The organism is Paenibacillus sp. FSL R7-0345 (assembly GCF_038595055.1).
Classification (GTDB): domain Bacteria; phylum Bacillota; class Bacilli; order Paenibacillales; family Paenibacillaceae; genus Paenibacillus_AQ.
Map to the genome: position 1 here is coordinate 3,680,733 of NZ_CP152002.1, position 230,686 is coordinate 3,911,418.

Consider the following 230,686-nt stretch of genomic DNA (forward strand, 5'->3'; position numbering starts at 1 on the left):
CATCTGGATGGTATAGCCCGCCTGGATGAGCATACCTTGCAGATGTACGGGCGAGCCGGCGGAGAAGGCGGAGTCAGATATGCTGCTGCAGTCCATGCACAGACCGAGGGCGGTACCGTGCAGCTTCTCGGTGAAACGCTGGTTGTCGAGAAGGCGGATAGTGTGGTTATTAAGCTCGCTACGGCCACTTCTTACCGCAGCGAAGATCCGGCGGAAGCATGCAGGGAGCTATTGAAGCATGCGTCTGAACTTTCCTATGGCGAGCTGCTTAGCCGGCATCTGGAGGATTACGGCAGACTGTTTGGCCGGATTTTAATTGAGCTTGGCCAGCGCAAGGCTGAACTTGAAGCAATGCCGACCGACGTACGCCTGAAGCAGGTCGCAGAAGGCGGTACGGATGAGGGACTATTGGCTCTGTATTTTCAATTCGGGCGATACCTACTCATTGCAAGCAGCCGTCCGGGTTCACTTCCCGCCAATCTGCAGGGAATCTGGAATGAACATCTGAGTCCTCCGTGGGACAGCAAGTATACCATCAACATTAATGCTCAAATGAATTATTGGCCTGCTGAAATATGCAATCTGGCTGAATGTCATGAACCTCTGTTCGATTTAATTGAACGGATGCGTGAGCCCGGGCGCCGAACGGCGCAGGTGATGTATGGCTGCGACGGCTTTGTAGCTCACCATAATACGGATCTATGGGGAGACACAGCGCCGCAGGACGTGTATTTACCGGCTACTTATTGGCCAATGGGGGCCGCATGGCTGTGTACTCATTTATGGGAGCACTATTTGTTTAGCGGAAACCGGGAGTTTCTGCAGAAGGCCTACGAGACAATGAAGGAAGCAGCCAGCTTCTTTCTTGACTTCCTGACAGAGCTTCCAGACGGAAGGCTGGTTACCAGTCCGTCCGTATCTCCTGAGAACACTTATATTCTGCCAAACGGCCAATCAGGCACGCTGTGTATCGGGCCGGCAATGGATAGCCAAATTCTGAATTTATTGTTCGAAGGCTGTATTGAGGCTGCCAGAACTCTGGAGATCGACGAGGAATTCCGGGAGCTTCTCGCCGGGACGAAGCTTCGTCTTCCAGGCATTCAGGTGGGGCAGCATGGCCAGATTATGGAATGGATGGAAGATTATGAAGAGGCTGAGCTGGGGCATAGGCATATCTCCCATTTGTTTGCGCTCTATCCTGGTGCACAAATTACGCCGCGTACAACCCCTGAATGGAGTCAGGCAGCCCGCGTTACGCTGGAACGCCGGCTGGAGAACGGCGGGGGTCATACCGGCTGGAGCCGGGCATGGCTTATTAATTTCTGGGCGCGTCTGGAGGATGGCGAGACCACTTATCAGAATCTGCTCGCGCTATTGCGTCACTCCACACTACCGAATCTGTTCGACAACCATCCACCGTTCCAGATTGACGGCAATTTTGGAGCCACAGCGGGAATAGCAGAGGCGCTGCTCCAGAGCCATTCGGACGTAATTCACATTCTCCCCGCCTTGCCTAAGGCCTGGAATGAAGGAAGGATTACGGGTCTCAGAGCGCGTGGGGGGTGTGAGGTTGATATTGAATGGTCACCGGTCGGCCGGTTCACAGCCCGGATTCGTCCTTCGCTGTCTGCGCGGCAGCAGGTCCGATCCGGTCTAATTGAGCTGATCCGGGAGCAGAGCGGGGCTGTGCTGGAATCCGTCGCTTTGTCCGAAGATGTACATGAAGTGCGGCTTGAGGCAGGTATCGAGTATACGGTTGAAGGGATGTTCAAGCGTTGAGAGATGGTCATATATTCCTGAATGGTGGTTATCCGCGGCTCTGGGGAGACCAGGGGGACAGGACCTATTGTAACCTGGTCCTGCCGGCGGATTACAGTGACCCTGACGTGATGCGTGTTGGCGAAGATTATTATCTGGCTGTCTCAACCTTCCAGCAATCGGGAGGGGTGGACATTCTCCATTCCAAGGACCTTGTGAATTGGGAGACGGTCGGGCACGCCCTTGAGGATGTCTCCAAGCTGGGTCCGCATTTTAACTGGGACCGGATGAATAATTACGGTGCCGGTGTGTTTGCGCCCTCCTTGCATTATCATGACGGACAATTCTGGGTGTTCGTCAACTGCTACCGGGGTGAAGCCTTCTGGAGGGCAACAGCGAAGGACCCTTCGGGTCCATGGGATGCGCGCCAATTGGAGGATCAGTATGGAAGGCCGCTTCGAATCGAGCCGTGGACGGATCCTGATGCATTCTGGGACGATGACGGACAGGCCTATCTTGCTGCCGCTTACTTGGGAACTCATTCGCTGTATTTATTCCGGATGAGTCCTGATGGAACCCGACTGCTGGACGCGGACGTTGATAATCTTCCAGACAGCGGGATGATATTTTATCAGATTGAGGGGACCGAGGGCAATAAAATCTTCAAACGAAACGGGTATTACTATCTGTTCAACGTTGATTTCCAGGGCCGTAGCCCCGCAGGTCGCGGCGGTTATGGCAAGCGGTCACGGCATTTATACGGGACAAAGGAAGACGGTACTCCAGGCGGTCCTGGTGACATCGGGCGCTATGAGGTGTTTTTACTAGGACATCAGTTTCCATCTCAAGGCGGATTTGTTGATACTCCCGAAGGAGCGTGGTATTTCCTGGGGCAATATGATGACGGGGGAGCTGCCGGCAGACGGGTTCATCTGGTTACTGTTCATTGGCTCAACGATTGGCCGTATATGGGTGAGCTGGAGAACGGCATGCCGACCGGAGAAATGGTGCGTCGCCATGCTAAGCCGGTCCAGGGCTTTCCGGTGTGTATTCCACAAGGCAGCGATGATTTGCGGGCGGGGTTATGTCGCCATGCTGGTATTGGAACCACCAGCCCCGTGAAGGGTATTGGTCTCTGAACGAGAGAACGGGATACTTGAGGCTGAAGGCATTTCACCAGCTTCGCAGCGGTGATTTCTTCAGCGCAGGCAATACGTTGGCCCAGCGGTACATGCTTTCACCGTCAGCCCAATATGACATACGACTGGAGCTGCCGGGTATGGAGGACGGGTAGGAAGCGGGGCTGACCCATTTTAACGGAGGGACAGACTATGCAGCAATATCCGTCATTAAGCAGAATGGATGCCTTCGGCTGAAATGGGAGCACAATGGCCGTGTAATTTACGCTAAGGAAGCCCTGCCGGTAAATCAATCTTCGCTCTGGCTCCGCACAACAGTAAATGCTCAAGCAGCCGCGGCTTTCTATGCGAGTACCGATGGCGAACGCTTCGAGCCTCTCGGAGAAGATTACTCGCTCCGGTGGGGCGGATACCGTGGCGACAATATAGGGATATACACGTTCAATAATGGGGCCGAGGATGGATTTGTAGATATTGACTGGTTTCGCTATGTTCATACCGGCCCGTTACCCGCCGGTGAAACGTATGTGGAGCGGAATGAGCTGACTTTGGCTATTGCACAGATCGGACAAATTGCGGTCATTCGGTCCGATGGCTATGGCGGTTATGAGCAGTTGCCTTCTTCCGGGCTGGGCTTCCAGACAAGGGTTCCGGAAGTTGCATCGGTTGATTCGGAAGTTCGTGTAACAGCGGCAGGACAAGGCAAGACTGAAGTGACCGTCTTCGACCGGGAGAAGTCGTTTACTGTCAGAATTCGAGTTCTGGCTTTGCGGAGCACTCAGGGTTGCCTGGGTCAGAACCAACAAGAAAAGATGGAGGAACTTTAGATGAAGATTAATTTACAAGAAACATCAAAGCCCCTGAAGCATATCTGGTCGGCCTGTGTGGGAGCGGGACGTGCAAACGAAGGGCTCCGTGCAGATTGGCAAGAGCATCTGAGCGAGGCTGTGGAGCAGTGCGGCTTCCGATATTTGCGTTTTCATGGTTTGCTGCATGATGATATGCATGTGTACCGGGTAATTGACGATACAGAGATATACAATTTTCAATATGTAGACAAGCTTTTTGATGCAATGCTTGATCGTGGAATCCGTCCGTTCGTGGAATTCGGCTTCATGCCCCTTGATTTGGCTTCTACGGAGCAGACGCAGTTCTGGTGGAAGGGCAACATCTCCCCTCCCAATGATTATGACAAATGGGGAGAGCTCGTCTCGCGTTGTGTGCAGCATTGGCGGGAGCGCTATGGAGATGAAGAGATACGCCGCTGGTATTTCGAAATCTGGAACGAGCCGAATCTTCCGGCATTTTGGGGTGGGACCAAATCGGAGTACTTCCGGTTATATGAAGTATCAGTGAAGGCAATTAAGGCGATTGATCCGCTGCTTCGTGTCGGCGGACCGGCAACGAGTAATTTTGTGCCGGACAGCCGCTTTGACGGAGAGGTAGAGGATGTGTCGAAGCACCTGACATTGGTTACTGAAGATTTGGATGCTTTAAGCTGGAAGGGTGTCTGGATCGAGGATTTCCTCTGCTTCTGCGCAGAGAAGGAGCTGCCGGTTGATTTTGTCTCCACTCATCCGTATCCGACTGATTTTGCATTGGATGGCTTTGGCAATTATGCCGGACGCTCCCGTCATGCCGGTTCAACCAAGGATGATATTGAATGGCTTCGGACGGTCATTGCCGGCAGCGCATATCCAGAGGTCGAGATACATCTGACGGAATGGAGCAGCAGCCCTACCTCGCGCGATTACAGTCATGATTACTTGCCGGCGGCTGCCTACGTCATCAAGACAAACCTGGAGAACTCGGATCGGATTGACTCGCTGTCGTACTGGGTGTTTACAGATGTGTTTGAGGAAGTCGGGGCGGGGCCTTCTGCCTTCCACGGCGGCTTCGGCATGTTGACGCTGCAGGGTGTGCGGAAGCCGACGTTCCACGCGTACCGCTTCCTTCATCAACTCGGCAATCAGGAGATTGGACGTGGAGAGGGGTATATACTGACCAAGACGGATGAGGGTAGGTTGGGCGGATTGTTCTATAACTATCCCGTGGGTTATGGGGGAACTGTCCCTATTTCATCATATCCGAATCAGACGGTAGCTCAGGAGGTTCAGGCCACAGGTACAGACAGATCATTCGAGCTGCTTGTTGAAGGAGTAACACCAGGTGCCGAGCTTGTGCTGCAGATTTTGGACAGTGATCATGGTGTAGCGATCAAGCTATGGAATGAGATGGGAGCTCCGCAATCGCCTAGCCGAGAGCAGATTAGACAACTAAAGGATTACGCGAACCGTTTGTCCGAGCGAAAACTCACGGCGGATAAGAACGGAGTGCTTAAGCTTGGTCTGACGCTCTCTGCGTGGGCTGTCGCATCATTGTCACAAACCTCGTAGTTTTGGATACAGGCTTAGCCTTGACTTTCAGTTCCTCATCAATTACAAATGAAGGCATCCGTATTGTTGCGGATGTCTTTATTTCTTTGAGAATCAATATGCCGTTAACATCGGCGGACCAATCGGAGGGAGCCTTCCATGAAGGGGATATTTTTTGCAGATAGATCAAGTCCTGCGTTCAGTCAAGCTACATTCTATGAGGTGTTTAACGAGTACACGATAGAGAGGTTGTCTAATCTAATTGAGATTTCACCAGAGATTCTGGACCGGAACAGGATGTCAGAGATGGCCGATACACTTGCAGAAACAGAATTGCTGTTCTCTTCATGGGGGATTGGAGAGCTAACGGAGCAGGAGATCCAAACCTACTTTCCGAAATTAAAGGCTGTATTCTATGCAGCAGGAACAGTTAAGTTTTTTGCACAGCCGTTCTTTAATTGTGGCATTCGCGTATTCAGCTCCCAGGCTGCTAATGCGGTGCCGGTAGCTGAATTTACGCTTGCGCATATTTTGCTTGCGAACAAGGGGGCAATTCCTACATTTCATAAATATGGACAAGATGGCTACGCGTCGGCAAAAGCCTATGCGGGCCGGTTTGAAGGGAATTTTGAGTCCCGTGTAGGTATCCTTGGCGCCGGGCGCATCGGCCGCAAGGTAATTGAACTGTTACAACCGTTTGATCTGGACGTGCTGGTATACGACCGTTTTCTATCTGATGAAGATGCGGCAGCTTTAGGAGCATCCCGGGCTTCACTTGATCTGATCTTTAGCACTTGTGGCGTTATTTCAAATCACCTGGCAGATAACCCTGAAACAAGAGGGCTGATTCATTATGAATACTTGAGCCAAATGAATGACTATTCAACCCTGATTAATACCGGCGCGGGACCGCAAATTCCAACGCCAGATCTGCTTGCTGTTCTCCGTGAGAATCAGACACTAACCGCCGTGCTGGATGTTACAGAGCCTGAGCCGCTTCCGACTGAACATCCCTTCTTTGCTATGAAGAATGTAATTTTGACACCAAGAATCTCCGGAAGCATCAGCAACGAGGTTGCCCGGATGGGGGAGTATATGCTGGAAGAATGCGAGGCTTTTATGAAAGGCCATACTTTGCGCTATGAGATCCTGCCGGAGATGCTTCACACACTGGGGTAAGGAGGAGCAAAATGGTCAACCATAAAGATTCTTCTGCGTTTTCGGAAGTAATAAGAGAAGCACTAATATACCGCTTAATCACATTTGGTATGACTCCTTTCCATTCGGAGGATTCTCTGGCCGGTATCGTCAGACAAATATTTCCCAATAGAATTTTAATAGTATTTGTATTAAGAATAGGCGGAGCCCACATCAAGTCCTCTGATCTGACATTGAGCCTGCTTGCACCGATTAAGGAGCGAATAAGAAATCGCCTTGTCTGTGAAGGTGTGCTGTGCGGTGATAATCTGGCCGCTATAGTTGTTAACACCGAGATTTGGGAGGAGAAGTACGTTACCGAGCTGAAGCAAGAACTTGCTGAAGAGTTAATGCGATTAGAGTCGCGGCTTAAGAATAGTGCAACCCTCTGTATTGGTATTGGTTCCATAATTAATCGTGTGGAAGAACTAAAGTTCAGTTATAGACAAGCTCTTGCAGCAAGTGAGTATCAAACGTTGTTAGGCAGTAGGTCAGTTATTGAGTACGCCGAAATTGTGAACCGTGAGACCCACAAAGGAGAGTATCCATTTGATACAGAGGCGCTCTTGCTTCACGCCGTCCGTGGTGGTCAACAAGAACGGGCAGTGCAACTGTTGAATCAATTTATCCAGGAGATTGCCAAGGGGACGGTTCGTGAGCTTCATTTAAGTCTGCTCCAATTGGGCTCTGCAATCAAACGCATACCATTGCCTGATGAGAAGGGGGATGGGGCGGAGCCGCTTCGTTTGATTACGCTGGATCAGGAGCTTTTGTCAGCAAATGAGCTTGAGCGAAAGCTTCAGCTGGTGAGGCTGGAAATTGAGAAGCGAGTCCATTACAAGAACCAAGAAGAACGCGAGAAAAGAGTCGGAATTACCCAAACTGCCACAAACTATATTGAGCAGAATTACAACCGCTTCGATCTGTCAGTTGAGTCATTGGCCGAGCATGTCGGATTTTCGGCGGGTTACATCAGAAGGCTGTTCAAGGACGTCTACGGTTGTTCACCTACAGAGTATATCTTTAATCTGCGGCTGGATAAAGCTAAGCAACTGCTGAGAGAAACCGATCAGACTGCGAAGATTATTGCAGAAGAGGTTGGATACGGCAACATCAAGTATTTTTATAACACCTTCAAAAAAAACGTGGGTTTGACTACATTTGAGTATCGGGAGCAGGCAAGAAAGCTTCCAGATCCTGAAGGGGAACGAGAATACCCTAATTTGTAGCGGGGTGTGATTTCCGATTTGGTCTTTGGGGTTCAACTTTGGTGACTTGTCCATTGCCTGTGGTCAGGGTACATTGGAGCCAGAAGCAGTAATCCCAAATACAAGGAGAGAGCATAATCGTGAAAAATCCTGGTGTGGAGCAATGGCTAAGCGAGGTCTGGAGCAAGCTTGAGTCCAAGATGTCGGCGGAGTGCGATAGAATTGGTGACAGAATCCCATACATTCCAGAGGATGGCCATTATAAAGTAGATATGGCGGAAAAGGATATCTATTGGTGGACAAACGGCTTTTGGCCCGGTATGTTGTGGCAGATGTATGGAGCGACTGGACTGGAGAAATACAGATTAGCTGCAGAAGGTGTAGAACTGAAGCTGGATGCTGCATTTGATGGTTTCGAGGGTCTGCACCATGACGTAGGGTTCATGTGGCTGCATTCGGCAGTAGCCAGCTATCGTCTGACCGGTAATGCCCGGTCCAAGGTGCGCGGTATTCATGCTGCGAATCTGCTCGCCGGCCGGTATAATCCGCGGGGGAAGTTCATTCGTGCCTGGAACGATGATTGTACAGGCTGGATTATCATTGATAGCATGATGAATATTCCGATTCTGTACTGGGCCAGCCGGGAACAGAATGATCCCCGTTTTGAATATGTAGCTAGAGACCATGCTGATACTGTACTGAACCGGGCGATTCGTGAAGACGGCTCCAGCAACCATATCGTTGTTCTTGATCCCGAGAACGGGGATTTTGTTGAAGCGCCGGGAGGACAGGGCTACGCTTCAGGCTCATCCTGGTCGCGTGGCCAGAGTTGGGCGCTGTACGGCTTTGCACTCAGTTACCGCCATACTAAAGACGAGCGGTATCTAAATGCCGCCAAGCGGATTGCGCATTATTTTATCGCAAATGTGTCAGTCACCGGCTATGTGCCGCTAGTTGATTTCAGAGCACCGAAAAGCCCGGTCTACTGGGATACAACGGCTGGAGTATGCGCTGCCTGTGGCCTGCTAGAAATTGCCGAATGGGTGCCAGAACTGGAGAAAACATTCTACACTGACTCAGCCATAGCTATTCTGCAGAACATCGATGAGAAATTTTGTAATTGGAATTCAGATGAAGATTCCATTGTAGCTGGAGGGGTTGCCGCCTACCATAGCCGCAACGGTGATTTCGACGTTCCAATTTTATATGGAGATTATTTCTTTATTGAAGCCATTACTCGCCTTTTGGGCAAACATACTCTACTATGGTAGAATGATTTGACCGATTTAAAAGATATCTCTAATAAGGTAAAGCCCTTACACAACACACAAGGGCTTTATTTTTTTGTCTATATTACTTTAACCATCATTTAATTAAACCTGAAGATAGTGCAAGTGTTTTGAAATAGAGATGAAGATATCGGATGTTGCTGCAAATATAATAATAGCTGAGAAAGAATCGAAAGGGTTGATAAGAAAATGAATGATATAAATCAGCAAAAAGTGAAAGCAGGTTTGCACTCATCCAGCAATTCAAGCATCTCCCCTGCAGTGAACAACAAAATAGGTTATTGGATGAAGGATGCAGAGGGATTGCCTTGTTTCAATTACATCGGTAGAATCCCCTATTCTTCCACTTTATCTAACGGGAACAGAGTGAAATTGTCGGATGACCCATGGTTCCTGCTCGGAAACTGCCAATTGACACTTTTTACTCATGTCAGCGGGGAGTATGAATTAATCACAGGGCAACGCTCCTGGGGACGTGTGAATCAGGGTGTGAAAAAGAACTCCGGCTTAAACCGATCGGTACTGGAAATTCTAGATAGTGGCCAGGTAAAGGAAGCCATCCTTTTAACCGGAATGAATTCCTTGGCAGCAGATCCATCCGTTTGCAACCGCATATTCGGTTGTGGTTTTGCTGATTATACCTACATTATCGGATACCTGACAGTTGAAAGAAACCTCTCCGTAAAGCCATCAGACACTCCATACAATGGGCATCGGCTTTCCTGCTTACAGTAACTACACTTCTGCTAAACGCCGATCCTAAGGGCGGGTGGTCCGCACCAGAAGTAAAGACCGATGACGATTTAAAACGACAAGGTGAAAATATTGCAAGAATTGATGAAATAGCGAGAGCTTCCGGTATTGTATGTTGTTTTCACAATCACGGCGCAACAAAGCCGCTCGCCGAAGGTGATCTTCGATCGGTAACAGAATTTGCTGGAAATGAGGTGAAACTATGCATTGATACAGGGTAGGCTCATGTTGCAGGGTACGATCCTATTTCGTGGATACGTGACTACTCTGAGCGGATACACGCTGTTCATCTACGTAATCAACGAGGGCCGGTCCCTTCAGTCCAGTTTAATGAAGGTGATATAGACACGAGGGAATTTTTGTAAACTATAAACGAAATTAGCTATTCCGGTTGGCTGACATTTGAACTCCATCATTTAGTTGAGACATGTTCTGTTTTAAGTGTATCGGAGGCGACCAAGCGTTCTGTAAATTTACTGATCAATTCTATAGAACACATTTAAATTCAATTCCATGTGAAGCCCGGGTGGTTGTGTAATATAGGTTACTTTTTTAATCAAGGCGTCTAACAGCTTCCGGTCCACCGGAGGAACTGCGGACGTCTTTTTATTATTCGAAAGGAAAAGCTTTCTACATTAATTACCGTTAATAAGAAAGTTGTTTTTCTATACAAAAGCCATAGGATTTTGCCTCTGCGAGTTTAAATTGCCGTGATAGAATAAATTCACGACATGAAACAAAAGCATTCAAAGGAGGCTTTGAGAAAGTGAGTACCAACATTGAAGTTCAGCTCCAAGGCACGAAGACAGAAGGCAGGCTGAATCGGGCATGGGCCTTAGTCAAGCGTGATTGGTTTCTGTATTTGCTGCTGGTTCCTTTTCTCGCATGGTATGCCATCTTCGTATTCAAACCAATGTATGGCATTCAGATTGCGTTTAAAGACTATAGCGTTTTCAAAGGGATTTCAGGTAGTGAATGGGTTGGGCTGCAGCATTTTCAGGATTTTTTACAGAGTGAGAATTTCTTGCGTGTGCTTAAGAACACATTGATTATTAGCTTTTACACGTTGCTGTTCGTGTTTCCCGCACCAATTATTTTTGCTTTACTGCTCAATGAGGTGAAGAATTCCTTCTTCAAAAAGACGGTACAGACCTTCACCTATATGCCGCATTTTATTTCAGTGGTCATCGTTGCGGGTATTGTCACTAACTTCCTGGCCCCGACTAACGGGTTGATCAATATCATTATTGATAAGCTGGGAGGAGAGAAGATATATTTTCTGGCTGTTGCTGATTACTTCAGGACAATTCTCAACTCCATGAGTATCTGGCAGAGCACAGGATTCTCGGCAATCATCTATATAGCTGCACTTTCGGGGGTCAACCAAGAACTATATGAAGCAGCGGTTATCGATGGAGCAAACAAATGGAAGCGTACACTCAATGTGACAATTCCTGGTATTTTGCCGACAATTATGATTATGCTGATTCTGCAGGTTGGGCACTTGCTGGATGTGGGATATGAAGCCATCGTGTTGCTGTATCAACCAGTAACATATGCTACCGCAGATGTTATCAGTACTTACGTATACCGCGAAGGGATAGTAAACGGCAGATATGATATGGCTGCAGCAGTAGGGCTTTTCAATTCAGTAATCGGATTTATCCTTATAATTGTTGCTAACAAGTTAAGTAAGAAGTATACAGAATCTGGCTTATGGTAGGTGAATGCAAATGATGGAGAGTCGTGGAGAGAAGATTTTTTATGGATTCAACTATTTAATTCTAGGTTTGTTCGCTTGCTGTACCTTGTATCCATTCCTGTATGTGCTGTCTGCTTCATTTAGTTCGCCGCAGGCGGTGGTCACAGGCCAGGTGCTTCTGTTTCCAAAAGGAATTACAATGGAAGCTTATAATGCTGTATTTAATGAAAAAGGAATTTGGATGGGGTACGCCAATACAATCTTTTACACTGTTGCGGGTACACTGACCAGTATGGCTTTGACTATTGCGGGAGCATATGCCTTGTCTAAAAAAAGATTGAAGGGCCGCGTAGCCATCAATATGCTGATCTCATTTACACTGATTTTCAGCGCTGGAATGATTCCCATGTATCTGAATTTCCGTGATTTGGGACTGCTCGATAATCGGTGGGGAATTGTTATTGGGTTTGGGCTGAATACGTTCAACTTCATTATTCTACGAACCTTCTTCCAATCGATCCCCGAAGAGATAGAGGAAGCAGCCCGAATTGACGGCGCGGGCGATATCGCAGTTATGATGAAGCTGGTGCTGCCGCTGTCCAAGGCTTCACTGGCGACCATCGCGCTGTTCTACGCAGTGGCACGCTGGAACGGATTTTTCTGGTCTATGCTGCTGCTGCGAAGTGAAGACAAATTTCCGCTTCAGCTGATTTTAAACCGGCTTGTCGTGCAAATGAAGCCATCTGAGAGCATGATGAATGATATTGCCTTTAGTACAGGGGAAACCGTAATTTATGCAACGATTATTGTTGCTATTCTGCCGATCATTATCGTGTATCCATTCATCCAGAAATACTTTGTCAAAGGCGTTATGATTGGATCTTTGAAAGGCTAAGGAAGGTATCCGGACGGGGTTGTGCCTGCAATCCCGTTTTGATATAAAGATTCTAAGAAATTTTATAAGAACAAAGGGGGAATATTAATGAAAAGAAAATCGTTACTCGTACTTTCGATGCTGCTCCTGGGCGGCTCCTTGCTATCGGCTTGCGGTGGCAACAACAATGCTTCCCAAGAACCAGGAAATACCCAAGCATCGCCGGAAGCTACAGCAACAGAAGGATCAACAGGAAATTCTTATTTGGCAAGTGAGAAAGCGCTTAATTTAGATATATTTTACTTTGATAATACCGGTACAGTCAAAATGGATGCACCTGTGTTAAAAAAGGCGGCGGAGCTGACCAACATCTCGTTGAATAACGTGGCTTCAGCGGGTGGAGAGGAGAAGCAAGCGTATAATTTGATGCTGGCTTCTGGTACAATCCCTGATATTATCAGCTATTATACAGCTGACCTTAACACAATTGGTGATCAAGGCGCACTCGCCCCCCTGAATGAAGCAATTGACAAATATGCCCCGAATTTTAAGAAGTTCCTTGATGAAAACGAGGATGTAAAGAAAGCGATTACTACTCCGGATGGCAATATCTATGTGGTTCCCTTCGTCGCGGACGGTACTGCTTCTACCGGGTGGTTTATCCGCCAGGATTGGCTTGATAAGCTGGGACTGCAAGAGCCGAAAACAGTCGATGAATTCTATGAAGTTCTGAAGGCCTTCCGAGACAAGGACCCCAATGGGAACGGAAAAAAGGATGAGGTACCTTATTTCCAGCGTGACAATGTTGTAGGAGTATTCTCATTGCTTCCGCTGTGGGATGCATTCCATACCTTCTATATTAAAGACAACAAAATTGTCTTCGGTCCTTATGAGGATCAATTTGAAACCGGTATCAGTAATATTGCCAAATGGTACTCGGAAGGACTGATAGACAAGGAAATTTACACCCGTGCTAAAGCGCGTGAAGCATTGCTCGGCAACAATACGGCTGGTGCAACTCACGATTGGTTTGCGAGCACATCCAATTTTAACAACAGCTTGAAGGAGCAAGTTCCTGACATTAACCTGATCCCATTTGCTCCACCGGCCAGTGCATCCGGCAAAGTATTTGAAGTGGGAATGCGCGCTAAGCTTAGCGGCTATGGCTGGGCAATCTCCGCACAGAGCAAGCATTTGGAAGAAGCAATGAAATATTTTGACTTCTGGTGGACAGAAGAGGGACGGAGATTGTTCAACTTCGGTCTAGAAGGCGATACGTATACTCTGGTTGACGGCAAACCGATATTTACAGATGATGTACTGAGTCAACCAGCTGTCAACGGTTATCTGGTGGAGAAGTTCGGTGCACAGCTGCCTAAAATGGGCGCTTGGCAAGACTTCTCATATGAAGAGCAATGGACTAATGAAATTGCTCTAAAAGGAGTCAAGGCTTACCAAGATGGAAACTTTATTTCGGCAGATTATACTCTTCCTACACTTAACTTCACAGAAGAAGAACAGAAACGCATTGGCGAACTTAAGGGGCAAATCGATACATTCTTCGCTGAGAAAACGCAAAAATGGGTGATGGGCGGCGAGGATGTAGCTGCAAACTTTGCAGCTTACAAAGAGCAGCTGAAGAAATTGGGCGTTGAAGAATATCTCGGAATTTATAATGAAGCGTACACAAGGTATTTGGAAATGAAGTAGAATGAAATATAATGGAGGAGCCGAAATGCGGCTTCTCTATTGTTATTTCTGTAGAGAAGACGAGACGGGTGGATAATAAGCTGCGGGAGTGTCTTACAATGATGAAATGGCTATACACAACCACCTTCAAGGCACGGATAAGAATCTCAATGATCCTGCTAACAGTAACTGCACTGGTTGTTAGCGGAAGCACTTCGTATTTCATTGCGGCCGGTATCCTGGAAAGTAAGTCCTACCAGCTTAATCAGGGAATGATTGACAAGTCAGCCCAGGCATTGGAGGAAAAGCTTCGTAAGGTCCGGTTAGCTGTTCTAACCTTCATGTCAAGCGATCAGTTTAATCAATTAATCCTTAGCACATCCAGTAACAAGCAATTGGATTATTTTAACCATTTCAAGCTCAATCAATCACTGCAGACCCCGATTTTTCAGATGAAGCTCGTTGAACCGGGCATTACGTCTATTTTTATTAAAACACCTGCTGGAGAGTTCTACTCCAGTAACGAAGAGCGTCTGAAAGGAGCCTCTTTTGAAGATAGCCTTATCTACCCGTTGCTGGAGAAGTACCGGCTTCCTGCCTGGGTGGAATCGCATGAGGATGATCTGTTTGAAAGCCGGAATAAAGTGCTGAGTCTGTTGTTTGTACCTATTATTCAGAATACTTCCAATGTTCACGTTGTAGTTAACGTTAGTGATGATATTCTGAGCGATTATCTGCTTAAAAACAGCGGAGATGCGAGGCTAATTGTATTCACCGAGAATAACCAGTTGGCGTTTGAGACGGATGAGTTGAGCAGATTACTAGCTGCAGAGCCTGAATTTCGTCAGCGGCTGGTAAATGAAAAAGGACATTTTGAATACACGTTTAACCGAACACGTTATTTGGTAAATTACTCTACAGTATCCTTCCCTGATAATTGGATGATGGTCCATTTAATATCCCGAAATACATTGCTTAAAGATGTCCAGCTCATACAGTGGGTTACCTTAAGCACAATCTTTCTGTTTGCACTGCTAGCAATGTTCATGTCTGGCAAGCTGACCCGTATGTTGCTGCGTCCTTTGAACCATCTGCAATCGGTAATGAAGAAGGTGGAACAGGAAGATCTGTCTATTCGATTCGAGGGACGCTATGAAGATGAACTTACCCATGTCGGTTTGCGCTTCAATAGTATGCTGGATCGGGTTGAGATGCTAATACAAGAACGGATGGCTGCGGAGCAGGCTGAGCGGATAGCCGAAATGAAGGCATTACAAGCGCAGATTAATCCACATTTTCTGTATAATACTTTGAACACTATTCTATGGAAATCGCATTCGGGGCAGCAGGAAGATGTGAGAGAAATGATTATGTCTTTGTCTATTCTGTTCCGTACAGGATTAAATAGCGGGGAAGAGATGACGACCATAGGCAAAGAATTGGAGAATGTAACTCAATATTTGCGGATCCAAAAGCTGTGTTATGCCCATTTGTTCGTGTATGAGATTATTTGTGATAAAGAATCTGAAGAGCTGCCCATACTAAAACTATTGTTGCAGCCACTAGTCGAGAATAGTATATTGCACGGCTTCAAGGATCTTCAGGGTGGAGGGGTTGTCCGTATATGTATTGAGCAACAACAGGATATATTACAGATAGAAGTACAAGATAATGGTCAAGGATTTAACACTTCTTTAGTAGATACAGGAATAGATAACTCGGTTTGCGTTGAGCATTCAGGGTTTGCGCTTAACAACATTCGTCAGAGGCTTGCTCTTTATTACAGAGATGCTGCCGAGCTGAGTATAAGTAGCAATTCTAATACAGGAACCATTATTAAAATCAAGATACCGATGGAATTCAAAAAGGATGATGAAGGATGAAAACGCACTGCACAATGGTCATTATTGACGACATTCCTGCTGTTGTGGAAGGCATTGCCAACGATATGCCTTGGTCAGATTATTCCATTCAAGTCGTTGGGACAGCATATAATGGTCTCGACGGTCTGAAGTTGATAGAGCAACTGAATCCGGATATTATCGTTACAGATATACGGATGCCCAAACTTAGTGGTATCGAGATGATTGAGAGATCAAAGCGGACAGGGGCTAAGCTGATCTTTATTAGCGGATATTCCGATTTCAGTTATGCACAACAGGTAGTTAAGCTCGGCGGTTTCGACTATATTCTCAAGCCGTTTACTCCTATGCAATTGGTTGAAGTTATCTGCAAGGCAAAGGCGCAATGGGATGAAGAAAATAAGCGCCAGGATCATCTGCAGCAGGTTGAGCGCAAACTTAGGGAGAGTATGCCCCTGCTAAAGCAGGAGTATTTAAATCTATTGGTCCGATATACTTCGCGTCCCGAAAAAGTGAGAGAGCGGTGGGATTTCCTGAATGTAGAAATGGACGACCAAGACTATGCTGTACTGGCCGTCGAAATAGACCGTTATTCCAATTCGGCGTCAGCTGTAGGTGAAGTGGAGGTGCTGCATTTTGCTATGCACAATATTCTGCATGAGACAATTACAGCTTCAACTGCTGCTGTAGTTTTTCGTGATGGACCGGATCGTTTCATCTGTCTTGTCAATGATCGTAAAGGGTGTGATATCCTGTCCATTGCTGAGCAATGCCGGGAGAATATAGAAAGATATTCACGTGCAACAGTCTCCATAGGAGTAGGAAATACGGTGAGAGATATTATTGAGTTGCCTTTAAGCTATCAACAGGCCATGAATGCGCTCTCTTATAATTTCTATTCTGGGGGCAATAGTGTGTTTGCCTATCCCGATTATGGTGTGAATTCGGATGTATATATCAAATTCTCCTCAGACCAGGAGCGCGAACTGATTTATGTAATTCGTTCAGGTGCTGTGGAAAGGCTTGAGCTTGTCCTTGATAATATATTTACTGAATGGATGGAAGGACTAGTGCTCCCGGCACCTGAGAAAGTCAAAGTTTTCTGTACTGAAATGATGTTGAATATCAGAAATGCATTACATGAGGAACAAGAGCTTGAGGATCACCGTTTTTTTGACAAAAAGATGGAGGAAATGACCTATAATTCAGATTCAATTAGGACATTGCGGGGAATTGTAGGAGAATTATGTCACCGATACTGCCAGGAGATTGGGAGTAAGCAGAAAGCCTCTGCCCACGAAGTCATTAACGAATCCATTCAGTATATCCGGGAACATCTTGAGTTAAATGAATCCGTTGCAGATTATGCCAGACAGGTACATTTAAGTACCAGCTATTACTCTAATTTATTTAAAAAGGTGACTGGTCAGTCTGTACTTCAGTTTGTAGTGAATGAAAAGATGGAAAAGGCTAAATGTCTGCTTATACAGGGAATATCATTAAATGAAGTTGCAGCGGCGGTTGGTTATGATGAGCGATCTTATTTCAGTGATGTATTTAAGAAAAAGGTAGGAATGGCTCCCTCGGAATTCCGAAAGACATATCAATAATCATCCGATTTCCCCCTTACAAAGTTGGAATTTGCCTTCTTTCTTGAGGATAAAGCCCTTAGGATAATGAATAGGAGTGCATTTTAACAGGAAATGAAAGGGGAAAAGGAATGTCAGAACATTCACCAGCTCGATTAAAATTGCAATCTTTAGTGGAGCGGGCAGAGCGCTTGCTGGAAACAGACAGAGAATTTTTTACAGATGGTACACTTTTGGCACTGTCGGACTCCTTAACCGAAGCTAAACAGGCACTTGCAGGAAAGCGCTGTCTCCCCTTCAATAGAAGCAGGGAATTTCTTACACCGAGGGAAGAGGAGGAGATTCTTTTTGCAACGGCAAGATTCACAATGGCTCCGTCCTACGCTTATTTGGGTGAAACAGATCATTTATATGGACTGGAGCCAGCCCTTGGATGGTTTGAGCAGCAGAACATGCGGTTCAAGAGTGCAGAGTGGCTTAACGCGAAGGCGAAATTTGTATTGGAGCAGGCAGAAGATCTATTGAATAGTGCTGTATATAATAATGCTGTAGGCAGTTATGATGTAGCTTGCGGGGATCAATTACGGCTTGCAATGGACTGCGTAAAGCAGACAAGCTCGCACGCGAGTATGCAAATCAATGAGGATTTAGCCCGCTCTCTTGTTACATGCATGAACCGCATTCGGGATTTCAGGTTCTCCAGAATCCTTAGAACAGATACAGATCATTTTTGCAATTTATATACGACCAAAGAAGGCTGGCATAAGCTAAAGGAAAGCGTATTGAAGGACCAGATTGTTGCTGAGCAGTACAAGCGTATACGGGAAATTGCAGATAGCCATAGCTTGGAATATATTGAAAATGCAGCTTTGCTCATGCAGGAAAACATAGATTATAGTGTGATTAATCAAGAATTCTACGTATGGAGCTTTACTGATAAGCTGATAAATTTCACCGCTCCAGAGCATGCAGTATCGGCTTCGCTGGCTTTTATTCTTCCTGCTGAAGAAAATGAGCAGCACGGACTGGGGCATGTGTGGATTGATAATGTTGAGATGCAATCAGCAAGCGGTGGTAGTATACAGATACTTAACAACGGGTTTGATAAAGGAGAATCAGGCAGTCCGTATCACTGGAAGGCGGCAGCACTTCATGGAGAGCCGGTATTCCGCTGGGAAGAGGAATATCCTTTCTGTGGTGGTGGGGACAGAGCAAAAGCGAGCAGGTCTGACTCCTCTTCTCGAGCTGCCGCTCAAGCTCAGAATGTTCAAAAGCAACATTCGCTTTATCTTTGCAACCCTACGGATCAGGATGAAGGGGCTTGGGTATATAGCAACGATATCAACATCAAGAGCGGAGAGAGCTATACAATTAGTTTTGCCGCTAAACTGGACGGAAAGTTTAAGAAGGGGCTAAAAACAGTAGTCACATTCAAAGACGACTCGGGTACAGAATTGAGCCGTTTTGAACATGCGTTCAACCGTAAATCCTCACTGCCCAATCCCAGCTTCCAACTTACGATGCAATGTGATGCTATTCAATATGCTTTTACCAATGATGTAGATTATGCGATTAAAACCAAGAAAGAGATGTTATACAATCTGCATGACTTCTGCCAGGGTGCGGAGCATTGGCTGGTAACCAATGAGCGTCCGCAGGGAAGTGACAGTTACGGGGCTGTACAAGGCGGAAGGCTGCTGTGCAGCATAGCAGTATCATACTCAATGATTAAAGAGGCAGCGGTCTTTACGAAGAACGAGAAAGAACGCCTATACGCATTACTGGAATACATGCTTCGTTATATGATGGACTTGAGAGACCGTACTGAACTTACTCCCTTTGAAGCGCAATATGGCACAAGTAACTGGCATACGGATATGTGTGCGGGGACCGGATACCTTATGATGGCATTGGAGGATTTCCCCAACCGCAAAACATGGCTGTATAACGCCAATAGTGTCCTGAAATCACAATTAAGTCTGAACCTGAATTCAGATTATTCCTGGCCTGAGTCCATCCGCTATCACCACGCGGCTTTGGAGCGTTTTGCCGGATATGCGAAGGTACTAAACCATATGCTGGAAGAAAACTGGTTTCAAGCTACCCGGCTCTCCAATATGTTTGACTACAGCATTCAAGTACAGACTCCTGGTTATCAGTTTTATGACGGTCATATCGGGACCCCGCCATTTGGTGATCATGCGCTGGGGGGCGGTTCTGAATTCGGAAGCTACCCGATTTATCTGAAGGAAATTGAAAGGATTGACAAGAGTCTCGCTGACCGGATGTATCATAGCTGGAAGCTTGCAGGTCAACCTTTGAAGGGGTTCTGGGGTGAGGCCGTGGCGCTGGAAAATTTACTGGGAACAGTAGAATACTATGCGCCTCTTCATCCGCTTGAGCTAGGCTCAAATCAAAGTTTTGAAAATGCGGGGATTTATACTTTTCGGAAAAATCCGCTATCTGCTGACCAGAGTTATTTTGCCATCATGTCAAGTCCGAAGCCCATCGGGCACGGTCATTTGGATCAAGGGTCTTTCATTGTGTACAAAAACTCGATTCCGCTTGTGATGGATTCCGGTATAGAGGGATACTTCGACGTCAGCACAAGCTGGCATATTAGTTCATATTCTCATGCCTGTATGCAGTTCTCAACTCAAAAGAAGCATATCGCAAAGTCTGCAGGTGCGATTAATTTAACAGCAGGAACCTATAGTCTGGAACGTGGTTGGGTTGACACTCCCAAAACAAGCAGAGTACTAGACTCTGCAACAGGAGGAGACATTGATTCCATAACAATCGAAATTATGAACCCAGAAGGGCAAGGCAGACATATTCGAGAGGTCCTTTATCTCAAAGCATATGATTTGTATGTCATTCGGGATTCAGTGGAAAATTTTGAAGGAGAGGTTCTATTTAGTCTGCCCATAGCTTCCAATACATCTGTTATCTCCGGACAGAGGGTTCTGTCCGGAGGATATTACGGTGTTGACATAGAAACTCTATTCTTAAGTAAACTGAATCGGATTTGGCTGGATAAAGGGCGTACAACCCGCTTTTTCCCCAGTGATGAGAAGATCTCTACGATGGATTACATCAGAGCTGTTGCCGATGCTAAAGAAGGTTTTGTTACAGTGCTCTATCCTCATGCAAAAGGAGCAAGAAGACTGGAGATTTCCAAGCAGGAAGATCATACCATAATCATCTCTATGGAAAAGTCCCAGGTCAAGGTTACTACAAGCCGTGATAAGTTAATTATCAATCAGCTAAACTACATGTGAATTTGAAATATCATGAAAGGGATACTCAAACGTCTAATTTGAGTGTCCCTTTTGTCATAATTATTGAGATTATTATAGAAAGTTGTTTTTACCCATTCTTATAGTAGGAATTTAGGTTTACGTAAAAATGGAATTTACGGTACTATCCTTGAAGGAGAAGTGTTCCTCAGCTCAAAGATGGTACTGGGATGAAAATCAAAAGTAAACAATCCTCCATCTGAATGGTAAGCGCTTACCACGAGCTGCTAGAAGTATATTAAATTTCAACTTTGCGGGAGGTTAAAGGATGAAGAGTAACAAACTACCACGGTCATTACTAAAAACACTTTTAATTGTAGTTATGATTTTGGATTTGTCTTCAATATCGGTGCAAGCTGCTCCTATCAATGAAACTGCGAACGTACATCAAAGCACTGAAACTGCTATATATGATCAGCCTATAATTCAGGAAACAGTTAGCGCCGCTGGTTTTGTTCACCCTGCTGTAGGTTTCACCGGTGATACATTGAGATTAATGCAGCAGCAGATAGCAATTGGAGCAGAGCCCTGGGCAAGCGCTTTTGAGAGCTTCCGCAACAGTACAAGCGGTTCACTCGATTATGATATCCGCAATCAGAGCAAGGTTGATCCAACAAAACCTGCATATACCAGGATTGATAATGATGCCAAAGCAAAAGAGGCTAAGGTGGATGCCGAGGCTGCTTTTACGGATGCAGTGATATGGACAGCAACAGGTGATATTCGCTACCGTGAAAAGGCAATGTCCATTATTCGGCTATGGTCGCAAATAGACCCAACGAATCCCTCGGGCTTCACAGATTCACATATCAGCATCGGGGATGCTATGTCCAATATGGTAAGAGCGGCGGAATTACTGAGGTATACCGATTGCGAGGGAGAATGGGGCTGGACGGAGCAGGACACTACCTTATTTAACCAGAATTTTCTGATGGCTTTTTATGACGGGAATTTCTATCATAACAATGGCAGATGGATGAATCAGCATGGGATTATATCTTTGGCATACACGATGGCGGCAGTTTTCTCAGATAATACTTCTTGGTACAAAGAAGCTGTTGAATGGGCAACAGCCAATAAAACGGCTACATTTAAAGGGCAATCCGGTGATATTTATCATCAAATTCGCTATGTCACGCAAAATGAACGGACCGGTGAGCCGGTTGAACCTCACGTTCAACTGGTCGAAATGGGCAGGGATATGGGGCATGCCTCAGGCAATACATCAACACTGTCCATGATTGCCTACATGACTGAAATACAAGGTACAAGGGTGGATCCAGACCCAGCCTCACCGACTTTTGGTGAAATTACAAACGCTGCAAATGGAAAGGGGATGTTTGAATTTCTGGATAACCGGATTCTGGCAGGGGCAAATGTACTGGCCAAGTATAATTTGGGTTATGATATCCTCTATTCGCCTGTGAACATCAGCAACGCGGTAATTGCTGACCCTGCCGGAAATTATATGGATACGGTTAGCGACAATGGCAGGGGCCTGGGGTATGCGTCGGAACTGACCTACGGCTACTATATGCACCATATCAATACACCACTTGATCCAAATGATGAGAGAATTAAGTATTTGCATCAATCTATACTCAAACAAGGCGGATTGGCAGCGTTCCCTTCTTACGTTCTACTGCAGGGAACCGAAGATCTGGCTACAGGAGAAATAACCGGGCCACCCTTACCGCTCAGTCAACCAACATATGCTGAAGTGAAATCAGCCTATGATCGTATGCAGGCCTTTGATTATCTGGGAAGAAGCGCAACAACCAGCACGAGCATATTTAAGGATCAGGATGGTATGCGCTCTGTATTATATGATGTACGTTATGAAAATCAGTATACCTGGTATGATCTTGACCTGGACGATACCTACAATAATATAACAATACGGGCTGCAAGCAATTCCAGTGCAGGTACGAAGGTTGATGTAATTTTACTTGATGATGTTGCGGGGCTGGACCGGACCAATGTAACAGCAGCCAATCTTGCTAGCGGCAAGGTACTTGCAACACTCAAGGTACCCAATACCGGCTGGTGGACGAATTATACTACAGTGTCAGGGAAACTGAGCCAACCGCTTACAGGACAACATGTAATCGCCTTCAAGTATTATGGAAGTGCTAACTGGTTGTCTTATCAGATTGCCTTTGATTGGTTTGCTTTCTCTGATAGCTATGCGGGCGGGGAGAATATTGTATCAGAGGGGGTTCTTTCCGGTGCAGCCTCCACCGTTGCTGAAGGTGTTCAACTAGAGACCGGTGGAACCATTTCCTTCACTAAAATGAATTATGATAGCGGTAACAACAGCATTGAATTACAGGCTAAGACATCGGATGCTAACGGGAAATTACACTTGTACAGTGGCAGTGAACTGGTTACAACCTATAATTTAACGAATACAGCAGGCTCGCTGATCAAATTTACTGCTGATATTGAGGCTGCAGATATTGCAAAAATCACAGGAATTCATGATGTTTCATTAAAATATGAAGGCTCATCGCCCATAGTACTGAAGACTTACAGAAATATTGAACGAAATCGCCTGGTGTCTGAATCAGGTTCAAATACCAGCAGCTATCAAATTGAAGATCAAGCTGTCCCTATAAGTGGAGGATTCGAGAGTGATACGGAAGGGCAGATATCTTATGTGAAAGCAGCAAACGGAAGTCTGATCTATTTGAGTCAGGCTGCGCTTCAAGTGGACAGAACTAAAGACTGTATAGTTTCATTCACCGTTAAGTCAAACGGGAAGGCTACATTGAATTTGATGAGAGATGCATCTGCCGTACCATTTGCAGCTATAGCTATACCGGATACCAAGGGAGAATGGCTAAGGGTAAGCACTAATATCTCTGACAAATATGTAAGCACCGATGATTATCCGACCAATTTGAAAAGTGTGTTCATCTCCATGAAAGCTGAGGCTCAGGATACGGAAATACTGCTGGATAGCTATGCGCTTGACCCTGCAGAGATTCCACCTGGTATACAGTTGTCTACTGACCAAGGACATGAGCTTCAATCAGTATCTGCTTACGAGAATAGTAATCCGTTCAAACTGCAGGTTTCTGTGCAGGACCCAGACTCTATAAATGTTGCCCTGTTCACAGACAACCAGAGTTTTATGCAGAGCAATCTAGATGGGAAAAATGGGGGTCAAATTACAATTAACCCAGCTGGCCTAAGTCCTGGCGAATATGAATTTCATATTTATGCCCAAGATGATTCTAAGAATTTTGTAGACAAAAGATTTATCTTTACGCTTTATTCAGAGGTGGAGAACCAAGCTCCAGCAAACCTGACAGCAGCATTGGCCGGAGCAGACAGTACTGTGCTTCATTGGACCGAGGTGAAGGGAGCCACATTCTATTCGATATACCGTAAAGAAGGTGCTAGTGGAAGCTTCATTAAAGTAGGCGACACTACTGCCACCCAATATACGGATACAAGTCTTCATGAAGGTACTAAATATTACTATAAAGTAGCCGCAGTCGGATATTCAGGAGAATCACCGCAAAGTGAAGCTGTAACTATTACAACGTTAAAACCGATTTCAGTAGTATCTTCCATGGTTAAGGCAACTACAAATATATGGCCGGGCACAGGGACGCCGGAAGAGAATGCTTGGCTTGCCTTTGATGGGAATACGGCTACTGCAACTGATACGATTACAAATCCAGGTTGGATATTGATTGACTTTGGTGTAGGAAATGAGCAGGTGCCAGGCGGAATGAAGTTCTATCCACGTAGTACCAATGTTAGCCGAATGAACGGTGCGGTTATTCAAGGCTCGAATGATGGTACTAACTTTACAGATTTATACAGCATAAGTGGCATAAGTACAGTCAAATGGTATTTCGTTGAAATCGGTAACAGTACCAGCACGGCTTACCGTTATCTGCGTTATTACACCCCTAAAGGGAATGCGAATGTGGCAGAGCTGGCGTTTTATGCTAAGCCGGCATTAGACGAAAATACTGCACCTGTATTTACTGTTTTGGATCCGGTCAATGTATCTACCGGGCAAATTCTCACGAAGAATATCACTGCCACGGATAAGGAAGGAGATACGATTACTTATACAGGAGTGGATTTGCCTGAGGGTGCTGTACTTCATCCGACAAATGGAAGCTTCAGCTGGATTCCAGAAATTGCTGGTAATTATGTGCTTCAATTCAAAGCAACGGATGCTAAGGGTGCCGAGTCTACAATGACATGGAATGTTACTGTAACAGACGATACCGGGCCAGTAAAAGACCACAGTGCGAGCCTGCGTGGTCCAGCATTGGCTGCTCCCGGACAGAATGTGGATATAAATATCGGCATTCATGGTGTACCTGAAGGATTCTCAACCGTACAGGTGGCAGTATATTATGACCCGTCTGTGTTAAGTTTCGCAACGATATCCGACAATCAGGGGCAACATATTCTGGCCGAGCATGTGGTAGAATCACCGGAAGCTGGTGTTCAGATCATTGGAACCGGAGTGAAGCCGGAGCTAGGTCAAATTCTACTGATTGTTGCTGTTACGGAAACAGAGAGTTTACTGACGGATTCCGACCCGCTCATTATTCTACATGGACAGGTGAAAGCAGGGGCTATGACCGGAGTTACAAATGTTAGCTTGCATGAATTTGAAGTTTCTCTGGACGGCCAATCCAACTTGATTGATACCTCTCAAGCATCACTGGATATTCAAATTAAAGTGGATAAATCAACATTAATAGCGGCAATCGAATCGGCACAAACATTATATGATGTGGCAGTTGAGGGCAACGAACCGGGACAATATCCAGTAGGTTCCAAAGCGGCGCTGCTAACGGCAATAGGCCAAGCGAATACAATAGCAAATAATGAAGATGCGACACAATCTGAAGCCTATAATGCAGCTGAAGTATTGAATGAAGCGGTGAGGACTTTTATGGCTTCCTTAATTGGTGTGAATAAAGTGGGTTTGCAGGTAGTCATAGAGGAAGCGTTGCAAATCTCTTCGATAGCTGTTGCTGGTGATGCGCCTGGCCAGTACCCTGCAGTAGCTAAGTCTATATTTGATGGGGCCATTCAGCGTGCAGTTGCTGTACGCGATAATAGCAAGTCCTCACAGCAGGAAGTGAATGAAGCTGCGGAAGCACTTCATACGGCAATTGGAGTATTCCGCAATAGCGTGAATCAGAGCCAGAACCAGCCTGTTGATAAGACGATGCTGGATGAAGCGCTTCAGACCATTCAGGCCAAGCTGAACAAAGCGGTTCCGGGAACGAAGGTTGGCCAATATCCGGAATCAGCTATTTCAGCTCTCCAAACGGCGCTAAATTCAGCTAAGGCAGTCCGTGCTAATGCCGCGGCAGTTCAGACCGAGATTAATGCAGCTGTTAGTGCGCTCCACAAAGCACAGGAAACGTTCTCGTTACAACTCATTACGTTGATACCAGGGGAAACGAAAATAAGCATCAAAGATCTGTCGCTTATTGCAAAATATTACGGGTTGAAGTCTTCGGATGCAAACTGGAGCGAAATTGAAAAAGCTGATTTATTTCATACAGGCGAAATATCTATCCGTGAGCTGGCTGCAGTTGCACAGATGATTGTCTCCGATTGGCTGGAAGACTAAAATACGCACAATGAAGAAGGGAAGGCGTAGCTGCGCCTTCCCGAAGGGGGATGAACAATAAAATGAGACAAAAAGCGCAGCTGTTAACAATATTGATCCTAATACTCTGTACAAGTGCTTTTCCCGGAGTCAGCTCCGCTGAGCAGCCAAAACCGTCTTTTGAACTTATACTATCCCCATCATCCAGTGTAGTTACATTAACTGTTAAGGGGCACGATCTACAGGACTTGTATGCCTGGGAAATGAATCTGGAATATAATTCCAAAATATTGAAATTCATTAAAGCAAGCGTAGAAGGTATCGGATATTCTGTTGAGCCAAAGCTTGAAGGGAGCCAGCTCAGGCTAGCTCATACTAAAATGGGGGAGGTGAATGGTGACAACGGAGAACGAGTATTGACGAGTATTGAGTTTGAGCCGTTAGCTTCTGGGAAAACGGAAATAGCACTCCTTGATATCAAACTGGTGGATTCCAATCTGGAGATGTCGATATCCAAACCGGACACACGTGTCACGTTGCAGACAACCGTCAATTTTACGGATACCAAGGGTCATTGGGCAGAGGCGGCCATTGCCAAGGCACTGAAAATTGGTTTTGTGGAAGGTTATCAGGACGGGACGTTCCGTCCAAAGAAGGCTGTAACCAGAGCAGAGTTCGCTGCTATGCTTGTCCGTGCGCTGCAGCTTGGGAACGCCAGTGATGTAATATCATTTCATGATGCAAGTGAAATTCCTGTATGGGCTATGCCTAAAGTGCAGGCATTGGTGAAGGAGAAGCTGCTATTTGGTTATCCGGATCAAACCTTCCGTCCAGATTCACTAATTACCCGAGCTGAGATGGCTGTTGTTGCTGTTCGTGCGGTCAGCAATCCAATGGGGGCAGCTACAGGATTGATCTTTGCAGATTCAACGGAAATTCCAGAGTGGGCTAAAGCCAGCATCTCAGAGGCTTATAGAATGGGATTGATGAAGGGGATTGGTAATAACCGTTTTTCTCCAGATGCACAAGTGACGCGCGCGGAGGCTGTAGCTGTTATTTTGAATTTGCTTGAACAGCTGAGAACTGACTGAATAAGGAATCAACCCAATATTCAGGATGAGGTGATTTCGTGAAGGTTATGAGCAAAAAATTGTTAATATTTCTACTGGCTCTGTTCGTACTGTTAAGTATCGTAGTGATACCGCCTAAGCAAGTCTCAGCAGCTGGATTTGCCCATCCAGGCATTATGCATAATTCCGCTGACCTTACTCGTATGATTAATAATCAGAATACCGAACCGTGGAAGTCAGCGCTGGCTAATTTTAAGAAAGATGCCAAAGCCTCCTCAAGCTATGTGAAACAGGGTCCTTACAGCACAGTATGCCGGAAGGATTCGGCATTATCTACTTGTACAAGTGCGGATTATGGCAATAGCGCACTGGAGAATGATTCAAGAGCCGCCTATTATAATGCGCTATTGTGGAATATCACAGGAACGCAGGCTTATGCCAATAAAGCAATTGAAATATTGAATGCCTGGTCCAGCACCCTCACTACTATAGCAGGAACGGATGCACAGCTTGCGGCCGGCGACAATGCGATCTTCCTTGCTAATGCCGGGGAACTTCTCCGCTACAGTAACTCAGGGTGGAGTTCGGCTAATATTACCCAACTGGAAAATGTATTGACCAATGTCTTTTATCCACAGATTTCGGTAATCGGGGATGCTAATTGGGGCGGATCCTGCCTGAAATCGATCATTTCAATTGCCATTTTCACGAATAATCAAACGATGTTTGACTATGCCATTGCTAATTATAGAACCAATGACTGCGCTGCCCTAACGAAAAATGTAATGTCCACCGGTCAAATCTCCGAATCGGGACGTGATCAGGTGCATGCCTTGGGCGGACTTGGAAATCTGATTGTTGTTGCTGAAATTGCCTGGAAGCAGGGGGTAGATCTGTACGGGGATGCTGATAACCGTCTACTTGCCGGCTCCGAGTATTGGTCGAATTACAATCTGGGTAATACCGAAACCTCTTACGATACAACATATGGACGCTGTACAATGGGGCCATGGGGGGCAATAAGTGCTACAGGAAGAAGTGCATCCTTCGGTTGGGCACAAAATGAAGTAGTCTATGCTCATTATGTCGTCCGCAAAGGACTGAGCGCTCCCTTTACAACTGCCTATATGAACGGAATGCCTGCGACTGATCCGGATGCTGCATTGCTTACTTTTGCCTATCGTCTAGGTACAATTTCTGATGCTACAAAGCCTTCAGCCCCAACCAATTTGTCAGCAACTCCGCTTTCAGACAAGATAATCAACTTAAGCTGGACGGCTTCTACAGACAATATTGCGGTAAGCGGATATAAGATTTACCGGAATGGAGCGATTATAGGCTATTCACCGTCAACGGATTATACCGATAGCGGGCTTATTGCATCAACAGCTTACAATTATTCCGTCAGCGCGTACGACAGCAGTTCTAATACATCGAACGTCAGTAACACGGTTACCCCCACAACTTTAGCCTCGGCGACCGCTCAAATTCCTTTCTCCAGCCAGGATATTGGCGCTGTAGGTGCTGCTGGCAGTTATAGCTACGGCGGCGGCACTTATACTCTGAAGGGCTCGGGCAGCGATATTTGGGACAAATCGGATCAGTTCCGGTTTGCTTATGTTCCAATTAAAGGGGACAAAACGATTACAGCACGTGTAGTCAGTCTGACCAACACTCATTCGTCGGCAAAAGCGGGGGTAATGATCCGTGAGTCGTTGCTTGGTTACGGCAGCAATGTATTCTCAGCATTGAAGCCGGCACTCGCCGTAGCTCAATACCGGTCTGCACCTGGAGCAGCTTCGTACTCCCCGGCATCCGTTACAGCAAGTTCGCCATATTGGGTCAGAGCAACCCGCAGTGGTAATGTCGTTACCACCTTCATTTCACCAAATGGGTCTACATGGACCCAGACGGGATCATCCCTAATATCAGCAGCAGGTACGGCGTATTTCGGTCTTGCTGTAACCTCACATGTTAATACAACGCTAAGTACGGCTGTATTTGATAATGTTAGTATTCAGTAAAAATTTAACGTGAAACATACATCGCCTCCATGGCTCCATCCGGGATTATCCGGAGAGGCAATGGAGGTTTTATTCTGTATGGATTTTCGTAGCGTCTTAATACTTGTTTTTGTGTTGAGTAGGTGTTTCGCCAAGTCCTGAGATGTAACGGGCTTAGCCCCTATAGTTCGGGTTGAGGTCACCCAGATGGCCATGCTTCAAACGCCTTCTATAACGGGCTGCAGGCAGGGAAGCCGTATTGTTTAATGATTGTAGATCGGGACGTCGAATGTAAATGGAGCAAATTCATTATATTTACTTTAAAACGAAATCACTGTCGGCTGCTGATGTTCGCCTAAACCGATCTATGAAGATGACGATTACAGCTGAACTAAAAAAACTATCTGTTGATCCGAACGGCGATGTGATCACGTACTCCTGGACGATCTCAGGACAAGCAGGCCACTGCAGCAAATCCTCTACCATAAAGGATGTCACGATACCAGGCTCAGTAATTGAGAATAATGCCGACAAGTGTATCTTTTCCTTGCAGGCGACAAATGTAGTAGGTCTGGTCAGAAAGGGATAAGCAATACGATTATGGTAAGTGAGATTGGCATGTCGGCAACCATGACCAATTCACCGGATTGGGAGAAGGACCGGTAGACCTGGAATGCAAAGATACCAGATGCTTTTCATCCGTACTACATATTAAACCCAGTGAACAATTTGTGCTGTCATCCGGAATTCTTCTGCTTACTTACCCCGAATTGATCATCGGTACGCTTTGTTCTGTATTCATCTGCTTTATCGTAATCACCTCGTGATGCAGCTTGTTAACTTTTGGATTGCTATTGACCTTCTCTGTTATAGCAACAAATTGGTAATACTATCTTCGCCATCCAGATAGCCCTTTCTCAAATAAACCGGATGCGTCAATTGGGACAAACACGTCCACTTAGCATGTTAAAAAACTCCCCTTAGCTTTATGAAGTGTCCACCAATCTAATCCAATACTTATCGAAAATTAAATTACGTAAAATACTGTTTTGACGAATCTTTTAAGATTAGAATTTAATTCTCAAGGTGAGCAAGGAATAATATTTATCTTGAAGTTAGAAAAAAAAGAATTCGTTCGTAACCCTAATATTACAGAATAATACCCCTTTTCATAAAGGACTATAAAGATTTTTGATCCCCTTTTTCTAATAACAAAATGTAGTATTGTTTAATAGTTGTTGTCTCCGTAAACCAACCATATATGGTAGAATTATCTGAGCGGATGGAACAAATAGCCAAATAGTAAAGTATTGATCCTGGCTATCAATCTACCTCTAAATTTTTTTGGTGGAGGGGAACCTTATGAAGTTAAAAAGACTTATTATCAAAAATTTCCGATCTTACAAGGATGAGATTCAGATTTCGATAGATGATTTTACTGCTCTCATCGGAAGAAATGATATCGGAAAATCCACAATACTCGAAGCGATGGAAATTTTTTTCAATAATAAACTAATCAAACTGGAGTCCACTGATGCCTGCGTACATAACACTGATAAAGAAGTGATCATTGGGTGTTTGTTTTCTGACCTTCCCCAACAGGTCATATTGGATTCCCAATCCTCAACTACCTTCGCGGACGAATTTTTGCTAAACCGTCAAGGCGAGCTAGAGATACATAAAATCTACAACTGTAGCCTAAAATCCCCTAAAGAAGCCGTTTACGCTCTTTGTTACCATCCACATGCCCAGAATACCACTGATCTGATAAAGATTAAAAACCCTGAATTAAAGAAGCGCGCAAGAGAATTGGGAATCAATCTGGAATCAATTGACCAACGCTCTAACCCCGCCCTTCGCCAAGCTATTCGAGGTCAAATTGCCAATCTGGAGCTAGAAGAACAGCTCATATCCTTAAATGATGAGAATGCAAAGTCTATATGGGAGAACATCGAAAAATTGCTGCCACAATTTGCTTTATTCCAAGCAGATCGACCAAGTAAAGACGACGATTCCGAAGTCCAGGATCCCATGAAGTTTGCCATCGAACAAGCGATAAAAACTGTGGAGCAAGATCTTGAACAAATAAAAGTAACGGTTCATCGACAGGTTATGGACGTGGCGGTTAGAACCCTTGAAAAGCTAAGACAAATGGATCCAGACCTTGCAACAGAATTGGCTCCTCAGTTTAAATCTGAGCCCAAGTGGGAAGGTCTTTTTAAACTATCCTTAACCGGGGATGATCAAATACCGATTAATAAACGTGGGAGCGGTGTACGTCGACTTGTTCTTCTTAACTTCTTCCGAGCTGAAGTTGAGCGCAAACAAGCTGCTGCAGGTACCCCAAGGGTTATTTATGCCATTGAAGAGCCCGAAACAGCCCAGCATCCAAATAATCAAAAAATGTTGATAGAAGCCCTTTTAGACCTTTCTCAAACTGAAAATTGTCAAGTAATGATTACTACCCATGTTCCCGGACTAGCAGGTCTCATTGATGTCAAAAACCTAAGATTTATCGAAAAGGATTCCATGGGTATTAGACGAATTACACACAATGATGATGCTGTATATCAGAAAATTGCAGATCAGTTAGGTGTCATTCCAGACCAACGAGTTCAAGTGTTTATTTGCGTGGAAGGGCCTCATGATATTCGGTTTTTAAAGCATGTAAGCCGAGTGCTGCGTGCTTCAAATCCCATAATCCCGGATTTAGAAAACGATCCTAGAATCATCATGCTTCACCTTGGCGGAAGCACATTAAAGGATTGGGTGTCTTCAAATTATCTTAAAACATTAGGGATTCCTGAGGTTCACATATATGACCGGGATGAAGCTGTTCAGCCAAAGTACATAAGAGAAGTAAATATGGTTAACAGCAGGGGGAATGGTTCAATTGCTTTTTATACGAGCAAGCGGGAAATGGAAAACTACCTGCATCCTGCAGCAATCTCCGCCGAATATGGTTTTGAATTAGCATTCTCCGAAATGGATGATGTCCCAACCATGGTGGCTAAATTACAGCATGGAGCAAATTCGGATAATCCTTGGGATTTACTTGAAGATATTAAAATTAAGAAAAAGGTATCCCAGGCTAAAAAGAGGTTAAATAATGAAGTTGCAATGAAAATGACTTACGAACAGCTTTGTGAAGTAGATACCAATAAAGATATAGAAAGTTGGTTTGAAGCAATAATAGCAATTTTGAGCATACAGACGGCCCAAGCTATGGCAGCTCCTGCTACAGAAACTTAAACATATTGAGGGGACCACCAATCTAGAACGAGTATTGGTAGTCCCTTTTTTATGGGAGTAATAAAAATAGCAAATGAAATTTTTGAACAACGAAAGACCTTAAAAATACCAGCTATAATCTTAGTTGAAAATTGAATACAAATTAAAGATAGAGAGGTTAGGCATGCTTTATTAGCGATCAGGCTCTTTTTTCAAAACCAAATGCGTTCCAGAGAAAAGTCATGATTGAATTAACCGCGTTTACTCTATTAGTACTATTCAAACTTTCTATTAGGATTTCAGGACTTTGAAGATTATCATCATCCAGACTAATAGGTCCTCTACCATAAAGGTTAGGGTGCTTATTGTAACCTTTAATTCCGTTAACACCAATCAGACTAAAAAATATAAAAAAGGGCTCATTCAGTTTAATTTTTTCGTACGTAATCCAGTTTTGCTCCAATACGTCCGAAATGATTTCTTTAAAGTCAACAGAAAAAATTCAAAGGTACCCCATTGTCCATTTCTTCCGTAGTGGAATGAGTAAAGGCATAGTTGCTGACTTGCTCAATTATTCCGTTTAAGAATATCTGAGTATGTCCACCCATAACGAAAGAACCATAGTTATTGATCTTTTGAAATATAGTTCCGTGGGCATTAATCATAGGAGTATAAGATCTATTTGTATCTCCTACAATGGAATGATTTATTTCTTGCTTTAGAGTATGGATTGGATAAGCATTAGTTACTTCAAAAGCGGATAAAGGAACTGAGTGCATTATTAAGAAGGGCGTAGGTAGTTTAAAGCTATCTGTAGTTTTAATAATTCGGTTCATGCGGAATTTATCATATTTCTCAACATAATTATGGCGACCAAAAAATAATCTTTGAGTTCTGACGTTCCGATAGGAATCTTGTTTCCATTAGTACGAAGCATGTATTTATAATTATCTTTGACCATATGAGGAGCGTTCCAACTTCGTGGTCTACGAATAATAATAATATGTCGATTATTGTGAAGCTGAATAGTTCTTATACGAATCATATTATACTCCGGGTCTAATCCGCCGCACAAAGATTGACTAAGTCTTAAAACCTCCTTATCAGCGTTCTCTAATTGCACTCCAACCAATTGTCTAGGGCGGCCTTCGGTTTCTTCGATACCAATTATTAAATCACCGCCTTAAGAATTCGCAAAAGCTGCTATTTCTTCTTGAAGTTGTACGGGACGTGTTATTTCTCTTTTTTATTCCAAATGTTGGCCTTCTAATGTGTTTGTATTAATTAATAACTGTAAATCTTCTTCTGAAATCATATCTAAGTCTTTGTGAAAAATTGACATGATATTCCTCCTCTAATGAATTACAATTTAGATAGAGCGTTTAAAGATTCGTGGGTCTGAGAATTCTATTTTATACCAATTCGCTAGCTCTGAGAATAAATACTGTTGAAGACTCTTTGCATTCAATACTTATCACATAACTCTATAGACTGAAAGGAAGAGGGATTTGACTATTAGCAGCCACCCAGGTAAATATTTGCGTCAAACGATTATTCCCTCAGAAATATCTGATTTAGAAGCCGCCATAAGATTAGGAATAGATCAATCATTATTATCTTCTCTTCTTAATGGCGAATCATCTTTAACTCCAGATTTGGCAGTTCGCTTAGAGAACACTTTTGGCGCAAACAGTACGCTATTACTTGGGATGCAGGCCTCTTACGATCAACAGGAATGTCCGATAAATGAGAAGGTTAATAACATCTCGACATTTGTTCCCAATTTCCTGACAATCAAAGCAAGGCAAATAGAAGAATGGGCCGAGCGAAACCTAGAAGCCAGAAGTCTGCTTCCCGTACTCTTGAGAAAATTGGTGCACTCAACTGGCAAAGGACTCATCAAGGTCGATTTCCCGGGTTACGACAACTCGCAACGTAGGGGCTCCGATGGCTTCGTCCAAGCTAATGCTGCAACGCCTTGGATTCCTAGTGGTAATTCATATTGGGAGTTTGGGACCGATAAAGATCCATTGGTAAAAGCAAGGAAGGATTTTGATGCTCGGTTAGGTTCTATTGACTCTAATATAAGAAAACAAAGCACATATGTTTTTGTAACACCTCGAAATTGGCCCGCTTCAAAAAAGTGGGAGACAGAAAAAAATGCGGCTGGGGAGTGGAAACATGTCAGGGTATTTGATGCAAACGATCTTGAACAATGGTTAGAACACTCTGTGCTGGCGCAGATTTGGCTTGCGGAACAACTTAACCTAATGACTAGTGGTTATGAGACGTTGAATCAAGCATGGAGCCGCTGGGCAAATGCCAGCGATCCCCATCTTACCCCTGCATTATTTGCTCCTTCGATTGCTTTGCATCGAGACGCCTTTAAGAATTGGCTTGAAAAACCTAGCAATAATCCGTTTGTTATCACTGCTGATTCTCACATAGAGGCACTAGCTTTTTTGGCATGCTTATTTGATGATAAAGAACTGAGTACTTATAAGGATTTATCGGCGGTTTTCACTTCTCCAGATGCCCTAAAAGCCCTCGTTTCTTCAGCGTTAACATTTATACCAATCGTTTATTCTGACGCTGCAGAGTCAGAACTTATAGATACCTACCGCCGGCTTCATTGTATATTATACCGCCCTCGCAATGTCGTTGATATCAATCCTGATGTCAAACTTGACTTACTTAGTCATAAGACTTTCAAAGAAGCATTAACCTCAATGGGAATTACAGATAGCGATATTGATCGGTTGGGTAGGGAATCAGGACGATCACCAACGATTCTACGCCGGCGCCTTTCAAACAATGCTGCAATCCGAAAACCGGATTGGGCGCGTAATAATGACGTAGCTAAGTCACTTGTACCCATGGTATTAATCGGTGCGTGGCACTCTAATCCAGAGGGTGATCAAAGAATATTATCAAGTATAGCGGATCAAAGTTATGAAACAATTGAAGATGATTTAGCTTTATTGCTTAAGTTAGAGGATAGTCCGGTATGGTCAGCAGGTGAATATCGAGGTGTCGCTTCAAAACTTGACGCAATGTTTGCAATAGCCCATGTCATGACTGCTGCAGATCTTAATCGCTTCTTCATCGCTGCTGAATACGTATTAGTAGAGATAAATCCCGCCTTAGAGTTGCCTGAGAAAGATCGGTGGGCTGCCTCACTTTACAACAAAACACGCTCCCATTCAAGTGCACTGCGTACAGGCATCTGTGAAACCCTTGTCCTCTTATCAGTTCATGGAAATAATCTGTTTTATAGTCGACTAGGTCTTAATGTAGAGTATCAAGTTATCACATTAATCCGAAAGCTATTAACGCCACTGACATTAGAAAAGCTACTCTCGCATAGTGACGATCTTCCTCGTTATGCAGAGGCAGCTCCAGAAGAATTTATGCATATCGTAGAGATGGACTTAAAACACAGTGCCCCCGTTATAATTGACCTTCTCAAGCCTGTTGATACCAGCACATTTGGGGTTAGCCCCTCACGAACCGGACTTCTCTGGGGTTTGGAATCCCTTGCATGGAGCCCGAAAAATTTATGGCGTGTAGCGGCAATATTGGCTCAGCTCTCTAAGGTAAAAATAGAAGATAATTGGGTAAACAAACCCATAAATAGCCTACAGGCAATTTTCAGGTCTTGGATGCCCCAAACAGCCGCATCCGTGGAACAGAGGTTGAAGGTACTAGAAAATATTGCCAAACGTTTTCCGGATATAGGTTGGGAGATCTGCATCGACCAAATTGAACCCGGTTCCCTTATAGGAGGCTATAGCTATAAACCCAACTGGCGCGGTGATGCATCAGGTGCCGGGCAGGTTGTTACGCACAAAGAAAGATATACCTTTAACCGAAAAGCTTTGGATATTTTAATAGCTTGGCCATCTCATGACGAGGAGACACTCGGAGATCTGGTAAAATGTCTTCAAGGAATTCCCAAGGAAGATCAGAATAAAATTTGGGATCTAATTGATTCATGGGCAAAAAACACTAATGAAAATGCCAAAGCCATATTGCGTGAATACATACGACAATATGCTTTTACTCGAGTAAGCCGCAAGCGGAAGCTTAGTGAAATAGCACGTAATCGTGCTCGTCAATCTTACGATCTCCTTCAACCAAAAAATCCGATTATTCGTTATGCCTGGCTGTTTGCTGATCAATGGATACACGAATCAAATGATGAAATCGAAGATGAGAACTACGATTTTACCAAACATGAAGAGCAAATTAGCCGTTTGCGCCAGGAGGCTATCAAAGAAATTTGGAATGATTTTGGTTTTGAAGGAGTTAGACAGCTCATTATAGATAGTAATGCCTCTATCGTTATCGGACAATATGCAACATTCGTTGTCAAAGAAGTCCAAGAACAAAAAGAATTCATTAAGCAATTACTTTCACTAAACGAGGATTATCAAATAAAAGCCGATTGGAGCCTGAGAGGATTTTTGTTGGGGATAAAAGATGATATGCGCAATGAGTTACTACAACTTACAGCCGAAGAGTTATCTACTAATCATCGAGAGAGATTATTCCTAAATGCACCTTTTGAAAGATCGACTTGGTGCCTCCTGGAAGGAAATGAAGGACTTCATACAGCTTATTGGAAGAATGTTTTTCCCGCCTGGGGAAATCATCCTCCTGATGATTACAATGGTATCGTTGATTGTCTTTTGGCTGTACAGCGCCCTCGAGCCGCATTTCATGCTATCCATATGAATTTTAAATATATTGATACTTCTCGGCTTATGCGGCTACTGTATACCATAGGTAAGGTAGATAATGAACCAGTAGGTCCATATAGGTTAAGTGGCTACCATTTCTCTAAGGCATTAAGTTCTCTTGATGGACGATCAGAAGTTACTGTCGAAGAAATGGCGCGTTTAGAGTTTATGTTTATTGACATCCTCAGTGATAGTGAACACGGAATTCAGAATCTTGAACATTTAATTTCCACATCACCACTATTATTTGTTCAAGCTTTGATACTTTGCTTCAAAAGAAGAGGTGAAGGAGAGGATCCGAAAGAATGGGTAATTGAAGACTCGGCGCAGCGATCTTTACTTGCCTCAACTGCTTATCGCCTGCTCGAGCGGATAAAAATGATACCTGGCACTAACGAAGATGGTGAAATTGATGTTGTTGCATTAAAAGCATGGCTTGCCGAAGTTAGACGTCTATGTGGTGTTTATGGTCGTATTGAAATTGGAGAACAATACGTTGGACAATTGCTTTCAAGGGGACCTGAAAAACACGGATTATGGCCGTGCAAAGAAATATGTGAGGCGATGGAGGAGTTTTCATCTTCCGGGATTCGAACAGGCTTTCGTATAGGGATAATGAATTCTCGAGGTGTTGTATGGCGCGACGAAGGTGGAAAACAAGAACGAGAACTAGCCACAAAGTATCATGAATTGGCAGAACGTATATATTTTGACTATCCCTTTGTCGGGAGAGTTCTCGAAGATGTAGCTGAAGCATATGAACACGAAGCCAAATGGCAGGACACAGAAGCAGATGTTCTAAAAAGAATTGAGTAATAGTAATGCATATTAAGTGCCTTCTTATCAAAAAGAGAGCTCCTCAACCGAGGAGCTCTCTTCCGTTCACCCTAACTTTTCTTCACTATTCTGAGCAACTTGTCTTGGCTTTGGTTTGCTCTTACTCATCTTAACACTTTTCTGAAGCGCCTCCAGTAAGTCAATAACTACCTCAGCTTCTTGTGTTGGTTTAGAGATGATCTGTTGACCAGCGTTCTGATTCATCATCTTTAGAGCTTTGGCAGCCACAGAGGTTCCAACAGCTACAGAACCAACAATAGCCTTCAATTTAAGTCCTACGTATATTCTTTCATATAGTTATATTAGCATTATTATATAAAATAAATTAGAGTTTTGCTCGAACATTCAGTGGGGGACCATACAAAAGAAAAATTCGGAAAAGGTGATCGTATGGAGAAGTCTAATTGTGACATGATGTAGATAAGAACCACCTCATTGGATTCTTAACTACATCATTATTTTCCAAGTGACTATCCCAGTTTTTCATTAGGGGTACCGCGTTTACTTTCCTTCGGGGCTGACACCTTGTTTTTCCCTTTATTCATTCTGACACTCTCCTGAAGCGCCTCTAATAGATCAACAACAATATCTGATTCTTGCGTGGGCTTTAGTACAATGTTCTGGCCAGCAATTTTAGATTGAATAGCCGCTAGCAATCGTTCTTGCTCTGGATTGGTATATGAAGTTAAATCCGAGGTTCCTGTCAGCCCTTTGACGATTTGTAAGGCTAACTTCAATTGACTGGGATCTACAGAAATGTTGCTAGAGAGGTTTGGGACGTTCTCTACGGGCCGAATTTCATTCGCGTAGTGCATAGTGGCCAGTTGAATGCAAGTTCCATTTATCGGCTTCAGAATACATAATTTCGTGTTCGCACGAAACGTAAACTTGGCGATTGCGAGTCTCTTTGATGTCTCAAGAGCTTTGAGCAGTAAATAGTAGGCATTACTCCCAAGTTGATCAGGTCCGAGAAAATATACCTTCTGCGTAAACATTAAATCGAGTTGTTCTTCCTTTATGAAATCAATAATCCGTATCTGCTTGCTAGCGTCTTCTTGAATCTGATCGAGTTCCTCTTTTTCAAAGGTTACATATTGATTCGTATCCAGTGGGTAGCCTTTAATGAGTTCTGCAGACTCGACGGATCGTTGACAAGTTGGGCAATATCGCTGGTTTTTAATTGTACCATGGCAGCTTTTATGGAGTAGGTTGAAAGAGATTTCTTTCTCCTCTGTGGCGGCGTAAAGTTTCACCGGGATGTGAACTAATCCAAAACTGATAGCGCCTTTCCATATGGTATGCATGGGAACACCTCCTAAAGTTTATATTAAAAGTCATTCCCATATGAAACATAAATAAACCGCACCTCCAAGCAAAGGAGTGCGGTTTATTTATTACAGGTGTTCGGTTTATTTTTCAAAAAACTCATCTAGCATGAATTGGACCTTTCGAAGATCTCTTTTTTTTAAGGAAACTAAGGTTTGGAAGATTTGATTCAACAATTCGTCTTTTTCATTCAAAGCGGACTGTTGATATTTCGTATACATAAACAAATCCATAATCTGAACATCAAGAGCATCGGCGATTTTCAGTAGGTTCACTAATGTAATGTTTTTTTCTGCTCGTTCAACGCCACCAATATAGGAGAAATGAAAGCCGGCCTTTTCACCAAGCTCTTCTTGAGACCATCCTCTTTGCTTCCGAATATCACGGATGCGTTGTCCTATTTTTTGAATTACTGAAGTTTCCATGATTACACCTCTAAAACTAAGTGTAAACAATGGGGCAAGAGCGATACATGCTCATATAAATATCAATGAAGGTAATTAATATTTATACGTATCATTTAGTGGTAAATGGAAATACTATATTATGAGGTGATAGGATTGGAAAATACAGAGAACTCATTGATTTTAGGATTTGCTTCAGTTACACCATCTGGCTTGAAATTCGAAAACGTATTTTACACAAACGAAATGATGATAAAGCATGGATGGTTTGAGTTAGCACAGAGAGATGAGGGGTGGCAGATACCAATTCTCTACGATAGTAAGGATTTATCCAGAATAATGTTACTTGATATCGACTCTACAAGAAGTGCATATCCAATTGAAGATGCAAGCCAAAAAATTGACTCTGAGATGAGAGAACTCTATTTTTCAGCTATAGCGTCTTTGAAAGTACAATTGAGACATAACAAAACAAATGAAAGACATTTTAGGGTAGTAGATCGTGGACAGAAACCTCAAGTGAAGTGGCAATCTGATAAAGATAATGGATTCGAATAAGGTGACGTCCGGCTTCAATATTGGTTATAGAAGGTCTTGAAATATGGACACGTGTTGCTAGCTCTTCTTGAGTCATACCTCGTTCTTCCCTTTTACTCTTAATAAGTTGCCCAATGATTTTATAATACATGAATTCACTCATGATAATACTCCTCTCTTAATCTATTAAGAATAGTATTACCAATAAGAGAGGGATTTAGTATTTTTGAAGTCAATACTAAAAATGTTGTTTAAAATCTGAACATTCGGAAATAAAGAATGCCAAGAAGTAATGAAAGAGTCGTCAGAAATTCGAATTGTTTATTTTTCGAAACAAGAGAGCGGATGTGATTCTTGTATGGATAACACCTTGATTCCATATACTCCAATCGTAATGCCAAGAAGCAAGAGATACGGTAACAATTACTGGGGTATGATGGGGCCAAAAGTTAACTACCGGGATGTTATCTTATATAGTGACTTAGAATATGATCATTGGGTGACCGTTGAAACAGATGCTAAGGTAAAAACATATTGTGAACAACCACTGGAGATTACTTATACTTTGAATGGAAAACGGAATCGAACCATTTTTGATATGTTCCTTTATGAAAATGAGTCTGAGATTTTTGTGGAAGTTAAATATGAGAAAGAACTTCATCCGAGTAACCGAAATTACGACCGTGTCATGAGGCAACTTGAAGCACAAAAAGAATGGTGTAGGCTTAATGGAAAACTTCATGAAGTGAGGACAGAAAAAGCCATTCGCATAGGTAGGTATTCCATTGAAAACAGAATCAAAATATTAGCTAGTGTAATTAATCACAGACATCCGATGTTTATTGAAGAAGTATCGAGATCTCTTAACTACACAAAAAGAACTATGAAAGAGATTTGCTATGAATTATCTGATACATGTAGTCCATATGAGGTTTTTCTTTCTTGTCATTGGTTGTACTACAAAGGGATAATCACTGCCGATATTGATTCAAAGATTTGGAACTATGAGATGGAGGTCTGGAAACTTGAGCAGATGTCGATTATTTGAGAATGACGGTTATTTGCAGGAACAAATCAATCCAGATCTTTGGCCAACTGTAGATGATTCCAGATTATCTGAAATGGAAAAGAACAGGTACTTGAATCGAAGAGAAGCTATCGTTATGTATTTTAAGCGAGTGGATATGAAAGAGATTCAACGATCTACCCAAATAAGTCCTCAGAATTTAAGAAGATTAGTAAAAAGATGCATAGAACTAGATGAAAATGGGGTCGTATGGGGATTTCGTGCATTGATTCCGTATAAAAAAGTGAAGTCATATAGGCTTGATGTGCTAAAGAAAGACCGAAATGAATCGAGAAAAACAGGAGAATTCAATCTGCTGTTAGAGACACACCCTGATATAAAAGAATTAATTACAGAGTTATTTTTGGGAACCCATCGTCGAACACTTGAACCTGCTATGAAACCTCTGAATATACACAAAAAATTTATTGATCAATGCCGGAATAAGGGAATTCCTTTAACGCAATATCCTTTTAATACTAAAAACATGGGTAGAAAAGCTTTACAACGTTTCCTAAATCGCCTTGGATATATTCACTTTGGTAAGCAAAATAGACGCTATGGACAAGAGGCACAAACTCGTGCCAAACATACCGGAGAAGGTGAACAAAATCATCCTTCGACTTTACACCCTTTCCAGAGAGTACAATTTGATGCTCATCGCATAGATGGTTTTTTCATTGTTGATTTAATAACTCCAGAAGGTGATTTAGTATCAGTAACTCTAGATCGATTTTGGATACTTACATTAATTGATGTAGCCACTCGTAATGTTTTGGGGTATTCGATAAGTTTAAGTAAAGAGTACAGTGCGAGTGATGTTATGGTATGTTTCCGCAATTCGGTCATCCCTCATGAAAAAGTACAAATCACAATTGATGGAATGAAATACTCAGATGTTGGTGGATTCCCATCCGAAGTTTACCCACAGTATACTTCCTGGGCTGTGTGGGATGTGATTTGTTTTGATAACGCTAAGTCTCATCTTGCAAATTTGGTGAAGGAGCGTTTAAAGAATCTGATTGGCTGCGCTACTAATCTTGGACCGGTTGCACTCCCGATGAGAAGAGGAATTATTGAGCGTTTTTTTAAAACACTTGAGGAGACAGGCTTTCACCGGCTGCCGAACACAACTGGAAGCAATCCTGATGATCCAAGAAGAAAGAACCCTGAGAAGAATGCAATTAGATACCATATGACATTTGAACATTTGAAACAGTTGATTGATGTTATGATTTCTGATTACAATGGGACGCCACATGGAGGGATTTATCACCAATCCCCACTAGAATTACTTGGTAAACGTTTGAACAATGGTTTACTCCCAAGACATTTAGAAGAAGAGAAACGTTCAGAGGTGCTTTTTATGCAAACTGTTATTACCCGGACCGTGCGCGGATCTCAGACATCTGGTAAAAAGCCCTATATCCAGTATGAAGGTGTTGAATATCGAAGTGATAAACTGGCCCATTCAGCACATTTGATTAACAAGGAGCTTCGTCTCCATGTTAATGTCGATGACCTACGTACAGTTAAAGCTTATCTGGAAGATGGTAGTGAGTTTGACTATCTAACAGCTGCAGGGAAGTGGTCATTAACACCCCATTCCTTACAAACTAGAAAGGCTATAAACTCTTTGGTTCAGCGTAAAATCATTTATTATACAACATGGGACGATCCAGTATTCATTTACACGGATTATTTGATGAAAAATGCAACACAAGGAAAACGAGGAGCCGCCAATAAAGTAACACAGGTAAGAGAGGCTTCTAATAAAAATAGGAAACGCGTTAATGAGTCTGCAGAACAAACCAAAGTACTTCAAGAAGCAGAAGAACGCAATGATGCACTAGAAAGGGCTAGACAAATCTCAAAGCAACAACAAGAGAATGTCGAATATGAGATCTATGAAGAATTATTAAAAGTATATAAAACAAAAATTTGATTAAGGAGCTTTATGGATGGATAAACCACATGTCCAGATAGGAACACACCCAATCGAACAGGGACACTATCTTATACCCACTAAAGAAGTCCTTAGATTAATGGGAAGTATCACTAAAATCGTTAACAATCGTTTACCAGGTATGATTGTGTACGGAAGACCTCGTATTGGAAAGACATCAGCATTAAAATTTGCTATTGAACATCTACCAACGGATCTTGGAGCCCCTTTACCCATTTTGATTGCAAATAGTAATTCTTATCGAGTCCCCAGTGAAGAAAAATTCTTTCTGGATCTTCTAAATGATTTTAATTTCCCGTTTCCTGCAAAGAGGAAACCCGCGGAGATGCGCCGGCAAATTGTTAACTTAATGCTTGAAAAAGCGGAAAAGTCAAGATTGCGTCGAATCATTCTAATTATGGATGAGGCTCATCGATTAACTGAATATCATTATAACTGGCTTATGGATATTTATAATGAATTGGACAGGAAGAAAATAAGTATGTCTGTTATTTCTGTCGGGCAAGAGGAGCTACTATCTCGTCGTACTTTTTTTCTGGAACAAAAGAAATCTCAGATTATCGGACGTTTCATGACCCATGAACATCATTTTTATGGAATTCGTACGATAGAAGAAATGAAGTTAATTTTAAAATGTTATGATGATGAGGAAATTTCATCCTATCCAGTTGATAGTGGATGGAGCTTTAGCCGATTTTTCTTTCCTGAAGGATATAGTAAAGGGGAAAGATTAGAAAAAGATGCAAAGACCATTTTCAGTCTATTTAGTGAGTTACGTAAAGAGCATGGAGTTTCGGCTGATTTTGAAATACCCATGGAGTATTTCGCCTTCAGCATAGAGAATGCCTTGAAGAAAAATGGGTCTCATGGAAATCAACACTTTTGGTTAACAAGCGCATTGTGGAAAGAAGCAATAGAAATGTCGGGGTATGTTGAGTCAGAAATTTATATGGCTTTAGTATAAGTGTGTAAAGGAGGTGTAAATATGAATGCTATTTGGAGAAAAGAGTGGGTAAATGAATTTGAATCTCCGTGGTCATTATTTGAAAAACTCTCTCTAGCTAATGTAGTAAACCGAGATGATATATTAAAGATTCTCGGCAGTAAAGATGTAAAAGCGATAAAGGGTAATATGATTGGCAACATTCGGAGAGAGTTTTTTGATTTAAGCGGTTTTGATGAGGAATTGTTAACGGAAGTATTTAATTACGAGTTTGTTGAAAAAGTTAAATCTTCAATAGAGAAGATAATATCTCCATTGGATTATTTTGGACATTCTAATTCGTCCTCATGGTTTTTTCCCCAACTAAGATGGTGTAACGAATGCCTGAGTGTTGGACACCATAGTTGGCTTCATCAATTTCGATTAATAGATAAATGCCCATATCATAATTGTCCATTGTTTGAGTCCTGCCCTCAATGTAAAACTATATTTCCATTTCTTTTATCAAATGAACGAATGGAGGAAGCATTTACATGCAAGTGTGGTTACAAATTAGTTGATTTTTCTAATGAATTATGGAACAACTGGAATACTCAAATAAGGATCAATGACATATCAGTAATCAATTGGTTGTCAAAAAGCAGAAGTGAGGAGAGTCGATATTTATTTTTGCCTGATCAATGTAACATCAATTTAGTAACTGAATCCTCTCCTAAAATAGCAACAGAACATTTTTCTTATGATAAAAACTTGATAAAATTAGACGATTTAAGCTACCACTCACATTTCAACAAAGAACTATATTCACGTAACATAAACATTTTTCATACTGTTGATCGTTACATAAGAAAGAAGCTTTTGAAAAATCACAAACATTGCATACATCAATTTTGGAATCTATTAAAAAACGAAGATGAGGAATTCCCCACAATATGCCCATATGCATACGCCTACGTTAACTGGAGAAAGACACTTCTAAAACTAGAATATTTCCACCGTAAAAATACAAGAGGCGATGATATTTCTAGAACTAAGATGAGTGGATTTGAACTGGCTACAGATTTTATTACTAATGAGATCAAAACATTATTTGAGGAATTCATCACACAAAGTGAGAAAAAGCGAGGGATAAATAAAGATGCATTGTTTTGGATTCACGATCAATGGACGTTGCGATTTGGAATTAAGTTATTTTATGCCTGGCTGAACTGTGCCGAAAACGTTTTGAAGCGCGAAAAGAGAGTGAATTGGAACGATGTTCAACAAATAGTTTCATCAGTACAAACAAAACTTGCATTTAAATATACAACAAACCAATTCAAAAAATCAGAGAGAACACTCACATTAGAGTTATATGTTAGTCCAGAAGTAATGGTATATCCTAAGTATAACTGCCCAAATAATACAATGAAAAAGAGAAAAAATATCTCAAGGATGAAGCCATTTACTCCATTAGATGTAGCAATAAATTACAAGGGTAGTGATCTAAAAAACTATGTTGATGCATATGTGAAAAAATACAATTTCTAAAAATCACAAATATTTTTTACAATTGAAAATGCATTGAAATTAATGGAGCACACATACTACTGGATAAACAGAACGCAGTGCTTAAAGTTTGGGAGTAGGTGGATAGATAAATGCAAGCAATTTGGAGAAAAGAGTGGATTCATGAATTCGAAACTCCTTGGTCAATATTCGAAAAATTGTCTTTGGTAAATCGGATAAATAGAAATGACATATTTTCATTTCTTGGTAATGATAACGTAAAAAAATTACAAAAGCATTCCATGGGAGATACTAGAAGAGAATTATTTTATCTCAGCGGTTTTAATGAAACAACTCTAAAGTTGATATTTGGCATAGATATTGTGAAATTTACAAAAAAAACAATTTGGTCACTAGCTGAGCCATTAGCCAAACATAAGTATCCGATCGAATCTTGGTTTTATCAAAACTTACGTTGGTGTAAACGTTGTATCTCAAATGGATATCATAGTTGGCTACATCAATTTAAACTATTGCAGAAATGCTCATTTCATAACTGTGATTTAATAGATGCATGCCCTAAATGTAACCGGAAAATTCCTTTTCTTTTATCAAACAAACAGATGGGAGAACCATTTACTTGTAAATGTTCATATAGAATGGGAGACTTTAACGAATCACTTTGGTCTAAGTGGAATAGAAAAAGCCAAATTATCGATGAAGCTACTTTACTCTGGCTTTCGAGTAAAATTCATCTTGATGATAGATACCTTTTAGTCCCAGAAATGAGTAATATAAATCTATTGGTTAAACCAATCTCATTTTTTTTAAAAGTACGTGCCCATCAAGATGAAAAGCTTGTCTCGATAGATGATTTTTATTTTGAAAAGAATATTAGTAAATATCTATACAGGAAAAATGCTGCTTCCTTTCATACACTTGATCGATACATTCGTAAAAAACTAATTAATCATCATTACCAATGTATTAGACAGTTTGAACAACTTTTAAAGAATGAAAATGATGAGTTTCCTGAAATCTGTCCAATTGCTTATGCATACGTGAATTGGAAAAAGGGTGTTTTAAAAAAGGAACACTTTTATAGAGATACTATGAGAAATAAGATCCCTTTAATTAGTGGCCGATATGGGTATGAATTATTAACGGCTTCGATAACCGAAGAATTAAAGAACATATTAGTGGGATTTATAATGAAAGAGGAGAAGGGAGTTAACATAAAACTCTTAGAATGGATTCAAGAACAATGCACCTATCACTTTTGCTTGAACTATTTTTTTAACTGTTTATTATTTTCCAGTTGCATTCTAAAACAAAGAAAGAAAACGCTTAGTTGGGATAAAATACTCAAAAAGACAAAAGAAGAGTTTAAACTAGTAGTCAGATATACCGAAAAACAGGCAGTTGGTCGACTGAAAAATATTCTGACATTAGAAATCATTACGGAAAATAGAAAAAGTAGCTATTTCACAGGAAATATATGTCCTAACAATAGCACAAGGAAAAAAAGAGCCATTTCTAAGATGGAATCGTTCATTCCACTAGAACTGGCTATTGACGGTACAAAAAGAAAACAAATAAATTATGTGAAAGCATATATTAATAAGCATGATTAGATCCAAGTTATATAAAGTCCCAGTAAAACAACCGATTTGTCACGGTTGTTTTTTTCAGTATATAGGATTTCCTCTGCAAGTGTTTTTACAAAGAGGGGCTTGCTTACGACAATAGATACATGTTCTTGTCCTTTAACGATATATGTTCTTGTCCTCCGACACTAGAGATGGCTTGGGATAAAAGTTGAAGAGCCCCAAACTTAATCTATATACATATGTACAAAATACTGGTTTTGTGAGGAAGTGCTAAGTAAATAAACCGGAGTAGCTTGGATTACGCATGATTTATTGGATTACGCATGGTTTAATCGTGTTTCGGCTAAAACCTGGTATTAGTTAATTGTATGTTCTTTGCTGCAGGTTATCTAAATTCAGATCAATTTAATCTGACCTGTAACAACTCATCAGTTTATTAGTCTGATCTGGCCAATCAGATTAATCCTGTACTAAAGCATTTGCTTTGATACTTTAATGAATCTCCTTAAACAAAATGATTAATTTTTTCACACCATGATCTCACTTACTTAGCTTTTTTAGCTTATCCAACACAAAAATCCTCCTCACAAAAGAACTTTTCCGGCCACTCCTGTTCTCAAATCCATTTTAAAAAGAAGGCGCCTTCCGCAAAAGCCGTAAAGGCACCTCCCTTATATTATTTACTGGTTACGCCCGTAATACAGCTTCAGATTCGTTACATCCACCAGATACAAAATATCTATGCCCTTGGGACTGCGGTCCACGGCCAGCCGCTCAATCGGGGTGCCCGGCGCAAGCGAGGTTTCCGTCCAGGTTCCGGCTGTATTAACGGCCATGAAGGCGCGGTCAGCACCGCTGCTTTTTACATAGTAGATTCTCGCAGCGCTCCCCGCCCAAGTCACATCTATAGCTGCATTAGTCGGCGCCGTGTTATAGACAGTCTGCAGGTTCCAGCCGGAAGCTTCGTAAGTCGCCAGTTTGACCGCAAAGCTTGTACTCCCCTCTTCACGATAACGGTAAGCGATAACCGGACGGTTGGCAGAATCCACGGTCATTTTTGCGCTTTGCACGCCTGGGCCTCCGGGATCACTACCGCTCTGCACGTAAGCTTCTCCAGGAGCCATTGGCTGCACAATATCCGCTGTTGTCAGGCTAACTGGTGTAGCAACCGGCGTTCCGTCTGCTTTGGTAAATTCGTTGGTAGCAGGACTATATTTCAGATACGACAGCTGGTGACGCAGCGGGCTGGCTGCAAAATACGCCCATTCAAACAGAATATGCAGATCTCCGTTAGAATCAAATACCAGATCATCCGGATAGACAGACCGGTTAAGATGAGCCGCAATGATTTTCACCTGAGTCCACACCGAATCAGCATTGTTCCAGCGGAACAGAACGGCCTCTCTTTTACCTGCCGGATCTTTATCTGCACGTACCAGCAAATACAAATCCCCGTTGGGAGCCGTCGTCAGCACCGGATACGTTACCGTCATACCCTGTGGCAGCTCGTCTGAGTGGTTCTGCGGTATTCCTCCTACTGTATCTGAACGGTAATACCGCCAGGTATTGCTGTGCATGGAGGCGAACACATGAAACCGGCCGCTCCCGTCTCTGGCCATGGAAGGCTGATTATGACCAAGATCGTCAAGGTACTCTGCAGGTGTAGTCCCGTCCATAAGCGGCAGCTTGCTCCAATTCCCGTCATTATCCCGTCTGGCAATAGCAACTGTGTGTTTACCCGGAATGGACCCCGGCGCATTATAAGCCATGTAAGCGTACTCAAAACCAAGCCCGTAGGTAGCAAGCGGTGACCACCATCCGGCCTGATTACTGGAATCCATCGGAAAAGGAACCACCTCCAGCACTGGTGCTGCAGTTCCCGCTCCCGCCGGCATCAGAGTCAGCATGGCCATAACAAAAATAGTTAGCTTCCATTTTCTCAGCTTGTTCAACTATTCCGCCTCCTTCATATGTTTACTGCAAGCTAAAAATAGCATGCCGCGTATAAAAAGGTTACTGTACATTTGCAAGATTGCTGTACGTACAGGAGATTTACAGCAAAAAAAGAAAGCCCGAAACCCGGACTTTCCCGAAATGGAACATATGTTCCCGATAGTAAAAAACGCCACTTTTGACCAACGACATACAAAACCGCTAAAATACCCGCTATTTTCTCTTTGAATTATGCTTAAAAAGGTAAATATACCCATTCTAGCGAGTTACATACACCTGGAAAGTGGACTTTTTCAAGTCACGGAACATATGTTCTCAGAAGAATAAACTGCCACTATTCTCCCCTCGACCCAGCCATATAACGCAAACAAAAAGACGGCTGCCCTTAGCGGGCAGCCGTCTTTTCATATCATCAGGATTTTCGCACAGACAGAATGAACTTCTCGAGCGCCTCTGTACTCGTGATGCTGTGATTGCACGCATGATTGTCCATACAGACATACTGGCCAACAGAAGCAATGTTATCTTGTGAGGCATGTACAGGCTTGGTTGACACCGAGAGGAATGCCAGCTCCTGATGCCGGTTGCAGAACAGGCAGTACCCCTTTTTATTCGTTGGGATCAGCCTTCCTTCAATTCCGATAAACTGTCCCTCATGAGGATAGACAATAAACAGCTTATTGGCAGCTATATCTACCCAGCTCAGATAGGTGACGTACCTGAAATCAATTGTACTCAGATCCGGCACCCTCAGCTTCTTGGTCTTGGGAAACAGCTTTTGAATCTGCTTCAGCGTAATGCCGGGATATGGAACCATGAGCGGCTCCAGACTATCAATGAATCTCTGAAAATCATAACCCGACTCAAACACCGAAATCTGCTCCAGCATCTTCTGCTGCTCCATACTAAGTCCTGCAAAAGCCTCCACAACCGTTACAGCCGCACGATACCTCACGGTCTCCAGCACTCTCCGGTCTGCGACCGTCCGCAAGGTGTTCTGCACGAATTCCGTTTGTTTCTTAATCACATTCAATTGATGGTTTCTAATAAATGGTGTATTCATAGGTTTTCGCCCCTTAGATATGATAGTTAAGCTCATACCGGTGCAAAGCCTATTATTAGAAACGATAAAATCCAGTTGGGCGAATGAATTCCTTATTCTATCGTACCCCACGCAAAGTATCGCCCCTGATTAGGCTCTGCATGAGGACAGCCTAGCCAATGAGCAGTTAAGAAGTGCCATCAGTACAACCCCCAATCCAATTCACATGCGAAAAGTATAGCAGGATTAGGCAGATTGCTCAATTCATTTTCCCGGTGTTACAATTCATCCAGCATCCGCAGCAGCTGCCCGTAACGTTCCAGCGTAGCAGTATCTTCTACTCTAATTCCCGAATTATAAAAAGCGATATGTCCGCTTCCGCTCTCCAGCAGCTGATCACACTCCAGGATCCGCTTCAGATTATTGGCCGTTCCGATACTGCCTGAGATAAAGTCCGTACCTTGCGGGAAAAGCTCTTTGATAACGTTAGTAAAGTAAGGGAAATGCGTGCAGCCAAGCACAACCGTTCCGTACTGGCACAGATCGAAGCGGGATAACTCCTGCTGCAGATAGCTTTTGACCAGCTCATCCTTAAACTCATGCTGCTCGGCGAACGTAACCAGACCTGGAAGCGCCAGACTGTCGACGATATCCCGGTGGTCAAGCCGCTTGACCAGGTTAGTGAACTTTTCTTCCTTCAGCGTCAGATTCGTGGCCAGGACGAGCACCTTTTTGCGGTGAATCTCCCATTTCTGCACAGCCGGCTTTACGGCCGGTTCAATCCCGAGAATCGGAAAATCATACCGTTCACGCAACTCCTCGATAGCGACACTGGTAGCTGTATTACAAGCAATGACTATTGCTTTTACCTGCTGCTCCGCAATAAACTGCACAGCCTGAAAAATATATTGTTTCACTTCTTCTTTTGTTTTCTCTCCGTAGGGCACATTCTTCGTATCCGCATAGAACAGGTAATCTTCATTTGGCAGAAGCTTCAGGGCCTGGTGCAGCACCGTAATTCCGCCGATTCCGGAGTCAAAAAAACCAATCCGCATAATTTCACTCTTTTCGTGCTTGATAATTGCCTATCTATTTTAACACAAGACCTTCTGGATTGATGAAAAAAGACAGCCGGATACGGCTGCCCCATAATTTATGCGAATTAACTTCATATGTTCAGCTTACGGGTTATCTATTTCAAGTAAGTCCCGCTCTCTCCGATTCCGCCGCTGCCGTTCAGCACATAGACTCTGGCGTTACCTTTGCCGGAGCAGTTCAGGGTAATGGTACCGTTCGTTACATTTTTGGTATCCCCTGTTACAGCATCCACATAAGTTCCGTTCGGAATACCCGTGAAGGTGGCGTTGCCGGAAATTGTTACCAGCGCGAAGCTGTCGATACCTTTGGCTGCGTCGGTGTATCTTCTTTTGAAAGCCAGATTGCCGCTGACATTCTCTGTGGAGTATTGACCCTTTTGCAGGGCAGGTACCGCTCTTCTGATCAGATTAAGCTGACGGATGTGTTTGGCCAGCGGATGATTCAGCGATTCGGCGAGTGTACCCGTAGCATTCGTATATTTTCCAAAATCCTGCACAGTGACGCTGCCCTCAATATGATCGCCGAAATAAGCGCGTCCTGTTGTACTAAGCGGTGCATTGGGTCCGACATCGATTGCTTTTCCCTTCTGGAATTCGATTTCCGAGCCATAGTAGATAGCCGGGATGCCGCGGAAGGTGAACATCAATGCCAGATTTTCTGCCCAAGTATCCTGTGTTCCGGCAAAACGCTGATTTTCCGGCGCCTGGTCAGGAGCATAGTCATGGGAATCCACGTAAGTCACGTTCCAGGTGGCATCATTATAGAACTGGTCTCCGCTGCGCATGCTGAACGCTTCCTGCGCTGTTTTGAACGCCCAGTGCATCGGGAAGTCGATCACGTCCATGCCCGATTTCATGGAGTAGTCCGGAGTATGATAAGTGTTGCCGATCAAAAAAGCATTATTCGATGTCGGCTGACCCGCAGTTGTGGAGTTATCCGCCCATTCCTGTTCAACGGACAGCTTGTTGGAAGCGTAGTCATTTTGACCGTCGCCAGGGTAAGCTTTTGACGACTTCCACGTATAGAACGGTGTGGATATCGCCGGGATGCCGCTGTTCCAGACATCTCTGTACCGGGTAGCGACCTCACCGAAGATGAAGAAGTTTGAGCCGCCTCTTTCCTTCCATGCCGGAACAAAGTACTTGTTAAAAATATACCGGCTGACATGCTTCACCGTATCCACCCGGAAAGCGTCAACGCCCATATCGATATACTGATTGTAGCTGTCGATCAGATACTGGTTGACCACCGGATTCTCCGTGTTGAGGTCCACACAATCCCCGGCGATTTGTCCGGTCTGGACGGTGTATGACTCCCAGGAGAGGCTTTTTTCTGTATGATAAATGTTGTTGTTAGTCTCGGCGGTTTTCATTAAGGCCAGTCTGGCCTGATACTGCTGATCCGGGGTCATGGAGTCGTAGTTGGCCGGCAGCTTGTTAGTTATTTTGAGCAGATTCGCGATCGTATCCGGCTTGGTTTCATCCTTCTTAAACATCGGGAACAGGTTCTCCTCGCCGAAATTGCCGGTATGATTGACGACGATATCCTGGATAACCTTGATGCCCTTGGCATGGGCGGCGTTGATCAGATCCTGGTAGGAGGCGCCTGCGGACTCGTATCTCGGATCGATTTTGGCAAAATTAATCGCGTGATAGCCGTGGTAATCATATCCGCTGGCATTCTGCACGACAGGTGTAATCCAGATGGCGCTGAAGCCGAGCGCTTTGATGTAATCAAGCTTTTGGATCAGGCCCTTGAAATCCCCTCGCCACGCCGGATCGGAATCCGGGTTGCCGGCCTTGGCATCGTCCCAGGCATGGGCGTTGTTGCTGGTATCCCCGTCATAGAAGCGGGAAGTGATCACAAAGTAAATCGAATCCTCACGGAAATCCCCTTTGCTGCCGATGCTGTAGACGAAGCTTTGGGTCGCCTTGTTGCCGGCGGCGTCAAGAATGAGGAACTTGAGGGTAGTTGTTTTGGCAATCAGAATCTGCGGACCGGTCAGCCCGGCAAGCACATTACCTGTGAGATATACTTTGGAGCTGGTAGTAGGCTCAGTTCCGTCATCCGTATAGTAGGCGGTTACCGTTCCAGCTTTGTTGTCTTTGATGTTAAAAGAGACATTGACCGCTGTAGCGGACTGGCCTACCGGCAGATTCGGCGTTATTACCGGCGGCTGCAGATCGGCATTCAGGTCAATCACATAGGCAAAAGAGGACACACTGCCTGCTACACCGTCCGCGTTCACGCCAAACGCTTTTATCGTTAGCGAGGATGAAACCTGGATTGGTCCAGTATACAGTGCCGATGCCGTCGTCGGTGTTGAACCGTTGGTAGTATAGTAGATTTTGTCGCCGGTATTGCTGCTGGTTAATGCAACCGTTTGTGCAGCATCGTATGTTTTTGGAGCGGGCGAGACGGTGATGACCGGTGTCTTCAGCGCTTCCGGATTAGCGCTATACCAGACGTTGTCTGTATAATACCAGCTTTCTTTTACATTACGGGTTAAATCGCCTGTCTGTTTGCCGTTGCTGTCATTGAAAATCAGGCTGGTGCTTGCCGCACCGGGAATGGTATAGCTGTACCAGTCATTGCCGTCGGCATTCATCAGAATGCCCGGCCAGGCTCCGCTGACAGGTACCGACGACGGACTCAGGTTCCAGTAATGGATGCGCATGGCCGAGTTCCAGCCGGACGGCTTTTTCACATGGACCGTAATACCCGCTGCAGTTGCTGTTGGTGACGGTGACGGTGTTGGTGTTACTACAGGTGTTGCTGTGGGTGTATTCGTAGGTGTGGGAGTTGCTGTGGGTACAGGAGTTGGTGAAGGTGTAACCACTGGAGTTGGTGATGGTGTGGCAGATGGAGTTGCCGTTGGTGTTGTTCCGGGCAGAACGGTTACATAATCAAGATTAATATTTCCGCTGTCGGTTGAATCGTATTTATAGGTGATGGTGTTGCTGCCCGCCTGAAGGTTAAGTGACTCTGTCTGTTCGCCCCAGGTGTCCCAGCTGCTTAGATTTGCAAGTGTGGTTTGCTTGATTTTGGTCCCGTTCACATATACGGATACTGTTTTGTTACTGCCAGTCGCGTTCGCATAACGCAGGGTAGTGTTATAGGTGCCTGCAGCAGACGCCTGTATGGTAAAAGCAGCGGCTGCCCCGCTGGCCGTATACCCGTCCACAAAACCCGATCCCGAGTAGCCGGTGTGATTGGTGTTTACTTTTGCCCCGCCTGTTAATGCCGCGTTTTCTGCTTCATATCTGCCTGCAGAGGGAATGGTTACGGTCCAGTTTTTGCCGCCGTTATTGTCCCAGCTGTCGGTTGGAGCAGTGATGTGATAGCAATACGTTAAAGTAGCCCCTTCCGCGACTGAAAGATTGGCCGTGAAGGTTGTTCCGCTTTTAGACATCGACGTATCTGTTAGGCTCGACCAGTTATTCGTTGTCCAGTGCAGTGTTACAGCTGTTGCCGTACTGCTGGTATAAGTGACCGTATAATTAGTATTGCTGGCGGAAGCTCCGCCGGATGCACCGAACAAGCTGAAGCAGAGCGCAAAAATGACCAGCCAGGAAAGAAAACGCCTCGTTTTATTTCTTGCCAAATAGACTACCTCCCGATAATGAAATGAAGAATCACACGCTTTAATGCGCAAACGTTTGCAAAAAATACAGCAAGGATATCCGCCCCGGTATATTCTCCCTGCGTTTAACCATCCATCACCCCCATGAACTGATAGAAAAGCATCATTGTATGCGTTTGCAAAATTAAGCTGAAATAAAGCGGCTGCACGCCGTTCCCATACAATGGGTTTTTCCTGATTCTGATTATAGTATCCGGTATGTTGTGCGGTCAATGGATCTTTTGAGCTATAATCCGCAACTTTATCTGGTTAATGCCCGTTATTCCTGCTGATTAAGCATGTAGAAACCGGTTTCCTGTATTTTATGCCAAAACGCCGCCTTCTGCCGGATGTAGCAGCCTGTTTTATGTAAAAAGAGAGGGTCTGAAGACCCCCTCCTCCCTGCTGCGCAGTCACTGCTGTCAATTATTGATGGTCAGATTAAATCCGGACTGGATGTAGTTCAGATTCGGGTAGGCAATATTGCTTGTGGCAAGGTTGTTGAAGGTAGCTGCTCCGTTGCCGGTATACGTATAGATGGCTGCCCCTTTATGCGGCCCGGAGAACCGTGAGGTAGTAATTCCGTCGAGTCCTGTTCCATTAATATTAATGTTATTAAATACGATATTCTCAAATCCGCCGCCATAACCGAACTGGACCGCATCACGCTGGGTGTTGATGATATCAATATTGGTAAAGGTCACATTTTTGATGGCATCATTGGAGGCCTCCAGATCGATAGCCCCTCTCTCCCCGTTGTAAAGATCCTGGCTGGTACCGCTGTTGATGATCGTTGTATCCGAGAACACAATATCCGTATTATTCTGGAAATGGTAGCCCGGGAACACGGTATTCATCCGGATGCCGGAACCGCCGACTGTATCTATAATGTAGTTGTGATCTGCTTTGTGTCCGCTTCCGCCAAAGAAAGCAATCGCTGCAGCCCGCCAGTTATTCTCAATCGTATTGTACGAGAAGGTATTATTTACTCCGGCCGGAGCTCCGTTGGTGTTGCTGGTCCATACGGCGAGCCCGTCGTCCCCGTTATTGCGGATACTGCTGTTGCGCACGGTTGAATTGCTGGTTCCCTGCGAAAAATTGATGCCGTCAGCCAGATTGTTGCGGATCCGGCTGTTTTCTACAATCAATCCGGTTGCATAGATCGCTGGTGTGTGCGCATAATCCCCTACCCACATCCCGCATTCAAAATGCTCCACCCACACATCATGGATAATTGAATTGGTACCGAAATTGTCCATAAAGCCTTTGTAAATGGCATTCTGGCCATAACGCGAGCGCAGATTCGAATTCATATAGACATTACTGAAATCCAGCTTTCCGGTGACGCGCAACGAGATTCCCCCGCCTGCCGCATTCGGATTGGTGAACTGGATATTGGTATGCCATAAGCCGGCACCGGTTATCGTGATGTTGTTGATTTTGCTGCTGACCGAGCCGATTTCCCACATCCCGCCAAGGTTAAACGTTCCTTCCGGAATATATAGCGTCTTGCCCGCAGCCACAGCTGCACTGACAGCAGCCTTGAAGGCAGCAAGATCATCTTTGCCGTCATTTGCTATTGCCCCGTGGTCGGTAACGGACACCGCATTGGCCGGACGGGCAATAGCGGCAGGAACCGGCTCAATCTCCAGGAAGTCTACACCGTATTCGTAGGCATCGCCGTTATTTTTCTGGATGCGGATCGTATCTCCGGCCTTGAGCGCCGTATCCAGCTTGAAGTGTACTTCATCAAAGCGGAACAGCGGACGTCCGCCGCCCGGTGCATCAGACGGCATATCCCCTGAAAAATACTGCCAGCTGTAGTATGAAGTTAAGGCAGCTGTCTTGACCTTGCTCCCGTTCACATAGACATCCAGCGAGCCGCTCAGGCCCATTCCGTCCGAGGAATCCGGCATGGTGAAACGCATGGTTACCCCGGCACCGCCCTGCCCGGGTCTGACGGTCCATTCGGCATAAGAGCCATTGGACGGAAGAGCAATGTACTTCTGGCCCGAAGCTTCCGATGCGGTCAACGACTGGTCAAAGGTCGGAGCCGTCCTGAGTACTGCCGCACCGCCTCTTACAGCATCCTCAGTGTCATATTTACTGTATGGCATACTTGCTCCGCGCAGAGCGTAGACAACCAGATTAGCCGTGCTGGTATTGTTATTCTGTTTGGAAGCTGCTTCATTTCCGTCTGCCGCTACCGTAACCGCTGCTGTATAATTTCCGTTCACAGCTGTCCACGTACCCGGGACGGTCAGTTGAACAGCCTGCCCTGCAGCGATCACACCGTTATAAGTGCCGTTAAAGGTCTGTACGGTGGCACCAGCGGCATTTTTAAGCACAACCGTTACAGCATGGGCCCCGCCGGCTGAGGCAATAATGCCCTGATTCCGGAGACTGACCGAGAAGCCAACACTGCTGCCAGCTGACGGTGTACCCGGGCTCCACGAGACAGCTGCGGTAAGGTCAGAGCTAGCTATAGGATTAACAACAAGCGGGGATGCATGGCTGTAGCTGTTATTCGCTTCATTCTGCTCGATGACCAGATTCGTCTCGTCCACCTTGGCGCTTAAAGCATAGCTGGCTGCAGTACGGGTTCCGGCATTAACCGTTACAGTAGACGAAGACCCTGCGGCAAGTGCACCGACGGCAGCTGTTCCGGCCAGCTCGTTGTTCAGGTAAAAGTTTACCATGGTCGCTGCAGATGCAGTATTGCCGATTTTTTTTACAACAGCATTCAGCGTAACTGCACTGGCTTCATCCGGAGCGGCCGGTGTCCAGGACATCCCGGTGATGGTCAGATCCGGATTGGCGGCCGGTGAGCCGTACACCTGAAATTCCGCTATCTGGCCTGCAGGCGCGCCGCTGTTGGCTGTAATATTCAGCTGCAGCCGCTTAACTGTCGCAGTTACCGGAATAGTAACCGTATTACCGGTAGCCGGATTGAACGTATAGGTCTGGGCAGCAACCAGATTGCTGAAAGCGGTTGCAGTCTGATTATGCCCGAGCACCTGAATGGTCTGGGTCCGTGTCCCCCATTCCGCAGCCGGGTTCAGCTTCAGGACAATCGAGGTAATATTCTGATTGGCTCCAAAATCCAACGTCAGATTACTCGGGTTGCTGCCGCCTTCCCAATAAGTAGCGGTATTATTGTCAATAGCATTGGAAGCTGTGAAGTTCTGGGTTGCAGACGATGCGGTGATGTCTTTGCCGATCGCGATATTACTGCCCGGCGGAGAAGTTGGCGCTATTGTTGGTGAAGGCATTACGGTCTGAGTCGGCACAGGTGTCGGCGTGGCCGTAGGTGCTGAAGTTGCTGTAGGAGCAGGCGTAACAATTGGGGTTACTACAGGCGTAGGCGTAGGTGTAGCTGTTGCTGTGTCCGCCACCGTGATCTGATCAAGATTGACGTTGGCGCTATCGCCGGCATCAAATTTGTAGGTGATGATATTATTTCCCGCATTCAGATTAAGTGCTTCAGTCTTTGTGCCCCATGTATCCCAGTTGGGCAGGTTCGGCAGCGAGGTCTGGCGGATTTTGGCCCCGTTCACATAGAGGCTCAAGGTCTGGGGCGAGGCATTTCCGTTGCCGTACCGGAGTGTGACATTTCGCGTCCCGGCCGCCTGCACATTGACCGTGAATGCAGTAGCTGCTCCTTGTGTCCAGTAGCCGTCTACAAAGCCTGTACCCGAAAAACCGGTATGATCGGTATTTACCTTGGCACCGCCGGAGAGCGCTGCGGCTTCCGCCTGATAGGTACCCGCAGCCGGCGTTGCTGTCGGTGCAGGTGTCGGCGTTGCACCGGTAGCGCCATAAATCTCAACCTCCGAGAACTGGGCAGCCGGCCAGCCTGTATTGGCTGTTACACTGATCCGCACATAGCGGGTGCTGGCAGCGGTGAAATTAACCGTTGCCGTATTGCCTGTGTCAGGGTTGAATACATAAGCGGCGCTGCCGGCCAGAGTACTGAATAAAGCTCCGTCCGTGCTGCCCTGAACAGACAGAGTCTGTGTACGTGTCTCCCAGGCAGGCGGCAGCTTCAGCACGACCTGGTCAATGCTTGTGCTTGTCCCGAGGTCGACCTGAATCCATTGCGGAAAAGAGCTGTTTGCACTCTCCCAGTAGGTGCCCGGGTTACTGTCTTTTACATTGTCCGGTGTGTACGTCTGGGATTGTCCGCTTGCAGTGACGATTTTACCCGTTGTCAGATTCTGCCCTCCTGCGGCAAATACGATTCCGAAGGAACCGGCAGCCAGATACAGGGTCGAGACCAGCATCGCTGCTACAAGTGACCAGATGACATACTTCCTCTGCATTATAATCCTCCTCAATAAAGTATGGTGGTTTACACCCTCATTATAGAGACCGGGCCAAGCTGGCAATAAGAGGCGATTCTACGGGAAAGGTAGGTAATTCCACGCTCTTTTGCAATAAAATCCCTTGATTGGCTTTATGCAGTATTCTGTTCGCTGTTTTATAGCAGATGACCGGAAGGATTATACAAAAATGATTACGGACTCTTTAGATTAGGGCTGTCTTTTACGATATAAATAACATAGATTCAAATAATTAATTACATCAAGAATAAAGAGAGAGAGTTGTTGTCGCGATGAGGTTTTTGGTCAATCAGAAGGTATCAGTAAAAATTATGGGGTTAGTCGGGTTATCTATCGTGTTCATGGTTCTTGTCGGATTTACAGGATACCACTACCTCAACAAAATCAATGATAACGCCAAGCAGATGTACCACAACTATATGGTTCCCAACGAGCTGATCAGCCAGATTATTACGGGCAACGCCCAGATTAATACGCTGCAGCTGCAGCTGATGATTCCTTCCAATCAGACAGCCGCACGGCAAAAGGAGATCAATGACTCAATCGCTGCAATCATTACCGGCAGCACCGCCGCCCAAAAAGAGATTGAAGCAACCGGGATGCCGGATGATGTAAAGCAGCTGTATGATACTTTCAAAGGATTGCTTCCGGGAAGCACCGAGGCCCGTGATCTCATGCTTGGCAGGCTTGCGGCTAATCAGCCGGCAGAAGCCTACACTATCTATGAAAAACAGCTGACTCCCATCCGGACTGAAATTATGAATACACTTGATTCTATTAAGGAGCTGAATCAGAATTCCGCTGCCGCGCTCAATGAGAGCAATAAAAAAGAAGCCTCTTCCAGCAAGATTGAGCTGTTCCTGCTGCTGGCAGCTTCACTGCTTGTGTGCGGTACCGTCAGTATTGTGCTCTCCTGCATGATTACCCGGCCGCTGAACAATCTCAAATCGCTTATGCTGGATGCCCAGAACGGCGATCTCTCTGTTAACGGCAGCTACAGCTCCAAGGATGAGCTTGGTGTGCTGACAACAGGATTCAATGAAATGATCACCAGTCTGCGGGGAATCATCGCGAAGATCGGTGAGCATTCCCAGATGCTGTCGGTAAGCTCGGAGGAGCTGTTGGCCAGCTCTGTGCAGACTGCTGAAGCCAGCAGTCATATCGCCGAAGAGATTCAGGATGTAGCTGACGGGTCGGCCGCACAGCTCAGCAGCTCCCGGGAATGCAGCCTGGCCATGGATGAGGTCTCAACCGGTATCCAGAAGGTTTCCGAGTCAGTGACAGACATCTCCGGTGTGACCAGCTATACTACCGAGCAGGCCATTCAAGGCAGCGCGAAAATCACTACCGTCAGCGGCCAGCTGGATACGATTCTCTCCACCTCCCAGGCGTCGGCAGCAGTAGTGCGCAAGCTGGATAATTACTCTCAGGAGATCGGGGCTATTGTAGGCCTGATCAGAGGCATTGCCCAGCAGACCAATCTGCTTGCCCTTAATGCATCCATCGAGGCTGCCCGCGCCGGCGAGCACGGACGTGGTTTTGCCGTTGTTGCCGAGGAGGTCCGTAAGCTTGCCGAGCAGTCCAACCAGTCTTCCGGACAGATTGCTTCCATACTATCGGAAATCCAGACACTCGCCCAGGAAGCTGTTGGCATGATGGACAAAGAGAGCAGCGAGATCACTCTTGGGCTTGCCGGTATGCAGGAAGCGAAAGAGACCTTTGAGCAGATTGTCAGCTTCATTCAGGAAGTGAACCTGCAGCTGGAGGATGTCTCTGCCGCCGCCCAGCAAATCTCGGCCAGCTCCGAGGAGGTCAGCGCTTCCCTGCAGGTTACGGAAGAAATCGCCGGCTCCTCCTTCAGCAAGACGCAGAACGTCGCGGCTGCCTCCGAGCAGCAGATGGCCACCATGAAGGATGTCGAAGGCGTAGTCAAATCGCTCAGCGAAATGGCGGAAGAGCTGCAGGAGCTGTCCGCCAGATTCAAAGTTTAAATTTACCCGGTATGAATCAAGCCGTACATTTGTACGGCTTTTTGTATACCTATATTGCCAGATGCACCGAGCCATCCTCGTAAATATCGACCCGCTGGGCGCACAGAAGCATCCCCGGCCCGCTGGCGCTCCCTTTTTCCCGGAGATTCCTTTGCCTGCGTTCCCAGATTTCCCGGTCATGTATAATGTCATATTGGTAATATTGCTCTGCGCCTACCGCTTCCATGACTTCAACGAAAATAAATGCCTCGTTGAATAACGAGCGGAACCAGTCTGCTGCTTCGGAATGAGAGCCGAACACCGGCAAATCCTGTTCAAACCGTTCCGGCAAATAACACTGCTTCAGCCTGCCTATTCTTACATAATACGTGTCAAGATTATCCGCAGTAATCAATTGTTGTCCCCCTCAAGCTGAAATTTGCCTAAAAATATCATATTCCGGGGCAGAGCTTCTATGACATTGAGCATTCCACCAGATGGGAGAAAAAAGCTGAACCCGCAAATCAATGCGTGCTCAGCCGTATCTTCAGTCCATCATCCCTGCTGCTTTCAAAAAATGGCGGACAATCTTCTGCTGGTACTTCACACGCACCGTAAAATCCAGGCTCCAGCACGTTTCCACCGTAACGGCTCTTGCCCCAAGCAGCTGCTGGACAGCCATACGTGAGGTGCCCGCACGTTCGCGATGCTTCATATTGAAACGGTAGGAAGGTACGCTGATCGAACGGTTCATGGTGCGGACAATCCGCTGTGCTGTGATAGCTGCTCTTGTACCGTGGCTGACCATCAGGGTCTGGCCGACACGCCGCGGATTGTGCTGTGATAATCCGTTCGCTTCATGCAGATCGAGATACCAGGACGGGCGGTGGCGTTTGGCCAGAGCAAACAGGGCACCGGACAGCGGATGTCCGGCCCGGGATGAAGCAGCATGCGGAAAGGTACGGTTAAGATCCGGCACACCTCTGCTCTTCCTGCGGTATGCCCGCTGATTCACCAGCGGAACTATAATCAGCTTGCCCCGGCTGAGTAACAGCTCCCTGTGCTGAAATTTACGCGCTAACGCCTGGGCCGCAGAGATGCTGGCCGGCTCATTGCCGTGAATGCCCGATACAATCATAAAGACCGGGCCGGGCTTTATGCTGCTTATAACATAATAAGGAGTGGCAAACGGCGTATTCGGTGCAAGTGTATGCTGTTTAACGGACACAGGACAGCGCCCCCCTTCCCCTATTTTCGTAGTTAGCTCCCTATAATGTATGGAGCTATGCCGGCCCGGGTATGGACATTTGACGCTACGAAAAAAAGCAGAACATCCAGAAGATGTTCTGCTGGTTGAATCCCGATATATGAGTCTGCTCTGACTCCGGGCTGACCCATTTCATAATAGGCTACAGCTTAGTTCATTGCCTGGTCCAGAATAGAGCGCACAAAAGCTGTTTTACCATTTGTATAGGCTTCCCGGTCCAGGCGGAACTGCTGCGCCAGCGAGAGCTTCACCCTTTCGTAGGCTTCCACCGCTGACGGATGTGAACGCAGATAATCACGAAAAGCGATATGCTCCAGATAGCCTTTTCCGTCCTGCGGGCACACGTATAAATGATAGTGCATGAACCCGTCTTTTACGGTAGGGTTTAATACTTCCCGGCCTTCAATCCCCTGATTTCCAAGGTACTCATAACTGTACTGCTTGAACCGTTCAATAATCTGCGGTAAAACAGCATAACTCTCCATCACCAGATCCAGATCAATAATCGGTTTGGCTGACAAACCTACAATAGAAGTGCTTCCTACATGCTCTACTGCAAGGATCAGGTCACCGGCAATCTCCAGCATCCGTGCCTTGATTCTGCTAAACTCAGCCTTCCATTCGGGATTATACGGAACGACCTCAACGGGAACAACAGAATTTGCGATAACAATCTCCTCTTTCTAATTAGAATACTGAAGAATCCGCAATCAGCTTACCGCAAGCCCGGCTTTCCTGTATATAATCCGGTGCACAGCCCAGACAGCCAGTGCTGCAGTTACCAGGAGGCCTCCGCTCCAGCAGACACCGTTCCAGCCCCAGTGCTGCCAGGCATAGCTGCCCAGCGTGGAACCCAGTGCACCACCGGCAAACGTGCTAACCATAAACACGGTATTAATCCGGCTGCGTGCGGCTGGTTCCAGAGCGTAAATCCGGGCCTGGTTGCTGACCTGGGTTCCCTGTACGCCAAGATCAAGCACGATAACTCCGGCAATCAGGCTCCAGATGGTCAGGCCAGCTAAGCCGAATAGCCCGAAGGACAATAAGGTCAGCAGAATCAGCAAACCAATGATCCGTTTGGGTGCTACTCTGTCTGCCAACCGTCCGACTACCGGCGCACCAGCCGCGCCTGCAACACCGATCAGTCCGAACAAGCCGGCGATTGCACTGCTGTAATGGTACGGCGGACCCTCCAGATAAAAAGCCAGGGAGGTCCAGAATACACTGAACGCGCCGAACATGCAGGCACCGATCAGTGAAGCTTCACGCAAGGTGGAGTATCTCCGGATCAGTTGGACCATGGACCCGAGCAGCTCCTTATAGGAGACCGAGGTTTCCGGCTTGGTCTGCGGAAGCAGCCGGTACAGAATAACCGACAGCAGGAGCATCAGGGCAGCGGCGATCCAATACATCGCCCGCCAGCCGAAGAAATCGCCAACGATGCCTGAGACGGTGCGGGCCAGCAGAATGCCGAACAGCAGCCCGCTCATGACCGTTCCAATCACTTTGCCGCGTTCTTCCGGCTGGGCGAGCTGTGCCGAGAACGGCACAATAATCTGCGGTACCACGGTTGTAATACCGACGGCAAAGCTTGCAACATACATCCACTGCAGGGATGGAGAAACCGCAAAGCCAACCAGCGACAGGGCAACTGCGATCAGCAGCAGCGAGATCAGCGTGCGCCGTTCCCGGATGTCTCCGAGCGGAACAAACAGCAGCATCCCCAGCGCGTAGCCAACTTGTGTGAGCATGGAGACATAGCCAACCGCGTTCGATGAAGCGCCAAACGTGCGGCCGATATCCGCCAGCAGTGGCTGATTGTAATACAGGTTAGCTACTGCAAGACCTGAGGTGGCGGCCAGAAGCAGGATTAACCCTCTGGAGATCCCCTTCCCGGAAGAGGTAATGACAGATGAAGCTGACTGGGACATAAGGCTGATTTCCTCCGATCCATTAGGTGCTGCAGCAGGCAGCAAATCTTTATTTACTAACAATAGTATAGCAGTGAATGTCAATGATCCGGGTGGTCCGGTCATCCGGGATAAAATGCCAGCCGCCGACTCATACTATCTTTTAGCAAACGGAGGTGACATTCATGCCTAAAAATAACGCTGATGCCAAATACAGCCGCGCCAATAACAAGGCCGACAGCAAACACAACCAGCAGAATCACGCTTCAATCACCGAGATTCCGCAAATGACAGACCCGGATAAACAAGCCGACTATGTGCCGAGTCTAAACGGAGTGACCAAAAACGAAACCTAGCCTTTCTGTTCCGCAGACTGCCCAATGTCGCTACATGACTTGGGCGGCTTTTTTATATGAGCAGTCCAAATACACTAATTCCCTGCATACGTTGACTTCCCCGGGCTGCGGGTGATAGTCTTGCTTCTAAGGCTGTCGTACATAAAGGAGAATGCAGGATGAAGAAAGCAACGATGAAGGATATCGCCCGGCTGGCTAACGTATCGGTGGCTACGGTCAGCTATGTGCTGAATAATGTTAAAAACCAGACCATTCCCGACCCCACCCGCCAGAGCATTCTTGCAATCGCTAAAGAGCTGAATTACGTCCCCAATCTGGCAGCGCGCTCTCTTGTTGTTCAGCGGACAGGCATGGTCGGTATTCTAATCAATAAATCTCCGAATCTCCCTTACTGGAAGCGTCAAAGCCATATGACTTTTGCAGATAGCCTGGAGTCGAGACTTACCTCTGCCGGTTATCATACCCTCATAATCAGCCTCGATCCGCTGAATCCGGCGATGGATGTCATCCGGGAGCGCAAGCTGGACGCCGTTTTTGTCGTGGATGTACTGGATGAGATGTTTTACCGGATTTCAGCTAATTTTGTGGATGGTGTGCCCCTGATTCTGATCGGCAGTCTGATTAACGACCGGATGTTTAATCAGGTGAATTATAATTACCCCCAGGCTCTTAAGACGGCTGTATCATCGGCGGCTGTTCCTTCCTGCTTAATTATGGAGAGCTTTCACAACACGGCACTTACCGACTGGATTAGGGACAGCTCAGGCCTTGCTACGGAAGATATTTATGTAGCGGCTGATGCGGTCAGGCTTTCTGAAGAACTCGAAGTCTTTTTGCTGCGGAACCATGGTAAGCATGTGATTGTAATTAATGAGTTTCTGGCAAAAGCGGTCGAACGCACCGGGCTCTCTTCCTCGCTTACGGCACTGTGCACCTGCGGATTTCCGGAAATTGTTCAGCCGGATACAGAGATCATTCAGTTTCAAAATGACCGGGCACAGACTGCCTTTGAACTAATGGTGACACTGAAATCTGCTCCGAATGACCCTGCAATCGCTGCCGGCAATCAATTTTTGATTGATGTTGCCCCTTAATTTCTTTATAATAACTTAAACGTTTAAGTTAAGCATTATACTCTCTACCGCTGTTTACTAAGCCAAGTTAAATGAGGAGGCTGCGCTATGATTCCGACTGCCGGCGGTTCCAGCAATGTTTTGCCTGAAGGATATAGGAAATACCCCGTTTTGCACAAAAACAGGACTTTTCTTTTACTGTTTACTGCCAGCACACTCTCCGTCCTGGGTAATGCCTTTCATGCGCTGGCGCTCAGCCTGTGGGTGCTGCAGGCAACGGGCAGCGCGCGGATGATGAGCATCCTGACGATCAGCAACCTCCTGATCTGCTCCCTGCTGGGCAGCGTGACCGGTACTCTTGCCGACCGGATGAACCGCAGAACGCTGATTATAAGCTCCTATCTTGTCCAGAGCTTTACCGTGCTGGCCATAGCCTTCACGCTCACCTTGGAGTCTCCCTCCTATCTGCTCATCATTATTTTAACCGGAATCGTAACGGCAGCCGGCCAGTTTCAGGCCCCTGCCTTCCAGGCTTCCCTGCTCCCGGTTGTCGGAAAAGACTCCATACAACAGGCGGCAGGCTGGATGACCCTGTCAGAAAATATTTCCCGGACCCTCGGCTATGCCCTTGGCGGGATCTTCGTTGCAGCGGTCGGCGGAGCCTGGGCGGTATTCGTTGACGGGATTACGTTTTTGCTGGCTTGCCTTCTGGTTGCTGCAGCCGGTTCTTTTGCCGGCCATACCGCAGACGTGCAGACAGCCGGTTCCTTCAAACAGGATGTAATCGGAGGCTTCCGCTACATTTGGAGTCACGCTTTTGCCAGATCCATTACCATTCTGCTGCCGGTGCTCACGATGTTCTTCCTGTCCTGCCTGATGCTTACCCAGGTAATGGCCGTTCAGGTCTGGAAAGCGACGCCGTTTCAGTTCGGACTGCTGGAGAGCAGTATTCCGCTGGGCTATATGCTGGGTTCAGGGATGATTATTCTGGCGGGAAAAAGACTCAAGCACCGCGGCATCGTTGTGTCTGCAAGCCTGGTGCTGCTCGGTCCGCTCTATATCCTTCTGTCCGTCACCTCAGTGATGAACGCGGCTCTTCCTGTCATTCTGCTGATCGGCTTCACCTTCTCCTTCAGTACGCTGCTGATTAATATCATCCTCAGGCTGGAGGTGCCCGGAGAGCTGCAGGGGCGCATGTTCGGCGTATTGGGCTCGCTAATGAGTGTCGCCCCACCGCTCGGTCTGGCCGTGTTCTCAGCAGGTGCGGATGTTTTCGGAGTCTCCATGGTCATGGGCGCTGCAGGCGTATTGCTCAGCCTGTTCGGTACCGCCGCAGTGTTAACGCTCAAGCAGATACGGAGATATAAGTAAAGCCAGACAGGCTGTTTTATAGTAAAATATGGGGAATCAGAGACAAGCAGTGCTTGCCGATTAAACGGGGTGATAAATAAATTGAACAATTACGATGATATCATGCGTTACCTGCGCAGAAATCCGCTGAAAAATGTGACACTGCTCAAAATGATGACGGCCTATCATCAGGTTATGGACAGCTATTTAGTGGAACAAGCAGAGCATTGGGGGATTCTGCTGCTGTTACCGGCTGATGTCTTTGCCTATGACAGGAGGGTATATCCGGAAGCGGATTATGTTGTACTCATGGATTACAACAATCCGGAAGTACTCCCTGATCTCATAAGCAGGATTCCCGCTGATGCCAACCTGGTGTTCAAGCTCCAGCAGGAAGCGAGGATTGCTGTCGCCCCTCATTTTCCGCTTACGCAGGTCCGCAGCTTTTATTCCTTCAGCACCACCCCCGGACAAATATTCAAACCGGATAAGGAAGCTATCGTCAGCGAACAGCTGGATGAACGCCTGCTGCCGCTCTGGATGGAGAACGGCTATACACCGGAAGAGCTTGCCCAATATTTTGAGGACGGCGCCTTCTCGGCAGCTATTTTCAAGGAATTGACTCCGCTCAGTACCTGTATCGTTTTCCGTAACGGGGAGCAGATCTGGGAGATCGGGGCAGTGCATACGGCGGAAACCGGCCGGAGACAGGGGCTGGCTGCCCGTATTGTCAAGACGGCGCTTCATCATACCTTGGCGCGCGGTTACATACCGAGATATCAGGTGCAGGATATCAATATAGCGTCCATCCGGCTTGCTGAAGCTGCCGGGCTTACTCTGGCAGTCAAGCTGGAGCACTGGATCAATTACACCCCGCAGCAGAAATAAGTGAAACTGGAGTCTGCTATACCCGCAACGAATGTAATATAATGGACGTATGAGCTTTTAATAAGCCGAGCAACTACTACTTAACTTAAAGGAGTTTATTCATGAATTATCAACCGTATGGTCAGCAACAGGATTACTATCCCCCCCCCGCCGCCTCCGCCGGCACACACGAACGGCAAATCGATTGCCTCACTGGTATTGGGGATTCTCTCCGTCATCACTCCTTACATCGGCCTTCTGTTCGGAATCGTGGCGATTATTTTGTCTGCACTCTCGCTGAAGGAGATTCGGAACCGTCATGAGGGCGGCCGGGGCCTGGCGATTGCTGGTCTGGTCTGCGGGATTGTCGGCACGATTATTTATGCGCTGCTCATCCTGTTTTTCGTGGTCATTATTTTGTTCGCAGTCGGATCAGGAGATTCGTTCAGCAACTACAATAGTATCTAGCCGCAAACCGTATCATTTCAAGGTATATACGGCAAACAGCAGCAGACACCGGTTTCGATACCGGAATCTGCTGCTGTTTTTACTGCGCCGGGTTCCCCTTGGACAGCTGAATGTTGATGTTCGCCTGCTGGCGGTATTCGGTCGGTGTAAGTCCGGTCCTTTTGCGGAACATCTGTGTAAAATGCTTCACGTCCTGATAACCGACCCGCTCGGCAATTCCGGCCAGCTTCAGCTTCGGATTCAGCAGCAGCAGCTTGGCCTGCTCCAGCCGGAGTGAGGTTACATATTCCTTATAGCCCTGTCCGGTCTTCTGCTTGAACAGCTGGCTGAAATAAGCCGGATTGAGAAAGACGACCGAAGCCATCCGCTCCAGGGACAGATCCTCGGCATAATGCTCCCGGATATAGTGCAGTGCCACCTCGACCGCCTTCTCTCCGCTGCCCTTTAGCGGCTCCAGCTCAAAGGCCGGCGAAGCTGAGGCTTCCCGCATCCGCTTCACCAGCTGCGGCACGCTGCTGAAGTCATTGCTTAAGCCGGAATGCAGCAGCTGGAAGGGGATTTTCAGATAATGGCTAAGATGCTCCTGCAGCTCCGCCAGAAACGGTCCAATCTGCGAATGAGCACCTAAAGTAATCAGACCCAGCAGGCTCCGGCGGTCATAGGTGACCACAAAACCGCGCCCGTGCCGCTCAACTAGCTCTGACAGCACATTTTCCACGATATAATGCTCCAGCCTTACCCCGTCTTCACCAGGATCAAGCTGCACCATCATCAGATAATAGCTGCTGTAATCCGCGATAAAAGGGCTCAAATCAAGGTTGCCTATATCAAGGCCCGATGCCAGCCGCTGAAATACACCTTCCCGCAGGAAGCGCAGACTGGCCCGCAGCCGCTCCCCCTGTCTGGTTAGATCCTGGTCCCTCTGGATCTCCTCCGTCAAACTGCTGATTATCTCCTGTACCTTGCTTTTACCGATCGGCTTGAGCAGATAATCCCTGGCACCCAGCCGGACGGCCTCCTGGGCATAGGCAAATTCGCTGTGGGCGGAGATGACTACCCATTTCACATACGGAAATCTGCGCCTGGACATCTTCATTAATTCCAGACCGCTCATCCCCGGCATCAGAATATCGGTCAGGACAATGTGAATATGCTGCTCATCCATCAGCCTGACCGCTTCCTCGGCCCGTTCCGCAACATATACCTCATACTCAGGGTAGAGATGCTTGATGGTACGCATAATGCCCTCACGGATGACCCGTTCATCGTCGGCGATAAGTATGTTCACGTAATGGAATCTCCTTCCCCGGCGGGCGGCAGCAGAATGGAAACTCTTGTCCCCGTCCCCGGATAGCTCTGAATCTGCAGCCCGTAGCTGTCCCCGAACATATGCTGGAGACGGCGGTGCAGATTCTGCAGCCCGATGCCGCCTTTGCTTGGTTCTCTTGGCCCTCTGTCGTCCAGTGAATCCAGCAGCCGCTGCAGCTCGGCTTCTGTCATGCCGTTACCGTTATCTTCTATTACTAATTTAAGTATATTGTCTTCTTCACAGGTATACACCTTGAGAATCCCCTGGCGGTCCAGCGGCTCCAGTCCATGCTTAACCGCATTCTCAATAACCGGCTGCACCGTCATCTTCGGCAGCTTGAAGCCCAGCCAGCACTCCCTGATATCTGTTACAATCTGCAGCCTGCCTTCCAGGCGGATCGAGATGATGGCGAGATAATGGCCGGTCTGCTCCAGCTCTTCCGCAAGCGTCACCTCGGCCCCGTCCTCCCAGTGGCTGCTGTAACGGAACATCGAGGACAGGGAAAGCACCAGCTCACCAAGCTGCTCGTTGCCCTCCTCATCCAGCATCCAGTAGATCATATCGAGCGTGTTATACAGAAAATGCGGGTTAACCTGGGACTGCAGCGCGTGCAGCTCGGCGTTCTTTTCACTAACAGACGACAGCTTCACCCGTTCAATCAGCTCTTCGATCCGCCGGACCATCCGGTTGAAGGCCGCAACCAGAATGTTGATCTCCTGATAGGACGACACCTTGACCATTCCGCGGAAATTCCCGACCTCCACCTGCCGCATTTCGCGGATAACCTTCTTAAGGGGGGAGGAAATGGTCCTTGAGACGATAAACGCAATCAGCGTGGACACCAGGATCAGAACCGAAATGACAATCAGCAGATAACGCTTCAGCTCGACCAGCTCTACATTGAGATCCTGATCCGGCGTAATCGACATGACCCACCAGCCTGAAAAAGAAAGCTTCGAGGCCACAATCAGCCTGTCCGCCTCCTGCTTCACCATCACTTTCTCATAGGCGGGCAAGGCTGGCAGATTCTCTACCGCCGGAGTAGGGTCAGTAGCGGAGGAGACAAACCGGCCGTCCTGCGACATCAGATACACCTGGCTGTGCTCGCCGAGCTTCAGATTATCCAGCGCATCCAGCACCGGCTCGGGATTGGTCTCATACAGCACAATGCCGATCGGCTTATGCTCATTGAGGTCAAAAATCTGCCGCCCGAAGGCGAATACCGGACTATCCTCCACCTGATCGATCAGGGAATGCTCATAGACGCCTAGCCAGACCATTTTACCGGAGGAAGCCTTTAGCTGCTTGTACCAGTCCGTTGCCCTGTAGTCCGGATCGACCACATTCATATAGTTGCCGTAATTATAGATTTTGCCCTTGTCAGTAATGACATGAATACCTACGAGATCATCGCGCGAATAAAAAATAGAGCCGATGATATTCGTAATTGTCTGTTCATTTATGTAGGCCACCGCCGGTTCATCCGTTTTCTCATTGAGCAGGCGCACCATCTCAAAGTTATTGCTGAGTGACTTCGACAGCGCGTCATACCCCTTATAGAGCAGGGTGAACAGCCCGGCTGTCTGAGCGACGTTCTTTTGCGACAAATCACTGATCTTTTCATGCAGCTGCTCCGTTGTCCGGTTGTAGTACAGCAGACTGACACTAAGCAGAATACTGGACATGCAAAAAAGAAACAGCAGAAACAACCGGTTATGGATGGAATGAAAGCCGTTTCGCATAAGACTCTCCTCCTTCACCCTACCTGATCTGTCCTGCCGTTCCCTATTATAATTCCAACACTTTTTAGAAAGCAACGGCCTTTAGCCCTTGACCGCCCCAGCGACCATGCCCTTTGTAATCCGGTTTGACAGAAAGAAGTAGATCAGGATCACCGGCAAGGCCCCCATGACGAGAAAAGCGCCGATATTCCCGTAATTGACCGAATACTGGCTGACAAAGGTGTATACCCCAAACGGCAGCGTCTTCAGCTTCTCGGCAGAGATGAACGTGGCGGCCAGAATATACTCATTCCAGATATTGATGAAGGTCAGAATGCACACCGTCATAACAGGCGGAACCGACACCGGAAGAATGATGCTGGTAAAAATCCGGTACACGCTCGCTCCGTCGATAAACGCCGATTCTTCAATCTCATGGGGAATATCGCGCATAAAGCCCGACAGGATAAAGACCGCAATTGGTGTGGAAAAAGCAATGTACGGCAGAATCAGCGACCAGTGCGTGTTAAGGACATGGATATTTTTGAAAATAATCATCAGCGGCAGCAGCGTGGCCTGCATCGGGATCATCATCCCCATCAGGAAAATAGTCATCACCACACCGCCGTACTTCCAGCGGAACCTGGAGATGGCGTAGGCTACCATAGACGACAGCACAATGACACACACCATCGTTATCCCCGTTACAAACACGCTGTTGCCCAGGTACTTCAGATAGTTGCCCGAGGTATAAGCCTCGCTGTAATTATGCCATTGAAACGATTTCGGCAAGGAAAAGAAGCTCCCGTCCATAATCTCCTCATTTGTCTTAAGTGAATATAGCAGCAGCCAGAGCAGCGGATACAGCTGGGTTACTACAGGAATAGCGAACAGCAGATACACGATTCCTTTTTTGAATGTTTGCATCACCGTGCACCCCTTGTCTAATTAAATTTACGGTCGATCCGGTTAAAAATCATATTGATAAAGCCGGTGAAAACCAGGCACACCGCAACGAGGAAGGTCGCGATCGCACTGCCGTATCCGTATTTAAAGGAGCCGAATGAGCTGTTGTACATATGCGTTGAAATCACGTCAGTAGCATGAGCCGGGCCTCCGGCAGTCATGACCATTACCAGATCAAAGGCCTGCAGCGAGCCGATAAAAGCAAGCACAATCGATATTTTGAAAATCGGGACGATCAGCGGGAGGGTGATGTAACGGTCGGCCTTGAAGCCGTCTGCCCCGTCAATTTTGGCTGCTTCATAGAGCTCATCGGGAATATTTTGCACACCTGTATATTGAATCAGCAGATGATAGCCGAAGTATTGCCAAAGGGATACGAAATACAGTGCGTACATCGCGATTTGCGGCTCCGTCAGCCAGTTATGCGTCCAGCTGTCCAGTCCCAGGGAGACCAGCACCCCGTTCAGCATACCGCCCATGGAGGTAGGATTGTAGACGGTCTTCCACAGCTGTCCAATGATAACGACAGACAGAATAACCGGTGTAAAATAAATCGACACCAGCGTATTGCCTCTGCGCAGATAACGGTTCAGCAGAACCGCCATGAGCAGACACAGCGGAATTTCCACCATGGAGGCGACGGCGTACAGCAGGGTTCTTTTTACCGAAGGCCAGAACACAGGGTCATTAAAGAACATATCCTTGAAGTTGCCAAGCCCGATAAACGTTGCCGCCGACAAGCCGTCCCATTTCAGCAGACCAGTATATACAGACACCAGTATGGGTATGAACACAAGGCACACATATAAGAGCAGACACGGCAATACGAAGACGGCTATTGTACGCGCTGGCACCTTAAGTACTTTCATCTTTCCCGCCTCCAGATCAAGCAGATTCTTTTATCTATGCCCATTACAATCCGGCGCGGAGCAGCCTTAGTTCAGCTGTTATCCGCACCGGTGAAGGGGATGATGGGATGATGCCCGGCCGGAGCCGCTTAAAACCGCAATCGTTTATGCTTACTCCTTGTTAGCTTCAAAAGCCTGCTGGTGCTCCTTGGCCACTGCCGCGGAATCCACCTTCTGCACGAACAGATTCTGGATGCTGCTGAGGTGGACCTGTGCGGTGGCCGGATTCATCGTATTATCAAAAGCGAGATCCCCGCCCTGCACCTGGTTAAACAATCCGGCAATGTTAACAGCAAGATCGGAGTAACCTGCCGCCTTCAGGTCACCGTCTACCTTTTGGCCGAGTCCTACGGCATTTTTCAGCTCGAACTGCTTTTTCGGCAGATTGGAAGCAAAGAAATTGAGGAAATCCTTGGTTTCGGCAAGATGCTCGCTGTTTGCGGAGACTGCGAAGGCGCTGCCCGGGGCCAGCATGAATTCATTCGGATTGCCTTTGCCGTTAACCGTCGGGAACTGGAATGCGCCTACCTTGCCGGCTACAGAGGAAGCGTCGATTGCGCCCGTCTCCCAGGAGCCGATGACCCACATGGCGGCTTTGCCTGATTTAAAAATATTACCGCCGGCATTTGCATCAATGGAGGTTGCCCCATCCGGGAAGGCTCCGGCCTGCACCAGCTGCTGGAACGCGTCAACCGCTTCGATGAACGCAGGGTCCTCGAATGTTTTCTTGCCGTCAAGCACATCCTGCAGGAAGCCCGGGCCGCCGTTGGTGCGCAGCAGGATATTCATGAACAGGAAGGAACCGGTCCAGGAGTCTTTTTCCCCGATCGCCAGCGGTGTGATACCCTTCTCCTTCAAAATCTTGACATCCTGCAGCATTTCCTCGAACGTAGTGGGCGTATTGGCAATGCCGGCCTGTTCAAATAACTCTTTATTGTAGTACACAACCTCGATGTTATTGCCGTCCGGGAGTGCGTACACATTGCCGTCGAAGCTGTAATAGTCCAACAGACCTTCCTGGTACGTGTCCTTCAGCCCGTTCTGGTCCAGCATATCGTTCAGCGGGGCGAACAGCCCGGCATCCACGAACGGCTTCATCTGCGCAGCCGGGTTAACAATCGTAATATCAGGCACTTCCTTGGAAGCGGCCTGTGTTTTTAATTTGACCTTTTGCTGATCCGTATTCAGTGTATCCAGCTCAATCGTAACGTTCGGATGCTCCTTCATGTACTGTTCAGTCAGCTCGTTAATCATCTTGTGTGAAGGCGTTGCCGGGTCCGGGTAGATGTTCTGGAACGTAAGCGTTACTTTTTTGCCGCTGTCCGGTGCAGGCTCTGCAGCATTTCCGCCGCTGTTAGCATTATTTGTGCTCTTGGGCGCGTTGGTGGCTGCGGATTCGTCAGCCTTATTGCCAGAGTTACCGCATGCGGCCAGGCTAAGTGCCATTACTGCGCTGAATCCGATTGCCAGTGTTTTCTGCATGTTTCTTTTGACCATGTCTGTTATGCCCCCTAACTCGTGATAGGCTAATTATCATTCGTTTAAGCGCTCTCAACAAGGTGCGAACTGCAGAATAAAGGTTTGTTTTTTCTATATCCGCCGCAAATCGGTTTGTGATTATCTTCATCGGTTGGTGGCGATAATGACTGTAATTGATTGGATTTCATTATTGTGCGTTAAGGCGGGAGCGATATTATTGGTCAGAATATCCAGTTATCAACTGTTTGCTATCACTTTCCTTTACCAATTGGGTACGACCATTATTTTTGGATTTGCTGCGGGTACGGGACGTGATGCCTGGATCGTTACGGTTCTATCTTCTATTGCAGGCATGATCATAATCTCAATGTACATCGCACTTATGAAAATGAATCCCGGGCTGACCCTGGTAGAGTGGTTTCCAAGACAATTCGGCAAGTGGATCGGCATTCCCATAGCCTGGCTGTATCCGCTTAGTTTTCTGTTTGACGCAGGCCGGGGCATTGGTGCCCTAAGAGATTTGGTTCCTACCACGCTGCTGCCCAAAACACCGCCGGTTGTCATTGTCGTTGCCTTTTTACTCGTGCTCATATATGGCCTCTATCTGGGAATAGAAAATGTGGCCCGGCTGGGTGAAATACTAACTCCCTTAATCCTTATTCTCTTCGGTCTCGAGATTGTATTGCTCTTAAACTCCCATATTATCGAGTTTAAGCTTTTGCTGCCTGTATTATGGGATGGATGGGCTCCCGTTCTGAACAGTGTCTATCCGGAAGGGATTAGCCAGACCTACGGGGAGTCGATTGCTTTAGCCATGATCTGGACGCTGGCCAATCGACAGAAAAAAGTATGGAAAATAACCATAGCCGCAACGATCCTGGCCTCCATCTTTTTTCTTGTTTCTGATTTGCTGGCTATTACGGTATTTGGAGATGCCTTTCTCAAAAGAAGCATATATCCGCTTTATTCGTTGACGGGCATGGTGAATATCGGAGGATTTATAACCAACTTAAATCCCTTTGTGGTGGTTTATTTTATCAGTACTGCCTTCATTAAGCTGTATATTAAAATCTTAGCCGCACTGCTGGGATTCAAGGTTCTACTGAAATTAAAAAGCATCCGTCCGCTTATTTTGCCGGCTGCTGCCTGCACCTTAATAATCGGGTTTACCATATCCACCAATGTGATCAATCACATCTACGTGATAGCTGTCCGGATTATTACACCTTATGTCTGGGTACCGTTGTTTCTTGTGATTCCGGCCATCCTGCTCCTGGTAACCTGAATACGCCGAAAAGCAGGCTACTCCTGAACAACACGCTTGAACAAGGGTTTATTTTTTAATCTCCTCTTCCTGCATTTGCACCGGCGCACCGGTTAAACCAATCCGTTTAACTTTGATATTCACTTTGACCGAAACGGCAACTTTCGGGAATTCAGCTTCCCAGCGGTTCTCCAATGAACGCCATTGCTTCGGATGTTTACGGAAGATGGTATCGCCAAACTCAAGAATATCTGTTTTAAATTCTGTCTGGATCTTCTTGATCAGCTGAGTAAATTGCTTTTCGGCTTTCTTTTCCATGGTTTGTTCAATCAGTTTAATGTTTGATTCCTGGAACAGATCCAGATTGGTTCCATTATCCATCAGATCGGCATTTCCGCTTAAAGCAATACGAAATTCAATATTTTCTCCAAAGACGGGTTTCATTTTGCATTTTAAACGGCTTAAATGCGCAGTGACGAGCCCGTAGCCTTCCTGAATGTAGGCAGAAATGCTCTGCGTATGCCCTCTTTTGAGCAGCCATAATACATCTGAAGCTTCTTCATTATTGAGGAAGCCCTGCAGCTTTAAATCGTTATCGAAAATGCCTATCCCCGCATAGGCAAATTGCATCTCCTTCTTCTCGTCTTGCGACTTGGAGAACGGCGCCCGGATGTGTTCCAGCGCAGGAACAATTGCGCCGCTTTTGGTATGGCCATTCACAGAACGAAGCAGGTTCATAAAGGTAGTATCTGCTATTTCATCTTGAGCCTGGTGCAATTTGAAATATTCTCTTTGCGAGAGACTGCCAAACGGTGTTGTGCTTCTTAACAACTCTGCGGCTAAACCATCCTTTACAACAAGCAAGTCATTTCTGAGCTGAGCCTCTGAGACCCGGGTATAGATGTCAATAAATTTTTTAATCCCCTGTCTGGCTACTTTATCACCCAGTACAAGACTGGTGCGCTGTCCCCGGTTAATCTTTCTTGTGACTCTGGTCTGCATATTGACTGATGCTTGGAACACGTTCTCTCCTTTCGTTACTTCAGTGTAGGAGGCTTGCTGCTGGTTCCCTTCACTGGAAGGGCCTTTGGAATTGAGTGCAAACTGGTTACTGAGTACAATTACCCCATTTTCATCCAAGTCGATCCCTGCCCCCATCTGCAGAGCCTGATCATTCAGCTCTTTGCTGTCCCAGCAGCCGGTAATGAGGACCAGGCATAGACTAACCATTAAAGCTCCAGCTTTCTTGTTAAACATGAAGGTACACCACCCTTATTTGGTCGGTTTTGGCTCCTGTCCCTCGGGTACGCGTTCGAGACGATCCGGAGTCGTCTGCTTAGGTAGGACGGTCATTTTCCAGCGCGGCGCCCTCCACAAAGCATCCTTCAAACTCTCAGGCATCAATGGGGCAATCGGACTGAAGTACGGAACACCGTACGAGCGAAGGCTCACCAGATGAAGGAGCAGGGTAAGTGTCCCGAGTGCAATTCCATACAGCCCTAACGTTCCCGCCAGAATCAGCATGACAAAACGCAGCAGACGCAAAGCATAGCCCAGGTTGTAGCGCGGAATGGTAAATGAGGCAATCCCGGTACCTGCAACAATAATGACAACGGGTGCCGACACAATTCCTGCCTGTACAGCTGCCTGGCCAATAACCAGTGCGCCAACAATGCTTACCGCCGATCCAACCTGTTTGGGCAGCCTGATCCCTGCTTCGCGCAAGCCTTCAAAAATCATTTCCATCATAAATGCCTCCACTACCGTCGGAAAAGGCGTGTTCTCCTGCGCTGCAGAGAAGTTTAGCACCAGACTTGTGGGAAGCATTAAGGAGTGAAAGTTAACAACGGCAACATATAGCGAAGGCAGAAATACCGATGTTGTCAACAGCACACCGCGGATTACACGGACTGCCGAGGAATATAGAGACCGGTTATAGTAATCTTCTGCGGATTGCAAGCCTGCCCAGAAAGTAAAGGGAACAATCAGGACAAAGGGAGTGCCGTCCGTAAAAATAGCTACCTTGCCCTCAACCAAGTTGGCCGCCACGATGTCCGGGCGCTCCGTGCTTTGGACGGTTGGAAACGGGGAGTGCGGCGCATCCTCTATAAACTCCTCTATGTAACCCGACTCCAGAACGGCGTCAATCCTGATTCGTCCAATTCTGCTGCGGACCTCCTGTACAATCGTGTCCTTGACGGTCCCTGCGATGTAGGAGATTACAATATTGGTCTGTGACAGCTCCCCTACGGTCAAGCTCTCCATCTTCAAGCGGTGCGTCTTCAGCTTTCGCCGTACCATACTCGTATTTGTACGCAGTGCCTCAGTAAATCCTTCTCTGGGTCCCTTGACCACCGGCTCTGAAGAAGGCTCCTCCACCCCGCGGACATTACCGCCCTTTAATTCTGCGCTGAGTCCAAGGCATTCATTGTTAAAGAGGAGCACGGCATGGCCCTTTAAAATATCCTGGACAGCCTCATTCAGGCAGGTGAGCTTACAGACTGCGGCTACGGCTATAAGCTGTTTTTCAATCACTTCCCTTATCTGCTCCGGCTGCCTGTCATCTCTTAAACTGTCACGAATGACCGGCTCGAGAACAAACTGGTCCAGTGCTATCGTATCGACTAGTCCATCTATATATATGAGGAGCAGCTTGTGATCAGCTGCTAATATAACGTCGCGGAATACTACGTCCGAACAATTCCTGAATAGTTCCTTTAATGCCGTCTCGTTGGTCTGAAGGTCTTCGCTTAGCTGTTTGCTGGCGGCGGCCTCTTCGGGATCTGACGGAAGCTTCAGTATCACCTTATTTGATTTCCGGTTCTTTCCTTTGGACCAGAACATTATTTATGGATCACCTCACCTCTCAAGTTCGCGTGACTATTATTAGCGTTTAAACTATGAATCATCCGTTCTTTTAGGGTACAAATAAAAGCGGCAGCCAAGGATACCCTTCTCCTTGGCTGCCGCCTGTTGAGCTTACATGTAGCATTTTCTTATTCTGCCGGCTTCCATTGCTTCAGAACCTTCCTAAGGCCCGGAACATCCAGCCCGTCCAGGGAAAAGGCCTTGCGCAGCAGATCATGCGGGATGAATTCATCGTATTTCCCGAGATACGGGGCCTCATCCTTGCTCAGCAAGGACAACGGGTCGGATGCAGCGGCAGTCTCTGCCAGGATTTCCGCCTCCAGCGTCTCTGCATCCGCCTTGCCGGCGACGACCATGTAATAAGGCTCCATCGGTACGACGGAGCGCAGGCCGAGCCTGCCTTTGAGGTTGTTCTTCAGCAGGCGTTCCAGCGTACGGAACTGCCGGCTGCCGGCCCAGGGCAGAATAAAGATAGAATCGCCGCCGGCCGGCAGTACCTGGCGGGTCAGCAGCCCGCTCTCCTTCGCCAGCCGGCGCGCCCGCTCCAGCCTGGCGGCAGCGCTCGGCGCAAGATACGGATATATCGCTGTCGATCCCAGCACCTCGCGGATCTTGGCCATGATCCGGGTATGCACATCACCGCCGGCGCCCAGCCATAGGGTGTCTACCTTGCCGCGCGAGCTTTTGACATAAACCGCCTTGTGGCGGTTGTCGACTTCTTCGATCTTCCACAGCTTGCCGGCAAGGGTGAAGCAGTAGCCCGGCGGCGGCACGGTTGTGATCGAACCGATCTCCTCGGTGCCGTTATACACGACATGCTCCTCATCATCCTTGAACACCGCGTAGAAACGGAAGTTGTTCACGATCTTCTCACCTGCCAGCCCGATCAGCACCGTGCCCTCATCCATCATTTCGATATGGCCCATCGCAATCATGTATTCCATAAAGGCATCATAGTCCGCCGGATCAATCCCGCGGAAGGAAGGCAGCGTCAATACTGCCTCTTTCAGCTCCTCCGGCTCGGCTTCGCCCATGCTCTTGAGGATGCTCATCGTCTGATGATAGAGCAGCCCTACCGGCAGCTGGCGCACGTTCAGCGGCTCAACCCATTTCTCGCGCACGTACAGCTCGATGACGGCAATGGCCCGCAGCAGTGTCCACGGCATCCGCGCAGGCAGCTGCGCCTCCTCGTCCTCCTCCTCGGGCGTGACGAAGATCATCTCGGACGCGGCATCGCCGCGCCGTCCGGACCGACCGAGCCGCTGCACGAAGCTCGCGCAGCTGTATGGCGCGCCGAGCTGCAGCACGCGCTCCAGCTCGCCAAGGTCAATGCCCAGCTCCAGCGTCAGCGTCGCTGCGGCAACGGCAGGGCCGGAGCCCTCGCGGAGCGCGGCCTCCGTCTCCTCGCGCAGCATCGCCGATATGCTGCCGTGGTGCACATGGAACACGTCGCGCTCCCCGCGCTTCGCGGCCACCCGCCGCATCTCGAGGATGGTCTCCTCCGCATCCGTGCGGCTGTTCGTGAAGACCAGCGCCTTCTTCAGATGCGTATGGTCGTAGATGAACCCGTAATAGGCCTGGCGCGCCTGCTCCAGCCGCTCGGCCTGCACCTCGTCCCGCGCATCCGGGAACGAGAAATGCTCCACGCTCAGCCGGAGCTTGCGCCCGCCCTGCGGCGCGGACACCTCTACGCTCTCGCGCGTGCCGGCGGCCAGCCACTCCGTCACGGAGGCATAGTCGCTGAGCGTAGCGGAGAGCCCGATCCGCCGCGGATGGCAACCGGCCATCCGCGAGATCCGCGCCAGCTGGCTGAGCACCTGGATGCCGCGGTCCGCGCCCATAAACGCATGCACTTCATCGACGATGATGAAGCGCAGATCATGGAACAGGGCCGGAATGGCATTCGGCCGGTTCATCAGCAGGCCTTCCAGCGACTCCGGCGTAATCTGGAGGACGCCGGAAGGCTTCTGCATCAGCCTGGTCTTGTCGGCCTGCGGAACGTCACCGTGCCAGTGCCAGACCGGGATATTGCCTTCGCGCAGCAAATCATTTAACCGTGTGAACTGATCATTGATCAGCGCCTTGAGCGGCGCGATATAGAGGATGCCCACGGAATCGGACGGCCGCTCATACAGCTCGGTCAGCGCCGGAAAAAAAGCCGCCTCCGTCTTCCCCGAAGCCGTCCCGGAGGCGATCAGCAGATGATGCGGCGTGTCGAACAGCACACGGCAGGCATCCACCTGGGCCTCGCGCAAGGTCTCCCAGCGGTTCTTGTAGATAAACTCTTTAATAAAAGGAGCAAGCCTGTAGAACGGGTTGCTGCTCATAGGTCAAACTCCGCCAGCAGGCCGTCCAGATCATTCTCACCGGTTGCATCCGGTTTAATCGTCCGCTCACCGACCAGCTTCTCAAAGGACAGCTCAGGATGCTGGCTCAGCGTATGCAGCAGATCCATGAAATCACGCACAATTTCACGCGGGGTCAGCAGCTCGTCCGCCCCAAGCCTGCCCACCGCTTCTTCCATGAAATGCACCAGCTGCTCCTGGGTCAGTCTGGCTTCATAACCGTAGTGCAGGGCATGAATATCCCTCAGCTTTTGCAGCAGCACCAGAATTTCTTCATGAGAGAGCATCTCCAGCGCAATAATCGGCCCGGTAAAATTATTCAGCCCCGCTGCACCGTAACGCCCCGCCACCAGCCGGGAACGCAGCGCTTCATAGCTGAACAGACCGCGCCGTCCGTCTTCAACGAACTGCGGGGTGCCCCCGATAAAGATTCCCAGGCGCTCCGCCTTGCCCTGCATCGTGTCATTGAACATAGTCAGCAGCTTCTCGTAGTTGCTCTGCCGGGAGATGCTGTTGGTGATTTTGTAGAGATTCACACCTTCATCAATAAACAGCAGCAGCCCCTTATAGCCGATCGCCCCGGTGAACTCCGCCCAGAGCTTCATATAATCGTACCAGTTATCGTCGTCAATGATGACACCGACCCCAAGCGCCTTGCGCGCCTCTGTCCGGGTGGCGAATTCGCCCCGCAGCCAGCGCAGCGCATCCTGCTTCAGCTCATCCTCGGCCAGCTTATGGCCGTTCCAGTAAGAAGCCAGCACCTTGGCAAAATCAAAGCCGTGCACTAAGCCCCGCATCCCGGAAGCGACACTGTAAATCCGCTGCTCCACCTCTTCCGCCAGCTGCGGGGCATCCGCAGTAAGCCCCTTTTCCTGCACCACAGCCTGCTGAAGGCCCATGATCCATTTCTGCAGCATGATCTCCAGTGCGCCGCCGTCCGGACGGGTACGGGTCGACAGGTGGCTCATCAGCTCCCGGTAGGTGGCCAGCCCTTGCCCTTTCGTTCCCACCAGCCTGCGTTCCGGCGACAGGTCAGCATCCGCTACCACAAAGTCACGGTCCATCGCATAGTTGCGGATAATCTGGAGTAAAAAGCTTTTGCCGCTGCCGAATTTACCGGTAATCAGCTTGAAGGCCGCGCCGCCGTCTGCAATATTCTCCATATCCCGGAGAATCGCTTCCACCTCCGGCCGGCGGCCGACAGCGATATGCTCCAGTCCGATCCGCGGCACGACTCCGGCAGTCAGGGAATTGACCAGTGCCGTGGTCATCCGCTTTGGTATTTTTAGTTCACTCATTTAATCATTCACCTCATTAATAAATGCAGCATTGGCTTCCATTCTTCAGCCAGCTCCCCGCCGTCGATCAGCAGGTCACCGAGTATGTTCACCGCATGCTCATTAATTTCATCATATAAAAGCTCCGGCATCGTCCCGGCAGCTGCTGCAATCCTATCAACCTGTGCAGGTCCGTTATCCTCAGCCAGTGACAGCAGTACTTCCCGGTGCAATGGAAGCAATTCTGCGCTTAGCTCCATCCATTCTGAAGGAATACCGGCAGAGGGAACAGGAACATCAGCTGTCCCAGGAGCTTCAGCGCTCTCCTTAGGCTGCTGCCCGAAATCCTGTGACGGCTTTTGCTTATGCTCCAGCCTTTGCTCCTGTGCCGGCTCGGCATCCTGCTTTATCTCCTGCTGCGGTTCTGGCCTTTGTTCCTGATCCACCAACGGCTCCTCATAAGCCTCAACCGTCAGCAGACTGCGGACAACCTCGGAATCGCTCTGCAGCTGCTCCAGCTTCGCCCTGTCGATCACAACCGCCGGACCTTTGGCCTCCTGCTCTGCTTTGCGGAATTCCCGCTGCAGATATTTGGTGATCAGCTCGTCCATGTCCGGGTCAATCCGGATATCCTTCAGCCGGCCGCGGAAGCCCGTCAGCTCCCGCAGCTTGTTCTCGGTCAGCCGGAACAGGCGGGTAATCAGGCTGCGCAGCGGCAGCAGCTTGCTGATCCGTACGACAGGTACAAGTACAGAATAGCCGTATCGTGATATATCATACACAGCACTGCGGAACAGGTAGCGCTCCCGCATGACGGGAGGGCCCGGAGGGAATTTTTCAATCAGCCGCGCCCCGTGCTTTTTCGCGACATAAGCGTCGATTAAGGCTACCACCTGCGGTATGTAGCGTTCAGCCGCTTCCTTTCCTTCACCGGCATAGAACTTGGACTTGCTGATATCATAATCGGACATCACAGTCAGGACCTCAAAGGTCAGCTGCTCCGGGGCGGAGGTGAGACAGCGAAGCAGTTCGATCTCTGCCAGATCGCCGGACAATCCGCGTGTGCGGGCAACGATCAGTGAAAGCGGAACATCCAGTTTATGAACAAAGGAGAAATCTGCCATCCAGCTGCCGAGATACTGGTCCAGCCGTTTATACTGAGTCCGGTAAGCTTCCCAGATCAGCCCAAGCTGCCGGTAACCGTCACCAGGGTCACGCCATCCGATACCGTTAATCAGCTCATATACATGCAGAAAAATGTAAGACAGATCCGTTTTGGGGTACCGTCCCTGTCTTACTTCATTCCGCCAGTAGAAGTACCAGCGGCTCTGTTCGGCGGTCATATGGCTGTAGGTTGGCCAGTAGCTTTTGAACGGAACAAGCTTCGCTTCATCTGCAGTCATATCCTCCAGCTCAGCCGCCTGCTGCACAAATTCGCTTTCCGTCTCCTTCTTGGCGGGGGAAGCGGCAGCGGCAGTACGCGGCAGCGGCGGGGCAGACTTCATGCGGGGTTCTTTTGGCGGCACATTCCACTCTTTCGGCTGATCCGCCTTCTGCACAGCCAATTCTGCTGAAGCGGGCGGGCTTCCCTGCTCCAAATCCCATAGCTGCAGCTGCTGAGGAGCAGTTCCGCCAGCCTGTCCGCTTTTGTCCGTCTTTTTTTTCACAGAGCTATGCTCTTTAGACGGGCTGTGTCCGGATTCCCGCGGAGGAACCGCCATATCCTGTTCTGTACTCTCCCAGACCAGCTCCGAAAAATGCAGGCCCTCCCTGTCTCTCGCCATCCGTAATCTCCCCACTCGTATACCATAGTCATTTCAACATTATATCATATGCGTGCACGACAGATGCAGCGGTCAACGGCTCGTGGCCTGCATATAGAATAAGACCCTGAGCGCGCCGCGCCTCAAGATCTTATGATGAGCATCTGTCACGCGCAAGGCCGGACAATGAGAACGTTCGTTTGTGTATCCAAGTAAGAATATACTATATGTACTGCTAAGTCCGCAATAGCGGTAATAGCGCAACAATACTGAACTATATTCGTCTAATTATAGGCATGAAAGGGGGGGATCCTTTGAAAAAATCTCTGTTTTTGCTGATTGTGTTCTGTCTTGCCGGTACTTTATTGACAGTAAGGGCTGTTCATGCCGATTGGGCGAACCGGTTTGTTGTAAATGAAGGAAAGTCGTATCTCATTTCGGACAAACGGGTAGATGCTGAACAAGTGGACTCAATGATCGGTCAGGTTACAAAATATTCAGATGAGGAAGGTACTTACTCCGGTAATTTTTCGAACTACTATCCAAAGGGGACTAAATATTACAGTATTAAAGGCGTTAACATCAGTGAGGCAATTGCGGTCAATCCGGGGAATGGAACATTTATTAGAGCGGACTATAGCGGAGAATATGCCGGCGGAGCTTCACTCGATTGGTCGCTCCTTTGGTCTGCTGCGGGTCTGCTGCTGCTCGCCATACTGACTTTTATTGTTGTGAAAAATAGAAACTGAGCGGCGAAACAGCAGCAGCCAGGAGCTCTCCCTCCCGGCTGCTGCTTCATTTTGAACACCTGGCTTAAATAGGCGGAATTGTTGACAAAAAAACCGCCGGAATACACCGGCGGGACCGTCTGCGGGTTTACATGAACTGATTAAGTCAGTTCCGTTCCCTTTGTTTCTTTGCCAAGCAGCAGCACGGCTAGTGCCCCGATGACAATCGTTACGAAGAACAGCATGAAGATCGTGCTGATGCTTATATCCTTCCCTACAAGCACTCCGACCAGAAGCGGCGCCAGAATACCGCCGATTCGCCCGAAGGAGGTGGCCAGACCCACACCGGTCGAACGGACCGCTGTCGGGTAGAGCTCAGGACTATAAGCGTACATGCCGCCCCAAGCACCCAGATTGAAGAAGGACAGGCAGATGCCGGCAGCCATCAGCATTCCTTCCGTAGTAGCGTTACCGAACCAGGCGGCACTGACAGCGGTCAGCAGCAGATAGATAACCAGCACGAACTTACGGCCGAACTTCTCAATAAAGTAGGCGGCCGTGAAGTATCCTGGCAGCTGGGCCAGCGTCATAATCAGTACATATTCGAAGCTCTTGACCAGGCTGAAGCCCTTCAGCACCATTACCGTAGGAAGCCACAGGAACATTCCATAATAAGAGAATACGACAGTAAACCAGAGGACCCACAGCATAATGGTTGAACGGCGGTATTCCGGTGACCAGACCGCCGCAATCCGCTTGCCGAGCGGCACAGGCTTTTGCTTCTTCATCTCCTTAAACCGCGGGGAATCATCAATTGCCTTGCGCAAGTACAGGGCATACAGCGCCGGAACAGCACCGATGGCAAACGCGATCCGCCAGCCGTAGTCCGGAATAATGAAAAATGCAATTAAAGCCGAGGCAATCCAGCCTACCGCCCAAAAGCTCTCCAGCAGGACGACAGCCCGTCCTCTTTCTGCTGCAGGCATGCTCTCAGACACCAGCGTCGAAGCGACCGGCAATTCACCGCCAAGCCCGAAGCCGGCTACAAAACGCAGGGCGCACAGTACCGCAAACCCTGTAGCAAATGCCGATAATCCGCTTGCTGCCGAGAAGATCAGCAGGGTCCACAGCAGTACCGACTTGCGGCCGAACCGGTCGGCCAGAATACCGGCCGCAGCAGCACCTACTGCCATTCCCACTGAGTTTATACTGGTCAGAAGTCCGATCTTTTCCGGACCCAGCGACCATTCTTTAGCCAGCGCCGCAACGACAAAGGAAACCATCCCGACATCCATTGCGTCGAACATCCAGCTTAAGCCTGCGCTCAGCAGCAGCTTGCGCTGCTTAGGGTTGCGCAGCAGCGTCATTTGACTCATCTACCCATGCACCTCTTCCTGTCTATCGGCTATGTAGCCTGCTACCATTGTTTACTCCTGTACATTCTAAATTTGCAGAGGTCAAAAATCAAGGAATAAAGCGGCATTACAGTATTGTCTTGCCAGCGCCTGAAAATAACAGGTCTGCACGGAAATGGCCGCGATCATCAGCATGTTGCGAACCGCATCCTTCTCTGACCAATTAAGGTGAGTCAGCCTGTCCATCATTTTTTCCATCGCACCTCTCAGGGTACTATCCGTTTTCCAGGAATAACTGTTGCCGGCGCTGCGCTCGGCTATTCCCTGCGCCTGCAGGGCGGGGCTGCGCTTGATGTCCTCGAACAGTTCCGCATAACCGTAGTACAGCTCCACCGGCTGCACCAGATCATCGTCATCCCGTTCAGGCTGCAGGAACAGAATACGGAAGAGCTGGCGGATGCTTTCGAAATCGAGCGAGGCCTTTAAATCATCTATTATAAATAGAAGCGCTGCCTGATTAACCGAGTATTTCCTGCCCAGCCTGGGCGAGCCGAGATATTCCTTGAAATCGCGTTTGACCCAGTTCTGCATGGCCGTAGCCGACAGTGTGGAATATTCAATCAGCTTGCCCAGGGCGGCAATATCCGCGAGCGAGAGTCCGTTTATTTTGTTGCCTTTAATGATTTTTTGCAGAACCGGCGGGATATCTGTGGACAAAAAAGCTGTGAGTGACCTTCCCTTCCGCACTTCCTCCTGATGGAATTTGGCCCAGGCTTCCTGCAGGATGTGCAGCGGCTCCCGTTCACTTTTTTCCGTCAGGGACAGCAGGAGAGCAGACATTTCCTTACGGCTTAATGTGAAAGCTTGCATTGATGGCACCCCTCCGCCATTTGATTTTTTTACCGAAAGTTCGTACAATGAGTTCATATGAACTCATAATATGAGTATAACCTATTTTAACGACGAGAGGGATGGTAAAGATTTTATGGGTATAGGACTTAGTTTGACGTTGGTGGCTATTTTGATTGTTTTAACCGCTTTTTTTGTAGCAACGGAATTTGCAGTGGTACGGCTTAGAGGCAGCCAGGTAAGCCAGATGGTCCTCGACGGCAAGAAGAATGCACTAGCTGTGCAACGGGTAGCGGCTAACCTCGACGGTTATCTCTCCGCCTGTCAGCTCGGGATTACGATTACTGCACTCGGGATCGGGGCACTTGCCGAACCGGCCTTTGAGCAGCTGATTCTGCCGCTGTTTGATTTGGCAAATATCAGCCACAGTGTAAGTGAGCCCATCGCATTCGCGCTGGCATTTATCATTGCCACATTCCTGCATGTTGTTGTCGGCGAGCTTGCTCCGAAGACAGCTGCAATTAACATTCCGGAAAAAATCGGTCAATTTACCTCACCGCTGATCATTTGGTTCTACAAAATTCTTTACCCTTTAATTTGGCTGATGAACGGCTCGGCCAATCTGCTGGTAGGCCTGTTCGGCATGAAGCCGGCCAGTGAACACGGAGATGCGCATTCCGAAGAAGAAATCCGCCTGATTCTTTCCGAGAGCTACGAGAACGGCAAGATCAACAAAGCTGAATATGGCTATGTGAACCGTATCTTTAATTTTGACGAAATGCTGGCAAAAGAAATTATGGTGCCGCGCACCGACATGATCTGCCTGTTCACCGATAATACGCTTAAAGAGAATTTTGATATTATCCGTAAAGAGCAGTACACCCGTTTCCCGGTTGCTGACGGCAGCAAGGACAACATTATCGGGATGATTAATACGAAGCAGCTCTATCTGCAGTATGACAATAATAATGCTGACTTTGATTTCAAAAAACTGATTTTGCCGCTCCTGACAGTATCTGAGGTAACTCCGGTCAAGACCCTTTTGACCCGCATGCAGATGGAACGCGTACATATCGCCCTGCTGCTGGATGAATACGGTGGTACTTCCGGTCTGATCACAATTGAGGATATCCTCGAAGAGATTGTCGGCGAGATCCGTGACGAGTTTGACGGTGATGAGAGCAAAAACGTGGAACAGCTGGATGAATCCCGCTACCTGTTCGACGGTAAAGTATCCCTTATTGAACTTAAGCAACGGGCCGGCATTGATCTTCATGACGATGAAGTAACCACAATCGGCGGCTGGCTGTACAGTCACATGGCGGAACCTGCCATCGGCAAAAGTATGGAGCATGAGCATATTACGCTAACCGTCCGTGAGATGAACAAGAACCGGATTCGCAAAGTCGAAGTGTTTATCGGCGAGAAAGACGCAGATGGACAGTCAACGGAATAATTCAGTTTATATATAAAATAACAAGAGGCGCCCCTGTACAGGAGCGCCTCTTGTTATTTTATTTTACAGACTGCTGCTTAACTATATTTAAGCAAGCAGCTTGGCCATATAATACTCATCTACCCATTCTCCATTTATGTACAGGGACTTTTTCTTCATCCCCTCAATTTCGAAGCCGCATTTCTTATATAGCGCTATTCCCCGCTCATTATGGGCCATCACGGTCAGTTCAAGTCTCACAATTCCGCAGGAGCGCGCCCAGGGTTCCATCTCCCGGAACAATCCGCTGCCGATTCCCAGGCCCTGAAAGGCTGTACGGATGCCGATAACAATGTAGGCACTGTGCCTGATCCGCTTCAGCTCCCCGCCGCTCACTGAAATGTATCCGGCCAGCTCACCGTCTGCTTCGGCCCCGATCAGAATGGAATTAGCGGACTTCGCGGTACTCTCAATCCTCTCTCTGACCTGCTGTACACTAGTCTGCCGCTCATTCGGCTCCAGCAGCATGAAGGCAGTCTCCTCGTCCAAGGAATGCTGCAGGCTGAGCAGCCTGCCGGCATCCTCTGGAACAAGTTCTCGGAATATTACACTCACTCTAATTTCCTCCGTTTAACTCATGTTATTCGTTTACTTAATCCAAATATTTTTTATACAGCCGGCTTCCTCCACCGTCATAACCCAGCCGTTCATAAAAACGGTGGGCGTCTTCCCTGCGGGCATTGCTGGAGAGCATTACTTTCAAGGCTCCGCGGCTCCTTGCCGTTTCTTCAGCATGACGCATAAGGGCGGCTCCGCAGCCTTGCCCACGTGCATGAGATGCGGTTACAACGCGTTCGATAACGGCGAACGGGCGGTCGCCGCTAAGCGCATCCATGCACAGATGAAGGTGTACAGTGCCTATGACCTCTCCTTGCATTTCATAGATGTATAACAAGCTGTCCGGATTTGCGCTGATGTCCCGGATTCTGTCCGGCGATACCCGGATGTCAGGATGATCTGGCAGCAGCTGACGGTATAAAGCCTCGAGCGCGCCTGCATCCTGCGGCAATGCTTCTCTGATCATAAAGAAAGCTCCTTTTCATCTCAACTGTATCGACTTACAGTTAGCGCCACAGCTGTCAACAGCGGCAGACCATCAGCACGTTTCCGTCCGGGTCTTTGAAGTTAAACCAGTGATCATTTTCAATATCGGTAAGAAGTTCTGCTCCGCTTGCTTTGACAAAATCATAGGCGGCATCTATATCCTCTGTATTCAAGTGAAAGGCAGGTACTTTTAGTACGGACTCTGACGTAAAAATTTTGCTGTCCAGCACAATTCCCGGACCCTGCATCGGCACCACATATAGATGACCAAACAAGACTTCGCCGTCCTGCGGAAGTCCAAGTAAGCTGCAATACCAGCTTCTCGACCTTTCAATATCACTTACCGGGATAAAAACGGCACCAACCTGATTCAGAATCGGACTTGTCACAGCAAGCATAGCCTCCTCTTAATTAAGTAGCATAATTTAACATTACACTTTAGGTTATTCGATAAAATCTGTCAATTCCCTGCACCCTTTATTGAAGCGGCACTAACTTATGCTATAATCTTGGAGGATAATTACAAGACTTCGGGGGATTGATGGTTTGGCTAATATATCACTCGGGCAATTAAGACTGACACCGCCCAAAATATTATCATTAGGCTTCGTACTGCTGATCGCAATCGGAACCCTGCTGCTTTGCCTGCCTGCCGCTTCAACAAGCGGACGGATTTCCTTCATTGATGCCTTGTTCATGGCCACCTCTGCCACCTGTGTAACCGGACTTGCCGTCATTGATACCGGCACCCAGCTGACCGTATTCGGCCAGATTGTGCTGCTCGTGCTGTTCCAGTTCGGCGGACTCGGCTTTGTTACCATGGCGACGCTGATTACGCTGGTGCTGAACAAGCGGATTTCCCTGAAGGAACGGCTGCTGCTGCAGGAATCGATGAATCAGAATTCGATGCAGGGAATTGTAAAGCTGATCCGCCGGGTGCTCATCTATTCACTCGTTATTCAGCTCATCGGAGCTCTGCTGTTTACGGTCAGATTTATGATGGACATGCCGGCAGGCAAAGCTGTTTATTACGGCCTATTTCATAGTGTATCCATCTTTAACAATGCCGGCTTTGACCTGTTTGGTGATCTGCACGGCCCGTTCAGCGGACTTACACGGTATGTGGAAGACCCGATCGTTAACATTACCTCCATGCTGCTGATCTTTCTCGGCGGCATCGGCTTTATCGTATTGTCCGATATCGTCGATTTTCCGAAGCGCAAGCGGCTGACCCTGCACTCCAAGGTCGTCCTTTCTACCTCAGCGGCACTGATTCTGCTCGGGGCGGCGATCTTTTTCTGGCTCGAGCTGAATGCTACCCTGAAGCCGCTTCATGCCGGCGGCAAGCTCATGGCATCCTTCCTGCAGGCCATTACTCCGCGTTCCGGCGGGGTTACGACGATTGATATCCCGCTGATGCGCGAATCAACCCAGTTTCTGATGATTCTGCTGATGTTCATCGGGGCTGCCCCGGGATCAACCGGCGGAGGGATCAAAATCACCACCTTTGCTATCCTTGCCGTCACTGCCTACAGCAAAATCCGGGGCAAGGAAGACATTGTCATGTTCCGGCACCGGATCTCCAAAGACAACGTCTACAGAGCCATTACGATGACCCTGCTGTCGCTGATGCTGGTCGTCATCGCAACCATGCTGCTGTCTGTTACGGAGAGCGCGGATTTCCTGACCGTGCTGTTTGAGGCTGTATCTGCCTTCGGAACCTCGGGGATTACAATGGGCCTGACGCCTGAGCTGACTACCCCCGGCAAAATCCTGGTCATCATTTTGATGTTCGTCGGCCGTACCGGCCCGCTGACCCTGGCCTATGCGATTAAACCGAAGAAGAACAAGGAACTTTTCCGCTATCCGGAAGGCAATATTACAATTGGATAATAAAAAAACGCGACCCTTAGCCGGCAGCTATTGCCCTAAGCGGTCGCATTTTTGTGTTATATTATTCTCCCGCATCCTCCTGGGTGTCCAGGGCGGCATCCAGCAGCTGGTTGAAGAAATCATCATCGTTCTCCAGCAGCCCGTCCACTTCAAGGAACTGCTCCTCACTTCCCGGCTCACCGGCAAAGCTGAGGCTGTAATCCCATTCACTGCCTCTTTTGCTGAAAAAAGTGATCTCATACGGGTTCATATGCTGCTCCACTGTAAATACCGTTCTTCCAACGAAGCTCTTATCTTCCTCCTGTTTGAGCTCGGCTTTGACAATTTCTACGTTCATGCTGTTTTCCTGCCTTTCTTCTGATGAATCTCACCCTCATAGTATATCATTTATAACCATTAAATTCCCTCTCTTTGCTGCACCAATTGACTTTTTTCATCCGGCGGTTAATAATTTAGTACAATGCTTTCCAGCACTAAAAAAAAGAATAAACTGGAGGAAAACCAATGACTGATTTTACAGCAAAGCTCAGTAAATATGCGGACCTAGCCGTCGAAGTCGGAGTGAACGTCCAGCCGGGCCAGGCTCTGGTTGTGAATGCGCCGATTGCCGGAGCGGAATTTGTCCGTCTGATTACTGCCAAAGCCTACGCTCTGGGAGCAAGCCTGGTAAAAGTGAACTGGAGCGATGAATTCATCACCCGCCAGCAGTTCGAGCATGCCGCTTCCGAGGTATTCACCAAACCGCCAACCTGGCAGGCCGGAGAATTAACCGAACTTGCCGAGAACGGCGCAGCCTTCCTGAATGTAATCGCCGAAAATCCGGATGCGCTGAAAGGCATTGATCCGGAGCGGATTGCGAACTTCCAGAAAACACGCGGCGCAGCGCTTAAGAAATACCGCGAGATGCAGATGTCCGACAAAGTCAGCTGGAGCATCGTGGCCATTCCATCGCAGGCATGGGCCGATAAGGTATTCCCTGATGCACCTGCAGAGGAGCGCGTTGATAAGCTGTGGGAGGCTATTTTCCACACCGTACGCCTGGACCGCGAAGATCCTGTTGCCGCCTGGCAGGAGCATCTGGATACCCTGGAGCAAAAGGCTGACGTTCTCAACGCCAAAAAATTCAAGAGTCTGCATTACATAGCACCAGGCACTGACCTGACCATTGAGCTGCCAAAAGGCCATCTGTGGGCTCAGGGGGACAGCATTAACGCCAAGGGCCACTCCTTTGTTGCCAATATGCCGACCGAAGAAGTGTTTACTGCACCGCTGAAAACAGGTGTCAACGGCACCGTTAAAGCCACTAAACCGCTCAGCTACGGCGGCAACATCATTGACGGCTTCTCTATTACTTTTGAGAACGGCCGCATCATCAGTGTAAGTGCCGAAAAAGGCCAGGATTCCCTGGAATACCTGATCGGCCTTGATGAAGGAGCCAAATACCTCGGAGAGGTTGCGCTTGTCCCGCATAAGTCGCCTATTTCCGAGTCAAATATTCTATACTTCAATACCCTGTTTGACGAAAATGCCTCCAACCACCTGGCGATTGGCACAGCCTACGCTTTCTGTCTGGAAGGCGGCAAAGAGATGACCGAGGATGAGCTGGTTGAGAACGGTCTGAACACAAGTGTTACCCACGTTGACTTCATGATCGGCTCCGGCGAGATGGATATCTACGGAATCAATGAGGACGGCTCCCAGGAACCTGTCTTCCTGAAGGGAAACTGGGCGTTTTAACTATACAGAGACATATGAGAGGAGCTGAATCTATGCTGGATTTCAAACAAAAGCTGGAGAATTATGCACTGCTCGCAGTGAAAATCGGAGTCAACGTCCAACCCGGACAAACCTTGGTTGTCAATGCAGATATCGTTTCCGCTGAGCTGGTGCGCCTGATTGTCCGTCAGGCTTATGAAGCAGGTGCCAAGCTGGTCAAAGTCAATTACAGCGATGAACTGGTAACACGTACCCGCTATGAGCTCGCGCCTGCCGATAGCTTTCTTGAGCCGCCAAAGTGGCACGCGGACGAACTGGAGGACCTTGGCCGTAACGGTGCAGCCTTCTTAAACGTGGTGTCTACCAATCCGGATCTGCTGAACGGGATTGAGGCCAGCCGGATTGCTGACAATCAGCGCACCGCCGGCACAGCAATGGCTCCTTACCGCGAGATGCTGATGTCCAACCAGATCAGCTGGAGCATTGTAGCCTATCCGTCGGTTTCCTGGGCAGCCAAGGTATTCCCGGATGCAGCGCCTGATGAGCAGGTTGACCTGCTCTGGGATGCCATCTTTAAGGCGGTCCGTGCCGACCAGGAGAACCCGGTGGAAGCCTGGAGTAAGCATCTGGACGGCTTGAAGCAGCGCTGTGATATTCTGAATGAACGCAGATACCGCAAGCTGCATTATACAGCTCCAGGTACAGACCTGACGCTTGAGCTGCCTGAAGGGCATATCTGGTGTCAGGCCGGTGCGGTTAATGGACGCGGGGTCCCTTTCCTCGCCAACATCCCGACTGAAGAAGTTTTCACCGCTCCGCTCAAGACCGGCGCGAGCGGCAAAGTCAGCAGCACCAAGCCTCTCAGCTACGGCGGCAACATTATTGACCGCTTCACGCTTACGCTTGAGAATGGTAAAGTAACTGACTTTACCGCTGAAGTCGGCTATGAAGCGCTGGCTTCGCTGCTCGCAATGGACGAAGGCGCAGCATATTTCGGCGAAGTGGCTCTGGTGCCTTATCATTCGCCGATCTCCGAAAGCGGCATTCTCTACTTCACAACCTTGTACGACGAGAATGCTTCCTGTCATCTGGCGCTTGGAGCGGCTTACGCCTTCACCCTCCAGGACGGCATCCATATGACCAAGGAGCAGCTGGCTGAGCATGGAATGAACCATAGCCTAACTCATGTAGACTTTATGATGGGCTCACCGGAGATGAATATCGACGGTATCACGGATGACGGCGAGATTGAACCGATTTTCCGCGCCGGAAACTGGGCCTAAAACAATAGTATTTATAAAAAGCCCTCTGCCATTTTTCAATGGCAGAGGGCTTTTTGCTTAAATTTTAACTTTTGTTCAACTTTTATTCACAATATCGTTGAATTTTATTCACAAATATGTCACAATACAAATGAGGATTGTATTGCCAATTCTTAGATATATCTATATTAGGAGGGAACACTATGAAAGAGTCACTGTCCCAGGAACCGGAGCACACAGAGAATGTGCGCACCAAGGTACAGCCACCGACAGACGCAAGCATCGTAGCCTCCAACGCAATCAAATACACAGCCTACATCATGCTTTTATTCGGTTTCCTTTATTTCCTGATTGCCTACCTGGCCCCCATGTTGTAGTGCTGATTCCTTATATAATCGGATTAGAAAGCGCTTACCGGGATGTTCTGCAGGCCATGACCGGCCATCAGGAGCATCCCTCATTTTTTTTAGATCGACAATACTTTATTAATCCAGGCTTTGGCCGCTGGGGTCCATGTATCTTTCATCGCCTTCTGCAGCCAGGCTGCCGCCTCTTCGCGAGATCCGGCAAATCGGTGTACATCATTCGCCTGCATCCAGTGTCCGGCTGTTTCAAAGGAAGTGCTGTTCCAGCCGTTGACTTCCCCGTCTGCATTCAACTTTGCTCTGACTCCGGAGATCACGATATCTGCAGTACCCTGCAGTTCATTAAGTGCATTGTCAAAAGCTGTCTTCATAAGAAGCTTAATCCCTGGTCCGCATGCATCCGATTCCGGCAATGAACGAATCGATCAGCCGGGTGAGGCTGTCCTCCAGATCCAGCGGCATTCCGAAGCCGCCTTTGTTTCTGAGTGTGGCGAAGCCGTGCAGGATACTTCTTAGACCCCTGACCGCATGCAGTTCGCCGGTGCTGCCCAACTCATAGCCGGACAACACACTGATAATTAACTGGAGGGGCCTGTTGCCAGCTTCTTCAAGCCCGGCATCCCCCTCCTCCGGAGCCTGCAGTGTCGTTTCATACAGTCCGGGCCGCTGCTGAGCGAAGGCAACGTAGGCCCTGCTTATCGCATGGACTGCCGCCCCGCCGCTGACTCCTTCCAATGAGGCTGACATTACAGTATAGAGCTGCTGAAGACCATATATAGCCAGCAGTGTGCGCAGTTCCTTGAGCCCTTTAACATGATTATAAAGGGACGGGGAACGCACGCCCAGCTTAGCCGCCAGCAGGGCAAGCGTAACCCCCTCCATGCCGTGTTCATCGGCCAATTCCGCTGCTGCAAGCACCAGAGTACGCGTATCCAGTCCGGCTCTGGGCGACATTTAGCTTCTCCCCTTTTGCAAGGCTTGCTGTGCTTTTAGAATTGCCTGCTTCATCTCTAAGGCAGGTTCCGTCAGCATATTGCCATGCCCTACCGCCAGAATAGCCGGGGACAGCTCTGCAAGCTTGATGGCGCTCTCTACAGCCAGTTCTTTGTTCCAGGTAGCCATTGCCGGAAAAGGGAACAGCGCGACTAAGGTGCCTGCTACAGCTGTCCTGCGGAAAGTCTGATAAGCATCTCCCGCGATCACTGCCCCGCTGCGCTGATCTATAAAAGACATCGAACCCGGAGTATGGCCTGGTGTACTGATTGCCTGCAGCGATCCAATGTGATCACCTTCATGCAGGAGAACGTCGGGCACGGTTCTAATCTTCTTAGGCACCGAGCCTTTAAGAGGCATTTGCGGTTCCTCTGCCCTTAACGACCGGTCCCCTCTTAACAGAGAGGCATCCCGCTCGGAGATATAAACCTTGGCTGCCGGGAGCCGCTTCTTCAGCTCATCCAACGCCCCCACATGATCGCCGTGGGCATGTGTCAGGACAATCCGCGTAAGAGGCTTCTGCAGTTTCTCAGCCGCTGTCATAATCCCTTTTACACTGATCGGCATCCCCGCATCAATGAGGGTAAGCTCATTATCCTCCATAACAAGGTAACCATTAACGGGAAAGAAATCCGGAAACCAGGTAAGCTGCAGCAAATTTCCTATTTGTGTCAATCTCATTTTGACCCCTCCAAAACTAATGATATTAGTTACAATATAAACTAATACCATTAGTTTAGCAAGCATAAAAAAAGCACCCCGGAGGATGCTTCTCCTATTTAACTATAATCAGCCGAAACGGCCCATAATGTATTCCTGGGTCATCTGGTTCTCCGGATTGCTGAATACTTTTTCGGTCTTATCATATTCGACTAGTGAGCCGAGGTAGAAGTAGGCTGTATAATCCGAAATACGGGCTGCCTGCTGCATGTTATGGGTTACGATAACGATACGCAGGTCTTCCTTCAGTTCCTTAATCAGCTCCTCCACCTTACCAGTAGACACAGGATCAAGTGCGGAAGCCGGCTCATCCAGCAGGAGGATTTGCGGGTTAACCGACAGCGCCCGGGCAATGCACAGGCGCTGCTGCTGTCCGCCGGACAGGGCAAGTGCGGAATCCTTCAGCCGGTCTTTAACCTCATCCCACAGGGCGGCACGGCGTAAGCTGCTCTCTACGATTTCGTCAAGCGCTGCCTTTCCTTTCACCCCGTGATATTTCGGGCCGAACGCAATGTTTTCGTAAATGGATTTGTAGAACGGGTTCGGCTTCTGCCAGACCATGCCGATCTTCTGGCGCAGCTTGATCACATCCGTCCCCTGTGCGTTAATGTCCACTCCGTCAATCCAGATACTGCCTTTGGTCGTTGAGCCGGAAATATCATCATTCATCCGGTTCAGGGAACGGAGAAATGTTGATTTACCACAGCCTGATGGACCAATCAGTGCTGTAACTGTGTTCTGGGCAAAAGGAAGGCTAATCCCCTTAACCGCTTCGTAAGTCCCGTAAAAAATACTAAGGTTCTCTGTTTGAAATGATTCGCGCACCGCTGCCGCTGTTCCCATCTCTTACTCCTCCTGTTTATCTCTAATTTATTCTTTTGGATGCTGTCAGCTTGCGGTAAATGAATCTGCCGAAATACCGGGCCAGCAGGTTGAACAGCAACACCATGATTACGAGTACAGCTGAAGCTCCGGCTGCAATTTGAATGGCATCCGGTGCCAGGCCTTCACTGTTGATTTTCCAGATGTGCACCGCCAGTGTCTCAGCCGGGCGGAACGGATTAAGCGGTGAGCTTGTGTGCAGCGGATTCCAGTCTGAGAAGTTCAGACGCGGACTGCTCATACCTGCTGTGAACATCAGCGCTGCTGCTTCACCGAAGACACGGCCTGCAGACAGGATCGTTCCGGTAATGATGGTAGGCAGCGCTACCGGAAGCAATACAGAGGTTACGATCTTCCATTTGGATAGTCCAAGGGCAAAGCCCGCTTCCTTCTGCGCTTTCGGCACGGTACGGAAAGCCTGCTCGGTGATCCGCACCATCAGCGGCAGATTGAAGAATGTAAGGGCAATAGCACCTGATATTAATGAGAATCCAAGGTCAAAATAGTTAACGATCAGCAAGAGGCCGAACAAGCCGACAATGATTGACGGGAAGGACGACAGCACTTCTACAATCAGACGGATGAAGTTCGTAAGCTTGCCGGGACGGGCATATTCCGCCATAAAGATACCGGCGCCAAGTCCAAGCGGAATGGTGATGAGCAATGTCAGCACCAGCAGGTATAGGGAGTTAAATAACTGCGGCCCTACCCCGCCGCCTGCGCGGATCTTTTGCGGAGCCGAGGTTAAGAAATCCCAGCTGATATGATTGAGTCCGCGTACCAGAATGTAACCTAACAGTCCAATCAGGATAGCTACAATCAGCAATGCGAAAAATACGATAAGGGTCGTGGCAATTTTGTCTGCTGTCTTCGGCTTCAAATCTTATTTCTCCTTTCGAGCATTCTTACGAGGAGGACGAATATGAACGTCATCAGCATAAGAACCAGCGCCATACTCCACAGCGCGTTATTAATCGTCGAGCCCATCGTTGTGTTCCCCATGCTAAGTGTGATGACACTCGTCAGCGTGGAGGCCGATTCAAAGAGCGAGCGCGGTACGAAAGGCGCGTTACCGATAACCATCTGAACAGCAAGAGCTTCACCGAACGCACGGGCCATCCCCAGGACTACCCCGGTCATAATAGCCGGCATTGTGGTCGGGAGGATGACACGCGAGATCGTCTGCCAGCGTGTAGCACCGAGCGCAAATGAAGATTCTTTCAAGTTTTGCGGCAAAGAAGCAAGCGCGTCTGCAGCCACGCTTGTAATCGTCGGCAGAATCATGACCGAAAGTACAAGCGCGCCTGCAGCAACCCCGATGCCCTGGCCGGGAAAGGTATCACGTAAGAATGGAACGATAACACTAAGACCTACAAAGCCATAAACAACTGACGGAATACCGGACAGCAGCTCGATTACCGGCTGCAGCAGTTTTTTTCCCCAGCCTGGAACAATTTCAGTCATGAACAGCGCAGCACAGATGCTGAGCGGACTGGCGATCAGAGCAGCAAGCAGTGTTACCAGGAAGGAACCGGATATAAACGGCAATGCCCCGTAAGACGGCGTGTCTGCTTCAGGCGCCCATTTGGTGCCAAACAGGAATTCGGACACTTTCACTTCACCGCTGATGAAGTTGGCAATACCCTTGGACGCTACGAAATAGACCATTGAAACAATGATCACAATCAAGAGCAGTACGCAAAGGGACATATATATACGCCCTACCATGTCCTCAATATGATGTTTTTCGATCTTTTTTGCATTTGATTTTCCCCGCAAGATGCTCCCTCTTTCTAAAGTGAAAAGAGAGGCAGAAGAGTTCCGCCTCTAATCACTTGATCTAATGGATATTATCCTGTGTTAAAGCTTTATTTACTTTGTTGTTACGTTGCCGTCAACATCACGGGATACCTGCATGGAAGAAGCAGGAATGTATCCCAGCTCAACCACATCACCGTTCTGTACTTCATCAGTCAGCATGTAATCGAGGAATGCTTTTACGACTTCATTTGGTTCGCCGTTAGTGTACATGTGCTGGTAAGCCCATACCGGATATTCTCCGCTAACCACGTTGTCTACGGATGGCTCAATACCGTCGTAGTTCAGTGTTTTTACAGTGTCATCGAGGTAGGACAGCGCCAGGTAACCAATCGCTCCCGGAGTTTCGCCGATCATTTTCTTAACAGTACCGGAGGAATCCTCTTGTACGGAACCTTGAAGGTCTTCTGTCTTAGTTCCAAGAGCAAAAGCTTCGAAGGTAGCACGTGTACCGGAACTGCTTGGACGGTTGATGATCTGGATCGCCTGGTCAGCACCGCCAACTTCGCTCCAGTTCTTGATTTTGCCGGTGAAAATATCAACCAGCTGCTGTTTAGTCAGTGTGTCTACACCTGCATCCGGATTAGATACTGCTGCAATGGCAACAACCGCTACCTGATGGTCAACGAGTGCAGCTGCTTTTTCAGCATCGGCATCCTTCAATTTTTCTTCTGCAAATACGTCGGAGTTACCGATATCTACCTGGCCTTCAGCAACCTGGGTAAGACCAGTACCGCTGCCGCCGCCTTGTACTTGAATGTCAACGCCGCTGTTAGCATCCATGAAGCTTTCAGCTGCCTGCTCAACCAGTGGTTGAAGTGCTGTAGAACCTGATGCCAGGATGGATCCGCTCAAATCTGCTCCGCTGCTGCTGTTTTCTGTAGGTGCGTTTGTCGCAGCTGCGTTATTGCCCCCGTTATTAGTTGCTGCATTATTGCTGTTACCGCATGCCGAAAGTGCTACTGCGCTAGTTAATGCCAAAGCCATGACCCATGATTTTCTGAATTGCATTGATTTTGTTCCTCCTAAAGTTTGTGTTTTAGTGCACCATTGAATCTGCTTCTACAAAACTCACTTTGGAAGCTTCCTCTATGTTGTCTCTTCTGCTTTACTCTTATTATTCTAGAGCCCGTTCGTTAGAGAAAAGTCTGCGTTTTGTAAAATGAAAGATAAAAATACTAATAGAAAATGTATATTGTTATAGATATAATCTATATTAGAGAGATAAAGTAACATTTGAACACCATTCAGCCGGAGGAAATCATGAATATTACGAAACTGCAAATTGTTGTTCTGATTGAAAAATATAAAAAGGTTACCGATGTCGCCGCCGAGATGGGCCTGAAGCAGCCTACCGTTTCCTTTCATATGAAGAGTCTTGAAAATGAGCTGGGAACCTCGCTGTTTCAGTACCGCAGCGGGCGTGTCCTTCTGACGGAGGCCGGCCGGGCTCTGTATCAATATGCCGTGCGGATTGTGTCACTTGCTGTTGAAGCCGAGCGCAGTGTCAAACAATTTTCGTCACTCACTTCCGGAAATCTGGAGCTGGAAGCTTCTTATATTCCTGGTACATATACTTTGCCAAAAGTACTGTCCCAATTCATTAATCTCCATCCGGGTATTGATGCCGCGCTTGGCGTTCATAACGATATTACGGTCAGGGAGCGGCTGCGCAGCCGGGACATTCCGCTGGCGGTGCTGCATATGACGAAGGATGAGGATGAGTCCTTTCAGACACTGGATCTTGCCGGGGATGAAACGGTGCTCATTTTTGCTCATGACCATTCCTTCGCCCAGGAGCCGCAGCTGACACCGGAGCTGGTAGCGCTTGAACCGTGGATACAGCATGAACAGGCCTCCTATCTGGCCAATGCTGCTGACAGCTGGGCCCAAGCCAACGCCGTGCGCCTCTGGAATCATGCAGTTATAAACAACCCGGAAGCTTACAAAAGGATGATTATGGAGGGCGGGACGGTAGGCGTGTTTTCTCTGGCCGGTATACGCTCAGAGCTTGCTATGGGCAGCCTGCGGTATGCACCGCTTCCCGGTATTGCCCCGGCTGCAGCCCGCTTTGCCTTCGCCTGGCGCAAGGATCATACACCATCGCCGCTGCAGCAGGCTTTTATTGATATGGCTGCAGGTATGTCTCTGGAGGATAATTAACAACATTAAAAAATATTAATTAATACCATTAATCTTACGAACAATAAAAACGGAATGAGCCTACAGCACTTTGCAAGTCCTGTAGGCTCATTCCGTTTTTATTAAACTCTATTTTTTTCGGCAATCAGGGTAAAGGTCTTAGGGATGCCCTTATCGTAGACATCCGAGGACAGGTTCGGTTCCTCAGCCAGCTCGCAGATAACCAGTCCGCTGCGCGCAGCCGCTGTTACCAGCTCGCCAAGTGTCCAGCGGCGCCAATATACGACACTTTGTTTCACTTCGCTTCCAGGCTCATGTCCTGCAGACGGGAGGTATTTGGAATAGGATACCTTCTTTTCCTCCAGCGATGTATCGAAATAATCGCCGTCTACCTTGTGCTTGCGCACCTTGGCGGTAGAACCCTTTGAGGAAATCAGCTTGGTTGTAACGGGATGGAAATCACGCAGTACAAACCGCCCACCAGGTGCAAGCAGACTGTTAACCGTGTCCATAAAGGGCGCAAGCTCGGTGAAATAATGGACAATTCCCATCTCGGCAAAAACAATGTCGTATGAACTGTTAAGTACGTCTTCCGGCAGCTTCAGAACATCGGACACGATATAGTTCAGCTTTACTCCGGCTGCTTCTGCCAGCTCAGCTGCATATCTGGCATTTGCCTCGGAGAAATCGGCTACACTCACCTCTGCTCCAAGCAGGCCAAGCGCTACTGCCTTCATTCCGTTAGAGCCCATCAGATTCATTATTTTTTTGCCGGCAACCTCACCCAGGTAAGCATTGAGCGGAAACAATTTGGCCTGCGGATCTTTGGCCAGCTTCGCAGCTGCTTCAGCAGGTGTCCCGAAACGGCTTGTCCATGCGGCATAGGTATCCTCGTTCCAGGTTTCCTCACTTGAAGGAGCCGCCGGCTGATGCTGCGTTTGCTGATGTAATTCCTGATCATTCATTCTATTAAATACTCCTTTTCTGGTTAAATACTCGTTTGTTCATTTCAAAGTGCCGTTGGCAGCGTTTCTGCCGGCTGCATCGTTTTTTTGCGTCCGGCATACAAATAGACAGCCAGTCCGCCCATGACAAGAATTCCTCCGGCCCACTGCAGACCGTTCAGCTTCTCCCCAAGCAGCAGAAAGGCCAGAATGCTGGCTCCCACCGGTTCTCCGAGGATATTCATCGAGACTGTTGTAGCCGATACGTACTGCATCAGCCAGTTAAACAGGATATGGCCGAATACGGTAGGCACAATGGCCAGAAGCACGAAGATGCCCCACTCCTTGGCGGGATAATCAAAGAAAGGAATACCGGTTAGCAGATTGTAAACAGCAAACACAATAGCAGCTGCAATAAAAACAATCAGGCTGTACAGGTACGACGGCATACGGGACACCAGGCGCTGGCCAACCATCATATGTACGGAGACAGCGGCCGTTCCGCCAATCGACAGCAGATCGCCTTTTAAATTGTCGGCTGACAGCCCGATGTCCCCCCAGCCAATGAACACTGTTCCAAATATCGCAATAATGAGGCCAAGAATCGCGGACATAGTGCTTTTTTCCTTATATAAAATATAAGAACCGATCATTATGAACACCGGCTCCAGTGCCATAATCATGGTCGAGCTGGCTACAGACGTATATTTCAGAGAGCCCATCCACAGTAGAAAGTGCAGGGCCAGCATAACGCCGGAGAAACCGAGCAGCAGCCAGTCTTTCCTTTTAAGTGCAAAGGCAGCTCCGCTATAAGGCCGGGCAAAGGGCAGCATCAGCAGCGAAGTGAAGAGCAGGCGGTACATTCCCTGTATGGAAGCCGGGGCTGAGGACCATTTAATAAAGATAGAGGAGAACGAGATGGCCACAATTCCGATCAGCATGAGCAGCGGGACCGGAACCGGGGGTTTTTTAACATTCACAGAGCAGCGTCCTTTCAGGTCTTACGACAAAATTTAAGGCTATATTAGAGCTTATATCCTGGTTGCCCTTTCAGTCAACCAAAAAACCCGCCGGAAATACCAAGCGGGCTGTCCTTATCCATTCTGGCTGTTACGGCTTCAGTATAACCTTGATGCAATCCTCTTCCTTCTCGCCAAATATCTTGTAGGCATGCTCCGCTCTGCTGATCGGCAGCTTATGGGTGATAATGTCAGTAGGATCGAATTTCTTCTCCTTGATCATCTGATAAAGCTGCGGCATGTAATGGATGACCGGAGCCTGACCCATCTTGAGGGTAATATTACGCTCAAACAGATGCCCCAGCGGGAACATGTTGTAGTTCAGGCCATATACGCCGATAAGCTGGATGGTGCCGAACTTGCGGACAACCTCCGAGGCAATCCGGAATGCGCCAAGCGCCCCGCCCTGGAGCATCAGCGCCGTCTCCACCTTTTCCACTACAGTCTTCTTGGCATCCAGGCCGACACAGTCGATAACGACATCTGCTCCCCCGCGTGTAATCTCCTTCATATGCGATTCAAAGTCTTTGATCTCTTCAAAATTGAATATTTCCACATTATTGGTCAGTTTGGCATGATTCAGCCGGTACTGCACATGATCGACGGCAATGACCCGGGCAGCGCCCTTCATCCAGGCGAATTTCTGGGTCAGCAGCCCGACCGGACCGCAGCCGAGCACGATAACTGTATCTCCGGGTTTAACACCGGCATGCTCAACGCCCCACCAGGCAGTTGGTACAATGTCAGACAGGAAAAGCAGCTTTTCATCCTCCATCTCCGCATCCTCAGGAACCACAAACGGTCCGAAGTTACCGTACGGCACCCGCAGCAGCTCTGCCTGTCCTCCCGCAAATCCGCCGTACGAATCGGAATAACCGAGCATACCGCCGGTATCCTTGGCATCATTCGCATGATCGCACTGGCTCTCCATCTCATGCTGGCAGAAATAACAGTGTCCGCAAGCAACATTAAACGGAATGATGACCCGGTCGCCTTTTTTAACCCTGGTTACATCAGGTCCCACTTCTTCGACGATCCCCATCGGCTCATGTCCGATTACATAATCATCATGCATGCCCGGAATTTCACCGTTATAAATATGCAGGTCAGAACCGCAGATAGCCGTTGAGGTTACACGGATGATGATATCGTCCTTTTTCTCCAGCCTGGCATCGGCGACATCTTTGACTTCCACTTTCTTCTTCCCTTGGTACGTAACAGCTCTCATGATGAGAACCACTCCTTTGAAAGTAGAGTAATAACAAACCTATTATGTTATAACCCCAAATTCCTCCGGATTATCCCCTCAGCCGAAAGTTTGTACGCGTTATTGCGATATTCCATCCGCTCCGGCTGGCGGATACAGCAGCGGGGAATACATCATCAGGGCATGATTTTCCGCTACAGGCTCATCCCCGGCCAGTTCTCCGCTGCGGGTCAGCATTCTGCGCCGGATCTTGTTGCTGCGGACATATCCGCCCCATGGTTCCAGACTGATGACATGATCCGCCTCATACACTTCATAGTTGTACAGCGGCTCACTATCACACCGCCATTCCCCGTGCAAAAATGTATCGTCAAGGTTCAGCTTCAGCTGATAGGTCTGCTCCGTATGATTCGTCAGCTGGAGGTCAAGGTAGTTATATGCGCAGGTAGCACCGCTGCCAAACGGCTGGGTGCGCCGTTCGTCCGGAAATACGTCATAGCTGTGGCGGTGCCGCTCTGTCACGGTCAGCGGGGTGTGCAGCGCCATCCAGTAGATCAGATTCGACAGCTGGCACAATCCGCCGCCTGTGCCGGTGCGGAAACCGCCATAGAATAACACCATCCCGTCCAGATAGCCTTTACGGCGGGTCGGCTTGCCGATACTCCGCCAATAGGAAAAGGTTTCGCCCGGACGGATCAGCAGCCCGTCCAGCCTGCGGACAGCAATCGTCAGATTGGTGATTTTATTGTACTGCAGCTGCATGTCTACATTACGCAGCTTCCGCAGCAAAGGGGTTGCGTGACCTGCGGCTGAATACGTGAGCGTATCGCTGCTGAAGGTCTTGGCCCTTTTGCCGGAGCGCGTCAGCCACTGCAGGTATCTTTTACAGGTGAAATACCGTTTTCCGGCAAACAACCTCAATCTGGAACGGCGGACGGGCTTCATTGCCGCTTTGGCCCGGCTCAAGGGAAGGTAATCTCGTCTGCATGGCGCAGCTTGGCGAATCTCCCCCCGAGTAACCCATTATGATGCCGTACAATCTCTTCCCCGCTCCAATTTCCGTTATCAAAGGTACTGTTCGCATCCTGTACCAGTGTATTGCTGTAGCCCATGCTGTAAGCACGCCGGCAGGTTGTATCAACACAGAATTCAGTCTGCATCCCGCAGATAACAAGCTCTGTTATCCCTTGCCGCTGAAGCTCTTCATGCAGCACAGTACGGTGAAACGCATCCCAGGTCGGCTTTTCCACAATGATTTCGCCTTCCTGCGGCGTGATCCGGCTGCTGATCTCCCAGGTAGGGAGCCCTTTGGTATATTCTTCGTCTTCCGTATGCTGGATATATACTACAGGTGCTCCGGCCGAGCGGGCCTTCCCAAGCAGGGAAACAATCCGGTCCATTACTTGCTCCCCGTCATAGAGACTCATTCCTGGATAAGAGAACATTGCTTCCTGAACATCAATAATTAGCAGTGCTTTAGTCATTTCTAAATTCCTCCCTGTTAAAAATAATCCTGATTTCGTTTAATAGTGAATAACCAGCGAATCCGTTTAATGATGCTTATTATCTTGCTGATGCTGTAAGAGAGGTGCCTAAAGAATCTCTAAAGGACTACAAACGGTACATCAGCCATATCTTCAGGCATATGCTGTAAATGTCAGTCAGCAGCAGGCTCAAAGGCTGAAAATTCAGATTATCCCAATACTCCCACTATCTATCTTAACATGTTTATTGTTTAAAAGATCAGCAAAAAGAGGCGTCTTACGCCATCATCAGATGGTGTAAGACGCCACGTAAGTCCATGCAGCTATTTTCCCCGCTTGTTATGCCAGATCAGTGCGTGCAGCTGCGGCAGCACCCGCACCCGGTTCATGTCCGGATCGGCAATCACCAGATTGAACAGCCATTCCAGCCGTCCAAGCAGGCGTCCGGAAATATCCCCCGGCTCTGTAACATTATCATTCCCGGGCTGCAGGTACAGCTGAACTCCCGGATAACGCTGGTGCACCATTTTGGCATAGGCATAATCTTCTTCATTGAAGACCACAACCTTCAGGCTGTGTGCCCCTTTGCCCGGCACCTTCAGCTTCTCCAGAATGCCGTCCAGTACTGCCCAGTCTGTCTTCATGCCGGAGCTTGGCGGTTTAGGGCTGATCGTTAATGCATCGATCTCATAAAACCAGTCCTGCCAGCGGCTGCCCTGGGTCTCGATCGCAGCCTGAATGCCGCGCTCATGCAGGAGATCAACAAACTGCCCCATGCTGTCTCCTAGCAGGGCCGGGTTGCCGCCGGAGATCGTCACGGAATCAAAGTTATTGCCGGCAAGGGCAAGCAGCTCGTTCATAATCTCCTCAGGCTCCAGCATCCGCACAATATCCTTGGCTGATCCGTCCCAGGTAAAGGCGGAGTCACACCAGCTGCAGCGGTAATCACAGCCGTAGGTGCGGACGAACATCGTCTTCACGCCAATAACGGCACCTTCACCCTGAATGGTCGGACCGAACATTTCAATTACCGGAATTTTACTCACAGTCACAGCCTCCATGCATCCGGTAGGCCGGACCGTCATCCGGGAGGTCTGCAGCCAGAACTTCCGCCCAGGAGGTTGGTGTCTCCCACAGCTTTACCGAATACAAAGGCAGATCCGCCAGCTTCAGCCAGTAGGCAATGTACGCAGACATGTTCTCTACAGTGGTACGGAAGCCGAGCAGAGCTACTTTGGAACCTGTCTGTTTCAAGGTTTCCAGGACAGGCTCGTTGCCCATCGCCAGAAAAGCATGATCCAGCCGGTCCACCAGCTGCTGCTGTACGGTCGCTTTGATATCACTGAAATCAATCACAAACCCTTCATCGGAGTGGCCGGCTTCTGTCAGCGGCTTGCCTTTAAGCATAACCTCCAGCTTGTACGTATGCCCGTGCAGATTACTGCATTTTCCTTTGTGGCCGATCAGCTGATGCGCCGAGTCAAAGGTAAATATTTTACAGACCGTTACTTCCCCCAGCATTACAGCACCGCCTTCCGCTCTGCCACATACTGGTCCAGCCCGCGCTGGCGCAGCAGACAAGCCGGACAAGTGCCGCAGCCGCTGCCGATAATACCGTTATAGCAGGTCAGCGTATGCTCACGGACATAATCGAACTGGCCGAGTTCATCGGCGAGCTTCCAGGTTTCTTTTTTATCGAGCCACATTAGCGGGGTGTGAATAACGAACTCATAATCCATCGACAGGTTAAGCGTCACATTCAGTGATTTTACAAACACATCCCGGCAGTCAGGATAACCGCTGAAGTCGGTCTGGCACACGCCGGTGATAATATTGGCATAGCCCAGCTGCTTCGCCATAATGGCGGCAAACGACAGGAACAGCAGGTTACGCCCGTCCACGAATGTGCTCGGCAGCTCCCCGTCTTCCCCCGCTTCAATTGCAATATCATCCCGGGTAAGCGCGTTTGGCGCCAGCTGATTAAGCAGGCCCAGATCCAGAATATGCTGTTTCACGCCGAACGCAGCAGCAATCTTCTTCGCTACCTCAATCTCCGCCGCATGCCGCTGGTTATAGTTAAACGTAACAACCTGAACCTCATCGAAATGCTGTAATGCCCATGCGAGGCAGGTTGTGCTGTCTTGTCCGCCGCTGAATACGACGAGTGCTTTTTTATTCATACGATTCCTCTCTCCTCCCATGCCTTCCGTCTACCGGTTGTCCACTTTTTCAGGATACAGGTCATGATTCATCAGCCGGTGTCCGGCCATCGCCTCATACTTGGTTCCCGGACGCCCCCAGTTGCAGTAAGGATCAATGGAAATGCCGCCGCGCGGTGTAAACTTGCCCCACACTTCGATATAACGCGGATTCATCAGGGAGATCAGATCATTCATAATAATGTTGACACAGTCCTCATGAAAATCGCCATGATTGCGGAAGCTGAACAGGTACAGCTTAAGTGACTTGGATTCCACCATTTTGATATCGGGAATGTACGAGATGTACATCACGCCGAAATCCGGCTGCCCGGTTACCGGACACAGGCTGGTGAACTCCGGACAATTGAATTTGACAAAATAATCGCGGCCGGGATGCTTATTATCGAATGATTCCAGCACCTCCGGATCGTATCCGAAATTATACTTGGTTCCCTGGTTACCCAGCAGGGTTACCTCTGGCATTTCCTCTTTCAGTCTGCCTTCTGACATGACAAAAAACCCCTCTCTTTTCCCCCGGCTTGCTGCCGGAAATAGGAAAGAAGAACGAGATTTCGAAAACCTGGCTCTACTAAATAGTTTTTTATAGAGGGAGTTTGCGAACCTCTCCTGCGCTGGTGCACAGAATTCTTCTTATGCTTGTTAGCGCCTTGAACTATACCATGTTTTGCAGTCTCCTGGCAAGCGGGCCTTACAGATGATCCAGAACCAGCGAGCACAGCATTCCCAGCGCGGCAGCCAGTCCGGTCAGCGGTCCACTATCCTCATAGGCTTCGGGCATCATGGTGGAAGAAACCATGGCAATAATACCTCCTCCGGCAAAAGAGGCAATCAGCGCTGTCGTATAATCATTGGCATGATCCATAAACGCATAGCCTGCTCCTGAAGCTGCTGTTGAAATAACCAGTACGCCGAGCCAGAGCATTATCACTTTGCTTTTGCTGTAACCGTCCTGCTTGAGTCCGGCCGTACTGGACAGCCCCTCCGGAATATTGCTGAGGAAAATGGCGATCACCAGCAGCAGGCTCACTCCCTTACCGGCAATCAGGCTAGCCCCGATCATGATCGACTCAGGTATGGCATCCAGCACGGTTCCGGCGAATATCGCCAGACCGCTTCCGCTTTGCGGCTTTGCGTTTTTCTCCGAACGGACCGAACGCTTCCTTCCTGATCCCCCTTTGCGGGAGATGTACCAGTCAAACAGGGTAAACACCAGGGCACCGGCAATAAACCCGATAATGGTCGGAGCCAGTCCGCCGTCATTTGCGGAATCATCCAGCAGCTCATAGGCGGCAGCTCCAATCAGCACCCCTGTTCCGAATGCCATAATGAAGCCGATCAACTTGGCGGGAATCCGCAGAAACAGTGCCGCCAGCGCACCAATCAGTACGGCCGAACCCGATACTGCTCCCCATAAAAGAGCATTCCACACTAACGTCACCTTCTTTTGTCACCAGGAATTGCGTTCTATACGCATAACCATATTGTACACTTCAAAAGCGCTGCGCAAACACCCGTGACAAATACTGCAGACCAGGTTATAAAGGATGGATTCAATTACACATAAAAGGGTAACTTAAAATATAAACTGCTATATTAAGGATGGGATCAGCTTATGGAACAAGCCGTGCAGCAGCTAAAAGAGTGGTTAGCCTCAGAGGCGGATAAAACGATTGTCATTAAAAAGCATGAGCTGGAGGATGTGGACACGGTACACTTCAGCCTGGAGAGTGTGGATTACCGGAGCTCCGAGGATGTCATTGACGATTATCTCGAAGATGCGCTGATTCTTAGAGGCACGGGTCACACGTTAAATGCAGACGGCGAGCTTGTACCCCTGCCGCAACCAAGCTATGAAATTGCCGTCAGCGGCCTGCAGATCCATTCGGCAGAAGCGGACCAAGCAGAGCTGCAGACAGACCGGGCCCGGTATACCATTACTATCGGTGAATCTTAATACAGAAGGGTTCATGATAATAACATGTTCGCTATTTGTATTTAGACAAAAAAAGGAGGCCACAGCTGTATGCTGCGGCCTCCTCTTCAATCTTCCCCGATAATCCGGACTTCCGTCTCCAGATCTACCCCGAACTTATCCTTGACCGCAGCGCGGACATGATGGATTAGTCCAATGTAGTCGTTGGCCGTAGCATTATCCGCGTTTACGATAAAGCCCGCATGTTTGCGGGACACCTCTGCCCCGCCGATTCTTACGCCCTGCAGCCCGCTTTCCTGAATCAGCTGCCCGGCGAACCGGCCCGGCGGACGCTTGAATACACTGCCGCAGGAAGGATATTCAAGCGGCTGCTTCGATTCCCGCAGATAGGTCAGCTCATCCATTTTCGCTTTGATGGCCGCAGGATCTCCCGGCTGCAGGGCAAAGCGCGCCTCCAGCACAATATAATCTCCGCCGGCAAAAATACTGTGCCGGTAACCAAACTGCAGCTCTTCGCCCCGCAGTGTAACGAGCTCTCCGGCCTTGTTAACGGCCAGCGCACTGTGCAGCACATCCTTAACCTCGCCGCCGTACGCACCGGCGTTCATATAAAGCGCGCCGCCTACTGTTCCCGGGATGCCGCAGGCAAATTCCAGGCCCGTCAGCTCCTGCTCCAGCGCATAGGCCGAGGTATCGATAATTTTGGCGCCGCACTGGGCAATCAGCAGCCCGTTCTCTATAGTCATCTTATCCAAAACCGAAGTATACAGCACAATCCCGCGGATTCCGCCGTCGCGGATAATGACATTAGAACCGTTGCCCAGCACGGTTAAAGGAATGTTATTCTTGCTGGCATATGTAACAACACTCTGTATTTCCTCATAGCTTGCTGGTACAGCCAGAATGTCGGCTATACCGCCGATTTGCGTAAATACATAAGTCTTCAGCAGTTCCCGGCTTCTTACCGTTCCGTCCGGAAGAAGCTGCTGCAAATCCTGTTCAATTTGGCTTATATTCATGTTCATGCTCCTTTATAAATCAATACATAATCACGTTATCAGCCTGATTAATGGCATCCCCAACTGTAACAACGAACAGGCTCCCTTGTCAATGACGGGAGCCTGCGGCTGATGCTGTGCTATCGAAGTTTATGCGGCAATTTTGCAAAATATGATCTACGCCTGCCCGGCAGAGGCCGTATTGCGGAATTCTAGCCGGCGCACCGCCCGCTCATCCTCTTTCATCCGCGGACAGGTGTAGCAATAGCTTCCGCCTTCAGTGCGGTAATAAAGGCAGCAGCGGTTACGCATATTCACGGTCTTACCGGGCTCAGCCAGCGATTCGATCTTGCGCACCTGGACATGGAACGGATTTCTCTTCAAGCCGAACACCTCTGCCGGCATTTCTTCGCGAAGATACCGGTAATCTTCCTGCAAAGTTTCCGGCAGGCCTGCAGGAAGATCTCGGGAGGTAAAAACCTCCAGATAATAGTTGAACTTAGTGGGCAGCTGGCCCCAGATTTCGCTTCCGGCAAGGCCTGTGACATGCGATAGCATGGACATCAGCGGAGCAGCCGAATCCCGGTAGAACTGCGTCAGCTGTTCATTGCGCCAGTCTGTCCGCAGCTTGGCGTCTGCAGGAGCCGGAGTGAATGACCATTCGTCCAGGGAGAAGACTACACGCCAATATCCATTAGATGGAATGAGGTGCACAGACAAGTCGGACAGACTGATACCAGGACTGGCAGAATAGACAGAAAGAGCATATTGGACCGCAAGGGCCACATTACCAAAAGCACCGGCAAAATAGGTTGCAGCCACCTTGTCATCCAGTCCTTTGATAAGCGGCCTGTAACACTCGACAAAGGCTCTCATTCCCGCTTCATCCGTCATCTCTGCAACATTAAAAGAGTGCACTGCCCCTTCCGGAATACCGTGGTGCAGATCAAATGTACTGCTGAAATCCTGTATCTGTTGCTGTTGTGCATCATTCATTCCATTTCCTCCTCTGTATGCGTGCCACTTGTTGTTTGTTTTACAATCCTGCAGCCTTATAAGCCGCCAGCTCATACGGCAGGCACAGCGGCACGCCGGTACGCGGATCGGCCACGATATCGCACTCAATGCCGAATACTTTGCGGAGCACATCCGGTGTCATAACCTCAGCAGGAGCCCCTTGGCTGATGACTGTGCCTGCTTTGATGGCCACCATATGCTGCGCATAACGGGAAGCATGGTTCAAGTCATGCACGACCATAATGATCGTGCGGCCTTCCTCCTGGTTCAGCTTCTGCAGCAGCTGCAGCACTTCCAGCTGGTGTGCCATATCAAGGAACGTAGTCGGCTCGTCCAGGAACAGAATATCCGTCTGCTGAGCCAGTGCCATCGCAATCCAGGCGCGCTGGCGCTGACCGCCGGAGAGACGGTCAATCGGGCGGTCATGGAATTCATCCATGCCGGTTACCGTGATCGCATTCGCGATAATTTCGCGGTCTTCCGGCGTCATTGTGCCGAAGCCCTTCTGATGCGGATACCGTCCGTAACTGACCAGCTCGGACACCGTCAGTCCGTCCGGAGCCGTCGGATTCTGCGGCAGGATCGCCAGCTGGCGGGCCACCTCTTTGGTCGACAGGGTATGAATGGACTTCCCGTCCAGCATTACGCTTCCGCTCTTGGGCTTCATAATCCGGGCCATTGTTTTCAGAATCGTAGACTTACCGGAGCCGTTAGCTCCAACCAGCGCTGTAATTTTCCCTGTAGGCAGCGACAGGTTCAACCCTTTGACAATCGTTGCTTCCGCGTACCCGATACTTAGCTGTTCCGTGTTCAAACGTTCTGACATTATCTCCACTCCTTAATAATGGTTGTGATTTTTGGGTATGTATGAATTTCAGTGCCAGGGCAATTGAAATTGTTTATCATTCAACTGATATTGGTTCTCAATTATTATTATCGCAAATATATGAAAGTTGTACAAGAGTGCATAAAAAAGCCGCCCCGTCATCAACGGAAGCAGCTGTTTCTTCATGTCACCTGTCTATTTGTGCAAATGGTAAGGTACTGTCGCTACAACGATATCCTTTTGATTCATCAGATAGGAACGGATGAACAGGCTGGTCTGATTATGCAGAATGGCCTGCCACCAGTGCTTCGTAATAAATTGCGGAATCAGCACTGTAATATGATCCGTTGAAGCGGTTTTCCACTCGACGGTATCAATAAACTTGACGAGCGGACGGATAATGCTCCGGTACCGGGAACGCAGGACAATCAGGCGCACGCCAGGATTCCACTCCTCCCACTTCTGCTCCATTTTATGAATCTCTTCCTCATCAAAGCCTACATATACTGCTACCACATTATCCGTCAAAGACTTGGCATAGCTGATCGAATGCAGTACAGCACGGGTCACACCGGCAACAGGCACGACTACTGTACTTCCTTTAATACAAGGCTTATCGGTTGCCGGGCAAATCCGCAGCTGGTCTGCCGTGTTGAGATAATGACGGTGAATCCGGTGAAACACGAACATAACAACCGGCAGGAAGATGAACGCCATCCATACGCTGGAGAATTTCGTAATAATGAAGATCAGCGTAATAGTGAGCGTAGTCAGCATACCAACGGTATTCACCGCAAATTTGTTCTGCCAGCCCTTTGGTCTTGTTTTGAACCAGTGCACCATCATTCCCAGCTGCGATAAAGTGAACGGGATAAATACACCGACAGCGTAGAGCGGAATCAGACCTTCTGTATTTCCGTGAAAAGCAGCCACCAGCACCGCCGACAGCACACCGAGGAAAATAATCCCGTTAGAAAAGCCCAGCCGGTCTCCGCGGACCATAAAGGCATGCGGCAAATATTTATCCTTGGCAAACATGAAGGCCAGCAGCGGGAATGCCGAGTAAGCAGTATTTGCTGCCAGGAACAGGATGACAGCCGTAATTCCTTGGATGAAGAAGTACAAACCGCCGCGGCCGAAGGTCGATTCGGCAATTTGTGAAACAACTGTGGCTTTTTCATCCGGTGTAACACCGTACCAGTAAGCCAGCAGGGTGATGCCTGTGAACATTACGCCGAGAATAAGCCCCATCATCATCAGGGTTTTGGCGGCATTTTTTTCAGCAGGAGCTTTAAAGTTCGGAATGGCATTGGATACTGCCTCTACCCCGGTCAAGGCCGAACAGCCGGAGCTGAACGCCTTTAGCAGCAGGAACAGGCTGACATTGGATACCGCCGAGCCGATCTCAGGCACACTGGCATGGGCGCCCCCCGTCAAGTATTTAAACACACCCGCAACAATCAGGAAAAAGATCGAGCCGACGAACAAATATACCGGGATTGCGATAAAAGAAGCAGACTCCGTAACCCCGCGCAGATTGACAATAGTAAGCAATATAATAACAGAAACTGCAATAAGCACCGTATGATCATGCAAGCCTGGAAAAGCCGATGTAATCGCGTCCGTACCCGCCGAAGCGCTAACCGCAACAGTAAGTATATAATCTACTAATAAAGAGCCGCCGGCTAACAGGCCGGTAGGAACACCCAGATTGCTTTTGGCTACGATGTAGGCCCCTCCGCCTTGCGGATAAGCAAAAATCGTCTGCCGGTAGGATAAAATGAGTATGGCCAGCAGACCCAATACGGCAAGCGCGATTGGCAATGAGTACCAGATGGCAGTGAAGCCTGCAGCCACCAGTACCAGGAGAATTTGTTCCGTTCCGTAGGCCACAGACGAGAGCGCATCAGAAGACAGGACAGCCAGTGCTTTCACCTTGGATAACTTTTCATGATCGAGTTCATCTGACTTCATCGGACGTCCGATCAATAGTCGTTTTACCTTGCTTACCATTGTTGTAACAGTTCCTCTCTTTGTTAGTTGAACCGGTTATACCGTGCGCTGTTTTCATCGTTTTCATAGGTGAATTTTCATAAATGCAGGCACAAAAATAAGCATACGGAAATGATCCGCATGCCTAGCGCATGGTCATTATCCCACCTTTGCTTACGAGGTTAGCTGGCGGATTCGGGCTGTGGAAAGCCCTACGGTTACAGCCTTTTCGGCCTGTCTCCGATTCACCCCGACGGCCTTGCGGCCGAGTATGGTTCCCCCGATTTCCCTACGGAAAATTCAGCGCGTATTCAACTTCTCACAAGGCTTAATGATAGTCTACAAAGCTTTTCCAGTAAAGCTGTGAAACAAATGAAAAGGAATGAAAAAACATCCAAAACACGCGATTCCAGGACCCGGGATAAGTCGGGCTTTCATTCTCTTGCATTATCCCTCTGTCTCATGGTTTTATCGTGTTTTGGATGTTATTTGTGACAAAAAATTCAGGAAAATTTTATGCTTTAAATTCCGCCTGTCTGCTGCCTATTCCCCGTCCGCATCCTTGCGTCCTGTCCACAATAAAACGGTAATCAGGGTGAAGGCTGTAAGTGCCATTAAAGGGATGGTAATGAAGCCTAAAAGATTAATATAATCCTGATTGCAGGGAACGCCAACTGTACATGGAAGCACCTTGCTCAGCGCAGGAATCTTCTGCTCGGCATAATGGTATATAGAGATGCTTCCGCCAATGATACTTAAAGGTAACACGTACGGAATAATCTTTTTATCCCCGCGATACGTGGCAATTCCCAGCAAAAATAGCTGCGGGTACATGAAGATCCGCTGAAACCAGCACAGCTTGCAGGGCTCATATTTCAGCACCTCACTAAGGTACAGGCTGCCGGCAACAGCAATAATGGAAACAAACCAGGCCAGATACAGACAATGGCGGCGGCAGAAGGCAGAAAACCTCATCACTCGGCAGCCGCTGCTTCAGTAGCAGCCTGGATCTGGGCGTCAATAGCTTCCATGTTAAACGGCTCGTTCACCATTACCCCGTTTACAAATATAGTCGGGGTTGAAGATACTCCGGAGGCCGAGGCTAGCTGAATCTCGCTCTCCACCTGGCTATTATAGGTTTTGTCTTCAATGTCTTTGCGGAGCAGATCGAAGTCGATTGGCAGATTCTCTTTCTGCGCCAGCTCCACCAGGAAGTCTGCAGTCGCCCATTCCTTGTTCTCGTCACCCTGATTAGCATAAAGAGCATCATAGTAGGTCCAGAATGCATCGCTGTTCTGATTATAGACAGACAAGGCTGCGAGGGCAGCGGTTTTGGAATCATCTCCGATAAAGGCCAGGTTTGCAAAATATAAAGCGGCTTTATCCTGATTTACATACTCCTGAACAATCTGCGGCTTAATGACACCTGCGAACTGGGCACAAGCCGGACATTTGTAATCGCCAAATTCGACGATTTTGACAGGTGCATTCTCACTGCCAAGTCTTGACATTTCACTGTAGTTGAATTCAACCGGTGCGGCTGAAGTTCCTGTTGATGAGTCTCTTGCGGCCAGCATAAATAATCCCACAAAAATAATGACAACCAATGCGATTGTCGCAACAATCACTATCAATGTTTTCTTCTTCTGCTGTTCCATCCGCGCTACAAGTTCCTCATTTTTGCTCTTTTGGGGGAGAGCAGCGCTTTTACGTTTGTTTTTGCCCAAGTGAGAGTTCCTTTCTGTCCTGCGGGACAATAAATATAAATCATATAATTTAAAATTATATAATTAAACTTCTCACTTTGGCAAACAAGAGCTTACACGGCTTCCGTTTTTAGCTGCTGCCCCATGGCTTCCCTGCTATAGTCTTTCCCGGCCGACTGGAGTGTAAGCGTGAATATAACCTCAGTTCCTCTTCCAGGTTCTGACTCAATCCGGATCTGGCCGTTCATCAGCCCGACCAGCTTTCTGCAAATCGCCAGTCCCAGGCCTGTACCGGGATATTTCCGGTTATACCCAGCATCCAGCTGGGTAAACGGCTGAAACAGAAGCGGCAGCTTATCGGGTGAAATGCCGATACCGGTATCTTTGATTCTGAATGTATACTCCCCTTGGCCGGCTGGGGAACCGTTGTATCCCACTTCAATAGAGACTTCACCGCCGGGAGTAAATTTAACCGCATTCCCGATCAGGTTAACCAGAATCTGGCGGATTCTCAGGCTGTCACCTTCCACAAATTCCGGAACATTTGCAGCAATCCGCAGCTTCATCCCGAGCGATTTCTCTTTAACTGTGGCCTGGAACAGATCAGAACATTCTTTGAGCAGCTCCTGCAGCGGGAAGGCTTCACAGCGCAGCTTCAAACCGTCAGATTCCAGCCGGGAAAAGTCAAGCACATCATTGATTACACTGAGCAGCGCCTGACTGCTGTTGTACTGCAGCCTCAGGAGTTCCTGCTGCTCCGGATTAACAGTATCCTCTGCAAGAAGCTGGTTGATCCCGATAATCCCGTTCAGCGGTGTGCGGATCTCATGGCTCATGGTTGTCAGAAATTCGCTTTTCATCCGGTCCGCGCTCTCTGCCGCTTCCTTGGCCACAATCAGCTGCTGCTGGAATTTAATAAAGGCAGTGATATCCTCTGCAACTAGGTATATCAGCTTCTGGGTCTCATGAACAAGCGGAAAAACCGTGACGCTGCAGATCATTGTACCGCCGTCTTTCAACCGGATGCCTAACTCAAGTTTGCAGGAGTGCCCGTCTGCCGCCCTTGTTACTGCTTCCTTTAGCATAGCTGTATCCTTTGGAGTGCAGAGAATACTTTTATAATCGCCCAGTTCTTCTTTGCGGTAACCGGTCGTCTGCTGGAGAGAGGGGTTGGTGATAATGATCTTTTTGCGGGCCGGATCGATGCACAGCACCATATCAGGACTGGATTCAAACAAAGCTGTATACCGCTGCTCATTAAAGCTTGCCGAGAACAGCACACGCTGCCGGTCTCTGTACAGCAGAACCAGAACCAGCGTCACAATAAAAAGGAACAATCCGCCCAACAATATGCCCAGGAGCGAATCAGGCAGCAGCGGAACTGTCCCGTTATAATTAAAAGCTCTTGAAGTTGCAAAGGATACACCGGACATTGCAGCATAATGAGATCCGCTTAGACAGGCGGTGAGCACAAGCACTAGCAGCACTTTTTTGAACGTAAACATATTGTAAGGGCCGGTTATCCAGCTTGGTTTGAAGGAAAACGCAATAACCGGAACAATCAGGGCGAAGACAAAAGATATCAGAATGGAGAGCAGATTCTGCTCATACTCACCATAAAATTTCATCGACAGAATGCCGCAATAATGCATAATGACAAGCCCGCCGCAGAACAGTACCCCGCCGAAAGCCAAGAAGAAATGGCTGCGGGTATACGGACTGCTGAACAGCAAAAAAAGCGCATACGAAGCTGCAACCGGGACGATCAGCGATAATAGCAGCAGCGGCAGATCATAGGCTATAGCCATATCCGTCCGCATGGCCCGCATCCCGATAAAGTGCATACTCCACATGCCTGTACCTAGAAAACATGACAGCATCAGGATAAATTTTGGTCCTCTTTTCTCACGGATCAGCCGTTCAGCAAGGTCCAGAGCGGAGAAACAGGAAAGCAGCACTATAATAACAGAAAAGAGCACCAGCAGATCACGGTATTGATCCGGATGTTGCAGCATGCGCCCCTCTCCCTTCTTTTTAATGTACAAATAGTGTATTTACACTACCTTTACCCTCCAAGAAACGGCACGAATCGGCTAAATAATGGTAAATCCTCTCTTTCATCAGGAAATTATAGACAAAAAAAAGCACAGCGCACTTTCTGCGCCATGCCTGATAGGAATTAATATTAAGCTCCGGCTTCCTCGGTCAGCATCTGCAGCTTCAGCAGCTTAATCCGGGAAATCCGTTTGTTTTCTGTTTCTTCCACAATGAACAGATGGCTGCCAAACTCGACGTTCTGGCCTTTTTGCGGAGGATTAACCTCCAGCTTGGAGTACATCCACCCTCCGACTGTATCATAGTCGTCTGTCTCCATGTGAAGTCCCAGCAAATCATTGATCTCCTCAATCAGCATGAGACCGTCAATGGAATACTCATCTTCCCCCAGCTTTTCGACGCCGGGACGTTCTTCGTCAAATTCATCCTGGATCTCTCCGACAATCTCTTCCATGATGTCTTCCAGGGTAACCATGCCGGAGGTACCGCCGTACTCGTCAATCAGAATCGCAATCTGCGTCTTCGCCCGCTGCATGACCTTCAGAAGTGCACTGATCTGGATGGATTCCGGAACGGTAAGGATTGGACGGATTAGTTCGGAGTATTGCGGCGTATTCTCACGGATTAAATCCTTAATGTGAATGAATCCAAGGATATGGTCCTTGTCACCGTCACAGACCGGATAACGTGTTCTCATCCCGTCAAAGGCGATTTCCAGGTTCTCCTCTACCGGAAGATGGCTGTTTAGACAGATCATTTCTGTCCGGGGAATCATGATCTCCCGTGCCATTGTGTCAGCAAATCCAAAAATGTTGTCAACCAGAGTCATTTCGGTATTATCGATCAGCCCGCTCTTATTGCTCTCCTGCATGATGATCCGGATCTCTTCCTCAGTGTGCGCCGTAGCCAGCTCCGAAGCCGGCGACAGACGGAAGATGCGCAGCAGTCCCCGGGCCAAACCGTTCACGATCCAGATAAACGGATACATGATCCGGTAAAAGACATTCATAGCTCCCGAGGTTAGCAGAAGCACCGACTCCGCTTTGTTCACCGCAATGGTCTTGGGAGCCAGCTCGCCGAGGACGATATGCAGAACCGTAATAAACATAAAAGCAATAATAAGTGAAATCACATAAACGGCTGTATCGCCAAAGCCTAAGCTTGTTACAAGCGGCCCAACAATCGTGGCCACAGCAGGCTCTCCCAGCCAGCCCAGGGCAAGCGAGGCAAGCGTAATGCCAAGCTGGCAGGCAGACAGATAAGCGTCCAGATTGTGCACGATGTTTTTTGCTGCCAGCGCCCGTTTGCTGCCTTCCTCAATCAGTGATTCAATGCGGCCGCTGCGTACCTTGACCATTGCATACTCAACCGAAACAAAAAAGCCGTTAAACAGCACAAGCAAAATAATAAGACCTACATGTAATATACCGGGTAAAGGGTCGCTCAATTTATCCTCCTATCCGCCGATTCCTTGTTCGGCGGATAGGCCCACCTCCTTCGTTTATTCAGAATGTCAGCCTGCGGCTTAGCCGCTGTTCCTTTCATTATCAATTTCCCAATGCCTTCATCTCCTGCCTGAAATCACGAATGTTAAAGATATACTGTATTATATTATTATCGACTGAATAAAAACAGGTCTTAATGCATGTAAAAATATGATCTATTTTTACCGGTCTTGGACACATAAGGGTTAAAAGTATAACCCTATGTTAATTACAGAAAAGCAATTGAGCGATTTTCTCTTGATTATTATGTTTTGGGATTTGCTGTGACTCCAGAAAATGTTTGGACTTCCGGCCGCGGGTGTCTGTAGGTTTCATGATTTATTCCGTTTTTAACGGTTGAAATCCGCAGACTGCTTATGCTTCCGAAGTGAGCTTTTCTTCGAAAAGCTTTCAGGCGGTCGCTACGCTCCTCCAGTTCCAAAATTCCCCTCTACCAAATTAAAGTGATTCAGTAACATAGGCGCTATATACTTTTCATTTTCAAGTGATCGCTTCATAAATAAGAACATTCGTTTATAATTCGATCAAATAAATGTTCTTCAATCAATCCTAAGTATATTCCTCAACTGGTATAATCGTGTACATTGTATGTCTTCAATCTATTTATTCCAAATATAAGAAATTATGTTTAGACCGATATTTCTATATTTTGTATTATTCTATTGAACTTTAAAGAAAAGGAGATTATACATAATGAACAAAATATTCAAAAAAATCACTATTGCATTACTGACATTGATATTGGGAATGTCGGCCTTTGCTATGCATTCGTCGAAAACGGAAGCCTCATCCAAAACTGTAACTTGGACAAATGGTGCTCTCAGCCGAACTTTAACTAATGGAGGCGAAGCAGATAAAGCGAGTATCGGAAAAACTAGTGGAAAGTGGTATTGGGAGGTTACTGTACAAGATAGCAGCAACCCAACCAATACAATCTCGTTAATAGGTATAGCAGGTGAAGGGACTACAATTACTAAATTATCTCATGATGTATATTATGGTCCAGGACAATTAGTTAGCTCCTCAGATGGAGTAGACTCAACTAGAGTTCCTTATGGAGCATCATTTGGCAATAATGACGTCATCGGTGTGGCACTCGATTTAGACAATGATACCATTATGTGGTATAAAAACGGTGTTCCTCAAGGCGCCAATAACGTCAAGCCTTCTAGTTTAATAGGAAGTGTCGTTTCTCCATACATTTATAACGGGACAAGCACAACAAAAACGCTGACAGCCAATTTCGGAGCCACTGAGTTTAAGTATGCTATTCCTACAAACTACCAGGCTTATCAAGTGGATGAGGTTACTGCAACTCCAACACCGACTGCTACACCAGAGCCCACTCCAACTATTACTCCTGAGCCTACCGTAACACCTGAACCATCGCCTTCTGCGACTCCAGAAGTCCCTTCAGGCAGTCGAGCAATCCTGACAGTGACATTAACTTCAGGGGATGATAAGGAGTTCGACCTACCAATGAACGAGGTAAATGAATTTCTCAAATGGTACGATTCAGCTTCTGGATCTGCTCGATACGGCATTAATAAGCATGATAGTAATAAAGGACCATTTAGCAAACGGACAGAATATGTTATTCATGATAAGATTCTCACGTTTGAGATTAGTGAATACAACGTAATCGAATAAATAGAAAATAACCCGTCAGGCAAAAGCCCGGCGGGTTATTTTCTGTATGTGCTATATTCTTCAGGAAATTGTAAAGCTAGATATACGGACTCAAGATAAAACGCTGCTGCTCAGGATGCATGAAAACCACCAGCTTTTGATTTAATTTTTTCATTATAACGGAAAAGAGACATTCTTTATGTAGAATGTCTCTTACAGATCATTATGGAATTTTCAGCGGCCTCTCTGAGTGACGGCTTTGAATGTGAGATTATTAACGGCAGTTCCGCGTAGGCGGATTGCCGATTACACCTGGATACTGGTAAGCCAGCGGCTCATCGAAGGTGGCATAGTCGAAGTAGATCATCAGGAGGACGGTGCGCTGTCCGGTAGCCGGATCGCTAATGATGATATGGTCACGGCCGGCGGCCTCCAGCACGCCTTTGTACACTTTCGCATTCCATTCTTTGTTGTTTTCGTATGTGTAGTAGAACGTTCCGACCTTGCCGAGGTTCAGCCGGAAAATGTTTTCGATGTACGATTGCTCAAACACTGGCGCGGTAGTCGGCACTACGGCTCCGCCCGGAGTCATCGGGCTTCCGCTGGTAACCTGCGGCGGCATACTGCTCATCGGGGTCATGGTTCCTGCAGGCGTCATGCCGCTCATCGGATTCATGGTACCCATCGGCATCATATTGCCGGAAGGGTTGCTGCCGATCATATAAGTAACGGGACGGTAAGGTTGACTAATCATTTGTATAAAACCTCCTAATTAAATGTTGGCTTAGGGAGACAGCAGCGGCGGTGAATTTCATTCAGCCCGTCTGTCTCCTGCAGCCTGCGGATGCCTAGTATACAGCCGGGCAATCTTCAGCGGTCGGGGTAAAGAAGCAATGGGCCTTATAGCGTCCGGTGTTCTGCTGGTTATACCACTCTGCCGGACAGGCACCTACGGGACGGAAGAACCATAACGCATTAGAGGCCGGCCAGGTTCTTTCACCCGCGATAACCCGTTTTGCCAGCCGGATGTCTGACTCCCTGGCACGCTGGTAAAAGTAACTTTTCTGCGGGGCTTCGAAGCCGCCTGGACTCTGATACACCATGTCATTCACATTGCGGATGTTGTTAAAGTCCAGACAGTTCCCGAGAATCCGGTTCACACCGACATTGCCGACCATCAGCATGCCGGAATCCCCGTCCTCCTCAGCTTCCGCCCTCATCAGCCGTGCCAGCACCCTCACATCTTCCGAATTAGCCTTGATGACGGCCATGCTTTCTCCTCCTTCTTTCCTGCTCGCTGTATTGTATGTGCATCCGCCTAAGAGGTGACAGTCAGCGCCTATTTTTTTCCCGACCGGCGGTTAAGGCAGATCATGGCTCATAGATCATTTTGCGGGTCATGCCGCCGTCAATGACCAGCTGCGCGCCTGTTATGAAGTTATTCTCAGGCGCCGTCAAATAGAGACAGGCCCGGGCGATATCCTCAGGTTTGCCTACCCTGCCTGATGGGTGCTGCTTGTGATCAATCTCCCGCAGCTCCTTGTAATCCCCGGTTTCAATCCACCCCGGACTGATGCAGTTTACTGTAATTCCATCCTCCCCCAAAGTGACAGCCATGGCATGCGTCAGTGCCGAGATGGCTCCTTTGGACGCCGCGTAGGCTTCTGTGTCCGGCTCAGACATCAGTGAACGCGTCGAGGACAGATTAACGACAGAGCCGCCGTCAGAATTGCTGCGCATGAATTTCGCCGCTTCCCGGGTCGCCAGAAACACACTGCGGGCATTCGTATTAAGCACCTTGTCCCATTCATCAGCGGACAGCTCGTAGAATGTAGATGTATGCGGATTGGCAATCCCTGCGTTGTTGATCAGGATATCAATGGTGCCGTATTGGTCTGCCGTATGATTAACCAGCGCAACAATCTCGTCCTCCCGGCTTACATCACAGGCTACAAATTCAGCCTGCCCGCCTGCTGCCCTGATTTCCTCTGCAACAGCTTGCCCCAGCGCAACATCCAGCTCTGCTACCACCACCTTTGCGCCTTCTTCTGCATAAGCAACTGCAACCGCCTTGCCGATCCCGCGGCCGGCACCGGTGACGATAACGGTTTTTTCTGCATATTTCATAAATGATTCTCCTCCCTGGACTGATAGTGTAATGTGCACATAATATAAATATCCCCTTGTTCCGGAGTTGGAAACAAGGGGATTGTACAGTAAAGTATGCTATATAGTAAACAAGCTGCTGCCGGAGCAAAGGGCTATTTTGAAAATAATTAAATACCTACTCTGCAGTTGAATAATGAGGATGCCGCTGAAAGCCGTGATACCGGGTTCCCTGATAGGTCAATAAACCTTTGTCACCTTCCGCGCTCATGCCGAATTCGCTCCCGTCCACCTTGAACTCCATCCGCTCCCCGTCCTGCAGTTCATAGGTCAGATAATAGGTCGTACTGGTCCGGCTGGACTGGCTGTCATCCTGAAGCTGCTGCTGGCGGACTTCACTGCGTTTGCTGACGATGCGGGCGGGGATCGAGAGCAGGGGCGAGCTGTTATTGCGGCTCCACTGAAACAAGCCTCTGCCTGCAGATACCGCGACTATTCCAACCATAACTACGAGGAAGATCGGTATTACCGTCCCGGTTAGATCAAACATCCAAGAAGGATCCGAGCCCATTCCCATCACTGATTCCCCCTTATACCCCAAATACTTGCCGCTTCCTCCATGGTTACCTGGTGCTTCTGTACATGTATATGCCTTATCTCTTCATAACAGCATCACTAAAAAACATATTGTCTCCGGCAGCCAGTCCCACTTCTGCTCCTTTTACAGCAAAAAAGACCACTCTGTCCTCAGTTACGAGAACGTATGTGGTCTTTGACAGCGTCTTTCCTCTTTATTATCTTATGCATGTACAAGGTCAAGGAATTGTTTGGTTTCGTTATCTTCAATCGGCATCATACCGTTCTCAGCCCAGCAGGCTCTGCATTGCTCTTCGGTTTCACACAGGTGAGCGTCATCGCAGTTATAGCACAATTGCAGAAGATTTCTGGTTACATAATCCGTTTCGAAGGTTTTCATAATAATCTCTCCTATTCGTGGATGAAAGTTTGTGAAAAAATGAACTTGTTTTCTATGTGTTAAATATATCACAAGCATTATTGTTTGTCATGTGATTTTTTTCACATTTTTAAAAAGAATTTAAAATACGTTTTTTTGTTCAATTTTCAGACAAACCTCTGTTAATATAACCGTTTGGTATAGCTCTCGTTTAATGAAGCTTCCACCTGCTCTGCGCCTATGCCGGGCAGCTTTACATGATCCGCTATGATCCTCGGAATATTAGGCAGACTTTCCTTAGCCGGCCAGGAGTCCGGGTTCCACAGGCTGGAGCGCTTGAACGCTTTTGCACAGTGGGTATAGCACTCTTCTACCTCTATCATAATACCGACCAGCGGTGTACGGCCCTGTGCCTCCATTTTCTGCAGCAGCTGATCATCCCGGATAATTGTAGCCCGCCCGTTCACCCGCAAGGTTTCCTCAAGCCCCGGTATCATAAAAATCAGCCCCGCCCGCGGGTTCGACAACAGGTTGATCAGCGAGTCCATTCTGCGGTTGCCCGGACGTTCGGGAATAACCAGGCGGCGCTCATCCAGAACCAGCACAAAGCCGGGGGCATCCCCTCTCGGTGAGACATCCGTAAATCCTTGATCATTAGAGGTGGCCAGCATCAGGATGGGAGACTGGGCGATAAAACGCCGGCAATGCTCGTCAATGACACCAATAACCTTATGTTGTACCAGCTGCCCCGGAAACCCCAGTAATTCGCGCAGCTCTGCTTCCGATTCAATTTTCTCATATTCAGCCATAAGTTCCTCCGTATGTACCCGTTTTATATACAAAATCTGCCTACTATTGTATCACAGCCCTCCCCGCAAATGAGATTATGTACAAAAAAAGAAGACTGCACATGGCAGCCTTCCCTTCTCTATTAACCATCCTGTATCTGTTACATCACCCGCCAGCTAACCCCGCCGTTTGTAGTCTGCAGCAGAATGGACCTGCGGTCCTCTTCCTTCTGGATCAGCAGCCAGCCTACATCGGCGGAAATGAACTGCAGCTTTACAATCTCCGGATATTCCAGCAGCTTGGATTGCAGCACACTGCTGGCCGGAAGCATGGTCCAGGTCTGACCCTGGTTTATGGTCTTGTACATCAGATTTCCGTTTAGCATCCAGCCGGCTGCAGTATCAATAAACACGGGCGGAAGATAACGGTTAGTGCCGGTCTGGCTGCTCAGCGCAAAATCTACAAACCTCCAGTTGTCTCCCCCGTTAGCGGTAAAATAGCCGTTATAGGTGATGCTGTTTTGTTTGTCTGTCTGACAGGCCACCGGCAGAAAGCCGGTTGTATTATCGCCGCCAAAAAATTCCGGTTCTCCGGTAATCACCCTGTCGCAGCCTTCCCATTCTTCGTTAACCAGGATTTCCTGACCGGGATGCCAGGTTGCTCCACTGTCGCTGGTCATATAGATTTTGGGCAACGCACCGGTCTGCAGGGTCACCAGTCCGCGGGTCGTATTCTTAAAAATCATTCCGGTCACAATCCCTGCCATGGGAATCGTATTGTTCGGCAGATTCGGATTATACTGTTCATTCTGCATCACCATAGTCCAGGTAGCTCCGCCGTCCTTGGTTGCGTAGAGCGCTTTGCTTGACTTCGTGGAATTGGCATCCCAGGAGGTCATCAGCCAGCCGGATTGCGGAGAGCTGAAATAAATCGATGATACCGTATTGGAATCGGGGAAAGAAGACACCTTCCAGCTCTGGCCGCCGTCCGTGGTCCGCAGAACGACCGTTTCCGTCATGCCAAAGGCACTGCGGATAATCCAGCCGTGATCCGGATCAGTGAAAAAAATCTCTTCGCCGTACACCGGATTCGCCATAAACTGGACATTGGTCGAGGGTGAAATATTTGCCCAGGTTCCGCCGTTGTCCTTGGTCATGTAGATCCGCAGTTCCTTTTTGGTGACACCCCAGGCCAGACCTACCGTTTCATTAAGCAGCCGGAAATCCGTCAAACGGGTCTGAATCTGGTATTTCGGTGTGCTCTCATTGGTTACGTTCTTGGCATCGCCGGGTGTAATCAGCGTGATCGTCTGGCCTTCCTCCGGCGCTTCCGTCGGCTGGGGAGGCTGGGTAGGCTCAGGCGCCGGTGTCGAGGTACAGGCTGATACAATCAGCAGGATGAAGAGAAAAGCAGCGGCCATTCTCAGCGCCTTACAGCCTGCAATTTTGGATGACAACGCCCTCTCTCCTTTCGTAAAGCTTATTTCTTGTACAATTTACTGTTTTTGTATCCGTACAGCCCGTAGATTAGAAGTCCGAGGATTAGCCAGATAATAAAGCCGATCCAGGTTTCTCTGCCCAAATTATACATCAAATACCCGCAGGCTGCCGCACTTAACAGCGGAATAACCGGTACCCATGGCACTCTGAAACCCCGTTTGAGGTCAGGATGTGTGCGGCGCATCGTAATAACGCCCAGCGAGACGACCAGGAATGCGAACAGCGTACCGATACTCGTCAAGTCTGCCAGCCGGTCCAGCGGGACAAAGCCGCTAAACACAGCAATGATGCCGCCGACCATCCAGGTGCTCCGTACCGGTGTCTGTGTCTTAGGATTAATTTTGGCCAGGCTATCGGGAAGCAGCCCGTCCCGTGAAATGGCGAACAGCAGACGGGTCTGACCGAACAGCAGAACCAGCAGAACGGTGGTCATCCCTGCAATAGCTCCAACAGAGATCAGTCCGGCAATCATATTCTGATCGACAAAACGCAGCGCGAAGGATACCGGATCGCTGACATTCAAATTCTGATAAGGTACAATCCCGGTCAAGACAAGCGAGACAGAAATATAAAGGACTGTACAGATGGCAAGTGAAGAGATAATCCCGATCGGCAGATCGCGCTGCGGACGCTTGACCTCCTCAGCGGCGGTTGATAAGGCGTCAAAGCCGATATAGGCAAAGAAAACAGTTGCCGCCCCGTTCACCACCCCGTGGAAGCCGAATGGAAGAAACGGTGTCCAGTTTTCCGGTTTAACGTAGAACATACCGGTAAAGATAAACAACAGTACTACCGCCAGTTTAATTACAACCATAACCGCATTGAACCGTGCTGTTTCTTTAATTCCGCGGGTCAGCAAATAAGAAATCAGCAGGATGATAACGACTGCGGGCAGGTTGATAAAAGTGCCTTTGTCCGCATTATAAGCCCCGGACAGCGCCGTAGGCAAATGGATGCCGAACCCTTCCAGCAGCCCCTGGAAATATCCGGACCAGCCGCTGCTGACTGCTGCAGCTGCAACCCCGTATTCCAGCACCAGATCCCAGCCGAGAACCCAGGCCAGCAGCTCGCCGAATGCTACATAGCTGTAGGCATAAGCACTACCGGACACAGGCAGTGTTGAGGCGAATTCGGAATAGCAGAGTGCAGACAGCACACAGGCGATGCCGGCCAGTACAAAGGAAAGCACCAGTCCGGGTCCGGCATGCTCCGCAGCCGCTACCCCTGTCATAACAAAAATACCGGTACCGATGATCGCACCTACTCCAAGGGCGGTGAGATCCAGGGCTCCCAAGGTTTTGCTGAGCTTGCCGGCATTGTCACTCAGGGGTGCAGCCAGCGGTTTCTTGCGGAATAAATCCATACTTCTTTTCTCTCCTGTCAATAATAATGGGATGCTTAGATGACGGGTGGTCAGCAAGCCAATAACCAGGCCAAACCGGACGTCAGAAACACTTCTGCCAAATGTTGTTGTTAGCATACCCGCTCCCGGGGTAATGGATTAAAAACAGGATGCTTGAAAACACTACATTTAACGATTATGATGGATAAGATTGGACACAAAAAATTCGAACTTCGGAGGAGATGTATCAATGGCCCCCCCATTTAAGCCCAATCGTGTCGTAGTCATCGGCACCGGTGCAGTAGGAACAACAACTGCTTATACCCTGCTGCTTCGCAGACGTATGCAAGAACTGGTACTTATAGATGTCAATCATCAAAAGGCGCTTGGAGAAGCGCTGGACATGAATCACGGCATGCCGTTTGTCGGCGGTGTGAAGCTATGGGCAGGAACGTATGAGGATTGCCGCGAGGCGGATATCATCATTGTCACTGCCGGCGCGTCGCAGAAGCCGGGAGAAACCCGGATTGACCTGCTGCGCAAGAACATCTCCATTTTCAAAGACATCATTCAAAAAATCACCAAATACAACCACCATGCCATCCTGCTGATTGCTACGAACCCGGTGGACATCCTGTCCTATGCCACCCTGAAGATCAGCGGATTTGACCGCAGACGTGTCATCGGTTCCGGTACAGTGCTCGACAGTGCACGGTTCCGTTACCTGATCGGGAAGCATAAGGAAATCGATCCGCGCAGCATTCACGGGCAGATCATCGGCGAGCACGGAGACTCCGAGCTTCCGGTCTGGAGCCTGGCCAATATTGCCGGTACCGATCTGGGCTTCGATGAAGCAGAGCGCCAGGATATTTTTGAAGACACCAAAAATGCCGCCTATGAAATTATCGACGCCAAAGGCTCTACGTCCTATGCGATTGCACTCGCGTTAGACCGTATTGTCGTATCCATTCTTGATAACGAAGGCGCTGTACTCAACGTATCCACCCTGCTTAACAACTATAACGGAGTGTCCGATGTGTTCCTCGGCGCGCCTTGTGTCGTTGACCGCTCGGGTGTACGTGAAGTTCTGGACCTGCCGCTAAGCGAGGAAGAGCAGGCTCTGTTCCAGAAATCAGCAGACAAGCTTAAATCCGAAATTTCCAAGCTGGAGCTGTAAAGTTAATATCCCCGGTTACTAACAAAGGGCTATCTCCCGGTCGCAATACTCGGACCGGAAGATAGCCCTTGTTGTATGCAGTTCTGCACACAACAGAGTCCGTCCTTCTGTGTGGATCGTGCACAAGCCACAGCTAAAGGACGGACTTTACTTACCATGTCATTTTGTTAATATAACATGAAACATTTTTACCTGACAATGATATTAATATCATGGTTGCGATTACCAGTTTAGCGGACCACCGGACGTTTGTAATACTCTTTTAATACCTGTTCAGCTTCCTTGCCGTAAATATCAAAACCGACATTAGCTGCAGCTTCATCCGCCGGATACAGCTTTGTACTCCAGTCCCACCAGAAGAAGCCGGCGAACCAGGTTTCATCCCAGAAGGTTTCCAGCGCCGACCGGTAGAAATTCGCCTGCTCCTCCTGGGAAGCCGGAAGCTCCTTATGCGAGAAATCCCATGGCATGGTGGCACAGCCGAGCGCACTTCGGCAGCCGATTTCAATAAAGACAAGCTTTTTGCCGAACCGGTCGGCCAATGCCTTCAGCCGCGGTTTTTGCTGCTCCCAGGAGGCCCGCATATTCTCTAAGCTGTCTCCCGGTACAGAGGCTACCGGATAGTAGGCACTCGTTCCGATATAATCCACCTCGTCAAGCCATTCGATCCCTTCCTCTTTTCCGTGATTGGCATTGTAGACGATTGGACCGGTGTACAGGCCTTTGACCTCACTGATCAGATTGCGCCACTCTGTTTCCCGCGATTCCGTAGCCACCATCTCACAGCCGATGCAGAACAGCTCGCACTCCAGCTCCTCCGCCAGCTCCGCATAATGCTTGATAAAGTTCGTATAGGACTTGAACCAGGCAGCCCAGTACACATCCCCATCCTCCGGAAAGCCGATCCGCGCTCTCCAAATTCCGTCTCTGGAGTTAACCACAGGTTTCAGGCAGACCTTCAGCCCCAATTGCTTAGCCAGCTTCACCGTATGCTCAATGTCCCGGTCAGTCATGGTATATCCGTAGTCAAAATAAATCTCGGTGGAATGCACTGTATCCTGCCACGTCCAAAAGGACAGCGCAATCCATTCACTTCCGGTTTCTGCCAGCTTTCTCAGAGAATCCTCGGCATAGGGCTGTCTGTACGCTCCTCTTGTTGATTCCCAGCCATAAGTCATTCCTTTAAAAAATGTTTCGTCCACTGTTGTGTCCTCCCGTAGATAAAGTTAGCAGCTTCTCTCCGCTGTATAACATTTATAATTACTTTCTATCTTTTGTTAGGATAATTGAAAAACAAAATAATAACAAGTTATTATTTATGAAATCTTATACTAACAAAAGCTACGTCTGTATAAACATGAAAAAACCGGCGGACTTTTGGGTCTGCCGGCTGTTCACTCTTACTTATAATATAAATATATAAATATGGTTACTCCGTAACTGCCGCTTCCTTCTCCGGCATACTGATCTGCAGCCTGGACATCGCTTCTTCCTTCTCCCGGCTCGTTATATGCGTATAGACAGTAGTGGTCTGAATCGATGAATGGCCTAGCAGCTCCTGCACAGTCCGCAGATCCGCTCCCTTGCGAAGCAGCATCGTAGCGAAGGAATGGCGCAGCTTGTGGCTGGAATACGGCCGTCGGTGAGCCTCGGGAACCCCTTCCTGGAACCGCCCGAAGGTATCGGCAGCAATGCCCTGAATTCCGCGGATGGACAGCCGCCGGCCTTTTTGCGAAATGAACATGGCTTCCTCCTTGCTGCGCCACGGTGCCAGACGCCCGGCAATCGCCTCCTCCAGAAACGGTGCGACAGCATCCGGAACCGGAACATTCCGCCATTTCCGCCCTTTACCGAACACACGGAGCGAACGGCGGTCCGGACTATAATCATTAAGGTTGAGGGTATGCACTTCCCCTACCCGCAGCCCCATATAAGACATTAACAGGAAGACAGCCAGATTACGGCTGCGGTATTTCCCGCTGACGGCTGATAAAAACTGCTGCAGATCGCCTTCATCCAGATAAACCGGCTCCCGGTTTTTTTCGGTTTTGGATTTTTTGATGCCTGCAGCCGGGTTAGCGGTCAGCAGCTCAAGTTCAATCAAGGCCCGGAACAAGCAGTTGATGGAAGCATGCTTACGGTTACGTGTGGAGTCGCTGACACCCCGTTCACGCACGGAGGTCAGATACGAGACCACATGCAGCTTTTTGACAGACTCCAGCCGTTTGCCGTTCAGTCCATTCAGAAATTCCCTCACATCCGCCAGATAAGATTTCTGCGTGTAAGCAGTAAAGCCGGCATCCTTCATCCAGATCAGAAAAGCTTCCAGCTCCTCCTCATAGTCTGTCTCCAATTCGTTCACTGCTGTTCACCTCCGTTTGTGTGCGCCATGCGGCTGCGTGCTTGCGAACGATTCGCAGAAACTCCTGCAGCGCGGGTGAGAGCCATTTTTTGTTATGATAAGCCATCTGTGTAGCTACCCGCTGTGATTCGTCGTTCCAGTTCAGCCGGGCAAGCTTGCCTTCCGCCAGTTCATTTTTGACTGTAATCAGCGGCAGAAAGGAAATCCCCAAACCAGACATTACGCACTGCTTAATCGCTTCAATGCTCCAGAATTCCAGATTCGGATCAGGAAAAACACCATGACTGTTCAGGTGCCGCTCAAACAATGTGCGGTAGGTGCAGCCTGTCTCGGTGTGCAGAATGGTTTCGTGCTTCAAATCCAAAGGCAAGACCTCCTCTGAGCAGGTCAGAGGATGCTCCAGCGGTGCGACCAGTGTCATCGCTTCCTGTACCAGCGTCTCGCAGGTTAAGTCCTTATATTCTGTCTCCGGCTGGAGCAGAAAAGCCAGATCAAGCTCGCCGGAACGGACAAACTCGGTCAGCTCCCAGCAGGCTCCCGGCTTCAGGGTAATCTGCACCTGCGGATGGCTGCCGCGGAATTCCTTGATAATCCCCGGCAGGCGAAAAGCAGCCAGCGATTCCGGCGCACCGATCCGCAGCATGCCGGACAGCTCCGTTTCGGAGCGCAGCGCATCCTGCGCCAGGGCATGCATCCGGGAGATCTCCTGGGCATAGGGCAGCAGGCGGCGCCCGGCATCGGTCAGGATGATTTTTTTGGCGATCCGGTCAAATAAAGGCTGGCCCAGCTCGTTTTCCAGCGCCTGAATCTGCGCGGTGATGCTCGACTGTGCATAGTCCAGCTTCTGGGCGGCCCGCGTAAAGCTGCCTGTCTCGACTACAACCAGAAAAGTGAATAAATGCCGCGATTCCATAGCTTGCCTGTCGGCCTCCTATCGGTATTTTGAATGGATAGCATCTGATAATTCCGTTTTTCCAATGGATCTATTATCTGATACTCTATAGTTAAATACAAGGAAAGCGGGACTATTATATGAAGCAAAATCATTCACTAAAGCGCAATATCGGCATGCCGCAGGCCATCGCCCTCTATATTGGAGCGGTCCTCGGGTCAGGGGTGCTGATCGTACCGGGCCTGGCAGCGGAAATGGCCGGTCCGGCCTCCCTGCTGGCCTGGGGCTTCATGACCCTGCTTATTCTTCCGCTGGCGCTGTCGATGGGACTGCTGTCGGCCAAATATCCGAATGCCGGCGGCGTCTCCCATTTCGTCACCTTGGCCTTCGGTCCGCGGGCCGGAGCAATGGTCGGCTGGTTCTTCCTGATGTCCGTCCCGATTGGCGGACCGGTGGCTGCCTTGACCGGTGCAGGCTATATGACTGCCGCCATGGGCTGGGGTGACGGAGCAAGAATCGCCATAGCTGCCGCCATGCTGGCGGTTGGACTAATCACGAACTGGATCGGCATGCAGGTCGCAGGCAAAGTACAAATCGCTGTCGTAATCGCTATAGTCTCTGTGCTCGTCTTCTCATTCGCCGCTGCCCTGCCCCGGATGGAAAGCGTACATTTTACTCCGTTTATGCCACATGGCTGGACCAGCATCGGGCAGGCGGCGGCGATTCTGTTCTGGTGTTTTATCGGCTGGGAAGCCGTGTCTCATCTGTCCGAAGAATTTAAAGACCCGCAGCGGGCAGCGATTAAAGGGGTAACGATTGCCGCTGTTATCGTAGGAGTGCTATACTTCCTGTCCGCGCTGGCGACAGTTGGTACCCAGAGTTACCTGCGCGGCGGAGCCGATTCGTCCCTGGTGTGGATTATCAGCCAGCCGCTCGGAGCGTGGGGCGGATTTATCGCCGGACTTACGGGCATGTTCATCTGCACAGCTACCATTATTGCTTACACCAGTGCCGCTTCTCGCGTAGCCTTCGCCTTAGCACGCCAGGGTTATGCCCCACGCTGGATGAGCCGCCTGTCGGCGCGGTATCAGACCCCGTCTGGTGCAACAATGTTCCTGATGGGCTGCTATGCGGTAGTGCTCTCCCTCTACGGAAGCGGTCTGCTGTCCATCACCACCCTGATCCAGTTTCCGAATGCCACCTTCATCCTGACCTACATCGGCGGCTGTGCCGCAGGCATACGGCTGCTGAAAGGCAACCGGCTCGGCGTCCTAATCAGCTGGATTTCTTTTGTGGCAACTGTGGCCGTATTTCCGTTTACCGGCTGGGCGATTGGCTATCCGGTAGTGATTGTGGCATGTTTCGCAGCCATTGTCTGGCTAAAAAACATTCAACCATCTTTACCTGACCTGCCGCAAAGCGAAGTACAGCAGGATCAGTCTAAAGTGATTTAATTCAGTCCGTCAGGATATATTACCGTAGACAAATGTTGCTATTCATCAAATGCCTAACAGCAGCGTTTCATCTGCCGGGCCACCTGATCCGTTTCAGATTGCACGCATCAGGTTATGGATGGAGGAGAGAATACCTTTATTCAACCAAAGGAGAGATGAAGATGTCTGATAATAAAATCGTACTCGAGCCTGCCGCATTAAAATTCGCAAATGATAACGCTGAGCCGCCATACCTGCCGGATCTCGGTCCGGAAAAGGGCCGGGAAACGGTAAACAGTGTACAGTCCGGTGAAATGGATAAGCCGGCTGTGGATATTCAGGATATTACCATCTCCGGCGGTCCTGGCGGAGATGTTCCCGTGCGGATTATCCGTCCGCTGGATACAGCAGGTGCAGAGCTGCCGGTTATCCTCTATATCCACGGTGCCGGCTGGGTATTCGGCAACAGCCACACCCATGACCGGCTGATCCGGGAATTGTCTACAGGGGCAGGAGCTGCTGTCGTTTTCCCTGAATACAGCCTGTCCCCGGAAGCTAAGTATCCTACCGCTATTGAAGAAATCTATGCGGTGCTTGAATGGATTGCCAAGGAAGGCTCCAATCACGGCCTGGACAGCGGCAATCTGACTGTAGCGGGTGACAGCGTAGGCGGCAATATGACAGCGGCTATTACTTTGATGGCCAAGGAGCGCAGCGGTCCCAAGATCGCCAAGCAGCTGCTGTTCTATCCGGTAACCGATGCTTCCTTTGATACCGAGTCCTATCATCTGTTTGCTGAAGGTTACTTCCTGCAGCGTACAGGAATGCAGTGGTTCTGGGATCAATACACCACCGATCCGCAAGAACGGGAGCAGATCACCGCTTCCCCGCTGCGGGCCAGTCTTGAGCAGCTGAGCGGTCTGCCGCAAGCGCTGATTATTACCGGAGAAGCAGATGTGCTGCGTGATGAAGGCGAAGCCTATGCCAAAAAGCTGCGCGAGGCGGGCGTGCCGGTAACAGCGGTGCGGTTCCAGGGCATTATCCATGACTTCGTGATGTTGAATGCAATGGCAGATACCGAAGCGAAAAAAGGCGCCCTGCTGCTGGCCACCGCCTGGTTAAAGCAGTAAGCCTGTTAATATTAATTCATACACGAAACAGGCCAGTCCGGACAATTCCGGTACTGGCCTGTTTTTGTACGCCTATTACTTCCGCTGGGCATAGAACTCGGCTGCTTTCACCAGCATATCTTTCAGCGACCCGAAAGAGGTCGTTTTGTTCACATGTTCATTCAGCTGATCCTGCGGCAGAGATTTCAGATCCTCAGCAGAGGAACCTGTAAAGCCCCCGCTTTGCAGCAGGTCCTTCAGCGATTGAAACGGTGTGAACTTTTGCAAAAATGAGCTGGACAACAGCTGCTCAATCGGAAGCTTCTGTAACAGCTGATCCAGCGGCAGCTTGTCGAGCGGAAGCTTTTGCAGCAGCTCGCCGATGTTGCCCTCTTTAACTGAATTTAAAGCACCCTGAACCTTATCGCCCAGTCCTCCCAAATTAAAACCCATGATTGTACCCCCTTTGAGTTATAGTTTCTTTTTAATTACCCAAATCCGTTAACCGCGAATATTAGTTACATAAATATTATTATGTTAACCAATAAATATATCCTTTCATGACTTATCAGCAACTAATCACCTGAACCCGGGGTCAATAAAGTATAATACCTATCAAGGAGCTGATCCCTTTGTCAAAAACCACGCTCGGGCTCGCTTTGCTGCTGGCCGCAGGCCTGCTTACATACGGCATTGCCACTGCATCGCATGGAACGGACTCCAGTCAGAATAGCCAGGCTCCAAAAGTGACTTCAGCAGCCGCTCTAACGGAAGCAACACCAACACCAGCCCCAACACCAACGCAAACTCCGGCAGCAGACATCGCCCAGCTCCAAGTTTTATGGCAAGCTGATTCCGACAGCAGCGGTATGTATGCGGATGAACAGACCGCAGCAAACGGCCAAATCTATTATTCTAATCATAATACTCTGTATGCCGCCAGCATTGATTCCGGTAAAGTCCTCTGGAACTATAACAAGGGCAGATATCCGGAAATCATCAGTGATAACTCGGTTTATATGATAAGCAGCAGTGACCACCTCGTTAAGCTGTCGGCAGATACCGGCAAGCAGCTTTGGAGCACGCAGGTTGCCAATCAGCCTATGGAAGTAGGCGGACACGCCAGTATGATCGGTGAGACTATCATTTTCGCTAATGAAAGCGGAGGTGTAGCTGCCTACGATCCTGACACAGGCAAGCAGCTATGGTCAAATCCGGATGTCCCGATGTATGCCGGATCTATTCATGGCGAGCATAAAGGCGTGCTGATTGTGTCCAGTACCATTGATAATATCCGCTGGCAGATATCCGCCAGATCGGAAACGGCAGCACAGTAATGGAGCAGCCCTACGTCTACACGGTTGACGGCAAGCCGGATCAAATGGAACATTCGCTCACTCGCTTCACCCTGGGTCAAACAGAAGGTTCCAGTACTAAAAGCTATGATGAATACGGCATGTTGTTATCCGTCCGTACAGACGGCATGGCCTTTTTCAATCAGGATAACACGCTTATCGGCATCAATCTGGCAGATGACAAGACCGTTTCCTTCACTGCACCCGCAGATGAGGTTACCCTGATCCAAAAACAAGGTAATACCGTATTCGCCAGTTATGATAACGGCAGCTTCTATATAATGGATGCCCGTACCGGAGCTGCTGCGGGTCGTTTGGATACAGGTCTGTCCTATAATTATTTTGGTAATATCATTACCGACGGCACAACCCTACTAGTTCATTTTGAACAAAAATGCTTTGCGGTGTCCATACCCGAATCACTTTTACAATAATATAGAAGCAGGAGCCCATCACATGCCCTTAACCTTTGCTCACCCGGCCATCATTTTACCATTTTCCCGTAAAAGCACTTATGTTCATTTTTCCGCAATGGTCCTCGGCAGTATGTCCCCGGATTTCGAATATTTTTTCAGAGGCCGGCCTGTTGCCGAGCTTGGACACACCTTTACGGGCTTTCTAGTGTTCAATCTGCCGCTGGTTATCATCATCTCTCTGATCTATCACTACTTCGTACACCGGACGTTAATGAGCCACCTGCCGCATATTATCCAGGACACTTACACACATAGAGCAGCTGTGAGCCCTGTTACAAGAATCATCGTCTTCATCTATTCCGCGCTCTTTGGCATGCTCACGCATGTAGCCTGGGATGCCTTCACCCACCGTGAGGGGGTTATGGTGACGAAATTCCCGGGATTTTTTAACCATACCTTTAATATCTATAACTATGACATCCCCCTATACAAATTCCTGCAGCATGGCAGCACATTGCTCGGCCTCAGCCTGATCCTCGGCTATCTGATTTACAGGGGGCGCTACCATAAGCAGAACGTTAACCATATACCCGTTAAGCAAAAATATCTCTTTTGGACTTCGGTGTGTCTGTTGGCCCTATTGCTCCTGCTTGTCTGGTATTTAGTTGCGCCGGTGTCCCTGTCCAGCTATGGGGTGCATGTCGTAAGAATCGTTGACGCCTCGTGTCTGGGTCTGCTCGGGATCAGTCTGTTTCCCAAATACCGCCAGTCCCGGATCAGCAGCATATAGAGCCAACACAAACAGGACTTCCTCAAAGGAAGCCCTGTTTGTATGTTCCTACCGGAACGTCCGTACAAATTCGCCGATTCTCCGTGCCGCCTCAATCAGCTTCGCCTCATCCTCTACCAGCGCAATTCGTACAAACCCTTTCCCCTGCTCGCCAAAAGCATCCCCCGGAATAACCGCCACTCCAGTCTTAAGCAGCAGCTCCTGCGCAAAACGCCGGGACCGGCCTGTCTGGCCGGCGCAAAAATCCTCCGGTAGCGGCGCCCAGATAAACATCGTGGCCTTAGGGCTAGGTACCGTCCAGTCTTCCCCGGCGAGCGCCTGCACGAACACATCACGTCTGCGCTCATACAGCGGTGCCACCTCCAGCCGTCCGTCCCCTTTCATTGCGAGCTCCAGGGCGAGAACCGCTGCTTCCTGTACCGGATTAAACACCCCGTAATCCACATTGCTTTTGAGTTCACGCAGCGCCCCTACCGCTTCACGGTTACCCGTCATAAAACCGATGCGGCAGCCGGCCATGTTAAAGCTTTTGGAAAACGAATGAAACTCCACCGCCGTATGTATCGCTCCAGGCACCTGCAGAATACTTAACGGGCGGTAGCCGTCAAAGCCCATTTCCGAGTATGCCAGATCATGAATGATCAGCACCTCCCACTTCCGGGCCAGCCCTACCAGCTTCTCCAGATAAGCATAGTCTGCCGTTACCGAAATCGGATTTCCCGGAAAGCCCAGCAGAATAAAAACAGCCTTCTCCCATATTGCATCCGGTATACTGTCCAGATCGGGCAGAAAATCATTCTCCGCCAGCAGCGGCAGCGGCCATCCCTTCACACCGGCGATAGCGAGCGCCCCTGAATAGATGGGATATCCCGGATCAGGCACGATCGCCAGGTCCCCGGGATTGCATACGGCCAAAGCCAGATGAGCCAGCCCGTCCTGGGACCCCATTAGCGACACCAGCTCCTCCTCCGGATCGACTTCTACGCCAAACCGCCAGTTCATCCATTTTGCAGCCTGCTCGCGGAACTTCCCGCTCCCTTTCGAAGCCGGGTAAGAATAACTGTCATCACGGAGCATGGCTGCACTCAACGCTTCCCGGATTTCCGGGACAGGTGCCTGGTCCGGGCTGCCGATGCCTAGGTCAATAACCTCCAGTCCCGATTGTCGTGCTTCTTTCTTCCACTCTGCCACCTCGGCAAAAATAGAAGAGCCTAAATGTGAAAGCTTGTCCGATCTCCACTTTGGGACAGCCCCTGATTTGCTGGTCGTCATACCTCTCCACCCTGTCTGTTTTTTGAACCATTATAGCATAGCAGGTGCTGTTAAGAGTGTCGCGTATTTATCTGGATTATATTGGAATAATAATGCTCAAATCGAGCTGGAATGTTGTCCGTACAGGGTTAATAAAATCGTTTTAAACGGAAACAGCGTATAATTTATGTTATACGCTGTTTTTTTCAAGCCGGTATAACCTGCTTTTTGACCTAAATCAGGTGCTTTTTATGTATAGCGCAACTCTATATAACCTCACCAACAAAATGGAAAGCAAGCTTTACATTCTCCGGTTTTAATGATATTTTAGTTATGGAAAGTATGCTTTCCATCCTTCACAGTGAGGTGATTCTTTGAATAACAGGCTTGAGGAAATCCGCAAGCAGCACGGTATTAAGCAGGAAGAGCTGGCAGCAGCACTTGAGGTATCCAGACAGACGATCGGCTCGCTCGAAAACGGAAGATACAACCCTTCCATCCTCTTGGCTTTCAAAATTGCCCGTTATTTCAACCTGTCCATTGAGGAGATCTTTATCTACGAGGAGGAACAGAAATGAGAAGATCACAGGCTTGTTACGCGGTACTGCTGTTCATCGGAATTTGTGCAATTGCAGCGGGCTTCTTTTTTGACAATGAGGAATGGAAGGCTGTATCAGGTACGCTGATCGGCATCGGGGCGGGCAGTGCGGGGCTTAGTATATCTAACTTGCTTATGATTCGTGCAGGACGCAAAAACCCTGAGCTTGAAAAACAGGCCCACATCGACTATAACGATGAACGGAATATAATGATCCGCAACCGTGCCAAAGCCAAGGCCGCAGATATTACGATCTGGCTGATCATGGCGATCGCTTATGTTACGATACTCATTTCTGCTCCTTTATGGGTGACGCTGGCTGTAGTTGTTGTCTTTCTGATTTACCACTTCATGAGCCATTATCTGATCGTCCAATACCAGAAAAGGATGTGAAACGCAGCAGCGCCAGCCCGCAAATCAACATTCTCCGCGGCTGGTGCTGTCTGTGTTTTGAAGATCAAACCGCTAACTCCACAATCTGATTATCTCAATCAGCTCTTCCCCGTTAAACTCAAGCCTGTATACATCCGGTTTAGACATGTTAAGCAGAAAATCCAGATCGTACTTCTTATCATAATAATTCATCATTAACATCATTACGGCTCCATGTGTACCCAAAGCTATCTTTTGTCCGCTGAACTCCTTTAACAGCTCTTTCACAACAGCTATCGCCCGGCTCTGACATTCGGCATCTGACTCTCCGCCGGGTAAGGAATAATCAGGGTCGTTAAACGACGTCTCCAATAACGGGATCAACTCCTCATCGGGCAGGCGCTTGTCTTCATTCAGGAAGATTCTTTCTTTAAGATCTTCGTATAATAGCACCTCCTGTCCGCTGGCATGAGCCAAATCCTCAATGGTTAGAATTGCCCTTCGATAAGGACTTGAGACAAAAACCTCTATCTTTTCTTGTTTCAGCAGCTCTGTTACTTGAAGTGCCTCTCTTTTTCCTTTCTCCGTCAACCCTCTGGTTCTTTCGCCCGGCTCATTTATTGGTGATTCACCATGCCTTACCATATAAATGAAAGTATTCATAGCTGCTCCTCCTCCGATAAGAAATACAACTTCCATACTATATTAACAATAAATGGAACGTCAATAATAAAAGTACTAGCCATTGCAGGACAGGCATAGGATAGGGTATTACAAGTGAAGGTGGGAATACTAATGTCCAAGAACAAACGCGGCAAAGCCCTCTGGCGGCTGCCGTCCCGCAGCAGAGGAACCTGTCCAATCTGTGGAAGCACAAGGATTAAACTGCTGTATCTCGGCAAAAAAGCTGATGGCAGCAAGCTGGACGTCTGCAAAAAGTGTGACGGCAAGCAGGCGGTTTAACTGCAAAGTCCAGCTTAATAGCACTCATAGTTAAGGGGAGCACCGTTAGTACGGTACTCCCCATTTATTTTCCCCGTCGATGCTGGAATGCTCCCGCTTTAGGTCAAATCCTGCACCCCCTCCCGAGGTACCCAGTTTCGCACCCCGTTATCCTCCAGAATTCCTAGAGTCACGTCCGAGATATGCGGATCAGCCAGCAGCTTGTCCCTCACCTTAAACTTGATGTCATCGGCATCAGCCAGCGTCAGCCCGGTCTTAAGCTCAATTAGCCCCTCTACATGGTAGTAACGGCCTTCCTGCAGGATGCGCATCTGGTAAATATCGATAACCTGGGGTTCATCAAAAATAATCTTCGCAACCTTCTCCTCAATTTCCGGCGGAGCTGCTACACCAATCAGTCCAATCATGTTGTCATAGCCTACACGGAAGGCTACCCCGATCATCATAAAAGCAATCAGGATGCTTGTAATTCCGTCCAGCAGATGGAAATTGGTCAGCGCTGTCACCAGCACGGCAATCATTGCCAGCAGGCCTCCGGTCGTAGCTACCAGATCCTCGTAAAAGACAAGCCGGGTTGGCGGTGCGGCCCGCTTAACGTTTTTGAGCGAGGCTGTGAATTTCCGGAAGCCCTTGGCTTCCACCCGGGCATCGTGCAGCACTTCATTCATCGCTTTTACCCAGACAAAGCCATCCGCCCCGATCGAGAGCGCCAGCACCAGCACATTAATCCAGTACCCGTCTGCCTCTTCTGCCGGATGCTGCAGCAGATGAAAGCCTTCGAGCATCGTTTCGTACGCCATAATGGTGACAACAATTACTGCCACCATACAGAACAGGTTGATTACCCGCCCAAAGCCGTCCGGAAAACGGCGGGTTGGCCGTTTCTCAGCCAGCACACTGCCGGTAAAGACAAACATCTGATTGACGGCATCCGCAATGGAGTGCATCATCGTGGCAAACATCGAGCCACTGCCGGTCAGCGCAAAGGCAATTCCCTTCACAATGGCGATGCATGTATTGCCGATCGCTGCCGAGCCTGAAGACTTATTTCCTTTTTTAATTAAGCTTACCAGACTTTCCGTACTCTCTGCCATAGTTCATGATGCCTCCTTACGCGTTTTACATATGTATTTACTTAACCTAAAGAACCCATGTTCTATCAGCTTGAGAGGAGCCCATACCGTAAAAACAGTATGAGCTCCTCGCTGTTGCCGTAGCATTCAGCTGTATCAATCATAGCCCGCTTCGGTCCGGAAAGCCTGACTTGATCCACAATTTAGAGATATCGAGAAAACCGAAAGGACCTGTATGCAGGCCGAACAGACTCTGGTTGAGCTGTGCTCTTTTGTTCAGATGGCAGCCATACAGCACCCACGCCTGATCACGTAACATGGACTCTGTCTGCTCCAGCAGACGGCTTCTGCTATCCTCATCCAGCCCTGAGAAGCCGCTGACGGCCTGTCCGATTTCCGCCAGCTGATGGTTTAACAGCAATCTGTGCAGATGATTGGATGTGTTGACAAAATAATTAATCATCCCCCACTGCCAGTCATCCTCCAGCACCTCTTCGGCAAATACAAAGTCTGCCTGGCCGATAATTTCATCCAGGTTGAAATCCTTATACTCCAGCAATTGGATCGTTATACCGGCAGCTTCTCCGCGCCTTTGCAGCCACTTCGCTTCTTCGCTTTCCTCTTTTCTGGCTGTACAGGCCAGAGTAATCACTCCGCCGTCGTAGCCGCTTAACTGCAGGCTTTCCCTGATTTCTTCTATCCCCGGTTCGCTCCAGTCTGACTGGAGGCTTAACCAGGGCAAAAAGCTGGCTGCCGGGGTAATCCGGTTCCCGCCCAGCTCCTTAATTAAGGCAGTCGGGAGATACAGCATGCTCATGGCCTGACGGAAATGGAGATTATGCTGATGCCCTTTCTTACGGAAATTCGTCAGGATATATCTGCAGCCAAGAGCCGGATAATCAATGCTGTTATTATCACATGGTGCTTGAGACGGGCGGAGCTCTCCTGCTTCTGGAAGCTGGTATTGGCGGACACTGGCCCATTTATCCGGCAAGGACCATATTTCTACTTGGTCAAGCAGCGGACTGATTCCGTAGTAATCATCGAAGGCGGACAGCACAAGTACGTCATCGCTCAGGTTGATTACCCGGTAAGGTCCGGTTCCGGACAGACGGGCCGCATTAAACTCCAGATCATAAGGCAGAACTGACATATAGATTGAACTAAGCGCATGCAGGAAAAAACGGTTCGATCGTGACAGATCAAACCGGATCCGGTGATCACCAAGCAGCTCAATACCAATAACATCACGGAAATACCACATCGCCGGACTATTCTGATCCTTAAGCCGGAGCAGCGTCTCCTTAACATCTCTGGAGGTCTTCACCCGGCCGTGATGGAAGCGGACCCCTTTGCGCAGATAAAAAATGTAGCTGGTGCAGTCCTCACTTACCTCCCACATATGTGCAAGCGCCGGAGCAAAGCGGCCGCCGGATGCATCGTAGGTCACCAGGGTACTGTAAATTTGCCCTAGCAAAAAGGCCTCAAAGGCAGTATATACAAAGGCCGGGTCCAGATCCTGCACATGCCGGTTGCCGATAATCCGCAAAACATCCAGACCGGTTGTAGACTCTGCTTCACTATGGTAACCCATCTGTTTATTCAGCGTAGCCAGCAGCCGTTCCTTCAGCGGATTGCTTACCTCGGGAAGTCCGATCAGCTCTATCCCCTGTTTGATTCTCCCGCTTGTGACCAGCTCCAGCAGCAGCTCTTCCAGCACATCATCTGTGCTGCGCAGAAAAGTAATGGCCGAGATATGCCCCCTGCCTCTGCCCGGCTGCCACTGAATCAGAGCCTTCTCTTCAAGCCGCCGCAAAATAAATTTAACGTTGCGCGGGGTGCAGCACAGCACCTCTGCCAGCTGATCAATACTTGCCGGGAGCGGCTCCTGCAGCCTGGAAGGGCTGTTAAATGACGCTGATATCCTTAAATAATGAGCGATATGGTTGTCCAAATTAAACACTCCTGTAAAGGTGAAAGGATAAGGGGAAACCTTACACTTTTCTTTCCCCCTTTTAATATTACAATTATATAGGACAACGCCTGAAATAGGCAGTCTGTAAAATTCAGCTATTAGATTAGGAGAACCTCTGACTTATGAAACAGCATCTGCAGCATATCCATCCGCTGGCATGGACCATTATCATCGGGACTATGTTCGGCCGGCTGGTTACCTCCATGAGTATCCCTTTTTTATCAATTTATCTAACCCAGGTGCTCGGGGCATCGCCGACCCAGACCGGCTTTACCGTGGCCGTCAGTTCACTCGCCGGGGTAATGATCAGCTTCTACGGCGGTTACATCTCCGATGTCATCGGCCGCAAAATCGTCATGCTCGTCTCCGTCTTCGGCTGGGCGCTGGTGTTCTTCGGCTTTTCGGCTGCCCAGCATTTATGGGTATTTTTCCTCGTTAATACCTTGAACGGGATCTGCCGCGCGGTGTTCGAGCCAACTTCCCGGGCTATGCTGTCCGATATTACACCTCCTGAGCATAAGCTGCTTGTGTTCAACCTGAGGTATGCAGCGGTTAACCTGGGCGTGGTGTTCGGACCGATTATCGGCCTTCAGCTGGGATCGGCCGAATCAACTTTTCCGTTTATGATCGCGGGTTTCGTCTACATAGCCTACGGGCTGGTGCTGTTTATGCAGTTCCGGATTCATCATGCTACACTGCCCGGACATTCAGAAGTCACCGCACCCAAACTTAGTGCAGCGCTGGCTGTTACCGGACGGGACCGCGTCTTCCTGCCTGTCCTGCTTGGTACCATTTTTTGCGTGTTGGGTTATGGGCATTTCAGCTCCACATTAGCGCAATATCTGGCGATGAATACTCACTTTACGGACGGCGGTAAGGTCTTCTCTTACATGCTGTCGCTGAATGCAGTAACGGTGCTTGTCGTTCAATACCCAATTGTCCGCACAGCAAGTAAATTTTCGCCTATCATGCCACTGATCCTTGGAAATATCTGCGTCGCGCTTAGCATGCTGCTGTTCGGCGCTGCCGGCGGTATCGCCCTCCTTATGGTCGGAGTGATTCTGTTCACCGTTGGTGAGGTGCTGCTGTTCACCATGATGGATATGCTGATCGACCGGATCGCCAAGCCGGAATGGAAAGGGACTTACTTCGGAACAATCGGGTTCAACGGGCTAGGCAGCGTAATGGCGCCTATTCTGGGAGGTATGCTGCTAGACCAGTTTGGCGCCTCCAGCGGCCCAGCGGTGTTTGTGCCGCTGGCGCTGACAACAGCCCTCGGTCTGCCGTTCCTGATAACCGCCCATAAAAGGCTTAAAGCCAGAGAGCGGACTGAGGCTGGAAGTTACAATTAACGCGATGATTTAAACAAAGCATACAAATAGCGGCAGGTCAGGACTTTGTGGTCCGTGTCTGCCGCTATTTATTTCTGCATTTCGGGCTTATTCAATAGATAGTTAACATAATATTTAATATGTTACCCAATCTAGAATTAGCTTTTTTAGTCACAAGTTAAAAGTACACTTTTTGCAAAAGTACAATCTTTTCCTTAATGTAGTCCCTCAGCATTGTTGGCTCGATAACCTCGATGTCCTCGGGCAGCTGCAGCACTTTTTCGCAGGCCTGTTCATAGCTGTACAGATTAACTGTAAGGATATGATCTCCTTGATCAACTGCCCTTTCTATTACCTCCAGCCGGTTTACGAACTGCGGATCAGGCCTTTTTAACTTGAGCCTCACAGGATAATACTCCTCAGCCCTGCGGCTTTGTTTAAACAGCTTTTTCTGGCTGCTCCAGTATCCCTCTAATGAAAACCCGTCAGGAATCGCATACGAGTCTTCAAGCAGCTCTACAGAGCTGATCCGCTCACATTTGAATGTCCGCACTTCACCCGCTTTTTCACAAAACGCCGCCAGATACCACGCCCCCTGCTTCACTACCAGCCCGTACGGCTGCAGATTCCGCTCAGACCGCCCGCCGTCCACCTTACGGTATTCAATTCTGGCCTTACGCCCTTTCCAGAGCGCTGAACGGAGCAGCTCAACGTCAGGGAGCACAGCCGGTTCGTTCCACCACGGTGTCTCATCGAAATAAAAAACATTTTTAGCCTTGGTGATATCCTCCCGGTAGGCTGGCGGTAGCGTCTTTTCCAGTTTCAGCATGGCATTTTTGAGCTTCAAGGTAGACTCCTTCTGTCTGCCGTGATGAAATCCCAGACCCGTTAGATAAAGATGAACCAATTCATCCCCGTTCAACTGCTTCAGATTGACGATATAGCCTTCCATAAGAGAAATTCCTCCGTTGGGTCCGGTCGCCGTTACGATTGGGATTCCCGCTTCCGCCAGCACATCAATGTCCCTGTAAATGGACCTGACTGAGGTCTCCAGAGCAGCTGCCAGCTCATTCGCTTTGATTCTCCCCCTGGATTCAATCAGGAGCATGATTGCAATTAACCGGTGCACACGCACAACCATCCGCCTCTCCGCTTCAATTCTTGCCACTCTGTTGTCAACAATGGAGGTATATCATGGAATATATCAGACAAAAGGAGCTGTTGTAAATGAACATTGGCATTTTAGGCACAGGCTTTGGCGCATATCACGCCAGTATTTTAGCAAAATCTGAGATGGCCGGCCGTATAGTCATCTTTGGGCGGAATGAAGCCAAGCTGTTAAAGCTGAAAGAAGAATCAGGAGTAGAAATCAGCACTTCGATTGATGATGTCATCCGCGATCCCGGCCTTGATATCATCGACATATGTCTGCCCTCACATTTACATAAACAATACACCCTGAAAGCGCTTGAGGCCGGAAAGCATGTATTCTGCGAGACACCGGTCTGCCTGTCTGCAGAAGACGCCCGAGCATTGAAACGTGCGGAAACACACTATGCCAAAAGAGTGCTGGTCAACCAGTTCATCAAATTTGATCCGGCGTATCGTTATCTGTATGAGGCGGTGCAGCAGGAGAAATACGGCCGGCTCCTAAAGCTGAGCTTAGCCCGGGAAACCCCTCCCCTGTGGGGTAATTTGGGGCTTGATCAGATTGCCACTAGCCTGATGATTCATGAGCTGGATTTTGTAACCTGGCTACTGAAGGACGCGGCTCCAACCAGTGTCTGGGGCACCCGTGGTCCGCAAGACGGCCAGTCACTGGTTCAGGCAACCTTCAACACCCCGCAAGTGAATGTGCAGGTTACCGCAGCTTCTTTAATGCCGTCAGCCTATCCTTTTACAGTGAGCTATGAAGCATATTTCGAGCATGCCAAGCTTGAGTATTACGAAAAAGAGGATATGCATGGCGGCACGGATACCGCTCTCTATGAATACAGCCCTTCCGGCAGACAGGAGCTCAACCTGGATAAAACGAACGCTTACGAACAGAGCCTGCAGCACGCGCTGCAATGCTTCAAAAACAGCACAGAATCTGTACTCTCGCTCAATCAGGCGCTGCATGCCGTGATTACTTCTTTTGAGCTGAGAAAACGACTGACGGATTTGCTGCATTAGCCGCAGTTTCGTTTTCTTGTAAGGTATTGAATATCTGCTATTGTGTTTATGTTTGGGAGGGATTACCCCTCCTTTTTCATATTTATTTGTGATGTTGGTGCTCTAAAGTATGTTTTTGTACTTTGTAGCATGGAAGCGTGGTTTGAATGGTTTATTATTGTGAATTTTTCATATGTTGAAATAAAATAATCAAAGGCCAGAAATTGTCCTGGGTTATTTTTGATCATTTTGGTTAGAATGGTTGGTTTTTTTAGAAACGCGTAATGTGGTAACATATTAATTATTATGTTAACTTACGTTTGCTGATGGCTCCGTCTCCTTCCCCCCATTTTACCGAATTCAATTACAACGCCTCACTATCCTGTCCGTTCTCTCTTAAAAACTTCAATAAATCCGCTCTCAGCTGCCCGATCTCATTGTTGGCCCGGTTGGCATAATCCTCGAGCATCATATTCTTAACCATCCTCGTCCGCAGCCATAGCATAAAGAAAAGATCCGGCATTATGTTTGGAAGCTTAAGCACCATTTTTAGCACGGGTGATTCAATAGAAACGCCGGCTTTCTGTATTGCCCTTAGATATGTTTTTAAGGTAACTGTTATTTGGCGGGCTGTTTTCCTGGTACCGGGTGTTTTACGCTGTAAAAAGCTCAACAATGCAATGTCTGATACGGAATGTGTGATTAGATAGGCTTGCATATCTTTTTTAATGACATATGGAAGCTTCGCTGTTGTGAATATTTTTGCGAGGTTTTCTGTACGTTCTGTAACGGCACCATTAATTTCCCCGAATGCGGTTGCTCCTAGAAGCTTTGGCACGAACCTGGGATGCAAGACTCCTTCTATAATCTGTCCGCCGAAGCCGGGAAAAGCGGGTAAAAGCCGTTTCCCAACGATATTCAGCCACGAGGAAAATCCCGTTGAATTACTGGTCATCGTAACTATGTTTTTGCTTTGATTATCTTTTAGCGCCAATAAGGCTGCTTCAGCCCGGTCATACCGGACAGTAACGAAAATAAAATCATATTCATCGTCCTGTTCAAGCGTATCAATGACATGGACCTGTATCGATTGAACTCTGCCCTTTTGTACATATTGCAGGCCATTTTCACTTAAGAATCTAAATCTTTCAGATTGTGCGTACAGGCTAACGTCAAATCCGGCCTCAATGAGCTTCATTGCGTACATACTCCCGATTACCCCTGCGCCAAAAACTAAAATTCTAATTGGTTTTGCTGACATCGAAACCCTCCTGCTTGTTATTTCTTGACTATCCGACAACATGTTGTATGATGTGATCATAAAGCATTATTTTTCCTTGATCAACCATCAATTTTTTATAATCTGTCGGATCATAATTCGTTCACCAGCAGGAGGATACCATGAAAAAGCAACCCCAAATAACGGAGAAAACGAGACAAGTATTCATAGAAGTTTTTTGTGAGCTATACAGCCAAAAGCCGATTGAGAAAATTTCAGTTCAGGAAATAGCGAAAATTTCAGGATATAACCGCAGCACCTTTTATCAATATTTTACTGATCTTTACGATTTATTAGATTCTGTTGAGAATGACTTTTTAAATGAAATAAAAACCGAACTGGCCAATAAAGAGCTGTCCATGCACACCGTTCAAAATGCCCTCTATTGTCTGGATAAAAGAGAACATCTTCTGGTACTAAACGCCCTTTTAGGTGATTACGGAAGTGCACGTTTTTTAAAACGTTTGAAAAAAGACATCACTCCGGATCAATTAGCTATAAATGTCCCGCAGAACCATTCCTTAACGCCATATCTGATTGAGTTTTACCTGTCAACCTCCCTTTCTTTATTTCGTCTTTGGCTCCAGCGTCAAAAGGATTTATCGACAGTAGACTTTTTCATGTTAGTAGAGAACCTGTATTCAAGCGGGATTACATCCTATACTAAAGAGTAAGTTAACATAACTATTAATATGTTAACCACTTGCACTTGCCTCCCTCTTCTTCTCCCGGAAAATGAGCTTAAACAGCGGCGGAACGGCAAAAAAGATAAAGAATGTCCGGAATAGCTGAAAACCGGCTACTGTCGGCAGATCCGCCCCTACCTCATGGGCAATCAGGCTCATCTGGTCCATTCCTCCAGGTGCAAGGCTTAACAGCGCAGTAGATAAGGATACCGCATCGAAATAAGCGAACAGCAGGCTCATCAAATAAGCTCCGCCGATCAGCACAACACCGCTTCCTACCGCCAGAGATAAGGTAACCAGCTTATTGTTCAGCTTGCGCGGATTGAGCAGCATTCCCACGAATATACCAATCATCAGCTGGGCGGCATTCAGCAGCAGGCCGGGAAGTGCAGGTCCGCTCAGTCCGCTGATCTGCAAAACTGAGGTTATAAGCGCCGGGCCAAGCAGATAGGCTGTCGGAAACTTCACCTTTTGACCGGCAATGGCACAGAACGTGCAGGCAGCAGCATAGATGAAAAAGTTAGGATATAAACCTGACCATGAGGATGAAACCTCTGTTATGAGAGGGGCAACTCCTGCTGCTCCTGAGGTTTGGCCAAAGGCAGGACTAAAAATCAGCAAGGGTACGCAAATAATGATCATCATCAGGCGGACTACCTGTATAACGGTTACAACGGTAAGATTAACGTCTTCTGTCTCCTCTGCCAGCATAACCATCTGCGTGAGGCCGCCGGGAATACTGCCGAGCAGGACTGTTTTATAGTTCATTCCGGATATTTTAGATACAATAGCAGCAATCCCTGCACAAAAAAGCAGCAGCAATCCTGTCATGAGCAGCATAGACGGGAGCTGGCCTGCCATTTCCTTCAGCGCAGGTGCGGTTAGCGAAAGACCGATAGTATAGCCGACGATGATCATACCGCTATTTCTGAGCGGGCCGGGCCAGGCGTAGTACTGCTTCCGCAGATTTGCACCAATCAGGGTTGCAATCATCGGACCAAGCAGCCAGGGAATCGGCAGACCCAGCAGCATAAATAGACCGCCGCCGGCGAGCGCAGTAGCCAGTGTGACCCCAAATTTGACCGGTACCGGGACAACATTAGAATCTTTCATCTTTAACCCTCTTTTCCTGTCAGCCTGCTACTATGGGTTAGCCATTAAAGCCAGCACAATTAAAAGCCTGCAGCCGGGGCTGACAGGCTCTATTATCGAAGCAGGTAAGGCATGTCTGTTATTTTTTGACTCTGGCAGTATCGGCTGTACTGAAGTATTGACTGGGATTGCCCTGCCGCGAATTAAAGCGTTCTTTGAACTCCCCGTTCGTATATGCCCCGATTACCCTGTGCCAGAAATTACGGGCCGGTGTATTGGCGCGGATCTGTGAGACCTTCCAGTCTCCCGGGAACATATCGAACAGCCGGTGTGCTGCCCATGTACCTACTCCGCTGCGGCGGTACTTTTGCATTACGAAAAATTCCGTCATATAAAACTGTCCTTCAGGGTCCCGCAGCAGACGGTCCACCAGCGCAAAACCGGCGATATTCCCGTCTGCTGTAAACACATAAGCAAATTTATTGGTGCCGCTGCTCCAGTAGGCTTCAAGGCCCGGATACGCCGGGAACTTCCCCTCACGGTCCACCTCTATCTCCAGATAGCGGGTAAAATCATAAAGATAAAACTGCATCAGCCTGCTGATCATCTCTTTCTGCTCCTTGGGAACCAGCTCGATTCCAAGTTCCATTAGGCTCACCTCTGCGCTTCACGTTTTACTACACATCATATAACTTTATGATAAAATAGACAAACGCCGGTATACATACAGCCTATTATTTCCTGTTTTAACGCATATTCAGAAAAAGGTGATCTCCTTGAGCATACAAAAAAATAACGACCGCAAGCATCTGGATCAGCGTGTAGTCCACATGCCCTGGTTCGTCCAGCAATTTATTGATTTTAAGCGCCCGGATCTGTCCCCCTCTACCCTGCTGGAATATATCCGGGATTATGAATCTTTTTTCGGCTGGCTCCGGGCAGAGGGATTGTCCGCTGCTGACAGCAATGCAAACATCACCCTGCTTGAACTCGAAACCCTGCATATGGACAGTATCGTCGGATACCGGCTGTATCTCACAACCCGTGCCGAGAGTGCCAATTCCCGGGTAACAGTCTCCCGTAAGCTGTCCGCCCTGCGCTCCCTGTTCCATTATCTGAGCCAGATTGCCGAGGACGAGAACTTTTATCCGCTGCTGAAGCGCAACATTATGGCCAAAGTCGAAATTAAGCGCATTCATAAACCTAAAGACACAGCCGCCAAGCTGAAAGGTAAAATCCTTGAGGAAGAGGAGCTGCTGGAGTTCGTGGGCTACATTTATGAAGGGTATGGCCGTGACGTGGAGTCGAACAAGCAGGCTTATTATTCGTTTCAGCAGAACCGGGAACGGGATGCCTGTATCGCCAGTCTTATCCTGAACTCCGGCCTGCGGGTATCCGAGGTGGTCAATCTGAACATCGATGATCTGGACGTCAATAATAAGCTGCTCTACGTATACCGTAAAGGCAACAATGACGAAACCTTCAAAACCCCGGTCTACTTCCGTGAGCAGGCCAAGGATGATCTTGCACAATATTTAAGCCTGCGGCAGGCCCGTTATAAAACGCCCAAACGTGAAAAAGCTCTCTTCATCGCGCTGCCTAACGGCGCCCAGGAAGGCAAACGCATGACGAAACGGGCTATCCAGGAGATGATTATCAAATACGCCAAGCGTTTCGGCAAGCCTTACCTGACTGTCCATAAGCTGCGCCACTCCTTCGCTACCGATTATTATCTGCAGAATGACATCTACAAGACAAAGGAGCAGCTTGGACATGCCTCAACGGAAACGACTGAAGTATACGCCCACCTGACGGACAAAACGATGTCTGAAGCGATTGAACGGCGTCAGGATAGCTGAGGTTTCTTAAACTGCTAGTTTAGCATTATATATTTTGTTCTACTGCTGGAGGGAATTTCGTTGTCTGATAAACAAGAATTTACAAGCTATTCTGCTGAAAATGGGCTTAAGAGTCTGCGGGCAGACTGTGAACAATGCTTCGGGCTGTGCTGCGCCGCCCTGCCCTTTTCCCTGTCTTCCGACTTTGCAATGGATAAAGCAGCCGGACAGCCCTGCCACAACCTGCAGGAGAATTTCCGCTGCGGGATTCATACCCGCCTGCGGGAGTCCGGGATGCGCGGCTGCACTGTCTATGATTGCTTCGGCGCAGGGCAAAAAGTATCCATGGTTACTTACGGCGGCGCCGACTGGCGTCAGGCTCCGGCCACAGCAACGCGGATGTTTGAGGTTTTTCCGGTCATGCGCCAGCTGCATGAATTGCTGTGGTACATTACAGAGGCGCTTGGCTGGCCTGCCGCAGAGCCTGTCCATGCTGCTCTGGCAGCCGCACGGGACACGGCAGAGCAGCTGACGCTGCAGGAGCCTGATGCACTGCTGGAGCTCGATATACCTGCGCTGCGCCAGGAGGTAAATGAACTGCTGCTGCGGGCAAGCGAGCTTGTCAGACAGGCCGTGCGCAAGAGCCTGAAGCCGGCGCCGGCGCGCCAGAAAAACTACGGGCGCGGTGCCGATCTGATCGGCGCCCGGTTGAAAAAAGCCGATCTGCGTTGTGTCAGCCTGCGCGGTGCCTACCTGATCGCTGCCGATCTCAGCGGTGCTGATCTGCGCGGTGCGGACCTGATCGGTGCAGATTTCCGCGATACGAATATCTGCGGCGCCGATCTTTCGGCAAGCCTGTTTCTGACCCAGTTCCAGGTGAATGCCGCCAAAGGGGATGCGGCTACCAGGCTGCCGGGAACGCTGGTCCGTCCGGACCATTGGGCTGGTATGAATGCACACTAGCCCTCTAATTTACCAATAATAGCCATATTTAACCCTGCTTATCGGCCAGCTCCACAATGATGCGGTCGCCCTTACTGGGCGGCTGGGAAGTAACCAGAAACTCAACATCTTTATCAGATTTATTTAACATCTGATGTGCAACGAGTGGCGGGACCTCTTTTCCCTCCTGAGCATTTAAAGTATATTCAACGCCGTCCACTTCCAGTGTAGCCGTCCCGGACAGTACAAAGAAAAACTGCCGGGACTGCTCGTGATAATGCCTTACTTCCGCTGTATCTGCCGGCATCCGCTCATGGATAATACTAAGCTGTTCCTCCTTTACTAAATGCCAGCCATCACACTGATCTCCCCATATATAGTGCTCTGCATTCTGTTTGCTGATGGTCATTCGCAGAATCCTCCTTTGTCCAGGTGTTAAAACCGCTGCTAATCAGCAGCTTAGCGATTTGGCGCATTTCTATTGTGAATTTTTCATATGTTGAAATTTTGAAAATTAGAGCGTTGATTGTATAAAAATTCGGCCATGCCTGCGATCTCGTTGATTTCAAAAACCTGCGTTTGCTGCTGCGAAACTGCCGCAATTACATCAGGGATCATTTGTTCCCATGCGGCAACTGCGGCAATGTTACGGGTTTGCTGCAGTAATTCAAGATCCTCCTGTCTTCTGATCAGTACAATCTTCGGGTACGCTTCCTGCTTGAACCCTTCTACGAGGACGTAATCATAACTGGAAAAGACCGTTATCAGCTCTGATAAGCTGCTGCCCCGTTCCTCGATGACAGAGGTGCGGGCTGCGCTTGTAATGGCAACCGCCATTGCACCAGCCTGGCGCTGCTTCCACGTATCCGTCTCGGGATGGTCCATGTCATATTCATGTCCGTCATGCTTGATGACGGCAACGCGCTCCCCTTTCTGCTTCAACAAGGGAATGAGCGCACAGACGAGTGATGTTTTGCCGCTGTTTTTATAGCCGACAATCTGGCAGACAGCCGGATTACCCGATTGGACTTGTGCTCCCCGGATACGCCGCTTGGAGCTCCGCTGTGGGCGCAGTTTCAGCTTCACCCTGCCGATATTGTTTTTTTGACTCCGCAACAGTAATCCCCCTCTCATCCCTGCCCGCCAAACTCACCCGGCAGCTTCAGCACCTTTACCTTGTCCCCTGTCTTCATCCCCCGCACTTCAGGCGGAACGACGATCAGACAGTCACTGTCCTTAATCGTTACCATGACGGACGACTCATCGATGCCTGCAGGATATGCATAAACAACCCCGTCACGGACCGCCAGTCTGGCGCGTACAAACCGGGTATAATTGTTCACTCTGGTATAATCTGATCCCATAAAGGCGGTCCATTCCGGCAGCAAAGTCTGCGTAGATCCCAGCATTAATGAAATGACCGGACGGGCAAACAGATGGAACCCGACAAAGCTTGCACCAGGGTTGCCTGATAGTGCCAGCAGCAGCTTGCCACCCCGCACGGCAGCCGTAGTAACGCTCCCCGGACGCATCGTGACTTTATTGAACAGCATTTCCCCGCTTTTTTCCCGGACCAGATCGCCCATAATATCGTAATCACCAACAGAGACTCCTCCGGTTGTAATGACCAGATCATGGGTTTCCAGCGCCATCTGCACCCTGCTGCGGGCCAGCTCCAAGTCATCAGCAATCGCGCCGAGCATAACCGCCTCTCCTCCTGCTTCCCGGACCAGTGCTTCAAGCATCGGGGAATTACTGTTGCGGATTTTTCCGGGCTGCAGCGGTTCATCTACCTCCAGCAGCTCTGTCCCGGTTGCAAAAATAGCCACCTTCGGCCGCCGCTGCACCTTTACTACAGGAAAACCGAATGCGGCGAGCGCTGCAATATCCCCTGCAGCAATGGTGCGTCCTACCGGCAGCACAGGATTGCCCTCTTTTAATTCAAAACCAAGGGGTGTAATATTGCTGCCCGGCTGCTGCGGCTTCCGGAGACCCACATAGGTTGTACCCTCCAATATTCTGGATTCTGTAATCTCAATCATTACCACCGTATCCGAGCCTTCAGGCAGCTGTGCTCCGGTCATAATCCGCGCAGCCGTGCCGGGTGTGATAGTTTTAGAGGATACTGCTCCGCACGGGATATTGTCTATAACCTCCAGCCATACCGGCTCCTCCGCATTACAGCCTGCCGTATCTGCAGCCCTCAGCGCATATCCGTCCATCCCGGAGCGGTTAAACGCCGGAAACGGATGCGGTGCATGGAGCGGCTCCGCCAGAACCCTTCCGCAGCATTGGCTGAGCGGCACCTCCTCGGTTCCGAGCAATTTGGCATGTTGCATAACCCGTGCCTGGGCTTCCTGTACCTGCAGCGCTTTACGCTGGAACTTCTGATCCGCACTATCCCGATGTCTGTCCATATTTACCTCCGTTAACCGTGATGATTTACTTACACTATCTTAACATGGGGTAATCTAAAGTAAAATTTCCTGCCGTATTGGCACGAATAAACGCAAAAAAGGACACCCGTGCTGAGCCGCACAGGCATCCTGAACCTTCAAACTATTCCTTATCGAAAATGTCAGCTTTTCTTTCCCCTTGTAATGGTTCAAGGTTGGCACGGAAACTATTAAGACGCGCGGATGACCCGTACATCGGCCGGGATGATCTTTTCCCCTTCATAGAGCATAAAACGCCCGTTCTGCCACTCCACCCGCAACAGCCGGTAATCATCAGACTGGTACTGCCAGACGTGCTGTGATCCTCCGTTCATATAAGGGGTCTGGCCCGTAATAGCCGCATAGCCTTCGTATTCTTCTTCCAGATAAAAGGTATAGCCGTCCAGTTCCAGCGTTGCCGGCACCTCAGCCGGATTGTCCAGACGCCCGTCGATCGGGTGATACAGCGCATATTGCAGCTGCTCCCGCTCTTCAACATGCAGATAAGCAATCCGGCTGCCGTCGCGCAGCGTCAATACGGCTGCATTCCGTCCGCTGGTCATCGTCCGGCCGGTTACCTCATAGGTGACCAGAGAGACCTCACAGATATCGCCGGGTGTCAGATTCAGCATGCTTTTGGGCGCCTCCGGTACCGGAGGCTTGGAGAAGATGTTCCCGATTCTTTTCCAGATGCTCACAATCCATCATTCCTTTTGCAAAAGATAATAGTAAGCTCCATCATGTACACGTCCGCTTTATCCGCGGATAAATGCGGCAATAATCAGAGCTCCGTTCACATGCAGAGATCCTGCCAGCAGACCGTAGCCTATTTTGCCGAGCCGGGTTCCATGATCGAGATCGATTTTGCCCCATTTGCCGAGCAGCAGCTCAACAGCTTTCTCCACAATAAACAGCAGCCAGAAGGAGACGATCGATACGACAAGTGCATCTCCAAGACTGCTGGATGCTGCAATGGAACAGGACAGGATATAGCCCTGGGCCAACAGCTTAAGCAGGAAACGGGCGGTTACCGCCATATTGCCTGCCTTTAATTCCTCCAGATCGTTATAACGGGTAAACAGCGAATCTACGAACATCAGCGCAAACAGCAGTACTGCGCCGCTCACCGTCCATACAACCATGGACACCAGAGTATGGAAATCCATTTCTTTAGCCCCCGTTTGTTCAGTTTGCCTGACCGGCACAGCAAGCATAGATAAGGCGAAGGAGAAACGTTTCTGTCTCTCCTCCGCCTGTCAGCACCGGCCGGAAACCGGTGAACGCTGCTATATTACTGCTTGTCGTACTGCTTCATCAGTGCTGCCAATTCGTCTTCAACAGCCTGGTCCTTGCCAAGCTTCTCGAATTCATCGTCCAGCGATTTGTTGCCCGAGCTCATTTCATTGCTGGCTTCAGCCTGTGCTTCAGCGGCGAGCATCTTCTCTTCCATCCGCTTAAGTCCGGCGGAAGCCGAGTCAGAGCTGAATCCGCTCATCGCTTTGTTGATTTCAGTCTGTGCCTTAGCCGCGTTATAGCGGGCAACAAGGGTCTCGCGTTTGTTCTTCATCTGGGTAAGCTGCTTTCGCATTTCATCCAGCTTGCCGCGCAGATTGTCCGCGGAGGCCTTGTTCTGGTCAAAGCTGGTCTTGTATTCAACCAGCTTGGCTTCAGCAGACTTCTTCTCTTCCAGTGCTCTGCGGGCCAGATCAACATTACCTGCCTGGGCTGCAGTATGAGCCTGCTGGTTACGCTTTGCTACAAGAGCTTCCTGCTCTTCATACAGCTGCTTGAATTTCTTCTCGATGGCGATCTGGGCGGCAACCGCCTTCTCCGCATCTTCAAGATCCTCGGTCATATCACGGATATATTGGTCGGTCATCTTAATCGGGTCTTCAGCCTTGTCAATAATGGCATTGACGTTGGACATGGTCAAATCACGCAATCTTTTAAAAATAGACATGGTTCATTCCTCCAAAATAAAAGTTAACTGCTCATTTGGTATCTTTTACGCAGGGAGTGCCGCTATCGTTTCATTTTTGTTGCGTTAAATATTGATCCACTTTATTATTTACAATTCTGACGACCTGCATGATACCTTCTTTACTCAGATTATCATAATGGATGCCCATTACAACTGTAACCGTCCTGTTCAATGCAGCAGCGGCTCTAAGCGCAATATTCTCGCTGATCGTATGCTCCTTATGATGGGGAACAGCCGCTGTCGCCGCTTTGACGGCTCCGCCGTCAACATACGCAGTGCTTGAGGCACCGATGTGGCGGACACCGCCGGTAATGAGCAGCAGCAGATCATTACCGACATCCGTTGCTGAAAGCTCAATATCTTCAAATTCCGCTTCTTCAAAAGACAAACGTATTCCTCCCTACCCTTATATTAACCCCAGTGCATACAGGTATCTCAGGCAGGAAGTAATTCTAGACGATTCCGCGGATCTCATCAAGAGAAGAAATATTCTCCTCCAGCATGAACTGGTGCAGCTCCTCAACCAGCGTGCTGCCGGCCCGCATGTTCATGAAGTTATAGGTTCCTACCTGGACCACCGTTGCGCCAGCCATAATAAATTCAATGATATCCGTAGCGGAGGTAATTCCGCCCATGCCGATTACAGGTATTGAGACCCGGTGTGCAACCTGATGCACCATACGTAAGGCCACCGGCTTGATTGCAGGACCGGACAGGCCTGCATACAGATTATTAAATACGCTGCGGCGGCGGCGCACATCAATCTTCATACCGGAGATCGTATTGATCAACGATACGGCGTCCGCTCCTTCCGCTTCACACATCTCCGCCATTTCGGCAATATCCTCGGCGTTCGGGGACAGCTTCACGGCCAGCGGCAGCCGGGTGGCAGCTCTCACTGCACGGACAACCTCCCTGGCGGCCGGTGTTTTGACCCCGAAGGCGATACCGCCCTCTTTGACGTTAGGGCAGGAAATGTTGAGCTCAATCATATCCACAGCCTGTCTGCCCGCCTGTGCCCGCTGATCCGCGTCACGCTGGATCAGCTCAGCACCGAGCACATAGTCCGGCAGGGTGTTCCCGCCCAGGTTCACGATCCGAGCCGTATCCAGCGTCTCCCAGTAAGGCAGCTCCTTATCCAGAAAAGCCTCTACACCCGGATTCTCAAGTCCCACACTGTTCAGCAGCCCGGAAGGCGTCTCATAGACGCGGATTCCAGGGTTCCCCGCTTTGGCCTGCAGGGTAAGACCTTTACCGGAGATTCCTCCAAGCATCGAGACATCATAGAGCTTGCCATATTCTTTGCCGAAGCCAAAGGTGCCGGAAGCCATTACAACCGGGTTCTTGAAATGAACACCCGCGATTGTTGCTGTTGTATTAACCAAAGTATTAAGCATGGAAAACAACCTCCTCGGCAAGGAATACAGGACCGTCTGAACAGGCTTTACGCTGGCCGTCAACACACGACACGCTGCAGACCAGGCAAGCGCCGATTCCGCAGGCCATCCGGTTCTCCAGCGAGAGATATACATTAGGGCGTCTGCCGTCCACTCCCGCAGCAGCTCCCTTCATCTGTGCCGCCTGCAGCATCGGCTGCGGTCCGCAGACAAAAATATGGTCATACCTGTTAAAATCCACGCTGTCAAGAATGAGTCCGCCGACATCAACGGTAAGCTCCGCTGCAAGCGGCCGGAAAGCTTCTGTCCGGAAGGCTTCTCTGCTGAAGCCGAGATACACATCACTGCCAGGAAGCTGACGGGCGCAATAATATAGCGGTGCGATGCCGATTCCTCCGCCGATCAGTGCGATTCTCCCTTCCACCTCCGGGAAGCCGTTGCCGAAGGGTCCTTCCAGCTGAACCGGATCTCCCGGAGTCAGCTCCGCAAAAATCTCCGTTCCTTCACCAACTACATGATACAGAAATTCCACACCGTCATCGTTCACTTGATGTATGCTAAGCGGTCTGGACAGCAGCGGATAGGCTCCCCATGCCCGCAACATGTAGAATTGACCCATTGTACCGCCGTAATCCCCTTCCACCCGAAGGTGGTACACTCCATTAGCCAGCCGCTCGTTACTTATTACCGTCGCCACGTTATCAAGCTCCTTCAAATTTTATCTTATTAACCATGCCTTAGAAGGAGCTTAAAATCTGTGACATACTTCACAATATTAACGATCTATTTTCTTTTCCATACACCGCGCTCATAAGGCACCGGCACATTGGCTTTATCCACACCTCCGAGGGCCCCTTCTGCATGCAGAGTCCAGTAAGGATCACTGAGCATTCCTCTGCCGACAGCTACCAGCTCTGCCTTTTTCTCCTCAATAACAGCCTGAGCTTCCTTATAATCATCCAGCCGGCCGACGGCGATTACCGGAATTTGAAGCCCGCTGCGGATATACTCCGCCAGTTTCACCTGATAGCCTGGTCCGGCATTAGGCACACCGCCAGAGCCAATCGGGCCTTCACCACCTGAGGAGACATGGAACATGTCCACACCGGCAGCCTTGTACCGGCGGCAGAACTCCAGTGCATAGGTTTCATCGTAACCGCCTGCTACATATTCCGTGGCCGATACCCGCATAATCAGCGGCATCTCCGGTGGAAGGACTTCTTTAACAGCCTGTACCACCTGCTCGCCGAACAGAAGCGGGTCTGCCCCGTATTCATCCTCTCTGATATTCGTCAGCGGCGAGTGGAACTGGTGTATCAGATAGCCGTGGGCACCATGAAGCTCAATCGTATCAAAACCGGCCTCTACTGCCCTTCTTGCCGCTTCACGGTAAGCACTGATCATTTCAGCGATGCCTTCCGCGCTCAGTGCCTGCGGCGTTTTGGAACGTTCATCAAACGGAATAGCCGAGGGTGCGACAGGCGGATTGGCATCAAGCGCTTTGCGTCCCGCGTGTCCGAGCTGAATCGCAATTTTAGCACCGTAGGCATGTACAGCATCTGTTATTTTGCGGTAAGCCCCGATCTGTCCTTCTTCCCATATTCCGGTATCTTTGTTGGTGATCCGCCCGTCAGGGTGTACGCCGCTCATCTCTACAATAATAAAGCCCGTACCGCCGACTGCCCGGCTCACATAATGTACGAAATGCCAGTCATTCGGTATGCCGTCCTCCTGCACTACTGCATATTGGCACATCGGTGGCATGACGACCCTGTTCTTTAATACCAGCGCTTTTAACTCATATGGCGTGAACAAATCAGACATTTCCGTTCCCTTCTTTCCCTGAGCTCTATTATTTAACGGGCTAATCTCCCGGATAGGCTAAGTATACACGGATTTTTGACGGTGTTAAAATTTTGGGCACAGAACAGGATACCGGCATAAATCCGCCGCTGCCGGGGGATAACAAGAGAACCAATCATTGGCCAAGGATGGTTATAAGGAGGTATTACGCATGGAGCAACTGTTAAAAAAACGGAAATTATATGTACTGTTCTGTCTGATTCTAATCCTGCTGTTAGCTGCTGGTCAAAGTACTCCTGCACCGGCCGCTGCTTCCGGATCATTACATACACCCGTTTATGATCCTGAACAGCTGCAGGAATTGGACAGGGAAGCCGGACAGTCTGTTGCTGCAGGCTCTTCGCTTCAGGCGGCAGCCCGGCGCAGCAAACGGAACAAGGGGCTGACTCTCAGCCAGCTGATCCGGAAATATCCGGAGACGATCCTTGTACAGGGTCCGAGAACCCGGATGCTTGCACTGACCTTTGATGATGTGCCTGACCCGCGGTTTACGCCGCAGCTGCTGGATGTTCTCCGCAAATATCACGTTAAGGCCACCTTCTTTGTGGTCGGCAGCAGAGCTGAAAAGCACCCCGAGCTTGTAGCCCGGATCATCCGTGAAGGCCATGTTATCGGTAACCACTCCTACAACCATCCGGAGTTCGGCAAGCTGGGTATGAATGAATTCCGTATCCAGATTATCCGCACTGAAAATATAATCTCCGCGCTGGCCGGCTACAAGCCACGGCTGATCCGCCCGCCCTACGGGGATATCAGCGAGCCCCAGTTAAAATGGGCCAAGGTGCACGGCTACAAACTGGTCAACTGGAATGTTGATTCACTGGACTGGCGGGGGCTGTCCAAAGCCCAGGTCAGAAATAATATTGTAGCGCATGCCGGCAAAGGGGCTATCATTCTGCAGCACGGCGGCGGCGGTAAAGGCAGCAACCTGCAGGGAACGATTCAGGCACTGCCTGAAGTGATTACAATCATGCGCAAAAGAGGCTATACTTTTGTAACCGTACCTTATATGCTGCAGGTGTCCAAAAACAAATAATATAAAAAAAACGGATACCTTCCTAATATGTAGGACGGTATCCGTTTTATGCGGATAATCGTATGAAATTGTACTGTGAGTGATTCTAATCAATAATAAACAGGTTTACATACTGGTAGCCGAACTCTGCAACCGAGCTTTGGCTGCCCGGAATAAAAATATCGATCCGGTTGCCTTTGATCGCGCTGCCTGTATCCGTTGCTGTAGCCAGGAAGGCCACCTTAGGCAGACCCGGATGGGAGTGGCCGGTTACGAGCACTTTGGTTCCCAGCGGGATAACACTTGGATCAACCGCGATGGTTCCAAGCTTCAGCGCATTGCCGAAATAGTCGACAGCGCCCCAATTCCCGTTCTCACTGGCTGCAGCAGAATATGCTGAAGCTTTGACCTGAATTACTTTTTCGTAGCTGAATTCTTTGCCCCACGCCTGTACGGTGTTTGTAGCAGCTTCGACATTCAGACTGGCTGTAATAATTGATGGCTGAGTAGCGGCTGCAGCGGTAACCGTTGTTTTCATCAGGGCAGCAGTCTTCGGCGCTGTAATACCCGGGATGGTCAGGCTAAGACCGGGATAAATATTCCCTGCTCCTACAGCCGGATTGGCATTCATAATCTCATCCACGCTTATGCCATAATAGTTAGATAGAGTATAATAAGTTGTACTTGCTCCTGCAATATGTACGCTGTCTGCCTGAGCGGGCGCTGTATGCAGCATTGTGCTGATCCCCATTGCGGCAGCAAATAGTGTAATGGCTTTGAATCTGATCTTCATGTGTGCCTCCTTCATTAGTGGGGTGTGCAGGAATTTCCCGTTCTCACACCGAAATAATTCTGGACTTATGTACCTTCTTGCCTGGCAGCTAAGTGCAGTGCTTTATTAAGCTTTGTTAACTGACAGTATCGAATATATCACAATTTTGTAACCAATGCCTAAGAAAATGTTACCATTCTGTTAGGAATTCGTTTATTCCGCGCATTTGGAAGGTCATAAAAGTTACATATTGGTCAACCATTCGTGTCATTCCGGCAAAAGGACAAAAAATCCTGCAGCACATAGACAAAAATTTTACACAGAGTTAACATTTCTCGCTTTGGCAAATAGTAGAATGATAACATATGTTCAAAAATTAGAAACTGAAGCATACTTGGAGGGGCAATCGACGTGACTACAGAAGACAAAAAAAATATCCATACCAGCCCTGCGACGGCTTACCTTAACCGTGATCTCAGCTGGATTGAATTCAACCGCCGAGTACTGCAGGAGGCGCAGGATCTGGAGAATCCGCTGATGGAGCGGGCCAAATTCCTGGCCATCGTGTCCAGTAACCTTGATGAATTCATCAGTGTGCGAGTGGCCGGAATCCAGGATCAGATCAGGGCAGGCTATACTAAAAAAGACTTTACCGGCTATACGCCATCCGGCTTATACAAACGTCTGATCAAACGTGTCACCAAAATTAACGCCGACCAGTACCGTGCCTTCCGCGACCTGTCCCGGAACCTGCATAAGGAGGGCATTGTATTCGTCAATTATGAAGATCTCACCCATGCGCAGGAACAGTCAATTGAAGAATACTACCGTGACATTATCTTCCCTGTGCTTACACCGATGGCCGTTGACCAGAGCCGTCCGTTTCCGCTTGTGCACAGCCAGTTTATCTATCTGGCAGTCGTACTGACCCGTAAGAACACACAGGAAGAAGAACCCTATTTCGCTATTCTGCAAATTCCGTCCAACTTGCCGAGATGTATCCCGCTTCCCCACCGCTCCAACAGCAAGAAACGGCAGTTCGTATTCATTGAGGATGTAATCCGCCATCATATCCAGACCCTGTTCAGCGGCTACGAGCCTGTGGCTGTCAACGAATTCCGCCTGACCCGCAACTCCGACCTGACAATTGATGAAGAAGGTGCGGAGGATCTGCTGGAGGAGATTGAAAAAGAGCTGCGTAAACGCCGCCGCGGCGTTCCTGCCCGCCTTGAAGTTCAAAAAGGAATTCATCCTTATGCCCTTGAGCAACTGCAGGCTGAATTTGAACTGGAGGACTTCATGTTTGAAATTGACGGTCCGCTCGATCTCGGGTTCCTGCGCGGGTTTGCTAACAGTCTGAAGGGCTTTAACTATTTATATGAGGCGCCGATTGAACCGCAATATCCGGTGGAATTCGATGAGAATGAAGATTTCTTCGAGGTATTGCGCGAACGCGACGTGCTCGTATACCATCCTTATGAATCTTTTGACGCCATGGTTGATTTCATTACACAGGCTTCAGAGGATGAGTCCGTTATGGCTATCAAAATGACCCTGTACCGCGTAAGCGGCAATTCCCCGCTGATTGCTGCACTTGCCCATGCTGCCGAGTCCGGCAAGCAGGTTACCGTCGTGGTTGAGCTGAAGGCGCGGTTTGACGAAGAGCGGAACATCGCCTGGGCGCGCAAGCTGGAGCAATCCGGCTGCCATGTGGTGTATGGTCTGGTAGGCCTCAAAACGCATGCCAAGGTTACGCTGATCGTCCGCCAGGAAGGCAACGAGCTGCGCCGTTACGTGCATGTCGGCACAGGCAACTACAATGACAGCACAGCCAAGGCCTATACGGACATCAGTCTGTTCACGGCGAACGATGAAATCGGGCTGGACGCTTCCGAGCTGTTCAATCAGATGACCGGTTATTCGGCCAACTATAACTGGAATGCCTTTATCGTTGCCCCGACCAATATGAGCCTGTCGCTGCAGAAGCTGATTCTGCGCGAAGCCGAGCATGCTGCTGCAGGACGGCCGGCACGGATCATTGCCAAGATGAACTCCCTGTCCAACCAGGAGGTCATCGACAGCCTGTACAGCGCAGCCCAGAGCGGGGTATCCATCGACCTGATCGTCCGCGGGGTCTGCTGCCTGCGTCCGGGAATAGAAGGGCTCAGCGAGCGGATTACAGTTCGCAGCATCGTTGACCGGTTTCTGGAGCACTCCCGGATTTATTATTTTGAAAACGGCGGGGAGCCGGAGGTGTATCTGTCAAGTGCTGACTGGATGACACGCAACCTGACCCGGCGGATTGAGCTGATGTGTCCGGTGAAGGACAACGTTACTAAAAAACAGCTTTTCAAAATACTCGATCTCACGCTTAACGACAACATGAAAGCCAGCTTCCTGCAGCCTAACGGATATTATGAGCGGCCGGACGACAAAAAGGCCCCATTCCGGAGCCAGTTCGCCGCTATGGATGTTATCCGTTGGAAAGGTAGCCGAGCTTTATCTTCACCGCCCAAGCATTCCTGAATGCCTTCAGGGCGTTCTCAATGTCCTCTTGACCAATGAGCACGGTTGTAGTTCCCTGCAGCTCCAGATCCAGCGTTCCGCTGTGCAGACGGACGCTGAGATCACGGATGATGCCGATCTCGGTGCTGTCCAGCGCGATGCTCAGCTGTACAAGCGTGCCCAGCTTATGAATTAACTCTTCGTCGGAAGTCAGCAAAATGTCCTTGTGTGCCTGGGACAGTTTCTGCTTCCGGCTTTTTGTGCTGTAGGAAGCGATCAGGGCGCAGAGGATGAGCTGGCGGTGACTCAGTCCGCGGATCGGCGAATTCATCAGCCAGTAACGGGTGTGCCGCTTGGACTGATAATAATTGATGTTCGAGCCTGTACGGTGCAGCATGATTGAGACATAAATCAGCATCTCCTGCTCTGCCCTGTCCCCGCCCAGCTCAAAAGCGCTAAACAAACGCAGAGCCAGCTTATTGATATGATTCAGATGCTGCTTTGAGCTATGAATGTCAAACCGGATAATCGTGTCCAGGCTGAATTCCAGCGCACTGTCACGCACCGGCTGCTCCGGCTTCAGGAGATCATGCAGCATCCCTTCACGCAGCCCTTCTCCGCTGATCACAGCCTGGCTTGCCTTGATATAGTGGTACACCGTGTGGAAAATAATCACCCCGGAGACAATGATGTCAGCGCGGCTCTTTGACAGCCCGTCCATCTCTTTGCGCTTCTCGAAAGGCGTCGCCGGCAGGACTTCCATAAACCGGTTAATGGTTTCGCCGGACAAGGTATAGCCATGGGAATTCGGCAGTGAATAATCCCGGGTCTTCTGATCCAGCTTGCCAAGCGAGCGGAGGGTTCCGCCCAGTCCGTATAACGGCAGTCCTTCGCCTGTCCCCAGCCAGTCATGTTCAACCAGCCTGCCGGTCACATACGCCTGAAGTTTCCTGATCTGCTCGGCATTCCAGTTCCCGTTATGGCTGAACAGCAGATTCGTGTTGACCGCCCCGAACGGGAAAGAAATGCTGTGCTGATGACGGCGCCCGCGGAATAGCGTAACCTCCGTACTTCCGCCGCCGATATCAATGACAAAGCCGTCCTGGACATCAGTGGCATTGATCACACCCAAGAAGCCGAAATAAGCCTCCTGGTAGCCGCTGATAATTTCAATCGTAATAGAGGAAGCTGACGACAGATACTCTATAATCTCATTAGAGTTGGCAGCATTGCGGATTGCGGCTGTTGCCCCTGCACGGATTTTCTCCACACCAAAGGCGCTGCAGATCTCCTTGAACTGGCGCAGGACCGGAATAACCGTGTCCATGTCCTTCCGCTCCAGTCTGCCTTCCTTTGTAATCTTCTCGCTCAGGCGTGCAGAGTATTTGCACTCCTTGATAATTTTGTAGCCGCCTTCCCCGGTCGTATCATAGATAACGAGCCGGATGGAGTTGGAACCAATATCAATGATGCCAATCCGGCAAAGTTCTTCTCTCATCTGTATGTACTCCTTTTCAAGTTGATTGGCCATTTTATATACTATATCATCAATTGTCATACCGCCAAAATAAATAAGACAAAAAACGGCTCCCGGAAAATCCTCCAGGGGCCGTTATTATAACTTTATTACAGTACTTTGCTCAAGAAATCCTGGGTCCGGGCATGCTGCGGATTGCCGAATACCTCTGCCGGAGTCCCCTGCTCGACAATGTATCCGCCGTCCATAAACAGGATGCGGTCCCCTACTTCACGGGCAAAGCCCATTTCATGGGTCACGATGACCATGGTCATCCCCTGTTCTGCCAGCTTCTTCATAACCTCGAGCACCTCACCGACCATTTCCGGGTCGAGCGCCGATGTAGGCTCATCGAACAGCATCACATGCGGCTGCATCGCCAGTGCACGGGCTATGGCAATGCGCTGCTTCTGTCCGCCGGACAGCTGGGCCGGATAAGCATTGCGTTTATCTTCAAGGCCTACGGTGCGCAGCAGATCGACGGCAATTTTCTCCGCTTCCGCAGATTGCTGCTTCTTCACCTTCAGCGGAGCCAGTGTAATATTCTGCAGCACCGACATATGCGGGAACAGATTGAACTGCTGGAATACCATACCCATTTTCTCACGGGTCTGGTTGATATCGTGCTTCTTATCCGTAATCGACTGGCCTTCAAAGGCGATCTCTCCGCCGGTAGGCTGCTCAAGCAGGTTCAGGCAGCGCAGGAAGGTGCTTTTGCCCGAGCCGCTGGGACCGATCACGACGACAACCTCCCCTTTCTTGATTTCCAGATCAATTCCCTTGAGAATTTCCAGCTTGCCGAAATGCTTCTGCAGATTCTTAACGGTGATCATCGGTGTTCAGCCTCCGTTCGAGTGTGCCCAGCAGCTTGGACAAGGTAAATGTCAGCACAAAATACATTATGGCAATGACCACCAGCGGTGTCAGGCCTTCATAGGTAATCGTTGTAATGGTTCTCGCCTGGAAGAGCAGATCCGCTACCCCGATCATAGAAACGATGGAGGACTCTTTGATGATTGTAATAAATTCGTTCCCGATCGCCGGAAGCACATTCTTGAGCGCTTGCGGAAGCACGATGTAACGCATGGTCATGCCCTGCTTCATCCCGAGTGAACGGGCCGCCTCTACCTGGCCGCGGTCCACGCCCTGAATCCCGGCACGGAAGATTTCCGCCAGATAAGCCGAGCTGTTAATAGTCAGCGTGATCGCCCCTGACTGAATCGGTGTAAACTCCAGCCCAAATTCCGGCAAGCCGTAGTGAATCAGGAACAGCTGCACGAGCATCGGCGTACCGCGTAAGAATTCAACCCAGGCGGTTGCGATAAAACGGAGGATTCTCCATTTGGACATGCGCAGCAGCGAGACAATGATCCCCAGCACAAAGCCGAAGAACACCCCGAGCACTGCCAGCAGCAATGTATACTTCAAACCTGCAAAGAAAAAATTGCGGTATTCATAGGCCATATCAAAAATATTCATTTGACGGCAAAACCTCCTGTTCGTATCTTTTATCAAAAAAATAGAAAACAGCGTATTACCGCTATTTTCTACTTAAAGAGCATTCATTACCCTGCAGCAGACTATACCGCAAACGGAGGATAGTGAGCACCGCAGAATGTATCTTTTGGCAAAACTTATTCGCTCTCAGCAAGCTCGCTTGCTGCCGCTACGTACTCGTCGATCTTGCCTTCGGAGTTCAGGCGGGTCAAGGTAGTATTTACTTGGTTAAGCAGTTCTGTGTTACCCTTCTTCACGCCGATTACATAGCCGTCATCTTCAACTTCAGGCTTGGCATCAGTAATAACCAGACCTTCTACGTTCTTCACGAAGGATTTGGCAACCGGACCTTCCATAATAGAAGCATCAACACGGTTGGAGTTCAGCTGCAGGACGATTTCGGAAATTTTCCCGAGGGAGGTCAGCTGTGCGCCTTCGATGCCCTTGGCGATTTCTTCCTGGATGGAACCGGTCTGAACGCCGATTTTAACGTTTTTCAGGGAATCCATTGTAGCATATTTATCTTTATCAGCTTCACGTACAACTACAGCCTGTTCGGCTTTATAGTAGATGTCGGACAGATCGACAGCCTTTTTGCGTTCTTCGGTCGGGCTCAGGCCCGAAATTACGATATCTACTCTGCCGCTGGACAGTTCGTTCAGCAGCGAGTCGAATGGCAGATCCTTGATCACAAGCTCAGCACCCATGTCAGCCGCGATATCCTTGGCGATGTCAATATCAAAGCCTACGATTGTATCCTTACCGTCTACTACTTTATGGAATTCGTATGGCGGGAAGTCTGCACTGGTTCCCAGTGTCAAAGTCTTGGTAGCAGCAGCTCCGGTATTGCCTGCAGCGTTATCTGTTGAAGCAGCATTATCATTGTTATTGCCGCAGCCTGCCAGAAGACCAACTGCAAGCAGCATTCCTAGTGAAAGTTTACCCCATTTTTTCATCTGTATATCTCCCCTATTCTCTCATTTGTTATCTAAGTTGTGATGTGACCGATTTATTATAAATCACTGCGCATGAATATGCAAAGACATTTTTTATCATGAACAGCTATTTTGACAAGAAAACGCTATCAGTCTGGTGACGGATCAGGCGGTTTTGCACATTCCAGAAAAAGAGGGGTATACTACTACTATCTCCAGCCGTTCACAAAATAACCAGGCTGGTTCACAGCCTCACTCCGGGTGGTAATATTTACCGGAAGCTAACGGGCTGAGTTATGCTCGCAAAACTGAGCGAATGCTTACGAAGCGAGTTTTGCACGATGTGTCTCAGGCGGGTTATGCTCGCAAAACTAAGCGAATGCTTACGAAGCGAGTTTTGCGCGATGTGTCTCAGGCGGGTTATGCTCGCAAAACTAAGCGAATGCTTACGAAGCGAGTTTTGCGCGATGTGTCTCAGGCGGGTTATGCTCGCAAAACTTTTAGGAGGTGCGATCATGCTGCTGGAAGCTATGTACCATGTGCCCCGTGACAAGTGGGCCTATGCTTACGATACAAAAACTATACATCTGCGTGTACGCACCAAACGGGACGATGTGGACTGTGTCACAGCCCTGACCGGGGACAAATATGACTGGGAGCATACCTTTTTTGAAATTCCGATGGAAAAGGCCGCTTCCGATGATAAATTCGATTACTGGGAGTGTGCTGTCAGGCCAAAATATAAACGGCTCAGCTACACCTTTCGTGTCAGTAAAGGCCCGGAAAATGTATATCTGCTGGACAACAGCATCCGTTCAGAATGTCCGCAGCCGCCGGCCCACTTCTATGAGTTTTCCTATATCCACCAGATTGACCTGTTTCAGGTCCCAAAATGGGCTAAAGATGCGGTGTTTTACCAGATTATGACTGAGCGCTTCGCCAATGGCGATCCCTCCAATGATCCGGAAGGAACTGAGGCCTGGGGCGGCAAGCCGGCGTTTCATAATTTTTTTGGCGGAGATTTGCAAGGTGTGCTGGAGCATCTGGATGATCTGCTGGAGCTGGGGATTAATGCCGTCTATTTTACCCCTTTGTTCGTCTCCCCTTCCAACCATAAATATGACATCGTTGATTATAAAAAAGTCGACCCGCATTTCGGGGACAATGAGCTTCTTAAGCAAGTCGTCGAAGAGTGCCACCGCCGCGGGATCCGTGTGATGCTCGACGCTGTATTCAACCACTGCAGTGACAAATTCCCGCCGTTTCAGGACGTGCTGGAAAAGGGTGAATATTCCCTTTACAAAGACTGGTTCCATATAAACTCCTTCCCTGCTGAGATTGTCGACGGTATTCCTACCTATGACACTTTCGGCTTTTTTGGCAATATGCCCAAGTTCAATACAGCTAACCGTGAGGTCAAAAACTACCTGCTGGAGGTAGCGGAATACTGGATCAAGGAGATTAAGGTGGACGGCTGGCGGCTGGACGTGGCCAACGAGGTGGATCATCATTTCTGGCGTGATTTCCGCAAGGTGGTTAAAGCGGCCAATCCGGATGCATACATCGTAGGCGAAGTATGGAGCGATTCCCTGACCTGGCTGCTCGGCGACCAGTTCGATTCTGTCATGAATTACCCGTTCTCCGGCACCGTACTGGAGTTCTTTAACGGCGGCATGGATGGCATCACCTTCGGTCACCGGATCGGCAGCCTGCTGATGCGTTATCCCCAGCAGACGAATGAGGTCGTGTTCAATCTGCTTGGCAGCCACGATACTCCCCGCCTGCTGACGGTGGTTGGTGAAGATAAACGGCGGCTGAAGCTGGCGGTTGTGTTTCTTTTTACCTTTATGGGGACGCCCTGCATTTATTACGGCGATGAGATCGGCTTAACCGGCCATGAAGATCCTGACTGCCGCAAATGTATGGAGTGGGATAAGGCGAAGCAGGACCGGGAGCTGTATGATTTTTACCGGATGATGATTGCGCTGCGCAAGCAGCACAAAGCACTGCGTGAAGGCCGGTTCCGCATCCTCCAGGCATGTGAGAACGATCCCTGCATTGTGTACGAGCGCGCTGACGAGAAAATCCATTTTACCGTCTGGATGAACAACTCCCCCGTTTCCCGTACACTCAGCCATCCGATGGAGACGGACGACTGGCAGGATGCACTGACCGGCGAAAAAGTTGAACCCGAGGATGGCATGATGCATATCTCACTTGACCCATATGGCTACCGGATTGTATGCAGAGATTTGGAGCAGTATCTGGTTTAAAATCGCAATTCCATTATTGGATAGGTTATTTAATCGGGGGGATCGGCAGTGTCACAGTTCAGTGCAAACGATTTACATGAGCTATATCTGCAAAAAGGTCATCTGACGCAGGATGAGGCTTACCACTGGTTCGATGTGCTGGAGACTGTGGAGATGGAGCAGATATGGGGCAAATGGTGCGGGAGCGAGCTCCCCTCCGGCCACCCCATGGATGGCCTGCTTCGCCTGACCCGCTGGTACGGCAAAGAATTCCTGGATGCCGAGACGGTCCACCCCCTGCTGTTCGAGACACGTAATGGCCGGCAGTTCGCGGCGAACCCCGGGCTGATTCCGCTAACCCTGCCCTTTCAGCTCATCCCGTGGCGGGTGGTTAGACCGCTCTTCGCATTGGTGTCACCGCTGATCAGGACCCGTTCAAGCAAAGCCCGGCTGCGGATGGTTGAGCACCGCGGGCGGGTCAGTGCTGCCATGGTCTATGACCAAAAGGCGATTATCGACCACTTCCGGCGGATTGACGAGGATACACTGCTTGGCGTGATGGATTTTAAGAATCAGCATGAGCTGGGGTTCTTTTTTATTTTGCGGAGGGTGCAGGAGTAAGTAGTTGGTGGTGGCCGACTGGTGAGGGTTGCGGCGGGTTGGTAGCTATAGGTAACTGGCTTGTGATGGTTATGGCGGGTTCGTGGCTGTTAGTAACTGGCTGGTGAGGGTTGCGGCGGTTGGTGGCTCGAACAGGACATTTTTGCCCTTCATTACACCCATTTAACCGACCAGGCTGAAATCAAGGGCATTTTTGCCCTTCATTTCGCCCATTTCACCTTTTAGGCTGGAATCAAGGGCACTTATGCCCTTCATTTCGCCCATTTCACCGATCAGGCTGAAATGAAGGGCATTTGTGCCCTTCATTTCGCCCATTTCACCTTTTAGGCTGGAATCAAGGGCATTTGTGCCCTTCACTTCGCCCATTTCACCTTTTAGGCTGAAATCAAGGGCACTTATGCCTTTCATTTCGCTCATTTCACCGATCAGGCTGAAATCAAGGGCACTTATGCTCTTCATTTCGCTCATTTCACCGATCAGGCTGAAATCAAGGGCATTTTTGCCTTTCATTTTGCGCATTTCACCGTTCAGGCTGAAATCAAGGGCATTTTTGCCTTTCATTTTGCCTAGTCCAGTCTAAGCAAAAGCAATAATGGGATTTTGCCCATTAATTGTTCCCATCCCCTCCAGAAATCGCCGCCACTAATGGAACTCTTCCGCTTACTCACCCGCTCTCTCCCTCAAATCGCCGATATTAACAGGACTTATCCCTTTAATCCACCCGATTAAAGCAGTCAACCGCCTAAAAAGGATTACCCTCTTACTCCCTCACCCTCCCTCTATCACCTTTCTACTTTAATCTAGACACTTTAGCTTCTTTCAAATAAAAAAACCAAAACACTCCGTAAAGTCTACGCTTTACGGAGTGTTTTGGGGTATAGCCTTTTACATTTGCTAGCACGCTTCTTCTATTCACCAATGCTGTTATAAATATCAATATACTGCTGGGCGGAGACGTTCCAGCTGTAGTCGCCGGCGAAGGCGTTTTTGGTTACTTTTTTCCAGTGCTCCGGCTTGTGGTAGAGCGAAACGGCCCGGCGGAGGGTGTGCATCATATCATGGGCATTGAAATCCTTGAAGGTGAAGCCGTTCCCCTCTCCCGTCTCTTCATTGTAGGACTGGACTGTGTCGTTCAGCCCGCCTGTCTCGCGTACTACCGGAATACTGCCATAGCGCAGAGCCAGTAGCTGGCTGATTCCGCATGGCTCGAATTTGGACGGCATCAGGAAGATGTCGCTGGCCGCATAGATTTTGCGCGATAAAGCATCATTAAATAGAATCTGTGAAGACAGCTTGGTCGGATAACGCCATGCCGCTTCACGGAACCACCGCTCATACATCTCATCGCCTGTGCCGAGCAGGACAAACTGGATATCGTCATAATACAGAATCTCATCGAGCACCCGGGTCAGCAGATCAAGGCCTTTGGAATCTACAAGCCGGGTAACCATGGCCACCATTGGAATGTAAGGTGCGACCGGCAAGCCCAGCTCCTCTTGCAGACCAAGCTTGTTTTCCGCTTTTTTAGCCAGATTCGAACGGTATTTCGTAAAAATCTTATTGTCTGTATTAGGGTTATAGCTCTTCGTATCAATCCCGTTGACAATCCCGCTCAGGCTGTCCGCCCGGTGGTTCAGGAGTCCGTCAAGGCCATAGCCGTAATACGGCGTACGGATTTCTTCCGCATAAGTCGGACTGACCGTAGTGACATGATTGCTGTGGACAATTCCGGCCTTCATATAATTCACATTGCCGTAATACTCCACGCTGTCAAAATAGCTGTGATCCAGATCCAGCAGCTCATTCAGCACCGAGTACGGGAAAACTCCCTGGTACAGCAGATTGTGGATCGTGAATACGGTACGCATACCGCTGTAGAACTCGTCATGACGGTAATGAGCCTTCAGCAGCAGCGGAATAACCGCAGCATGCCAGTCATGGCAGTGCAGCACATCCGGCTGGAAGCCGATGGCCGGAAGGCATTCCAGCACTGCTCTGTTATAGAAGGCAAACCGTTCGCCGTCATCCATATAACCATAAATGCCATCACGGCCGAAGTAGAATTCGTTGTCGATGAAATAGACCGGGATACCGTCATATACAAGCCGCTCAATTCCGCAATATTGATTGCGCCAGCCGACCGGCACGTCTAATACAGCTACCGGTTCGAGCTGGGCAGTGTAGGCTTCAGGAATTCCTTTGTATTTTGGCAAAATAACCCTTACATCCACCCCTGCCCCCTTCAGCGCTTTGGGTAGAGCTCCAATAACATCAGCCAGGCCTCCCGTTTTGATAAACGGATGGGCTTCAGCGGCAGCAAATAATACTTTCATGCAGATTTCCCCCTTAAAAGTATGGATTCTCTATTCCACAACTGCTTTGGGCTTGCGTCCTGCCTTCTTTAGAACCAGAAAACTTAGCGGCGGGATCGTCAGTTCCAGGCTGTTTACCTGATTGTGCATTTCTTTCTTGGAACTCTTCAGCGGGCCGTTATGATAACCGGAACCTCCAAGCTCCACAGTCTCTGAGCTAAAAATTTCTTCATATGTGCCCGGGCGCGGAACCCCGATCCGGTAATTCTTCCGCTCCACCGGCTGAAAATTAATAATGATGATCAGTGTGTCAACCGGCTTTTTGCCTCTGCGGATATAGGACAACACGCTCTGGTGGTTATCGTCCGCGTAGATCCACTGGTAACCCTCCATGTCATGGTCAAGCTCCCATAGCGCCTTCTCGGTTATATAGAGCTTGTTAAGCGCAGCAGTGTAGGCCAGCATCCTGCGGTGGGCCTCATAATCCATCAGCAGCCAGTCAAGCTGGTCCTGATCCTTCCACTCGATGAACTGTCCGAATTCACCGCCCATGAACAGCAGCTTTTTGCCGGGATGAGAGATCTGATAGCCCAGCAGCAGGCGTAAACCCGCAAATTTCTGCTCGTAGGAGCCGGGCATTTTGTTCAGCAGCGATTTCTTCCCGTGTACCACCTCATCATGGGATAAAGGCAGTGTATAATTCTCAGAATAGGCATAGGCAATCGGAAAGGTCAACAAATTGTGATGATAGGGGCGTCCCCCGAAATCATGTTCTATGTAACCTAAGGTGTCATTCATCCAGCCCATGTTCCATTTGTAATTAAAGCCGAGCCCGCCTTCGTGCGCAGGAGCAGTAACACCCGGCCAGGCGCTGGATTCCTCAGCCATCATCAGTGCTTTTGGATAATAGTGAAAAATCGTCTTATTCAGCTCCTGAATAAACCGGATCGCCTCCAGATTCTCCAGCCCGCCGTTAATGTTGCGTCTGTACTGGTGATTCTGCTTCTCGAAATCGAGGCGCAGCATGCTTGTTACGGCATCGACGCGCATTCCGTCAATATGATAGACATCGTACCAGAAAAGCGCATTGGAAATAAGAAAGGAATGAATTTCCGGCTTGCTGAAATCAAAGGATAACGTGCCCCAGCCCGGCTTCTCGGCTAAAAGCGGATCGGCATATTCATACAGCGGAGAGCCGTCGAACATTCTGAGTCCGTGTGCGTCCTTGGCAAAATGCGCCGGAACCCAGTCCAGAATAACAGCGATGCCGGCCTGATGCAGCTGGTCAATCAGATACATCAGCTCTTGAGGTTCACCATAACGGCTGGTAGCAGCAAAATACCCCGTTCCCTGATAGCCCCATGATAAATCGTAAGGGTGCTCGGCGAGCGGCATAAACTCAACGTGTGTATAGCTCATCTCTACCAGATAGGGGATCAGCAGATCGGCCATTTCTTTATAAGTGTAGAATTCACCGTCTTCCTTCTGCTTCCAGGTACCGAAATGCATTTCATAAATGTTCATAGGCCCGTTATAAGGGGCTTTGTTCTTGCGTCTCCACAGGTTGTCCCCCCACTGGTAGCCGCTGAGATCCGCCACAACTGATGCTGTCGCCGGTCTCACTTCTGCTTTAAAGGCAAACGGATCTGCCTTCAGGAAGCTTTCGCCGTCAGCTGAGATAATCCTGTATTTGTAAAAAGTTCCCGGCTCTATTCCCGGAAAAAAACGACTCCAAAATCCCGAATCGGGTATCTTAATAAATGAGTCCGCTTCCTTTGTTCCATCCCAGCCGTTATGATCACCAGCCAGTCCTACATATGTCGCATGAGGAGCCCACACGGTAAAGCGTACGCCCTTCATTCCATCTTCAGCGGCAATGTGCGCGCCCAGCATCATATAGCTGCGATAATTCGTGCCCTCATGGAACAGATAGATATCTTCAGTTGACGGGAGGTTTACTGTTTTTTGGATGTCAGGCAAATCATCACCACCTTATTGTATAGGATGCACCTATAACATTACCCGAATGTCCGGCGTTTGAAAATGCGTTTTTAAGGAAAAATTAGGTTTTTTCTGAACGAAGAAAATATAACTGTAATTTTTGCAGGAGTACATCAATATATTTCACTTATGCCGTTTCAAGCGCTTGTGGGGAGTTTATATTACAAGCATTGACAAAAATTTGGGAGGGATAACAAATGAGTAAAAAAGAATGTGTAGCCATGCTGCTGGCTGGCGGGGAAGGCCGCAGATTGGCCCCCTTAACCACCACGATGGCCAAACCTGCAGTCCCTTTCGGAGGACAGTATAGAATCATTGACTTTCCCCTCAGCAACTGTGTAAATTCAAGCATCGATACTGTAGGCGTACTGACACAGTACGAAGCTAATTCCTTACATCAGCATATAGGGTCAGGTGAGCCATGGGGGCTGCATTCCAAACCTGATCAGGGTGTCAGACTGCTGCCTTCTGGTGAGGACGGCCGGAGCACTTATACCGGGACAGCAGATGCCATCTATAAGAACATTGATTTTATCGACAGCCAGAATCCGGAGCATGTGCTGATTCTCTCGGCTGATCATATTTATCACATGGATTACCGCAAAATGCTGGATTATCATATCAGCAAATCGGCCAAAGCGACGATCTCGGTCATGGAGGTTCCATGGGATGAGGCGAGCCGCTTTGGCGTTATGAATGTTAATGAAGAACTGAAGATTTCCGAGTTCGCCGAAAAGCCGAAGGCACCTAAGAGCAATCTGGCTTCCATGGGTATCTACCTGTTCGAATGGGCTTATCTGAAGGAGTATTTGCTGCGTGATGCTGCTGACTCCTCATCCAGCCATGATTTCGGCAAGGATGTAATCCCGGCGATGCTGGACAGCAACGACGATCTGTTCGCGTACCGTTTCCAAGGCTACTGGAGAGATGTAGGTACAGTTGACAGCCTTTGGGAAGCTCACATGGATTTGCTGCATGAAGATAACGGCTTCAAGCTGGATAACGCACAGTGGCCGATGTACAGCCGTGCACGGCGTGCTAAACCGGCAGCTGTTAAATCCCGTATACCGGTTCAGGCGGATGACTGCCTGGTGAACGAAACCTGCCTGCTGGAAGGCAGCCTGCAGCGTTCTGTTATCTTTGGCGGCGTGGAAATCGGTAAGCTCAGCCGGATTCATCAGAGTATCGTAATGCCTGGTGTACATATCGGCCGAGGTGTACTGATTGAGAATGCCATCATCGGCGAAGGTGCTGTGATTAAAGATGGCGCTGTGATCAAAGGCAGCCCTGACAACATCGTTGTTGTCGGCCCTAACGAGATTGTAGCCGCCAAGCCGGTTATTCGTACCCAGCCTTCACGCCTGCTGCAGGAGGTCTACGAGAAAACAGGCAGACTACGGGCCGAAGGATTGCCGTCTTAAGCCTTATCATCCAATTATAATATTAAAGGGCTGCAATACAGGTCAGATGACCGTATTGCAGCCCTTTTTGCTATCTGCCGGAGATGATAGCCGTTCCGTCACAACTCGTAATCGTTCACGTCTTCTCTCGGCGGCGGTACAACCGCCGGCGGACGCTCATCGGTCAACGGCAGGATTACTGTTACTTGTGTGCCTTGGCCGAGCTCGCTGGCCATTTCCAGCTTACCGTGATGCAGCTCGACAATCTGCTGGGAAATCGCCAGTCCGAGGCCGGTTCCGCCGTTTAAGGCATCAACCTGGAAGAAGCGGTCCCGCACTCTGGACAGATGTGCTTCACTGATACCGATTCCGCTGTCCCTGACGATCACTGCCATTTCGGCCCCTGACAGACGTTCTGCAGACAGAACGATGCTGGAATCCTCCGGGGAGAATTTGACGGCATTGTCTACAAGATTAAGGAACACCTGCTTGAGCCGGTTCGGATCCCCCTTGATGTAAATGCTGTCCTCACATTCGAGCACCAGATGAATCCGCTTCTTCTCTGCCTTGGCCCAGATATTCAGGATCGTCTCCTGCAGCACAACTTTGATATCTGTCAGCACAACGGACAGCTTCATTTCATTTTGCTGCAGCTTGGAAAAGTCCAGGATCTCCTCCACCAGGCCGATCAGTCGGTCGCTTTCCTTCGAGATAATCCCCATCCCGAGCTTTGTCTCCTCCGGATCGTAACCGCCGGAAATCAGTGTCTCGCTCCAGCCTTTGATACTGGTCAGCGGAGTCCTTAGCTCATGAGAGATTGAAGAAATGAAATCATCCTTGATCTGGTTGCTGCGGATAATCTCATCCGCCATATAATTCAGCGTAGTCGCCAGATCGCCGATTTCATATTTGTAATCCCCTTTGATCCGGGCGTTGAACCTGCCCTTCGCCATCTGGGCTGAGACGGCTGTAATATTATTCAGCGGCTTGACAATCGAATTCGCCAGACCAAAGCTGAACAGGACAACGATGACCATAACAGCCGCACCGATACCAATCGACGCCAGGGTAAGATTAAGCAGATCCTTATCAATCCGTTCCATTGAAGTGAGATAACGGATTACATATTTGTCCCGGCTGTTCACCTGAATCAGCTTGGAGACCGCCATGACACTTTCATTCGTTCCCGCCTGTCTGCCCACCCATTTGCCGATGCTTCCGCCGACAGCTTCCGGAACATCACTTGTAGTGATTGTCCGGTCTGGCTGAAATCCGGTGGAGCTGGTCAGGATATCCCCGCTGGTAGACAGCACTTCGAGCTCTGTATAATCCATGCTGAAGAAATCAAGCACCTTCTGCAGCTGGTTGGGCGAACGCTCGCCCGAGATTTCGTATTTCAGAAATTCCTCCGCCGTGCTGATATGGGTCGTAATCTTGCTGTACACACTGTCATAATAGTACGTCCGTATCGCCAGCAGGAAGATAACCTCTACGAGGAGAAGCGCCACAAAGACTACTAATATATAGTGCAGTACAATCTGTCTGCGCATCCCCTTCTTAATCATTGTCCCTGGCCTTTCCATTTATAGCCGTGCCCCCATACAGTCTGCAGATATTCGGGCTCCGACGGATTGTTTTCGATTTTTTGGCGCAGCCGGCGGATGTTCACATCGACGATCTTAGGATCGCCCATATACTCCTTGCCCCATACATGATCCAGCAGGGAATCCCGGCTGAGCGGGGTATTTTCCTTCTCCAGGAAAAATTGCACCAGTGAAAATTCGGTCGGCGTCAGTTCGATCGCCTCCCCGCTGCGCTTGAACTGCTTGGAGATCAGATCCAGCGTAAACGGGCCGGAGTGGAAGGATACTTTGGCGGACTGCTCGCGGTGTACATTAACCCGGCGCAGCAGCGATTGAATACGTGCGATCAGCTCCGTCGGGCTGAACGGCTTGCTGACATGATCATCAGCACCTACGGACAGGGCATAAACCTTATCCTGTTCCTGCACCTTGGCGGTCAGAAAGATAATCCCCAGCCGCTCATTCGTCTCACGGATGCGCCGGCATACCTCGAACCCGTCAATTCCCGGCACCATTACATCCAGCAGTGCAATATCGATATCAGGCACGGTGGTCAGCTTGTGCAGCGCTTCATTGCCGTCAGCCGCCTCCAGCACCTCGAATCCGTTACGCTTCAGGTTGATCACAATAAAACTGCGGATGGATTCCTCATCCTCCAGTATCAGTACTTTACTCATCGATTCCCTTCCTTTCAATTGGAGCGGTTATTTTATCGTTGTCGCTCCCGCCCGTGCTCTGTACCAGTTCACCCCGGTAGCCGATGATTTTGTCCATATCCCGTCCAAGCACCTTCCAGCCGCTGCTCTTGACCCGGTCCCATTCCATCTGGGTGAAGAAGGTTACCTCGACCACCGTCTCCCCCGTATCTGACATGATGAATTTCAGCGATTTATCCTGTACGGATTTGGTATCCACCGTAATCTTTCCGTGCCATTCCGGCAAAAAATCAATCACGAAGCGGTCCGAGGAGTCACGGTACTTCTGCGCCGTAAAGCTCAGGCCGTCCTTCCCGTCCCATTTGTAATAGGAGGTGAAGTAGGGAATGGTTTCGGGGTCAAAATATTCCCAGCCGCTTGGCGCCTCCAGCATGCCAATTTCAATAATGCCGTCACCGTCAATGTCCTCGCTGACAATCTTCCGGTCCTTAAACGTATTGGCATCCCCCGGGATAACTACCCGCAGCTTGTTATTCTCCATTACAACTACAGTGGTATAGGCCGAGCGGGAATCCACCGCCGCATCCAGGACAATACCTTCTTTATGCTCTGCTACTTTTCCTGAGACAATATTGTAATAATTATTAAAATACGGGTCCAGGTCATCCAGCTGGTCAAGCACCTTGAAGCCGTCGTCATACTGGTAGGTGGTTATTTTGTTCAGCTCATTGCGTTTAAAATACACCAGCGTCAGATCAGCGGTCCCGTCTTCATTCAGGTCATCCACCATATATTTGGTGTACGGCTGGGCCAGCAGCTCCTCCAGCTCGCCGCCGGAATAGGAGTAAACGACTACCCCCTTCTCTTCCCCGCGTGAATATCCGGTAATGATATCCAGCTTGCCGTCCCCGGTCACATCCCTCAGGTCAACGGATTCCAGCTGCGTTCCGTCACCGTCAAAGACGAGCTTCTTCACCCAGCCGTCCTCTGTTTTCTCCAGTATCATACCGTGGATCAGGACCGACTCGTTCTCTGTCAGATAAAAAACCAGCGTCTCCATCGTGCCGTCCTTATCAAAATCCTCAGTAAATATGGAGCTGTCCTCATCACCGGAAGGACGGATCAGCGAAGCACTGGCCGGCATCTGGGATTTGATAGCGGTCATAAGCGAGGCTTTGTCGGCGGTCAGCTCCGGAGACTTCATCTTCGAAACAGGATCGCTGATGAAGGTACAGCCCGACAGTACGGACAATGACAGGACAGCCGCCGTCAGACGTCTGGGAATACATAGATTCAAACTTCATCACTCTTTCCTTGTTTCATAGCTCTACTCTGTTACAGGTTTATACGCTCCTGGGAAGTCAGGCGGCGTCCTCTTACATCATGCTTGATTCTGCCGTTTTCCAGCACCCACAGCCGCGTTGCATAACGTTCCGCCAGCTCGAGCGGAAGTACAGTAATTACAGTCAGTCCCGTTTCTTTGCAGAGTCTGCGCAGCGTCTCCAGGACACCCTCAGCTGTCCGCGGATCCAGGCCAGTTACCGGCTCGTCGGCCAATATCACCTTGGCTCCGTGTACAAGGGCACGGGCAATGGCTACACGCTGGCGCTCGCCCCCGCTGAGCTGGCTTGTCTTCAGCTTGGCCTTATCCAGCAGTCCGAGCGTATCCAGCTCGTCCATTGCCCCCATATAATCATCCTGACGGACCATCCCGGTCACCATCCGCCATAGCGGCGTCTGTGAAGCCTGGCCGATCAGTACATTCTTCAGTGCGGTACGGTTCGGGTTAAGCTCAGCATTCTGCTCCAGATAGGCCCATTCGCGGCGGATCTTGCGTCTGCCGGCGAGCGGGCTTTTCATAATATCGATCCCGTCCACCCGGAAGTTCCCTCTATCCCATTTCTCGCGCAGCGCCAGACAGCGAAGCAGCGTGGACTTGCCGCTTCCGCTTGCTCCCACCAGCACTACGAGCTCCCCCGGCTCTAATTGAAAACCGATATCCTGCAGAACGGGCATTTTGTCTTCTCCGACTGCTTTGGCTAGATGTTCAACTGTAATCATAGTTCAGCCTCTCCCTGTTTTGGTCTCTATTCTATAGTGTACTCTGAAAGCGGGACCAATTACCATGCGTACATCTGTTCTTATCTTATCTCAATTCAGCTGCCGTGGCGAGAATAATAACCCGGTCAGGCCGAACAAAATATAGAAACCGCCCAGCAGCACGAATACGCCGTTGCCCCAGCCGAATTCCAGCAGCAGGCCGCCGATGCCCGGACCGATGATACTGCCTATACTAAAATGAAAAGAAGAAACCACATTGGCTGCAGGCAGCAGATTGCGCGGCAGAATGTCCGCCGCATAGCTGAGCCCCAGCGAGAAGAAAGAGCCGACAAGGCCCCCGGCTGCCAGCAGCAGGAGCAGTGTCAATCCAAAATGTCCGCCGGCAATAGGCAGCAGAGTAAAGGCCAGACCGCCCGCGGTTCCGGCAAAAATCAGAATTTTTTTGCGCCCGAACCGGTCGCTCCACATACCCAGCGGCAGCTGGAGCAGCAGGCCGCCGATTCCGGCAAACGGCAGCAGGGTGGCGATCTGGTCTGTAGTGAACCCTGAACGGAGCCCATACACCGGGAAATTGCTGTTCAGGCTTGCTTCCATGTATCCGTACAGCAGCGCCGGAATTAGCGCATACCAGGCCAGGCTGTAGCTGCGACCGAACCGGCGGGCCTGTCCCTCACTGTGTTCCACTTTATCAGGCCGGGAATTCGGCAATTTAAACAGAACCAGCATAAGGGCCAGCATAAACAATCCGGCCAGGATCAGAAAAGGAGCAGCCTCACCGAAGCGCAACAGGCTGATTCCGGCCGGGCCGAGGCTGAAGCCGAGTCCGTAGGACATCCCGTAGAGCGAGAGATTGCGTCCCCTGTGCTCTGCCGGAGCCATTAACAGCACCCAGAGCTGGGCTGCATAGTTGATTGCCGAGTCTCCGATGCCGACAAGCAGGCGCAGGATGAACCACACCTTGATGCCGGGCAGCAGCGGGAACAACAGCAGGGTTACCAGGACGAGACTGAGTCCGGCGGCTATCAGTTTCTTGAAGCCGATGGCGCCAAGCACCCGTTCAGCAACGAGGGTCATAGCAAAGGAGCCGACGTAAAGGGCTGCGGCGTTTAATCCGTTGAGCGACGAGGAAACGCCCTTTTGTTCAAGCAGGATCGAGAGCACCGGCAACAGCAGCCCCTGACTTAGCCCTGCGGCGATAATGACGGTAATAAGAATGAAATAGTTCAGCTTACTGTTGGATCGTGTAGATGAAAGCGGGTCTGACACAGGTAAATCCTCCTTGAACGTTATCAGGTAAATACGGACATAACTTGCCCCGGAAGGCAAACATGGAACATTATAGTGGACAACCTTCTTCAAAACAAGAGATAATATATAGAAGTGACCGATTTCCTGGGGGTGCAAGCTGCATGACTTATGAACTCAAAATTGATGTCTCGCCTGTCTATGAGCTGATTGACAGTTTTATGTTATATGTTACACGAAAATGGATTTCCAACCTGGATATCGGCCCTGACTGGATCCGCGATATTGACGGCCGCATTCCTCCTCAGCAGGTAACCACCCTCCGGCAGGCCGCCGAATGGCCTTTTACCGATTATGATGTCCTGTACGTCTGGGCTTACCGCCGCCAGCCTGCATCGAAGGTGCTGCAATTCCTGAATGAACTGGAAACGCAGTCACTGGAAGAGTGCTTTGCCCAGACTGCGCCGCTGTTTCCGGATTTTACAATTTCAGAATGCGCACGGATCAAACGGGATTATCCCCCGCTCCTGAGGCTGTGGTACGAGCAGTATTTCCGCCATACCGAGCAGAAGCTGCTGCCGATCCTGATCGAGGACGCCTCCGAGAAAAAAATGCTGGAGAGCAAAATGGGCTCTGCAGCGCTGATTGAGTATGCTTCAGGCGGCGTAGTCATTGAGGATATTCCTGATCTGCAGACTGTGGTGCTGCTACCGACCATTCATAACCGGCCGATCAATATGTATTGCTTCTATAATACACTTATGATTATCCAGTATCCTGTGGATGTCCCCTCCGACAATGAGGACGAGCCCCCTACTGTCCTGCTGCGCCTGACCAAAGCGCTGTCTGATCCGACCAGACTCCGGCTGCTCCGCTACGCTGCACATGAACCCAAAACGCTGTGGGAGCTGCAGTCTGTGCTCGGCCAGACCAGTGATACGATGATGCATCATCTGCTGATGCTGCGTGTCGCCGGCCTGCTGCGGGTTCATCTGGGCAGTGAAGGCGAAGGCAATGAACGCTACAGTGTCCGGCCGGACGGCGCATCCGATCTGCAGATGTTCCTTGAGTCTTATATTCGTTTATAATAACTATATTCAGTCAGAGATTGCTGACTAACTTACAGGTTTAGGAGTGAGCGTTATGAAATATTTGCCGCAACAAGTTATTTTTGATCTGGACGACACCCTGGTACACTGCAACAAATATTTTGACCTCATTCTGGGGCAGTACTTTGAGCTCATGTCCGATTGGTTCGGCGAATATGGCCCGACAACCGGCGAATTCCGCAGCAAGCAGGTGGAGATTGATGTGGAAACAGTCAGCACCAGCGGACTGGCCAGCGACAATTTCCCGAAATCCCTGATTGCTACCTATCACTTTTTCTGCGCTAAATATAACCGGGCTGCCGATCCTTATCATGAGCAGCAGCTGATGAAGCTCGGGCTGAGCGTCTATGACCAGGAGGTTGAGGCCTATCCGGGAATGGTGGAAACGCTCGACGCGCTCAAGCATGACGGGCACGACCTGTATTTGTATACAGGCGGAGACGATACTATCCAGCAGCGTAAAATTGAGCAGATGAAGCTCGATATTTATTTTGACGACCGGATCTTTATCCGCCAGCACAAAAACATTGAGTCACTTGAAAATATCCTCATGTCATATCCGTTCGAACGCCAGCGCACCTGGATGATCGGCAATTCCCTGCGCACTGACGTGCTCCCGGCCTTGACTGCCGGCATTAACAGCATCTACCTGAAGCAGCAAAATGAATGGCTGTACAACCTGATTGAGCTTCAGCGGGAAATGCAGCAGTCGGTCATGACGATCTCCTCGATCAGTGAGGTTCCGCCGGTCATCCGTACGGCCTCCAAGCTGCAAAGCCACGGCTGATATCAGCTAATCCGGATAAGCCTCCTGTTACAAATGCCATAGGCATTTGACAGCCGCTGTGTTTATACTGTTTGAGAAGATTTTTCCATCTCAATCAGGAGGCTTAGAATGAACAAGCAAGCAAGTCCTAACCGTACACAAAATAAGCAGTCTGTCCGGAAGAACACCGGCTCCCGTCTGCTGCCCATGCTGCTTGGTATCATCGCTGTTATTCTGGCAATTGTACTTATCTATGTCCTTACAGACGGCAACTCCAAAGAAGAAAATGCGCTTGAAGGGCTGCCTAATTACACGGATGTAAAAGGTACAATTACAGTTGACGGTCTGAAGTATGAGAAGCAGCCGCATCTGGGCAGTCCGGACGCCAAGGTCAAGGTGATCGAGTTCGCCGATTTCAAATGCCCGGCCTGCAAGAAATGGACCGAAGTTAATCTGGATACCTTCATCAAGGATTATGTGGACACCGGAAAAGCCGAGCTTTATTTCATGAACTTCGCCTTTATCGACCGTGACTCTTATCTCGCGGCCAGCGCCGGGGAAGCGATCTTTAAGCAGAGCAACGAGAAGTTCTGGGAATATGTCCATGAGCTGTACGCCAATCAGGGCGATGAGAGCACCATCTGGGCTACCCAGAAATTCATCCTTAACTTTGTCAAAGAGAACATTGATGGCATTGATTATACCCGGTTCGAGCAGGATGTGAAGAATCACACCTACATGTATGACGTTAAGGAAGATTTCAAAATTGCCGGAGCGTACGGCGTTAACGGTACTCCCAAATTTATGGTGAACGGCGTCCTGCTGCCGGATTCCTCTTATGAGGGATTAACAGCCGCGATTGAGAGCAGCCTGGCGGAGACTGCGAAATAAGCATAGGTTTGTGCAAAAGAGGAGGATGCAGCCTGCCGGGAGATCCCGCGGTCAGGCTGCATCCTCTTTTTTTTACAACCAAGTTATTCTACGCTAAGCTGCCCCGTATCCATGTTAGCCAGCACCAGCTTGCCATCGAGCGGGGAACCGTCTTCGGCAGCCAGCTTCAGCTTGCCGGTCTTCCCCTTCTCGATCAGCGCCTTTACCTGAGTATCCGTCAGCGTGCGGCCATGGGTTTCCTTCCAGATGACAAACTTGCAGCCTTCTTTGTAATGAGAGCAGCCGTAGCCCTTGCGGCCCATGAAAATCGTGCCGCCGCAGCCCGGCCGCGGGCAGCCGCCGATAATCTTCGGCCCGCCGTCACCTTGCGCTGCCGGCTTCGCCGCTCTTGTTCCGGCCGGCTTGGCGCCAGCTCCGCCGTCTCCGGCACTGCTGCGCTTGCACGCTCCGGCAGCCGGCTTGACCGCGCTGTCCTTGGATGCTGCGCCGCTGCTCCGGCCTTTGGAGCCGGCCCGGACAGAAGGCGTCTCGCCTTCAAAGGAGGTTTTGGCTGCACGGGACTGCACCTTTACCTTGTCGACGATCATGGATGCGAAGCGTTTCACGTTCTCCATGAACTGCCCGTCTGCAGCCGTACCTCTGGCGATTTCATTGAGCCGCCGCTCCCATTGTCCGGTCATTTCCGGTGAGGTCAAGAGCTCGATGCCCGCTCCGCGGATCAGTTCAATCGCCGTCCGCCCCTTTTGGGTGATGGCAATCTTTTTCCCCTGCATTTCCACATAGCCAACATTTTTCAGCCGCTCTATCGTCGCTGCCCGGGTTGCCGGTGTTCCAAGCCCGGAATCCTTCATAGCATCGCGCAGCTCCTCGTCTTCAATCTGCTTGCCCGCGCTTTCCATCGCTTTGAGCAGGGTGCCTTCGGTGTAATGCTTGGGCGGCTGCGTATCCTTCTCTTTTACCACAGCATCGCTGCACATTACTTCATCCGCAGGGGAGACAGAGAACGGCTCGTTCACCTCGATCTCCTCTTCCTCCTCATCATCCTTGCCTTTTCCTTTAGCCGGCTTGGCCTTGTCCTTCTTCTGATCGGCATAAATCACCTTCCAGCCAAGACTCAGCAGCTCCTTAACCGTAGTCTTGAAGTTTTCGCCCTCAACCTCCGTTATCACGGTATGCACCTTATATTCGGCGGCCGGATAAAACTGCGACAGGAAACGGCGCACAATCAGATCATACAGCTTAGCTTCATCTGCACTCAGTCCCGACGCCTTGCGGTTGGTCGGCAGGATCGCATGGTGATCTTCCACTTTGGACGGATTACAGACAAATTTATTGCCTTTATGGACTAGGCTGCGGTTAGCGCCTTTGACCAGCTCGTCGTAAGAAGTCCCTTGCAGCGCATTCAGCGTCTTGTGCATCTCCGGAATGTTTTGCTCGGTAACATAGTTGGAATTCGTGCGCGGATACGAGATAACCTTGTGCTTTTCATAGAGCGCCTGGGCAATGTCCAAGGTCTTTTTGGCAGAAAAAGCATATTTCCCGTTCGCTTCACGCTGCAGCAGCGTCAAATCGTACAGCTTGTTCGGGTACTCCTTCGTATCCTTAACCTCATAGGAAGCAATCCGGCCGGGTTTGCCCTTGACCTTGGCAGCCAGTGCATCGGCCTTCTCCTTGTCAGTCAGGCGGTCGCCCTGCCACATGCCTTTATAGACAACCTCATTTTGCGTAAAATGACCCTCGACCTCAAAAAACTTCAGCGACGAAAACGCCTCAATCGTCTTTTGGCGGTCATAGATCAGCGCAAGCACGGGCGTCTGCACCCGGCCAACGGACAGCAGCACATTATGCTTCGTTGTAAAAGCGCGTGAGCCGTTCATTCCGATCAGCCAGTCTGCTTCACTGCGCGCTCTGGCCGCTTTGGTCAGATTCTCATACTCCGAGCCGTCCTTCAGCTCCTGGAAGCCTTTGCGGATCGTCTCCGGCGTCAGGTCGGAAATCCACAGCCGCTTAACCGGCTGGCTAAGCTTAAGATGGCGCTGAATCAGTGAAAAAATATGCTGCCCCTCCCGCCCCGCGTCACAGGAATTCACCAGCAGGTCACTGCGTTTAGCCAGTTCTCCAATCACTTTCAGCTGGTCAACAGTACGGGCATTCGGCACCAGCTTGAACTGGTCAGGAATAATCGGCAAATCGTTAATGTTCCACTTTTTGTATTTGTCATCATAAGCATCCGGTTCGGCGAGTCCGATCAGATGACCGATTGCCCAGGTGATGATGTACTGCTCCCCTTCTAAATAGGAGCGGTGATTTTTGGCCTTCGGTTCTATTGCGGCGGCGATATTCCGTCCCATGTCCGGTTTCTCCGCAATAATGAGTGTTTTCAAAAATATCGCTCCTTACCTTTCATTGTTCCAAAACACGTCCAGTTTATTATTATACCACTAAATAACCCGCATTTTCACGTATTGACCGGAAGTTTCACATCTGTTCTCTCTTCCGGAAAAATATACAGTTTAACACAGGAGCATCGTCCGGAAGTCCAAGAAAGTAAAACAAGCTTCTCATATATTATATGAAAGGAGGTGAAGTCTGATATGACCATCCAGTTTGTTGATTTACGTATTTCGAATCAGGCGGCGTCCGATGCGACACCTGCAGTCATTCCTTTGGCGGCGACTCCGCTCGTCTTTGGTGATATCGGCATTCAGACCGCAGGTGTGCTGCCGGCTAACACCGGCAATGTCCGCGTCCTGCTGTCAGGCTATGTGAAAACAGAAAATAACCCGTTGTTTAACCAGAATACACTACGGGTCCGCAGGAACGGAACCATTATCTTCACAACAACCTTCGGTGTTGCCATCAGCAGAGAGAATGAAGCATTTGGCTTCACGGCAGTTGATAACCCACCAGCTGTTGATGTATTGGCCGGCCAGATTCAATATACGGCTGAAATTTTCACCCTGGCTGCAGTTACTGATCCTTTCAACAACGTGCAGGCCAGAAACTTCAGCGGAATTGCCTCAGCAGGCGATTTCTCCGGCTAAACGGCAATCCCCCGCCAATCAGCAAAATTGGCAGGGGATTTTTAAATGTTAAGCTTTATTCAGCAGCTCTTCCGCCTCATTAATCTCTTCACGCAGCAGTCCAAGCATAAGATCATCGTAATACTGGCCGTTCATATAAATGCTTCTGCGGCGTAGGCCTTCCTGTACAAAGCCCAGCTTAAGGTGAAGTATTGGGCCGGGACTCCTTTATCTCTTTCCCCCCGCAACCCGTGAAACCGCCTCCGCGCTGGTGATAACCTCCTTCGTACCACTCTTCCGGTCCCAGTACTCAACCTTATCTTCGCCAGCTGACTTGCCGACGACCAGCACGACCGGAATGCCGATCAATCCGGCGTCCTTGAATTTCACCCCTGCCCGTTCATCCCTATCATCCAGCAAAGAGCTGATACCTGCCCCGTTCAGTTCCGTATATAAGGATTCAGCCAGCAAGGCCTGCTCCTGATCCTTAACGGTCATTTGAAGAATGTGTACACGATATGGCGCGAGCTCCTCGGGCCAGAGCAGGCCTTCATCGTCATGGCTTTGTTCGGCGACCGCTGCCAGCAGCCGGGAGACGCCAATGCCGTAACAGCCCATAATCATCGGTTTGTTTTGGCCGGAGGCATCCAGGTAGACTGCGCCGAGCTTCTCGCTGTACCTTGTACCCAGCTTAAAGATATGGCCGATCTCGATTCCTTTATGAAAATGGTACACGCCCTTTCCGCATTTTGGACAAGACTCGCCTTCGGCAGCATTTCGGATATCCGCCACCTGCTCCAGCTGAAAATCACGCCCAGGCACTACATTGCGCAGATGGTAGTCTTTTTCCCCCGCGCCTGCAATCCCGCTTTTCATAGCTGCTACAGTCTTGTCAATGATCAGCGGCAGCTGCAGGCCGACGGGTCCGACATATCCGCTCTCTACACCGGCAGCCTGCCTGACGGCTTCATAATCTGCGAGGGATACCCCGGCAACACCCGCCGCGGCCGCCAGCTTGAGCTCATTCACCTCATGATCCCCGCGGACCAGGACGGCAAAAAGATTACCCTCACCGCTATAAATCAACGTCTTGATAATGCGCTCTGGCGCAATCTGCTGCTGATCCTCCAGCTGGTCAATCGTCCGCAGCCCCGGTGTGTAGAATTTCACTACAGCCGGCTGGCTGGTCTGATCCTCGGCGGCATCGCTTAACATTCCCCCAGCCGCAGCTTCCTCCAGATTAGCAGCATAATCGCAGCTCGAGCACACAGCCAGTGTATCCTCACCAATATCCGCAAGCGCCATAAATTCGTGATTTCCGCCCTCACCGCCCATTGCCCCGGCATTTGCCTGAACTGCCTTGAAGTTCAGCCCGCAGCGGGCAAAGATCCGTCCATAAGCTGTGAACATCCGGCTGTAAACCGTGTCCAGCCCTTCCCAGCCTGTGTCAAAGGAATAAGCATCCTTCATCAGGAACTCCCTGCCCCGCAGCAGGCCGGAGCGCGGACGGCGTTCATCGCGGAACTTGGTCTGAATCTGATACAGCGTAACAGGCAGCTTACGGTAGGAGCTGATCTCTCCCCGGACCAGCGCAGTGACCGCTTCTTCATGAGTCGGGCCGAGTACAAACTGGCGTTCATGGCGGTCCGTGAGGGTCATCAGATCCTTACCGTAAGGCTCGAATCGCCCCGACTCCTTCCACAGCTCAGCTGGCAGCAAAGATGGCAGCAGTACCTCCTGAGCTCCGGCGGCATCCATTTCCTCACGGACAATATGCTCAATATTGCGCAGCACCCGGCGGCCCAGCGGCAGATAGCTATATATTCCTGCAGCGAGCATACGGATATAGCCGGCACGCAGCAGCAGCTGGTGGCTTGCTGTCTCCGCATCCGCAGGGGCATCGCGAAGTGTGGTCAGTAAAATTTGGCTTTGGCGCATTGACGTCATCTCCTCAGATTAGTTGAAACGCAAAAAAGACGCATCCGTCAGGGACGAATGCATCGTGTTACCACCCTTTTTCAACCACCGGGCTTTTGCCTGGCAGTCCTCAATCCGGATAACGGCCGGTGCCGGCAGCAAACGAAGGCTTACCTCCATTGCTGCAGCTTTCAAGGCAGGGTGTGTTCCCGTCGCGGCTCGGAGGACCTTTCAGCCGGTGAATCCTCTCTCTGTTCTAGCGATATGTGGGTACGCAGATCCTTGGTCAACGCTGCTGCGTTATTGAATTGTTATTTAATTTATACGAAATTCCATAATGCGTCAAGCCTGTCATAATATTGCCACCAAATCAGCCTTTTTCTCTTAATCTGATGTAGGCTTATAGACGAATCTGCCCTTTTTGTAAATTAAATATTCATGAAAACTGAAGTTTCATATGAAATTTTCCTGAAAATAAACCGAAATATATGAATAGAGCATTTCATGAGGAAACTGCCATCCTGTCAGGGCCTCTATGCATATGCATTCAAGGGGGAGTCATAGCCATGTTCACCAAATTCAAAAACGCAGCTCAAAATCTAACATCCCGTTCTCTGCAGCGGAAAATGCTCTTGATTTTTACCGTCATGCTTGTTATTCCGGTTGTGCTGGTAAGCTACTTTTCCTACAACAGCTCCAGCAGACAGCTAGAACTCAAAATGCAGGAGTCCATGCACACAAGTGTAGATTTGCTGGCTGCAGGGATTAACGAATCGGTTACTGCCGCCAAACAGAATGTCTCACAGCTAAGCCAGCAGCTGACTTCTGCCGATCTCGATAATAAAAATGCTTCCACCCGTACATTGATTGAATTGTTTATAAAAGAGCATCCTGAGCTCGAGCTTTTTGTCGGCGGGAACGAGAACGGAGCCTGGATGAAGGCGCCCGACCCCGGCCCCCAGGATTACGATCCCCGTACACGTGACTGGTATAGTGCTGCACTCGGCAATCCCGGTGAAGTTACCCTTACAGACCCGACAGTATCTTTAACCACCGGCAATTATACGCTGTTCATTTCCGAAACACTCAAGGACGGCAATGGCGCCATTGCCACCACCTTTAATCTGAAGGCACTGAGTGACCGGATCAGCAGCAATAAGCTCGGTAAGGAGGGCTACTACTATGTTGTCGACCGCAATAATAAATTCGTATCCCATCCGGTGAAAAAAGCCGGGGAGGATATTGCCCCTTATGTCGCTGAGCTGCTGACAGAAGGGCAAGGGAATCTCGCCTACACCAATCCTGATACCGGGCTGGATATGAGCGGCTATTATACAACAGATCCTGTTACAGGCTTTACTGTCGTTGGGGTCATCAAAACCAAAGAATTCTCAGACGCTTCGATGCCGGTATTGTATAACGGTTTAATTGTTCTGGGTTGCGCGCTGGTAATCGCACTCTTCCTGATGTATTTCGTTGTACGGGCGATCTCGCGTCCAATCACCAGGCTGAACCAGTCTGCCCGCCGTGTAAGCGAAGGCTATCTGAATGAGCAGATTACGATAGACCGTGCCGATGAGATTGGAGAGCTGGCCAAGAACTATAATCTGATGGTGGAATCACTGCGGAATATCGTGACAGATATCTCGGAGACCTCCGGCCTGCTGGCCGCCTCCAGCGAGCAGCTGACCGCCACAACGGAAGAGAACGCCAAAGCCACCGCTTACGTGGCTGAGATGGTCCAGGATTCGTCTGCCGGAGCTGATACCCAGACAGCAGCTATGGTAGAGACATCCCGGGCAATGGAGGAAATGTCCGCCGGTATCACAAAAATTGCCGAGGCAGCTTCTTCTATCGTCAGCTCATCTGCAGATACTGAAGCAGACGTCTACAGCGGCAGCGAAAAAATCAGCCAGGTCAGCCGGCAGATGGATGCCATCCGCGAGTCTACGCACCTGTCCTCGGAGCTGATCGGCCAGTTAAACGGCCTGAATACCCAAGTGTCAGCAATGAGCAGTGCGATTGCCAATATTGCTGTACAGACCAATCTGCTGTCGCTGAATGCCGGAATTGAAGCTGCCCGCGCCGGCGAGCATGGCCGGGGCTTCGCGGTAGTGGCAACTGAAGTGCGGAAGCTGGCGGACCAGTCCAAGAACACTGCCGGTAATATTCAGGAGACGATTGAACAGATGACCGTCCTGATCGACCAGACCTATGAGGCCATCCATAACCGGGTATCGGCTGATGTGGATCTGGGGATCAAAGTAACAGAAGAAGCGAAAGCGGCATTTGCGAATATTGAACAGTCCACAGCCAGAATCAATGGTCAGATCCATGATATTTCCGCCGTGACGGAGCAGATGTCCGCCGGAGCCGAGGAAGTGGCCGCCTCCGTCGTCGAGATCTCCAATATCGCACGGACCACCTCTGATGCGTTCCAGAGCGTAACCGCCGCGACCCAGGAGCAGCTTGCGTCCATGGACGAGATCACCGCTTCCTCCGGTGAGCTGTCCAAGATGGCCTCTGACCTGCAGGTGAAGATCGAACGTTTTAAGCTGGAGGAATAGGCAGCCTGCCTATCCTACTCTGCATATATTAGATAGAGATGCCCTCCTATAACGGACTGGCATCTCTTAAATAAAAGCCGCCCCCCCAGCATTTGCTGGAAGGGCGGCTTTTATATGCTCTACATGATATAAATTAGACGAGAACGGTCGATCCCATCAGATATCTGTCAACTTCACGGGCAGCTGCGCGGCCTTCGTTAATTGCCCAGACTACCAGGCTCTGTCCGCGGCGCATATCGCCTGCGGCAAAGACTTTATCCACATTGGTGTTAAACTTGCCATAGCGGGCCTTCACATTGCTGCGGCGGTCTGTTTCCAGGTTCATCTCCTCAATGATACCCTGCTCCGGTCCGTCAAAACCGATCGCAATCAGCGCCAGCTGAGCCGGATAGACAGCTTCCGTACCCGGTACAGGCTGGTAAATTTTGCGGCCTGTCTCATCCACCATACGGCGGATTTGCACGGTGTGCACCTCCTTCAGGTTCCCCTCTTCATCACCGACGAACTTGGTCGTCATGATGGAGAATTCGCGCGGGTCATCCCCGAAGATCGCTTTGGCTTCCTGCTGTGCATAGTCAAGGGTGTAGACGTTCGGGAACTGCGGCCAAGGGTTAGCAATCGGGTCACGCTCGAGCGGCGCTTTGTCATGTGTCCCGAATTGGGTAATGCTATTGCAGCCATGGCGCAAAGAGGTCGCTACACAGTCGGAACCGGTATCCCCGCCGCCAAGTACAACAACATCTTTACCTGCTGCCGAGACAAAGTTGCCATCCTCCAGATTGGAGTTCAGGTAGCTCTTGATTGTGCCGGTCAGGTAATCCATCGCGTACATTACACCTTTCAGCTCACTGCCTTCAACATTAAACTGGCGTGCTTTGGTTGCCCCGCCGCACAGTACAACAGCATCATATTCATCCACGAGCTGCTGAGTCGGAATATCCTTACCGATCTCGGTATTTACTACAAAGGTGATACCTTCAGCAGCCAGCAGATCTACGCGGCGCTGAACGACGCGCTTATCAAGCTTCATTGTAGGAATACCATATGTCAACAAACCGCCGACGCGGTCACTGCGTTCGAATACAGTTACGGTATGTCCGGCTTTGTTCAGCTGCGCTGCAGCGGCAAGTCCGGCCGGTCCGGAGCCGACGATGGCCACTCTCTTGCCGGTGCGCTTCTCAGGCGGATTAGGAACTACCCAGCCTTCCTCAAAGCCTTTGTCCACGATGGCAAGCTCGATGGTCTTGATCGTAACCGGCTGGCCGATCAGGCCGACGGTACAGGAGCCTTCGCATGGTGCAGGACAGATGCTGCCTGTAAATTCCGGGAAGTTATTCGTCTTATGCAGACGCTCCAGCGCTTCCTTCCACAGACCGCGGTAAACCAGATTGTTCCATTCCGGAATCAGGTTGTGCACCGGGCAGCCAGATGTGCCGCCGGTCATATCAATGCCGGTATGGCAATAGGGGGTTCCGCAGTCCATGCAGCGCGCACCCTGTGTGCGGAGCTCGTCCTCGGTAAGGTGATGATGGAATTCTTCCCAGTCTTTAATGCGCTGCTCAGGATCCCGGTCACCTGGGAGCTGCCGCTTATACTCCATAAATCCAGTAGGTGTAGACATCTTTACGTTTCCCCCATCCGTTCTCTTCGTGTTGATGTATAGTACATTGTAGCATACTGCGGCAGATTCGTGTCGATTCAGCGCAATGAAGTACCTGCACATTCTATACTATTTTTAAGTTTAGCAATTCTAATTTTAATTATAGTAGCATTCAATACTTTCGCACTGTAATGGATTAATCTGCAGATTGTTTGTACTATTTCACATGATGTGTCAGAGAAAACGCTTTTTCGTTATTCCGTACGTTCATAAACATAAAGACGGTAATCGTAAGGGTTCTTTTCATCACGGATCCCTTGTACATTTGAAATCTCTTCCCATTCATCCCAGCGTACTTCAGGAAACTTTGTATCTCCGTCAAACTCTTTATTAATCCGGGTTACAAGCAGTTTGTCGGCATAAGGAAGCATCATCCGATAAATCTCAGACCCGCCGATTACCATCAGCTCATCCCCCTTACTCCCTTCCGCCAACGCTTCATTAAGCGTATGAATTACCTGGGCACCTTCTGCCTGAAAACCCGTATTACGAGTGATGACAATGCTTGTTCTTCCCTTAAGCGGCTTTCCTCCGAGCGATTCCCAGGTTTTGCGGCCCATCAGCATCCGTTTACCGAGAGTCTGCTCCTTAAAATAAGCGAAATCCCGCGGCAGATGCCATGGCATATCATTATTCTTACCGATTACATCATTAGCGGCCATAGCCCAAATCATACTGATACTCATATTTATGCCCTCTTTTTCCCAGAATCATCAAATCCCAAAATATTAAATGGCAACCGGAGCTTTGATCCCCGGATGATAAACATACCCTTCAAATTCAAAGTCCTCAAAGGTGTAATCAAAAATACTGTCCGGCTTTCTGAGGATGTTCAGCTTAGGCAGCGGATGCGGCTCTCTGGACAGCTGGGTGGCCACCTGCTCCAGATGATTTGTATAAATGTGCACATCGCCTCCGGACCAGATGAAGTCACCCACCTCGTAACCCGTCTGCTGGGCGACCATATGGGTAAGCAGGGCATAGCTTGCAATATTAAAAGGCAGGCCGAGGAACGTATCCACCGAGCGCATAGTCAGCATGCAGCTCAGCTTGCCATCAGCCACATAAAACTGGAATACAAAATGGCATGGCGGCAGCTTCATCTCCTCAATCTCGCCTACATTCCATGCGCTGACAATATGGCGGCGGGAATCCGGATTGTTTCTGATCGATTCGATGACTGCCGATATCTGGTCGATATGCCGTCCGTCCCTCGCTTCCCAGGTACGCCACTGTGAGCCGTATACCGGCCCCAGCTCTCCGTTCTCATCGGCCCACTCATCCCAGATGGAGACACCGTTCTCTTTGAGGTAGGCAATATTAGTCTCTCCCTTTAAAAACCATAGGAGCTCATGTACAACGGATTTCAAATGTATGCGCTTGGTCGTAACCAGCGGAAAACCTTCAGACAGATCAAAACGCAGCTGACGCCCGAAAACAGACAGGGTGCCTGTTCCTGTGCGGTCGCCTTTTGCCGTGCCATGATCCAGTACATCTTGTAGCAAATCCAGATATTTACGCAAAGGTTAAAACACCTCTCCCTTTTTTTCTTATCCCAGTTTACCATGACCTGACTACGCTTGTAACTTCCAAAAGTGCAGAAAAAATAATTTCCTGTCGTTCGCCCGCCCTACTCCGCACAGTGATTTCCTTAGCACGAAAATAGTGGGAGGACCGGGCTATATACCTGCTTACCGGTTCACTCCGTGGGCCTGGCTCCATCCGGTTCCGCTGCTATTCCCAGATTCTAAGCTCTACAGTGTCAGCATCGGCTGTAAGCCTGGCATAGCCTCCCACGGGAAAGGTAATCAGCGGCGAAGTATGGCCGAAGTTGACATCAGCGGCGACCGGCAGGTGCTGCAGCTCCTTTTTGCTCATGATGATTGTTTTCAGTATATCCCTGGTAATCCCTGATGCCCGCTGAAATCTGCCGATTACAAGCCCCCTGACCTGCTCAAAGTCCGGCTGATGTATCAGCGACTGGAGATCACGGTCAAAGGTTTCCGGCCCCGATTCAAAATCATCCTCAATAAACAAAATGGCATCCTTCAGGCTTGGCATATACTCCGTACCCTGCAACAGGTTAAGTGTGCACAGATTACCGCCGATAATTGTACCTTCTGCTGATCCGAAATTTATCGCATAAGGCCCTTCATTTGCTTCAAAGCTCCGGTTTTCCTGGTCAAGGAACCACGCATCATCACTCCACTGTGCCGAGGGCTGCACCAGGATGGGTCCCTCCTCCATCATCATTTGGAGAAAATGCTGGACTGTATAATCATTCCCGTGCCGCATGGCCAAGGTAGAGAAATGAGGGCCTGAGTATGTAATCAGTCCGGTCTTCCGGTAAATCGCACCGCCGAGGGCTGTTATATCAGAGTACCCGCAAAGCCGTTTGGGGTTGTCTGCAATCAGCCTGTAATCGAGCTCCCGCAGCAGCTGGTTGCAGTTGTGGCCTCCCAGTGTGGTCAGAATCCCTTTAACCGCAGGATCGCCGAAAGCCTCATGAATATCCTCCACTCTGGAACGCACAGAAGACGAGGAGAACTGATCCATATCATAAGCATGTGCTGCAAAAGAAACCTTGAAGCCGCGGCTCTCCAGCAGCCTTGTAGAAGCCTCTATCTGTTCCGGAGCGATAATGCCTAGACTGTTTGACGGAGAGATGATACGGATTTCGTCGCCTGCCTGTAGTTTAGGTGCCTTCATTGGTATGAACCCTCCCTTTTATCCGTTATGCCAAAAAAAAAGGACCCCCTCCGCCATTACCCTGACATTGGGAGTCCCTTCTATGATGATTCTGCCTCACAGCAGACGGTAATGTATTATTTCACTACGTGAATCGGATGACCTTCTACCAGTTCAGCCGCTTCCATGACGATTTCGCCAAGGGTTGGATGTGCGTGGATAGTCAGTGCGATATCTTCGAGCGTTGCGCCCATTTCGATCGCCAGACCCAGCTCGGCAATCAGGTTGGAAGCTTCCAGACCAACGATTTGCGCGCCCAGTACGAGGTTGTTCTCGCTGTTAGCCACAATCTTGATGAAGCCTTCCGGAGCGTTCAGGGATACTGCACGGCCGTTGCCTGCGAACGGGAACTTGCCGGCTTTTACCTTATAGCCTTTGTCTTTAGCTTCTTTCTCGGTCAAGCCTACGCTGGAGCATTCAGGATCTGTGAACACAACCGCAGGAATGACTTTGTAGTCTACTACGGATTTGTGGCCGGAGATCGCTTCAGCAGCAATCTTGCCTTCGTAGGAGGCTTTGTGTGCCAGAGCCAGACCAGGAACAATATCACCAATAGCGTAGATATTAGGGATGTTGGTGCGGCCCTGGTGGTCAACTTTGATCAGGCCGCGTTCGTCCAGCTCAACGCCGATCAGATCAAGACCCAGCTCACCGTCAGTGTTCGGACGGCGGCCTACAGTTACCAGCAGGTAATCTGCAGTGATTTCTTTGGTTTCGCCGCCTACAGAGTACTTCACGGTTACTTCCTTGTCATTCTGAACAGCACTTTCCGCTTTGGCATTGGTTACGATTTCGATGCCTGTCTTCGCCATGTTCTTGGCAACCAGACGGGTCATATCCTTATCGAAGCCTGGCAGAACAGTATCCAGACCCTCAATGATCGTTACTTTAGTGCCGAATTTGGAGTACATCTGACCAAGCTCAGCGCCGATGTAGCCGCCGCCGATTACGATCATGCTCTTCGGAATCTCTGGCAGATCCAGAGCTTCTGTCGAGGACAGGATGCGTCCGCCGAACGGGAATGGCTTCAGTTCAATCGGACGGGAACCAGTTGCGATGATGCAGTTATTGAACTTGTAACGCGGGGATTCATGGTCATTGAACAAACGGGCTTCGTTTGTGCTGATGAACATTGCTTCACCGCTGAATACTTCAATTTTATTGCCCTTCATCAGGCTGGTTACGCCGGTAGTCATTCTCTTAACTACGCCGTTTTTGAATTCCTGGGTTTTGGCCCAGTCAACTTTTACGTTCTCGGCAGTAACACCGAAAACTTCGCCGTGCTGTGCAGCTTCAAAGCTGTGAGCTGCAGAGATCAGCGCTTTGGATGGAATACATCCGCGGTTCAGGCAGACACCGCCGAGTTCCGATTTATCTACGATAAGGACTTTCTGGCCGAGCTGGGCGGCACGAATTGCCGCCACATACCCGCCGGGACCTGCACCAATAACCAATGTGTCGATTTCGATTGAAGCGTCTCCGACTACCATTTATTACACCTCCATAACTAACATATCAGGATTTGCAAGCAGGGTCTTAATGTAATTCATGAAGTTCTGTGCAGTTGCACCGTCAATGATGCGGTGGTCAAAGCTCAGGGACAGGGCCATAACAGGAGCTGCTACGATTTCGCCGTTCTTCACTACCGGCTTCTCCGTGATGCGTCCGGTACCCAGAATCGCAACTTCAGGGAAGTTGATAATCGGAGTAAAGAACATACCGCCGGCAGAGCCGATGTTGGAGATGGAGATCGTGCTGCCCTTCATTTCGTTTGCACTCAGCTTGCCGTCGCGTCCGCGCACAGCCAGATCTGTAATTGCACTTGCAATCATCCAGATGCTCTTACGGTCAGCATCCTTGATTACCGGAACGATCAGACCGTTGTCTGTATCTGTTGCGATACCGATGTTGTAGTATTTCTTGTAGACAATTTCATTGGTCGACTCGTCGATCATTGCGTTAAGCGTAGGGAACTGACGGGAAGCCGCAACCAGTGCTTTTACGATGAACGGAAGATAAGTTACCTTCACGCCCTTCTTCTCGGCAACAGGCTTCATGCGGGCACGGAAAGCTACAAGCTCGGTAACATCCACTTCGTCCATGATGGTAACATGCGGCGCTGTGTAAGCCGATTTAACCATAGCGTTGGAGATCGCTTTACGGATACCTTTAAATGGTACGCGTTCTTCATCAAGGCTAACATTGCCGGATGCAGCCGGTGCTGCCGCAGGCGCTTTAGCTTCTGCTTTTGCAGCAGCTGCTGCAGGTGCAGACGCCGCTGCTGGTGCTGCTGCAGCCGGAGCCGCGGAGCCGCCCTTCAGGAAGGCTGCAACATCGTCATGAGTGATCTTGCCGTTTTTGCCGCTGCCGTTCACTTTCGCAAGATCAACACCTTGCTCACGTGCTGATTTGCGGACGCTAGGAGTAGCCAGAATGTCACGGTTAGGTGCCGGAGCTGCCTGCGCAGCCGCTGGTGCTGCTGCAGCTGCCTGTGCTGCCGGAGCTTCAGCGTGGCCGCCTTCCTGCTGTGGAACTTCGCCTTCTGCAGCGATAATAGCCACAACTTCGCCTACACGGCATACCTGTCCGTCTTTAACACGAACTTCAGTTACAGTACCGTTAACCGGGCAAGGTACTTCAACGACTGCCTTGTCGTTCTGTACTTCCATGATGATATCATCGTCAGTTACTTTATCGCCGACTTTGATGTGCATCTTAATGATTTCACCTTCATGCAGACCTTCGCCCAGCTCAGGGAAACGGTATTCAAAGTTAACCGCTCCGCCTGCGGAAGGAGCACTGGTTGCCGGGGAAGAAGTAGTATCTGCTCCGCCTTTAGCTGCGTCTGCTTCCTGGGAAGCCGCTTCTGCCGGATGGCCGCCTTCCTGCTCAGGAACATCGCCTTCTGCATCAATAATAGCTACAACTTCACCAACGCGGCACACCTGGCCGTCTTTAGTGAATACTTCAAGCACTGTGCCGTTAACCGGACAAGGAACCTCTACTACCGCCTTGTCATTCTGTACTTCCATTACGATATCGTCATCGGTTACTTTGTCGCCGGCTTTGATGTGCATTTTGATAATTTCGCCTTCATGCAAACCTTCGCCCAGCTCAGGGAACCGGTACTCAAATTTTGCCACCTTGATAACCTCCTAAAAGTTTGTTAGTGCTTCGAAAGCATAAGCTTAAGTTTAAGATATATTGCAGAAAAGGGTGCCGCCCTTGTAAAAGGACGGCAGGTTCAAACCTATCTTAGAATTCCAGAACTTTCTTCACGGCTGCTACTACGCGTGCCGGTGTAGGAATCCAGCTATCCTCGATTTGCGCGAATGGATAGACGGTATCCGGACCTGCTACACGAAGTACAGGCGCTTCAAGATGCAGAATCGCTTTTTCGTTGATTTGCGCGATAACTTCAGCAGCAACGCCGGAGCTCTTCTGCGCTTCCTGTACTACAATTGCACGGTTGGTTTTTTTCACGGAAGCTACAATGGTATCAATATCGATCGGGCTAACGGTCCGCAGATCGATAATTTCAGCCTTGATGCCTTCCTTCTCCAGCTGATCAGCCGCTTTGGTAGCAGTATGTACCATCAGACCGTAAGAAATGATGGTTACATCAGAACCTTCACGGACAACATTTGCTTTACCCAGTTCAACCGTGTATTCACCTTCAGGTACTTCAGCGCGGAACGCATGGTACAGGTTAAGGTGCTCCATGAAGAATACAGGGTCATTATCGCGGATCGATGCGATCATCAGACCTTTTGCATCATAAGGGTTGGAAGGAATAACAACCTTGATCCCCGGGCTTTGTGCAATCAGACCCTCAAGGGAATCCGTGTGAAGCTCAGCAGCCTTAACGCCGCCGCCAAACGGTGTACGGAATACGACTGGAGCATTATATTTACCGCCGGAACGGTAACGCAGGCGTGCAGCCTGGATAACGATCTGGTCAAGAGCTTCATAGATGAAGCCGACAAACTGGATTTCAGCGATTGGACGGAAGCCTTGTACCCCGAGACCAAACGCCAGACCGCCGATTGCGGACTCGGCAAGCGGTGTATCAAATACACGGTCTTCGCCAAATTCTTTCTGCAGTCCTTCAGTTACGCGGAAAACGCCGCCTACATTACCAACGTCTTCCCCAAAGATCATAACATTAGGGTCGCGATTCAGTTCAACGCGCAGTGCGTCACGAATTGCTTCTTTCATATTCATTTGTGCCATTGCCTGATATCCCCCTTATTCGAAATCGGCTTTTTGCTCTTCCAGATGCTTCGGAGTTACCTCGAACATACTGTCGATCAAGCCTGAAACGGTCATTTTTTCGGTTTGCTCTGCTTTTTTGATCTGTTCATTTACAGTCGCTTTCGCTTCTTCTCTCACGCGAGCTGTATCTTCTTCGGTCCAGAGGCCTTTCTTCTCCAAATACTTGGCAAGACGGGCGATTGGATCCTTCTCGTTCCATTGGCCTTCTTCATCCTTGGAACGGTATTTGCTGGCGTCATCAGAGAGGGAGTGCGGACGGAAACGGTAAGTTACAGCTTCAATCAGCGTAGCGCCTTCGCCTTTGCGAGCACGTTCTGCAGCTTCCTGAACCGCAGCAATTACTGCAAAGACGTCCATGCCGTCTACTTTGATTCCCGGAATACCAACTGCTACTGCTTTGTGGGCAATGGATTTGGAAGCCGTCTGCTTAGCGAACGGAGTCGTAATCGCATAACCGTTGTTCTGTACGAAGAAGATTACCGGCAGCTTGAAGCGTCCGGCAAAGTTCAGGCCTTCATAGAAGTCGCCTTCGGAAGAACCGCCGTCACCTGTATAGGTGATTGCAACATTCTGCTGTTTCTTCAGTTTGAAGCCCATTGCAATCCCGGTAGCATGCAGGATCTGCGCGCCGATGATGATCTGCGGCATAAGTACATTAACGCCATCCGGAATCTGTCCGCCGTGCTGATGACCGCGGGAGTACAGGAATGCCTGATATAATGGAAGTCCGTGCCATACCAGCTGCGGAATATCGCGGTAGCCCGGGCATACGAAATCTTCTTTCTGCAGTGCAAACTCACTGCCGATCATGGTTGCTTCCTGTCCCGATACCGGAGCGTAGAAGCCAAGGCGGCCCTGACGGCCAAGGTTAACCGCACGGTCATCCCAAGTGCGGGTAAATACCATACGGTACATAATTTCTTTCAGTTGATCATCGGAAAGTGCAGGCATCTTCTCTTTGTTGATAACCTCTCCATCTGGAGAAAGCACCGAAAGGGCCTCCACGTCCTCTGTATACACTTCATAAGGAACTCTAGTCATCATTTTCACCTCAATAAAAAAATTTGAACATCAGTGGTATCTGTTATAGAATTATTATACACCTGTTTTATATATTTCGTCAAAGAAATACGCATAAAATTTATGTTCTCATAAATTTTGTATGTATAACAGGAATTTGAATATCCTATAACAGATTTGTTTTTTTCAAGCACGTAAATGATTTTTCACACATTTGCTGCTTGGGTAATTTTAACGTAACCGCATGTGTAATGCAAAATTCGACAAGAAAGGCGACGATTCAGTCATGAGCGAACCTGTTTTTCTGAAACGTACAATCGTTAAGCAAACCCTTTGGAGTGAACAGCTGCAGGAGGAACGAAAGCTCCGCATTTATCTTCCCCCGGGCTACAATGAAGTACTCAGCTATCCGGTAATTTATTGCCAGGACGGTGAAGAATTTTTCAATTTCGGCCGGATCGCCACCCTCGCCGGACAGCTCATTATAGAAGAAGACATCGAACCGTTCATTATTGTAGGCGTCGAGGTGAACGTGGCCGTCCGGACGCAGGAGTATGCCCCCTTCGGCAGCCGGTTCAAGCAGTACCTTGCCTGCTTCGCCGAAGAAATTATTCCCTTCATTGAACATAATTATCCGGTCCGCCGCACTGCAGATCAGCGGATTATCGCCGGAGATTCGCTGGGCGGCAGTGTCTCCCTGCATCTCGCACTGGCCTACCCCGGATTGTTCAGCCGCGTGTTGAGCCTGTCCGGCGCTTATTATCCGGAATCCCGTGACCTGATTGCCCGGGAGGAGGATCTGTCCTGGCTTAACATCAATATGGTAGTGGGCCTGCAGGAAAATCATTATCAGACTGACACCGGCGTATACGACTTCGTCCAGATGAACCGCGATACGAAGGCACTGCTTGAAGCACGCGGTGCTACCGTCTCCTACCGTGAGAAGGACGGCAAGCATCTTTGGGGATTTTGGCAAAAAGAGCTCCCAGAATCATTACTCTATTTTTTAACCCCATGAAACAGCTTAAAATGACGAAACAGTGAACGAATTGCTGACTTATGTATAAATGGTGTTTGTTTGCGCTTCCATCCTAAGACGGGCACACGGTGCCCGTCCTCTTTTTTTAAGGACGGTTACCGGTCGGGCTAAATATGCTCATACGTACTAATGCTACTCTACAGACTGCTGCAGCTTCTCTTGGACAATCCTGTCCAGCAGCACATCACAGCCCGCATCCATAAGATCATAGACCTGCTCGAAATTGCCGGTAAAATAAGGATCAGGCACCTCGCGCAGCTCCTCGTCCGGAAGCAGGTCCATAAAGAACAGCAGCTCCGCCTTATCCCCTCCGGGAAGCTTGCGGACATTTACCCCGTTCGAGTTATCCATGCAGACGATATACTGAAAGCTGTCAAAATCACTGCTGTCCACTAGACGGGCAGTCATATCTGCATAACTGATCCCATACTGATCTAGAATACGCCGTGTCCCCTCATGGGGTACCTTACCGATATGCCAGTCACCTGTTCCCGCTGAATCCACCTTTACGGACTCCTGCAGGCCGCGCTGCGCTATTTTGCTGCGGAGAACCGCTTCTGCCATTGGCGAACGGCATATATTGCCCAGACATACGAATAATACGTTTACGATTTCTCTCACCTCCCGGCAGACCTTTATTCTGTGCTCACAGCCGCGGTATTCCTTCTATATAGAAGAAATCCGCTACATCCATTTTAGCGTTACCGGCTGTAATTGTACAACTTTTGGCATCTGCATTATACTTTGGGGAGGATGACAAGCTATAAACATCAATAGAGGAGGGAGATTCATTTGCCATCCAAACGCGTTGTTATCTTTGCCGGAGGTGTGCTGTCTGAGGACTTTTTGCACCATATAGATGAAGATGATTTTATTATCGGAGCGGACAGCGGCGCATTATTCCTGGTCAGCCACGGTATTACACCGGATATTGCCGTCGGAGATTTCGATTCTGTCAGCCCCGAAGCGCTGGAACAGATTAAAGCAGGCAGCAAGGAGACAATCACCTGCGATCCTGTTGATAAAGACCTGACAGACAGTGAGCTGGCGCTTGATCTGGCCCTGAATATCCAGCCTGAATCCATCCTTATGATGGGAGTAACAGGTACGAGAATGGATCATACGCTGGCCAGCATCCAGATGATGACCAGAGCGCTGCATCGCCAGGTGAGCTGTTCCATAATGGATTGTCATAACTTTATCACGCTTACCGGATCTCAGTCGCTGGTTCATGAACAAGGCTTTACCTATGTCTCCCTGCTTCCGCTGACTCCTGAGGTTACGGGTATCACACTGCAAGGCTTCCAGTATCCGCTGGATAATGCAACGCTTAAGCTGGGCCAGTCCCTGGCCGTCAGCAACCGCTTGCTGGACAAAACGGGTGTGGTTACCATTGAGAGCGGCCTGCTGCTCATTATTCAGAGCAAGGATTAATACATATCCGGAGACATCGTTGTAACCTTTGTTTCAAAAACGAAAAACCGGGAATCTCCTTTATCCATAAGGGATTCTCGGTTTTTTTATGCTTCTTCCGTCTTTAATTATTAATTTTTTGTAACTTTTAATGTTTTTTTAATATAACGCTTCCAATGCAGGCCAGGCTTGAATTCAAGACAGTTCTGGAAAAATATAGGCCGCCTATAAACTGCTATACTACGAAACAGAGAACGAAACATACAAGAAAGATATAAACCTGGGAGGTATTACAATTTGAAAAAACATCAATGGTTTAAACAAGCAGTTGTCGTGGGAATGTGCACTACAATCGGTCTGAGTACTCTGATGGCTACAGGAGCCGGCACAGCACCCGTTGCTGCTGCATCGGCGACAGCCTCTACCGGACAAAGCATTATTAATTTGGGCAAAAAATACTTAGGCACACGTTATCAGTTCGGCGCATCTACGTCGACTACCAAATATTTTGACTGCTCTTCCTTCACTAAATATATCTTTGCAAAATACGGCGTAGACCTGCCGCGTACCTCTGTAGCCCAATCCAAGGTCGGAAAAGCGGTATCCAAAGCGGATCTGCGGGTCGGTGATCTGGTCTTCTTCTCCAGCGGCAGCCGGGCTAACGGCAAAAATGTTACACACGTAGCGGTATACGCCGGTGACGGCAAGATTCTGCACACCTATGGTTCACCGGGTGTAACAGTATCCAACCTGAATTCAGGCAACTGGAAAAAAACCTACCTGAAAGCACGCCGCGTGCTGTAGCAGGTAAAGAATTCTCACCTGAGCTTATAAACCTGCAGGGCCGCCGTCCGGCGCCCTTAGCATATAGCCGGTGCCGCGCACCGTATGAATCAGCTTGTTCCGGTAGCCCTTGTCTACTTTAATGCGGATATGCCTGATATACACATCAACTACATTGGTGTCCGCATGAAAGTGGTATCCCCAGACATGCCGTAAAATCTCGTCCCGGGGACAGATTTCCCCCTGATGGGCAGCAAGATAATACAGCAGGTCAAACTCCTTGGGGGTCAGGCTGAGCCGGGCTCCGTCCCGGCTGACCAGTCTGCGGCTGGAATCCAGCATCAGGCCGTCAATTTTGATGAACGATTCGAGTCCGCGGCGGCGTCCGGTGAGCCAGAGCAGGTTCATCACTCTGCACCTGAATTCCCCGGTATGCAGCGGGCTCTTCATATATTCATTTCCGCCCGCTTCAAATACGGCAACTGTATCCTCGCTGCCCCCTTCCCCTGCGATTACCATCACCGGCATAAAGCTCCCCTGCGACCGGTACTCCGTAATGATGTCCCACCCCTGCCATACTCCGGCATCACTGGTTTCCGCAAGCAGCAGGACAGGCCGTATTCTGGTCAATAATAAGCGAAGATCCTCGGGATCTTCGCTTATTTCCGTTTGAAGCCCCAGTTCACTGAACAGTTCTTCGATCTGTTCACGATTCACGCCTTCAGCCTGAGACGTATCCCCCTTAAACCAAGCGACTATTTCATTCATTGAATTACCCCGCATCCATCAGCCTTGCAGAGCGGTCATACCGCCGCAGATAAGGCTTAGAATCCCCACAAAACAAAAAGACCATTCCGGTTAGAACGGTCTTTTGCTTTTAACACCCTGCCGGGATTGCTATTTCCGGAGATCAATCTCCTGAAATTTCGCAACTTCCGTCTCCCAGCGCTCGCTTACAAAAGCCTGATGGTCAGGATGGTTATTATAGCTCTCATAGTCTTCCTGACTTGCAAACTCCATCGAGAAGCAAAAATCATATTCACATTTGCTGCTGATCTGCTGCAAGGCTTCGAACTGGCGTACAACCGGAATTCCGCTAAGGATCTTTTCGCCATCCTGCAAAAAGGTTTGTGCTTCTTTAGAATCCGCCGGATATTTCAGTGTAAAAAGTGCCATATGTCTGATTGTTCCTGTTCCCATCATCATCTCTCCCTTGTATCAGCCAAAATACCGGTGATACACGCTGCGCGCTGCAGCAATATCACTGGTTCCATGAATCAATGCCCGCCCGTCGGCAAAAATCACCAGACGGTAAGGTTCCTCAGTAAACGAAACAAGGTACGGATTACTGTCTACCTTTCCGGTGCCAAGCTTCGCAAGCCGTGCAGCCGTCTCCTGCAGATTAAGCTGCTGGCGGTGCGCCGGCCGGATCTGCACCGTGTCCCTGCCGCATAGTACATCGCTGCGCTCCGTGTTCGCGGCGCTCAGATAAGGGTAGACCGCATGATTGCCGCAGGACGGGCAATTTTCTTTTTTCGCTGCTTTGACGCCTATTTCCTGGTGTTCATTGCGCCATACGTCAAAGCTCAGCAGCCTGCCGCGCAGCTGCTCACGCCGGCCGCCCAGCAGCTTGAGCGCCTCTGCGGTTGCATTGGCAGTCACAAGCTGAACCGCCTGCGGCAGAATGCCTGCGGTATCGCAGGTATCTCCGCCAAGAGGAACGGTTCCCAGCAGGCAATTCAGACACGGCGTCTCTCCCGGGAGAATCGTATAGGTTACCCCGTAGCTGCCCACACAGGCCCCGTATATCCAGGGAATGCCGTGTTTCTGGGCTATATCGTTGATAATCAGGCGGGTATCAAAATTATCAGTCCCGTCCATAATCAGATCCACCCCGGGCAGCAGGCTCTCCAGCTCTTCCGCACGCACATCCATGATGTGGGCTTCGATCATAATCTCTGAATTAATCTGTTGCAGCCTGGCCTTGGCCGCTTCAGCTTTGGGTGTCCGCAGGCGGGCATCTTCTTCCGTGTAGAGCTGCTGCCGCTGAAGATTGCTCCATTCCACGTAATCCCGGTCAGTCAGAATCAGCCGTCCGACGCCGCAGCGGGCCAGCGTTTCGGCAATACCGGTGCCCAGCGCACCTGTACCAACAATGAGCACACTCGCCTGCGCAAGCCCGGCTTGTCCACCGGCACCAAACGGCACAAACCGGACCTGCCGGGAATAGCGGCCGTTCTGACCGGTAATTTGGATATTATCACTGTCATTCATTCCTGAACAGCCCCCTAAATTGAAAACCCGGGAAACAGCAGCCTGCTAAGACTGCTTGTACCCGGATTCTGAAATTAATCTTATACTTTCTGTGCGGACCACTGCTCAACATTCCAGGTCTTGGTTACCCAATCCTCGTAAAATTCCGGTTCATGGGAGACGAGCAGCACGGTGCCTTTATATTCCTGCAAGGCGCGCTTCAGCTCAGCCTTGGCAATAATATCAAGGTGATTGGTCGGTTCGTCAAACAGAATCCAATTGCTCTCACGCATCATCAGCTTGCACAGGCGCACTTTAGCCTGTTCGCCCCCGCTGAGCATGCTCAGCGGGCGGGTAATATGCTCGTTTTTCAGCCCGCAGCGGGCCAGATGGCCGCGCACCTCATTCTGGGTAAGGCTGGAGAATTCACTCCAGACATCATCAATCGGCGTAACATTGGCCGCCTTCACTTCCTGCTGGAAGTAAGCGGAATTGAGGTAATCTCCCAGATAGGTTTTTCCGCTGAAAGGCGGTATCACTCCCAGAATGGTCTTCAGCAGTGTGGATTTCCCCACTCCGTTGCTGCCGACGATCGCAATTTTGTCACCGCGCTCAATCATCATATTCAGCTTCGGCAGCAGCGGGCGGTCATAGCCGATTTCAAAGTCAATTCCCTCAAACACCGTTTTGCCGCTGGAGCGGCTCTCTTTGAACGAGAAGCTCGGCTTGGCGGCTTCCTCCGGACGGTCGATCCGCTCGATGCGGTCGAGCTGCTTTTCACGGCTCTTCGCCCGGCCCGAAGTAGAGGCACGCGCTTTATTTTTCTGGATAAAATCCTCTTGCTTCTTGATGAATTCACGCTGTTTCTCGTAGGCTTCAATATGCTGGGTCTTGTTCATTTCAGCCATATCCAGGAACTTCTCATAATTAGCCGTGTAGCGTGTCAGCTTGCCGAATTCCAGATGATAAACCACATTAACAACCTTATTCATAAATTCAGTATCGTGGGAAATCAGCATAAAAGCATACGGATACTGCTTCAGGTAGTTGGTCAGCCAGTCGATATGCTCAACGTCCAGATAGTTGGTCGGCTCATCCAGCAGCAGTACGGTCGGTTTCTCCAGCAGCAGCTTCGCCAGCAGCACCTTGGTCCGCTGCCCCCCGCTCAGTGAAGCAACGTCACGATCCAGCCCGATTGCCGAGAGGCCGAGACCGTTGGCCATTTCCTCTACTTTAACATCAATCAGATAAAAATCACCAATATCTAGCTGTTCCTGGATTTCACCCATCTGCTCCAGCAGCAGTTCAAGCTCCTCCGGTGATGCTTCGCCCATTCTGTCAGTAATGGCTGTCATTTCCTTCTCCAGCTCCAGCAGCGGCAGAAAGGCATCTTTAAGCACGTCCCGCACGGTTTTTCCCGGGGCAAGATTCGTATGCTGATCCAGATAACCATAGCGGACCCGCGGTGTCCATTCTACTCTTCCGCTGTCCTTGAGCAGGGTTCCGGTCAAAATATTCATCAGCGTCGATTTACCCGCGCCGTTCGCTCCCACAAATCCGACATGCTCGCCATCCAGCAGGCGGAAGGACACATTCTTGAACAGCTGACGGTCACCAAAATTATGTGAAACATCTTCTACAGTAAGTAAACTCATAAATTCTCGTTAAGCTCCTATCTATTTTTAGCATGTGGCTATAATCTGTCTATGCATATAACGACCATTTTAGCACAGGTGTCCCCCCGCTGAAACAGGAATTTAGCGGCTTTGCGCCTTTTTCTGAAATATTCCACTGCGTTTTACAGGAAAATGAAGCTTTCCCGTCTCTGTCAGCAGGCAGTCCAGCATATGGACCAGCTTACCGTTACGCTGAAAAGGATTCTGCTGCAGCGGCAGGCTGCTAACCTTAACCCGGCCATGCAGGGCAGCGGCCAGCATGCCAGCAGCTGAAGGAGCGGCCAGCGGCAGACAAATGTGCCAGTCCACAGTGGGCGTGTGCCGGCTGCGCCGCAGCCAGTGCAAGGTATCCTCCAGCCGCCAGTCAGCGCCGGAAGAGAGCAACAATTGTATACTGCTGCTGCCTAATATCTCTAGAGCCCCGTCATAACCGCCTGTGCCAAGGTCTACGACAATGTAGCTATAGTGTTTATCCTTCAGTGTTCTCAGATCCCCCTCCGCAGGACGCGGCCAGTAATCTATCCCTTTCCAGCTGACAGGGGCAGCTTGAGGATCAGCTGTTTCTGAATCTGCTGGATGATCCAGCAGGCTGCATATCCGCTCGTGTACGGTAGAATCAGGACTGAGGCCAACCCACGCGGTCTTTCCCTTCCGCGCAAGGCAGCCGGCAGCTGCCAGTGAGGTATGCGTTGTGCCGAGGCCTGCAGCTACGCCGAGCAGGGCGATTACCGTTGCCTGCGGGTTAACGGAGATGTCTGAAGTTGTCTCCGCAGTACCTTGTTTTCCCCTCCAGGCAGGCTTGCTGCCAGACTCCATTACATGTTCAAGCGCCAGCAGCACTTGCTGCGCGCTTTGATATCTCTCTTCCGGATGGTAACGCAGCAGCCGGCGAATGACCGGAATCAACCCTGCCATGCTTCTGCCGTCCAGCCTGGACTCCATCCCCGGTTCCCAGCGGCTGTACAGCCCGCCGGAAGCCATATACAGCATGAGTGCCCCCAGACCATACAGATCCGAGACCGGGCTGCTCTGCCCGCTGCCGTATTGCTCGGGCGCAGCAAAGCCGGCAGTGCCGAGCTTTTCGGTATCTTCCGCAGCTCCCTGTCTGTAGCTGCGGGCTATTCCGAAGTCGATCAGCTTTAGTTCACCGGCTCCAGTCAGCATAATATTTGCAGGCTTCAGGTCACGGTAGACAATCGGGGGATGATGACTGTGTAAGTAATGGAGCACCTCCAGCAGCTGGCGCACATAGGCGGCGATCTGTCTTCCATCAAGCGGGGCAGCCTGCTCTTTTATGTAATCCGACAGCGTAACGCCTTCTATATAATCCATCACCAGATAGCAGTAACCCTGCTCATCCGGCGGAAAGAAATCTACAACCCGCGGAAGCAGATGATGATTTAATGAGATTAACAATTCTGCCTCCGCCTCTACAACTCCCAGTGTTTCACGCTGGCTGATGCTCTCCTTAACAGCCCAGTGCTGGCCCGGCAGCCTCATATCCTGAACCAGATATACGTGACTCATCCCCCCTGAGCCAATCTTCTGTACAATCTGGTACCGCCCGTCCAGAAGAAGTCCTGCAGCCAGCTTCGATTCAATCATCATTTTCCGTCTCCCCATTCTCTTGGAATATAAAAAAAGAAAACCTCCCGCTGCTGCAGCCGTACCGGCACAAGGCCGGCGGCGCAGACAACGGGAGGCTTTCCCGGTTAATCATGTTGATTATATGATTAATATTTAATCATATAAAGTGTTATTTCATCACGGTTATGGAACAGCTGTTTAGCCCGCTGGAGCTGCATCCGTTCCCCTTCGAACATGGCGATGATCTCCTTGATTACAGCCATCGGCTTCTTGTGCATCAGCTTCACGGTAACTACGGCTGTTCCGCCCGGTGCCAGGCTGTGCAGCAGACCTGTGACCAGCTTGGCCATCAGCTTCGGGCTCCAGCTCATATCACAGACGAGCAGATCAAATTCACTCTCGCTGAATTTGACTTCGCCGGCATTCTTGCGCAGAATCTTCAGGTTCGGCTGATTGCGGAGTGATTCATGCATCAGCGCCGGATCGATTGCCGTGACCTTCAAGCCGCGTTCCAGCAGAAACGAAGTCCAGCCGCCGGGCGAAGCGCCGATATCCACTGCATTACGGAAGCTTGAGAACGGAATGGCAAATTCCTTTTCGGCTTCCATCAGCTTGAACTTGGCCCGTGAGATCTGCCCGTCCTCCTTGCGGAAGCGGATCATCCCGCCGTTCCAGCTGGACAAGTTATCCTCCGGCCGCGAGACCCCGGCGTACAGCGCATCCCCGTCTGCATAGACGGAAATAACCCAGGCAGGCTCCTGCACGGTAAAGTCTGCTTCCAGGTCCGCGAGCCGCTCCTGCAGCCATTCGCGCAATTCACCAGGGCTGTCCGGCCAGAAGGATGAGGTTCCCTTACGGACATGCAGGGATACCTTTTCGCCTTCCAGCTCACTGCGCCGGCTCAGATAAACCGCCAGCCGCTCCAGAGCAGACATATCCCCCTGGTCCTGGAATTGCACCGGCTGGATATGCCGCAGAAAGATTGGCGGATTACTGCTGAGCGTCCCTGCGATCTCAGCAGGTTCACCTTCCAGTGTAGCAAGAAAGATCTCGCCCGGCAGCAGCAGCGTGCTCTTGACTGCACCGAACAGCCGGCGCAGCTCTTCCTGCGCATAAGGGGCAAAGCCGTGATTGGCGGTGCAAATGTAACGGGAGAGGATTTTTTCTTCCGGAGCAGCAGCCTGCTCTCCGGTTTCTTGTGTTAAATCATTCAAATCAATTGCCTCCAGGTCTGATTTTTATCCAGGGACGACCGCCATCCCATTCAACATCCACAGGAATATCAAATGTAGCCATGATCATTTCCTTCGTCAACACTTCTTCTTTCGGGCCGGAGCCGGCCAGCTTGCCGTCACGGATTAGCGCCACATGGGTAAAGAGCGGCACGATTTCCTCAACGTGATGGGTAACATAGACGACAGAGACGTTGCGCTGCTTCAGCTTATCAACTTCAGCAAGCATCTTTTCACGTTCATACAGGTCAAGGCCGGCACATGGCTCGTCCATGATCAGCAGCTTCGGTTCAGCTATCAGGCATCGGGCCAGCATAGCCTTCTTCCGTTCCCCCTGGGACAGGGTGCCGAACGGATGATGCGCCAGCCCGCCCAGATTCATATCTTCGAGCAATTTAATCGCCTGCTCTTTTATATGCTGCGGAATGGCCTGATAGAAACGCAGGTAAGCGTAAGCGCCGGTAGCTACCACTTCCCAGACAGGATCGCTGAGCGACAGCTTTTCCATCAGGGAAGGTCCGATATAGCCGATTTCCTTGCGCACTTCACGAACATCACATTGCCCGAATTTGTAGCCGAGTACTTCTACCGACCCGCTGCTCGGAAACAGATAGCCGGTCATCATTTCAAGAATCGTTGTTTTGCCTGAGCCGTTCCGGCCCAGAACAACCCAGTTTTCGCCTGGCTTCATTTCCAGGGATACATCATCAAGAATCAGGCTTTGCTCTCTCCGCAGGGTAAGATGTTGTAATGATATCATTTATGAGGTCACTCTCCTTATGTAATCCAGCATCTGCTCCACAGAGCCCATCGAATACAAAATTTCCGGCTCGCTTGTCCGGTCCGCCCCGGCTGTCATCAGCGCCGGTACACTTGTTATGCGGTAGCGGCCGACAATCCCGGGCAGCATGTTTACATTGGCTTCAGCAATCAGGAGGCCGGGAGGCAGCAGATGTGCTGCAACCTCCAGCATGCGCCGGGCGGCTTTGCAGGTTCCGCACAGCGGCGTATGCAGGAAAACCACCAGCGGCTCGCCCGGCTGCTGCAGTGCTAACGTCAGCTCCTGTTCATTCATCTGCTTAAATACCTTCATATCGCAGTCACTCCTGCAGCAATTGCTGCCAGCAGCTCATAACCTGGCGGACCATTATGCAGCACGGTCCCTTCAGGTATTGCAGCATAGAGCAGCTCATACATGACTTTGCGGCCTGCAGGGCTTGAGGTATGCAGAAAGATTTCACGCGGATACAACCCTTCCAGTACAATCCGCCTTGCTACCTCATCCCCGCTGTAATCGTCCGGCCCCATGTCATAGTCCAAAGACAGAATATGGACCTCGCATTCACGCAGGAGCAGCAGACATTCCTCAGTCGTTCTGGCCAGTGTAAAGCCTTCAGGCCGCTTGCGGTAATCATCCATAAATATATTAATCACGGCTAACCCTCCGCTTCATACCATTTGCGTACAGCTGCGATTTCTCCGCGGTGGGTACCATCGGGACCTTTGGCGGTCTCCATGGCAACAGCAGCCCGGCGGAACGGTTCAGTGAGCAGCAGCTCCCGCAGCTTGTCTTCACCGATATACCCCTGCCCGATACCTGCATGCCTGTCCCGGCGCAGCCCGTAAGGGAACATGGAATCATTCAGATGAACCGCAACAAGCTGAGGCCAGTAGCCCAGCCCTGTTCCGCGTCTAATCAGCTCATCAGTCTGCTTCGGGTTCCAGATGCCGGCGGCAAACGCATGACAGGTGTCGAAGCAGAAGCCGATCTTTTCGGGATAACGGCTAAGCTCGCGCACCTTGACCAGCTCTTCCAGCGTCATGCCTTCACTGCCGTGATTGCCGGCCTGGTTCTCAATCAGCAGCTTCGCCCGGCCCTCCCAGGCCTCCAGCGTTTCATTCATACATTGTATAATATTTTTATAGCCTTGTAACGGCTCCAGAACGCCAAAGGTCCCGAAATGCACTACGATGCCCAGCGAGCCGCACGCTTCGGCGATTTCCAGATCATTGCGCAGGGATTCCACCATAACCCTTCTTGAAGAAGCGCCGACCGTGCCGGCCGCCAGATTGGTCGGATAAGGGGTATGGGCGATCGATACCATCTGCTGCTTGCGGCAAAAGGCCGCGCAGGCCTCAGCATCCCGCACATCAAGCGGCTTCAGCTTCAGGCTACGCGGATTCTTCGGAAAATATTGAAAGCATGCCGCACCGCTCTCCCAGGCGAACCGGGCCGCATGGCCATATCCGCCGCGGATGCTGACATGAGCCCCGATTTTGGGGCTAGGCTTCATGCTGGCAGTCCGGGCAGTAGAATACTTTGCGTCCGGATTGCTCAACCTTTACAATAGTTCCCCCGCCGCGCAGACAAGGTTCGCCTTCACGGTCATACACTTTACACTGGTCATTATAAGAACCGGTCACCGTATCGCCGACCATAAACGGCATTTCCATATAACCGCCGATATCAGTCGCTTCCGTAAGCACCTTGCGCATACTTTCATACAGACGCGTCACGGCATCCGGGGACAGATTCTGCACCAGAACCGACGGCAGCAGTCTTGCTTCAAAAGCAATTTCATCTGCATAGCAGTTGCCGATGCCGGCCATCACGTGCTGATTTACAAGCAGGCTTTTGAGCGCTCCTCTGCGGCCCTTCAGCAGCGCCGCGAACCGCTCCGCCGTCATCCGGCGGTCCAGCAGCTCCGGTCCCAGCTTGCCCATCGCCGCTTCGCTCTCTTTCACCGACAGCAGATGGAGATAACCCAGCCGCAGTCCCATGAAATAAAGGATCTTGTCACCGAAGGCCAACTCTACCTGGGTAGTCCGGTCCGGACGCTCTTCCTCGGTGCCGTAGTACAGCAGTCCGCCCAGCATCAGGTGCAGCAGCAGCCTGCGACCGTCATGCAGATGGAACAGAATATGCTTGGCCCGCCGCTCCACAAACACGATGCGTGCGCCAAGCAGGGCCTTTTGGAAGGCCTCTGCTTCTATGTTAATCGTCTTCTCCCGGTTTACGGTCACACCTGTAATCGGTACATTTATAAGATGCTGGCTAAGCAGCCTTCTGTAATTCTCCATTTCCGGCAATTCCGGCATTGATCATCGTCCCTTCTAGGTTGGTAAAAAAACTCACACCTTTGCCATTATACACCGAGCATCGCCATAAGTTCAGCTAAATCGCGGCAAATTTCATCAGGAGTCACTCCTGTAACGGTTTTATAATGCTCCAAGTTCTCCTCTGTAGTCAAACCTGTCAGCACCAGCACCGTCCTGCAGCCGGCATTGACCCCCGCAGAAATATCTGTCCGCATATTATCGCCGACCACGACCGCCTCTTCCGGTTTAATGCCGAGTATAGACGCTGCATAGGTAACCAGGTGTGCTTCCGGCTTGCCGATCACTACCGGCGCAACACCGCTGGCCGCCTCAATCGCTGCGCCAATCGTTCCCGCCCCTGGCATAACCCCGTCATCCGACGGCAGCATTAAATCCGGATTGGTCAGCACGAACTTCGCCCCGCCCATGATCCAGCGGGAAGCCCGTGCCAGTGATTCATATGTAAAAGCTCGATAGATGCCCTGCACCACATACTGCGGGTCATCCTCAACAATCTTTAGGCCTGCTGCCGTACAGGCATCAATCAGCCCTTCTTCTCCAAGTATCGCCACCCGCGCCTCCGGTAATTCCCCGGCAATATAACGCGCAGCTGCAAGCGACGAGGTGCATACCTCCTCCGCCTTTGCTTCAATCCCCATACCCCGCAGATGTGCAGCTACGCCTGCCGCTGTCCGTGATGAATTATTCGTGACGAACAAAAAAGGGATCTCTGCCGCCCGCAACCCCTCAATCAGCTTATCCGCACCGGGAATCATCTGCCCGCCGTGAAACAGCGTTCCGTCCAGATCGATCAGCAAGCCTCCGGTATTATTCATGATTGTCCTCCGTCTCCGCAAATTTAATTTACTGCATTAAACATTAACCCTATTAAATTAGAAAAGACAATTAAAAAAACTGCTTCTGCCAGATGATACTAATAGTCATAAGGTACCACAACAACCAGCCGGCACTATCCCGGTTTCGTCATAATCTCCACTGCTTCGTAGAGGAATGATATCTGTTTACTTAAAAGTTAACGCACCTGGTCGAACGTTAGCGAACGGCTGCAAGGCCCGGTCTTTTTTGACAGCACCCTGTCATTTCCTGCGCTTTCCCGGAAAATAATTTTGATTTCCCCGGGTATTTTCCGGGGCTGACGCCCGTTATTTTCTCCGGTATACCGGGAATGTGCAGAACTCCTCGGCCAGCAGAGTCTGCGGGAAAATCGCCTGCGCCTCGGCCAGCAGCGGAGCCAGATCCTCCTGCGTTACATAGCGCGAGCTGAAATGGGTCAGCAGCAATTCACGGCCTCCTGCCTGGCTGGCCAGCTCCGCCGCCTGGGCAGCTGTGCTGTGATGATACTGATAAGCCATATCGGCCAGATCATGGGCAAAGGTTGCCTCGTGGATGATCAGATCCGCCCCCATGGCCAACGGCAGGCTGCCCGGACAAGGCCGGGTATCGCCCAGTATAGTAACGATCCGCCCCTTCTTCGGTTCACAGATCACTTCGGCCGCCCGGATCACCGTTCCGTCTTCAGTCGTTATATCTTCACCCTTTTTCAGCCTTCCGTACAACGGTCCGGGCTTCAGCCCGTAGCTCAGCAGCAGCTCTGTATTCAGACTGCCCGGGCTGTCCTTCTCTGTTACCCGGTACCCGTAGCTGTCAATCCGGTGCTCCAGAAGACCCGCCTCAACCTTGAAGGTATCATCCTCAAAAATCATTCCGCCTGTGTGCTCCACAATCTCCAGCTTGTAGGGAATACGCGACTGGCTGACGGATAAGGATACGTCCAGAAAAGCCTTCAGCCCCGGCGGCCCATATACCGTAAGCGGGGCTGTCCCTCCCTGATAACCGCGGCTGGACAGCAGCCCGGGCAGGCCAAACAGATGGTCACCATGCAGATGGGTAATGAACAGCTTCTCCAGCTTGCCGAGCCGCAGCGGTGAGCGCAGCACCTGATGCTGTGTTCCTTCCCCGCAGTCAAACATCCAGAAGCTGCGCCGTTCCTCCATCAGCCTGAGGGCCACTGAAGTTACATTACGCTGTATTGTAGGCACCCCGGCATTGGTACCAAGAAAATAGATTTCCATTCCAGATCCTCCCTTCTTCACTCTTTAATATGCACAGCAGCCGTAGCTGCTTAGTCTCTGAACTGAATTTTACCCTTTTTAGGCACTGAAAGCACCTTTACTTTCACTCGCCTTCTCTACAGTACCAAAAAACCAGCAAAAAACCTCCCGGTTACGGGAGGTCCGCTGCCAAAGGAGGATCGCTCCCCTTCAGCTTAGTTGTGGTTCAGGCCTGGAGATTACAGCTTCTCCACATTGAAATACTGCGCTTCCGGATGGGCAAAAACCATCGCTGAGACAGAAGCTTCCGGTTCCATCATGAACCCTTCTGTAAGCTGAACGCCGATATCCTCCGGCTTCATCAGCTTAAACAGCGGCCCCTGATCTTCCAGATCCGGGCAGGCCGGATATCCGAAGGATACGCGGATGCCCTGATAACGTGCGCCATGCCGCTGCTTCATTGTCATATCTGCCGGGTCGGGGAAGCCCCAGGTATCCCGCATCATGTGATGGACGCGCTCGGCCAGTCCTTCGGCTACCTCCAGCGCGACAGCCTGCAGGGCATGGGAGCGGAGGTAATCCCCCTTCTCCTTCAGCTCGGTCGACATTTCACGGACGCCGTGTCCTGCCGTTACAACCAGGAAGCCGACATAGTCCATCACACCGCTGTCTACAGGTTTCAGGAAGTCAGCAAGGCACAGATAAGGCTCTACATTCTGTCTAGGGAACGTAAAGGTATGCAGCACGCTCGACTGGTTCTGCGGATCGTAGATCAGAATATCGTTGCCGCGCGACTGCGCCGGGAAGAACTGGTACATCGCATGAGGGGCAATTGTCCCCTCAACTATCGCCTGATGCAGAATATCGTCGACCGTCTCCTTGAGCTCAACCGTACGCTTGTCTCCGGCAGCGAGCTGGGCTTCCACCGAGCCGCGCAAGCCGAGATGATGGCCGAGCAGCATCTGCATGTTCACATAAGGAACGACGTGGCCAAGCGGATAATTACGCAGTACGTGCCGCTCAAGATCAGGAGGAGTAAACACCGGCGCATCCGCTGAAATTTTCGAGCGGACAGCCCGGGTCAATTCAGGCATTTCCTGCTTCGGAGCTACGGCTACAACGGCCTCGGCTTCCTGGCGTACCTCTTCCTCCAGCTTGACCCGCTCCAGCGGATTCATCAGCTTGTTGGCAATATCAAGGCCGTCCATCGCGTCCTTGGCGTACAGAACCAGACCGTCATATTCAGGCCGGATCCGGGTTTTGGTAAATTTACGGGTCAGCGCCGCCCCACCTACCATGATAGGCACGTCAATGCCGGCTGAACGCAAATCCTGTGCAGTGGTAACCATCTGCTGCGCCGATTTAACCAGAAGGCCGGACAGGCCGATGGCATCCGCCTTTTCACGGCGGAAGGCTTCGATAATATTCTCCGGCGGGACTTTGATCCCCAGATTGATGATCTGGTAGCCGTTATTGGACAAAATGATCTCTACCAGGTTTTTGCCGATATCATGGACATCACCCTTGACGGTTGCGAGCATAATCTTGCCCTTCACAGCGGTCTCATCCTTCTGCATGAATTGCTCCAGATGGGCGACCGACGCCTTCATCACTTCAGCGCTTTGCAGCACTTCAGCAACAATCAGCTCATTGTTGTTGAACAGCCGTCCCACTTCGGACATGCCTGCCATCAGCGGGCCGTTGATAATTTCCAGCGGACTGTCCTTGGTGAGAGCTTCATTCAGATCGGGAATCAGCCCTTCCTTGGTCCCTTCGACAACATAAGAGGCCAGCCGCTCCTCCAGTGACAGATTGGAGATTTTTTCTTTCTTCTCCACCTTCTTCTCACGGAAGGCAGCGACAAAGGCAGCCAGAGTCTCATCATTTGTATTGTAGATCAGTTCTTCAGCAAGCTTACGCTCCTCTTCCGGAATAGAGGCATAACGCTCTACCTTTTCGGTGTTCACAATTGCATAGTCCAGTCCCGCCTTGGTGCATTCATAGAGGAATACCGAGTTTAATACTTCACGTCCGGCTTCCGGCAGGCCGAAGGAGACGTTACTGATGCCCAGGATGGTGTGAACTCCGGGAAGGGCTTCCTTGATCAGCCGGATTCCATCTATCGTTTCCTTGGCTGACCCGATATACTGTTCATCCCCTGTACCGACAGGGAATACCAGTGTATCAAAGATCAGGTCCTCCGGCTGCAGTCCGTATTTATTCACCAGCAGGTCGCAGGACCGCTTGGCAACTGCCAGCTTATCATCCGCCTTGATAGCCTGTCCGGTTTCATCAATCGTCCCGACAACAATGGCCGCTCCATATTTATGGATCAGAGGGGTAACATGCTCAAACTTCTCCTCACCGTCTTCAAGGTTAATGGAGTTAATTATCGCCTTGCCCTGGCAGTACTGCAGCGCCAGATCAATAACCTGAGGGTCGGTGGTATCGATCATCAGCGGCACTTTCACTTTTTTGACGACAAGCTCCAGGAATTTCTTGATATCCTCACTCTCATCGCGGTCCGGGTCCTGCACACAGACGTCGATGACCTGCGCACCGCTCTTGACCTGTGCCCGGGCAATTTCTGAAGCTTCCTCATATTTGCCTTCAACAATCAGGCGTTTGAATTTCCGTGAGCCCAGCACGTTCGTACGTTCCCCGACCATGTACGGGCGGTTGGCATCCTCCACATATACAGGCTCAATCCCCGACAAGGCCGGCGGATGAGTCCCGTTCAGCTGGCGGGGCGGATAGGTCGTAATCTGCTCCACCATAGCCCGGATATGATCCGGGGTCGTTCCGCAGCAGCCGCCGGCGATGTTCAGCCAGCCCTTCTCGGCAAAACCCGCCAGCTTGCGGGCCAGCGAATCGGGAGACTCATGGTAATTCCCGTTTTCATCCGGCAGCCCGGCATTCGGATAACAGCTCACCGCCGCCGAAGAAATCTCTGACAGAGAACGGATATGGTCACGCATGAATTCCGGCCCGGTCGCACAGTTCAGTCCGATCGAGATCGGATTCAGATGCTCTAGCGAAATATAGAAGGCCTCGATATTCTGTCCGGCCAGCGTTGTGCCCATCGGCTCAATCGTACCGGAGATCATGACAGGCAGCGTAATACCGGTCTCTTCAAAAGCATTGCGGATTCCAATGCTGCCTGCTTTTACATTCAGTGTATCCTGTGAAGTTTCCAGCAGCAGAGCATCTACCTTGCCGTCGATCAGAGCAACTGCCTGCTCCTGATAGCTGGTTACCAGCTCCTGGAAGGTCACGCCGCCGGTAACGGAAAGTGTCTTGGTTGTCGGCCCCATTGCGCCTACCACATAACGCGGATGCTCCGGCGTATCGTATTTGTCTGCGGCATTCCGGGCCAGCCGGGCCGCCTCCAGATTAATCTCCCGCGCCTTCTGCGGGATATCATATTCCGCAAGCACGACAGAGGTCGCGCCAAAGGTATTGGTCTCAATCAGATCAGCGCCGGCCTCCAGATACTGCTCATGTATAGTCTGGATAACCTCCGGGCGTGTAAGCACCAGCATTTCATTACAGCCGTCAAGCTCTTCACCGCCAAAATCCTCTCCGGTAAGGGGAACCTGTTGAATCATCGTACCCATTGCTCCGTCCAGAATCAGTATGCGCTGCTGCAAGCTCTCAGCAAGTGTATATTTAGCCACTTCAAAATCCCCCCCGAAAAACATTAGAGTTAGTTTAGCAGAATAAAGCGAAATCGGAAAGCATTGCTTTCCACTCTGCATAATTGTTATTATTTGGCGGTTCCGGGGGCGGCGTACCGTTAAGGTGCAATGGTAAGCTCCTTGCTTGGCATTGAGTGCTGCGTGCGGGCCGTCACATGCGAAGTTACGCTGTACCCGCCCTCTTGTTCAAACACCGTCTCCGCCTCATACACGCCATTGCCGGCGGCCGTTCCCTTTAGCTCAAGCTTCACCGTATCATCATTCTTGCTTACAATTTCAAACAGCACTTCCCGGGCATCATCCACCGGCTCACCGGCCTGGGTAACCACCGCCTGAAACAGAACCGGCTCATTTACCTTTCCCTGTTCCGGACTCCAGCCCAGCTCCACCTTGATAGGTTCCATAGAGATATTTGCGGCAGCGTGCATGTGATCATGCTCTGTATTGTTCCCCGAACAGCCACCCAGTGAAGTTACAGCAACTATAAACAATGCAGCCGCCAGCTGCTTAGGTTTGATCATCCGGCATCCTCCCGATTGGATAATAGGTTCCATTCGAAGCTTACAGCGCGAGTAATCCATTCTGCTTCTATTATACATATAATTTTAAATATTGCCCCCGTATAAATCGTTAACAGGATTAAAAAACAGGACATTCATTCTCCGGCGCCTAAGCGTCTACTTTTGTAACCATAGGGCTGGTGTCAGCATAAGCTGTCGTCATAATGACTGCAGAAGGGTTGCTGAGTGAATTGATTAGTAAAGATCCTGTATACCACATTCTAAAGCTGCTTCAGGAGCAGGGAGAGCCGCACTTCAGACAAATCGGCATTGACGAACGGGACTTTATTGTTGCACTGCAGCATATCCAGAATGCCGGTTATACGGACAGCAGCGGGAGCGGGCTCAGTCAGGCCGGGCTAGATTACATCGATGGTTATGAGAAAAGAATTAAAGCTAACCGGGACTAAGCTTCAAACAACGCGAATACCCGTAATCCATACTCCTCGGATTACGGGTATTTCTTGTTATAATAGTCGTAAAAGGGGGAATTTAACTGAAATTACTGAATAAGCTATACTCCGAATATCTGGTTATACCCAGATTCTTCCGTTTACTGATGCTGTGGGCATGGATTGTTTTATTTTTCGTGGCCGGGTACAGATTGGGCTGGTTCAGCTCCAGGAACAGTTGAATGACAATCCCTATCAGCTCAGTCAGCGGCTCTCCTCCTTTCAATGTCAGCAGAGCAGTGCAGTGCTTACAGATTGCCGTCCTTTTTAACCGTTTCGTAGCGTTCACGGATTTCAAGATTTTTGGCATGATTGTACAGATCTAAGGCTGCAATCGCCCTGAGTGCAAGCTTTACAAACAGAACAAAGGCAATAACTCCTGCCCCTATACATGCTATCCATATCAAAAAGAAGAAGATACTAAATGCTCCGCTAAAGAAAAATCCGGGTTGGCTCATCATCAGATAACTCAGCTCCTTATAGAAAGTATTAACCGAGTATACCCCATTTGGAACAATATGTATGCGAATTCAGTCAACCTCCGACACCAAAAAAACCGGCCCCTTTTACAGGAAGCCGGCTTAGATAAAAAGACTTATAGTGATTGTACCAGCGGAAGCAGCTCGGAGAGATGCCCGATTCTGTAAGCCGGCTGAATTTCGGGATCCGGTTCTTTCTCTGTCCGGTTGATCCAGACAGTCGTCAGTCCTGCGGACAAGCCGCCGAGAATATCCGTTGTGAGCTTATCACCCACCATGATCCCTTGCTCAGGAGTGATATCAAGCAGTTCAAGCGCATGCTGGAAAATCGCCTTGTCCGGCTTGCCCTTGCCGAAGCTGCCGGAAATGACTACATGATCAAAGTAAGGAATCAGCTCAGGAACACCATCCAGCTTCTCCTGCTGCAGAGCCGGACAGCCGTTGGTAAGCAGCAGCAGCTTCACTTTGCCGCGCAGCTCGTCCAGTACCTGCAGCGTCTCTTCATACATGTACGGACGGCTGCGGCGCTCTTCGCCGAACTTCGCAGCCAGCCGCTCAGCCAGTGCTTCATCTTCGATGCCCAGAGCGGCCAGGCCGCGGCGCCAGGATTCCTTGCGGTATGCCGGAGCAAGCTGCTCCAGCTGGCGGAATTCCGGCTGCTCCCCTGCCGTAAAGTTCGCCCAAAGCGCTTCGTACGGGTTAATCCCGATCATCTTCGTAAACGGAAAAGTCTCGTAAGATTCATAGAGACTTCGGGCTTCCTTGCGGACAGCAGCCTCCAGCTCATGAGGGTCAACATTGTTACCTGCCGCTTCGCAGGCGGCACGAAAGGCTTCCTCAACGCTCCGGTCATCCCAGAGCAGTGTATCGTCAAGATCAAATAGTACGGCGGTAATCGGCATAATAACGCTCCCTCTCCCTCTGCTGGTCTATCTTATCTTTCTACTCGTGCACTACTTCAATATTATTGGCTTTGGCGAACTGCTCCAGCCGGGCTCCCATTGCTGCAGTATCATAACGGTTCAGCAATCTGGAGAACACCCACTGCTTGCGCTTGCCTTTATATTTCAGGGAAACCATGCTGCGGGACAGGATAATCTTCTCAATCTCGGAAGCCTGCAGCCAGCGCTCACGGTTAAATTTAATAGTGGAAACTCTGGCCCGCTCAACCTTAAGGAAAGGACGACGGAAGAAAATCAGGGCTGCCAGTAAAAAGTACAGAACAACGCCCAGCCAGTTGGCCAGTATGCCCTGCCCCCGGGCTTCATCAACGGAGCCCACTACCCAGAACATCATCCCGAGCAGCAGCAGAACGATCGGAAATACAATGTTACGGCCTTTAAAAATTTCGCTGCTTCCTGCAGCCGGCGATGATTTGGAAGCGTAAATCGATTCCTTGCCTTGCTTCTTGCGTTGCATATTGACTTGCTTGGTGTTGCGTTGAACCATTCTTTCCCAAGAACGGGCCATGTGAGTTCCCCCTAGTCGTCCTAAAATATCTATGACAAAGCCACAGGACTAATGTGTTAGCCCCTTGTCGCCCTGATCATCGTTGTCCACAATTTCAATGGTATCCAGTTGTGCACGGAAGTTCTTACGGATGTTGCCCAGATAAACTTCACGGAGCCGGGCGCGTTCCTCCAGTTCCTCTTCCGTCAGGCCGCTGCTCTTCTGCTTGCGTGCCAATTCATTGATGCGTGCGACCAATTCGTCTATATTCAATGCTTTCCCCTCCCCTATAAATTCATTCTAACTTTGCCATGAGAAAAAGAGCTTGTCAAGGTCTCCTCCCTGAAAGCTCTTCCTGTCGTAACCTCTATTCCTTCAACTATTAGTATGCAGGCAGTGTCAGCACATCTCCGGCCTGTATATTGCTGCCCTTAAGCCCGCTCGCCTTCTTGATTCCTTCTATATATACAACCGTCCTCATATCCGATGGTTTATGTTCATTTGCGATGCTCCAGAGAGTATCTCCGCGCTCCACCACCACACGCTCAGCCGGCATTACCGATGATACGGATCCTGCAAATACGTTACCTACCACCGTAAAGCCGGAAATCGCCAGCATCAGAATCATGACAAGCTTCACCAGCTGGCCTCTGCGGAACAGATTCGTTAAAGCGCCGAACAGGGATACTGCAGAATTCTTCATACGGGTCACATATTCTATGATAGAGCCAGCTTCGGCAGACTGAACCTCTCGGGTCTCATCATAAATGCTGCGGTAAGTACTGTATTTTAACAATATCATCGACCTCCAAACACTTGTTCTTAAATTTGAATTTAATATAACACGAACATGTGTTTTGATCAATAGGTTTTTTCGAACAATTGTTCCCTTTGTTTCCGCCCCTTTTATACCTCCCCTTCCAGAGGTATCCAAATATTATTACGAGATAGTTAGAACTTATGTTTGTACGAACGGAAGTTCTATGTTATAATTTTCCCAAACATACTATATGGGGTTGATTCCAATGTCAAAGATTTCGAGTCGCCAGCTGGCGATCCTGGAATTCATACGTAATGAAGTCCGCAGCAAGGGTTATCCTCCGTCAGTCCGGGAAATCGGGGAAGCTGTCGGGCTTGCTTCCAGCTCCACCGTACATGGTCATCTGGACCGTCTTGAGAAGAAGGGTCTGATTCGCCGTGACCCTACGAAACCCCGCGCAATCGAGCTGCTCGGCCAGGAAGATTCAGAGAATGTACACCAGTTTGTGCAGACGGTTACCCGTATCCCTGTTGTAGGTAAAGTCACCGCCGGGGTGCCGATTACCGCTACCGAGAATATTGAAGATTATTTCCCGCTTCCTACCCACTATGTCGGTGACAACAAGGTTTTCATGCTCTCTGTACTTGGAGACAGTATGGTTGATGCCGGAATCATGAATGGCGACTATGTCATTGTCCGCCAGCAGCAGACAGCAGACAACGGCGACATCGTCGTAGCAATGACCGAAGAAGATGAAGCTACTGTTAAGACCTTCTATAAAGAACGTGACCATATCCGCCTGCAGCCGGAGAACCCGGCCTATGAACCGCTCCGCTTGAACCGTGTTACCATTTTAGGCAGAGTCATCGGACTTTTCCGTGATATCCACTAATTATCCCCTAATGAGGCTGTTGCGCATGAATTGCGTAACAGCCTTTTTCCTGTCTGCATTCAAATTATAAACAGGCTGCCGTTTCCCGCGCGCAGCGCTCGGCCTCTGGTAACCGCGTGCAGACTCTGCACATATTCTGACAGCAGAAGGAGTGCTGATGACTATGCCTAATTACCGGATTATTGTTGACCTGTCCCAGCGTATGCTGTACCTGCTGGATAATGATGTTGTAACCCGCGGCTTTCCTGTGGGAATTGGTACCATGCTGACTGCTTCACCTGAAGGCGAATATACCATTATTAACAAGCAGCCCAATCCCGGCGGGCCGTTTGGCGCTTTTTGGATGGGCCTGTCCAAACCTCATTACGGCATTCACGGAACCAATGATCCCGCCTCCATCGGCCATATGGTTTCGCATGGCTGCATCCGGATGTATAACGAGGATGTTCTTGCTTTGTCACGTATTGTTCCCATCGGGACACGGGTTACCATCAGGGAGTAGCAGCAGATTTCCGCCCCGCCTCCATCACAAAGGACACCTCCGCGGGGCAGAGGTGTCCTTTATATACTTCTTATGCTTCCTATTCAACAGTCTCTAGAGGACACTGCGCAACAGCCTGATTGCGATGCGGTTCAAGCGCAACGCTTCGCGGATCGATACTCTTGCCGCCAGTAATTCACGTCTCGCCCGGCTTGGTTTAGGCAATCTGCGCAGATTCTCGTTAATTTCTTCAAGCCGCTCCAGCAGGATGGAGCGCTGTGCCAGCAGGGCACGGATCGCTCTGCGGATTCTTGACCGGTCTCTTTCTGCCATATTAACACCTCTTTTACGTTTTATAGTATAAGAGATGCTAAACCAGCTCTTCCGGCCTGTGTGATCCGGCAGTTGTTATTTTTCGGGTATACGCACACGGAATTCAAAATCTTTACGCCTGTAGGTCATCCCGCCCAGCTCTATGTATTCCGGCGTCCATTTTTGCAGCGGACCTGCACAATCAGCAAAGACCGGCGGTTTACCCTTTCGTAACTGCAGTACATATATATCTGCTTCAGCAAGGGCTGCAGCAAATAAATCAGCATCACACACCAGCACTTTATAAGTCGTGTTCAATCCGCTTCCCCCTTGTAGACTGATTCATCCTTGGTATGGATATCTTAAACATTCACTTCAAATATAACACAAATGGTAATGTATGTATGTGATAATTCCCTTACACAGGTATAGAAAAGGGCATTACCAAGAGCTCTCCCATTATAGAAAGCCGCAGATAATGCCCGTTTAATCCCTTTATTCTTAGTCCAGTGTATAAAAAACCGCCAGAATCACAATTGTTAACGTTGAAGCAAATGACAGCCAGGTAAAAAGACGGTCCCAGAATTTATTTTTCATCTGTCTTATATACCACCAAAATTGTACTCCGCTGATGCTCCGCCCCGTCACGCGAGGATTTCACTATAGATCCGTAACAGATGTTTACGACCTGCTCCTCCCTCAGCCCTTTGAGGAACTCGTTTGCCTTATTCTCGGCATAGAAATTATCCCCGTCTACAAATTCTTTTACCTGTATCATTAGTATTCTCCTTTGTCCTTTTCATTCACAGTTATATCGGAACACATGTATTAGATAGCAGCGAAATGCACATGGCGCATCACCCCTCGACTAACAATTAATGTAAAATACCCCTAAATGAACAGTAAGGCACTCCGCAGCTCACTGCGAAATGCCTTACTATTAGCCTAGCTTAACACCGGGCCTGCGAATGGTCAAACACTTTTTTACACAATTATACAACTGCTATATATTTAAGTTTGAGTAAGCAGGAATTTCTGAAGCGAAAGTTCGGTTCTCGCTGCCTCAGCAGCTGCCTCCAAGGACGGAATCCACAGAATTGAATCCTGTCTGATATAATTAAGCACCGTTTCACTGCTCCGGTCAAAATCAATAAGATGCTTGCTCTCGGCATGCTCCATGCTCTGTCTGGCCAGTTCAAAGACCTCAACATAATCAAGCCTCAGCTGAGTCTGAATAGCTGTATCTACAGATCTTAATTTCGCCCAGGCAAAGACGCCGCCCTCCACAACCTGCTCCGAACCCTTCATATACTCAACACCTGAATGCTTCGTAATAAACCTTACAACCCTCTCTTCAATCTCCTCGTAACGCGTAATCATTTCCTGATCATAATACATTTAACACTCCCTTCTAACCTAATATATGCAAGAAGGACCTTTCTATCGCTTACGCACTGAAAGGCCCCTGGATTAGAATTACACAGATAAGTTAACTTAACCATAACCCATCCTGTACTTAATGTATACCTTATCTGCTACTTTTTTCAAAAAAATAATAAAATTCCTGGCTGCACATAAATTCACACTCCGCTTAACGGCAGAATACCTTACATGATCCGGTTGAAGGCAGCTCCCGCACATAAACCACCGCTGTCCTGAGTACAGAGCAGGCCTGTTTATTTCATATGCTCTTTTAAAACCGTCCCCAGCTCAGACGTATACCGGGTAAGCCTCAGGCTGATTTCTGTCCGCATGATGTCACGCGTAAGTCCGAAACGTTCCTGGTAGCCGCGGAAAAAAATTTTATAATACATCAGGAAATCCTCCTGCTCATCGGCCAGCACCCTGATATTGCGCTGCTTGAGCTCTTTTTGCAGCCGGTAGGTGTCCTGCATCACCCGGTTCTGGATATAACGCCCGGCCATTAAGTACGTCCTGGTAAGCATGTTTCCCGACCGCTCAATCTCCTCAATACTCTTGCTCACCATCGTATCTATGTAAGGCAGCAGAATAAGGTCCCGGACCATTGTACGCTCCGCATTCGTAAGCATGGTTCTGCTGCCGTCCTCC

The 230,686-nt window shown here is 49.4% G+C and carries 203 protein-coding genes, 2 pseudogenes and 2 riboswitches (2 of these 207 only partly in view); of the genes and pseudogenes, 72 read left to right on the forward strand and 133 right to left on the reverse strand.

Annotation, left to right across the window (positions count from 1 at the left end):
- The 19 genes and pseudogenes from NST84_RS15575 to NST84_RS15665 all read left to right on the forward strand — a co-directional run.
- Positions 1–1,779, forward strand: the 3' portion of a protein-coding gene (locus NST84_RS15575; RefSeq protein ID WP_342561100.1) for a glycoside hydrolase N-terminal domain-containing protein. 510 nt of this gene lie to the left of the window's left edge; 1,779 of the gene's 2,289 nt are visible here — the last part of the coding sequence; its start codon lies off the left edge, out of view; the stop codon is at positions 1,777–1,779.
- Entirely contained in the window at positions 1,776–2,897 is a 1,122-nt protein-coding gene (locus NST84_RS15580; RefSeq protein ID WP_342561101.1) for a glycoside hydrolase 43 family protein, read from the forward strand. Before NST84_RS15575 ends, NST84_RS15580 begins: the two co-directional genes overlap by 4 nt.
- Positions 2,843–3,328 (forward strand): annotated as a pseudogene (locus NST84_RS15585) (hypothetical protein); the annotation flags it as partial. The gene NST84_RS15580 and the pseudogene NST84_RS15585, both read left to right, overlap by 55 nt.
- A 117-nt stretch (positions 3,329–3,445) precedes the next feature.
- Positions 3,446–3,724: a hypothetical protein gene (locus NST84_RS15590; protein WP_342566560.1), complete on the forward strand. Its 279-nt coding sequence runs from the start codon at positions 3,446–3,448 to the stop codon at positions 3,722–3,724.
- The gene (locus NST84_RS15595; RefSeq protein ID WP_342561102.1) at positions 3,725–5,293 is read left to right on the forward strand and encodes a hypothetical protein; all 1,569 of its coding nucleotides are present in this window, start codon (positions 3,725–3,727) and stop codon (positions 5,291–5,293) included.
- Positions 5,294–5,431: 138 nt separating this feature from the next.
- Positions 5,432–6,451 carry a hydroxyacid dehydrogenase gene (locus NST84_RS15600; RefSeq protein WP_342561103.1) on the forward strand — a complete coding sequence of 340 codons (1,020 nt, stop codon included), beginning with the start codon at positions 5,432–5,434 and terminating at the stop codon, positions 6,449–6,451.
- A gap of 11 nt (positions 6,452–6,462) precedes the next feature.
- A complete protein-coding gene (locus NST84_RS15605; RefSeq protein ID WP_342561104.1) occupies positions 6,463–7,698 on the forward strand; it encodes a helix-turn-helix transcriptional regulator in 1,236 nt (411 codons plus the stop codon).
- Positions 7,699–7,817: 119 nt separating this feature from the next.
- Positions 7,818–8,948 (forward strand): glycoside hydrolase family 88 protein, encoded by a 1,131-nt coding sequence (locus tag NST84_RS15610; protein WP_342561105.1) that lies wholly within the window; start codon positions 7,818–7,820, stop codon positions 8,946–8,948.
- A 207-nt stretch (positions 8,949–9,155) separates the two neighbouring features.
- Entirely contained in the window at positions 9,156–9,701 is a 546-nt protein-coding gene (locus tag NST84_RS15615) for a hypothetical protein (RefSeq protein WP_342561106.1), read from the forward strand.
- Between the two features lie 784 nt (positions 9,702–10,485).
- Positions 10,486–11,442 carry an ABC transporter permease subunit gene (locus NST84_RS15620; protein ID WP_342561107.1) on the forward strand — a complete coding sequence of 319 codons (957 nt, stop codon included), beginning with the start codon at positions 10,486–10,488 and terminating at the stop codon, positions 11,440–11,442.
- Between the two features lie 10 nt (positions 11,443–11,452).
- Positions 11,453–12,316, forward strand: coding sequence for a carbohydrate ABC transporter permease (locus NST84_RS15625; RefSeq protein WP_342561108.1), 864 nt, complete (start codon positions 11,453–11,455; stop codon positions 12,314–12,316).
- A gap of 87 nt (positions 12,317–12,403) precedes the next feature.
- On the forward strand, positions 12,404–14,005 hold the full coding sequence (locus NST84_RS15630; RefSeq protein ID WP_342561109.1) for an extracellular solute-binding protein: 1,602 nt from the start codon (positions 12,404–12,406) through the stop codon (positions 14,003–14,005).
- Between the two features lie 98 nt (positions 14,006–14,103).
- Positions 14,104–15,867, forward strand: a complete 1,764-nt coding sequence (locus NST84_RS15635) for a sensor histidine kinase (RefSeq protein WP_342561110.1) — start codon at positions 14,104–14,106, stop codon at positions 15,865–15,867.
- Positions 15,868–15,881: 14 nt separating this feature from the next.
- Complete coding sequence (locus tag NST84_RS15640; RefSeq protein WP_342561111.1) at positions 15,882–17,456, forward strand: response regulator; 1,575 nt, start codon at positions 15,882–15,884, stop codon at positions 17,454–17,456.
- A 110-nt stretch (positions 17,457–17,566) separates the two neighbouring features.
- Positions 17,567–20,716, forward strand: coding sequence for a heparinase II/III family protein (locus NST84_RS15645; RefSeq protein WP_342561112.1), 3,150 nt, complete (start codon positions 17,567–17,569; stop codon positions 20,714–20,716).
- 286 nt (positions 20,717–21,002) lie between these two features.
- Positions 21,003–26,357 (forward strand): carbohydrate-binding protein, encoded by a 5,355-nt coding sequence (locus NST84_RS15650; protein WP_342561113.1) that lies wholly within the window; start codon positions 21,003–21,005, stop codon positions 26,355–26,357.
- 50 nt (positions 26,358–26,407) lie between these two features.
- Complete coding sequence (locus tag NST84_RS15655) at positions 26,408–27,427, forward strand: S-layer homology domain-containing protein (protein WP_342561114.1); 1,020 nt, start codon at positions 26,408–26,410, stop codon at positions 27,425–27,427.
- A 182-nt stretch (positions 27,428–27,609) separates the two neighbouring features.
- Positions 27,610–29,430, forward strand: a complete 1,821-nt coding sequence (locus tag NST84_RS15660) for an alginate lyase family protein (RefSeq protein WP_342561115.1) — start codon at positions 27,610–27,612, stop codon at positions 29,428–29,430.
- Positions 29,431–30,771: 1,341 nt separating this feature from the next.
- Positions 30,772–32,661, forward strand: a complete 1,890-nt coding sequence (locus NST84_RS15665; RefSeq protein WP_342561116.1) for an ATP-binding protein — start codon at positions 30,772–30,774, stop codon at positions 32,659–32,661.
- Between the two features lie 467 nt (positions 32,662–33,128).
- Here NST84_RS15665 and NST84_RS15670 read toward each other — a convergent pair whose 3' ends face one another.
- Positions 33,129–33,476: a hypothetical protein gene (locus tag NST84_RS15670; protein WP_342561117.1), complete on the reverse strand. Its 348-nt coding sequence runs from the start codon at positions 33,474–33,476 to the stop codon at positions 33,129–33,131.
- Positions 33,477–34,148: 672 nt separating this feature from the next.
- Between NST84_RS15670 and NST84_RS15675 the strand changes: the two genes are divergently transcribed.
- Positions 34,149–38,198, forward strand: a complete 4,050-nt coding sequence (locus NST84_RS15675; protein WP_342561118.1) for a hypothetical protein — start codon at positions 34,149–34,151, stop codon at positions 38,196–38,198.
- Between the two features lie 66 nt (positions 38,199–38,264).
- Here NST84_RS15675 and NST84_RS15680 read toward each other — a convergent pair whose 3' ends face one another.
- The 3 genes from NST84_RS15680 to NST84_RS15690 form a co-directional block, all read right to left on the reverse strand.
- Positions 38,265–38,486 carry a hypothetical protein gene (locus NST84_RS15680; RefSeq protein ID WP_342561119.1) on the reverse strand — a complete coding sequence of 74 codons (222 nt, stop codon included), beginning with the start codon at positions 38,484–38,486 and terminating at the stop codon, positions 38,265–38,267.
- Positions 38,487–38,689: 203 nt separating this feature from the next.
- Positions 38,690–39,523, reverse strand: coding sequence for a Ku protein (locus NST84_RS15685; RefSeq protein ID WP_342561120.1), 834 nt, complete (start codon positions 39,521–39,523; stop codon positions 38,690–38,692).
- Positions 39,524–39,628: 105 nt separating this feature from the next.
- A complete protein-coding gene (locus NST84_RS15690; RefSeq protein ID WP_342561121.1) occupies positions 39,629–39,970 on the reverse strand; it encodes a helix-turn-helix transcriptional regulator in 342 nt (113 codons plus the stop codon).
- 135 nt (positions 39,971–40,105) lie between these two features.
- On the opposite strand from NST84_RS15690, the gene NST84_RS15695 reads away from it, so the two are divergent.
- The 6 genes from NST84_RS15695 (at position 40,106) to NST84_RS15720 (ending at position 47,583) form a co-directional block, all read left to right on the forward strand.
- Complete coding sequence (locus tag NST84_RS15695; protein WP_342561122.1) at positions 40,106–40,507, forward strand: hypothetical protein; 402 nt, start codon at positions 40,106–40,108, stop codon at positions 40,505–40,507.
- A gap of 337 nt (positions 40,508–40,844) precedes the next feature.
- Positions 40,845–41,534 (forward strand): Tn7 transposase TnsA N-terminal domain-containing protein, encoded by a 690-nt coding sequence (locus NST84_RS15700; RefSeq protein WP_342561123.1) that lies wholly within the window; start codon positions 40,845–40,847, stop codon positions 41,532–41,534.
- Positions 41,512–43,497, forward strand: coding sequence for a hypothetical protein (locus NST84_RS15705; protein ID WP_342561124.1), 1,986 nt, complete (start codon positions 41,512–41,514; stop codon positions 43,495–43,497). The genes NST84_RS15700 and NST84_RS15705 overlap by 23 nt, the downstream gene beginning before the upstream one ends.
- A gap of 16 nt (positions 43,498–43,513) precedes the next feature.
- The gene (locus NST84_RS15710) at positions 43,514–44,482 is read left to right on the forward strand and encodes a TniB family NTP-binding protein (protein ID WP_342561125.1); all 969 of its coding nucleotides are present in this window, start codon (positions 43,514–43,516) and stop codon (positions 44,480–44,482) included.
- 21 nt (positions 44,483–44,503) lie between these two features.
- Positions 44,504–45,991, forward strand: coding sequence for a hypothetical protein (locus tag NST84_RS15715; protein WP_342561126.1), 1,488 nt, complete (start codon positions 44,504–44,506; stop codon positions 45,989–45,991).
- Between the two features lie 110 nt (positions 45,992–46,101).
- Positions 46,102–47,583, forward strand: coding sequence for a hypothetical protein (locus NST84_RS15720; RefSeq protein WP_342561127.1), 1,482 nt, complete (start codon positions 46,102–46,104; stop codon positions 47,581–47,583).
- Positions 47,584–48,239: 656 nt separating this feature from the next.
- Here the strand turns inward: NST84_RS15720 and NST84_RS15725 are convergent.
- The 5 genes from NST84_RS15725 to NST84_RS15745 form a co-directional block, all read right to left on the reverse strand.
- Entirely contained in the window at positions 48,240–49,511 is a 1,272-nt protein-coding gene (locus tag NST84_RS15725; RefSeq protein WP_342561128.1) for a BNR-4 repeat-containing protein, read from the reverse strand.
- A 413-nt stretch (positions 49,512–49,924) separates the two neighbouring features.
- On the reverse strand, positions 49,925–50,575 hold the full coding sequence (locus NST84_RS15730; RefSeq protein WP_342561129.1) for a FusB/FusC family EF-G-binding protein: 651 nt from the start codon (positions 50,573–50,575) through the stop codon (positions 49,925–49,927).
- A 257-nt stretch (positions 50,576–50,832) separates the two neighbouring features.
- Positions 50,833–51,609 (reverse strand): glutamate racemase, encoded by a 777-nt coding sequence (gene murI, locus NST84_RS15735; RefSeq protein WP_342561130.1) that lies wholly within the window; start codon positions 51,607–51,609, stop codon positions 50,833–50,835.
- Between the two features lie 137 nt (positions 51,610–51,746).
- Positions 51,747–55,256: an alpha-amylase family glycosyl hydrolase gene (locus tag NST84_RS15740; RefSeq protein WP_342561131.1), complete on the reverse strand. Its 3,510-nt coding sequence runs from the start codon at positions 55,254–55,256 to the stop codon at positions 51,747–51,749.
- Positions 55,257–55,696: 440 nt separating this feature from the next.
- Positions 55,697–59,596 carry a discoidin domain-containing protein gene (locus tag NST84_RS15745; RefSeq protein ID WP_342561132.1) on the reverse strand — a complete coding sequence of 1,300 codons (3,900 nt, stop codon included), beginning with the start codon at positions 59,594–59,596 and terminating at the stop codon, positions 55,697–55,699.
- 293 nt (positions 59,597–59,889) lie between these two features.
- Here NST84_RS15745 and NST84_RS15750 point away from each other — a divergent pair, with 293 nt between their 5' ends.
- Positions 59,890–61,608: a HAMP domain-containing methyl-accepting chemotaxis protein gene (locus NST84_RS15750; protein ID WP_342561133.1), complete on the forward strand. Its 1,719-nt coding sequence runs from the start codon at positions 59,890–59,892 to the stop codon at positions 61,606–61,608.
- 49 nt (positions 61,609–61,657) lie between these two features.
- On the opposite strand, the gene NST84_RS15755 is transcribed toward NST84_RS15750, so the two are convergent.
- The 4 genes from NST84_RS15755 to NST84_RS15770 all read right to left on the reverse strand — a co-directional run bounded on the left by NST84_RS15755 (position 61,658) and on the right by NST84_RS15770 (position 64,848).
- Positions 61,658–62,002, reverse strand: a complete 345-nt coding sequence (locus NST84_RS15755) for a hypothetical protein (RefSeq protein ID WP_342561134.1) — start codon at positions 62,000–62,002, stop codon at positions 61,658–61,660.
- A gap of 132 nt (positions 62,003–62,134) precedes the next feature.
- On the reverse strand, positions 62,135–62,815 hold the full coding sequence (locus tag NST84_RS15760; protein WP_342561135.1) for a succinylglutamate desuccinylase/aspartoacylase family protein: 681 nt from the start codon (positions 62,813–62,815) through the stop codon (positions 62,135–62,137).
- 188 nt (positions 62,816–63,003) lie between these two features.
- Positions 63,004–63,528 (reverse strand): GrpB family protein, encoded by a 525-nt coding sequence (locus NST84_RS15765; protein ID WP_342566449.1) that lies wholly within the window; start codon positions 63,526–63,528, stop codon positions 63,004–63,006.
- 36 nt (positions 63,529–63,564) lie between these two features.
- Positions 63,565–64,848 (reverse strand): MFS transporter, encoded by a 1,284-nt coding sequence (locus tag NST84_RS15770; protein ID WP_342561136.1) that lies wholly within the window; start codon positions 64,846–64,848, stop codon positions 63,565–63,567.
- 101 nt (positions 64,849–64,949) lie between these two features.
- Here NST84_RS15770 and NST84_RS15775 point away from each other — a divergent pair, with 101 nt between their 5' ends.
- The 5 genes from NST84_RS15775 (at position 64,950) to NST84_RS15795 (ending at position 68,878) form a co-directional block, all read left to right on the forward strand.
- The gene (locus tag NST84_RS15775) at positions 64,950–65,120 is read left to right on the forward strand and encodes a hypothetical protein (RefSeq protein WP_342561137.1); all 171 of its coding nucleotides are present in this window, start codon (positions 64,950–64,952) and stop codon (positions 65,118–65,120) included.
- Positions 65,121–65,278: 158 nt separating this feature from the next.
- Positions 65,279–66,214 carry a LacI family DNA-binding transcriptional regulator gene (locus tag NST84_RS15780; RefSeq protein ID WP_342561138.1) on the forward strand — a complete coding sequence of 312 codons (936 nt, stop codon included), beginning with the start codon at positions 65,279–65,281 and terminating at the stop codon, positions 66,212–66,214.
- A gap of 87 nt (positions 66,215–66,301) precedes the next feature.
- Positions 66,302–67,564, forward strand: a complete 1,263-nt coding sequence (locus tag NST84_RS15785; RefSeq protein WP_342561139.1) for an MFS transporter — start codon at positions 66,302–66,304, stop codon at positions 67,562–67,564.
- An 81-nt stretch (positions 67,565–67,645) separates the two neighbouring features.
- The gene (locus tag NST84_RS15790; RefSeq protein WP_342561140.1) at positions 67,646–68,431 is read left to right on the forward strand and encodes a GNAT family N-acetyltransferase; all 786 of its coding nucleotides are present in this window, start codon (positions 67,646–67,648) and stop codon (positions 68,429–68,431) included.
- A 117-nt stretch (positions 68,432–68,548) separates the two neighbouring features.
- Positions 68,549–68,878, forward strand: coding sequence for a DUF4190 domain-containing protein (locus tag NST84_RS15795; RefSeq protein ID WP_342561141.1), 330 nt, complete (start codon positions 68,549–68,551; stop codon positions 68,876–68,878).
- 79 nt (positions 68,879–68,957) lie between these two features.
- On the opposite strand, the gene NST84_RS15800 is transcribed toward NST84_RS15795, so the two are convergent.
- The 5 genes from NST84_RS15800 to NST84_RS15820 form a co-directional block, all read right to left on the reverse strand.
- Complete coding sequence (locus NST84_RS15800; protein ID WP_342561142.1) at positions 68,958–70,166, reverse strand: response regulator; 1,209 nt, start codon at positions 70,164–70,166, stop codon at positions 68,958–68,960.
- Positions 70,163–71,929 (reverse strand): sensor histidine kinase, encoded by a 1,767-nt coding sequence (locus NST84_RS15805; RefSeq protein ID WP_342561143.1) that lies wholly within the window; start codon positions 71,927–71,929, stop codon positions 70,163–70,165. The genes NST84_RS15800 and NST84_RS15805 overlap by 4 nt, the downstream gene beginning before the upstream one ends.
- Before the next feature lie 81 nt (positions 71,930–72,010).
- Positions 72,011–72,835, reverse strand: a complete 825-nt coding sequence (locus NST84_RS15810; RefSeq protein ID WP_342561144.1) for a carbohydrate ABC transporter permease — start codon at positions 72,833–72,835, stop codon at positions 72,011–72,013.
- 17 nt (positions 72,836–72,852) lie between these two features.
- Entirely contained in the window at positions 72,853–73,743 is an 891-nt protein-coding gene (locus tag NST84_RS15815) for a sugar ABC transporter permease (protein WP_342561145.1), read from the reverse strand.
- A gap of 150 nt (positions 73,744–73,893) precedes the next feature.
- Complete coding sequence (locus tag NST84_RS15820; RefSeq protein WP_342561146.1) at positions 73,894–75,279, reverse strand: extracellular solute-binding protein; 1,386 nt, start codon at positions 75,277–75,279, stop codon at positions 73,894–73,896.
- 136 nt (positions 75,280–75,415) lie between these two features.
- On the opposite strand from NST84_RS15820, the gene NST84_RS15825 reads away from it, so the two are divergent.
- Entirely contained in the window at positions 75,416–76,546 is a 1,131-nt protein-coding gene (locus tag NST84_RS15825) for an endospore germination permease (RefSeq protein WP_342566450.1), read from the forward strand.
- A gap of 48 nt (positions 76,547–76,594) precedes the next feature.
- On the opposite strand, the gene NST84_RS15830 is transcribed toward NST84_RS15825, so the two are convergent.
- The 5 genes from NST84_RS15830 to NST84_RS15850 form a co-directional block, all read right to left on the reverse strand.
- Complete coding sequence (locus tag NST84_RS15830) at positions 76,595–77,782, reverse strand: Ger(x)C family spore germination protein (RefSeq protein ID WP_342561147.1); 1,188 nt, start codon at positions 77,780–77,782, stop codon at positions 76,595–76,597.
- 15 nt (positions 77,783–77,797) lie between these two features.
- Complete coding sequence (locus NST84_RS15835) at positions 77,798–79,330, reverse strand: spore germination protein (RefSeq protein ID WP_342561148.1); 1,533 nt, start codon at positions 79,328–79,330, stop codon at positions 77,798–77,800.
- Positions 79,331–79,521: 191 nt separating this feature from the next.
- A complete protein-coding gene (locus tag NST84_RS15840; protein ID WP_342561149.1) occupies positions 79,522–81,720 on the reverse strand; it encodes a DEAD/DEAH box helicase in 2,199 nt (732 codons plus the stop codon).
- On the reverse strand, positions 81,717–83,036 hold the full coding sequence (locus NST84_RS15845) for an ATP-binding protein (RefSeq protein WP_342561150.1): 1,320 nt from the start codon (positions 83,034–83,036) through the stop codon (positions 81,717–81,719). Before NST84_RS15845 ends, NST84_RS15840 begins: the two co-directional genes overlap by 4 nt.
- Before the next feature lie 8 nt (positions 83,037–83,044).
- Positions 83,045–84,799 (reverse strand): TerB N-terminal domain-containing protein, encoded by a 1,755-nt coding sequence (locus tag NST84_RS15850; protein ID WP_342561151.1) that lies wholly within the window; start codon positions 84,797–84,799, stop codon positions 83,045–83,047.
- Positions 84,800–85,092: 293 nt separating this feature from the next.
- Between NST84_RS15850 and NST84_RS15855 the strand changes: the two genes are divergently transcribed.
- On the forward strand, positions 85,093–85,527 hold the full coding sequence (locus NST84_RS15855; protein WP_342561152.1) for a hypothetical protein: 435 nt from the start codon (positions 85,093–85,095) through the stop codon (positions 85,525–85,527).
- 140 nt (positions 85,528–85,667) lie between these two features.
- On the opposite strand, the gene NST84_RS15860 is transcribed toward NST84_RS15855, so the two are convergent.
- Both NST84_RS15860 and NST84_RS15865 read right to left on the reverse strand, forming a co-directional pair.
- Positions 85,668–86,882: an MFS transporter gene (locus tag NST84_RS15860; protein WP_342561153.1), complete on the reverse strand. Its 1,215-nt coding sequence runs from the start codon at positions 86,880–86,882 to the stop codon at positions 85,668–85,670.
- 81 nt (positions 86,883–86,963) lie between these two features.
- A complete protein-coding gene (locus NST84_RS15865) occupies positions 86,964–87,731 on the reverse strand; it encodes a DUF1836 domain-containing protein (RefSeq protein WP_342561154.1) in 768 nt (255 codons plus the stop codon).
- Positions 87,732–87,846: 115 nt separating this feature from the next.
- On the opposite strand from NST84_RS15865, the gene NST84_RS15870 reads away from it, so the two are divergent.
- Positions 87,847–89,166, forward strand: coding sequence for a hemolysin family protein (locus tag NST84_RS15870; RefSeq protein ID WP_342566451.1), 1,320 nt, complete (start codon positions 87,847–87,849; stop codon positions 89,164–89,166).
- A gap of 87 nt (positions 89,167–89,253) precedes the next feature.
- Here the strand turns inward: NST84_RS15870 and NST84_RS15875 are convergent, their stop codons facing one another.
- Genes NST84_RS15875 through NST84_RS15885 form a run of 3 tightly spaced genes read right to left on the reverse strand, consistent with a single transcriptional unit; the run spans position 89,254 to position 90,638 of the window.
- Complete coding sequence (locus NST84_RS15875; RefSeq protein WP_342561155.1) at positions 89,254–89,760, reverse strand: GNAT family N-acetyltransferase; 507 nt, start codon at positions 89,758–89,760, stop codon at positions 89,254–89,256.
- A gap of 37 nt (positions 89,761–89,797) precedes the next feature.
- Complete coding sequence (locus tag NST84_RS15880) at positions 89,798–90,229, reverse strand: GNAT family N-acetyltransferase (protein WP_342561156.1); 432 nt, start codon at positions 90,227–90,229, stop codon at positions 89,798–89,800.
- Positions 90,230–90,284: 55 nt separating this feature from the next.
- Complete coding sequence (locus tag NST84_RS15885; RefSeq protein WP_342561157.1) at positions 90,285–90,638, reverse strand: VOC family protein; 354 nt, start codon at positions 90,636–90,638, stop codon at positions 90,285–90,287.
- 157 nt (positions 90,639–90,795) lie between these two features.
- On the opposite strand from NST84_RS15885, the gene NST84_RS15890 reads away from it, so the two are divergent.
- Positions 90,796–92,142 (forward strand): TrkH family potassium uptake protein, encoded by a 1,347-nt coding sequence (locus tag NST84_RS15890; protein WP_342561158.1) that lies wholly within the window; start codon positions 90,796–90,798, stop codon positions 92,140–92,142.
- A gap of 61 nt (positions 92,143–92,203) precedes the next feature.
- Here the strand turns inward: NST84_RS15890 and NST84_RS15895 are convergent, their stop codons facing one another.
- On the reverse strand, positions 92,204–92,479 hold the full coding sequence (locus NST84_RS15895; RefSeq protein WP_342561159.1) for a hypothetical protein: 276 nt from the start codon (positions 92,477–92,479) through the stop codon (positions 92,204–92,206).
- Positions 92,480–92,646: 167 nt separating this feature from the next.
- Here NST84_RS15895 and NST84_RS15900 point away from each other — a divergent pair, with 167 nt between their 5' ends.
- The 3 genes from NST84_RS15900 (at position 92,647) to NST84_RS15910 (ending at position 95,497) form a co-directional block, all read left to right on the forward strand.
- Entirely contained in the window at positions 92,647–93,879 is a 1,233-nt protein-coding gene (locus NST84_RS15900) for an aminopeptidase (RefSeq protein WP_342561160.1), read from the forward strand.
- A gap of 32 nt (positions 93,880–93,911) precedes the next feature.
- The gene (locus NST84_RS15905; protein ID WP_342561161.1) at positions 93,912–95,141 is read left to right on the forward strand and encodes an aminopeptidase; all 1,230 of its coding nucleotides are present in this window, start codon (positions 93,912–93,914) and stop codon (positions 95,139–95,141) included.
- A gap of 182 nt (positions 95,142–95,323) precedes the next feature.
- Positions 95,324–95,497 (forward strand): hypothetical protein, encoded by a 174-nt coding sequence (locus NST84_RS15910; RefSeq protein WP_342561162.1) that lies wholly within the window; start codon positions 95,324–95,326, stop codon positions 95,495–95,497.
- 89 nt (positions 95,498–95,586) lie between these two features.
- On the opposite strand, the gene NST84_RS15915 is transcribed toward NST84_RS15910, so the two are convergent.
- The 7 genes from NST84_RS15915 to NST84_RS15945 form a co-directional block, all read right to left on the reverse strand.
- Positions 95,587–95,856 carry a hypothetical protein gene (locus tag NST84_RS15915; protein ID WP_342561163.1) on the reverse strand — a complete coding sequence of 90 codons (270 nt, stop codon included), beginning with the start codon at positions 95,854–95,856 and terminating at the stop codon, positions 95,587–95,589.
- A 7-nt stretch (positions 95,857–95,863) separates the two neighbouring features.
- On the reverse strand, positions 95,864–96,439 hold the full coding sequence (locus NST84_RS15920) for a WHG domain-containing protein (protein ID WP_342561164.1): 576 nt from the start codon (positions 96,437–96,439) through the stop codon (positions 95,864–95,866).
- The gene (locus NST84_RS15925) at positions 96,440–97,159 is read right to left on the reverse strand and encodes an MBL fold metallo-hydrolase (RefSeq protein ID WP_342561165.1); all 720 of its coding nucleotides are present in this window, start codon (positions 97,157–97,159) and stop codon (positions 96,440–96,442) included. It abuts the gene before it with no gap.
- A gap of 108 nt (positions 97,160–97,267) precedes the next feature.
- The gene (gene pstB / locus NST84_RS15930; RefSeq protein ID WP_068725196.1) at positions 97,268–98,041 is read right to left on the reverse strand and encodes a phosphate ABC transporter ATP-binding protein PstB; all 774 of its coding nucleotides are present in this window, start codon (positions 98,039–98,041) and stop codon (positions 97,268–97,270) included.
- A gap of 22 nt (positions 98,042–98,063) precedes the next feature.
- The gene (gene pstA / locus NST84_RS15935; RefSeq protein WP_342561166.1) at positions 98,064–98,960 is read right to left on the reverse strand and encodes a phosphate ABC transporter permease PstA; all 897 of its coding nucleotides are present in this window, start codon (positions 98,958–98,960) and stop codon (positions 98,064–98,066) included.
- Complete coding sequence (pstC, locus tag NST84_RS15940) at positions 98,957–99,808, reverse strand: phosphate ABC transporter permease subunit PstC (RefSeq protein ID WP_342566452.1); 852 nt, start codon at positions 99,806–99,808, stop codon at positions 98,957–98,959. Before pstC ends, pstA begins: the two co-directional genes overlap by 4 nt.
- A 144-nt stretch (positions 99,809–99,952) precedes the next feature.
- Positions 99,953–100,909: a phosphate ABC transporter substrate-binding protein PstS family protein gene (locus NST84_RS15945; protein WP_342561167.1), complete on the reverse strand. Its 957-nt coding sequence runs from the start codon at positions 100,907–100,909 to the stop codon at positions 99,953–99,955.
- 252 nt (positions 100,910–101,161) lie between these two features.
- Between NST84_RS15945 and NST84_RS15950 the strand changes: the two genes are divergently transcribed.
- Positions 101,162–102,061 carry a LysR family transcriptional regulator gene (locus tag NST84_RS15950; RefSeq protein WP_342561168.1) on the forward strand — a complete coding sequence of 300 codons (900 nt, stop codon included), beginning with the start codon at positions 101,162–101,164 and terminating at the stop codon, positions 102,059–102,061.
- A gap of 101 nt (positions 102,062–102,162) precedes the next feature.
- Here the strand turns inward: NST84_RS15950 and NST84_RS15955 are convergent, their stop codons facing one another.
- The 10 genes from NST84_RS15955 to NST84_RS16000 form a co-directional block, all read right to left on the reverse strand.
- Positions 102,163–103,005, reverse strand: a complete 843-nt coding sequence (locus NST84_RS15955; protein WP_342561169.1) for a class I SAM-dependent methyltransferase — start codon at positions 103,003–103,005, stop codon at positions 102,163–102,165.
- A gap of 44 nt (positions 103,006–103,049) precedes the next feature.
- Entirely contained in the window at positions 103,050–103,964 is a 915-nt protein-coding gene (locus NST84_RS15960; RefSeq protein WP_342561170.1) for a DMT family transporter, read from the reverse strand.
- 130 nt (positions 103,965–104,094) lie between these two features.
- On the reverse strand, positions 104,095–105,231 hold the full coding sequence (locus tag NST84_RS15965; RefSeq protein WP_342561171.1) for a zinc-dependent alcohol dehydrogenase: 1,137 nt from the start codon (positions 105,229–105,231) through the stop codon (positions 104,095–104,097).
- Positions 105,232–105,330: 99 nt separating this feature from the next.
- Complete coding sequence (locus NST84_RS15970) at positions 105,331–106,155, reverse strand: VanW family protein (protein WP_342566453.1); 825 nt, start codon at positions 106,153–106,155, stop codon at positions 105,331–105,333.
- A 17-nt stretch (positions 106,156–106,172) separates the two neighbouring features.
- On the reverse strand, positions 106,173–106,694 hold the full coding sequence (locus tag NST84_RS15975) for a cysteine hydrolase family protein (protein WP_342561172.1): 522 nt from the start codon (positions 106,692–106,694) through the stop codon (positions 106,173–106,175).
- Positions 106,695–107,017: 323 nt separating this feature from the next.
- Positions 107,018–107,740 carry a 7-carboxy-7-deazaguanine synthase QueE gene (queE, locus tag NST84_RS15980; RefSeq protein ID WP_342561173.1) on the reverse strand — a complete coding sequence of 241 codons (723 nt, stop codon included), beginning with the start codon at positions 107,738–107,740 and terminating at the stop codon, positions 107,018–107,020.
- Entirely contained in the window at positions 107,733–108,215 is a 483-nt protein-coding gene (locus tag NST84_RS15985) for a 6-carboxytetrahydropterin synthase (protein WP_342561174.1), read from the reverse strand. The genes queE and NST84_RS15985 overlap by 8 nt, the downstream gene beginning before the upstream one ends.
- Positions 108,215–108,874 carry a 7-cyano-7-deazaguanine synthase QueC gene (queC, locus tag NST84_RS15990; protein WP_342561175.1) on the reverse strand — a complete coding sequence of 220 codons (660 nt, stop codon included), beginning with the start codon at positions 108,872–108,874 and terminating at the stop codon, positions 108,215–108,217. Before queC ends, NST84_RS15985 begins: the two co-directional genes overlap by 1 nt.
- 30 nt (positions 108,875–108,904) lie before the next feature.
- Positions 108,905–109,405, reverse strand: a complete 501-nt coding sequence (gene queF, locus NST84_RS15995; RefSeq protein ID WP_342561176.1) for a preQ(1) synthase — start codon at positions 109,403–109,405, stop codon at positions 108,905–108,907.
- Between the two features lie 77 nt (positions 109,406–109,482).
- A riboswitch (PreQ1 riboswitch) is annotated at positions 109,483–109,526 on the reverse strand.
- A gap of 78 nt (positions 109,527–109,604) precedes the next feature.
- On the reverse strand, positions 109,605–110,345 hold the full coding sequence (locus NST84_RS16000) for a ZIP family metal transporter (RefSeq protein WP_342561177.1): 741 nt from the start codon (positions 110,343–110,345) through the stop codon (positions 109,605–109,607).
- A 183-nt stretch (positions 110,346–110,528) separates the two neighbouring features.
- On the opposite strand from NST84_RS16000, the gene NST84_RS16005 reads away from it, so the two are divergent.
- A complete protein-coding gene (locus tag NST84_RS16005; RefSeq protein ID WP_342561178.1) occupies positions 110,529–110,870 on the forward strand; it encodes a hypothetical protein in 342 nt (113 codons plus the stop codon).
- 86 nt (positions 110,871–110,956) lie between these two features.
- Here NST84_RS16005 and murB read toward each other — a convergent pair whose 3' ends face one another.
- From murB to NST84_RS16045, 8 genes are all read right to left on the reverse strand, one after another.
- Positions 110,957–111,868, reverse strand: coding sequence for a UDP-N-acetylmuramate dehydrogenase (gene murB, locus NST84_RS16010; RefSeq protein WP_342561179.1), 912 nt, complete (start codon positions 111,866–111,868; stop codon positions 110,957–110,959).
- 156 nt (positions 111,869–112,024) lie between these two features.
- Positions 112,025–112,843: a (2Fe-2S)-binding protein gene (locus NST84_RS16015; RefSeq protein WP_342561180.1), complete on the reverse strand. Its 819-nt coding sequence runs from the start codon at positions 112,841–112,843 to the stop codon at positions 112,025–112,027.
- A 40-nt stretch (positions 112,844–112,883) separates the two neighbouring features.
- Complete coding sequence (locus NST84_RS16020) at positions 112,884–113,690, reverse strand: ABC transporter ATP-binding protein (protein WP_342561181.1); 807 nt, start codon at positions 113,688–113,690, stop codon at positions 112,884–112,886.
- Positions 113,691–113,885: 195 nt separating this feature from the next.
- Positions 113,886–115,703: an APC family permease gene (locus NST84_RS16025; RefSeq protein ID WP_342561182.1), complete on the reverse strand. Its 1,818-nt coding sequence runs from the start codon at positions 115,701–115,703 to the stop codon at positions 113,886–113,888.
- Between the two features lie 135 nt (positions 115,704–115,838).
- Positions 115,839–115,998: riboswitch (cyclic di-AMP (ydaO/yuaA leader) on the reverse strand.
- 227 nt (positions 115,999–116,225) lie between these two features.
- Positions 116,226–116,657: a disulfide oxidoreductase gene (locus NST84_RS16030; protein WP_342561183.1), complete on the reverse strand. Its 432-nt coding sequence runs from the start codon at positions 116,655–116,657 to the stop codon at positions 116,226–116,228.
- Positions 116,657–117,409, reverse strand: a complete 753-nt coding sequence (locus NST84_RS16035) for a thioredoxin domain-containing protein (RefSeq protein ID WP_342561184.1) — start codon at positions 117,407–117,409, stop codon at positions 116,657–116,659. The genes NST84_RS16030 and NST84_RS16035 overlap by 1 nt, the downstream gene beginning before the upstream one ends.
- Before the next feature lie 92 nt (positions 117,410–117,501).
- Complete coding sequence (locus NST84_RS16040) at positions 117,502–119,403, reverse strand: ATP-binding protein (protein WP_342561185.1); 1,902 nt, start codon at positions 119,401–119,403, stop codon at positions 117,502–117,504.
- 170 nt (positions 119,404–119,573) lie between these two features.
- Positions 119,574–120,890: a hemolysin family protein gene (locus NST84_RS16045; RefSeq protein WP_342561186.1), complete on the reverse strand. Its 1,317-nt coding sequence runs from the start codon at positions 120,888–120,890 to the stop codon at positions 119,574–119,576.
- A 751-nt stretch (positions 120,891–121,641) separates the two neighbouring features.
- On the opposite strand from NST84_RS16045, the gene NST84_RS16050 reads away from it, so the two are divergent.
- Entirely contained in the window at positions 121,642–122,598 is a 957-nt protein-coding gene (locus NST84_RS16050; protein ID WP_342561187.1) for an SPRY domain-containing protein, read from the forward strand.
- A 253-nt stretch (positions 122,599–122,851) separates the two neighbouring features.
- Here the strand turns inward: NST84_RS16050 and gerQ are convergent, their stop codons facing one another.
- The 8 genes from gerQ to NST84_RS16090 form a co-directional block, all read right to left on the reverse strand.
- A complete protein-coding gene (gerQ, locus tag NST84_RS16055) occupies positions 122,852–123,331 on the reverse strand; it encodes a spore coat protein GerQ (protein WP_342561188.1) in 480 nt (159 codons plus the stop codon).
- A 94-nt stretch (positions 123,332–123,425) separates the two neighbouring features.
- Positions 123,426–123,848 carry a cell wall hydrolase gene (locus NST84_RS16060; protein WP_342561189.1) on the reverse strand — a complete coding sequence of 141 codons (423 nt, stop codon included), beginning with the start codon at positions 123,846–123,848 and terminating at the stop codon, positions 123,426–123,428.
- A 100-nt stretch (positions 123,849–123,948) separates the two neighbouring features.
- Positions 123,949–124,704, reverse strand: coding sequence for a glucose 1-dehydrogenase (locus tag NST84_RS16065; RefSeq protein ID WP_342561190.1), 756 nt, complete (start codon positions 124,702–124,704; stop codon positions 123,949–123,951).
- Between the two features lie 157 nt (positions 124,705–124,861).
- The gene (locus tag NST84_RS16070; RefSeq protein WP_342566454.1) at positions 124,862–125,254 is read right to left on the reverse strand and encodes a DUF2500 domain-containing protein; all 393 of its coding nucleotides are present in this window, start codon (positions 125,252–125,254) and stop codon (positions 124,862–124,864) included.
- 228 nt (positions 125,255–125,482) lie between these two features.
- Positions 125,483–125,659, reverse strand: coding sequence for a hypothetical protein (locus NST84_RS16075; protein WP_342561191.1), 177 nt, complete (start codon positions 125,657–125,659; stop codon positions 125,483–125,485).
- A 161-nt stretch (positions 125,660–125,820) separates the two neighbouring features.
- Positions 125,821–126,447 carry a pyridoxamine 5'-phosphate oxidase family protein gene (locus NST84_RS16080; protein ID WP_342561192.1) on the reverse strand — a complete coding sequence of 209 codons (627 nt, stop codon included), beginning with the start codon at positions 126,445–126,447 and terminating at the stop codon, positions 125,821–125,823.
- 140 nt (positions 126,448–126,587) lie between these two features.
- Positions 126,588–127,883 carry a YCF48-related protein gene (locus NST84_RS16085; protein WP_342561193.1) on the reverse strand — a complete coding sequence of 432 codons (1,296 nt, stop codon included), beginning with the start codon at positions 127,881–127,883 and terminating at the stop codon, positions 126,588–126,590.
- 23 nt (positions 127,884–127,906) lie between these two features.
- Positions 127,907–129,289, reverse strand: coding sequence for an amino acid permease (locus tag NST84_RS16090; protein ID WP_342561194.1), 1,383 nt, complete (start codon positions 129,287–129,289; stop codon positions 127,907–127,909).
- Between the two features lie 229 nt (positions 129,290–129,518).
- Between NST84_RS16090 and NST84_RS16095 the strand changes: the two genes are divergently transcribed.
- On the forward strand, positions 129,519–130,445 hold the full coding sequence (locus NST84_RS16095) for an L-lactate dehydrogenase (RefSeq protein WP_342561195.1): 927 nt from the start codon (positions 129,519–129,521) through the stop codon (positions 130,443–130,445).
- Positions 130,446–130,675: 230 nt separating this feature from the next.
- On the opposite strand, the gene NST84_RS16100 is transcribed toward NST84_RS16095, so the two are convergent.
- From NST84_RS16100 to NST84_RS16110, 3 genes are all read right to left on the reverse strand, one after another.
- A complete protein-coding gene (locus NST84_RS16100; RefSeq protein WP_342561196.1) occupies positions 130,676–131,647 on the reverse strand; it encodes a glycosyl hydrolase family 53 in 972 nt (323 codons plus the stop codon).
- A 227-nt stretch (positions 131,648–131,874) separates the two neighbouring features.
- Positions 131,875–132,807 (reverse strand): tyrosine-type recombinase/integrase, encoded by a 933-nt coding sequence (locus tag NST84_RS16105; protein ID WP_342561197.1) that lies wholly within the window; start codon positions 132,805–132,807, stop codon positions 131,875–131,877.
- Positions 132,782–133,720, reverse strand: coding sequence for a LysR family transcriptional regulator (locus tag NST84_RS16110; protein WP_342561198.1), 939 nt, complete (start codon positions 133,718–133,720; stop codon positions 132,782–132,784). Before NST84_RS16110 ends, NST84_RS16105 begins: the two co-directional genes overlap by 26 nt.
- A 119-nt stretch (positions 133,721–133,839) precedes the next feature.
- Here NST84_RS16110 and NST84_RS16115 point away from each other — a divergent pair, with 119 nt between their 5' ends.
- Both NST84_RS16115 and NST84_RS16120 read left to right on the forward strand, forming a co-directional pair.
- Positions 133,840–135,153, forward strand: a complete 1,314-nt coding sequence (locus tag NST84_RS16115) for an amino acid permease (RefSeq protein ID WP_342561199.1) — start codon at positions 133,840–133,842, stop codon at positions 135,151–135,153.
- Between the two features lie 161 nt (positions 135,154–135,314).
- Positions 135,315–136,262: an alpha/beta hydrolase gene (locus NST84_RS16120; RefSeq protein WP_342561200.1), complete on the forward strand. Its 948-nt coding sequence runs from the start codon at positions 135,315–135,317 to the stop codon at positions 136,260–136,262.
- Positions 136,263–136,337: 75 nt separating this feature from the next.
- On the opposite strand, the gene NST84_RS16125 is transcribed toward NST84_RS16120, so the two are convergent.
- On the reverse strand, positions 136,338–136,694 hold the full coding sequence (locus tag NST84_RS16125) for a hypothetical protein (RefSeq protein WP_342561201.1): 357 nt from the start codon (positions 136,692–136,694) through the stop codon (positions 136,338–136,340).
- Positions 136,695–136,873: 179 nt separating this feature from the next.
- On the opposite strand from NST84_RS16125, the gene NST84_RS16130 reads away from it, so the two are divergent.
- The 3 genes from NST84_RS16130 to NST84_RS16140 are packed head-to-tail and all read left to right on the forward strand — an operon-like array spanning position 136,874 to position 138,802.
- Positions 136,874–137,578, forward strand: a complete 705-nt coding sequence (locus NST84_RS16130) for a PQQ-binding-like beta-propeller repeat protein (RefSeq protein WP_342561202.1) — start codon at positions 136,874–136,876, stop codon at positions 137,576–137,578.
- Positions 137,578–138,030 carry a hypothetical protein gene (locus NST84_RS16135; protein ID WP_342561203.1) on the forward strand — a complete coding sequence of 151 codons (453 nt, stop codon included), beginning with the start codon at positions 137,578–137,580 and terminating at the stop codon, positions 138,028–138,030. Before NST84_RS16130 ends, NST84_RS16135 begins: the two co-directional genes overlap by 1 nt.
- Before the next feature lie 22 nt (positions 138,031–138,052).
- Positions 138,053–138,802, forward strand: a complete 750-nt coding sequence (locus NST84_RS16140) for a DUF4184 family protein (protein ID WP_342561204.1) — start codon at positions 138,053–138,055, stop codon at positions 138,800–138,802.
- A gap of 48 nt (positions 138,803–138,850) precedes the next feature.
- Here the strand turns inward: NST84_RS16140 and NST84_RS16145 are convergent, their stop codons facing one another.
- A complete protein-coding gene (locus tag NST84_RS16145; protein WP_342561205.1) occupies positions 138,851–140,074 on the reverse strand; it encodes an aminotransferase class I/II-fold pyridoxal phosphate-dependent enzyme in 1,224 nt (407 codons plus the stop codon).
- A gap of 353 nt (positions 140,075–140,427) precedes the next feature.
- Here NST84_RS16145 and NST84_RS16150 point away from each other — a divergent pair, with 353 nt between their 5' ends.
- Together NST84_RS16150 and NST84_RS16155 are read left to right on the forward strand one after the other, a co-directional pair.
- Positions 140,428–140,631 carry a helix-turn-helix transcriptional regulator gene (locus tag NST84_RS16150; protein WP_342561206.1) on the forward strand — a complete coding sequence of 68 codons (204 nt, stop codon included), beginning with the start codon at positions 140,428–140,430 and terminating at the stop codon, positions 140,629–140,631.
- Positions 140,628–141,044, forward strand: coding sequence for a hypothetical protein (locus NST84_RS16155; RefSeq protein ID WP_342561207.1), 417 nt, complete (start codon positions 140,628–140,630; stop codon positions 141,042–141,044). The genes NST84_RS16150 and NST84_RS16155 overlap by 4 nt, the downstream gene beginning before the upstream one ends.
- A gap of 72 nt (positions 141,045–141,116) precedes the next feature.
- Here the strand turns inward: NST84_RS16155 and NST84_RS16160 are convergent, their stop codons facing one another.
- Positions 141,117–141,686, reverse strand: a complete 570-nt coding sequence (locus tag NST84_RS16160; protein ID WP_342561208.1) for a histidine phosphatase family protein — start codon at positions 141,684–141,686, stop codon at positions 141,117–141,119.
- Positions 141,687–141,818: 132 nt separating this feature from the next.
- On the opposite strand from NST84_RS16160, the gene NST84_RS16165 reads away from it, so the two are divergent.
- On the forward strand, positions 141,819–141,986 hold the full coding sequence (locus tag NST84_RS16165) for a hypothetical protein (RefSeq protein ID WP_342561209.1): 168 nt from the start codon (positions 141,819–141,821) through the stop codon (positions 141,984–141,986).
- Between the two features lie 98 nt (positions 141,987–142,084).
- On the opposite strand, the gene NST84_RS16170 is transcribed toward NST84_RS16165, so the two are convergent.
- Positions 142,085–143,080: a cation diffusion facilitator family transporter gene (locus NST84_RS16170; RefSeq protein WP_342561210.1), complete on the reverse strand. Its 996-nt coding sequence runs from the start codon at positions 143,078–143,080 to the stop codon at positions 142,085–142,087.
- Positions 143,081–143,219: 139 nt separating this feature from the next.
- Positions 143,220–145,013, reverse strand: coding sequence for an ABC transporter substrate-binding protein (locus NST84_RS16175; RefSeq protein ID WP_342561211.1), 1,794 nt, complete (start codon positions 145,011–145,013; stop codon positions 143,220–143,222).
- A 143-nt stretch (positions 145,014–145,156) separates the two neighbouring features.
- On the opposite strand from NST84_RS16175, the gene NST84_RS16180 reads away from it, so the two are divergent.
- Positions 145,157–146,386 carry an MFS transporter gene (locus NST84_RS16180; protein WP_342561212.1) on the forward strand — a complete coding sequence of 410 codons (1,230 nt, stop codon included), beginning with the start codon at positions 145,157–145,159 and terminating at the stop codon, positions 146,384–146,386.
- 157 nt (positions 146,387–146,543) lie between these two features.
- On the opposite strand, the gene NST84_RS16185 is transcribed toward NST84_RS16180, so the two are convergent.
- Positions 146,544–147,533 (reverse strand): YafY family protein, encoded by a 990-nt coding sequence (locus tag NST84_RS16185; RefSeq protein ID WP_342561213.1) that lies wholly within the window; start codon positions 147,531–147,533, stop codon positions 146,544–146,546.
- A 59-nt stretch (positions 147,534–147,592) separates the two neighbouring features.
- Between NST84_RS16185 and NST84_RS16190 the strand changes: the two genes are divergently transcribed.
- Positions 147,593–148,540, forward strand: a complete 948-nt coding sequence (locus NST84_RS16190; protein WP_342561214.1) for a Gfo/Idh/MocA family oxidoreductase — start codon at positions 147,593–147,595, stop codon at positions 148,538–148,540.
- Positions 148,541–148,883: 343 nt separating this feature from the next.
- Here NST84_RS16190 and NST84_RS16195 read toward each other — a convergent pair whose 3' ends face one another.
- Positions 148,884–149,780 carry a 2-dehydropantoate 2-reductase N-terminal domain-containing protein gene (locus NST84_RS16195; RefSeq protein WP_342561215.1) on the reverse strand — a complete coding sequence of 299 codons (897 nt, stop codon included), beginning with the start codon at positions 149,778–149,780 and terminating at the stop codon, positions 148,884–148,886.
- Positions 149,781–149,920: 140 nt separating this feature from the next.
- On the opposite strand from NST84_RS16195, the gene NST84_RS16200 reads away from it, so the two are divergent.
- Positions 149,921–150,472, forward strand: a complete 552-nt coding sequence (locus NST84_RS16200; RefSeq protein ID WP_342561216.1) for a TetR/AcrR family transcriptional regulator — start codon at positions 149,921–149,923, stop codon at positions 150,470–150,472.
- Between the two features lie 21 nt (positions 150,473–150,493).
- On the opposite strand, the gene NST84_RS16205 is transcribed toward NST84_RS16200, so the two are convergent.
- Together NST84_RS16205 and NST84_RS16210 are read right to left on the reverse strand one after the other, a co-directional pair.
- Positions 150,494–151,597 carry an AbrB family transcriptional regulator gene (locus NST84_RS16205; protein WP_342561217.1) on the reverse strand — a complete coding sequence of 368 codons (1,104 nt, stop codon included), beginning with the start codon at positions 151,595–151,597 and terminating at the stop codon, positions 150,494–150,496.
- A gap of 118 nt (positions 151,598–151,715) precedes the next feature.
- The gene (locus NST84_RS16210) at positions 151,716–152,225 is read right to left on the reverse strand and encodes a GNAT family N-acetyltransferase (protein WP_342561218.1); all 510 of its coding nucleotides are present in this window, start codon (positions 152,223–152,225) and stop codon (positions 151,716–151,718) included.
- 127 nt (positions 152,226–152,352) lie between these two features.
- Here NST84_RS16210 and xerS point away from each other — a divergent pair, with 127 nt between their 5' ends.
- Together xerS and NST84_RS16220 are read left to right on the forward strand one after the other, a co-directional pair.
- Positions 152,353–153,435: a tyrosine recombinase XerS gene (gene xerS, locus NST84_RS16215; RefSeq protein WP_342561219.1), complete on the forward strand. Its 1,083-nt coding sequence runs from the start codon at positions 152,353–152,355 to the stop codon at positions 153,433–153,435.
- 60 nt (positions 153,436–153,495) lie between these two features.
- Positions 153,496–154,377 (forward strand): pentapeptide repeat-containing protein, encoded by an 882-nt coding sequence (locus tag NST84_RS16220; protein ID WP_342561220.1) that lies wholly within the window; start codon positions 153,496–153,498, stop codon positions 154,375–154,377.
- Positions 154,378–154,405: 28 nt separating this feature from the next.
- On the opposite strand, the gene NST84_RS16225 is transcribed toward NST84_RS16220, so the two are convergent.
- The 10 genes from NST84_RS16225 to NST84_RS16270 form a co-directional block, all read right to left on the reverse strand.
- Positions 154,406–154,765 carry a cupin domain-containing protein gene (locus NST84_RS16225; protein WP_342561221.1) on the reverse strand — a complete coding sequence of 120 codons (360 nt, stop codon included), beginning with the start codon at positions 154,763–154,765 and terminating at the stop codon, positions 154,406–154,408.
- 83 nt (positions 154,766–154,848) lie between these two features.
- The gene (gene mobB / locus NST84_RS16230) at positions 154,849–155,472 is read right to left on the reverse strand and encodes a molybdopterin-guanine dinucleotide biosynthesis protein B (RefSeq protein ID WP_342561222.1); all 624 of its coding nucleotides are present in this window, start codon (positions 155,470–155,472) and stop codon (positions 154,849–154,851) included.
- Between the two features lie 14 nt (positions 155,473–155,486).
- Positions 155,487–156,773, reverse strand: coding sequence for a gephyrin-like molybdotransferase Glp (gene glp / locus NST84_RS16235; protein ID WP_342561223.1), 1,287 nt, complete (start codon positions 156,771–156,773; stop codon positions 155,487–155,489).
- A 209-nt stretch (positions 156,774–156,982) separates the two neighbouring features.
- On the reverse strand, positions 156,983–157,489 hold the full coding sequence (locus tag NST84_RS16240; protein WP_342561224.1) for a DUF4178 domain-containing protein: 507 nt from the start codon (positions 157,487–157,489) through the stop codon (positions 156,983–156,985).
- Between the two features lie 57 nt (positions 157,490–157,546).
- Positions 157,547–157,957, reverse strand: coding sequence for a DUF350 domain-containing protein (locus NST84_RS16245; RefSeq protein ID WP_342561225.1), 411 nt, complete (start codon positions 157,955–157,957; stop codon positions 157,547–157,549).
- A 125-nt stretch (positions 157,958–158,082) separates the two neighbouring features.
- Positions 158,083–158,751, reverse strand: coding sequence for a PspA/IM30 family protein (locus NST84_RS16250; protein ID WP_342561226.1), 669 nt, complete (start codon positions 158,749–158,751; stop codon positions 158,083–158,085).
- A gap of 70 nt (positions 158,752–158,821) precedes the next feature.
- A complete protein-coding gene (locus tag NST84_RS16255; RefSeq protein ID WP_342561227.1) occupies positions 158,822–159,160 on the reverse strand; it encodes a hypothetical protein in 339 nt (112 codons plus the stop codon).
- A 64-nt stretch (positions 159,161–159,224) separates the two neighbouring features.
- Positions 159,225–160,169: a dihydroorotate dehydrogenase gene (locus NST84_RS16260; RefSeq protein ID WP_342561228.1), complete on the reverse strand. Its 945-nt coding sequence runs from the start codon at positions 160,167–160,169 to the stop codon at positions 159,225–159,227.
- The gene (locus NST84_RS16265) at positions 160,162–160,866 is read right to left on the reverse strand and encodes a dihydroorotate dehydrogenase electron transfer subunit (RefSeq protein WP_342561229.1); all 705 of its coding nucleotides are present in this window, start codon (positions 160,864–160,866) and stop codon (positions 160,162–160,164) included. The genes NST84_RS16260 and NST84_RS16265 overlap by 8 nt, the downstream gene beginning before the upstream one ends.
- 86 nt (positions 160,867–160,952) lie before the next feature.
- A complete protein-coding gene (locus tag NST84_RS16270) occupies positions 160,953–161,993 on the reverse strand; it encodes an NADH:flavin oxidoreductase/NADH oxidase (RefSeq protein WP_342561230.1) in 1,041 nt (346 codons plus the stop codon).
- 190 nt (positions 161,994–162,183) lie between these two features.
- Between NST84_RS16270 and NST84_RS16275 the strand changes: the two genes are divergently transcribed.
- Positions 162,184–163,068 carry a polysaccharide deacetylase family protein gene (locus NST84_RS16275; RefSeq protein WP_342561231.1) on the forward strand — a complete coding sequence of 295 codons (885 nt, stop codon included), beginning with the start codon at positions 162,184–162,186 and terminating at the stop codon, positions 163,066–163,068.
- 85 nt (positions 163,069–163,153) lie between these two features.
- Here NST84_RS16275 and NST84_RS16280 read toward each other — a convergent pair whose 3' ends face one another.
- The gene (locus NST84_RS16280; RefSeq protein WP_342561232.1) at positions 163,154–163,840 is read right to left on the reverse strand and encodes a 3D domain-containing protein; all 687 of its coding nucleotides are present in this window, start codon (positions 163,838–163,840) and stop codon (positions 163,154–163,156) included.
- Positions 163,841–164,230: 390 nt separating this feature from the next.
- Between NST84_RS16280 and ppk1 the strand changes: the two genes are divergently transcribed.
- Complete coding sequence (gene ppk1, locus NST84_RS16285) at positions 164,231–166,345, forward strand: polyphosphate kinase 1 (RefSeq protein ID WP_342561233.1); 2,115 nt, start codon at positions 164,231–164,233, stop codon at positions 166,343–166,345.
- Here ppk1 and NST84_RS16290 read toward each other — a convergent pair.
- The 4 genes and pseudogenes from NST84_RS16290 to NST84_RS16305 all read right to left on the reverse strand — a co-directional run bounded on the left by NST84_RS16290 (position 166,293) and on the right by NST84_RS16305 (position 170,293).
- A complete protein-coding gene (locus NST84_RS16290; protein ID WP_342561234.1) occupies positions 166,293–167,822 on the reverse strand; it encodes a Ppx/GppA phosphatase family protein in 1,530 nt (509 codons plus the stop codon). The genes ppk1 and NST84_RS16290 overlap by 53 nt on opposite strands.
- Positions 167,823–167,950: 128 nt before the next feature.
- A complete protein-coding gene (locus NST84_RS16295; RefSeq protein WP_342561235.1) occupies positions 167,951–168,673 on the reverse strand; it encodes an amino acid ABC transporter ATP-binding protein in 723 nt (240 codons plus the stop codon).
- Positions 168,660–169,316 (reverse strand): annotated as a pseudogene (locus NST84_RS16300) (amino acid ABC transporter permease); the annotation flags it as partial. The pseudogene NST84_RS16300 and the gene NST84_RS16295, both read right to left, overlap by 14 nt.
- 158 nt (positions 169,317–169,474) lie before the next feature.
- Positions 169,475–170,293: a transporter substrate-binding domain-containing protein gene (locus NST84_RS16305; RefSeq protein WP_342561236.1), complete on the reverse strand. Its 819-nt coding sequence runs from the start codon at positions 170,291–170,293 to the stop codon at positions 169,475–169,477.
- A 494-nt stretch (positions 170,294–170,787) separates the two neighbouring features.
- Here NST84_RS16305 and NST84_RS16310 point away from each other — a divergent pair, with 494 nt between their 5' ends.
- Together NST84_RS16310 and NST84_RS16315 are read left to right on the forward strand one after the other, a co-directional pair.
- Positions 170,788–172,545 carry an alpha-glycosidase gene (locus NST84_RS16310; protein WP_342561237.1) on the forward strand — a complete coding sequence of 586 codons (1,758 nt, stop codon included), beginning with the start codon at positions 170,788–170,790 and terminating at the stop codon, positions 172,543–172,545.
- A 48-nt stretch (positions 172,546–172,593) separates the two neighbouring features.
- Positions 172,594–173,145 carry a DUF4334 domain-containing protein gene (locus tag NST84_RS16315; RefSeq protein ID WP_342561238.1) on the forward strand — a complete coding sequence of 184 codons (552 nt, stop codon included), beginning with the start codon at positions 172,594–172,596 and terminating at the stop codon, positions 173,143–173,145.
- 162 nt (positions 173,146–173,307) lie between these two features.
- Here NST84_RS16315 and NST84_RS16320 read toward each other — a convergent pair whose 3' ends face one another.
- From NST84_RS16320 to glgB, 3 genes are all read right to left on the reverse strand, one after another.
- Positions 173,308–173,706: a hypothetical protein gene (locus NST84_RS16320; protein ID WP_342561239.1), complete on the reverse strand. Its 399-nt coding sequence runs from the start codon at positions 173,704–173,706 to the stop codon at positions 173,308–173,310.
- 347 nt (positions 173,707–174,053) lie between these two features.
- Positions 174,054–175,478 carry a glycogen synthase GlgA gene (gene glgA / locus NST84_RS16325; protein ID WP_342561240.1) on the reverse strand — a complete coding sequence of 475 codons (1,425 nt, stop codon included), beginning with the start codon at positions 175,476–175,478 and terminating at the stop codon, positions 174,054–174,056.
- A gap of 30 nt (positions 175,479–175,508) precedes the next feature.
- On the reverse strand, positions 175,509–177,437 hold the full coding sequence (gene glgB, locus NST84_RS16330) for a 1,4-alpha-glucan branching protein GlgB (protein ID WP_342561241.1): 1,929 nt from the start codon (positions 177,435–177,437) through the stop codon (positions 175,509–175,511).
- 218 nt (positions 177,438–177,655) lie between these two features.
- Here glgB and NST84_RS16335 point away from each other — a divergent pair, with 218 nt between their 5' ends.
- Complete coding sequence (locus NST84_RS16335; RefSeq protein ID WP_342561242.1) at positions 177,656–178,879, forward strand: glucose-1-phosphate adenylyltransferase; 1,224 nt, start codon at positions 177,656–177,658, stop codon at positions 178,877–178,879.
- Positions 178,880–178,977: 98 nt separating this feature from the next.
- On the opposite strand, the gene NST84_RS16340 is transcribed toward NST84_RS16335, so the two are convergent.
- The 5 genes from NST84_RS16340 to NST84_RS16360 form a co-directional block, all read right to left on the reverse strand.
- Positions 178,978–180,423 (reverse strand): HAMP domain-containing sensor histidine kinase, encoded by a 1,446-nt coding sequence (locus tag NST84_RS16340; RefSeq protein WP_342566455.1) that lies wholly within the window; start codon positions 180,421–180,423, stop codon positions 178,978–178,980.
- Complete coding sequence (locus NST84_RS16345) at positions 180,420–181,118, reverse strand: response regulator transcription factor (protein ID WP_068725065.1); 699 nt, start codon at positions 181,116–181,118, stop codon at positions 180,420–180,422. Before NST84_RS16345 ends, NST84_RS16340 begins: the two co-directional genes overlap by 4 nt.
- Positions 181,111–182,394: a hypothetical protein gene (locus tag NST84_RS16350; protein WP_342561243.1), complete on the reverse strand. Its 1,284-nt coding sequence runs from the start codon at positions 182,392–182,394 to the stop codon at positions 181,111–181,113. Before NST84_RS16350 ends, NST84_RS16345 begins: the two co-directional genes overlap by 8 nt.
- 38 nt (positions 182,395–182,432) lie before the next feature.
- Positions 182,433–183,158: an ATP-binding cassette domain-containing protein gene (locus NST84_RS16355; protein ID WP_342561244.1), complete on the reverse strand. Its 726-nt coding sequence runs from the start codon at positions 183,156–183,158 to the stop codon at positions 182,433–182,435.
- A 90-nt stretch (positions 183,159–183,248) separates the two neighbouring features.
- Positions 183,249–184,424 carry an MFS transporter gene (locus tag NST84_RS16360; RefSeq protein ID WP_342561245.1) on the reverse strand — a complete coding sequence of 392 codons (1,176 nt, stop codon included), beginning with the start codon at positions 184,422–184,424 and terminating at the stop codon, positions 183,249–183,251.
- Positions 184,425–184,567: 143 nt separating this feature from the next.
- On the opposite strand from NST84_RS16360, the gene NST84_RS16365 reads away from it, so the two are divergent.
- The 3 genes from NST84_RS16365 (at position 184,568) to NST84_RS16375 (ending at position 187,169) form a co-directional block, all read left to right on the forward strand.
- Entirely contained in the window at positions 184,568–185,491 is a 924-nt protein-coding gene (locus NST84_RS16365) for a helix-turn-helix domain-containing protein (RefSeq protein WP_342561246.1), read from the forward strand.
- A 55-nt stretch (positions 185,492–185,546) separates the two neighbouring features.
- The gene (locus NST84_RS16370) at positions 185,547–186,299 is read left to right on the forward strand and encodes an HAD family hydrolase (RefSeq protein WP_342561247.1); all 753 of its coding nucleotides are present in this window, start codon (positions 185,547–185,549) and stop codon (positions 186,297–186,299) included.
- Between the two features lie 108 nt (positions 186,300–186,407).
- Complete coding sequence (locus NST84_RS16375; RefSeq protein ID WP_342561248.1) at positions 186,408–187,169, forward strand: thioredoxin domain-containing protein; 762 nt, start codon at positions 186,408–186,410, stop codon at positions 187,167–187,169.
- 83 nt (positions 187,170–187,252) lie between these two features.
- Here NST84_RS16375 and NST84_RS16380 read toward each other — a convergent pair whose 3' ends face one another.
- A complete protein-coding gene (locus tag NST84_RS16380; protein WP_342561249.1) occupies positions 187,253–189,553 on the reverse strand; it encodes a DNA topoisomerase 3 in 2,301 nt (766 codons plus the stop codon).
- A 210-nt stretch (positions 189,554–189,763) separates the two neighbouring features.
- Here NST84_RS16380 and NST84_RS16385 point away from each other — a divergent pair, with 210 nt between their 5' ends.
- Positions 189,764–190,213: a hypothetical protein gene (locus tag NST84_RS16385; protein WP_342561250.1), complete on the forward strand. Its 450-nt coding sequence runs from the start codon at positions 189,764–189,766 to the stop codon at positions 190,211–190,213.
- A gap of 207 nt (positions 190,214–190,420) precedes the next feature.
- On the opposite strand, the gene NST84_RS16390 is transcribed toward NST84_RS16385, so the two are convergent.
- Complete coding sequence (locus NST84_RS16390) at positions 190,421–192,130, reverse strand: proline--tRNA ligase (protein WP_342561251.1); 1,710 nt, start codon at positions 192,128–192,130, stop codon at positions 190,421–190,423.
- A 626-nt stretch (positions 192,131–192,756) separates the two neighbouring features.
- Here NST84_RS16390 and NST84_RS16395 point away from each other — a divergent pair.
- The gene (locus tag NST84_RS16395; RefSeq protein ID WP_342561252.1) at positions 192,757–194,676 is read left to right on the forward strand and encodes a methyl-accepting chemotaxis protein; all 1,920 of its coding nucleotides are present in this window, start codon (positions 192,757–192,759) and stop codon (positions 194,674–194,676) included.
- Positions 194,677–194,809: 133 nt separating this feature from the next.
- On the opposite strand, the gene NST84_RS16400 is transcribed toward NST84_RS16395, so the two are convergent.
- The 8 genes from NST84_RS16400 to pdhA all read right to left on the reverse strand — a co-directional run bounded on the left by NST84_RS16400 (position 194,810) and on the right by pdhA (position 204,400).
- Positions 194,810–196,297: a glutamate synthase subunit beta gene (locus NST84_RS16400; protein WP_342561253.1), complete on the reverse strand. Its 1,488-nt coding sequence runs from the start codon at positions 196,295–196,297 to the stop codon at positions 194,810–194,812.
- A 233-nt stretch (positions 196,298–196,530) separates the two neighbouring features.
- On the reverse strand, positions 196,531–197,022 hold the full coding sequence (locus NST84_RS16405; protein WP_342561254.1) for a dihydrofolate reductase: 492 nt from the start codon (positions 197,020–197,022) through the stop codon (positions 196,531–196,533).
- Positions 197,023–197,064: 42 nt separating this feature from the next.
- Positions 197,065–197,859 (reverse strand): thymidylate synthase, encoded by a 795-nt coding sequence (gene thyA / locus NST84_RS16410; protein ID WP_342561255.1) that lies wholly within the window; start codon positions 197,857–197,859, stop codon positions 197,065–197,067.
- A 211-nt stretch (positions 197,860–198,070) separates the two neighbouring features.
- A complete protein-coding gene (locus NST84_RS16415; protein ID WP_342561256.1) occupies positions 198,071–199,045 on the reverse strand; it encodes a S66 peptidase family protein in 975 nt (324 codons plus the stop codon).
- 116 nt (positions 199,046–199,161) lie between these two features.
- Entirely contained in the window at positions 199,162–200,574 is a 1,413-nt protein-coding gene (lpdA, locus tag NST84_RS16420) for a dihydrolipoyl dehydrogenase (protein WP_342561257.1), read from the reverse strand.
- A 3-nt stretch (positions 200,575–200,577) separates the two neighbouring features.
- A complete protein-coding gene (locus NST84_RS16425; RefSeq protein ID WP_342561258.1) occupies positions 200,578–202,227 on the reverse strand; it encodes a 2-oxo acid dehydrogenase subunit E2 in 1,650 nt (549 codons plus the stop codon).
- Between the two features lie 112 nt (positions 202,228–202,339).
- The gene (locus tag NST84_RS16430) at positions 202,340–203,317 is read right to left on the reverse strand and encodes an alpha-ketoacid dehydrogenase subunit beta (RefSeq protein ID WP_342561259.1); all 978 of its coding nucleotides are present in this window, start codon (positions 203,315–203,317) and stop codon (positions 202,340–202,342) included.
- A 15-nt stretch (positions 203,318–203,332) separates the two neighbouring features.
- Positions 203,333–204,400 (reverse strand): pyruvate dehydrogenase (acetyl-transferring) E1 component subunit alpha, encoded by a 1,068-nt coding sequence (pdhA, locus tag NST84_RS16435; RefSeq protein ID WP_342561260.1) that lies wholly within the window; start codon positions 204,398–204,400, stop codon positions 203,333–203,335.
- Between the two features lie 265 nt (positions 204,401–204,665).
- Between pdhA and NST84_RS16440 the strand changes: the two genes are divergently transcribed.
- Entirely contained in the window at positions 204,666–205,397 is a 732-nt protein-coding gene (locus tag NST84_RS16440; RefSeq protein ID WP_342561261.1) for an alpha/beta hydrolase-fold protein, read from the forward strand.
- Positions 205,398–205,550: 153 nt separating this feature from the next.
- Here NST84_RS16440 and NST84_RS16445 read toward each other — a convergent pair whose 3' ends face one another.
- Positions 205,551–206,030: a low molecular weight protein-tyrosine-phosphatase gene (locus NST84_RS16445; protein WP_342566456.1), complete on the reverse strand. Its 480-nt coding sequence runs from the start codon at positions 206,028–206,030 to the stop codon at positions 205,551–205,553.
- A 180-nt stretch (positions 206,031–206,210) separates the two neighbouring features.
- Between NST84_RS16445 and NST84_RS16450 the strand changes: the two genes are divergently transcribed.
- Complete coding sequence (locus NST84_RS16450; protein ID WP_342561262.1) at positions 206,211–206,852, forward strand: thiamine diphosphokinase; 642 nt, start codon at positions 206,211–206,213, stop codon at positions 206,850–206,852.
- Positions 206,853–207,128: 276 nt separating this feature from the next.
- On the forward strand, positions 207,129–207,635 hold the full coding sequence (locus NST84_RS16455; protein WP_342561263.1) for a C40 family peptidase: 507 nt from the start codon (positions 207,129–207,131) through the stop codon (positions 207,633–207,635).
- 24 nt (positions 207,636–207,659) lie between these two features.
- Here the strand turns inward: NST84_RS16455 and NST84_RS16460 are convergent, their stop codons facing one another.
- The 15 genes from NST84_RS16460 to NST84_RS16530 form a co-directional block, all read right to left on the reverse strand.
- The gene (locus NST84_RS16460) at positions 207,660–208,382 is read right to left on the reverse strand and encodes a response regulator transcription factor (RefSeq protein WP_342561264.1); all 723 of its coding nucleotides are present in this window, start codon (positions 208,380–208,382) and stop codon (positions 207,660–207,662) included.
- 129 nt (positions 208,383–208,511) lie between these two features.
- Complete coding sequence (locus NST84_RS16465) at positions 208,512–208,814, reverse strand: Dabb family protein (protein ID WP_342561265.1); 303 nt, start codon at positions 208,812–208,814, stop codon at positions 208,512–208,514.
- An 18-nt stretch (positions 208,815–208,832) separates the two neighbouring features.
- Positions 208,833–209,888, reverse strand: coding sequence for a ThiF family adenylyltransferase (locus tag NST84_RS16470; RefSeq protein WP_342561266.1), 1,056 nt, complete (start codon positions 209,886–209,888; stop codon positions 208,833–208,835).
- 80 nt (positions 209,889–209,968) lie between these two features.
- Complete coding sequence (locus NST84_RS16475) at positions 209,969–211,522, reverse strand: ABC-F family ATP-binding cassette domain-containing protein (protein ID WP_342561267.1); 1,554 nt, start codon at positions 211,520–211,522, stop codon at positions 209,969–209,971.
- Positions 211,523–211,624: 102 nt separating this feature from the next.
- On the reverse strand, positions 211,625–213,166 hold the full coding sequence (locus tag NST84_RS16480; protein ID WP_342561268.1) for a serine/threonine-protein kinase: 1,542 nt from the start codon (positions 213,164–213,166) through the stop codon (positions 211,625–211,627).
- A 110-nt stretch (positions 213,167–213,276) separates the two neighbouring features.
- Complete coding sequence (locus NST84_RS16485; protein ID WP_342561269.1) at positions 213,277–214,344, reverse strand: SAM-dependent methyltransferase; 1,068 nt, start codon at positions 214,342–214,344, stop codon at positions 213,277–213,279.
- Between the two features lies 1 nt (position 214,345).
- A complete protein-coding gene (locus NST84_RS16490) occupies positions 214,346–215,122 on the reverse strand; it encodes an ATP-binding cassette domain-containing protein (protein ID WP_342561270.1) in 777 nt (258 codons plus the stop codon).
- Positions 215,123–215,455 (reverse strand): thioredoxin family protein, encoded by a 333-nt coding sequence (locus tag NST84_RS16495; protein ID WP_342561271.1) that lies wholly within the window; start codon positions 215,453–215,455, stop codon positions 215,123–215,125.
- Positions 215,452–215,793, reverse strand: a complete 342-nt coding sequence (locus NST84_RS16500) for a cyclic-phosphate processing receiver domain-containing protein (RefSeq protein ID WP_342566457.1) — start codon at positions 215,791–215,793, stop codon at positions 215,452–215,454. The genes NST84_RS16495 and NST84_RS16500 overlap by 4 nt, the downstream gene beginning before the upstream one ends.
- Before the next feature lie 5 nt (positions 215,794–215,798).
- Positions 215,799–216,656, reverse strand: a complete 858-nt coding sequence (locus tag NST84_RS16505; protein ID WP_342561272.1) for a deoxyribonuclease IV — start codon at positions 216,654–216,656, stop codon at positions 215,799–215,801.
- Complete coding sequence (locus NST84_RS16510; RefSeq protein ID WP_342561273.1) at positions 216,646–217,461, reverse strand: DNA-formamidopyrimidine glycosylase family protein; 816 nt, start codon at positions 217,459–217,461, stop codon at positions 216,646–216,648. Before NST84_RS16510 ends, NST84_RS16505 begins: the two co-directional genes overlap by 11 nt.
- Positions 217,462–217,508: 47 nt before the next feature.
- On the reverse strand, positions 217,509–218,297 hold the full coding sequence (locus NST84_RS16515) for an HAD-IIA family hydrolase (RefSeq protein WP_342561274.1): 789 nt from the start codon (positions 218,295–218,297) through the stop codon (positions 217,509–217,511).
- Between the two features lie 327 nt (positions 218,298–218,624).
- Entirely contained in the window at positions 218,625–219,554 is a 930-nt protein-coding gene (gene rnz, locus NST84_RS16520; protein WP_342561275.1) for a ribonuclease Z, read from the reverse strand.
- Between the two features lie 218 nt (positions 219,555–219,772).
- On the reverse strand, positions 219,773–223,210 hold the full coding sequence (metH, locus tag NST84_RS16525) for a methionine synthase (RefSeq protein ID WP_342561276.1): 3,438 nt from the start codon (positions 223,208–223,210) through the stop codon (positions 219,773–219,775).
- Between the two features lie 119 nt (positions 223,211–223,329).
- Positions 223,330–223,752: a FixH family protein gene (locus NST84_RS16530; RefSeq protein WP_342561277.1), complete on the reverse strand. Its 423-nt coding sequence runs from the start codon at positions 223,750–223,752 to the stop codon at positions 223,330–223,332.
- A gap of 203 nt (positions 223,753–223,955) precedes the next feature.
- On the opposite strand from NST84_RS16530, the gene NST84_RS16535 reads away from it, so the two are divergent.
- Entirely contained in the window at positions 223,956–224,201 is a 246-nt protein-coding gene (locus NST84_RS16535; RefSeq protein WP_342561278.1) for a hypothetical protein, read from the forward strand.
- A gap of 290 nt (positions 224,202–224,491) precedes the next feature.
- Here the strand turns inward: NST84_RS16535 and NST84_RS16540 are convergent, their stop codons facing one another.
- The 5 genes from NST84_RS16540 to NST84_RS16560 form a co-directional block, all read right to left on the reverse strand.
- The gene (locus NST84_RS16540; RefSeq protein ID WP_342561279.1) at positions 224,492–224,650 is read right to left on the reverse strand and encodes a hypothetical protein; all 159 of its coding nucleotides are present in this window, start codon (positions 224,648–224,650) and stop codon (positions 224,492–224,494) included.
- A gap of 188 nt (positions 224,651–224,838) precedes the next feature.
- On the reverse strand, positions 224,839–225,624 hold the full coding sequence (locus tag NST84_RS16545; RefSeq protein WP_342561280.1) for an HAD-IA family hydrolase: 786 nt from the start codon (positions 225,622–225,624) through the stop codon (positions 224,839–224,841).
- A 40-nt stretch (positions 225,625–225,664) separates the two neighbouring features.
- The gene (locus NST84_RS16550) at positions 225,665–226,192 is read right to left on the reverse strand and encodes a hypothetical protein (RefSeq protein ID WP_342561281.1); all 528 of its coding nucleotides are present in this window, start codon (positions 226,190–226,192) and stop codon (positions 225,665–225,667) included.
- A gap of 48 nt (positions 226,193–226,240) precedes the next feature.
- A complete protein-coding gene (locus NST84_RS16555) occupies positions 226,241–226,444 on the reverse strand; it encodes a DUF896 domain-containing protein (RefSeq protein ID WP_342561282.1) in 204 nt (67 codons plus the stop codon).
- 109 nt (positions 226,445–226,553) lie between these two features.
- Positions 226,554–226,967 carry a LysM peptidoglycan-binding domain-containing protein gene (locus tag NST84_RS16560; protein WP_342561283.1) on the reverse strand — a complete coding sequence of 138 codons (414 nt, stop codon included), beginning with the start codon at positions 226,965–226,967 and terminating at the stop codon, positions 226,554–226,556.
- 229 nt (positions 226,968–227,196) lie between these two features.
- On the opposite strand from NST84_RS16560, the gene lexA reads away from it, so the two are divergent.
- Together lexA and NST84_RS16570 are read left to right on the forward strand one after the other, a co-directional pair.
- Positions 227,197–227,823: a transcriptional repressor LexA gene (gene lexA, locus NST84_RS16565; RefSeq protein ID WP_025704214.1), complete on the forward strand. Its 627-nt coding sequence runs from the start codon at positions 227,197–227,199 to the stop codon at positions 227,821–227,823.
- A 163-nt stretch (positions 227,824–227,986) separates the two neighbouring features.
- Positions 227,987–228,325: a L,D-transpeptidase gene (locus tag NST84_RS16570; protein ID WP_342566458.1), complete on the forward strand. Its 339-nt coding sequence runs from the start codon at positions 227,987–227,989 to the stop codon at positions 228,323–228,325.
- Between the two features lie 93 nt (positions 228,326–228,418).
- Here NST84_RS16570 and NST84_RS16575 read toward each other — a convergent pair whose 3' ends face one another.
- From NST84_RS16575 to NST84_RS16595, 5 genes are all read right to left on the reverse strand, one after another.
- Positions 228,419–228,637 (reverse strand): hypothetical protein, encoded by a 219-nt coding sequence (locus NST84_RS16575; protein ID WP_342561284.1) that lies wholly within the window; start codon positions 228,635–228,637, stop codon positions 228,419–228,421.
- Between the two features lie 75 nt (positions 228,638–228,712).
- Positions 228,713–228,934, reverse strand: coding sequence for a hypothetical protein (locus NST84_RS16580; RefSeq protein WP_342561285.1), 222 nt, complete (start codon positions 228,932–228,934; stop codon positions 228,713–228,715).
- Between the two features lie 268 nt (positions 228,935–229,202).
- A complete protein-coding gene (locus NST84_RS16585; RefSeq protein ID WP_342561286.1) occupies positions 229,203–229,394 on the reverse strand; it encodes a sporulation protein Cse60 in 192 nt (63 codons plus the stop codon).
- 233 nt (positions 229,395–229,627) lie between these two features.
- A complete protein-coding gene (locus tag NST84_RS16590; protein ID WP_342561287.1) occupies positions 229,628–230,014 on the reverse strand; it encodes a hypothetical protein in 387 nt (128 codons plus the stop codon).
- Between the two features lie 278 nt (positions 230,015–230,292).
- Positions 230,293–230,686, reverse strand: partial view of a hypothetical protein gene (locus NST84_RS16595; RefSeq protein WP_342561288.1) — the 3' portion only. It continues 86 nt past the right edge of the window; 394 of the gene's 480 nt are visible here — the last part of the coding sequence; its start codon lies beyond the right edge, outside the window — the gene reads right to left on this strand; it ends in the stop codon at positions 230,293–230,295.

Coding starts and splice junctions, on each gene's coding strand:
- NST84_RS16115 (WP_342561199.1), top strand. CDS start 133,840: ATGAAGCAAAATCATTCACTAAAGCGCAATATCGGCATGCCGCAGGCC.
- NST84_RS16205 (WP_342561217.1), bottom strand. CDS start 151,597: ATGAAAGATTCTAATGTTGTCCCGGTACCGGTCAAATTTGGGGTCACA.
- NST84_RS16590 (WP_342561287.1), bottom strand. CDS start 230,014: ATGTATTATGATCAGGAAATGATTACGCGTTACGAGGAGATTGAAGAG.
- NST84_RS15595 (WP_342561102.1), top strand. CDS start 3,725: ATGAAGATTAATTTACAAGAAACATCAAAGCCCCTGAAGCATATCTGG.
- NST84_RS16465 (WP_342561265.1), bottom strand. CDS start 208,814: ATGGGAACAGGAACAATCAGACATATGGCACTTTTTACACTGAAATAT.
- NST84_RS16320 (WP_342561239.1), bottom strand. CDS start 173,706: ATGAAAGGCAAAAATGCCCTTGATTTCAGCCTGAACGGTGAAATGCGC.
- NST84_RS16210 (WP_342561218.1), bottom strand. CDS start 152,225: ATGGAACTTGGAATCGAGCTGGTTCCCAAGGAGCAGAAAGAGATGATC.
- NST84_RS16545 (WP_342561280.1), bottom strand. CDS start 225,624: ATGCCGATTACCGCCGTACTATTTGATCTTGACGATACACTGCTCTGG.
- NST84_RS15845 (WP_342561150.1), bottom strand. CDS start 83,036: ATGAGTGAACTAAAAATACCAAAGCGGATGACCACGGCACTGGTCAAT.
- NST84_RS16365 (WP_342561246.1), top strand. CDS start 184,568: ATGACTTATGAACTCAAAATTGATGTCTCGCCTGTCTATGAGCTGATT.
- NST84_RS16340 (WP_342566455.1), bottom strand. CDS start 180,423: ATGATTAAGAAGGGGATGCGCAGACAGATTGTACTGCACTATATATTA.
- NST84_RS16405 (WP_342561254.1), bottom strand. CDS start 197,022: ATGAGTATCAGTATGATTTGGGCTATGGCCGCTAATGATGTAATCGGT.
- NST84_RS15830 (WP_342561147.1), bottom strand. CDS start 77,782: ATGTTTAACAAGAAAGCTGGAGCTTTAATGGTTAGTCTATGCCTGGTC.
- NST84_RS16195 (WP_342561215.1), bottom strand. CDS start 149,780: ATGTCAGCAAAACCAATTAGAATTTTAGTTTTTGGCGCAGGGGTAATC.
- NST84_RS16250 (WP_342561226.1), bottom strand. CDS start 158,751: ATGTCTATTTTTAAAAGATTGCGTGATTTGACCATGTCCAACGTCAAT.
- NST84_RS16375 (WP_342561248.1), top strand. CDS start 186,408: ATGAACAAGCAAGCAAGTCCTAACCGTACACAAAATAAGCAGTCTGTC.
- NST84_RS15975 (WP_342561172.1), bottom strand. CDS start 106,694: ATGACTAAAGCACTGCTAATTATTGATGTTCAGGAAGCAATGTTCTCT.
- NST84_RS15685 (WP_342561120.1), bottom strand. CDS start 39,523: ATGCATACCATATGGAAAGGCGCTATCAGTTTTGGATTAGTTCACATC.
- NST84_RS15650 (WP_342561113.1), top strand. CDS start 21,003: ATGAAGAGTAACAAACTACCACGGTCATTACTAAAAACACTTTTAATT.
- NST84_RS15965 (WP_342561171.1), bottom strand. CDS start 105,231: ATGAGAGCTGTTACGTACCAAGGGAAGAAGAAAGTGGAAGTCAAAGAT.
- NST84_RS16260 (WP_342561228.1), bottom strand. CDS start 160,169: ATGCTTAATACTTTGGTTAATACAACAGCAACAATCGCGGGTGTTCAT.
- NST84_RS15920 (WP_342561164.1), bottom strand. CDS start 96,439: ATGTCGCCCAGAGCCGGACTGGATACGCGTACTCTGGTGCTTGCAGCA.
- NST84_RS16490 (WP_342561270.1), bottom strand. CDS start 215,122: ATGATATCATTACAACATCTTACCCTGCGGAGAGAGCAAAGCCTGATT.
- NST84_RS16505 (WP_342561272.1), bottom strand. CDS start 216,656: ATGAAGCCTAGCCCCAAAATCGGGGCTCATGTCAGCATCCGCGGCGGA.
- NST84_RS16145 (WP_342561205.1), bottom strand. CDS start 140,074: ATGACGACCAGCAAATCAGGGGCTGTCCCAAAGTGGAGATCGGACAAG.
- NST84_RS15865 (WP_342561154.1), bottom strand. CDS start 87,731: ATGCAAGCTTTCACATTAAGCCGTAAGGAAATGTCTGCTCTCCTGCTG.
- NST84_RS15850 (WP_342561151.1), bottom strand. CDS start 84,799: ATGGCGAGAGACAGGGAGGGCCTGCATTTTTCGGAGCTGGTCTGGGAG.
- NST84_RS16275 (WP_342561231.1), top strand. CDS start 162,184: ATGGAGCAACTGTTAAAAAAACGGAAATTATATGTACTGTTCTGTCTG.
- NST84_RS15780 (WP_342561138.1), top strand. CDS start 65,279: ATGAAGAAAGCAACGATGAAGGATATCGCCCGGCTGGCTAACGTATCG.
- NST84_RS16170 (WP_342561210.1), bottom strand. CDS start 143,080: ATGGCAGAGAGTACGGAAAGTCTGGTAAGCTTAATTAAAAAAGGAAAT.
- NST84_RS16125 (WP_342561201.1), bottom strand. CDS start 136,694: ATGGGTTTTAATTTGGGAGGACTGGGCGATAAGGTTCAGGGTGCTTTA.
- NST84_RS15910 (WP_342561162.1), top strand. CDS start 95,324: ATGAAAGAGTCACTGTCCCAGGAACCGGAGCACACAGAGAATGTGCGC.
- NST84_RS16335 (WP_342561242.1), top strand. CDS start 177,656: ATGAGTAAAAAAGAATGTGTAGCCATGCTGCTGGCTGGCGGGGAAGGC.
- NST84_RS16290 (WP_342561234.1), bottom strand. CDS start 167,822: ATGAGAGAAGAACTTTGCCGGATTGGCATCATTGATATTGGTTCCAAC.
- NST84_RS15915 (WP_342561163.1), bottom strand. CDS start 95,856: ATGAAGACAGCTTTTGACAATGCACTTAATGAACTGCAGGGTACTGCA.
- NST84_RS15745 (WP_342561132.1), bottom strand. CDS start 59,596: ATGCAGAGGAAGTATGTCATCTGGTCACTTGTAGCAGCGATGCTGGTC.
- NST84_RS16015 (WP_342561180.1), bottom strand. CDS start 112,843: ATGAATGATGCACAACAGCAACAGATACAGGATTTCAGCAGTACATTT.
- NST84_RS16400 (WP_342561253.1), bottom strand. CDS start 196,297: ATGTCTACACCTACTGGATTTATGGAGTATAAGCGGCAGCTCCCAGGT.
- NST84_RS16065 (WP_342561190.1), bottom strand. CDS start 124,704: ATGAAATATGCAGAAAAAACCGTTATCGTCACCGGTGCCGGCCGCGGG.
- NST84_RS16060 (WP_342561189.1), bottom strand. CDS start 123,848: ATGGCCGTCATCAAGGCTAATTCGGAAGATGTGAGGGTGCTGGCACGG.
- NST84_RS15950 (WP_342561168.1), top strand. CDS start 101,162: ATGAATATTACGAAACTGCAAATTGTTGTTCTGATTGAAAAATATAAA.
- glp (WP_342561223.1), bottom strand. CDS start 156,773: ATGGACAGACATCGGGATAGTGCGGATCAGAAGTTCCAGCGTAAAGCG.
- NST84_RS15690 (WP_342561121.1), bottom strand. CDS start 39,970: ATGGAAACTTCAGTAATTCAAAAAATAGGACAACGCATCCGTGATATT.
- NST84_RS16190 (WP_342561214.1), top strand. CDS start 147,593: ATGAACATTGGCATTTTAGGCACAGGCTTTGGCGCATATCACGCCAGT.
- rnz (WP_342561275.1), bottom strand. CDS start 219,554: ATGGAAATCTATTTTCTTGGTACCAATGCCGGGGTGCCTACAATACAG.
- NST84_RS15820 (WP_342561146.1), bottom strand. CDS start 75,279: ATGGTCAAAAGAAACATGCAGAAAACACTGGCAATCGGATTCAGCGCA.
- NST84_RS16245 (WP_342561225.1), bottom strand. CDS start 157,957: ATGGATTTCCATACTCTGGTGTCCATGGTTGTATGGACGGTGAGCGGC.
- NST84_RS16515 (WP_342561274.1), bottom strand. CDS start 218,297: ATGAATAATACCGGAGGCTTGCTGATCGATCTGGACGGAACGCTGTTT.
- NST84_RS16345 (WP_068725065.1), bottom strand. CDS start 181,118: ATGAGTAAAGTACTGATACTGGAGGATGAGGAATCCATCCGCAGTTTT.
- NST84_RS16495 (WP_342561271.1), bottom strand. CDS start 215,455: ATGAAGGTATTTAAGCAGATGAATGAACAGGAGCTGACGTTAGCACTG.
- NST84_RS16385 (WP_342561250.1), top strand. CDS start 189,764: ATGACCATCCAGTTTGTTGATTTACGTATTTCGAATCAGGCGGCGTCC.
- NST84_RS16180 (WP_342561212.1), top strand. CDS start 145,157: ATGAAACAGCATCTGCAGCATATCCATCCGCTGGCATGGACCATTATC.
- NST84_RS16440 (WP_342561261.1), top strand. CDS start 204,666: ATGAGCGAACCTGTTTTTCTGAAACGTACAATCGTTAAGCAAACCCTT.
- NST84_RS16390 (WP_342561251.1), bottom strand. CDS start 192,130: ATGCGCCAAAGCCAAATTTTACTGACCACACTTCGCGATGCCCCTGCG.
- NST84_RS15615 (WP_342561106.1), top strand. CDS start 9,156: ATGAATGATATAAATCAGCAAAAAGTGAAAGCAGGTTTGCACTCATCC.
- NST84_RS16430 (WP_342561259.1), bottom strand. CDS start 203,317: ATGGCACAAATGAATATGAAAGAAGCAATTCGTGACGCACTGCGCGTT.
- NST84_RS15700 (WP_342561123.1), top strand. CDS start 40,845: ATGGATAACACCTTGATTCCATATACTCCAATCGTAATGCCAAGAAGC.
- NST84_RS15750 (WP_342561133.1), top strand. CDS start 59,890: ATGAGGTTTTTGGTCAATCAGAAGGTATCAGTAAAAATTATGGGGTTA.
- NST84_RS16120 (WP_342561200.1), top strand. CDS start 135,315: ATGTCTGATAATAAAATCGTACTCGAGCCTGCCGCATTAAAATTCGCA.
- NST84_RS15625 (WP_342561108.1), top strand. CDS start 11,453: ATGATGGAGAGTCGTGGAGAGAAGATTTTTTATGGATTCAACTATTTA.
- NST84_RS16095 (WP_342561195.1), top strand. CDS start 129,519: ATGGCCCCCCCATTTAAGCCCAATCGTGTCGTAGTCATCGGCACCGGT.
- NST84_RS15905 (WP_342561161.1), top strand. CDS start 93,912: ATGCTGGATTTCAAACAAAAGCTGGAGAATTATGCACTGCTCGCAGTG.
- NST84_RS16460 (WP_342561264.1), bottom strand. CDS start 208,382: ATGAATGAAATAGTCGCTTGGTTTAAGGGGGATACGTCTCAGGCTGAA.
- NST84_RS15870 (WP_342566451.1), top strand. CDS start 87,847: ATGGGTATAGGACTTAGTTTGACGTTGGTGGCTATTTTGATTGTTTTA.
- NST84_RS16040 (WP_342561185.1), bottom strand. CDS start 119,403: ATGCTGCAACATCCGGATCAATACCGTGATCTGCTGGTGCTCTTTTCT.
- NST84_RS15900 (WP_342561160.1), top strand. CDS start 92,647: ATGACTGATTTTACAGCAAAGCTCAGTAAATATGCGGACCTAGCCGTC.
- NST84_RS16080 (WP_342561192.1), bottom strand. CDS start 126,447: ATGGCTGAATATGAGAAAATTGAATCGGAAGCAGAGCTGCGCGAATTA.
- NST84_RS15715 (WP_342561126.1), top strand. CDS start 44,504: ATGAATGCTATTTGGAGAAAAGAGTGGGTAAATGAATTTGAATCTCCG.
- NST84_RS15925 (WP_342561165.1), bottom strand. CDS start 97,159: ATGAGATTGACACAAATAGGAAATTTGCTGCAGCTTACCTGGTTTCCG.
- NST84_RS15955 (WP_342561169.1), bottom strand. CDS start 103,005: ATGAATGATCAGGAATTACATCAGCAAACGCAGCATCAGCCGGCGGCT.
- NST84_RS15645 (WP_342561112.1), top strand. CDS start 17,567: ATGTCAGAACATTCACCAGCTCGATTAAAATTGCAATCTTTAGTGGAG.
- NST84_RS15815 (WP_342561145.1), bottom strand. CDS start 73,743: ATGAAAGTACTTAAGGTGCCAGCGCGTACAATAGCCGTCTTCGTATTG.
- NST84_RS16370 (WP_342561247.1), top strand. CDS start 185,547: ATGAAATATTTGCCGCAACAAGTTATTTTTGATCTGGACGACACCCTG.
- NST84_RS16270 (WP_342561230.1), bottom strand. CDS start 161,993: ATGTCTGATTTGTTCACGCCATATGAGTTAAAAGCGCTGGTATTAAAG.
- NST84_RS16535 (WP_342561278.1), top strand. CDS start 223,956: ATGACTGCAGAAGGGTTGCTGAGTGAATTGATTAGTAAAGATCCTGTA.
- NST84_RS16070 (WP_342566454.1), bottom strand. CDS start 125,254: ATGGGCTCGGATCCTTCTTGGATGTTTGATCTAACCGGGACGGTAATA.
- NST84_RS16295 (WP_342561235.1), bottom strand. CDS start 168,673: ATGATCACCGTTAAGAATCTGCAGAAGCATTTCGGCAAGCTGGAAATT.
- NST84_RS16160 (WP_342561208.1), bottom strand. CDS start 141,686: ATGAATACTTTCATTTATATGGTAAGGCATGGTGAATCACCAATAAAT.
- NST84_RS16395 (WP_342561252.1), top strand. CDS start 192,757: ATGCTTGTTATTCCGGTTGTGCTGGTAAGCTACTTTTCCTACAACAGC.
- lexA (WP_025704214.1), top strand. CDS start 227,197: ATGTCAAAGATTTCGAGTCGCCAGCTGGCGATCCTGGAATTCATACGT.
- NST84_RS16585 (WP_342561286.1), bottom strand. CDS start 229,394: ATGATACAGGTAAAAGAATTTGTAGACGGGGATAATTTCTATGCCGAG.
- NST84_RS15775 (WP_342561137.1), top strand. CDS start 64,950: ATGCCTAAAAATAACGCTGATGCCAAATACAGCCGCGCCAATAACAAG.
- NST84_RS16165 (WP_342561209.1), top strand. CDS start 141,819: ATGTCCAAGAACAAACGCGGCAAAGCCCTCTGGCGGCTGCCGTCCCGC.
- NST84_RS16005 (WP_342561178.1), top strand. CDS start 110,529: ATGGAACAAGCCGTGCAGCAGCTAAAAGAGTGGTTAGCCTCAGAGGCG.
- NST84_RS16140 (WP_342561204.1), top strand. CDS start 138,053: ATGCCCTTAACCTTTGCTCACCCGGCCATCATTTTACCATTTTCCCGT.
- NST84_RS15635 (WP_342561110.1), top strand. CDS start 14,104: ATGATGAAATGGCTATACACAACCACCTTCAAGGCACGGATAAGAATC.
- NST84_RS15655 (WP_342561114.1), top strand. CDS start 26,408: ATGAACAATAAAATGAGACAAAAAGCGCAGCTGTTAACAATATTGATC.
- pdhA (WP_342561260.1), bottom strand. CDS start 204,400: ATGACTAGAGTTCCTTATGAAGTGTATACAGAGGACGTGGAGGCCCTT.
- NST84_RS16305 (WP_342561236.1), bottom strand. CDS start 170,293: ATGAAAAAATGGGGTAAACTTTCACTAGGAATGCTGCTTGCAGTTGGT.
- NST84_RS16090 (WP_342561194.1), bottom strand. CDS start 129,289: ATGGATTTATTCCGCAAGAAACCGCTGGCTGCACCCCTGAGTGACAAT.
- NST84_RS16075 (WP_342561191.1), bottom strand. CDS start 125,659: ATGAAAACCTTCGAAACGGATTATGTAACCAGAAATCTTCTGCAATTG.
- NST84_RS15660 (WP_342561115.1), top strand. CDS start 27,610: ATGATTAATAATCAGAATACCGAACCGTGGAAGTCAGCGCTGGCTAAT.
- NST84_RS16155 (WP_342561207.1), top strand. CDS start 140,628: ATGAGAAGATCACAGGCTTGTTACGCGGTACTGCTGTTCATCGGAATT.
- NST84_RS16280 (WP_342561232.1), bottom strand. CDS start 163,840: ATGAAGATCAGATTCAAAGCCATTACACTATTTGCTGCCGCAATGGGG.
- NST84_RS16030 (WP_342561183.1), bottom strand. CDS start 116,657: ATGAGGTTTTCTGCCTTCTGCCGCCGCCATTGTCTGTATCTGGCCTGG.
- lpdA (WP_342561257.1), bottom strand. CDS start 200,574: ATGGTAGTCGGAGACGCTTCAATCGAAATCGACACATTGGTTATTGGT.
- glgA (WP_342561240.1), bottom strand. CDS start 175,478: ATGAAAGTATTATTTGCTGCCGCTGAAGCCCATCCGTTTATCAAAACG.
- NST84_RS15710 (WP_342561125.1), top strand. CDS start 43,514: ATGGATAAACCACATGTCCAGATAGGAACACACCCAATCGAACAGGGA.
- NST84_RS15605 (WP_342561104.1), top strand. CDS start 6,463: ATGGTCAACCATAAAGATTCTTCTGCGTTTTCGGAAGTAATAAGAGAA.
- pstC (WP_342566452.1), bottom strand. CDS start 99,808: ATGGTAGGGCGTATATATATGTCCCTTTGCGTACTGCTCTTGATTGTG.
- NST84_RS16050 (WP_342561187.1), top strand. CDS start 121,642: ATGAACAAAATATTCAAAAAAATCACTATTGCATTACTGACATTGATA.
- NST84_RS15860 (WP_342561153.1), bottom strand. CDS start 86,882: ATGAGTCAAATGACGCTGCTGCGCAACCCTAAGCAGCGCAAGCTGCTG.
- NST84_RS15840 (WP_342561149.1), bottom strand. CDS start 81,720: ATGAGCAGCAACCCGTTCTACAGGCTTGCTCCTTTTATTAAAGAGTTT.
- NST84_RS15670 (WP_342561117.1), bottom strand. CDS start 33,476: ATGAACCGAATTATTAAAACTACAGATAGCTTTAAACTACCTACGCCC.
- NST84_RS16530 (WP_342561277.1), bottom strand. CDS start 223,752: ATGATCAAACCTAAGCAGCTGGCGGCTGCATTGTTTATAGTTGCTGTA.
- NST84_RS16415 (WP_342561256.1), bottom strand. CDS start 199,045: ATGAAGGCACCTAAACTACAGGCAGGCGACGAAATCCGTATCATCTCT.
- NST84_RS15795 (WP_342561141.1), top strand. CDS start 68,549: ATGGTCAGCAACAGGATTACTATCCCCCCCCCGCCGCCTCCGCCGGCA.
- NST84_RS16550 (WP_342561281.1), bottom strand. CDS start 226,192: ATGGCCCGTTCTTGGGAAAGAATGGTTCAACGCAACACCAAGCAAGTC.
- NST84_RS16135 (WP_342561203.1), top strand. CDS start 137,578: ATGGAGCAGCCCTACGTCTACACGGTTGACGGCAAGCCGGATCAAATG.
- NST84_RS15970 (WP_342566453.1), bottom strand. CDS start 106,155: ATGAAGCCCGTCCGCCGTTCCAGATTGAGGTTGTTTGCCGGAAAACGG.
- NST84_RS15730 (WP_342561129.1), bottom strand. CDS start 50,575: ATGAATACACCATTTATTAGAAACCATCAATTGAATGTGATTAAGAAA.
- murB (WP_342561179.1), bottom strand. CDS start 111,868: ATGAATATAAGCCAAATTGAACAGGATTTGCAGCAGCTTCTTCCGGAC.
- pstB (WP_068725196.1), bottom strand. CDS start 98,041: ATGGGAACAGCGGCAGCGGTGCGCGAATCATTTCAAACAGAGAACCTT.
- NST84_RS15985 (WP_342561174.1), bottom strand. CDS start 108,215: ATGCTGGGGGAAGTAACGGTCTGTAAAATATTTACCTTTGACTCGGCG.
- NST84_RS15810 (WP_342561144.1), bottom strand. CDS start 72,835: ATGCAAACATTCAAAAAAGGAATCGTGTATCTGCTGTTCGCTATTCCT.
- queC (WP_342561175.1), bottom strand. CDS start 108,874: ATGAATAAAAAAGCACTCGTCGTATTCAGCGGCGGACAAGACAGCACA.
- NST84_RS15895 (WP_342561159.1), bottom strand. CDS start 92,479: ATGAACGTAGAAATTGTCAAAGCCGAGCTCAAACAGGAGGAAGATAAG.
- NST84_RS15785 (WP_342561139.1), top strand. CDS start 66,302: ATGATTCCGACTGCCGGCGGTTCCAGCAATGTTTTGCCTGAAGGATAT.
- NST84_RS16200 (WP_342561216.1), top strand. CDS start 149,921: ATGAAAAAGCAACCCCAAATAACGGAGAAAACGAGACAAGTATTCATA.
- gerQ (WP_342561188.1), bottom strand. CDS start 123,331: ATGATTAGTCAACCTTACCGTCCCGTTACTTATATGATCGGCAGCAAC.
- NST84_RS15880 (WP_342561156.1), bottom strand. CDS start 90,229: ATGATCAGAGAAGCATTGCCGCAGGATGCAGGCGCGCTCGAGGCTTTA.
- NST84_RS15945 (WP_342561167.1), bottom strand. CDS start 100,909: ATGCAATTCAGAAAATCATGGGTCATGGCTTTGGCATTAACTAGCGCA.
- NST84_RS15600 (WP_342561103.1), top strand. CDS start 5,432: ATGAAGGGGATATTTTTTGCAGATAGATCAAGTCCTGCGTTCAGTCAA.
- NST84_RS16470 (WP_342561266.1), bottom strand. CDS start 209,888: ATGAATGACAGTGATAATATCCAAATTACCGGTCAGAACGGCCGCTAT.
- NST84_RS16575 (WP_342561284.1), bottom strand. CDS start 228,637: ATGGCAGAAAGAGACCGGTCAAGAATCCGCAGAGCGATCCGTGCCCTG.
- NST84_RS15665 (WP_342561116.1), top strand. CDS start 30,772: ATGAAGTTAAAAAGACTTATTATCAAAAATTTCCGATCTTACAAGGAT.
- NST84_RS16570 (WP_342566458.1), top strand. CDS start 227,987: ATGCCTAATTACCGGATTATTGTTGACCTGTCCCAGCGTATGCTGTAC.
- murI (WP_342561130.1), bottom strand. CDS start 51,609: ATGCGGATTGGTTTTTTTGACTCCGGAATCGGCGGAATTACGGTGCTG.
- NST84_RS16110 (WP_342561198.1), bottom strand. CDS start 133,720: ATGGAATCGCGGCATTTATTCACTTTTCTGGTTGTAGTCGAGACAGGC.
- NST84_RS15720 (WP_342561127.1), top strand. CDS start 46,102: ATGCAAGCAATTTGGAGAAAAGAGTGGATTCATGAATTCGAAACTCCT.
- NST84_RS16310 (WP_342561237.1), top strand. CDS start 170,788: ATGCTGCTGGAAGCTATGTACCATGTGCCCCGTGACAAGTGGGCCTAT.
- NST84_RS15630 (WP_342561109.1), top strand. CDS start 12,404: ATGAAAAGAAAATCGTTACTCGTACTTTCGATGCTGCTCCTGGGCGGC.
- queF (WP_342561176.1), bottom strand. CDS start 109,405: ATGTCAGAAGGCAGACTGAAAGAGGAAATGCCAGAGGTAACCCTGCTG.
- NST84_RS16480 (WP_342561268.1), bottom strand. CDS start 213,166: ATGGGGAGACGGAAAATGATGATTGAATCGAAGCTGGCTGCAGGACTT.
- NST84_RS16025 (WP_342561182.1), bottom strand. CDS start 115,703: ATGGTAAGCAAGGTAAAACGACTATTGATCGGACGTCCGATGAAGTCA.
- NST84_RS16355 (WP_342561244.1), bottom strand. CDS start 183,158: ATGATTACAGTTGAACATCTAGCCAAAGCAGTCGGAGAAGACAAAATG.
- NST84_RS15640 (WP_342561111.1), top strand. CDS start 15,882: ATGGTCATTATTGACGACATTCCTGCTGTTGTGGAAGGCATTGCCAAC.
- NST84_RS16020 (WP_342561181.1), bottom strand. CDS start 113,690: ATGTCAGAACGTTTGAACACGGAACAGCTAAGTATCGGGTACGCGGAA.
- NST84_RS16475 (WP_342561267.1), bottom strand. CDS start 211,522: ATGAGTTTACTTACTGTAGAAGATGTTTCACATAATTTTGGTGACCGT.
- NST84_RS15805 (WP_342561143.1), bottom strand. CDS start 71,929: ATGCGAAACGGCTTTCATTCCATCCATAACCGGTTGTTTCTGCTGTTT.
- NST84_RS16225 (WP_342561221.1), bottom strand. CDS start 154,765: ATGACCATCAGCAAACAGAATGCAGAGCACTATATATGGGGAGATCAG.
- NST84_RS16510 (WP_342561273.1), bottom strand. CDS start 217,461: ATGCCGGAATTGCCGGAAATGGAGAATTACAGAAGGCTGCTTAGCCAG.